This is a genomic window from Flavobacterium endophyticum (assembly GCF_003634455.1).
Classification (GTDB): domain Bacteria; phylum Bacteroidota; class Bacteroidia; order Flavobacteriales; family Flavobacteriaceae; genus Flavobacterium; species Flavobacterium endophyticum.
Genome location: NZ_RBLC01000001.1, coordinates 1,189,927 through 1,420,612 on the forward strand (window position 1 = coordinate 1,189,927; position 230,686 = coordinate 1,420,612).

A 230,686-nucleotide genomic window follows, 5' to 3' on the forward strand; every position below is an offset into this window, starting at 1 on the left:
GAAACGGATATGGCCATCGTCTGCTCGGTAGCCGTGAACCTGTACCATACGTCCTGCGAGGAGCCTGGCGCACACGACGGTGCTGCCCCGTCCTGCAGCGCGCCGCTGAACGTGCCGAAGGTATTGGTGCAGGTACTATTAGGTGCCAGCAGCGCGGCATTCGCGCAGGTATCGTTCGCCGGCTTCGGCAAGGCCTGCAGGCAGATGTTGAAGCCCAGCGTATGGATGGTCGCCGAAGCATTCAGCACGCGCACGTAGTAGGTCCTGCCCACCACAAAGTCTGTATTATAGTAGCCCACGGAATTCATGTCAGAGGCAATGCACTTGAATCGGTTGCCCGTGCAGCTGTCCTCGTAGATTTCCATGGCAAAGTACATCGTCCAGCCCGTCGTGGCCCTGGAAACGGATATGGCCATCGTCTGCTCGGTAGCCGTAAACCTATACCATACGTCCTGCGAGGCATTTGGCGCGCAGGTAGGGGCAGCTCCGCTAAGAGTCATTCCATTAAATGTTCCGCTTATGTTAGTACAGTTAGCGCTCGGAGTTAATTGTATTGCATTAGAGCATTCGTCATTGGCATAGGAGGTAATGTGCCAAAAAAAGACAAAAAAGAGTAAGAGACGTTTTGTCATAAATAGTTATTGATTTTGATTGTTGATTACGTCGGTAAATTTAGATTTCTGGCCACAATTAGTTATGTAATCATGTTGCCAGATTATGCATCATTGTTGCATTTAACTGAAAATCACTACTTTTTAAGAAAGTGGCTTGGTGATTTTCCAAAGTATTCCGTAAAGGATTTTGTGAAATAGGATTGGCTGCTGAAGCCGCATTTATACGCAATTTCGGTGATGTTTCCTTCGTTGCCAGACAAAAGGTCTTTGGCTTTTTCAAGACGAATCATGCTGATGAAATTGGTTGTGGAGAATCCTGTGAGTGCCGTTAATTTTCGATGAAGCTGGCTTCGGCTGACCGACATGTCATTAGAAAGTTCTGTAACCGAATAATCTTGATTATCGATATTGCTGATGATGCTAGCGATAACTTTATTGACGTATGCGTTTTGGCTCTTGGTTCGTTCTTCGAATGTTTTTTCAGATTGGATGGAGTCTTTATACGCTTCTTTATTTCGCTGGACAGTGGCAAACAAGTTCTGTATCGTCAGCTTTAATTCTTCTGGTGAAAAAGGTTTCGAAATATAAGCGTCGGCTCCGTGCTGCAGTCCTTTCAAACGGCTTTCCAGCGAGGCTTTTGCAGAAAACAAGACAACAGGCAGATGGCTTGTCAATTCGTCTGCACGGATTTCCTGCAGCAATTCGATTCCGTCTTTTTCTGGCATCATGATGTCGGAAAGGACAATATCTGGCAAATTTTCACGAATCATGCCTATAGCTTCCTGTCCGTTTTTGGCATGCAGGACCTGGAAGTTTTCTTTCAGTACAGACATACTGAAAACGGCTGTATCGGCGTCATCCTCTACTAATAGGAGTAACGGAATGCCATCATTATGAATCGTTGTATCAACCGCAGCAGTAAATTCTTGTATCGGAAGAGACACGATAAATGTGGTTCCCGCAGGACTGCTTTGAAGCTCGATTGTTCCTTGCGCCAAGTCTACCAATTCTTTCACCAATGACAAGCCTATGCCCGTGCCATTGACATCCGACGTTTCTTTTCCTCTGAAAAAACGCTGGAACACTTTTTTCTGTTCTTGCTTGGGAATTCCCGGACCGTTATCATTTACGCGGATTATCAGCTTGCCAACCTCTAGGATAGACGTGACTTGGATTTCTGATGTTGGAGGACAATATTTTACAGCATTCCCGATAAGATTGGAAAGTATCTTTTCTAAAGCATTTGAAGGAAATGAATAGTGTTTTTCGGCATTATTCTTAGTGTGGACAATACGTATGTCTTTGAATTTTGCTTCGCCTGCAAAACTGTCGATGTTGTTTTCAATAAAACCATCAAGATTTCCGGTCGTGTAATGCAGCTGAAAGTTTCCTTTTCGCAATTTTGACGCGTCCAGCAGTTCATTGACCAAGCCCATCAGCTTTTTCGAATTGCGTTCCATCAAGACCAGCTGCTCCTGATGCGGGGTCTCCGGATGCTGCTTCATCATCTGGATAGGTCCGTCGATAAGCGTGAGCGGTGTTTTTATGTCATGTACTATGTTTTCGAACAGCCTGAGTTTTTCCTGCTCAAATTTTCGGGTAATCTTTCTTCTCTGGAAGATCAGGTACATAATGAATCCGGCAATCACAAACAGCGAAACGGCACCGAATAAAAGCCAAATCTGCTGGTTTTTAGCTTTTTCAATTGCATGCTTGTGCCGCTGGATTTCTTTTTCCTTTTTTTCGGTTTGGTATTTGATTTCCAGTTCTTCGATTTCTTTTTTGTTGGTTGCTGCAAGCAGGCGCTGGCGCGTTTCGGTTTCCAGCTTTTTATAATGATGGGCATTTTTAAAGTCTCCCATCGACTCATATAAAGCGCTCATCCTTTCAAACAAAGCAGGCTTATAGGGGTCTTCTGGCCTCAATTCATTTACGGCAATCGCTTTTTTCATGTATTCGATTGCTTTGGAGTAGTTTTTCTTCTCCAGATAATAATCGCCCAAATTCTGATGGGTAGTCATCATGTTGAGATAGTCCTTGTTTTTTTCAGAAAGCACAAGGCCTTTTTCGTAATAGTAAACGCAAGAATCCGATTTTGTACCCTGATAGGCCGCCCCGAGAGAGTTATAGACTGTGGCCAGATAATTGTCCTGCTTGTTTTTTAGAAGTGTTCTTTCTGCTTCCTTCAGCGTCTTTATGGCCTCATCAAAAGATTGGTTCATGATCTGCAGAGCCGCGAGATTTGCGGCGATAAAGGAATAGTATTGGTAGTCGTTCGCCTCTTTCTTAGCCTGCGCCGCCTGCTTCAGATAGGACTCTGCTTTCTTTGGATCGTTCAGGTAAAAATAACAAGTGCCTATGCCGTTGTATAGTGTTCCCGCTAGGGATTTTTCATTGTGCTTTTCAGCCAGCTCAAGACCTTTTAGGTAAGAAGCAATGGCTTCCTTCATCTTGTTTTGTTTCTGATAGGCTTCTGCAATCAACGCATACGAACGGATCACGACGGTCTGATTGTTTGTTTTTTTTCCGATGGCTTGCGCAATGCGGCTGTAGTAGATGCAAGAATCTTGATGGGTTGGCAAAAAATGTCTCGCAATTTCCAGGTTGAGCTCGCCTTTTCGAGGCTCTTCTGCTTTTTTTAGGAGGGTCTGCAGTGAATCTGCAGTATTTTGGGAGTGCGACTGTTGGGGTAAAAGAACACAAAAAAATAATGTCAGGTAAAAAACAAAATTTGCCATAGGTTTTATAGGGGGACTGTGGTATATGCTTCTGAATTGTTTACAAAACTATTAAAATTCTTTACAATTCCTATTCTGCCGAAATGCAAACACCGCTTTTACGCCTAAAATATGTTGCAAAAATCTGCTTTCTCAGGCAAATTGTTAATAAGTTTTTAATTGCCGTGAAACTTCAAGATAAAATAACGCCTAATTTTCGCTTCTCTGTAAACTGCCGTTATTCCCGCCCGGCGATAGGATTCCCAAAAAAACTGACGGCCTTTATTTCTAGGGCCGCAGCCAAGCTATTTAGAGCAACAGTAACAACATTTCGCAAGCGAAAACTTGTCAGGAATTGTCCTGCGCCCTGTTTTCTGCGGATTAAATTTAGATAACATTAAAACCAGATAACTATGAAAACGATCTACACCTTATTTCTTGCGTTCACGTCAGCAGCAGCCTTTGCCCAGCAGACCATTTCTTTCGAAACGTCAGAAGGCTATCAGCCCGGAACCTTACACCAGCAAAATGGCTGGGAAGTGACAGAAGGCTCTGGCGGCTTTCTTCTCAATCAGGTCGTAAGCAATGAAAAGGCTTCTGCTGGCAGTTTTTCTTTTAAAAATGCTTTCGAGCCTAGCTTTAACGACCAGTTTTTACCGATATTCGGGGCTTCAAAAATTTTCGATGTGCCTCAGGGGTTTGCTAATTTCACCATCACTTATGATGTATTGGCTACAGAACAGCAGGGCTCTGACTTTGAATTCACGCTCTTTGCCATAGACGGCAACGAAGAATATGTGCCTGTTGCCGGAGTCGGCATCGAAAACAGAGGGTATATCTACTTGATCAAAGATGTAAATTACGGCATTCTCTATGCCGAGGCCGAGTGGACTCCTAACCAATGGGTCGCCATCAAGATTGAGGTTACTGCAGATGCAATCAAGTACTATGTCAATAATGTCTTAGAAAAAACCATCGACAATTATACCGATCTGGAGATTGCCGGCTTTACTATGCTGCACAATAATTATGGCGGTAATGCGTATTATGACAATTTTATAATCACCAGCGGAAGCTTGGGCACGACTCCTGTTGAGAATCCTTCTTTTGCAGTATATCCAAATCCGGTTCAAGCGACTGTTTCTATCGCATTGCCTTCCAATGCAGCACTAGCGGAAGCGGCATTTTATACAATTACCGGACAAAAGGTGCTGCAGACCAATCGAAGCGAGAATATCGACATCAGCGCGCTGGCTGCCGGAACGTATTTTCTTAAAGGCAGTACTACAGACGGAACGTCATTCGCTAAAAAGATTATAAAAAGATAATCAGGCTAGAAAAGAAAGGCTTCTCTTTAACATTTCAATTTCCCAAATCTTGACAATTATTAGATTTTATAACAGAATAGGGCCTCAAAAAAATCGATACTTCAATTTTTTAAACCTTAAAAAAACAATTTCTGATTTCGGTGTTAACAGCCGATTTAAAGTTTGAAAAGTGGAGAAAACTTTATAAGTTTACTGTACTGATTTTAGAAAGAAATTAATGAACAATCCATTTATAATGAAGCGTATGGCTTGCATCTGCTGCTCGAAAAACGAGGAGTGATTTGTCAGCTTTAGCAATTTATAAAACGATTCAAGCATAACAAAAACTCCTCAAGAAATTGGGGAGTTTTTGTTATTTAAAGCATTATATAAACTATGGTTTCAAACTTATCACTTTTAAACGAAATGTGCTGCTGTCTGCTTTTGTGGTCCAGAGGTAGCCGCCCTATTTATAACGCCCCGATATAATTAGCCCCGCCAAAGCCTCTTGAAATTCTCAACAGGCTTTTTCTATATCACAGAACAAACGAATGTCAAACTTTAAAAAACGAATCCCTCTTGCCATGCCCGAGAAGTCAAAAAACAAATCGCTCTACCAGTCTAATTTTTCGGAGAAAAAGATTTTTCTGGACAAGAAAAAAGCGAGCTATTGGATTACCGAATTAGCGTCCTGGCTTTTCTGCAGCCAGAAAGAATATATTGATTTTAGCTTTTTCGAAAAGAAGGAATTTGAACTGAAACTGCTGCTGAAAGAACTCTTAGAAGCCGAATCGTTTGCTGAAAAAGAAGCCTCGCAACTATCCGAAGCCTTTTTTGAGAACGCAGCCTCGCTGCACAAGCTGCTATCGGAAGACTTAAAAGCCGTGCTGGAATTTGACCCTGCGGCCAAATCAAGAAACGAAGTCATCCTCGCCTATCCTGGATTCTTTGCGGTCACGGTCTACCGCACCGCTCATATATTGTGGCAAGAAAAGGCGCTTACCTTGGCCCGACTGGTTTCGGAATATGCCCACAGTGCCACCGGAATTGACATCCATCCGGGAGCGGTTATCGGCGAACGGTTTTTTATCGACCACGGAACGGGAGCGGTTATCGGCGAGACGACTATTATAGGAAACGACGTGAAAATTTACCAAGGCGTTACCCTAGGCGCTCTAAGCGTGAGCAAAGACAAGGCCGAAGAAAAACGGCATCCGACCATCGAAGACGGCGTGATTATCTATTCCAACGCGACCATTTTGGGCGGCAGCACGGTCGTCGGAAAAGGAGCTGTCATCGGAGGCAACGTCTGGATTACCAATTCCATTCCGGCAGAATCGCTCGTCTTCCACAAAAGCGAAATCATCATCAAGAGCAAGCAGGTATTTCCAGAAGCGCTCAATTTCAGCATCTAAATAAAAAGCATCCTTAAATTTAAAAAATAGAAAGAACATGAAAGCAAATAGTATTTTAGAAACCATCGGCAAGACGCCCGTGGTGAAAATCAACCGATTGTTTGGCGAGACCAAGAACATCTGGATAAAACTAGAAAGAAACAATCCCGGAAACAGTATCAAAGACCGTATCGCCTTGGCCATGATCGAAGATGCTGAGGCAAAAGGACTGCTCAAGCCGGGCAGCGTGATTATTGAGCCGACATCGGGCAATACCGGAATCGGACTGGCGATCGTGGCGGCAGTCAAAGGCTATAAGGTCATTTTAGTCATGCCAGAATCCATGAGCGTGGAGCGCCGAAAATTGATGGAAATTTACGGCGCCGAGTTCGAGCTGACGCCGCGCGAGAAAGGAATGAAAGGGGCTATCGAAAGAGCCAATGAACTGGTAGCCGAAACGCCCAATGCTTGGTCGCCGAAACAGTTTGAGAATCCTGCGAACGTGGAAGTACATAAAAACACTACGGCTCAAGAAATACTAGAGGATTTTCCGGACGGACTGGATTATATCATCACGGGTGTGGGCACCGGCGGACATATCACGGGCGTAGCCGAAGTCCTGAAGAAAAAGTTCCCTAACCTGAAAGTCATAGCCGTCGAGCCCGAACTGTCGCCAGTCTTGAGCGGCGGAAGCCCATCGCCCCATCCTATCCAAGGAATCGGCGCTGGTTTTGTGCCACAGAACTACCACGGCGATGCAATTGATGAAATCATTCAGGTAAGCAAGGAAGATGCTTTTGACTATGCGAGGGCTGTTGCAAAAAAAGAGGGCATCTTGGCAGGAATTTCTACAGGCGCTTCTTTGGCCGCTGTCGCAAAAAAAATAGCTTCGCTGCCAGACGATGCGCGAATACTGACTTTTAATTATGATACGGGGGAACGCTACCTTTCTATCGAAGGCCTTTTCTAGACTCGGCCTCGGTAGGGTGCGTGTTTTTATCAATTGCAGCCCAGAAGAGTGCAACAGACTGCGCAGAAGGGTATGATTGATGCTTTTTTGAGGCAAAAAGAGCCGTAAATGGCGTTCCATCACCCGCGCACGGCCCTCGGAACCCCGCCGATGGCGTTCGGAACGCCATTCGTGGGGTTCTTGACGTATAAATTGGCGTTACCCTACGCCAATTTTGGCGTTCGGAACGTGTCTTTTGGCGTCAGGCAACGCCATTCGCGGGTGATGGAACGCCATCCGCGGGGTTCTGAACGCCAAATGCGACATTCAGTTCGATAATTTCTGACGTATAGAAATCAAAAATAAAGATCTTGTCAAAATCCGATTCGAAAGTCTTGGCCTGTATCGCCTCATCAATCAAGAACGACTTGCAGCAATGGTCGATAGAGCTTAAGATTAAGACGAGCCATTGTTTTTCGTGCACCGCTTGAATCGGCTGGCTCTTGGCAATGATTCCTGCAATAGCGCTGCTGCTGCACTCGACAATCTTGAAATCGCGGTTGACAATTTTGAGTTCCGAAGAAGGCAGCTTGCGGATGCGTTCTACATATTTATATAAGATGACCTCGCCTTTGATGCCCGAAATAATTTCGTTTTTCAGGTTCTGCATTTCTCCAGCATCAAAATTAGCATTCGGCTTCCTGAATTCTACATTATAGAGTCCGGTATATCGGGAACCTAAAGCTGTCAATTCGATTTCGATTTCTAAAAGGATTTTTGAGATGGCGTTTTTTTTCTGGTTCAAGAGCAGGTCTGCGCACTGCACGTTAATCTTCTCTGGGCCTTCGGAGCTCCCGATGATGAGCTCTCCTTTTTGCGAAATGATGGCCTCGCCGTCATACGACTCAGCAAATTTCCACAAATCAACAATTGCTTTGATTTCTTGCTCTTTCACCCTTTTTTTCTGCTTTGAGCTTTCTATGGCATCCATCCAGTTTTCTATTGCTTGAATCATCTTCATCTTTTTTTATTCAAAAATAGAGCGAACACCAAAGCTGGCTGGCTTTTTTATACGAACCGCCTTTTATTTTATACTAAATCCTTAATTGTGGTACTAAAAATACTTCGGATAGGGTTTTGTATAATTTAATTCAGGTTTTGTATAATATAATATCTTGTTAAACAGTTTTTAAGTTACTTCGCATCAAAATTAACAGCAAGCAAAAGCTATGTTTGACAAAAATTGTAACAAAAACTGGTTCATGGAGTTTCTTATCGCTCCAAAATACAGGATATACAGGCATCTGCTGATTTTCGCTTATATGATTGCTATATTTATTGTCTCCAGAAACTCGTCGGAAGAGGTGGGGGATGATGATTATTTAAGAAGCATTATCTGGAACATTTATTTTCTAGCCATGTTCTATCTGAACATGTATGTACTCATGCCTGCTTTTCTGTATAAAGGAAGGTACCTTACTTATATTTTCAGCCTAATTACTATTATCATCTGTTGCTATCTCATAGCCACAGTGTTAACGGAAACCTTTATGAAAGGCTACGATTTTGTAAATGAAGCAAAGGAGAGCAACTCGTTCAAGAATTTTTTCGTAACAATCAACATGCTCACCCTCATGGTTTTTGCTTCTACATCGATCAAGCTGTTTCAGCGGTGGGCAAGAGACAGCGATAGGATCAACGAGCTGGAAAAAAACTCGCTCCAGATTGAACTGCGGGAACTGAAGAATCAGATCAATCCGCATTTTCTCTTCAATATGCTGAACAACGTGAATGTGCTCGTCAAAAAAAATCCAGACAAGGCGTCTACGATTATCATGAAACTTTCGGATTTCTTGAGATACCAGCTGTATGACAACAACCAGCATTCGGTACTGCTGCTGTCGGAAATCCAATTCCTGAACGATTTTATGGAACTGGAGAAAATCCGCCGCGACGATTTTAATTTCAACCTCAGCATACAGAACGAAAGCTCCAACGAAAATATGATTTCGCAGCTTGTGCTTCCGCCCAACTTGTTCATTACGTTTATTGAAAACGCGATCAAGCACAGTGCCGATGCCGACAGTCCTTCTAAAGTAGACGTGAGCTTTACGATTTATAAAAAAGAACTGCGCTTTGTCTGTTCCAACACAAAACCTGCAGAGCCTATCGATAGCGACAAAAAGGGAGGCCTCGGACTGGCCAACATCAAGCGCAGGCTGGAACTTCTTTATGGCAAGGATTTCAGGCTCGAGATCGAAAATAATGACACCAACTATACAGCAACCTTAACCCTACCTATATGAACTGCATAATCGTTGATGACGAGCCGTTGGCAAGAGAAGGAATGCTGCTACTGCTGCAAGACATTCCGGACCTGAATGTAATCGGGTGCTTCAATGGTGCCAAGAAAGCGCGCGAATTCATGCAAGAAAACCCCGTTGACTTGATTTTTCTGGACATACAGATGCCTGGAATCAATGGACTGGAATTTGCCGAATCGATTTCTGAAAACACCTTGATTATTTTTACTACGGCCTTCTCGCAATATGCCCTGAAAAGCTATGAGGTCGATGCCATAGATTATCTGGTCAAGCCGATCATCAAGAGCCGCTTGGACAAATCCATAAAAAAAGCTTTTGCTTATAAAGAGCTTCTGGCCAATAAGGAAGGAAAAAGCACGCTCGAAAGCCTGGAACAAGATTTTATGCTCATCAAGTCGGATCGAAAATTTCACAAGATTCTTTTTCGCGACGTGCTCTATATCGAGGGACTGAAAGATTATGTCGTGATTTATGCCAACGACAGCAAGATCATCACGGCCATGAACCTCAAGACCATTTCGCAGCATTTGCCGGAAGCCCAATTCGTAAGGGTCAGCAAATCGTATATGGTCAACGTGCAGCACATTGATTCTTTTGACAACCACACAATCCATATAAAAACCTCAGAAATTCCGATCGGAGATGTTTTCCGAAAAAAATTCCTGGAGCAGTATTTAGGAAAGAATATTTCCGACCGATTATAACAAACCTTTTTATAAACAAGCTATGAAATTAAAGTTTTTGCCATTGGCAGTATTCTTTTGCGCATTCGTGAATGCTCAAGAAAACGAAGAATTGAAGGAAAAAGTAAAGGAAGCCGTGACAGATCGATTTCCTACGACGCGCTTTCTGGACATCCAGTACCAGCAATATCTCCCGACCGACTTTGACTCGGAACTGTTTGACAGGGCCTTTGAAGAAGGGGAAATCAAGAACCATTATCGACTGAATGCCAATACCAATTTTACCATCTTCTCTAAGCCAAGATGGAACATCACGACTTCGCTCAACTACAAATATGAGGCTTTTGAGCTTAATGATGTAGAAAATGTTGCCGGCGATGCAATTGCTCCTTACAACAAAAATGTAGATTTCCACTACCTTTCTGCCACATTGAGCTTTTCGTATTTTGCCAGGCTGTTTAACAAGCCGTTTATCTACAATGCCAGCTTTACGGCAGACGGTTCTGAAAAAGATGTAGAGCGATTAAAAGGTTTTGTAGGTGCTTCGATTATCTTGAAAAAAACAGAAAGAACGATGATTGGTGTGGGTGCCGTTATCTTTATCGACCCTGCTTCTCCGATTCCGGTCGCTCCTACCTTTATCATGGAGCATAAGTTCAAAAACTCGCCTTGGGTCATGGATTTGATCCTTCCGCAGCGCCTTTTGTTTCACAGGCCGCTATTTGAAAACGGAAAGCTTTCTTTGGGAACTGAATTGAACGGTGACGGATTCTATGTCTACAATAAAGCGCCAGGTTTTGCCGATGTTTATGATTACCGCGTTTTAGAACTGCGTTCCGGAATTACATACGAACACCGCATCAATACTACGATTATTGCTACATTCAAGACAGGCTTGTCGAATGTGTTTAATTCGAGATTATCCGAAAGAGGCGAAAACACCAACGATTATATCTTTTCGACCAAACAGGACTCTACAGGCTATTTCAGTCTCGGAATTTCTTTTATGCCTAATTTCAAGAAGAAAAAAGAATAAGGCTATTATCCCATCACTTCTATAAATATCTTTTTAATCAAGGCAATCTCGTCCGCGTAGATTGTCTTTTTTCGTGTGGCAAAATGGAGCGTATTCTCTAGCGGGGTCTTCCCTTTCCAGACCATCTTGATCAGTCCGCTCTCGATTTCTTTTTTGCACAAGAAATCAGGAATTACCGCCAGTCCCTGTCCGCTGCTCAGGCAACGCACGATAGAATTCAAGTTCGGGACGATATAATTGGGACGGAAGTCAGGGTATTTGTTAAAGTTCAGTTGCCAAAACCGTCTCAAGTGTTCCATATCGCCCGTCGTACCGTACCATTTCTGCTCTTTCAGCCAAGCCTCTATTCCTTCTATGTCGCATGCTTTTTCCAAGGCGTCAAATGTAGCGACATCAATATCATTGCCTCCCACCAATACGATGGTTTCTGACGAAAACGGCTGGTAGTCGATGCTGCTCTTCGGAACCATCTGCGGCGTGATGATAATATCCAGAATGCCTTTTTCCAAGTTCTCTACCATTTCCGGATATTCCCCGAACTGGATGATGACGTTGAATGGCAATGTAGAAATATACTGCTCAAGCGTAATCTGGAAAGTCTCAAAGCACATTCCTACGCTGATAGTGGGCGTGTGTTTTTCGGTACTCCGCTGGAAATTCTTTTCGGCTTCTTCCAGCTTGGTCATCGCTTCGATGATAAAATTATAAAGGACCTTTCCTCTTTCCGTTGGCACCATCTTGCGGCCCGTGCGGTCAAACAATTTATAGCCCACATAATTTTCCAGCGAGCTCAAGTGCAAACTCACTCCTGGCTGGGAAATAAACAATACTTCAGCAGCTCCCGTTAGCGTTCCCGATTTGTAGACCGCCTTAAATGTCCGGTACCATTCTAGATTTACCATGATCAAACTATTATAATTCTGATGCAAAGGTATGAATTAAGTTATTTTAATAATAGATAATGCCGCCGTAAATTTGCATCATCAATTAGATAGAAGACTTATGAAAAAAATATTTATCATTAATGGAGGTCAAAAATTTGGCCATTCGGGCGGAAGGTTCAACGAAACCATCTCGCAAGAAACTTTGAATTTTTTTAAAAACAATCCCAACTTTGAAGTGAAGCTGACCGATATCAACCACGACTATGACCCTGCCGAAGAAGTACAGAAGTTTGTCTGGGCCGATGTCATCATCTACCATACGCCGATCTGGTGGTTCCAAGTGCCGCACGACTTCAAGAAATATATAGATGTGGTCTTTACGGAAGGGCATGCGACAGGAATTTACAACAGCGACGGCCGTTCTTCTCAAAACCCTGCCATCAACTACGGAACCGGAGGCATGCTGCACGGCAGAAAATACATGCTCACGACTTCATGGAATGCGCCGAAAGAAGCCTTTACGCTTCCGGGAGAGTTCTTTTCGCAAAAAAGCGTCGATGACGGACCGTTGTTTGGCTTTCACCGCATGAATGCTTTTACCGGAATGACGCCTCTGGAAAGCATGCATTTTCATGATATCGAGAAAAATGCCGACGTCGCCAGAGACTTGAAATTGTATAACGAGCACTTGAGCAAAATCTTCATAAACTAATCATGGCTATACATTTGACCGCAATAATCAAAAGCAGGCCCGAGCATACGGAAGAGGTAAAAACCTACCTGCTGAACATGGCGTTGCATTCTAAAAAAGAAGAAGCCTGCCTTCAATACGACCTGCACCAGAATAATGAGGAGCCGAGCATTTTTGTGTTCCATGAAATCTGGAAAGATGCAAAAGGACTGGAAGAGCATAATGCAAAGCCGTACATTCAAGATTTCGTAAAGGCCTCGGAAGCGCTTCTGGAAGAAAACGTAATTATTTATAAAACACAAAAAATAGGATAATGGACTATCGAAAATTAGGAAGTTCGGATTTGGAATTATCGGCTATCACTTACGGAGCTTTTGCCATTGGCGGCAACATGTGGGGCGGCAACGAAAAGCAGGATTCTATTGCTGCGGTACATGCTTCGCTGGACCACGGCGTTACTTCACTAGATACGGCTCCTTTCTACGGTATGGGATTGAGCGAAGAATTGATCGGGGAAGCCATCAAAGGGAAAAACCGCGACAAGCTACAGCTGCTTACAAAATTCGGCCTCGTATGGGACGGAAGCAATAACGGAAAGGGAGATTATTTCTTTGATGCTTCTGCAGACGGAAAAACATTTCCAGTCTATAAATATGCTTCAAAAGCAAATATCATCAAAGAACTGGAAGAGAGCCTGAAACGCCTCGGTACCGATTATATCGACCTGTTGCAGATTCACTGGCCCGACTCGACTACGCCGATTGACGAGACGATGGAAACTTTAAATCTTTTGATGGAGCAAGGAAAAATCCGCGCTGCAGGCGTCTGCAACTACGACCTTTCGCAATTGAAAGAAGCAGAAAAAACAATACAGCTGGCTTCGAACCAAGTTTCGTACAGCATGCTAAACAGGGCTATCGAAAAAGACATCGTGCCTTATGCTGTTGAGAAAAACATGGGAATCATCGCCTACAGCCCTATGGAAAGAGGACTGCTGACCGGAAAATATTTTAAGGAGGCCAAGCTACAGTCTGACGATCATAGAAACGGCTACTTCGGACAGTTTTCTGCCGAAAGTGTCAAAGCGCTTTTAGACAAGATCGAGCCGATTGCGCAAAACAAGAACGCTTCTTTGTCGCAACTGGTCTTGCGATGGACAAGCTTGCAGCCGGGAATCAGCGTAGTGCTGGCAGGCGCAAGAAATGCGACACAGGCTATCGAAAACGCAAAAGCCGCAGCAGTTTCCATCACTGCCGACGAAATGAAATTTATTAATGATGCGATACTAGAAATGTAAGGATGGGCTCCAATAGCAATCTGCTTTTTTAGTAAATTTACCCAGCTCTATTCAAAAAGGGCTGGGTATTTTAGTTTACAAAAAGATGATTGAAGAACAACTTCTGTTGGCGTTCGGCGCTCATACAATCGTACTCAAAAAAGGAGAAATACTTTTTGAGGAAGGCGCTACTGCGAAATATTTTTTCCAAGTACATTCTGGAGAAATCAAGATGAACAATTTCAACGACGAAGGCAAGGAATTTATCCAAAGCATCTTTGGCGAAGGAAACTGTTTTGGCGAGCCGCCTTTGTTTATCGACAAGCCTTATCCAGCCAATGCTGTTGCTATTGCCGATTCTGAAATTTATGCCATCTCAAAAGAATCGTTTTTCAAATTGCTGTATTCAAATCCCGAAGCGCACCTGAACATGACGGTCAATCTTGCCCAGCGTCTTTATTACAAATCGGTCATGGCTTCCGAAATTTCTTCTCAAGAACCAGAACACCGTATCTTAAAGCTGATTGATTATTTTAAGGAGTCTATCAGCCAAATACAACCCGATGAAAAATACAGAGTAGATCTCACCCGCCAGCAGATTGCCGACCTGACCGGACTGAGGGTCGAAACCGTAATCCGCTCCATAAAATCACTCGAAAAAAAGGGACTGCTTTTGATCGAAAACCGAAAAGTTTTTCGATAGTTTTTTTTGCAATTATTTCACCTAATATGATTTAAGTCATAAAATGCTGGCGGGATGTGTAGCTAACTTTGTTACTATAATTCTAAAGCACTTTTATCATGAAAACATATCATAATTATCTGGAAGGTTACAAACGAGGTCTTATCGGTTTTGCTACATTGAGCATTCTTGCCCAAAGCTGTCTAGGTTCTATTGCCGCAATGCTTATTCTTATGGGAGGAACTTCAGTCGGACAAATGATACAGTTATTTTTTGTCACCATCTTCTGTATGGGATTTAACGGAGCCGTCTTGTCTCAGCAAAAACCAAAATTTGTATTCGCAACACTTATCATCAGCGTCACGCTTAGTATTGTCTTTTCAATCGCAAACCTGCTTTCTTTGATAGGGTAATGGGCTATACTAAAACAGAAAAGCCTCCAAGATTATTGGAGGCTTTTTTATTGGGAATGTAGCTGTTTATGCTTTTGGTAATGGCTGTCCGACAGCAACATCGCATCTGTGGCCTGGCTGTCCGTGTGGTGGATTCATACCTGGTGCAGTTACGACATTTGCATTGTTCACCGGCGTTACTGTAGTTGGAGCGGCAGTTGCAGTCGGCTGTGTTGGTTGCGGCTGCGCCGCTGGTTTTTGTCCTGGAGGCGAATTTAACGGAGCCCCTACAGGAATATCGCATCTGTGCCCTGGCTGTCCGTGTGGCGGATTCATACCTGGAGCCGTAGCTGTAGCCTGTGGCTGAATCTGCTGTGGCTGTGCTTGCACCGTTTGCGGCTGAGCAGTAACCGGAACTTGTCCGTCTGCAGGAGCAGCTGCCGGATCTGCTGCAACAGCTTCTGCTGGCGCTGCACTTTCTTGAGGCTCTAATTCTTTTTTACATGAAGTCATGAACAGTGAAACTGCCAAAAGCGAGCCAGCTATTATTTTTGTTTTCATTGTTAGTTTTTTAAATTAAGAATTCAAATATAAGCGTTTCAGATGATTATCTATGTTAAAAATAAGCTCTTAACTGCACGCTTCCTGTGTGGATTGCTTTGCTTTCTTCACTTTTCCTTCCTTCATAATTTACATTGATATCTAGAAACTGCGTCAGATTCTTTTGCAAAAGCAGTCGCCAAGTCATATTCTGTCCTGCCTGCAGTCCTTCAAGCATCTGGTAAGCGACTGGAGACAAAGCATCGCCAGTAAAATCATTTTGATAAAGAGAGAATTCGCCATTCATCGTGAATTTCTTTTCCGAAGCATAGGTAAAAGAGGTTCCGAAGCGATGCTGCTGCAACTTTTCCATATCATTGATCTTGTTCTCTTTGTCTTGGTATTCATAGAACAGGTCCCAGCTTGCATTTCTTGAAAAAAGATAGGAAATCTTAGGCGCCAGCTGATAGCCTTTCAGCTCGAAATTCTTGCTGGAATAGTTTTCTGAAAAAAGTTCTGATTCGATGGTCTTTCCCAAAAAGCCTAACAGCCAGCTTTTCTGAATCAAATGGGCATATTGGAGTTGGTGCGAACGGTTGTTGTTTTCCTGCGAACCGACCGAGAGCAGCGTTTTGGCACGGTTTCTCAAATAGGTATACGTTACGGAATGGTCTTGCTTACCTCTGTTGTAAAAAAAGCTGTTCCTGAAACTAGAATTAAGTCCCAAAAGATCTTTATCGCTTGTAGAAAACGGATTCAAGTCAAAATTATCGCTGTCGCGTACGATCTTTCGGTCGATCAAAAAAGAGGTCTGGTTGTAAAAATAGGACAAGAATTTCTTAAGCCCTTTTTCGTTCTGCCACTGGTTGGCGTTCAAGATAACCGATTGCGAGAACTTGTTTTGGTGGGTCTTGATAAAAATCTGATTCGGGAGAAAAATCCTGACGTATTCTGCCTGGTCGGAAAACTTTGCGATTTCAAATTCTTCGAGCTCTTGGATTCCGTTGCCGTTGTAATCAATCCAAGTGTAGACACCCTGCCCCGGTTCTACTTTCAGATACGTAAATTCCTGTTGCGGTATCGTTCCCGACGTGGTTTCATAGGTAGTCGTGACTTGAACCAGCTGGTTGAAATAACGGTCATTATAAAGCAATCTGGAATTTAGCGAAGGCTCGTTTTTACGAGTTGGGTCTTCAAATTTCAAATTCCTGTAATTCACGAACAAGGAAAGATCGCTCTTTTCGGTCTTCATCAATCGTGACTTGAGGTAATAGGAATTGGACGTATTTACCTTTCTCACAAATCCGTTGACCAAACTGTCATTAGAACGCTGCAGATAGCCTAATTCCACATACACTTTGGTACTGTCGCCGCGTCCTGTAAAAAGACCAAACTCGTTAAATCTTTGGCTCAAGGCCGAAAACTGATTGGTTTCCTTGATTTTTTCTTCGTTATCTTCCAGCCTAAACGTACCGCCAACCCAATTCTTGCCGAAATGGTATCTGGCCTGTGTCTGATTCCTGATAAATTTAGACTCGGAATAATCGCTGTCGCTTTTTAAGATACTTCCGTTGTTCTGGATGGTAAAATTTTTAAATCGGAAAGAGCCGTCAACCACATGCCTAGTTCCTGAGAAACTTTCAGAGAAATCGAGCTTTTCTAACTGATATCTTGCGCTTCCTTTGTTCGGAAGCGTAAAATTTACACCCGAAATTAACAGGCTCTGGTTGCCTAAAGGATTCGTCAAGTTCCAGTCGCGGTCAAATTCAATCGTGAATAGGCGCTCGATGGTCTTGAATTCTTTCTGCACGAACTGATAATTGACAAAAGCATCTACCAGCCATTTCTTTGAAAACAGCCGCTGCTTGGCATAGATCTTCCCGGCAAGGCCTTGGTTGTCGCCGTCATCTTTAGACGAAAATAAGTTCAGGTCGTTGTTGCTTACGCCAATCTCAAAATCGACCAATGTCTTTTCGCTGGGCTTGTATTTTCCCAACACGGTAGCAATCTGGATTTTTGTCGGAGCGACCAATCGAATAATCGGTTCAAAATTACCTTGCGGAATTCCGCTCACGGGCGGAACATATTCATAGATTCTACCGACTGCTGCCGTATTCGAAATCCTATAATTCCCTTGATTATTGCCAACCAAGGAGAAGCGTACGTTGTAAAGCTCGTCTTCTGGATTATTTGAAAACTCAAAGACCTCAACGCCGCCAATGATTACTTTTTTATAAAGGATTTTATTTTCAGAATAACTGTCAACATACGCAGAAGGCGCTGTCATTTGCGAAGGATTATCTCCCGCTTCTTTTAGCACGTTTACTTGTTCTGGAGAAAGATTTTGCTGCAAAGGCTGGTTCTTCACGTCGTTTTCTGAATATAAAAAGCCGCCGATGCTCCATTTTTCCTGCTCGTGCGTCGCTCCCGCATACGTCACAAATCGGGTATAATTTCTATCGGAATATTGGTATTCGACATTGATCCTCATTTCGGAGGTAATCGGAAACAGGGATGTGAAGATAATTTCTCCCGCATTGTAATCGATGGTATAATCGTTGTTTTCGCCTCGTGTCAGTAAAATTCCGTTGACAAAAACTCTTTCGGAACCTGAAATCACCAAGATATACAATTCGCCATTCGGGCCTTGAAGCTTGTATGGGCCTTGGTTGCCCTCCTGTCCTGTAAAACTGCTTCGCGCATATTGTCCTCTTACCAAAGCCGCTGAGGCAAAGACATTGGTCTTTTTTTCGGGAGTTCCGAAAGTAAAATTAGCGGACAGTCCTTGTACCTTTTTATTAAAATTCAGGAATCGCGATTGTCTGTTTTCTAAGAATAAATCCCCGGCTCGGATGTTCCATTTGTCGCTGAAAAGCTCGATAAAAATCTGGTCGAATTCATCCAGCTTTTGCGAATAGCCGCCTTCTTGCAGCGGAATATTGCTGTCTTGGATGGAAGCTCGAAGGCTTACTTTGTCTGAAATCTTTCCGGTGATCTGCAAATCGAGATTTGAATTGACAACTGAATTTTGGTTATTTCCTATGGTAATTCCTCGCGTAATGCTTCCCGAAGTATTCAATCCGTCAAAAGGCTTGAAAGTGCTTATCGGATCGCGGGAAACTTTATAGAGATTGCCTTTTCCTGCTTCGTTGCTCACGACGCGGCTGTCGTCGTAAATACTGTATTTTTTTGTAAGGTATTCGGGATAGCTGAAATAGCGCAGTGTGAGCGTATCTTCAGACGCGTAATTATTCTTAAAAACAAGGATGCTTTTTTGGAAATCTACTTTATAATAGGTCGTATCAATATCATTCCCGAGCTTGTCCTGAAGCTTAAAGAAAGAGCTGCTGATGCTCACGCTGTCAATTTGGATCGTATCTTTTGAAGCGATAATCTTCCTATTTTTATACGGCGTTTTGACTTCCTGAGCAGAAAGCCCAGAAACAAAGCCTATTAAAAACAGAAAGAGCAATTTTTTCAACATAAATACTATAACTCTGAAAGCTCAAAAGTAGTATTTATAAAATTAAAATTTCAATAGCTGCTTTCGCGCAAAAACCAAGCTGCCATAAAAAAATCGGGAGTTTCAAAAATTTGAGGCTCCCGATTCACTATTTTCTAACTAATGGCTTCTTTTGTAACAATCTGCATGGTTTCTCTGCTGACTTGCTTGAGCAACACTTGTTTGTCTTTTTCGACCATTTCTGCGGCTTTTTCATTAAAGTGGCGAATCGTATAAAGCGAAACATTATCGTTGTACGCAACTTTAAATTTCTTAGACAGCACGTTTTTCAAGTCGTTAAAATTGCCGAATTTGTCTTCGATACATACTGAAAAACTGATAGCCGAGTTCTGAATCAGGCTGACCTTCATCTTGTATTGGTGGAAAAGCCCGAAAATCTCGCTGATGTTTTCTTCCATGATAAAAGAAAAATCTATAGAAGAAAGCGAAATCAGCAACTGTCCTTTTTTTACGATATAACAGGGCAGGTGCGGCTCTAAATCGGCTCCTTTGCTCACGCTTGTTCCCGGCAAAGAAGGATTGAGGAACGATTTCACAAACAATGGAATTTCTTTTCGCTGTAGCGGCTGCAATGTTTTCGGATGGATGACTGTCGCGCCATAAAAAGCCAATTCGATAGCCTCGCGGTAGGAAATTTGGTTCAAGAGCGTTGCATTTTCAAAATACCTCGGGTCGGCATTCATCACGCCCGGAACGTCCTTCCAGATCGTGACGCTTTCGGCGTTCAGGCAATACGCAAAAATGGCGGCGGTATAATCGGAACCTTCGCGGCCAAGGGTTGTCGTGAAATTATTTTCGTCGGAGCCTAAAAATCCTTGGGTGATGTTCAGTACTTTTTTCTTTACGTTTTTAGAAATGAGCGTCTGAGTTTGGTCCCAATCTACGATAGCATCGCGATAAGTCGTATCGGTTTTTATAAAATTACGGACATCAAGCCATTGATTTTTTAATCCTTTATAATTAAAATAGTGACTGATGATGGTGGTCGAGATTATTTCCCCGAAACTGACAATCTGGTCGTAGACAAAGTTGTAATTCGGGGATTTGTTGTTTTTCAAAAAGCTTTCTAAATCAGAAAAAAGCTGGTTGATAGCGCCAAAAACCGCATTCTTGTCGTCTTCAAATAAATCTAGCAAAATCTGGTTATGGTACTTCTTGACATCTTGTACAGAAGATTGCAATTCTGCCGATTTTTCGAAATAGTTCTTTATCACTACTTCTAAGGCATTTGTTGTTTTTCCCATAGCCGAAACTACGAGCAAAACATCATCAAAACCTACCTGCTGCAAAACGTCGTATACGTTTTTAATGCCTTCAGCATCTTTGACTGAAGCACCTCCAAATTTAAATACTCTCATTATTTGATTTCAGATTTTAGATTTCAGATTTAGACCTAGCCAATTACTCGATTGCTGTCTGAAATAGGTAAATTATTTTTTAAAAAATCATTAATTCCTTGTTCGTCCATGTGGACCACGCGCCAATCGGATAAAACCCTTGCTCCAGATTTCTCATAAAATTTAATCGCTGGTGTATTCCAGTCGAGCACGTTCCATTCGATACGGCGTACGTTTTCTTTTTCTCCTTCTTTTATAATTTCAGAATAGAGCGCCATTCCGGCTCCAGTTCCTCTCATCTTTTCGGTAACGATCAAATCTTCGAGATGGATGGTCTTGCCTTTCCACGTTGAAAATCGGTAATAGAATAACGCCATTCCTATAATCTGATTATCTAATTCTGCCACAAAAGTATGGAACAGCGGTTGTGTTCCAAAACCATCGCGAACCAGATCTTCTTTTGTAATAACGACTGCGTCTGGCTCTTTCTCGAAAACGGCCAGTTCTTTAATTAGTCCTAAAACAGTAGGCATGTCGTTTTCGGTACCTTTTCTAATTATCATTTTTTTCTATGTATTTTCAGCTTTCGCTTTTCACAGCGAATATATTAAAAGCTGATGCAACTGCACAATTATCGGTCTTTCTTTTCGAAATTAGCGCATCAATTTCAAAAATACAAAAATAACAATTATTTATATTTGTAACATTTTTTGATAAATATTTTTTTGATGGCATTCTAAAATTATAGCAATTTATAAACGATATTTGCACCCACAACTACAACGTTATAGTAATGGAGGAACGCAATAAAACATTAGGGGAATTTATTATTGAAAAACAGGAAGATTTTCAATATTCTTCGGGAGAATTATCAAGGTTAATCAACTCCATCCGACTGGCTGCCAAAGTCGTAAACTACAAGGTAAATAAAGCTGGACTGGTAGACATCGTGGGCGCTGCAGGTGCCCAGAATGTGCAGGGAGAAGACCAACAAAAATTAGATGTCTTTGCAAACGACACTTTTATACAGACGCTTATCAATCGTGAGATTGTCTGCGGTATTGCTTCGGAAGAAAGCGATGATTTCATCGTTATCAAAGGCCAGGACGAAAGCCATAACAATAAATATGTGGTGCTGATGGATCCGCTAGACGGTTCTTCAAATATTGACGTGAACGTTTCTGTAGGGACGATTTTTTCTGTCTACCGAAGAATTACGCCGATCGGAACTCCGGTAACTTTAGAAGATTTCTTGCAGCCAGGCGTGAATCAGGTAGCGGCGGGCTATGTAATTTACGGTACCTCAACGATGCTTGTCTATACGACAGGCCGCGGCGTGAACGGTTTTACCTTAAACCCTGCTATCGGAACATTTTATCTTTCGCATCCGAACATGCAGTTTCCTAAAGACGGGACTATTTATTCGATAAACGAAGGAAACTATGTTCATTTTCCACAAGGCGTAAAAGATTATATCAAATACTGCCAGCTGGAAGAAGGTGACAGGCCTTATACTTCGCGCTATATCGGGAGCTTGGTTTCTGACATTCACAGAAATATGATCAAGGGAGGGATTTATATTTATCCGACAAGCTCAAAAGCGCCAAGCGGCAAGCTTCGCCTGCTATACGAATGCAACCCGATGGCTTTTCTGGCAGAACAAGCGGGCGGAAAAGCATCAGATGGTTTTGGAAGAATCATGGAAATCCAACCGACAGAATTGCACCAACGCGTACCGTTCTTTTGTGGCAGCCAAAATATGGTCGAAAAGGCCGAAGAATTTATGAAAAAGGCAAGTAATTAGATATAAAAAAAGCTCCAATTGGAGCTTTTTTTTATTTATTCATGTGAGTCATTTCGAAAAGGAAAGTGTCTAAGTCTACACCTAACACAAGCAATGATAAAGCTTTGTCAACAATATAGTGCACGTTTCCAGGAGTAAATCCTAATGCTAAAGCAAATCGTGTAAGGATTTCTTTTTGCTTTGGTCCTAAGACGTGATCAGCATATACCATTCTTGACAGATCGTACAAACGCTCTAGTCTTTGCGTATGCAAATACGGAGGATTGATTGGGTATTTCGTTGGATTTGCAAGAATTTCGGCATACTCTTCAGAAGAGATTTCCAATTGCATGGCCAGCTTGTCCAAGAAATGTCTTTCTTCTTCGCTCAAATGCCCGTTTTCCATTGCAACTCTCACGATAGAAGAGAAATGTCCTTTATTTCTATTTTTAAATCCGCTATCAAATAAATCTGAAATTGACATAATTATATATTTTTTGCAAATATAATCCTATTTCTATTTTAACGGCACAAAATGCCGACTTTTCTTAACAGAAATAAACTCTTTCCAAAATATATCGTAAGTTTGGAATCCCAATCAAAATTTTCAATATATGTCTGAGTTTTGGATCTACTTCAACACAGGATTGCGTCACGTTTTAGACATTCACGCCTACGACCATGTCTTATTTTTAATCGCTCTTACTATTCCTTATGCTTTTAAGGATTGGCAAAGAGTTTTGCTTTTAGTCACTCTTTTTACGGTGGGACATACCATGGCATTATTGCTTTCTGTATATGGATTCGTGCAGATAAAAGTGAATCTTGTTGAATTCTTGATTCCAATAACCATTTTAATTACGGCTTTCTTTCACCTTTTTACAGCTGGAAAAAATAGCAAGAAGGAAAGCATCAGCTTTATTGCTATCGTCACCTTATTTTTTGGAATCATCCACGGACTCGGATTCTCCAATTATTTTAATACGATTTTGCCTGGAAATGCTTCCGCCAAGCTGATTCCTTTGTTAGAATTTGCTTTAGGAATTGAAGCTGCGCAGGTTATCGTCGTGCTTATTGTATTGATTTTATCGTATATCGTACAGACTGTCTTTCGTTTTTCAAAGCGCGACTGGACGCTTGTCATGTCGTCTTTTGTAATCGGCGTGGTCATCCCGATGGTTATTGAGAGCGAAATCTGGGGACGCTAGAGAAGATACCGATGCGACTCTAAATAAGTGCGCAATCTTTCCTATCTTTGGATTTTAATTGAATACACGTGGCAGACACTAAGATATATTTTGCTTCAGACCAGCATTTTGGAGCTCCTACACCCGAACTCAGCTTTCCAAGGGAACAAAAATTTGTAGCTTGGTTGGATGAAATCAAAAAAGATGCAACCGCATTATTCTTATTGGGCGACTTATTCGATTTTTGGTTTGAATACAAGACTGTCGTGCCGAAAGGATTTGTCCGTGTTTTAGGCAAATTAGCCGAAATCCGTGACAGCGGTATTCCTGTTTATTTTTTTGTGGGCAATCACGATTTGTGGATGCACGATTATTTTCAAAAAGAATTAAATATTCCTGTCTATCATACTACGCAAGAATTCACCTTTGACGGCAAATCATTTTTGATTGGCCATGGCGATGGTCTCGGTCCGGGCGACAAAGGCTACAAAAGGATGAAAAAAGTGTTTACCAATCCTTTTTCGAAATGGCTTTTCAGATGGCTGCATCCGGATTTGGGCGTACGATTGGCGCAATATCTTTCTGTCAAAAACAAATTGATTTCTGGTGACGAGGATGTACGTTTTTTAGGAGAAGAAAATGAATGGTTGGTGCAATATTCGAAACGAAAGTTGGAAACCAAGCACTACGATTATTTCGTGTTTGGCCACAGGCATCTGCCTATGACTATAAAAGTGGGAGAAAATTCAAGCTACGTAAATTTAGGCGACTGGATTGGCTATTTTACATACGGTGTTTTTGATGGAAAAACGTTCGAGTTGAAAGAATACAAGAGCTAATTCTGACAGATTTCATCTAGATATTCTTTTAGCTGGATCTGGAAGATCGTTCCTTCTACCAAATCCTTTATCTGCATCAATTCGTTTACTGAAACCGCCAAATCAATTTGCTGTAACGGTGTTTTCAGCAAGAACTTATGACATTTCCTTTTAAACTCGCAGCCATTGCAATGAGCATCACCGCAGGCAGCATCTATCGTGTCGGCAAAGATATTGAGTTCTTCTTTTGAAAGATAAAAGCCAGTTTCTTTAAAAACCAGCTGTACTTTGCTTTTTAGCACCTTTTGCTCTTTTTTCCAATGAAAAGCGACACCAAAATCATTAAAATAGATTTGCTCAATTTCTTTCATAACCTGAATTATTTCGAACAAATATAGCAATTATTTAAAATCATTCTAAATTAAATTATCTTAAAATTTAGAATTTTTTTGCGTCTTACTCCTTTCCTTTAATATCACGAAGTCGTAATTGCAGGCTCACATTTCCATTGAATTCATTTTCTTCTATAGAATAGACGGCATCGAAAAGCTGACGTTCTTTCGCTATGTCAAACTTATTCCCCATTTTAAATCCGATAGCGCCAAACCCTTCCGAATTCTCTTGTTTCACAAAAAGACGCAGGTGCTCCTCATCGCTGCCTATCTTTTTTGCATAGCCCGTATCGATAAGGTCTTTAGTCAAGAAAATAGGCGTCATGTTCATCGGCCCGAAAGGTTCAAATTGCTTTAGTATTCGGATAAACTTTTCGTTGATATCGATTAAGTCGATTTCAGCATCAATCAGAATTTCAGGAGTCCGTAGTTCTTCGGCAATCGTCTCGGATACTACTTTTTCAAATTGATTTTTAAAATTTTCGAACTGAGTTTCTTCTAATGTCAGTCCTGCCGCATACATATGTCCGCCAAATTGCAGCAAATATTCAGAACAGGCTTCCAATGCATTATACACATCAAAATCCTTCACAGAACGTGCCGAAGCCGCCAGCTTATCGCCACTTTTGGTAAACACCAAGGTCGGACGATAATAGGTTTCTATCAAGCGTGAAGCCACAATCCCGATAACTCCTTTATGCCAATCTTCCTGATACACTACTGTCGAAAATCGATTTTCTTCCTGATTGTCTATAATCTGTGTCAAGGCTTGCAAGGTAATCTGTTTGTCCAAGTCTTTCCTGTTGGCATTAAAAATTTCGATTTCTTTAGCAAAAGCTTCGGCTTCCTCGATTCCAAATTCCGTCAGCAGTTGCACGGCATAATTTCCGTGTTTAATCCGTCCGGCCGCATTTATTCTTGGCGCAATTATAAAAACGACATCGCTGATCGTAAGCTGTTTTTTCTTTAGATTTTGAGTAATCGCCTTAAAACCGGGACGAGGATCAACGTTGATAACCTCCAAACCAAATTTGGCCAAAATTCTGTTCTCTCCAGTCATAGGAACAATGTCAGCCCCAATTGCTGTTGCAACTAAATCCAGATACGGAACCAAATCTTGAATCGTCTGATTTCTGTTTTGAGCCAAAGCCTGAAGCAATTTGAAGCCGATACCGCAACCGCATAATTCATCATACGGATAAGTGCAATCGTCGCGTTTTGGATCTAAAATAGCTACAGCTTCGGGAAGCGAATTTCCTGGTCTATGGTGGTCACAGATTATAAAATCGATTCCTTTTTCAGTAGCATAAGCGACATGGTCGATTGATTTTATACCGCAGTCCAACGCAATTATTAATGTAATTCCGTTGTCTTCTGCATAATCGATTCCTTTAAAAGAAACTCCGTAGCCTTCGTCATAACGGTCCGGAATATAGGTATCGACGTTAGGATAATAAGTTCTTAGATAAGAGGAAACCAAAGAAACTGCTGTAGTTCCATCGACGTCATAATCGCCAAAGACTAAAATATTTTCTTGTTGTTTGATGGCTTTTTCAATCCGAGCAACGGCCTTGTCCATATCTTTCATCAGGTACGGATCATGCAGGTCTTCTAGTTTAGGTCGGAAAAATTGTCGGGCTTCTTCAAAAGTCTCGATGCCTCGCTGCACAAGCAAAGTTGCCGTAAGTTCGTCAACGCTTAAGGAATTTTGTAGGCTTTTTACTTTTTCTGAATCGGGTTTAGGTTTAAGGTTCCAGCGCATTTTGTATGGATTTTAAGTTAAGGTAATAAGGCTCTGAGGTGCTAAGGTCCCCTTAGTAACTCAGTACCTTAATTAGGATGATATAGTATTCGGACTTCGACTTTGGCAAAATGACGGAACATTTCCATCACGCCGCAATATTTTTCTAAAGACAAATCAACTATTTTCTGAAGTTTTGTTTCGTCAAGGTTCAATCCGTAAAAATGATAATCTACACGAACCGTGTGATAATATTTTGGGTGTTCTTCGGTCAGGTCGCCTTCTACTTCAATTGAAAAAGTATCAATATCAACCTTCATCTTTTTAATCAAAGATGCGATATCAATTCCGGTACAGCCCGCCAATGAAGCGAGCATCATGGATTTAGGACGGAGTCCATCATCGTGTCCGCCATATTCTGGATCGGAATCCATTTTTATTTTTCCTCCTGGATTCGTGGCTTCAAAAGCCATATCTCCAAGCCATTTTGTAGTTACGTGATGTGTCGCCATGACTATATTGTATAAGATTTACTTGCTACTTTTTCCTCCAACAATCACCACAATCTCGCCTTTTGGAGGTTTGGCTTCAAAGTGCTTCAAGACTTCGGAAGCGGTTCCTCGAACGGTTTCTTCATGCAGTTTAGACAATTCCCTAGAAACAGAAACCGACCTATCTTCTCCAAAATATTGGATAAACTCTGCTAACGTCTTGACCAATTTATGGGGCGAAACATATAAAATCATGGTTCGGGTTTCCTCAGCTAAAGCCAGATAACGCGTCTGTCTTCCTTTTTTGTCTGGGAGAAAACCTTCAAAGACAAATTTGTCATTCGGCAAGCCGCTGTTGACCAGCGCAGGAACAAAAGCTGTCGCACCCGGAAGGCATTCTACGGCAATATTGTTTTCTACGCAGGCACGCGTCAGCAAAAACCCTGGATCGGAAATAGCTGGCGTTCCGGCATCCGATATCAAGGCAATGGTTTCACCCGATTTCAATCGTGCAATCAGATTTTCCACCGTCTTGTGCTCGTTGTGCATGTGGTGGCTCTGCATGTGCGTTCCAATCTCAAAATGTTTCAGCAGCTTGCCGCTGTTTCGAGTGTCCTCTGCCAGAATCAAGTCTACTTCTTTCAGGACTTTTATCGCCCTGAATGTCATGTCTTCAAGATTCCCGATAGGCGTTGGAACTAAATATAATTTTGACATCTAGACTATTTAAACTTGTTCTCCACTACTTCCAAAAAGCGTTCTGCATAATCTTCCTTGCCTTTCCATTCGTTGTAATCTGGCTTTACCAAATCTTCAATGAAATTTTTTGCGTCTTGGAACGTATCAAACGTATTCAATTGCGACAGGACTCTGTTGAAATCTTCGTTACTGCCGCCAAAAAGATGGTTTACAAAACCGACTCTGTCGTTCAGACCGATCGTGATTCCTTTGGTTACTTTTTCAACGGCTGGTTTTGGCGCTTCGGCAACAGGTTCTTGTATAGGCTCAGGTTCTGGCTCTACTGCCTTGACCTCTTCTTTAATTTCTTCTTTTACTTCGTCTTTTTCGGGCTCTTCATCGTGGTCGTGCTTGTGTTTTTCCTCGATTTCAGCTTTCACGAATTCTAAGTCTTTGTAATCGGAGCCCAAGAAATCTTCAAAGATAATCTGATGTCCTGATTCTTTTGCGACCTCTTCGACGTCTTCTTTTTTATCGAAAGCCAGTTCAAACGCAGGTTCTATTACTTCTTCTTTCGTTTCTTCTGATGCTTTTTCTTCTTCTGCAGTAACGCTTTCTTCCTCTTCTTCCGGCTCTTCAACGATAGCCTCTTCTTCATTTTCAGCAGTTACGGTTTCTTCTTCTTCCAGTTCTTCATCAGAAAGCTCGATTTCTCCAACAACTACTTTTTCTTGTTCTGATTCGGGTTGTGTTTCAGCTTCTTCTTCCGCCACTTTGATTTCTTCTGCGGTTTCGACAGCTTCAACTTCTTGTTTCGGCGTTTCTTCCACGACTTTTTCTGCTTCTAAGGCAATTTCTTCCTGCACGTCCATCTCAACTTTGCCCGCAACTTCATTTTCATCAAAAGCCGTTTCCAGCACTTCATACGCCTCAGATCTTCCAATTGTCGGCTGTGCGCCTGTAAAATTCTCTTCTACAAACAACAAAACAGACAATTTTTCATACAGTTTTTGGCTTTCCTGATGCAGCTGAATCAGTTCTGATTTATTTTTCAGCTTCAAGATTCTGTGCGCAATACTGATTAATTCGGCTTCTAATTTTTTCTTCATAACTTTTGATATTATATTGAGTAAAGCAATGGTTTTTTAATAAATTTGTTTTCATCACAAAGTAAAAAAAACTAATCCTTTTTAAGGCTGAAAAATACAAAATGTTTCTCGAAAATACAGTAAATCATAAAGAACAATTTGGCTGGATTGAAGTAATCTGCGGTTCGATGTTTTCGGGAAAGACCGAAGAGCTTATCCGCCGTTTGAAAAGGGCTCAATTTGCCAAGCAGAAAGTAGAAATTTTCAAGCCTGCCATCGACACACGCTACCATGACGAGATGGTGGTTTCACACGATTCTAACGAAATACGCTCTACTCCTGTTCCTGCCGCTGCCAACATACGCATCTTAGCGCAAGGCTGTGAAGTTATCGGTATCGATGAAGCTCAATTTTTTGATGATGAGATTGTTTCGGTCTGTAATGACTTGGCCAACTCTGGAATCCGCGTTATTGTTGCCGGATTGGATATGGATTTCAAGGGAAATCCTTTCGGCCCGATGCCTGCACTTATGGCTACGGCAGAATATGTGACGAAAGTCCATGCCGTCTGTACACGAACAGGAAATCTTGCCAATTACAGTTTCCGTAAAGCCAACAACAATAATCTGGTTATGCTGGGAGAAACGGAAGAATACGAACCGTTGAGCCGCGCCGCATATTTCAATGCGATGAAAGAGCTTCAGGAAAAAGAAGAAAGCTTTTTTTCAAAGAACAAGAAAACTCCGTAAGCCAAGACTTCCAAATTCACACAATAAATAGAGCGCAAGCATAACAAGAAGGCTATTGCGTCGTACACCTGCGTGACGGAACCACAATTTCCATCAAAAAATTAGTTATTTTTACATAGCTTTAAAAAGAAAAATAAATTGAGCCTGAAAATCCAACATATCATTCCTGAGATTCACGCCCGTTTCTCTGGAAATCCAGATACTGAAATCGACACCGTTTCTATCGACAGCCGTTCATTGCAAAACAATTCACAAACTTTATTTTTTGCTTTGGCGGGACTGAACAATGATGCCCATCAATACATTCCTGACCTGATTGCCAAAGGCGTTCAGAACTTTGTCGTTAATCATATTCCAAAAGATTTAGAAAGTAAAGCCAATTTTCTCCTCGTAGAAAACACCTTGCAAGCTTTGCAGGATTTTGCTTCCTACTACCGAAAATCTTTTCATTTTCCGATTATCGGAATCACGGGAAGCAACGGGAAGACCATCGTAAAAGAATGGCTGAATTTTCTGCTCAGTCCAGACTATAACATCATCAGAAGCCCGAAGAGCTATAACTCGCAAGTCGGCGTGCCGCTTTCGGTAATTTCGATAAACGAAAAGCACAATCTTGGAATTTTTGAGGCCGGAATTTCAACCGTTCGTGAAATGGAAAAGCTGGAAAAAATTATCCAGCCGACTATCGGGATCTTAACCAATATTGGTTCCGCTCATGACGAAGGCTTTCAAAATCTAGAAGAAAAAATTTCGGAAAAACTCCGTCTTTTTGAACATTCTGAAGTCCTGATTTACCAAAAAAATACGCTAGTCGATTCGCTTATAGATGCTACTACAAAAACTTTTTCGTGGAGTTTCAACGACAAAAATGCGAATGTGTTTATAACGCAAAAGCAGCTTTCTGAAAAGACACAGCTAAGCATTTCCTACGATACGATTTCTTTCAACGCTATTATTCCTTTTCAGGACAAGGCCTCCATCGAAAACGCCATAAGCTGCCTGATGGCTTTGCTTTATTTGGGCTATCTGCCAGAAATCATCCAGGAGAGAATGCAGTTGTTGTATTCCGTTGAAATGCGCCTGAAAGTCAAAAACGGAATCAATAATACGGCAATTGTCGACGACAGCTACAGTTCCGACTACCAATCGCTAAAAATTGCGTTGGACTTTCTAGAGCAGCAGAAACAATACAAGAAAAAGACCATCATCCTTTCGGACATCATCCAAAGCGGATTGCCAACGGACGAATTGTACAAAAAAGTTTCAGAACTCGTTACCTCCAACAAAATAGACCGCGTTATTGGCGTGGGTGAAGAAATCGGGACTTACTCCAACAGTTTTAAAAACATCATCACCTACAAAAACACAGACGATCTTATCTCGGATTTCAAAAACCTGAATTTTGAAAACGAAACCATATTGATCAAAGGAGCACGAATTTTCCAGTTCGAAAAAATTACCTCCTTGCTGGAAGAAAAGACCCATGAAACGGTTTTAGAAATCAACCTCAACGCCATCAGCCACAACCTGAATTTCTTCAAATCGAAGCTAAAACCGCAAACCAAGCTTATGGTGATGGTCAAAGCTTTCGGCTATGGAAGCGGCGGTTTTGAGATTGCAAAACTTTTGGAATATCACAAAGCTGACTATTTGGGCGTTGCTTTTGCCGATGAAGGAATTGCGCTGAAAAGTGCCGGAATCACCCTGCCTATCATGGTCCTGAATCCAGAAAACACAAGCTTTAGCGCCATCATTGAGCACAATCTCGAGCCTGAAATCTATTCCATCAAAGGATTGAGAGCTTTTCTAAAGATTGCCGAACAGAAAAACCTCGAGCAATTTCCTGTCCATATCAAGCTGGACACCGGAATGCATCGCTTGGGTTTCCAAGAAGATGATCTGGACGAACTGATAGCAACCTTAAAAAATACACCTTCTATCAAAGTAAAAAGCATCCTTTCACACATGGCCACGAGCGACGACCTGACGCACCATGAATTTGCGAAGTCACAGATTGCTTTGTTTGAAAAACTGTCTGCAAGGCTGATGCAAGAGCTTTCGATAAACCCAATACGTCACATCCTTAATACGTCTGGAATCAGCAATTATCCGGAAGCGCAATACGATATGGTGCGCCTCGGCATCGGGCTTTATGGTGTTTCTAACGATCCGTCGGAGACTAAATATTTAGAAAACGTAGGCACATTGAAATCGATAATTTCCCAGATCAGGACCATTCAGTCCGGCGAAAGCGTGGGTTATGGCAGAAGGTTTATGGCTTCAAAAGAAACCAAAATTGCGACCATCCCGATCGGTTATGCCGACGGAATTCCAAGAAGTTGGGGCAACCAGCTCGGTTATGTCATGATTAAGAATCAAAAAGCAAGTATTGTAGGAAGCGTCTGCATGGACATGCTGATGGTAGACGTTTCGACCATCGACTGTCTGGAAGGCGATCCGGTTATTATTTTCGGAGAAGACCCAAACGTCACCTACATTGCAGAAAAACTCGGGACAATTCCTTACGAGATTTTGACCGGCATTTCCCACCGTGTTAAGCGTGTTTTTTACAGAGAATAATACAAATTTTAAAAATTCGGCGCAGAAATGTTAAAATATTTAACTACTTTAGCTAGTAACTAAAACCAATTTTTATATAATAATCCTAAAATCAACTAATTATGGGAATGGTATCTGAATTTAAGGCCTTTGCATTAAAAGGCAATGTCGTAGACTTAGCTATCGGGGTCATCATAGGCGCCGCTTTCGGAAAAATCGTAAGTTCATTTATTGAAGACGTAATCACGCCATTACTGCTCAAGCCAGCTCTTGAAGCCGCAAATCTTTCAAAAATTGAAGACTTGGTCATGTTCGGATCGGTCAAATACGGCCTATTTCTTTCAGCTGTAATCAATTTCCTTATCGTTGCTTTTGTGCTTTTCATTGTTGTTAAAGGAATCAATTCTGCCAGAAAAAAAGAAGCAGAAGCTCCTGCTGCACCGCCAGCTCCTACCAATGAAGAAAAATTATTGATGGAAATACGCGATGCCCTAAGAAATAAATAATCTCGAAATAGTACCGCTGCATTATATATTCTAACTAAACCGCTCACAAAACAGGGCGGTTTTTCTTTTAATTATTTATTTTCATAACAATATGTTATATTTTTATAATTCGTTTTTTCAATAACTTTATTAGCTACTTTTGCATTCAGAAAATCAGTTTTTAACCACTTTAAAAAATAGAATATGAAAGTTGCTGTTGTTGGTGCAACCGGAATGGTTGGCGAAGTAATGCTTCAAGTTTTGGCAGAAAGAAATTTTCCTATAACGGAATTAATTCCCGTGGCTTCAGAGAAATCCGTAGGTAAGGAAATCGAATTCAAAGGAAAAAAGTATAGCGTTGTTGGATTAGAAACAGCTGTTTCAATGAAGCCAGAAATCGCCTTGTTTTCTGCTGGCGGAGAAACTTCTCTAGCTTGGGCGCCAAAATTTGCGAAAGCCGGAACTACCGTAATCGACAACTCATCGGCTTGGAGAATGCACGCTGACAAAAAACTGATTGTTCCTGAAATCAACGCTTCAGAATTGACCAAAGAAGACAAGATTATTGCCAACCCAAACTGCTCGACCATACAAATGGTTTTGGCATTGGCACCTTTGCATAAAAAATACAACATCAAGAGAATTATCGTTTCGACTTATCAGTCCATTACCGGAACCGGAGTCAAAGCCGTACAGCAATTGGAAAATGAATATGCTGGAACTAAAGGCGAAATGGCCTACAAATACCAAATCCACAGAAACGCTATCCCACAATGCGACGTTTTTGAAGACAACGGATACACCAAAGAAGAGATGAAACTGGTGCGCGAGACGCAAAAGATCTTAAGCGATAAAACCATTGCCGTAACAGCCACTGCCGTGCGAGTGCCTATAGTAGGCGGACACAGCGAAGCTGTAAACGTAGAGTTCTCTACTGATTTCGACGTAAACGATGTACGAAAGATTCTTCACGAAACGCCAGGAATCGTTGTTCAAGACAATACAGACACCTTTACTTACCCGATGCCGCTGTATGCGCATGGCAAAGACGATGTTTTCGTAGGAAGAATACGTCGCGACGAGTCGCAGCCAAATACCTTGAATATGTGGATTGTTGCCGACAACCTTAGAAAAGGAGCCGCTACAAACACCATACAAATTGCAGAATATCTAGTCGCTAACGGCTTGGTATAAGACCCATAGCTGACCAGCACATGCCACAACCGCCTGTTTTGACAAACCATAAAATTTGTTAAAACAGACGGTTTTCTTTTACACTTTCATACATTTGCAATTGGATGAAGAAGAAGTTCGCCATAATAAACCTCTCATTGATGATTGCAGTATTGTTCTCGATACTGTTTCAATCAGTCCATTTCTATGAGCACTTCTTAGACGGAAACGTTGCTACTGTTAGCCAATCAGACGATGACGGCAGTACCAAAATCCAGACCCTCGACCACAATCACGAAAAATGTTTTGTCTGCGAATTTACCCTAAGCAGTTTTATTGCGACAGAAACCTTTACATTCAACCTTCAGGTCCCTTTCAAGACCGTAGCCTACAACTTTCCTGCTGCAGAAACAGCAGAATTCTTTGCAGGCAGCCTGTTTTCGCACCGCGGACCGCCATCTAGCTGTTAATTAACGAAAAGAGCCTTGCTCTTCTTTCGGGCTGTTTGTTTTAGAAGCATGCCTTAATTATCATTTTAGATTTTTTCAAAATGCGCTATATCCTATTTTTTGTTTTCCTCTTGGCAGGAAACCAAACCCTCGTATATTCCCAACACACGGTGAGCGGGAAGATTACCAACGAGAAAAAACAACCTTTGGCGGGGAGCCACATCCATGCCGGAACTTTTTTTGCGAATGCTGCAGCCGACGGGAGCTTTTCAATAAGTGGCATCCCAAACGGCAACTTGGCCGTGACCATCGAATATCTGGGCTATAAGACCCTAGATACCGTAATTGCTGTCCATAAAGATGTCGTATTGGACATTTCCCTGAAGCCAGAAGTCTCGCAGCTGTCAGAAGTTGTCCTTAAAAAGACACTTTCCGAGAAAAATGCTTCGACACAAGAAATCAAAGCCAACGTGCTCGAAAACTACAGCAGCGAGAGCCTGGGTGATGCCCTAAAGGAAATCAGCGGCGTATCGTCATTAAAGACCGGAAGCACGATCGTAAAGCCGATTATCAACGGACTGCATAGCAGCCGCGTGCTTATAGTCAATAACAACGTGCGCCTCGAAGACCAGCAGTGGGGCACCGAACACGCACCGAACATGGATGTCAATACCGCCGGAAAAATTTCGGTCATCAAGGGCGCATCCGGATTACAGTATGGTGGTGATGCCATAGGCGGCACCGTCATTATAGAACTCGCGCACATTCCTGTAAAAGACACGATTTTTGGAAAGACCATTATCAACGGCGCATCAAACGGACGTGGAGGCAGCATTTCGTCTTCGCTCTCCAAAGGTTATGAAAACGGCTGGAACTGGAACCTTCAGGGAACGTTCAAATACTTTGGCGATTTCGAAGCGCCAGATTATGTACTTTCTAATACCGGAAACCGCGAGCGCAACCTGTCTGCCAGCTTGGGCTACAAGGGAGAAAATCACGGCTACAGTTTTTTTTACAGCTACTTTAATGCCGAGATCGGAATCCTGAGAGCCTCGCACATCAGCGGCATCTCCGACCTGATCCGCGCCATCAACAGCGGACAGCCTCAGGTCATTAGAGATTTCACTTATGATATCAATGCGCCCAAGCAGGAACTACAGCATCATCTCGGAAAAATTAACTATTACACCTATTTTTCCGATGCCAGTAAGCTGTCGCTCCAATACGCCTTCCAGTTCAACAACCGCCTAGAGTTTGACCTCAGGAGGGGCGATGACCGCAACAAGGCATCTGTTGACCTGGACTTGATGACTCACTCCTTCAATGCCGATTATGAAGCTAATTTTTCGGATAAGATGAAATATAAGGCTGGAATCAGCGGTGCTTACCAAAACAATGCAGCGAACACAGGCGCTACAGAGGTACGTGCCCTGATTCCGAATTATAACAAATTCGATGCGGGTCTCTACGCTATTGCCAGCTATCAAGCCAATGAAAAGCTGGTGCTAGAAATAGGCTTCCGCTATGATTTCAGCCACATCGATGCCAAGAAATATTATCTAAAATCTAGATGGACAGAACGCGGTTATGATCGCGATTTCAGCGATATCATTATCGGAGAAGAAGGACAGCAGTGGTATACCAATCCGGTGTTCACCTACCATAATTTTTCCGGAAGCCTCGGCGCCAAATACGAGATCAACGACAAGCTGCATTGGTTTTCCAACATCGGCGTAGCCAGCAGGAACCCTAATCCCGCAGAATTGTTTAGCGACGGGCTGCACCATGCTACCGGACAGATCGAATTGGGCGACTTGAGGCTGCAGCGCGAAGTAGCGCTCAAGATGTCGACTGCACTTAATTATGCCGCAGAGGGCTTTGCCTTTGAAATCAATCCTTATTTTAATACGGTTTCCGATTTCAAGATCCTAGTTCCAACCACCATTATCTTGTCGAACCGAGGCCCTTTTCCGGTCTGGGAATACCGTCAGGTAGATGCGAGGATGTTCGGGATCGACCTCACGGCCGATTATGACTTTGCCAAAAACCTCAACTGGCATTCAACCGCCGCTTTTGTATATGGCGAAGATGCGACCAACGACAAGCCGCTGATCGACATGCCGCCACTGAATTTGAACAACACCTTGAGCTTTAAAAAGGAAAATTGGAATCATCTGGTGCTTGCCCTAAAAAACGAAACCGTCTTTACGCAGCAGCGCTATCCTAACAATGATTTTTATGTAGACGTTACAGATTCTGGAGAGCCTGTCAGCACTTTGGTGCAGATCAGCAAGCCGCCAAAGGGATACAGCCTGTTGCATTTTAGCTCAGAGATGAGTTTTGATGTCTTGAAAAAATCTAAAATGACACTCGGATTCAATATCCAAAATCTTTTAAACACGAATTACAGAGATTACCTCAACAGGACGCGCTTTTATGCAGATGATCTGGGCAGGAATTTCAGGATTCAACTAAAACTAAATTATTAATTTTTTAAACCATTATTCTTATGAACGTATTTAAATTTTTATCAATGGGCTTGGCAGCCATAGCGCTTTGTTCTTCTTGCAGCAATGACGACAGCAATCCCGTGAACGAAGAAGAAGTAATCACTACCCTGACAGCTACCTTGACAGGCGGCGGACATACGATTACCTTAACGTCAAGAGATCTTGATGGTGCTGAAGGACCAAATGCTCCGGTAGTAACAGTTTCTGGAAATCTTGCGCCAAGCACTACCTATACCGGGTCGCTTGACTTGCTGAACGAGGCGGCTACCCCTGCCGAAAGCATTACCGAGGAAATCTTGGAAGAGGCACACGACCACCAATTTTTCTTTACCATTTCGAATGCGCTGGCAACAACAGCCTATGCCGTTCCAAATGACGAAAACGGAAAGCCGGTAGGGCTTAACTTTACGCTGACTACAGGGGCTGCAACTGGAACAGGTACTTTTACGATTATATTACGCCATCAACCGAACAAGAATGCCGAAGGCGTTGCAGCCGGCAACATCGCCAATGCCGGAGGAGAAACCGATATTCAGGTAAGCTTCCCGATAACAGTAGCCGCACAATAAATATTTTTATTACTGCTCTATAAAAAACCGCCTCAAAAAGGCGGTTTTTGTTTATTTCCGAGATACGCCAATCCTTTCCGCCGATTAGTTAAGGCTTTCCGGAAGGGGAAAGAGGCAACTACGTGGCGAAAGCGTCAACTCAGGATGATAAGTGCAAAAGCCTCTTTTTCGTGTTATAAATTGAATTTCTGTTAATTAGATTATGCTTTTTTTATATACAATCCATTTGATTGCTGTTTTTTTAGTAATTTAGGAATTTCAATGAACGTTTAGTAACCAAAAAATTGTAGATACTTATGAATTCGAAATTTACCTCCATTGTCAGAGTGCTTCTTGGACTCGTTCTTTTAGTTTTTGGATTGAACAAATTTTACACGCTGCCCTTTATTCCGGTACCTCAGCTGCCAGAAGACGCTGCAAGTTTTATGGGCTCGCTAGCCGCCACAGGCTATGTGCTGCCTATCATCGGAATCTTGGAAATTTTCATTGCCCTGCTTCTTTTTACAAAAAACTGGATTGCCTTTGCGCTGATCGTACTGGCTCCTATCTCCCTAAACATCTTGCTTTTCCATCTTTTCTTGGATCTTCCGAGCATCGGGGGCGCCATTTTGGTTGCTGTCCTCAACGGCATCCTTATCTACAAACATTGGCCGCAATACAGGCCACTTTTTAACTAATTAATAACTAACGATTCCCTATTTTTGTAAGAATCAAAAAACATTTTAATGAAAAAAGTACTCGTCACGATGATTGCAGCATCTGCCCTCATTTCCTGCAAGGAAGAAACAAAAGAAGAAGCTATAGTGCTTAAATATCCTGTAACCAAGCAAGTTGACACAGTCAACACTTATTTCGGAACCGAAGTAAAAGACCCATACCGCTGGCTCGAAGACGACAAGTCTGCCGAGACTGCCGCTTGGGTAAAAGCTGAAAACGAAGTTACCTTCGGCTATTTGGAAAAAATTCCTTTCAGGAAAGAGATGAAAGACCGTCTCGAAAAACTTTGGAATTATGAGAAGGTTTCTGCCCCTACGCAGGAAGGAGATTACACCTATTATTTCAAGAACAACGGATTGCAAAACCAGTCGGTGATGTACCGAAAAGACAAAAGCGGCAAGGAAGAAGTCTTTCTTGACCCAAATACTTTTTCTTCTGACGGGACTACGTCACTGTCTTCTGTAGAATTCTCAAAAGACGGTTCTTTAGTAGCCTATTCAATCTCAGAAGCAGGAAGCGACTGGAACAAGATCATCATTTTAGATGCCGCTAGCAAGAAAAAACTAGAAGCTGAATTGGTAGACGTAAAATTCAGCGGTATTGCCTGGATCGGCAACGAAGGATTCTACTACTCCAGCTACGACAAGCCAAAAGGAAGCCAGCTTTCTGCCAAAACCGACCAACACAAATTGTATTTCCACAAATTGGGCACGGCGCAAAAAGAAGACAAAGTTATCTTCGGCTTGAATGAAAAAAGAAGATATGTAGGCGCCAGCGTTACAGAAGACGATAAATATCTTGTCATTTCGGCTTCGACTTCAACTTCTGGAAACGAATTGTATTTCAAAGACCTTAGCGTTCCGAACAGCAAGATCGTAAACGTGGTTGATAATTTTGACAGCGACAACTATATCTTAGACAACGTAGGCACAAAATTATATATCGTGACTAACCTGAATGCTCCAAACCAAAGAGTAGTGACTGTGGATGCGGCCAACCCGAAACCAGCGAACTGGAAAGACTTTATTGCAGAAACAGAAAACGTACTTTCGGTTTCGACAGGTTCTGGATTCATCTTTGCCAACTATATGAAAGATGCCGTTTCTCAAGTAAAACAGTATGATTATGAGGGAAAAATGTTGCGTGAGATCAAATTGCCAGGCATCGGTTCTGCCGGAGGTTTTGGCGGTAAGAGAGAAGACAAAGAATTGTACTACTCGTTCACAAACTATACGACTCCTGGAACTATCTATGCTTTTGAGCCAAAAGCAGGAGTATCATCTGTATACGAAAAGCCAAAAGTAGATTTCAACTCTGCCGATTACGAAAGCAAGCAGGTATTCTACACGTCAAAAGACGGCACAAAGGTACCGATGATCATCACGCACAAAAAAGGCTTGAAGCTTGACGGAAAGAATCCAACGATCCTTTACGGATATGGCGGTTTTAACGTAAGCCTTACACCAGCTTTCAGCATCAGCAATGCAGTTTGGATGGAACAAGGAGGCGTTTACGCGGTTCCGAACCTTCGCGGCGGCGGTGAATACGGCAAAAAATGGCACGACGGCGGCACGCAGCTGAAAAAGCAAAACGTGTTCGACGATTTTATCGCGGCGGCAGAATACTTAATCGCACAGAAATATACTTCGTCTGACTTCTTGGCTATCCGTGGAGGCTCTAACGGAGGACTTCTAGTAGGAGCCACCATGACACAGCGTCCAGACTTGATGAAAGTAGCGCTTCCGGCAGTGGGCGTTCTAGACATGCTTCGCTACCATACGTTTACTGCAGGTGCAGGATGGGCGTATGATTACGGAACGGCAGAAGATTCTAAAGAAATGTTCGACTACCTGAAAAAATATTCTCCAGTACACAACGTAAAAGAAGGCACAAGCTATCCGGCAACCTTAATCACTACTGGCGACCATGACGACAGGGTGGTTCCGGCACACAGCTTTAAGTTTGCGGCAGAATTACAGGCAAAACAAAAAGGCAACAATCCAGTATTAATCCGCATTGAAACTAATGCAGGACATGGTGCAGGAAAACCAGTTTCTAAGACTATCGAAGAAGCAGCAGACATCCTATCGTTTACCCTATACAACATGGGAATCCGAGAGTTTAAAAAATAAGCTGCCCAATTTATCGCATAAAAAAAGCATCCAATTATGGATGCTTTTTTCGTCTTAAAGGGTTTCAAAATTTATTTCAACTTAACTTCTACTATTTCACCGTCGGTTTTTACTTCTACAAATTTCTCCAAACGTTCTTCGTGATTTTGGGTATAATACCTCTTTTCATAATGATCTGCTTGGGTACCATAACTGCCATAGCTGGTTCCGGTATGCTCGTTGTAAGAACCTGTACTGCTCCAGCTCATATTGCCGGTCAGGAAATATTTCCCAGGTTTCATATCCGGAAACGTAAACTTTCCGACGCTGTTGGATATGGCTTCGAGTCTGTATCGGAAAGCTGCATCCGACATATAAACATAGCGCCTCTTTCTTAAGTTTTCCTTACTGTTTCGCAACTTATACCATGCTTCAAAATAGGGTGTTACAGGAAACAACATAATCTTCATGTTATCGGCATAGATTCTCGGCGCCAAAGGTGCCGTTTTTGTAAAGGCAACTCCTGTAATTTTTCCTTTTCCCAAAGCCAAGGCTTTTTTAGCTTGTATGGAATCAAAAACCGCTTCTGGATAAAGGGTCGTGATTTTTTCTTCTTCTTTCTCTACATATTGCGCCCGAAGATTTTGTCCAAGGCATAGCATAAAGATTACGAAATATAGAAACTTAAAATTCATAACATTAGGGTTTTTTAATTTACACTTGTTTTATAAAAAAAAGACTTCCGTATTAAGGAAATCAATCCTTTACTTCGGAAGATAAAATTACTAACCTTAGGCTATTTTGTAGAAGATATTGGATTTTATTATTGAAAATTACCTGATATCAGGTATAGGAAGCAGGCTTTGGCCTCTGTTACTTTTGTATTTAAATTGTTGAAAATTAATACTATTTAAAAAAATAGATAACTTTGAAAAGAAAAATAACAGCTTAATTCTCTTATTATGAAAAAAGCATTACTACTTGCAGTCTCTCTTTTTGGCATCCAGCTATATGCTCAATGCTGGCAGACCGTTAGTGCTGGCAGCTCTCATACTACCACAATAGCTTCTAACGGCACAATCTGGGCATGGGGCAGCAACTATTATGGTGAAATAGGCGACGGTACAAATACCGAGAGAAATGTTCCGACAGCCTCTGGAAACACCTCCGGCTGGCAATCAATTATTGCTGGAGGAATGATGACTTTTGCAATCAAAACCGATGGAACCTTATGGGCGGCGGGGATGAATACTGCTGGACAACTAGGAGACGGAACGATGACAAACAGAAACACCCTGACACAAATAGGAACTGACACTAATTGGAAAACGGTCTCAACCCACAAATCTACCGACCTCACCCATACTCTCGCCATTAAAAACAACGGTACTTTATGGGCATGGGGCGAAAATACGGAAGGTCAGTTAGGCGACGGTACCAATATCAACAAGACAATACCAACCATAATCGGCTCCGAAAGCAATTGGCAATCCGTTTCGGCTGGATATAAAAGTACGGCAGCAATTAAGACCAATGGAACATTATGGACTTGGGGTGCTAACAATTATGGCGTATTAGGAGATGGTTCAACAGGCAGTAATAGAAATACTCCTGCGCAAGTAGGCAATGATACCGATTGGCGGATGGTTTCTGTGAGCAATTCTTTTATGTTAGCGATTAAAAACAACGGAACATTATGGGCGGCCGGATATAACGTGGTTGGACAATTAGGAGACGGAACTTATAATAATAGAAATACGATAATACAAATCGGAACCGACACCAACTGGATAGCTGTTAGTGCTGGAGGAAGTCATTCTTTAGCACTAAAAGGCGATGGCACTTTATGGGCTTGGGGCAACAAAATACACGGACAATTAGGAATGGGAGCGCCCGCTGAGCATTCTAATATTATTACACCTACACAAGTCGGAACTGATACAAATTGGAAAATCGTATCGGCAGGATCCCGACATTCCTTAGCACAAAAAATAGATGGCAGTCTTTGGTCATGGGGTGCGAACGAATACGGTCAGCAAGGAAATGGAGCATTGACAGCAGTTCCTACTACGATACCGACACCGGTAAGCTGCAATTTCTTATCCGCTACCGAAAAGGAAATTAAACCCGACATTAGTATCTATCCAAACCCAACAAAAGACAAAATAAATTTATCTTCAATCGGAGTTATCTCTGATGTGGCACTATTTAATTTGCTCGGACAACAGGTGCTTTTCCAAAAGGTCAATTCGACCGAAAATCAAATCGACATGACGGCTTTATCGAGCGGAACTTATTTGGTAAAAGTGTATGCCGACAATCAAGTAAAAACTTTAAAAGTAGTCAAGGAATAGCAACTCGATTCTCACGATATTATAAAAGCCACCCAAAAAGGTGGCTTTTTATGTTTTAGGTAAAAGACTGTCTATTTCAGCGAAAGCTTCTGCAGCAGTTCTTCCGAAATATCATCGATATACATTCCGTAAGAAGTAACTAAAATACCTTTTACACCATCTTTCGATTCGATGCCATAAACCGTAGATTCTTCATCGGGATTGGTATCGCCTTCGTAGCGGTAGATTTCGGTAATCTCAAAATCGTCGGTGTGGTATTTGCTCGAATTGGCACTCAAGAAGCTGCCTTCTATATTAAAATCGACCATAAACCCTGCATCACGGAGCTGTTTTATGGCCTCAAGGACTGTAGCGTATTTGTATTTAGCACTCATTGGAAAAAAGTTTTGGTTGTGTTCTTAAAGTTAAGAAAAATATCGATGCCTAGAATCAATACAGCAAATAAGTCGCGCCAATAGAACCATAAAAATAATTTTCTATCCTGTCATTACGCAGTTCCTTGCTTCGGAATACAAACAGATAATGAAGATTCCAATGGTCTTTTCGGTATCGAAAACCTGCCTCGCCATTAAAGCGGAGCGGTACGAGATCAAACGTAACTGGACTGTTGTCATTGAAAAGTTTCCCTTGTATTGTAGCATCATAAACTTGGAGATTCAAGCTTGGGTTGATGTAAAAATAAAACTCCGACTGTTCTTTATATTTCGCTTTGTCGGAATTTAGCGAAGCACCGTACAATCCCGAATCATAAATAGGAAGCAACTTCTTTTTGAAGCTGATTCGTGCCAACGGTCCTACAGAAATTCCAGTAAAGACCGTCCCTAGATTGGCTTCGCCTTGTATATGAAAATCAATTTTATTAGCTGGCTTCGTGCCTAACTTTTTAGAATAGAACAGGCCTCCTTGTACAGCAATTCCATTATGGATTTGGTAGTTCCATCCTTGTACATCTTTATACCCAAAAGCTTTATGGAATAATTTCTGAAAACCTTCTGCTTGCGAATTCGGACCGATAACGCCCAACTGCGTGCTGAATTTTAATACAGATTCGCTTTGATAGAATTTTGCAAATCCGGCTTCGGCAAAAAGATAGCCCGCAAACGGACGGTCGTGTTTTGAAATCGAAGCGGCTTCGACGGTGTGCGGATTGTAAATGTATTGCCCGATTCGGAACTCGGTAGTTCTTTTATTTATCTTGGGATTTTCATTCGCATTCAGGTATCGGTAGAAAATTTCGATTCCGTTGGTATAATATTGATCGTTGACGGTAGATGTGAACAAATCATTATCAATAACAAGACCTATTTCCCCAGAATGCTCTTGCGCAAAAAGCGGCAGCGTAAAAAACAGGAACAAAAACAGGGGGAATTTTTGGCGCATAATCAATAGTCTAATTTGACATAGTTCATGTGCTTCATGATCCTGCCTTTTCTTCTTTCTGTATACGATGAAGAATTGGTGGCTTTAAATTTTCGTGGGTTGGGAAGAATGGCGGCGATTCCGGCAGCTTCTCTTTTTGATACCTGCGAAGCATCTTTTCGGTACCAATGCTGCGACGCAGCCTGTACGCCATAAACGCCATCGCCCATTTCAATGCTGTTGAGATATACTTCCATGATACGCTCTTTGCCCCAGAAGATTTCAATTAATACAGTAAAATAAGCTTCGAGCCCTTTTCTCAAATAGCTTCTTCCTTGCCAGAGGAAAACATTTTTTGCGGTCTGTTGTGAGATGGTGCTTCCGCCTTTCAATTTTCTTCCTTTGGAATTGTTTTTATAGGCTTTCTGCAATGCTTTGAAATCAAAACCATTATGACTTAAGAATGTTCCGTCTTCACTGGCAATTACGGCTTTTTGGTAGTTTATGGAAATATCTTCAAGCGGCACCCAGTCGTGACTGCAAGTCATTTCCTTTCCAGCTTGTTTTTGCTCTAGGGCACGAATGGCCATCAAAGGCGTGAATGGAACAGGTACAAATTTGAAAAGAATGACAAAAAAGATGGAAATTCCGAAGAACCAAAGCGCGCATTTCCACAAAAACCTGAATATTTTTTTCAACATAGTCTAAAAAAGAATCTTATAAATTTTAAATTATTCTGTAGCAAGATCAGCCAATTCTTGTCCGATCAAGCTTCCGATGGCCACACCCATTCCGCCAAGTCGCACGCCACAACTCACATGCTGCGACAGTTTTTCGACAATCGGTTTTTTGCTGGAACCCATTCCCATAATGCCGCTCCAGCGATGTTCGATCTTGAAATCACGGTCAGGCAAAATTACTTCTTTTAAAATTTCTTCGAGTTTATTTTGTATTAAATCTGTCTGTCCGAATTCGGAAGTCGTTTCTCCTTCAATATCAAGGTTTCTCGCACCGCCAAACAAGATTCGGTCGCCAAAGTTTCGAAAATAATAATAACCTCTGTCGATGTGGAAGGTTCCTTTTATGTCCAGATTCGGAATCGGTTCTGTAATCAGCACTTGCGCTCTGGCAGGTTTTACGGCACCTTGGGTTAGTTTTTTGGCAAATCCGTTGGTCGCAAACAGCAGCTTTTTTGTTCGGAAATCAAAATCGTCGGTACTGACTTGCACACCTTCTGAAGTTTCATGATAGGCTGTCACATTTTGCTTATTCAGGACAAGAATACCCGCTGCAATAGCTTGTTTTAGTAGCGCCTCCATCATATTTCCGGTATCAATCTGACCTTCAAACGGATTAAAAATCAGGTATTCTTCTATACCACCGAAATTGAATCGGTCGATTTCTTTGGCAAAAACATCGGCTTTGAAAAGCGGTTTGAGCACGTCGTTTATAAAAGGAATCTTTTGAAGGCATTCATTGTAATGACTTTCGGAATTTTTGAGAAAAAGTTCATAACCGCCATATAATTTGTAGTCGATGGCTGCATCGCCTAAACGTTTTCTGAGAAGCTGCAGTCCTTGCCAGCGTTTCTGGATCAGTTGGATGACTTCTTCTTCGGAATGGTTGCGAAGGTCGTCAATGATTTCGGAAATACTTCCGAAACAAGCAAACCCGGCATTCTTGGTACTCGCTCCTTGAGGCAGAAATCCTTTTTCTAAGACCAGTATTTTGCTGTCAGGAAATTTCTCGCGCAGTCGTAAAGCAGCGTGCAGGCCTACGATGCCACTTCCAACAATAGTAAAGTCTACGTTTGAAAACCAGTTTTTCAGCTCCCAGTAGCTTAAATTCGCTTTCATTTCCTTGGTTTTTAAGGATAGTATTTCGTCTAGACAGCTATGCTTCTTCTTGACCGTCTTTTGGTCCGGTTCTTTTCTTTAGGTAATTGATTACGAGCGGAACGGTTGTTATGGCAACGATGCCTAAGACGATGAATTCGATGTGCGCTTTCAGGTCGATTCCAAATTTGGTAAGGAAGAGATCGTAAAGATAATGTCCTGCAAAGATGAGCGTAAATGCCCATAGGAATGAACTGACAATGTTATAGAACATGAATTTCTTTTTTTCCATTGACACGATTCCTGCCACGATCGGTGCAAAAGTCCTGATAATAGGAACGAAACGCGCAAAGATGATGGCACGTCCGCCATGCTTTTCAAAAAAGATTCTAGATTCGATCAAATATTTTTTCTTGAACCAGAAAGTGTCTTTTTTGTTATAAAGATAATAGCCGCTTTTAGAGCCGAACCAATACCCAAAAGTATTGCCGATAATTCCTGCTGCCGCAATCATGGTTGACAAAACGACTAGGTTTATAAAATCACTTTCAATAGTAAAAAGCGTCGAAGTCAGCTCAGTACTGTAAATTCCTGCAAGAAACAGCAAGCTGTCGCCTGGAAGGAAGAACCCTGCAAAAAGTCCCGTTTCAGCAAATACGATAAACAAGACAACGTAGATTCCAATCGGAACGCCGCTGACTTTTAGGTTGATATAAAATTCAGGATTCAATAATTGCGTCCATTCAAAGCTTTCCATGGTTATGCTATTTCTTGTGTTATTGTTTCTGGCTCAGATTCCCATTTGTCTACAGCAGTTGTTGCCAATGCATTGCCCAGCACGTTTGTCATGCTTCTTGCCATATCGCAGAAATGGTCAATTGGCAAAATCAAGGCGATTCCTTCTGGCGGAATTCCAAACATGGCACAGGTTGCTACAACAACGATCAACGAGGCACGAGGCACGCCTGCAACTCCTTTACTTGTCAGCATCAGTACTAAAAGCATCGTTAGTTGTTCTCCTAGAGACATATCCACTCCGTAGACTTGAGCGATAAAAATACTGGCGAAAGTCATATACATCATGCTTCCGTCAAGGTTGAAGGAATAGCCTAAAGGCAGCGTAAAAGAAACGATCTTGCTTTTGCAGCCGAAACGCTCTAATTCTTCCACTAATTTTGGAAAAACGGCTTCGCTGGAAGTAGTAGAAAAAGCAATAAGCAAAGGGCTTTTGATTCTCTTAAGCAATGTCCAAAGTCGGTTGCCAAGGATAAAATAGCCGACCAAAAGAAGCAATGCCCAAAGGACTAAAATTCCGATAGCAAAATCGACCAAATACTTGGCATATAGGCTGAAAATTTCAAAACCATAATTTGCAACGGCAGCGGCAACAGCGCCAAAAACTCCTAACGGAGCTACCCACATGATGTAGGTTACCATTTTTAGGATGACATGCGAAACAATGTCGAGCGACTTGATAATCGGATTACCGAGCTTGCCCATAGACGAAAGCGCAACTCCAAAAAGAATCGCGAAGATTACGATTTGCAATATTTCGTTGGTCGCCATGGCCTCGATGACACTCTTTGGCACGACATGGGTAACGAATTGTTCCAAAGAAAAAGACTTGGTGTTTTTTAGCAGATCGTCAGCTGTAGAAAGGTCATCCATTTTTATTGAAGTTCCTTTGCCAGGCTTCAGCCAGTTTACAAGCACTAAACCTACAGATAACGACACTAATGATGCGGTGATAAACCATGCCATGGCTTTGGCTCCTACTCTTCCGACCATTTTCATATCGCCCATTTTAGCAATTCCAACCACTAAAGTCGAAAATACCAAGGGAGCAATAATCATCTGGACGAGCCTGATAAAAATCGTTCCTAGAAGTTTTATATTTTTTGCAAAGTCTGCTTTTTCTTCTGGATATTGATAATGGACATAAGCGCCCAAAGCAACTCCGAGAACCAAAGCAATGATGATTGCTGCAAATAGTCTATTGTTGTTTTTCAAACCGTAATTATTTTAGTTCGTGAAAATAGTTATATTTTTTGACTCCTATTTGAATAGTGAATAAAATCTTAATTTTTTAGAGCACAAAAGCTTCCTACGCGACTAAAATCTCATTATTTTCAATTATAAATAATTCAACAATAACAATACTTTACAGTTATATTTATATCTTTTTAATCTTTTTTTTGATTAAAAATCACAATATAAATAAAATTATCATACATTTGATATAACCAAATTTAACCAACCTACTAATTTATGAAACACGCTCTACTATCAGTAGCCTTCTTGGCTATGACTGGTTTTTCGTTCGCACAGAATGGAAAATCACTCTGGAAAGCATCAGCTCCAAAAAGCGATCTTGCCATTTTTGAAAACCGGATGCCACTTCCCACAAAAAATTTATTTGAACTGGATTTGTCTTCTTTAAAAAACCAACTGACAAAGGCACCGCTTCGAAACAGTTACAAACAGGCTTCAAATGTTATTATCGCTATTCCAACAGCCGACGGTGCATCAGAGCGATTCCGAATCTACGATCTGCCTATCATGGATCCGGAACTGGCAGCACGCTATCCAGAAATTAAATCCTATGCAGGACAAGGAATCGATGACCCGACTGCGACAATCTATTTCAGCGTATCGCCGCTTGGATTTCAAGGAATGAAATTAGTGGCAGACAAACCAGCTGAATTTATCGAGCCGTATTCCAAAGACCTCAGCACTTACTCAGTCTACAAGAGAACGGACAAGAGAATGGCTTTCACCAAATTTGAATGTGAAGTCATGGATCATGTAAAAGGCCAGATGAATTCTGACCTCGCGTTACGTCCTAATGCAGACGATAGCACATTGAGGACTTATAGGCTGGCCATGTCTGTTACCGGAGAATACACGGCGTATCATGGAGGCACCAAAGCTCTCGCTCTAGCCGCTATCAATAATACCATGACACGTGTCAACGGCGTATTTGAAAAAGATTTCGGAGTCCGAATGGTACTTATTTCCAATACAGACGCGGTAATCTATACCAACGCTTCGACCGATCCTTATGGCAGCACCGATGCCAATTACAATTCGCAACTACAGTCTACCTTGACGAGCGTAATCGGAAACGCGAATTACGATATCGGGCACTTGATGTCAGCCATCGGGAATAATGGAAACGCAGGCTGTATCGGCTGTGTATGCGCTTCAGGGAAAGGCAGCGGCTTTACAACAAGCACAGTTCCAATTGGCGATAATTTCGATATCGACTTTGTGGCCCACGAAATGGGACATCAGTTTGGAGCTAACCATACGTTTACTTTCAGCAATGAGGGAACTGGCGTACAAAACGAGCCTGGAAGCGGAACCACAATCATGGGATATGCTGGGATTACAGGCGCTACAGACGTGCAGCCTCATAGCGACCCGTTCTTTCATGCCGTAAGCATCCAACAGGTGACCAATTATGTAAAAACAACTTCTTGCCAGACCAATACGGCAACCGGAAATGCGGTACCAACAGCCAATGCAGGAGCAGATTATACCGTTCCAAAAGGAACTCCTTTCTTATTGACTGGTTCTGGAACGGATGCCAACGGCGATACTTTGACGTATTGCTGGGAGCAGATGAACTCAGGAACTTCAAGTACTACGTACCCGAGCGCGACAGCCACTTCGGGACCAGCTTTCCGCTCTTTTGTACCTTCAACATCAGGCACACGCTATTTTCCAAGACTAGAAACCATTAAAACTGGCGCGACAACTTGGCAATGGGAAGCCGTTCCAAACGTAGCAAGAACTCTAAATTTCAGATTAACAGTTAGAGACAACAGAGCGGGCGGTCCTGCAAACAATAGCGACGATATGATTGTTACCGTAAACGGAACAGCAGGGCCTTTTGTCCTTACAGCGCCAAACACAGCCGTATCTTGGGCATCTGGAACCTCCCAAACCGTGACATGGAACGTCGCAGGAACAACTGCAAATGGCGTAAATGCAGCAAACGTGGACATCTTGCTATCGACCGATGGCGGAAACACCTACCCTATCACTTTGTTAGCAGGAACTCCAAATGACGGAACTCAGGCTATTACCGTTCCGAATAATCCTGGCACGCAAAATAGAATCATGGTCAAAGGATCCAACCATATCTTCTTTGACATTTCCAATACCAATTTTACAATTACTACCGGATCGGGAGATGTAACAGCCCCGACAGCGCCTACAAGCTTAGCCGCTTCTGGAACGACTCAGACAGGAACCAACTTGTCTTGGACAGCTTCTACCGATAATGTTGCCGTTACAGGTTATGAGGTATACCAAAACGGCGTACTGAAAACTACCGTAACTACAACGACCTATGCCGTAACTGGATTGACGCCATCTACAGCTTATACTTTTTATGTAAAAGCTAAAGATGCGGCTGGCAACTTATCAGCTTCTAGCAACACGGTAAATGTGACTACTTTGGCTGGAACCGCAACCTATTGTGCTTCAAAAGGAAATAGCGTTGCTGACGAATACATTGGAAGAGTACAGTTAGGAACCATCAACAATGCTTCGACAGGAGGAACAGGTTATTCTGACTTTACATCTATTTCTACCAATTTGAGCAAAGGAACAGCCTATACAATTACCGTAACGCCAACTTGGACGGGAACAACTTACGCGGAAGGTGTTGCTGTTTGGATTGACTATAATGGCGACAGCGATTTTGACGATACAGGAGAATTAGCCTGGAGCAGAGCTGCTTCTACAGCAACTCCAGCAAGCGGTTCGTTTACGGTTCCAGCAACAGCTGCAACAGGCGCAACGCGAATGAGAGTTTCTTTGAAATACAATGCAGTACCAACTGCGTGTGAGGCTTTCTCTTATGGAGAAGTAGAAGATTATACCGTAAACATTCAGGCTGGATCTGCCGATACTACAGCTCCAACAGTACCTACAAGTTTAGTGGCTTCGGGAACTACACAGACAGCCACGAACTTATCTTGGACAGCTTCAACCGACAATGTTGCCGTCACTGGATATGAAGTCTATCAAGATGGTGTTTTAAGAACTACCGTAACCACAACATCCTATGCCGTAACTGGATTGACAGCAGCAACTACATACACTTTTTCTGTAAAAGCAAAAGACGCGGCAGGAAACAGTTCGGCTTCAAGCAATAGCGTGAACGTAACTACCTTATCGACTTCGGTTTCGTATTGCGCTTCGCAAGGAAACAGCGTAGCTGACGAAAAAATCGGGCGCGTGCAATTCGGAACCATCGACAATACGTCGACTGGAGGAACGGGATATACTGATTTCACTTCGATTTCTACTAATGCGACCAGAGGAATTTCGTATACGATTACCATCACGCCATCATGGACAAGTTCTGTTTACAGCGAAGGGTATTCTGTTTGGATTGATTACAACAAAGATGGCGATTTCACCGATGCTGGAGAACAAGTTTGGACAAAAACGGCTTCGACAACAACACCTGTGAGCGGCAGCTTTACAATTCCTGCTAGTGCCACTTTAGGTGCAACCCGCATGAGAGTTTCTATGAAATACAATGCCGTGCCGACTGCCTGTGAAGCCTTTTCGTATGGCCAAGTAGAAGATTATACGGTAAACATCGTGTCTACAGGAAGAGAAGAAAGCATCGCACAGGCGGAGATCAAATTATATCCAAATCCTGCTTCTTCGGTCATTAACCTAACTTCGGTTTCTGAAAAAGCGAGCTTCAGAATCGTAAATATGTTAGGACAAGAAGTCATGAGAGGAAAAATCCAAGATGGAACCATCGCTGTTTCTTCTTTGACTGACGGAAATTATATTGTTGAGATTAATGATAACGAAAACGTGACTGTAAAACGTTTCATCAAAAAGTAATTCATTTTTCATTTTAGCAAAAGGCCGTCTTTTCAGACGGCCTTTTTTATTGAAACATCCGCTGTATTTGAATAAATGATTACCTTTAAGCCTTTATTTTTAACAGCATTCGCAAATGAAAAAAATTCTTTTTTTAACCATTAGTATGATCGGATTAAATGCAGCCGCACAAAACGTAATGACGCCAGAATTGCTTTGGCAGCTCGGAAGAGTCAGTCCGCTTGGCATCTCAAAAGACGGAAAAAACATCATCTACAAAGTTTCAATTCCTTCGGTAGAAGAAAATAAATCAAATTCTAAATTTTACAGCATACCTGTTTCAGGCGGCAATGCCACCGAAGTTGCAGAATATGCCTCGCTGCTAAATGACAAAAACATTTCTCCTGACGGCAAGCTTTTATTGGCAAGCAAAGAAATCAAAGTCGGGAAAGTCTTAGGAAAAGATTATTATCCTGCTTTAGAAAAATCTGAAGTACAAGTTTATGATGGATTGGATTATCGTCATTGGGACACTTGGAATGACGGCACGCACAATCATGTGGTTTTTTCTCCTGTAAATGATAAAGAAAACTTCACCGATATCATGAAGGACGAGCCTTATGATTCACCTCAAAAACCATTTGGTGGCGATGAAGATTATACTTGGTCCCGCGACGGAAAAAGCATTGTGTATGTTTCGAAAAAACTAGAAGGAACCGCGTATGCTACTTCTACAAATACAAACTTGTACCAATACGACTTAGCTACAAAAACAACCAAAAACCTAACGGAAAGCAATCCAGGTTATGATACCGCTCCGCAATTTTCTCCGAATGGCGACTTGACGTGGTTGCAGATGAAACGCGATGGTTATGAAGCTGACAAAAATGATATTATCGTACGTTTTAAAGGCATGGACATCAATCTGACTTCGGGCTGGGATGGAACTGTTGACAGCTTTACTTGGAGTGCCGATGGGAAAAAAGTATATTTTTTAGCACCAATCAACGGTACCAAACAATTATTTGAGGTAAATTTTCCGGGATTGACTCGAATTGCTATAACCGTAAGACAGCTTACCGATGGTGATTTTGACGTGACCGATATTGTAGGTTTTTCTGGAGATAAGGCTATCGTGGCAAGAACCGACTTCAATCATGCAGCAGAAATCTTTTCTTACGATTTGAAGAAAAAAACATGGAACCAAATTACGAAAGTAAACGATGCTGCTTATTCGAAAATAGCCTTGAGCAAATTCGAAAAACGTTATGTTACGACAACTGACGGAAAGAAAATGCTGGTTTGGGTAGTGCTTCCTCCCAATTTTGACAAGAACAAAAAATATCCGACACTTTTATATTGCCAAGGCGGACCGCAATCTGCATTGACACAATTTTATTCTTTTAGATGGAACTTTCAGGTTATGGCGGCGCAAGGCTATATTGTCGTAGCGCCAAACCGAAGAGGAATGCAAGGCCATGGTGTTGCCTGGAACGAGCAGATCAGTAAAGACTGGGGCGGCCAAGTAATGGACGACTACCTTTCTGCTATCGACGATGTTTCAAAAGAAAGCTATGTTGACAAAGCAAGGCTGGGCGCTATTGGCGCAAGCTACGGAGGCTACTCTGTGTTCTATTTAGCTGGAATCCACAAAAAAAGATTCAAGACTTTCATAGCACACTGTGGCGTTTTCAACCTGCAAAGCATGTACGGAACCACGGAAGAAGTATTTTTCACGAACTGGGATTCTGGCGGTGCTTATTGGGAAGCAAACAACGCAGCGGCGCAAAAGACTTATTCTCAATTCAACCCGATCAATAACGTGAGCAAATGGGATACTCCTATTTTGATTTTCCAAGGAGGAAAAGATTATAGAGTGCCGATCGGGCAAGGACAGGAAGCTTTCCAAGCCGCTCAATTGCAAGGCATCAAGAGCAGGTTCATTCTGTTTCCAGATGAAAATCACTGGGTACTGAAACCTCAGAATGCACAGGTTTGGCAAAAAGAATTTTTTAGATGGTTGAAAGAAACTTTATAACAAAAAAATCCCCGCTCTTCGCGGGGATTTTTTTATCTAATCTAATTCTTTTAATAATTCCTGAGCCTTATCATAATCTTCGGAATCTTCTGGAATTTGTCGTAATAACGATTTGCATTCCTCCACATTTTTCTGTTTTAATTCAGACAAAGCAGAATACCAGATTGCCTTATTTTTATAGATAGAAGTACCATGCTGGATTTCATTCAGAAGCATTTCTGCTTTCACGTAATTATCCGTTTCAATCAAAGCAATAGCATAAAAATATTGATGTTCTGGATTGTCCAGATTCTGTATTTTCTGAAAAGAAACTACTGCTTTTCTGTATTCTTTTTTATTAAAAAAATCCTGGGCGTTTTTCAAGTTTTCGTCAGCATCGCCTCTTTCAACAAAAGACGCATTTTCATGCTGGTCATAATCGCCGTATTCCGGAGTTGGGCCTTTCATAAAAATCCAAGTCCCCAAAAGAATCACTACCGAAGCCGCCGCTGCATAATACCAAGGCTTGAAGGAAATAACTTTAGTTCCTTCCTCCTCTTCCGAAAAATAATCTTTCGAAACCAACGCCAAATTCTTTTTGAAATCTTGGGTTTCGGCAGAAAATTTATGTTCTAAAAAAGCTGATGTTTCTTTATACAGTTCAAAGCTTTCCCTGAATTGAGAATCATCCTGAAGCTTTGATTCAAAATCCAATCGCTCTTCTGTAGACATTTCGTTGTTGAGATAGCTTTCAAAGCTATTGTATGCCTCTTCATTCATGGCGTTATTTTTTTAGCGATTTATACCTATTTGACTGCTGAATCATTTCTGTAAGCTGTCCTGTGCAGAGTGATTTTTTCTTCCTCACATAGCCGTACGTCACGTTTAGCCGCTGGGCTACTTCTTCCATAGTTTTTAAGACGAAACTAAGCTTGAGAACCTCTTGGCACTTTTCTCCGAGTTTTTGGAACATTTCGTCAAACAGCGACTGTTTTTCATCAAAAGTTTCTGCTTGCAGGACCAGCTCTTGAACTGATTCGCTTATAGATAGAGTATCGTCTTTGATTGTTACCCCTTTGTTTGAAGATTTTTTCAATTCATTTAGCCAGCGTCTTTTGCAAAGCAAGAAAAAATACGCATCAAACGGACACGTGAGCTGAAGTCCGTTAGTTTTTGCTTGGTTATAAATAGCTATTAAAACCTCTTGGATTACATCAGCTGCGGCATCGTCATCTCCACTATTCGTCCGGATGTAGTTCTTGACCTTTGGCGCAAACTTTTTATAGATAGACTGAATGACTGCCGAATCGTTTTGCAACAAACCCTCTATGTAGAATTGGTCAGAATGAGTATTCTTTTCGGTCATAACTGCCTTATTTACTGCTAATGTAGAAAAAATAGAAACACAAGGGTAACAAATTTTCAGCAATGAGTATATAGGAATATAAAGTTCATCAAATACTGTTTTAAAAAATTCCCAATCAAGGGTAACAATTTAAAAAGCATTTTGATATAACGGTATAAATCGAAATTTAAACACAACATTAAAAATTTAGAAATCATGAAAAAGTCCATCTTAACATTAGCAATGATAGCATTATCGATAGGCGCAAATGCTACAGAAGTAAAAACCGTTGCAAAAACAGAAAATGCAACAGAAATCACAAAAGACAGAATCGTAACCGTTTACGACTGGAGCGTAAAAACAGACCAAGGAAGTTATTCAGGCACTGCCTTATCGCTAGAAAAAGCAGAAAACAGGATTGCCTTGGCGGCTGCCGGTGAAATCATCCTCGACAAAAAAATCGAAAGTTATTACCAAGTAGCCGAAGAAATTTCGAGCCCAACCTTGCGATTGTATTTCTGGGAAGTGGAAACCACCAATGGTACCGCAAAAGGATTTTCAAGTTCCGAAGGACATGCCTTAAAAATGATCCAGCTTGTCAGCACCAGCGAAATTCTTACCTACAAGATTATCCGAAGCGCAGAATTTGAACGATAATTTATGATAACAGCTTTACGCAGTAACTAAAACAACAAAAAACACTTAATTATGAAAACACACATCAAAAAAATCGGACTCTTATTAGTAGCCGTAGTTGCAACACTAAGTTGCAACAATGACGACAACCAAAACCAAGGTGGAGGCTGCAGCACGGCCAATTCAGAATTCAGCCAGCTATATGCGGCCACATTAGCGAGCAATTCCTCGTTTACTGATGTGACAACAATGGATCTTCTGACACACGAATACACTTTTGAAGTAAACACCAACGAGACTGTTTGCTCCATTGGCTACCAAGGGAACGCAAATCTTTATGCCGCCAGTATTCCTTATCTGATTGAAATTGTAGACAATACTACCAATTTGACTATCTACAGCGGTAACCATGTTTTCGATTCTGCCCAAACAGAATATGTGTCGATAACGCCAACAAATCTCACAGCCGGAACTTCGTATACGTTAAGAAGAACGGTGACAAATTATCTAGGAAACATTGGGAATACAGTCGGCAGGCTTTTGCGATTCAACGGACCGAGTCCTTATCCAGTATCAAATGCAGCAATCACAATCACTTCTTCGAATTTCTATGGTACGGGAGGTCCTGTCCCAGATTTCGGAATTCCGTATATCGATATTATTTTTCAATAAAAAGGGTAACAATCTAAAAACAGAATTGATATAACAATAACTAACACATAAAATATTAGAAATCATGAAAACAAATTTTAAAAAAATCGGACAATTGTTTTTACTAGGAATACTTGTAGCGAGCTGTAGCAAAAATGACGACGGCGATTCGCCAGATTACGTGCCATCAGCTTCTGCCTTCGCTGCCTTAAGAGAAGGGGCCCTAGACACACAGACTTTTACATTTAACGCTGAAGATGGCGCTACTACTTTCACAACGGCAAATGGTGTACAATTTACCATAAACGGAAACTGCTTGACACAAAACGGAAATCCCATAACAGGACAAGTCGTAGTCGAATATGCTGAATTATTTAATCCTGGAACAATGCTGGTGACTAACAAGCCAACCATGGGAAGAATGCCAAACGGCAACATGTCTTTATTGATTTCGGGAGGAGAATTCTACATCAATGCGACAAAAAACGGACAACAGCTTGCCATTTCTTGTCCGATGCAAGTTATCATTCCTGCAAACCTGACTGGAGGTGCTGATACCGGAATGTCTTTATGGGATGGAACAATCGATGAAGACGGCAACTTGGAATGGGATGAGCAAGATCGTGCGAACGGAGAAAATAGTGTTTTTGTAGAAGGACCGAACTATTATGCGTACTTCAGCAGCTTCGGATGGACCAATGTCGACCGCTTCTATAGCGATCCCAGACCAAAAACAACTATTCTGGCCGAAGCTCCAACGGGATATAATTTTGAAAACAGTGCTATCTACCTGCACTATGATGGCGAAGGAAGCTCTTTGGCAAAATTAGATACCTTCAACCCGACGACAAATCAGTTTTCTGAGCACTACGGACAAATTCCTGTCGGTCTTGAATGCCACGTGATTTTTGTGACCGAAGATAATGGCCAGTGGAGATACGCTATCAAATCCGTTACAATTGCCGCAAATGATGTGTATGTATTTACGCTAGCTGAAACAACAGTCGGAACAGAAGCTCAGTTAATCGCAGCGATTAACGCCCTTCCATAAAATAATTAATATAATCTTAACAAAAGTGATGACAACTTCATCACTTTTTTTTACATTTATAGTAACAAACACCCCTTGATTATGAAGAAATTAATCCTCATAACCGTTTTATTTTCGGGAATTTCTTTTTGCTTTTCGCAAACAAAAACAAAAGACACGATAACCCGAAGAGCCGTAATCGGCCTTGACCAAAAGGGAAATAAAGTTTCTTTCAAGCCCCAGACTCCGCCGCTTATCCAAATCGCAGGAGCACCGCCAGCCAGCTATAGTTATTTCTGGGAATTTGGCGACGGTCATTACAGCAAGGAAAAAGAACCCAAACATACCTACAAAAAGAAAGGCAATGCTACTGTAAGACTCGCCGTGACCAACAATTATGATAATGGAAAACCGCCAGCAACCCGTCCAAAAACGATTGCTGTCACAGAATTATCAGAAACAGATTATCAAGATATTGCTTCCATAGAACAGTACGACGGCTTCCTGTTGCAGAAAAACAGGGAACCGATGCCCGACGAGGAAATCGTGGTAGTCATGAGCTATCAAAACCTGAAAGACTATTCTACCAACGGAAAGCTCTATCTTTTTTATAACGACAAGCAATTCAAAAATGACAACTTTGGAACAGTAGAAATCAGGGTTCACGAAAACGAAAAAGAAAAATTAGAAGAAAACTATGCATTCGTTGATGATTATGATAGACATGAAACATATCTCGCAAGTACAGAAAGTCTAGCAATCAAGAACAATAAAATTATAGAAGACCTTGAAAATTTAGAGCAGACGCTTGAGCAGTCAAAAGCACTTTACCGAAACTCAAAGGTTTTTGAATTCGACAGCCTTTCGCCAAAACAAACAAGAAATTTATTTTTTACGTTCAAGACAACTCCCGAAATGATCAAGGACACCAGCGCCACGCTGACCATCAGGGGTGTTTTTGTCCCTGACAGAAATTATAAAAACCATAAGGTAAAAAACCTTGAGATGGAAATCGTGACTTCTCATGATCCAAACAAGATGTCTTCTAACGGTATTTTCATGAATTATAGGCTCGCCCGATTTAAGACATTGAATTTCAAGACTCGCTTTCAAAATGATGGCGAAGGCCCGGCTCGAAAAATAAAACTCGAAACAGATATTCCCGATATTTTTGACAAATCGACCTTAAAAATTGTCGATATGTATCCGAAGTGCGAAATCTGTCCGAAAAACGAAGAGGTAAACTATAGCTGTCTTGATACGATTGTCTTAAAAAATCAGATACATTTTACCTTCAAGAATATCTATCTGCCAGGAAGCAACCAAAAAAATGTGATGGAAAAAGATAGCACAAAGGGCTTTGTAAAATACAGCTTGAAGTTTGGCAAAGATTTCCATAAGGTAAAAACCAAAAGCCGTACTGCGATTATCTTTGACAAAAATGAACCGATTATTACCAATTATGCCGTCACGCGTTTCAGTCCGGGAATTTCTATTGGCGTACGGACAGGATATAATTATTTTCCAGATCAAGAAAATCCGAAGAGCTATTTTCTAGGTGCCACAATTTCGCCTTATAAATCGTACAGATGGTACGTACAGGCTGAATTGTATTATAATTACATGGAAAGCGGGTCTTCCACCAGCACAAATCCGACATTAAGACAGCTGAATCCGCCTTTAGTATTAAGCAACGGAACAGTTTTAGACATAGCCTACGTTCAGACAGAAAACAAGCAAAAAACGGTACGGAATCTGGCCGAAGTGGTTCCCGTGTCGCTTCGCTACAGCCTGAATAATTATATTGGGTTTGGTTTCGGACCGCAATTTTCTGTCGCATTGGATGAGACTTTCGAAAATGAAACGACAACACGATATTTTCAGCCCGTGTTTAATGACCCGAATCCCCCACGGCAAGGCGAAGAAATTACCAGTGCCCGACAAAGCCAGAGCGAAAAGACAACTACAAAAGCATTTGAAAAATTGCAAACCAATGTTTTTGCAGACGTTACTTTTGGCTTTGCACGAATAGGACCAAGTCTCGGAATTCGTTATTTATGGAGCTTTGAAAATGATTTCAGTCATTGGCAATTCTATGCAATCTGGAAATTTTGATGAAAAAGGTTATTTTCTTTATACTATTCGCACAATTTGCTTTCGCACAAAAACAGACGATTGCTGAAGATCATATCTACGCAGCATTGGATAATTTTATCGCTCATCCGAGCTTAGCTGGAATAAAAAATCTGGAAGAAACAGAAAAACAGTTTTGGAAGGACCCAAAGCCCAAATCTAAAAATGAAAAGCTGGCTATTGTCATCTTAAACTGCAATAAGGCTTTCTATCAAAAACAATTTGGACGTTATTTTGAGGCAATTCATTCCTATGAAAAAGCATTAGGACTGTTTCAAAAAAACCAGCTTTCAGACTATGATATTGTCGAATATTGCTTAAAGCCTTTGGGAAATCTCTATACGATGACTGGAGATTATACAAGTGCTGAAAATACCATTAAGCACTATCTGTATCTCGCCATCAAAAACAACAATTTGTCGCAGAAAGCAAGTGCCGTAATTAATCTTTCTGCCGTTTATAAAAGCATCGGAAAAAATCAGGAAGCTATTGATTTGCTAGAAAATATCTATGTTTCAGAGAAGCTTTCAGATGAAAAAAAGGCTATTATTCTTTCCCTTCTTGGAGAAAATTATCTGGCAAAAAATGAGCTTGACAAAGCACAAAAGGTTTTTGAAAAAGCAGAAACTATTGCTCCAAGTTTCCTTCTTTATAAAAATCTTGCTACGGTTTACAGACACAAAAAAAACTATAAAAAAGCAGAAGATTATATTAAAAAAGCTAAATCCGAACTCTCTGGCAATTCTAAACGTGATATTTCACAACTTTATCTAGAAGAAGCACAACTATTGCTTGGCCAAAAAAAGATAAAAGAAAGCCAAAAAACAATTCAGGAAATTTTCAAAGAATTGATTCCGAATTATAATCCGAACAACCTTTTTCCTACGCAGAAAATGCTTTATCCAGAAGGATTCTTGATTGATGCATTGGATGTATTGGCTTCAACGTATGCGGCGCAAAAAAACTATCAAAAAGCGATTGACTGTTACAACTTTACTTTTGCGATTGACGCACAGTTTTCCTCTTTTTTGTTTTACGAAGAGACTTCGCTTATCCACAGCTCAGGCATCCGAAATCGAGTAGAAAAAGCAATTGGAATGTATGAAAAGCGCTATCAAGAATCAAAAGACCCTATGTTTTTAGAAGAAGCTTTCGCGCTACAAGAAACAACAAAATCTAGCGCATTGAAAAACTATATTGCGCTCGCAAAAAAATCAGGAAGTAAAAGCCAAAAAGAAATTTTATATAAAATTCACGAACTCTCCAACACCGTCATAAAAGAACAAGAAAAAGGTGAAAAAGCCAATCTAGAAGCTATCAATACTGCTTTGGCACTTCAGAATGAAAAGATAGCGGTATTGAAAAAAAGCTTCGAAAAAGACAAATTCAATGGCCCATCACAATTGGATTTTGACAGGCTCTATCATAAATTAAAAAACGACGATGCAACATTAACGGCTTATTTTTATGGGAAAGAAAAAGTTTATGTTTTTAATGTATCTGATTTTCAGATACAGCTTACTTCTTTTCTTACTTCTTCTCTAAATAAAAAAATAATCACCGATTATTTGGATTATTTCGCCGAATCGTCTGCCATTTCAAATAATCTTGCCGGATACAAGCAACAGAGCCATAAGCTCTATAATCTGCTTCAGTTGAAGAAAATAACAACAAAAAAGCACCTGATACTTCCAGATGGATTGCTTTGTTTTATTTCTTTTGAATCGTTGCTTACCAAGGCATCGCAAAGCACTGATTTTTCGAAACTGCCTTATCTGATGAACGAAGAAATCATAAGTTATGCAACATCTACCGAGTTTTACTTGAACAATAAAAAACCTAGCTATACAAATCAATCTGTGTTGGGCGTATTTCCTGTTTTTGAAAACAGCAATAGGAGCCTGGCTTTTTCTATAGAAGAGTTAAAATCCATCAAGCAGCTGTATGGCGGAACTTATTTGGAAAAAAATCAGGCAACCTATGCTAATTTTTTGAAAGACATCCGACATCATTCTATACTCCATCTTTCTACCCATGCTTCCTCCGGAAATACGGAAATTCCCGCTGCAATTTCTTTTTATGATCAAGATGTTTTGTACAGCAATTTGTATTCTTTAGATATTCATCCGGATTTGGTTGTCCTGAGTGCCTGCGAAACGGGTATTGGAAAGTTGTATCGCGGCGAAGGCGCCTTAAGCATTGCACGCGGGTTTCAGAATGCAGGTGCTGAAAACTTGTTGTTTTCGTTATGGAAAGTGAACGATTATACGACTTCTGTTTTAATGAAGAATTTTTATCAAAGCTGCGAAAAAGACGAGATGTATTTTAGGGCTAATCATCAAGCAAAGATGGACTTTTTACAAGACAAAAGTATTCCAAACAACAAAAAGTCGCCTTATTTTTGGAGTGCCTTTGTTTTTTATGGCGATATTTCGGAGGATTCTACTTGCAATTATTGGTATTTATTTGGCGGACTTGCCGTCATTGTTCTCTGTTTGGTAGTAGTTCAAAAACAAAAAAGCAAGCAATAAAAAAATCCCAACCTTTCAGCTGGGATTTCTATTTTATTTAGGATCTTCCATTTTGAAGCTTTCCATGAATTTAGTGGTATAATCACCCGCTACATAAGCTGGATCATCCATCAATTGTCTGTGGAAAGGAATGGTTGTTTTTACACCTTCGATTACGAACTCATCCAAAGCACGTTTCATCTTACTGATTGCTTCTTCTCTTGTTTGAGCTGTAGTAATCAATTTTGCAATCATGGAATCGTAGTTCGGCGGAATCGTATATCCAGAATAAACGTGAGTATCTAGACGAACTCCGTGTCCTCCTGGCGTATGCAACGTCGTGATTTTTCCTGGTGACGGACGGAAATCATTGTATGGATCTTCCGCGTTGATTCGGCATTCGATAGCATGCAACTGTGGCAAATAGTTTTTACCAGAAATCGGCACACCAGCAGCAACTAAAATCTGCTCACGGATTAAGTCATAGTCAATAACTTGTTCTGTAATCGGGTGCTCTACTTGGATACGAGTATTCATCTCCATGAAGTAAAAATTTCTGTGTTTGTCAACCAAAAATTCTACGGTTCCAGCACCTTCATATTTGATATATTCTGCCGCTTTTACAGCAGCTTCACCCATCTTCTGACGAAGTTCGTCTGTCATGAATGGAGAAGGCGTTTCTTCTGTCAGTTTTTGGTGGCGTCTTTGAACTGAGCAATCTCTTTCAGAAAGGTGGCATGCTTTACCGTAAGCATCACCTACCACTTGAATTTCAATATGACGAGGCTCTTCGATCAATTTCTCCATGTACATTCCGTCATTACCGAATGCAGCAGCAGCTTCTTGACGAGCGCTTTCCCAAGCTTTTTGAAGTTCGTCTTCTTTCCAAACGGCTCTCATTCCTTTTCCACCGCCTCCAGCCGTAGCTTTAAGCATTACTGGATAACCGAATTCTTTCGCCAGTTTTTTAGTCTGTTCGTAAGATTCTAACAAACCTTCTGAACCTGGAATCGTAGGAACTCCTGCCGCTTTCATTGTAGCTTTTGCAGAAGCCTTGTCTCCCATTCTGTCAATCATTTCAGGAGAAGCACCAATAAATTTGATACCATGTTCCTGACAGATTTTTGAAAATTTAGCATTTTCAGAAAGGAAGCCATATCCAGGGTGGATTGCATCTGCATTTGTAATTTCTGCAGCAGCAATAATGTTAGACATTTTCAAGTAAGATAAATTACTTGGCGGTGGGCCGATACAAACAGCTTCATCCGCAAAGCGAACGTGAAGGCTTTCTGCATCTGCAGTTGAGTAAACGGCTACCGTTTTGATACCCATTTCTCTACAGGTTCTGATAACGCGAAGCGCTATTTCTCCCCTGTTTGCTATTAGTATTTTTTTAAACATCGTATTTAAATTAGATAATTAGACAATTTGGATACTTAGACGATTAGACAAGCTGGAGATTTTAGTAAAATCTGCAATCTAAACATCTGCAATCTAAAATCTAAATTATGACGGGTCTACTAAGAATAATGGCTGGTCAAATTCTACTGGAGATGAATCATCTACCAATACTTTTACGATTTTTCCAGAAACCTCAGATTCGATCTCGTTGAAAAGCTTCATTGCTTCGATAACGCAAACTACATCTCCTTTTGAGATTGAGCTGCCTACTTCTACGAATGGTGCTTTGTCTGGAGAAGGTTTTCTGTATAATGTTCCAATAATTGGAGATTTGATCGTAACGTATTTTGAGTTGTCTTCACCTGCTGCAGAAGTTGCAACTGGTGTTGAAGGAGCCGTTGGAGCTGTTGGCTGTGGCATAGCAGCTTGTGGCAATGCATGGCTTATTGGCGCCTGTTGGATGTAAGTAGTAGTTTCAGATGACGCTCCGTCAGTAGTTTTGATTGTGATTTTGAAATCATCCATCTCCAATTTTACTTCAGTAGCTCCTGATTTTGCTACAAACTTGATTAAGTTTTGAATTTCTCTAATATCCATGATATTCGAATTTAGGTTTTAGTTTTATTGTTTGTCGTATGCCCATTTCATGTAGATCGATCCCCAAGTGAATCCACCTCCAAATGCGGCAAATATTAAATTATCTCCTTTTTTGAATTGCTTCTCAAAATCATTCAGAAGCAATGGCAATGTTGCTGAAGTAGTATTGCCATATTTTTGAATATTAACGAGTACTTTGGATTCATCCAGACCCATTCTGTTTGCCGTAGCATCAATAATTCGTTTGTTTGCTTGATGAGCTACCAGCCAATTCACATCCTCTTTAGTAAGGTTGTTGCGTTGCATTATTTTTTCGCTGACATCAGCCATTCCTGAAACGGCATATTTGAAAACGGTTTTACCATCTTGAAAAACATAATGTTGTTTGTTCTCGACAGTTTCTTTTGACGCAGGAAGCAAGGAACCTCCGGCTTCGATCTTCAAGAACTCGCGGCCAACGCCATCGCTTCTTAAAAATTCGTCTTGAAATCCAAGACCTTCATGATTCGGCTCAAATAAAACAGCACCGGCTCCATCACCAAAGATAATGCACGTTGCTCTATCTGTATAATCGATTATGGAAGACATCTTGTCGGCTCCGATCAATAAAATCTTTTTGTATCTGCCCGATTCAATGTAAGCAGCTGCGGTAGACATTCCGTATAAAAAGCTAGAACAGGCAGCTTGCAAATCGTAAGCAAAAGCATTGACAGCACCAATTTGTGAGGCAACATAAACAGCTGTCGCGGCAACGGGCATGTCTGGAGTTGTAGTTCCTAGCAGTACTAGATCGATTTCTGCTGGGTTGATATTGTTTTTCGCAATCAAATTCTCTGCAGCTTTAATGGCAAGAAAAGATGTTCCTTTTGTATCATCTTTTAAAATGCGTCTTTCTTTAATCCCAGTACGAGTAGTAATCCACTCATCATTGGTGTCAACCAACGTTTCAAGTACTTTATTAGAAAGCACAAAATCAGGCACATAGGCTCCAACTGCGGTAATTGCGGCTGTGATTGTATTCATACTATTTTTAATAATTTCTTCTCGAAAAATATAGTTCCGAAAAGAGGTGGAAATTACAAAAAAAATCTAAAACATACCTTTTTGCAAAGCGTTATTTATAAATAAATTATAAATAACAAAAAAACTCCCACAACGTGAGAGTTCGATTTTTTACTGCAAAATTGTATTAAGCAACAGCTTCTTGCTTATCAATTACTACTTGACCTCTGTAGTACATTTTACCTTCATGCCAGTAAGCTCTGTGGTATAAATGCGCCTCTCCAGTCACTGGACATGTAGCGATTTGAGGAACAGATGCTTTATAATGTGTTCTTCTTTTATCTCTTCTTGTTTTCGAGGTCTTTCTCTTTGGATGTGCCATTTTACTATATTATTTATCCGTTAATAGTTTTTTTAATTGATCCCAACGTGGATCTGTCTCTTCTTCTTTTGCATCAGCTTTTTGTTCTTTCGCATTGACTTGCAATTCATTCAGTTTATCAAGAGCGTCTGTTTTTAACGTACCGTCTTTCACACCTGGATGAATTCTTTTTAGAGGAATGGAAAGCGCAATCATCTCATAGATGTATTGTGAAATATCCACTTGATGTTCGCCGTGAGGCAAAATGAGCAATTCTTCATTATCATCATTAAAAGCTTCTCCAAACTGAACGATAAGCTTGATTTTTCCTTTAATCGGCAAATCAAACATTTCACTAGTCAAATCACATGGAACATAAATTGTTCCTTTATGTTTGAACTGAAGTTCAAGCATGGTGCTTTTTTTCTCTAAAACTACATTGACTTTGATATCACAGCTTTCAAACTCGTCATAACTAAAGTCTTCAAAGAACTTTTTATTTATTTGATATTCAAACTGATGTTTTCCTAACTTTAATCCTATAAAAGGAATTAAAAACTCATTGGTTACTTTCATCTTAACAACAATTTGCCCTAAACTTCGGGAGTGCAAAGATATAAAATAATTACAATTCCAAAAGCGTTATAAACATTTTTTTGTTTATAAGTGTTTTTCTTTTATTTTTAGGGGTTTTTCGGTAATAATCGCATATTCATTTCTGGAATGATAGATATCGATAGCCAGATAAACTGCTTCCTTGAACGAATTGGGATCTGCAATTCCTTTTCCTGCAATCTCATAGGCCGTTCCGTGATCTGGCGACGTTCTGATTTTATTCAATCCCGCCGTATAATTCACGCCTTTTCCAAAAGAAAGCGTCTTAAAAGGAATCAAACCTTGATCGTGATACGTCGCTATCACAGCATCGAATTTTTCATATTGGCCGCTTCCGAAAAAACCGTCGGCCGCATACGGTCCAAAAACTAAGGTTCCGCTTTCAAACAGCTTTTTGATTGTAGGTCTTAGGATCTCGTCGTCTTCTTTACCGATTACGCCTCCATCACCCGCATGAGGATTCAATCCTAGAACGGCGATCTTAGGCTTGTTTATGCTAAAATCTTGGATGAGCGATTTTTTAACGGTTTCGATTTTACTCTTGATAAGTGCTTCTGTAAGATGTGAAGCGACTTCGTTTACAGGTATATGATCTGTAATCAAGCCCACGCGCAAATCATCTTGCACCATAAGCATCAAAGCATTCCCTTCCAGCTCTTGACCCAGATAATCAGTATGTCCTGGGAATTTAAAATCTTCGGACTGTATATTGTATTTATTAATTGGCGCCGTAACCAAAACATCTATCTGCCCTTCTTTCAAAGCTGCTGTAGCTGCTGTAAATGATTTTATGGCATACTTCCCGATATTCTCATCATTGGCTCCGTATTCTACATTGACACCTTCTTTCCAAACGTTTAAAACATTGATTTTTCCTGGAAGGAGCTGATCAATTTTGTCTATTCCGTGAAGCGCAATCGTAGCATCAAGATTTTTCTTAGCAAAAGAGAGTATTTTCACATTGGCAAAAATAACTGGCGTGCACAGCTCGAGCATTCGCGGGTCTTCGAAGGTTTTCAGGATTACCTCGCTTCCAATACCGTTCAAATCTCCTATTGAAATTCCAACTATTATATTTTCTGCTTTTTTCATACTACTTGCTCCTTATTTATTGCTAATTTTGAAGTGCAAATTTAGTAAAATAAAACAAGAATGTTTACAGGAATAATAGAAACCCTTGGAGCGGTCAAAGATTTACGCAAAGAGGGAGAAAATATACACATAACCGTGTCCTCATCGATCACTAATGAGCTTAAAATAGACCAAAGTGTTTCGCATAACGGCGTGTGTCTTACAGTTGTGGGAATTTCGGACGACCAATATACGGTCACGGCAATTAAGGAATCTATCGACAAAACAAATATAGGCGACTGGAAAATAGGCGACATGCTTAACTTGGAGCGCGGCATGAAGCTAGGAGACAGGCTAGACGGGCATATTGTGCAAGGTCATGTAGACCAAATAGGAATCTGCAAATCTATTGAAGAAGCTGACGGAAGCTGGTATTATACTTTTGAATACGACTCAGCCTTAAGCAATATCACCATTGAAAAAGGCTCGATTACCGTGAACGGAGTAAGTCTGACTGTCGTAAATTCTAAAAAGAACGAATTCAGTGTTGCGATTATACCATACACGCATGAACACACCAATTTCAAGAATTTTGAAATCGGAACAAAAATCAACCTTGAGTTTGATGTCATTGGAAAATATGTTTCGCGATTGCACCAGCTTAGATAGCCAAAAAACAAAAACTCCGACTTACATCGGAGTTTTTTTATCTTTAGTTGACATCTTAAATCGTAAAAAAGCAAAAACCAACCCTATCACCAACAAAAGAAGAATTCCATTATCGATAGGAAGACCGATTGGCGTTGGACCCGTAGGCGGTGGCGGTGCAGGAGGCTCATTATCAGCAAAGCAATTAGCTACAGAAAACAGAACTACTGCAAGATTTATTATTGTATTTGGGACAATCCTCATAGGTTGTAAAAGTAAATAAAAAATCTTTTTGTCAAAATATTTTGTAAAATAAAATATTCAAATGAATATCCGCCAAAATTACACTATAAAATTTCTCAAATGCTATGTAATTGTTATCAAAAATTAAGAAATCAATAAAATTTATTATTTTCGTTTGTAAGAATTTAATAAACCATGAGGCTATAATTAGCTTCTCTTCTTTTCCAAGCTATTCTACCTCGTCAATTTGAGAAGACAGATACTCGTAAAAGATTCCTGCTAAAATTGCTCCCGCAATTGGAGCCAACCAGAAAAGCCATAGCTGTTCTAAAGCCCATCCTCCAACAAATAGAGCTTGGCTTGTACTTCTTGCAGGGTTTACCGAAGTATTGGAAACCGGAATACTCATCAAATGGATCAAAGTAAGTCCAAGACCGATTGAAATCCCGGCAAATCCTTTTGGAGCGGAGCTATGGGTAGATCCGAGAATGATGAGCATGAAGATAAAAGTCATGATTACTTCGGTAGTAAGAACCGAGAAAATATCGTATTGGTTTGGAGAATGTTCTCCAAAACCGTTTGCAGCAAAATTTCCTAGCTCAAAATTCGGCTGTCCGCTTGCTATAAGATATAGAATAATGGCACCAAAAATCCCTCCTAAAACTTGCGCCATAATATAAGGAAGAACTTCTCTTCTTTCGGTTCTTCCTGCAATCCACAGTCCGATTGTCACAGCAGGATTCAGATGACAGCCAGAAATAGTGCCGATTGTGTAGACCATAGTAAGGACCGACAGACCGAAGGCCAGCGAAACACCTATATATCCAATACCTAAATCAGGAACTGAAGCTGCCAATACAGCACTTCCGCAACCTCCTAAAACCAACCAAAGCGTGCCAATAAATTCTGCTATTAATTTTCGCGTCATCGTATTCAATTATTTATACTGTTTGCGGGCAAAGAAAATACAGACACAATATTTCTGCAAAAAAACCACTACTCACATCTACTCAGCAACAAACATTTTATTTTCATACTGATTATCAATAAATTATTTTTCATAGATATGAAAAAGAAAGAAGATTATGAGTAGTAATTAAGCACTATCTACGCGAAAAACAGCAATTATAAGTTAAGAAAAATACTACTTTTTATATTATCGTTCTACTTCTAAATGGTGAAAATTGTATAAATAAAAAATCCTTGCTTCGACAAGGATTAATTGATGTGGAAAAAATAAAATTGTTATAGATTCATCATCCATACATTTATGTCTTCTTCCGAGGGTATTGAAAGTTTTTTTCGAAGCCTGTATTTTTTCGCTTCGACAGCTCGAATTGATGAATTTGTATATTGGGCGATTTCTTTAGTGGAAAGATCCAGTTTTAAAAAAGCACACAGCTTTTGTTCGCCAGCAATTAGTCCTGAATTTATTTTGTTTAGCTTCTTATAAAAATCCGGGTAGGTTTCCTTAAAAATCATCAAAAAGGAAGGATCATTAGTACTTGCCAGATAAAGCATTTTCTTTAGATGGGCTTCATCTTTTTGCAACAGTACAAACATATTGGCGGTATCTTGAACCTCAGCCAGAAGGCGGGCATTATTTGCTTTTTCTTTCTGGAATTTCCCATAGATATGGACTAATATTACAATCAGCAATAAAACAAATACCGCAGTAAATATAATGGTCCGATTAAAGTCATCGTCTACATTCTTAACAAGAGTGTCTTCTCCCATTGATGCGGTCTGAACCGACGTATTTTCCCCAAGAACATTTTTAAGACTATCGTTGATAGCATTATATTCTGAAAGATATTTTTCGGCGTTTGCATCATCACGAATTGCTTCATACGATTTTGACAGTCCAAGATACGTAGACTTTAACGCATAGGCATCGTTGATAGACTTTGCTACTTCAATTCCTTTTTTGAAATAATCGATGGACAGTTTGTATTTTTTCCTAAAATAATTAAGGCTTCCTAAATCGCTTAGCGTATTGGCTTTTACCGATTGATGATTGACAGAATTAGCTAGCTGCAATGCTCTGTCAAGATAAAACTCAGCTGAATCAAGTTCTTTTGCCCTTAAAAAACTAGAACCGACGTTGGAACATGCCAAGGAAAGTGTCTTATTCCGCAGTGGATTATTCAGCACCATTTTCTCAAATTCCTGGTATCCTTTCCTATAATAAAAAGCAACCGAATCGGTAGTGCCGCCTTTCTCATCCAAGTTAAAGGCAATGTCATTGTAAAGCACTCCTAGTCTTGAACTTTTAATTTCTTTGTCAGGAAGATTTTGCGCAAAAGAAAGCGCTTTTCTGAACTGCTTTAGCCCGTTTTCATAATCTCTTAAGCCTGTGTATCCAATTCCTTTTAATCGAAGAGCATCTGAAATTAATTTAGCATCTGAAATTTCAACCGCAAGTTTCTCTGCTGCTGATGCATTTTTCAGAACATCTTCATACTTTGATAATTCATGCTGCTTTCTGCTGGCAATGAGCAATCCTTGAGCCATGCCTTTTTTATACCCTAACTTTTTCGAGTCATCATAAGCTTTCAGGCTTAAAGTAACTCCATAGGCCGCATTTTTGCTTTCCAGCTGTTCGGCAACAGATAAGAGGCTATCGATTTGAGCTTGATTAAAATTCTGACTAAAACTTTTACCAAGTGATAGGAAAAAAATAAAGAATAGGAAATACTTGTTCTTTTTCATAAATACAGAAAGGCACTTATATTATGAAGTTTTAGTTTACAATCTATCTATATTTTTAGGGCAGGCAAAATAAATAAATATTTATCACATCATAAAAAACACATTTTCATAAAAAAACAATACAATAACCGATAAATATTTGACAATTAGGGGCTTTTAAAACAGAAACTATATTTTCCATCTTATAAAGTTGCAATATATTCAAAAACGAAATCATTTTTCTTGTGAAAAAATAATTTTAACACCACTTATTTCTTTATAAATGAAAGAAACAGCATAAAAATATAAAAGCATGTTGGAAAAATAGCTTGTAAAAAGCCAAAGATCAAGCTTATAGTATCATAAGCTTTACAAAATAAAAAAACAGCATATTTTGCCTTTTAAAGGAAAATTATTCAGTCCGTTTTAATAGTTGAAAACAAATAGAGAGAAGTAAAAAATAAGGAGGGCGACATAAACCAAGAACATATTTTCCCCTAAAATAACACTACGGGTCACCCTCCTCTCAAAAACTACCGCATTGACCTACCACCAATCAATGTTAAAGCAACAGCTTTAGTTGGTAATTTATTTTAATCTTAAACACAGAAGTCCAAGATATAGTTATCTAATTCATAGCAATGCTATTATTCAAAGCCAAACAGAACATGTAAAATCTTTACAAAGATTTCCATACAATTAATTAAACACATTTATAGAATTGGTAAGTTGTTCTTTCTGCAGATTTGGGATCTCAAAGAATATTAAGTTTTAGCAAGAGTAGGCTTCTAAAAAAGAAGTGCTCTGATAAAAAGTAACAGGACAAATAAAAGGCGGAAATTTAAATTATGAAAAAAAATGCATACTCACATCTACTCACAGTCAAAAAAAATATTTAATTATTTACATATCAATAAATTAAAAAACAACTTAACTTAAAACGAGTAGCAAAAAATTAAAAAAAGAACCGTCATGAGTAGAAAAAAACATCTTTAAGAGTTGTTTATTTCTACAATCATGACGGTTTTTCGTCATAAGATATTGCGATATGCAAAAAAAGGCAAATGTATGCATTGACGTTAACTGCAGTACTAACGACAGAACACTACAAAATCCTTAAGAAAACTTCCCCAAATTATTTCTTATTGTGAACCTTTAGGATGTGTTTTTCAACCATATGTTTTGTAATGGGCCGGAGTTGCTTTCTAGTAATAGGATGAATACCACTGCATGAAAAAAACTCACATTTTCCATCTTGCTTTATATACCAGACCATCGGCCGATCATTTATAAAAAAAGTGGTCGTATCACTAATTTCTATCTTTCTGAAATTTTCTAATACATCCTTATTCAAGGCAACCACATTATCATAGCTCATTTCACCAAATGCTCGATTTTCGTCACAATCAAACTTTTCATAGTGGTCTCCTTTCCAAATCATGCATTTATCATCAAAAACGTCTTTTAAAACAAAAGCAGAAAAAAGAATTCCGCCTAACAGACTCAATGTCAGCACCACCTTTTTTGACATAGGAGGTTTTATCATCAACTGATGGTTGTTTTCATCCGGTTTTGAGATAGCCATTCTTTCAGAAAAGTAATCTCTCGAAGGCGATGTCCAACTTCCATTATTGCTTCTATGGTCATCGGCATTTACAGGATGATTGGGATCTAAAAACTTCGTGTAGGGCCTCTGCTTAAAATCCACCAAGACTGCAATCAAATTTGCGCTTCGGTAATCCTTGAGATTGGTTCCTAACTTCAAGAAGGTACTTAAAGGCTTAAATTTTTCGGTATCGAAATTTTTAATCCACTTTGCAATATCATCTTCAGTCTTAAAACAAAAGAAATGACGAAAAGTAGCAAGATCAGAAAATCTCATTTCTTCTTCGCTGATAAGAAGGCATAATCTTTTAAGATTTGCGGGAGTGGGATCTAAAAGCAAATCTGAATATTTTCCCATTTTTTCTTCTTCATACCGGGTTATGATGGCCTTTTTATATTCTTCAAAATTATTTTTCATATTTATAAATTCAGAATTAATTGGAATCGTTCGGAATTATCGGAATCATCGGAATTCCCTTGCTATCACTAGCAAAAACCAGATTTACTTTGCCTCAGAAATCAGTTCCTGTCCTAACATGCATTTGGGACAAATGTACAAAACTGATTTTACCTCAGTGTTGCTAAACAGGATGGAATGACCATTCGGGAAGTATGATCTTCTCTTCTGTTTTAGCATGCTGAACTTCCCAAAAAAAGGGCCACCACCCATTAAAAACGACGGATTAAAATTTCGAAAAACAGTATCGAAATACAATCCTCTATGTCAAACTTTAATACTAAAAAGATGAGAAAATTAATTCTAGCTCTGGCTATCATAGCCTCTAGCACCCTGTTTATCTCCTGCACAGCAGATGATACGACAGATGAAGTCAACGGAATGAGCCAGCAAGCAGACGATAGCGGCGGTAATAACACAAACACTTCTACAAAACCACCTCCACCGCCTCCTGTTTTAACGCCATAGGCCAAAAAGTATAAATAAAAAAAGTTTTTGTAAAACAGTTTTAGTATTTTCGGGGAAACATTCTTCTATGAAGCATTACTCCCCGATTTTGCTTTTTTTTATAACATTGATACTCATTTCATGCGGAGAAAGCATGCCCGTAAAAAAAGGAAGTTCTACTACCGACAGTCTCGAGCATTATATGAAACTGTCTTATGACAATAGATTTTCAGAAGAAAAACAGCTTGACTACAGCAATAAGGCCTACCGCATAGGCGTTGCTTCTAAAAATGACTCTTCTCAATACAAGAGTTTATACAATAAGATAGAACACGATCTTCTTTATGGAAAGGACAGTTCTAGATATTATCTCAAGAGACTGAAACATCTCGCACTTAAGACAAAAAGCAAAACGTATCTGGGTGGATATTACTATCTCTATGCTTCGTATTTTTCAACAATAAATGTTGACAGCAGCTTTGCCTATTATGATCGTTCAAAAACGGAATACCTGAAAGCAAAAGATAGCCTGAGAGCTGGATATAGCTTATTGATGATGACCGACCTGCAGCGAATTTCTTCTGATTATTATGGCGCTGAAACGACAGCAACAAATGCTTTAGAGTGCCTAAAAAACACAGGAAATACGTCCTATCTCGTAGCCGCTTATAATTTCTTAGGTATGTCTTACAAGCAGCTTTTCAATTATGAGAATGCCTTGTTTTATTATGACAAAGCGTATAAAAACACCGAAGATACCGTATCAAAAGACGCAGTAATGAACAATATTGCCTTAGTCTATATGGACAAGAAAGAATATGCAAAGGCAATAGCAATCCTTAAGGTTCTTATTTCTAAAAAAAGTTCAAGCTCAAATACAGAACTCAAAGCAAAAGCAATGGACAACTTGGGATATTCTTATTTTATGTCAAATGATAAAAGAGGAATTACTTATATGCTAGAAGCTTTAAAAATAAAAGATTCTATTCATGATGAATTTGGATTATCAGCAAGCTGCCTGCATCTTTCGGAATACTATCTCCAAAGCAATCCTGCATTATCAAGAAATTATGCAGAAAGAGCCTATAGCCTTGCAAACAGACTAAAAAATACCGACGATAAGCTTGACGCTATTAAATTCATTTCCAAGACATCGAATTCAAAACAAGAAGCCGACAAACTGTTTTCTGAATATACGAAGTTGAACGATAGTATAAAAATCGTCCGTCAGAAAGCAAAAAATCAGTTTGCGAAAATTCGTTACGATTCCAAACAAGTTGAAGAAGAATCGCTAAAATATCAAGCAGAAAATGCAGAAAACAAGTTAAAAGCAGAAAAAGCAAAACGCAGAAATGAGCTCTTATTACTAACGATATCATTTCTTGTGCTCGTTGGAACGTTGCTATACAGACTATTGAAATCTAGGCATGAAAAAGAAAAGTTTCAGGAGGCTTACAATACCGAAACACGAATTGCAAAAAAAGTACACGACGAGCTTGCAAATGATGTTTATAATGTCATGACATTTGCCTCGACACAAAACTTAGAGAAACCAGAAAAAAAAGAAGCACTTATACATTCGCTAGACAGCGTATATTTAAGAACCCGGGATATCTCAAGAGAAAACAGTCCTGTCGAATTGGGTGAAAATTTCTCAAGACAGTTAAAAGAAATGCTTTCTGAATACCAGACAGAATCGCTGAATGTCCTTATCAAAGGTATTGATGCTGTCGATTGGATAAAAATAGATGAAAATAAGAAATTGGTAACCTACCGCGTTCTCCAAGAATTAATGGTCAACATGAAAAAGCACAGCCAAGCCACCCTAGCTGTTATTGATTTTTCGACTGCTGATAAAAAAATTAACGTCCAATATTCGGACAATGGCATTGGAATGCCACTTGGAAAAACTATTTTAAAAAATGGCCTTCAGAATGTGGAAAACCGTATAAAAAGCATCCGAGGAACGCTTATTTTTGACATACAGACAAACAGAGGAGTAAAGCTTTCTTTTGGCTATCCTGTTTAAAAAATTTAAGACTATGTTTAAAAAAATTTTGATTGCAGAAGACATTGACAGTATACAGACTTCGGTAATTTCACAGCTCGACCAGCTGACACATGCTGAAATTCATCATGCTAAATACTGTGACGAAGCTTATCTAAAAGTCAAAAAAGCACTTTTAGATGAAGAACCTTATGATTTGCTCATAACAGATCTTTCTTTTAAGCAAGATCATCGAGACACTGTGCTAGAATCTGGAGAAGATCTTATCAGGAGCGTCAAGGAAACACAGCCAGAATTAAAGGTCATAGCCTACTCCATAGAAGATCGTTCCTATAAAATAAAAGCCTTATTTGAAGAATGTGGCATAAACGGCTATGTATCCAAAGGACGCGAAGGATCGAAAGAACTAGAAAAAGCCGTCCTTGCCTTAGCCGGAAGCACCGAAAATTACGTCGCGGCGCCACTTTCTAATATATTTCAGGCCAATAATATCATTGAAATTGAGGAGTATGACCTCAAGCTTATCAAATACTTGTCCATCGGCTTGACGCAAGATGAAATAGGTGCCAAATTCAAGAAGCAAGGCAATGTGCCCTCCAGCAACAGCAGCATTGAGAAGAGGATAAACAAGCTCAAGCTCTATTTCAAGGCAAAGAACACTATCCATCTGATCAGCAATGCAAAAGATCTAGGACTCATATAACAGCACCCCAAGCCTGCTATTTCTCAACCGACATCCCTGTCGGTTTTTTTATTTTGAGATGCTAAAAAAAACATAAAAAAACGCCTTTACGGAAAACCGTAAGGAAATGGGCCTGACCAACAGTAAATTTGGGTACCAATCTGCCTAATTTTATGAATCATGGGATACAAAGCTTTAGTCATTTTAGAGTTGCCCGATGCCACTGAGGAACAAAAAAATATTTTTAATAACGTCTTATCAAAAGAGCTATGGTTCAAGATCAAGAATCTGAATATGGCTTGGGAAATATCATTTAATCAAAACTGGTCACGCGGAGGAGCTATTGAAGCTATAGAAAATGACCTGAAGAAAGCAAAAAAAATCAGCGGTGTCAAACGAATGGAATATGCCATGCAATTGGATATACAGCTCGTAGTAAAAAGCTGCTGAAGCAGAAATCTACTCCAACTTAGAAGAACAAAAAATCATTCCAGACTAATACAAGCTATAGGCAATCCGAAGTAAAAAATCTAAACCGTTACTACTGCCTCCAGTAGCAAACACCTTGAAATTATAAAACGTCAGCAATACCATACAAATAATTGATAGGGTGATCAAAAACACTTTTAACAGTCGAAATGAAATCCTTGATTCCTCTTCAACGACCATAGAAACAGAAGTTAAAAAATTTTTCAAAATAGTGGGGTTTTGAAGTAGTGGTTATTTTTTAAAAACGGAAGATATAAAATTTCAACAACTTACAAAAATAATTTAGGAAATAAAAATCTGCTACTTATGAATTTTGACTGTATTTTGCTTCTAAAAATCAGTAAATTATATTTTTCTAAAAAACAAAAAACCCTTCCAATAAAATTGGAAGGGTTTTCGTGGTCCCACCTGGGCTCGAACCAGGGACCACCTGATTATGAGTCAGGTGCTCTAACCAGCTGAGCTATAGGACCGGTTAAGAGGTTGCAATATTACTACTAAATTTAATATGTTGCAAATAATTTAGCAGGAAACTCGCTTTTTTAAGGCGTAAAAAACAAGCTGAACCTTTGCTTTTGCTTCATTCTTTTTATGAACAGCGCATTTTCTGATCTAAAAGCTTGCTTATCTTATTTCTTGGCACAATTCAATCAGTACACCATTTGTACCTTTTGGGTGCAAAAAAGCGACCAGCTTGTTATCTGCTCCTTTTTTCGGAATCTCATTCAAAACCGTAAAACCCTCCGATTGTAATCTTTTTATTTCTGAAATGATGTCTTCAACGTCAAAAGCAATATGATGGATCCCTTCGCCTTTTTTTTCTAAAAATTTAGCAATCGGGCTTTCAGAATTGGTAGCTTCCAACAGCTCTATCTTATTGGGGCCATTCATAAAAAAAGAAGTCTTCACGCCTTCGCTCGCTACCTCTTCCATTTTATAAGCAGGAGCACCAAAAAGCTTTTCAAAAAGAAGATTCGATTCTTCTAAGTTTTTTACTGCAATGCCAATATGCTCTATTTTTCTCATTGTTCGTCTTATTAGTCTTGATATCGGCAAATATAAAAACTTATTCCCTTTCCTGCCGCTTCAATCTTTTACCTTTGTTACTCAGAACCTTTGCCACTCTAAAATTAATCGTATTTTTGCAGGATGGAAACAAACAGACAGAAAAAAATAGGAAGCGTTCTCCAAAAAGATTTGGTAGACATCCTTCAAGGCGAAGTGAGAAAAAATGGAATCCCGAATTTAGTGATTTCTGTTTCTAAAGTTAGCGTAACCTCAGATTTATCAGTAGCAACCGTACATTTAAGCATTTTCCCACCGGAAAAAGCACCTGAATTATTGGCTGCTATAAAAACAAATACGCCATTAATCAAGCACGACTTGTCTCAAAGAGTACGCTTGCAATTGCGAAAAGTACCTAACCTTACTTTTTTTATTGACGATTCGTTAGATTACATCGAAAAAATAGACAAAGCCCTAGCTGGCAAAGAAAATCCAATAGAAAACCGTGACCTGTTAGAAAAAAGAAAAAAATCATAGCTTGAATTTTCCTTTTTACATAGCCCGACGTTACACTGTAAGCTTTAGTAAAAGCAGCGCCATCAATATCATTACCGGCATTGCTTCTCTAGGAATTATCGTAGGTGCCGGCGCTTTGTTTGTGGTGCTTTCTGTTTTTAGTGGCCTAAAAGACTTCAGCCTTTCCTTCTCTAACGATTTTGACCCAGACCTTAAAATCACGAGCACTTTAGGAAAATCTTTTTTCATCTCCCCAGAACAAGAGAAAAAAATCGAAAAAATCAACGGAATTGCTACAAAAAGCCACATCATTGAAGAACGCGTTCTTTTTTTATATGAAGGAAAAGAGGTCGTGACATATCTTAAAGGTGTCGACAGCATTTATTCTAAAGTCAATAACGTCGAAAAAAGCCTGAATATAGGTGAATGGCTGGAACCTAAAACACCGCAAGTTGTTGTAGGCTATGGAATTTACCAAAAACTTTCACTCGGATTATTAAGTTATAGCAATCCGTTAGAAGTTTATGTGCCAAAACCAGGCAAAGGTACTATTAATAATGCCGAACAAGCTTTTAACAAATCTGCTATACTTCCCGTAGGCGTTTATGCCGTCAGTGAAGAATTGGATGAAAAATATGTTTTCGCCGATTTGAATCTGGCTCAAGAGCTTTTAGAATTCAAGCCCAATCAAGTAACAGGAATAGAATTCAAGCTCAAACCTGGAGCTGATGAAGCTGTTATTTCTGAGCAACTCCAAACCATCTTCAACAATAAATTAACCGTAAAAAACAGAGCACAACTAAATGACTCGCTGTATAAGATGCTAAACACAGAGCAGACCGCTCTTTATCTTATTTTTACGCTGGTAATCATACTTACACTTTTTACCTTGGCAGGAGCTATTATCATGCTGATTATCGATAAAAAAAGTAATCTTACGACCTTATATAATTTGGGTGTCGAAGTCAAAAACCTACGAAAAATATTCCTGTTTCAAGGTTCTATCTTGACACTTACAGGTGGCAGTATTGGCTTAATCCTTGGAATCATTATTGTGCTTCTACAGCAAAAATATAATCTTGTCATGGTTACACCTTCCATGCCCTATCCCGTAATTTTCAACATAGAGAATCTGGTTATTGTTTTAGCAACAATCTTTTCGCTTGGCTTTATTTCTTCACTCATAGCATCCAGCCGAGTAACTAAAAAATTGCTTGACTAAAAAAACATTTCTTCCTTAAAAAAATAATCATACATTTGCAATCCAATACTTAAAACTATGATTGTGTTTGTTTTGGCCTAACCACTTTTTAGGCCGCCTTGATTAATAATTTTTTCCGTCGCCTTAAAAACAAGGTGTCGTTCACTATCATATTAAATAATCATGACACAATCAGAACAAAAACAAAGTTTTTTATCTCGCATATTTATTACAATTAAGCAATCTCTAAAAGGAGAGGCAGATTTCGATTATACCTCCGGAAATATCCGCAAAGCAGTTATCCTATTGGCCATTCCTATGGTTTTGGAAATGATGATGGAATCTGTTTTTGCCTTGGTCGATTTGTATTTTGTCGGCCATCTCGAAAACAGCAGCTTTGCCATCCAGACTGTTGGCCTTACAGAATCTGTCTTGACAGTTATCTACTCCTTAGCCATCGGTTTAAGTATGGCCGCGACGGCTGTAGTCGCCAGAAGGATTGGTGAAAAAGATCCTGTAGCCGCATCCAAAGCTGGAATGCAAGCTGTTGTAATAGCAGTTGCCATCAATACTGTCATTAGCATTTTCGGATTTTTATACGCTACAGAAATATTAATGCTCATGGGAGCTTCTCCAGAAGCAGCACTCCATGGTACAAATTTTACAAGAATAATGATGGGCGGAAGCCTCTGCATCGTATTGTTGTTTCTTATAAACGGAATATTCAGAGGAGCTGGAAATGCTGCCATAGCAATGAAAAGCCTTTGGATTGCCAACATCTGCAATATTATCTTTTGTCCTATCTTAATCAATGGCTTCGGACCTATTCCTGCTTTTGGCTTAACTGGCGCAGCAATAGCAACAACAGCAGGAAGAAGCATCGGCGTACTATATCAGCTGTATCACTTATTTAATGGAAAAGGCATTTTAAAAATTGTCGCTTCTTATCTTATTCCAGACTGGAAACAAATCAAAGCGATAATCAAAGTAGCAGCTCCTGGAGTTTTACAGTTTGTCATTGCATCTTGTAGCTGGATTTTTCTAGCGAATCTTGTTGCCGTAACAGGTGGAGACCATGGTTCGGCTGGATATCAGACCGCTTTACGAATCATGATGTTCTTTATCCTTCCGGCTTGGGGACTAAGTAATGCTGCTGCGACTTTGGTCGGACAGAATCTAGGTGCTAAGCAGATTGAGAGGGCTGAAAAATCGGTAATGCAGACTGCAAAATACAATGTCATTTTCATGGCAACCATCATGGTGATTACGCTTTTGGGAGCCGAATATATTGCTGGGTTCTTTACCAATGACCAAGGAGTGAAAGAAATCGCGGTAGAGGCTATCAGAATCATGAGTCTTGGCTATATTTTCTACGGAATCGGAATGGTTTTGATCAATACTTTTAATGGTGCCGGAGACACATGGACACCGACTTGGATTAATTTCTTCGGATTCTGGCTTTTCCAAATACCATTGGCCTATGTATTGGCTAAAAAGCTAGGAATGGGACCTACAGGAGTATTTATGGCTGTGCCGATTGCAGAAACGGCCATCACCATTGCAGGTTACATTCTTTTCAAAAGAGGAAAATGGAAACGCATTGAAGTCTAAAACAAAAAAGGCCTCAGGGTTATGAATCCTGAGGTCTTCTTATTTATATAATTTTTTATTTATACGAATTGGTAACCGCCAAAAACTTCTTGGATTTCATCCAATGTTCTAAACAAGCCTTCGGCATCATCGGTTGTGACTAATTTTTGCTTGTATTCCTTAAAACCGGGAATGCCTTTGAAATAATTAGTATAATGCCTTCTCATTTCTACAATTCCGACTCTTTCTCCTTTCCAATCCATAGACCAAGTAAGATGGTTCCTCGCGGCCTCGACCCTGTCTTCCATAGTCGGCTGCGCTAGTTTTTCACCAGTCTTGAAATAATGTTTGATTTCGTTAAAAATCCAAGGATATCCAATAGCCGCACGGCCAATCATCATACCGTCAAGACCAAATCTATTTTTATATTCTAGTGCTTTTTCTGGAGAATCAATATCGCCATTGCCAAAGATAGGCATGGTAATTCTAGGATTATTTTTGATTCGTTCAATATGTGTCCAGTCTGAATGGCCTTTATACATCTGGGCTCTTGTTCGAGCATGTACCGTTAAAGCCTGTACCCCAACATCTTGTAATCTTTCGGCAACTTCATCAATATTAATGGAATTTTCATCCCAACCCAGCCTTGTTTTTACAGTTACTGGCAGGTGTGTGCTTTTGATTACAGCTTTGGTCAGACGAACCATCAAATCTATATCTTTCAAAACTCCGGCTCCGGCTCCTTTACATACTACTTTTTTGACAGGGCATCCGAAATTAATATCTACCAAATCAGGATTAACTGTTTCTACTATTTTGGCAGAAAGCGCCATTGCTTCTTCGTCGCCACCAAAAATCTGGATTCCTACTGGCCTTTCGTAGTCAAAAATATCGAGTTTCTGACGGCTTTTCATGGCATCACGGATTAGTCCTTCAGAAGAAATAAATTCGCTGTACATCAAATCCGCCCCATGAAGCTTGCACAATCTGCGGAACGGCGGATCGCTTACGTCTTCCATAGGCGCTAAAAGTAAAGGGAAATCAGGTAATTCTATTTTGCCAATCTTGACCATCTTTTCATTTTGCTGCAAAATTACGAAATTTTGATTTAATGAAACCCAACCTCATTTTCGGCATTCCAGCAACAAAACTTAATATCAAATTGCTAGGAAAAATTTCTGGAAATTGAATGCGCCTGAGTGTTCTTTCCAATTAATCTTAAGGACTTCATTGAAAATTTTTCTCATATCTGAAAATTCGACCGGCTTATTGACATAAAGATTGGCGCCATTTTGATAGGTGGCTTCCTTGTCTTTTTCTGAACTGGACGTTGAATAGATTACTACGGGAAGATTTTTATACTTTTCGTTCTTCCTGATTTCGATAAGACAGTCTAGGCCTGATAATAGCGGCATATTTAAATCCAAAAACAAGATATCGGGAAGTATGCTTTTGTCTTCTCCTCTAAGATAGTCAAGCATTTCTTTTCCTTTGGCAAACGAAAGCACCGATTTTATTTCGCTGAAATCATCGGCAACTTCCTTAAAAAGCAGGTGCTCTTCGTGGTCATCGTCCAAGAGAGCGATGGCTAATTTGTCTTTTTTCATAAGTAGGTTATTTATGTGGGGCATAAATGTGGCATGTAAAGTTAGCAAAAAACTCGTTTCTTGTTTCATTACAGCAAAAAAAAGACCGTGCCGTTGCACAGTCTTTTTTCTACATTTTTTTATGGTTTATTGCTTATAGAGCAAAGAAGCTAATCGGCTATCTCTGTTGTAGACATCGTCAAAAAAGCTCACGTTGCCTTCTTCATCGGCTGAAGCTGTAAAATAGGCTATATAAACAGGAATTTTCTTTTTCAGCGCATAACTGTTCTCTTTTCCAGCATGCATTGCTTTGTCTATTTTTTGAGGCGTCCAATTTTTATCGTCTTCCAAAATTGCTACGGCTAAATCTCTTGCTTTTTCAACACGTACACAACCGTGGCTAAAAGCTCTGCTTTCTTTATTGAATAGGCTTTTTGCAGGACTATCATGCAGATAGATATTGTTTGAATTCGGAAACATAAATTTCACCAATCCAAGAGAATTTTTATCACCTGGCTTTTGACGTACTTTTCCGTTATTCCATTCCATGTTATGATTTGCGAGGTAATTTTTGTCTTTTGCCATTCCGGGCTTTATTTCTTTTTCAATGATGCTTTTCGGAATATTCCAATAAGGACTAAAAACTAGATAGCTCATCTGGCCGCTAAAGACAACTGTCTTATTCATTTCTTTTCCAACGACAACATTCGATTCTAACTTTACCTTTCCGTCTTTGAAATAGCGTACTCTGTAGGAAGGAATGTTCACGGCGATGTATTCGCCATCTTTAGTATAATCCGTAGAAATCCAACGGCAGCGCTCCATATTTACCACAATAGATTTAATCCTATCTTGAACAGAAACATTCAAATGCTTGATCAAATCTGGCGTAATAAGATTGTCCATTTCGCGAGCATTTCTTTTTTTATAGCCCGTAAGTCCTTGCAAAAGTTCCTCGTCAAATTGGCTTTTTCCAGAATCTTTGCTTAAATCACCTGAAACAAAAAGCCTTTTCCTAACCTGCGCGATAGTCTTAGAGCTGTCACCAGGCTTAAGGGATTTGACGCCTGCTTCCATCTCGATTGTTCCCCAGCCGCCTTTTTTTTCAATTTCTCTATAGTGCTGCAAGCCTTTTTTTAGGTTGTAGTAAAGCGGCATTAATTCTGAATCATCTTTTTTGAGAAGATTCGGGTCTTTCATAAGCGTGTCTAGGTAAGAAACATACGAGCCTTTCTCTCGTGGCAGATACCAACCGGTCTCCCTACTTTCTTTTGGATCTATGCCATGAAGAACATTTTTAGCATAGAAAAAATACATAGATGAAATCAGCAACTCCGAATACAAATCTGGATCGCTTTTTTCTTTGGCTTCGTAAAAAAGATCGTTTATCTGTCCCTTGTAGGGAATTTGATTCTGAACTCCTTCTGATTTTATCTGATTGACTTTATCAAACAAGACTTCGGCAAATTCGATAAGTCCATCACGATCGTACCAGATATAATGGTAATCGTGTTTTTTATAAAGCTCGTTTATTTCGGGCTGAAATTCTTTAAAATCAGGATATTTTGAAAAAAATCCAGCTATTTTGGTACTGTCAAAATGAATTGCATTTTCTTCTGCGTGGACATCAATGCCGGAAAGATCCTTGTCTTTCTTCTTGCAGGATGTTACCGAAAGCAGGCAGGCTAAACTAAAGGCTATTATTGAAATTACTTTTTTCATGAGGTTTGTTCTTTTTACTAAATATAGGAAATTTATCTTTGGATTAAAACCTTTGTGCCCAAACAAGCCTGATTTTAACTCAAATTTGACAAATCTTGGCTCCGATTCTTGCTAAAAATTCCCCTTTCAACTTAACAACTAAAAAACTATATTTGCCGATTAAATCCTTACCTTTAAGGAAATAAAGCGGTAAGCGAAGAAAAGAGCTCGTTTTAAGCATTGTTTTTTTCGTGAATGCGTGAAGGATTGGACGAAAATCCTTTTTCTTTTTTTCTTTAAAAAAGAAAAAGATTGGAGGGAAAGCCTGACCCTTGAGGTCACGCCCAAATTAAATTTGATATAAAACGAAGATGAAACATATTAGGAATTTTTGCATTATTGCACATATCGACCACGGAAAAAGTACGCTTGCTGACCGTTTGCTTGGAGCAACACAAACTGTCACGGCTCGTGAAGAAAAAGCCCAATTGCTTGACAACATGGACTTGGAGCGCGAGCGAGGCATTACTATCAAGAGCCACGCAATTCAAATGGAATATCGTTATAAAGGTGAAGATTATATCTTGAACCTGATCGATACTCCGGGACACGTCGATTTTTCGTATGAAGTTTCTCGTTCGATTGCGGCTTGCGAAGGTGCGCTTTTGATTGTTGATGCCGCACAAAGCATCCAGGCACAGACTATTTCTAATCTATACCTGGCTTTGGAAAACGACTTGGAGATTATTCCTGTTTTGAACAAAGTAGATTTGCCAAGTGCTAATCCGGAAGAAGTCAGCGATGATATCGTGGATTTGTTAGGATGCAAATTAGAAGAAATCATCCATGCCTCTGGAAAAACCGGATTTGGCGTTGAAAATATCTTGTCGGCAATTATTGAGCGAATTCCTCCTCCAAAAGGAGATCCAGAAGAACCGCTTCAAGCATTGATTTTTGACTCGGTTTATAATCCTTTTAGAGGGATTGAGGTAATCTTTAGGGTTATCAACGGACAGATCAAAAAAGGCCAAAAAATCAAATTTATGGCTACTGGCAATGAATATTTTGCCGATGAAATTGGTACACTTAAGCTAAACCAAGTTCCAAAACAGGTGATTTCTGCAGGTGATGTTGGTTATCTGATTTCTGGAATTAAAGAAGCTAAGGAGGTAAAAGTTGGTGATACGCTAACAGATGCCAAAACGCCGACAACCAATATGATTACAGGATTCGAAGATGTAAAACCAATGGTTTTCGCTGGAATTTATCCTGTAGATACGGAAGATTATGAAGACTTGAGAGCTTCGATGGAGAAACTGCAGCTGAACGATGCTTCTTTAGTATTTGTTCCTGAAAGTTCTGCAGCATTAGGATTCGGTTTCCGTTGCGGATTCTTAGGAATGCTTCACATGGAAATCATCCAAGAACGATTGGAACGTGAATTCGACATGACCGTAATTACTACGGTTCCTAACGTTTCGTATCTGGCGTATACCAAAAAAGACCCAGAAACTGGTTTTATAGTAAACAATCCTTCCGACCTTCCTGAGCCTTCAAGGCTGGATCGTGTTGAAGAACCGTTCATCAAGGCTACAATTATTACAAAATCTGACTTTGTCGGAAACGTAATGTCGCTATGTATTGAAAAACGCGGTATTATCACGAACCAAACCTATTTGACGACAGATCGTGTTGAATTGACATTTGATATGCCATTGGCCGAAATCGTATTTGATTTTTATGACCGTTTGAAAACGGTTTCAAAAGGATATGCTTCGTTTGACTATTCTCCAATCGGAATGCGTACTTCTAAGTTGGTAAAACTGGATATTTTATTGAATGCACAGGGTGTTGATGCGCTTTCTGCTTTGATCCACGAAGACAATGCTTATAATATCGGTAAGAAAATGACCGAAAAGCTACGTGAACTGATTCCAAGACAGCAGTTTGACATTCCGATCCAAGCTGCGATTGGTGCTAAGATTATTGCCCGTGAAACAATCAAAGCCTTAAGAAAAGACGTTACTGCAAAATGTTACGGTGGAGATATTTCTCGTAAACGTAAGCTATTGGAGAAACAGAAAAAAGGTAAAAAACGTATGAGACAGGTTGGTAACGTTGAAATTCCGCAAGAAGCTTTTATGGCGGTTTTAAAACTAAACGACTAGTTCTAAAAATAAAAAAAAGAGAGAAACCTCGACAGCGAAAGTTGCCGAGGTTTTTTGTTTTGGCGTATATTTGATTTGGCAAATAGTTTTCAATTATGATGGACGAGTCTCCAAAAAGGTTTGACAGGATTGTAGCGATTCTTATCCAACTGCAATCCAAAAAAATCATCAAGGCGCATGAACTGGCAGATCGCTTTGAAGTGAGCCTGCGCACCATTTATCGCGATATCCGCACTTTAGAAGCTTCTGGAGTTCCGATATATAGCGAAGCTGGCGTTGGCTATTCTTTGTTGGAAGGCTACCGATTGCCACCCGTAATGTTTACGAGAGAAGAAGCCAGCAGTTTTATAGCGGCTGAAAAGCTTATGGAAAAATTTACGGACAAGGAATTGCGAAGCCATTACACCTCAGCGGCATTCAAGCTAAAGGCCGTATTACAAAGTTCTGACAAAGACTGGGTTTCAACAATTGAGTCGAATGTCTTGATGCAGCCTACTGGAAAATTATTTAATGAAAAAGTTCCGAATACACTGGCAGTACTTTTTAAAAGTATTGCAGAAAAAACTCAAATCATATTATTATACCAAGCAATAGAAGCTGACGACACGACTGAAAGGCTTATAGAACCTGTTGGAGTCTTTCACGAAAATGACAATTGGTATACGCTCGGCTTTTGCCATTTGCGCAAAGATTACAGACAGTTCAGGGCAGACCGAATTCATCAAATCAAGACGACTGACAAGCCTTTCACGCTTGAGCATCCTGATTTAGAAACGTACATGCAAAAGGATCAGCAAAAATTCAGCACAACCCAAGTAAGGATTTTGGTTCCGAGAAAAATATCAAGGTATATTTCTTCGCAGAAAAAACATTATGGATTTGTCTCGCAGAAAGAAGTAGAAGACGGAAAAGTAGAAATGACCTTTATGTCACGCGATATCGAAGAAGGCTTTCCGAGATGGTATATGATGTTTGGCGATTATGGAACGATACTTGAACCCGAAAGATTAAAAGAACGGGTTCTGGAATTAATTTCCAAAACCCGATCTAGACTATAGTTCTCTTTCCCAAAAAAATGGCGGTTGGATATTCAAGGCTCTTAGATAAACGTAGCCTTGTCCTCTGTGGTGAATTTCGTTATCGATAAAATAAAAGATATTATCAATAATCGGAAATTCATACTGTCCAAAAAGGTTGAATCTTTGGCTGAAATCTGCAACATCCAGCATATTCCAGTACGTATTGATTTCTTCGGTCGCTTCATCCCATTTGCTCAAATAATCAGCTTTTGTGGTTCCGATATCTAATTTTTCTGCATACGGTTTTACATCGCGATTCACGATTCCTTTCATAGCTGGAGCACCGATTGCCAAAAGTTCCGAAGTTAGCTGTGCAAAGGTTCTCATTCCTCCTATAGAGAACTCAAAAAAGTCTTTTTCTGGAAAAGCTTCAATGACACGACGAGTTAAGGCACGGTGTCCTTGCCAATGTTTTAATAAATTTTCTTTCGTAATTACCTGTGGTCCTAGAGCTGTTGCATTCATAATTTCTTGTTTTTTATTGTTTACATGACAAAGTTAAACAGGGCTTGTGACAACAGTTTGTCAGCAGTATTTTCAAATTTTAAAAAATTTTAATTTGCATAAAAAAGCCTGCAGTCAAATGAGCTGCAGGCCTTATTATTACTGAAGAAATTGCTTTTTAAAGCTTCCTCCTATTATCGTTTGAATCGGTATCGATGAGCTTGTTGTAAGGATCGATTCCTACTTCAACAGGCTTTTCGTCAATAACGATAACGAACTTATTATCTATTTTGGTAATCTTATGCTTTTTGAGATAAAGTTCTTTTTCTTTGATCTTGCCTTTTACGGTTTTCTCGCCAAAGATTCCGACCTCAACATAGTCATTGAGCGGATAGGATTCTACTGCATATTTCTCACCTTTTGCTTTATAGGTAAGCGTTTTGCCATTTTCGTCTTTAAAGGATCTTTTCCCTTTTTCATCAGAACGGTATTTGCTTACTTGTGCATCGATTGTCACTTCGTATTTGCCGTTCGGCAATTTTTTAGAAGAGAAGCCTTTGACACGGTTGTCATAAAGCGTGATGGTCTCAAACATATCCTTGATCATGTATTTCAGAGAATCCGGAGTCGCCTCGTTCAAATACGACACAAACTCGATAGAATTCGTGTAAGGAGCTTCTTGATAGGCTACTTTCTGGATGTATTTTTTCAAGGCATTGTTCATGTTCTTCTCCCCGATATAATCGCTAAGGGTGTATAAAACCAAAGATCCTTTGTTGTAATGAATGTACTGTTGGTTTTCGTTAAACATCAACGGTTGTTCCTTTTTGTTTTCAAAGGTCCTTCCTTGTAAATAACTATCCAACGCCTCTTTTAGGAACATGCGCATCTGTGATTTTCCGTACTCATGCTCTAGCACTTTTAGCGAGCTGTATTCTGATAAACTTTCGGACATCAGCGTTGCACCTTGCACATTCGCTCCGATAACTTGATGCGCCCACCATTGGTGCGCCATTTCATGCGAAGTTATAGAAAATGGATAATCGACTGCATTTTCGTTTTCATCATCAACATGGGCTATGAAACCAACGGCTTCGGAATAAGGAATCGTATTGGCAAAAGATTGGGCAAAACCTCCTCCGGTTCTTGGGAATTCAATAATTCTTGCCTGCTTGTGCTGGTATGGCCCGAAATTTTCGGTGTAATATTCTAACGATTTTTTGATTCCTTTTATCATTCGGTCGATATTGTATTCGTGTCCTTTCTGATAATAGATTTCAATATTTACGTCTTTCCATTTGTCTTTTTTCACTTCATATCTTGCTGATTGGTAGGCATAGAAATTCAGCATTTTTTGGTCCATCTTATAATGGAAATAATTTCTGCCGTTCTCTTTCCATTGTTTTTCAAGATACCCTGGCGCAATAGCAATCTGGTCGTCAGAAGTGCTGACTGTTGTCTCAAAATTTACCCAGTCGGCGTCGTTTGAGATATAGGTATTCTGTCTAGCGATGCTATCTGTAGCCTTAGCCATTCTGTCTTTAGGCTTCAAGCCATATTTTGCCCTTGTTTCATCATCCACAAGTTCTGCATCTTCAGAATATCCAATAGATGGGAAGTACATATTATTGATAAATGTACCATTTTCCAAAACGGGAGAGTGGTCTGTTATAAAGGTATTAGGCTTGTTATACACTTCAAAATCCAGTTTTATAGAATCACCTGGCGCTAGAGGAGATTTCAGCCTATAGATGTTAAAATGATAAAGCGTATCCTTTGAAACCAGCTGTGCTTCTTTGTTGAACTTGAATTTGCTTTCGTATCCGTTATAATTCAGGAATATAGAATCGATGCTTTCTTTTGATTTATTCTTTAGGAAATAATAGCCTTTTGCCTTGAAATCCCTGCTTTTTGGATAAATATCCATCGCGACATTGATGTCTGTGATTCTTGGTTGTGCATAATGCTGGTATTTCTTGTATTTCTTTTCCCACTCGACAGCTTGCTTTTCGCTTTCTTTTTGGGAATAATATGGATTCGTAATATTATTTTCATAATAAATAGCGCTTCCTATGGCCAAGAAACCTACTAATGCTACAATCATCGGAATTGCCAATCTTGGAGAAAAACGTTTTCTTGCGTTCGCAAATTTTTCTTTTGTCGACATTGGGATTCCTCTTCTCCAAAACAGTAATGCTGTGCAGAACAAAACAATTCCGAGCAAAATCCAATAGAATTTATAGAGATAGTATCCTTTTAATTGATGTCCGTATCCGTTCATGTCTGAATAGGCATAGCCTGTATCTGAATTAAATTGGAAGATATCCTGCTCAACACCTAATAGCGGTAAAAACTGCAATCCTATAGAAAGAAGCATCAGGACAAAGAACCCTAAAAGATAGTTCTTGAAGATCGTCTGTATAAATACAGCCAATAAGGCCCAAGCCATAAAATTAAAGATTTTTATACCGTATAATTCGAAGAGATAATGTCCGATTTCAAAATTATAATAGTCGTGATATGACTGAATCAGCACTCCCGCTACCAATATTAGCAACAAAAGTGAAATCTGCATTTTTACGACCGCTATGAATTTTGAGAACAGCAAAACCCAATTCGGAATCGGCGTGACATCAATCAGGTGACTCATCCTAGTTGTATCAGCCCTGTGAATTAATATGCCCGCAAACAAAAATGTGAGTACGTTGATAAAAAGCGTGAAAGAACCTCCTGAAATCTCTAACATCTGCCAAGTAACAGGATAAGTCTCTGTTCCAAAGATGTTACCTGTGGAAATTGATACCAGCAATAAAAAGAGAAGGCCAACAATCGAAATAACAATGAATGCCCAGTTTTTCAGTATAAATCTAAAATCAACGCTAGACAAACTCCAGGCTGTCTTTAAATTCTGCCAATTCGAGTAGTCAAATTTTACAACCGGCAATTCGATTTTGGTTATTCCACCAAAATTGTTTTTTACAACTCTTTCATTCTTTTTGCTCTTGCCGATAGTTAGAGCGGTTTGGCTGAATGAGAAATAATAGTAGAGCAATCCTAAGATAAGAACTGAAATACCCATCCAGATCAATCTGTTGTAAATGATTACGCCTTCAAACGGCAATAGGTTGTCATTCTGTTCTGAAATGGTCCAATACTTCGTATAATAGGACGCGGCTTCCATTCCAAAAGGTTCCCATAAAGCTACGACATATCTATTATCGATGTTTTGTGTAAAACTAGAAAGCACTACCTGCAACAATAAAATTAGGATGATTCCAATAAATCCTATAGAAATATTTCGAGTAATCGTGACTAAAGCAAAAATAATAACTCCGATAAAAAGCAAGTTCGGAATAACATAAATCAGATAAATTTGAGCATAAGCCACCGTATTAAAAGGCAATAGCAAATCTTGATTCGCCCACGGCAGGAATGATGCAGCAACAATTCCTAAAATAATGGTCAATGTGATTAGAATAACAACGAACAGGGAACTTAAAAATTTTCCTGCGATGTAATCTAGTTTCGTAAAAGGATAAGAGAACAATATCGTGTGCATATTGAACCTAAAGTCTCTATATACAGAAGAACCTACGATTATGGGCAACAAGAAATAAATAAGAATATTCATTCTATTGATAAAACCGTTCAAAGCTGTAGGCGAATTGGCATAAGCATTAGAGCTTCTGGCCGCGGTCACACTATCAAAAACACCAAAACTCGCAGCTGCAAAAAGGAAAGACATTCCAAAAAACAGTATTACGAATATATAAAACGAAGGGTTTCTGAACCATCGTTTTAATTCAAAATTAAATATCGTAGAAAACATATTATTGGTCTGATTTAAGTGCTACAAAATATACATCTTCTAATTGCGGTGTTGCCGCTACAAAAGTCTCGTTAGGTTTTTCTGCGCTATAGACTTTAATATTCAAAGTATTGTCTTGGTTGTATTTTGAAGAAATTACATTAAAATCACGTTCGTAAGTTTCTAATTCTTCACGTGTAATTATTTTCGTCCAGATTTGACCCTTTAGGTTTTCTTCGGCTTGTTCTGGAGTGCCTTGAGCCAAAATTTTTCCGCCGTTTAGGATGGCCATTTCGTGGCATAATTCTTTTACGTCGTCAACAATGTGAGTAGAAAAAATAACGGTATGGTTGGTTCCGATTTCTCTCAATACATTCAAGAAACGGTGACGTTCGGCAGGATCCAATCCAGCTGTAGGCTCATCAACGATGATTAATTTAGGATTATTCAAAAGCAATTGTGCAATTCCGAAGCGCTGTTTCATACCACCTGAATAGCCGCTTACGTATTTGCTTCTCTGGTCATAAAGATTGGTTACTTCCAACACTTTTTTTACCAATTCTTTTCTTTCTGTTTTTGAAGAAATGCCTTTCAATCTTGCAAAATAATCCAACAATTTTTCTGCCGACATATTTGGATAAACACCAAATTCTTGAGGCAGATAGCCTAAAATTTTCCTTAAAGCGATATTGTCTTCCAAAACATTGATTCCTTCAAATTCAATCGTTCCAGAATCTGGTTTCTGCAAAGTGGCTATAGTTCTCATCAATGATGATTTCCCTGCTCCATTCGGTCCTAAAAGGCCAAACATTCCAGAACCAATTTCTAGATTTAAGTTATCTAAAGCCTTAACGCCGTTTTTATACGTCTTACTTAAGTTGTTAATTTTAAGCTTCATAATTTGTAAGTATTTTGGTTGATTATATCAGTTAGACGGGGAAAGAATGATTTTGTTACTCTTTTGAAACTTCTTTTTAAAAAGAAGAACCTTAGTGTAAATTTTAAAATGCACTCTCACAACCAAACTTTGTACCTTTGCATTTAAATTCATAGATATATTATAATGATTGAAGATAAAAATCCGCAACGCACAAGTTTATCCGATTTAGGAGAATTCGGACTTATTAAACACCTGACAAAAAATTTCGAAATCAATCAATCGTCTACCCTAAAAGGAATTGGAGACGATGCTGCTGTTTTAGATTTTAAAGATAAAAAGGCTGTTATTTCAACCGACTTGCTTATTGAAGGCGTGCATTTTGATTTGGCTTATATGCCCTTGAAACATTTAGGATACAAATCCGTCGTTGTGAATGTGTCTGACATTTATGCTATGAATGCAAAACCTACGCAGATTACGGTTTCAGTCGCTGTTTCGAATCGTTTTCCGCTAGAAGCTCTTGAAGAATTATTTGACGGGATAACTTTGGCCGCAAAAGAATACAATGTAGACGTCATCGGCGGTGATACGACTTCTTCCCAAAAAGGATTAATCATCAGCATTACTGCTATCGGTGAAGCCGACGAAGCAGAGCTTACCTACAGAAATGGAGCTAAATCAAACGATCTTCTTGTCGTTACGGGCGATCTTGGAGCGGCTTATATGGGATTGCAAGTTTTGGAAAGAGAAAAGCAAGTATTTCAAGTGAATCCAAATAACCAGCCTGATTTAGATGCGTATACCTATATTATCGAAAGACAGTTAAAGCCGGAAGCCAGAAAAGACATCCGAACGCTGCTACATGCCTTAGAAATAAAACCGACTTCGATGATTGACATTTCTGATGGGTTGTCTTCAGAAATCATTCATCTGTGCAAACAATCTGGAATTGGATGCAATTTATACGAAGAAAAACTGCCTTTAGACCCGCAATTAATCAGTGTCTGCGAAGAATTCAACATCGACAGCACGACAGTTGCTATCAATGGCGGAGAAGATTACGAACTGCTCTTTACCATTTCTATGAATGATTTTGATAAGATTAAAGGGAATCCGAATTTTACTGTTATCGGACACATGGTTGAAGAAAGCGACGGCATTCATCTGATAACCAGAGCAAACACCAAAATACCTTTAAAAGCTAGAGGCTGGAATGCTTTAGATAATTAAGATTTGGAATAGAACGTTATAAAAATAAAAAAAAGCGATGGTTGGGGATCATCGCTTTTTTTATTTTTCCAATTGGATAAGCAGTAAATTTGTAGGTTAAGTCAATTTTGGGGGCTGACAAAAGGGTGGTATTACTGGTCTTTCCTGCTTATTACGTTCTTGGGTTTTACTTTTAATCTCTTTAATGAAAAAACTTATACTTTATTACACTGTAAAACTACATCAGGAACTCATAAGTTGTTTACGGTTTTCCCGCATTTGTTTTACGGTTTTCCCGTAAAAGCTCTTTATTTCAGATCTATTATTCTAAAAATCAAATCATTGATCCATTTTCTTATCGTTCAATAAGAAATATTCATTATTTTTTATGATGGCTACTTTCTTCTGTTCTGAAGAATCTTTGGCTTCATGGGTCTTTGCTGTACGCATAGAACTATTTTTAATATTTGTCTCATTTTTACAGCATAACAAAACTGTAAATGTGGCTATAATGATTACGGTTTTAATCTTCATCGAATTCTCACTTTGTATTGAACGCTAAATTATCGAACAGGCGCTTATCATGTTTGCGGTTTTCCCGCATATATTTTACGGTTTTCCAGTTTTTGTTTTACGGTTTAGCCGTAACTTCAAAAGGCATAAAAAAAGCGGCACTTTGGGGAGTTACCGCATTTTTATTTTTTTTTGGAAATTGCAAGCTAGCTGATAAAATTTGTAGGTTAAGTCAATTTTGGGGGCTGACAAAAGGGTGGTATTATGTATTATTCTGCTGCTTGGTCCGTTCTTAGGCTTTTAACTTTTTAAAAAAAATCTTTTGTTTTGATTACATTGTAAAACTAACAATTACGAAATAAAGTTGTTTGCGGTTTTCCCGCATTTGTTTTACGGTTTTCCCGTAAACATTTCCGTACAACAGTTTAAAAAAAACCTCTTAATATAATAAAACAGAAAAGCTGCCTTTTATCATCTAAAAGACAGCTTTTTTTCTTAAGTAATCAAACTAGGAGGTTCGGCCTAATTTATTCTAACTCAAAATTACATTGCTAAATTACTGCTAATTGAAGCAGGCTGTTTGCGGTTTTCCCGCATTTGTTTTACGGTTAAACCGTATAATTATTTTAAAGTCAAAAAGATAATTTTAAATAAAGCCTCTGATTCTCGCCTCATTGATCAAGTCTTCATCATTCCCTCCCTTGATTTTGAATAGGTCTTTAAGATTTAGCTTTCTTTTTTCAACGGCACTCAACGATAATGGCGTATGCAAAGGAATGTTTTTTGTCTTTACACCTCTTGACAGGTGGTAGAGTATCTGGCGATCGTATTCATCAATAAGATTGCTATCGCTGGATTGTTGGCTTACGAACTTGACAACTGTTTGACTGTAATAGTTTTCGTTTTTCAATATTTTATCGAATGCCGTCAATAATTCGTCAAAAGTCAGATCATTTTTGATGATAAGCCCGTTGGGATTTATCGTCTTGATGATATTGTTTATTTTTAGCGATTCTGTATGCATCGTGAGCAGTATGACGCGGCAAGTCGGCAATACCGTTTTCATCAATTTGGCCAGATCTTCCCCTGATAGGATATTTTTTTCTTGATAAGGTGGCATGCTGATATCAAAAAAAGCAACATCATACGGAATCATTGTCGGGCTGGTCAAGATTTCATACGCAGACTTGCAGTCGTTTGCCTGGGTTATATTAAACTCAAACTCAGACGGATGAAATCCTGCAATCGTATTCTTATAGGCCTCGATAATAAAGGGATGGTCATCGACAATCAGAATATTTAGTTTTTTTGCCATAGGGTTATGTTATTTTTTGATTGGTTTCCATTGGGAATGTGACAGTAATAATAGTTCCTTTTCCTAGTTTTGATTTCACATCAAAAGTACCTTCACAGGCATTTGCTCTTGAAAGCATATTCTGTAAGCCAATGCCTTTGCTCTTTTTGCTTACTGAAAATCCGACACCATCATCAGACACTATTAATCTCAGGGTCTTTTCTTGTTTTACTATTTCAATCTTAACATTTTCTGCTTGGGAATACTTATTTATATTCAACAAGGCTTCTTGAAGGATCCTATACAAGTTGATCTTAACATAGTTTTCTATTTTTTCCCACTCGATTTCCATATCGACAACAAAAGAAACTTTGGCTTGAGAAACCGTTTCCTGTTGTTCGATAAGATTGTTGACGATGCCGATAAAATTATTATTAAGCGCATGTTTTTCACGATTCAGGTCGTGTGATATTTCTCGGATGTCTTGCTCTATATTTTTAAGTTCTACCAGATAATTGTTTCTGCTGACAATTGCTTCAGCATCTTGCCTTTTATTCAAGCTGTCCAAATTTAGGCGAGCACCAAACAACCTTCCTAAAATTCCATCGTGAAGTTCTTGAGCGATCCTTATCTTTTCATTAGCTCGTCCTTCTTCTATCCTATTCTGCTGGAACAACATCAGATTATAGATATCTTCATTGGCTTTTTGCTGCGCTTGCTTGAGCATCAGCTCCTTAGTTTTTGACCGCTGATTTTTAATGACAAAAAGAAGAACTCCGATCATGACAACCAATCCGAAAAAGAAAAGTATGTTTCTGTTTTGTTCGGCTAGCTTGTCATTTTGCTGGATAATTTCATCTGTTTCGAATTCAATTCTCGTAAATTTATCCTTGACTTTTCTCTCAGTTTGCTGAAGGCTATCGTTTATTCTAATATATTCTTTAGAATACAGGGAGCTCTTTAATGGCTCTACATTTGAAAGCTGCTTTAATGAGCTTAGCACATCACGTTGCCTATTAGATGATTTTGACAGCTTTAATGCTTCTCTTGCATATTTTCTAGAGTTTACAGTATCATTCTTTTCAGCATAATATTCGGAAAGATGTATTTTGTTAATTATAATTCCGGAGGTAACATCCAGACTATCTCTAATTTTCAACGCTTTATAAAACATCCCGGGGAGTTCATCAAACTCATTCAACCTAAATTTTGAATATGCAATATTGTCCAATAACATAGCATATATAAAAGGTTTTTCTTGAAATAGATTCTTTTCTTTTAAAGCACTTTCAAAATAAACAATGGCTTTTTTGTCGTTTTGCAGTTTTTGATATACGACTCCTAAGTTATTTAAAGAAGTGGCCTTGGATTGGTATTCTGCTGGTACCGCATTTGATTTTAATATCTCTAGTGCCTTATTATGATATTCTATCGATTTATCAAATTCATTTAACTCATTATAAAGAATACCTAAAAGATTATTGGCTTCATACAGCAATTCATCATTATTTTCTCCTTTTAAGGATTTTATGGCTTGAAATACAGAAATTTCACTACCTAAAAATTCATTTTCGTTATACTGTAAAATAGCCTTATTAAGCTGTATCTTAGCAATATTAGGGTTACTCCCTATTTTATTATATAATTTTTCAGCTTTAGAATAATATAAAAACGCACTATCTGAAATAGATTTGAATCCAAAATAATCTCCAAGATAACTATATGCTTTAGCTATACTCAGCGTATCATTACCTTGTTTGGATTTTTCTATTATGATTTTTGAAATTTTTTGATATTCTTCAATATTATTCATATTGAAATATCTATTCGCAACCTTAAATAAATTTTTCCGGCTAATAGAATCGTTATCTTGGTTAATTATAATTGCAAATGCTTTTTTATTGTAGTCAAACCTACTCTCATAAGGCAATGTGTCTTCATTTGCTAAACGTAAATAAGAATCAAGAGTATCTGAAACGCTTTTTTCGGAAAAATTATCTTTCGTCTTTGAGCATCCAAAAAGCAAGAGACCAAGCATGAAAAACAAGTAGGTATTTTTTTTCAATAGTCGGAAAGTTTGTTCCCAAAAATAATAAAACTATTGACATAAAAATATCACAATTGAATAAATTACATGATTGTTTCTTTTTATAAATCATTTTAATGTTCAAAAGCAAAAACTATTATAAGTTTTTGCAGTTTAGAAATAAAAAAAGCCAACATTTTGTGTTGGCTTTTTTTATCTTAAAGAACTACTAGTAGTTTAGTAATCTAATTTTTTATTTCCTCCTGCTCCTTGATTTCCTGTATCAATTGAAAGAGTTAAGTTCAATTTCGCATTAGCCGACAGCTCTTTGTTCACTGCAGTTATACCATCTAATTTTTTATTTCCTCCTGCTCCTTGATTTCCTGTATCAGCATTACCTTGTCCTGATAATAAAAAAGTAAAAGAGAATAATCCGAATGTTAAAATCGCTTTTTTCATAATGTTTTCATTTGTGGTTTAATGAATATGTGTAAGATTTGTTCTTGAAATTAGGGTGTGATGTTTGACTTTCACGGTGTAAAACTACTGAGCATCTGACAGTTATTGTAGTAATTACTGGCCTCTATTGTAGAATGAGGTCGTTTGTGAGTAGATGATACTAATTTGAGAGTGAATGACCTATTTTTAAGAGTTTGCTGTTTTTTAAGTAATAAATAGCCTTAAAAAAAGCCCTAAAACCTTATAAATAGTGGGATTACGATATAAAAAAGGAGAATAAAGAAAAAATTAGATTGCCGCTCTTTTAGATTTCTAGATAATTTGAGCTGGAGATGACTGCAATAATTTGATCGACATTTGCTTTGTAGGATTTAGAGAACGGAAGCTTTGTAGTAGTATTTTTAATATAGCAGACCGTGTTTCCGGTGTGGATTCTGGAAACGTAATTTATATTTACAATATAGCTGTTGTGTATTCTATAAAATTGCGATGGCAGGACATTTTCAAAATGTTTTAGCGTCTTGAATGCCGTAATCATTTCGCCATTGTTTAGATGGATGTCGGTAGAATTATTATCTGCCTGGAAATAAAGAATATCTTTTGCGTCAATAAATCGGTAGTCTCCGTAAGATTTTATGCAGATGGTCAGTTGTTCTGGTTCCGCTTTTAAGGACTGGTCATTATCTATGACAAGCGGCTTTTGTATTGTTTCAGTCGGAACATTCGAAACCGGCAAAGAAATGCTCTTTTCAAATTTCAATACGGTCTTTCGGAAATCATTCAATTCGAATGGGGCTACGAGATAATCAAAAACCTCGTGCTTTATTGCTTCTAAGGCTAGATTGCCATTTTTGGCAGTAACAACAATTTTGGGAATTGTTTTAAGATAACGATACAATTCATTAATCAGCGAAAGCGAAAGCTTGCTTGCTTTATCTTTTGGATCGATTTCTAAAAAAACCAATTGGGGCTGGTATTCCAAAATGGCATTCAAGCCATCGTCATAATTATTCGCAGATGCAGCAAAGTGAAGGCTTTGGAATCCATCGGCCATACCTTGGATGCTCAAAACATTCTCTTGATTATCGTTAATGATAACGTACGAATAACTCATCAATTGCTGGTAACAAAATTTGTTTTTGGAAAAGCAATCCATTAAATGGTTGCTTATTTTGTCAGAGCATCGTGATTAAGTCAGTAAAATAAATTTAAACCGGATGGGAATAGTAGTTTTGGGGACTATATTAACTTAAAAACGGTTCTTTATCAACTGGATTTTAATTTAAAAGAATCATTTTCATTATTTTATAACATAAAATCATCAACTAATTTAATCTATTTGGTGCAAAAATAGAGTTGTTGTTAATACATTCTTAATTATTGTTGATATAATACTTTAACGGCTCAAAAAATCCGATAAAGTACGTCTTTTTAGCCGCCTGCACAGCGAAATCAATTTATTATGTAAAATAAAAATTCAGGAAAATAAAAAGGCTTTCCAATAAAGGTCAGCCTCTTTGTATTTTTAAAATAGTGAATTTTTACATTTTCATAAGCCAAGTCTTCATCGAAACTTCTCTATTGATAATATCTTTTAGTTCAGAAATTTTCACCCTGTCTTGTTTCATAGAATCTCTATGACGGATAGTTACCGTCTTATCTTCTAAAGTCTGATGGTCTACTGTAATACAGAATGGCGTTCCAAGTGCATCTTGCCTTCTATAGCGTCTTCCCACGGCGTCTTTCTCGTCATAGGTAACATTAAAATCCCATTTCAGGTCTTCGATGATTTCTTGCGCTAATTCTGGAAGTCCATCTTTTTTAACCAACGGCAAAACAGCTGCTTTTGTCGGTGCCAAAACAGACGGCAATCTCAAAACAGTTCGGGTAGACCCGTCTTCGAGAGTTTCTTCTTTTAGCGAGTTCGAGAAAACTGCCAAAAACATCCTGTCTAATCCAACAGAGGTTTCCACTACATAAGGAACATAATTCTGGTTGGTTTCCGTATCAAAATACTGCAATTTTCTGCCTGAATGTTGTTCGTGCGCTTTCAAATCAAAGTCAGTTCTAGAATGGATTCCTTCTAGCTCTTTAAATCCAAAAGGGAAATTAAATTCGATATCTGCAGCCGCATTGGCATAATGTGCTAATTTTTCATGGTCGTGGAAACGATAATTTTCTTGTCCAAGTCCTAGAGATAGATGCCAATTCAGACGTGTCGTTTTCCAATATTCGTACCATTTCATTTCTTCGCCTGGCTTCACGAAAAACTGCATTTCCATTTGTTCGAATTCTCTCATCCTGAAAATAAACTGTCTGGCTACAATCTCATTTCTGAACGCTTTTCCGGTCTGAGCGATTCCGAAAGGTATTTTCATCCTTCCTGTTTTTTGAACATTTTGAAAGTTTACAAAAATTCCTTGTGCAGTTTCCGGGCGAAGGTATAAATCCATCGCGCTTTCTGCAGAAGCTCCTAATTTCGTTCCAAACATCAAGTTGAACTGCTTTACGTCTGTCCAGTTTCTGGAACCTGTTTCCGGATCAGCAATTTCAAGCTCTTCAATTAGGGCCTTCACGTCCTCTAGGTTTTCAGTTTCAAGAGAACGCGCCATTCTTTCAAGGATTTCTCTTTGCTTTGCTTTATATTCTACAACTCTTGCGTTTGTAGCAATAAATTCTTGTTCGTTAAAAGCATCTCCATAACGGGCTTTTGCTTTTTCGATTTCTTTTTGTGCTTTTTGGTTTAATTTTTCGGCATAATCCTCAATTAAAACATCGGCACGGTATCTTTTCTTTGAATCTTTGTTATCAATCAACGGGTCATTGAAGGCATCTACGTGGCCCGAAGCTTTCCATGTAGTCGGATGCATTAAAATTGCAGCATCAATCCCTACAATGTTTTCGTGCATTTGCACCATTGCTTTCCACCAATATTCGCGGATATTCTTTTTTAGTTCAACACCGTTTTGTGCGTAGTCATACACTGCGCTTAAACCATCGTAAATTTCGCTTGACGGAAAAATATATCCGTATTCTTTTGCATGCGAAACTACATTTTTAAATAAATCGTCTTGTTTTGCCATAGTGCAAAAATATAAAAAGAGAATGAAAATTGCGGGAATTGTTAATTTTTTAAACTAGAAAGTTTAAAGGAGGAGAAGATTCGTATTTCCTATAAGATTTGCACCAGAAAATATATTGATATTGTAATTTCCTTTTATAAGATGCTGCTTGCCTGCTTCAATAAAAACACAAACATCGACATCATCTTTTTCGTAGTTGACACTTGTTTTTGCGCTATAAAAAAGTGTCTTGTTCTTGATTTCGACAGAGGCTTTATTTTTGCTTACGATATTGGCTTTGGGATTAATGATCTGAATAAATATTTCTTTCGCGCCTTTTTCGATTGCAGTATTTTCTCCAAGCGTAAAACAGACTTTAATCTGTTCTGTGTTTTTGGTTTTTTTGGTTTCCAGAATTTTTTCAGAAACAATCCTGACTCCAACTGCGCTTACATTGGAAGCCTTGAGTTTTCTTTTTTCTGCTTTTGAGTCAGGACTTGCCGTGATTTCCAATTCTAACTGGTTTATCTTGGCATTAAGCTTTTCGATTTCTCTTTTGTTGTTTTCAAAATCCTGCTGTTTTAGCTTCAAGATCGAATTCAATGTCTCTAGCTGCGTGCTTTTGGTGTCAGTTTCTTTGGTCAGCGTGGAAATATTGCTTTTAAGGATATTCAGCGAAGATTGGTAGCTACTTTTGACGGAATCATCAATTTGCAAGGTTTGATTTTTTAGCTTTTCAATTTCCGCTTCCAATCGCTCGTTTTGCTGCAGTACTGCGTCATAACGCACTAAAATTTCACTAATCTCATTATTATGTGCCTTTTTATCAATAGCCATATTATGTGATAGGCTCTCTTTTTCTGTTTTCATGTCACATAATTTTACGGCAAGGATAGCTACCGTCAGGATGGATATTGTGGCGGTTATAGTTACAAAAGACAAAGCAGGCTTGAAAGGCATGGTTTCTAAAAATTTTCGTGAAATTAAACCAACAGCGTATGCTTTCAAAAAATAATCGACTAACAGTTAATAAAAGGGCTTGACTAACAGTCTTTAACACTATTGCATCCAAAAATCACTTCTTTATATTTCTTAAAAAATTCTTAAATAACACCATATCAAACACTTAAAAAACAAAGCAATTAATCAAACAACTTTGCAGAATGTAAATTAGACTTGTATATCATCCTAAAAACTGAAACGATACGTCTTATTTATTTAAAAATTTTATACTTTTAAGCTGTTCTATATAACCCAATTAAAAATGTTTAAAAGCCTATTCAACCTCTTCTTCCCGCAATTATGCTTAGGCTGCGGTTCGTTTATTCAGTCGAATGAAAATGTAATCTGTACTTCCTGCCGACATGAATTGCCCTTGACCAATCATCATCTTGAGACCGAAAATGAAATAATCAAAAAGTTTTACGGCAGGATTCCTATTGAATTCGGAGCGGCCATGATTTATTTCCATAAAAGAGGAATCGTGCAAGAGCTGATTCATAATCTAAAATACCGAAGCCATCAGGAAATCGGTACTATGCTGGGACAATGGTATGCTGAAGATTTAAAAACTTTAGAAATTGCAAAAAATTTTGATGTTATAATCCCTGTGCCTTTGCATAAGAAACGGCTCAAGGAACGAGGCTACAATCAAGTAGAAGAGTTCGGCAGGGCATTAGCATCCATCTTGGCTATTGAATATGACGGCACTATCTTGCATCGGAATTTCCATACCAAAACACAGACTAAGAAAAGTTTTTTCGGACGGACAGAAATCAAGAAAGATTTATTCGACGTAACCTTCACAGAGGCACACTACAACAAGCATTTTTTATTGATCGACGACGTCATCACCAGCGGCACTACGATTGAAGCGTGTGCCAAAGCATTGCTGAAAATTCCAGGAGCAAAAATCAGCATTGTGGCTATGGCCTATACGTATTAGCAATGAAAACCTTAGCTGCTGAAATATATTTTCGCAAAGATTTCGTTACCTCTAAATATAATTGTTATTTTGTACATAAATTATTTCCTGATGTTTAGAATTCGGTTTGCATTTTTATATATCATTTTAGCTCTATCGGTAGTGGGTTGCGCAAAAAGAGGCAATATTACCGGGGGCTTAAAAGACACTCTTCCTCCTGTACTTCGTTACAGTACGCCAAAAAATTTCAGTACGAATTTCAACGTAAAGGAAATCAAGATTACTTTTGACGAATATGTAAAAATCAAGGATGTAAACAAACAGCTGATTATTTCGCCGCCGATGAAATATCCGCCTATCGTTTCGCCTACGAATGCCAGCAAATTTATTACGATCAAAATCAAGGATACCTTACAGCCAAATACGACCTATAGCTTTAACTTCGGAAGCAGTATCCAAGACAACAACGAAAACAATCCGTACCAGCAATTCAAATATGTGTTTTCTACAGGAAGCTATATTGATTCGCTTTCGTTGCAAGGCTTTATCAAAGATGCATATACAAAAGATGTCGAAAATTTTGTTTCGGTGATGTTATATGAAGTAAATGAAACGTTTACCGATTCTATCATCTACAAAGAAAATCCGAGATACATCACGAATACTTTGGACAGCCTCAAGACTTTCAAGCTAGAAAACCTAAAGGAAGGAAAATACCTGCTGGTTGCGATGAAAGACTACAACAATAACTTTAAGTTTAATCCGAACAAGGACAAGATCGCTTTCCATAAAGAGTTTGTTACCCTTCCTAATAACACTATTTACGAAATGGAGTTGTTTAACGAGCTTGTGCCATTCAAAGGATTAAAGCCGTATCAAGCTTCAAACAACAGGATCGTAGTTCCTTATGAAGGAGATTCAAAAAACGTCATGCTTACGCTAAAAAACGGAAGTCAGGAGCTCCCGATAAAAGTTACACAGATGCCCAAAAAAGATTCTCTTCAGGTCTGGTTCAATCCGATAAAAACGGATTCTTTGAGCCTAAAAATAAACAAGGAGAGTTTTAGCAAGGAGTTTACTGTAAAAATCAAGAATCAGAAAAAAGACACGCTGAATTTCCAAGCGGTACAAAGCGGCACGTTGCATTTCCGTGACCGATTTACTGTCAACTCTACCCTTCCTTTGAGCAAAATTGACAATTCTAAAATAAAACTGATTAACAAGGATTCGATAGCAGTTCCTTTTACGACAGAATATGACGAATTTAATCAGGAAGTAAAAATCGATTTTGAAAAAGAGCCTTTGGAAAGCTATTCCATTACGGCATTTCCTGGCGCTTTTACAGACTATTTGGAACAAGCAAACGACACTTTGGATTACAAGCTCAAGACCCAAAATATTTCCGAATATGGGAATCTTCGAATACGATTACAGAATGTCAGACACTATCCTGTTATTGTAGAAATTACCAATTCCAAAGGGGAACTTATTGCCTCTGAATATTCCGACGGCAAGGATATCATTGATTTTATGGGACTGCAGCCTAATCTTTTTACGCTACGCGTAATTTATGACGAGAATAAAAACAAGATTTGGGATACCGGAAGCTATCTAGAAAAACGACAGCCCGAAGAAGTAATTTATTACCCTACTGCTATAGATGTCAGAGCCAATTGGGATGTCGACCAAACGGTAAATCTCGGCGATTGACGCTATACAATTTCGAAAGCATCTCTATCGTTAAGGAAACCGAACTTATGTCTGGCTTCCAGCATTGCATTTTTATCTAAATCAGCAATGATAATACCTTCAGATTCTTCTGCATTTATAATGGTATTGCCTAAAAAATCTATGGCTTGCGAATGCCCTACATACTCATGTCCGCTTTCATCAAAACCAATCCTGTTGACGCCAAGCGTGTAGCACATATTTTCTACGGAACGTGCTTTTAACAAAATATCCCAAGCATTTGTACGTGGTTTTGGCCAATTGGCGACATACAAAAGCAAATCATAGTCTTCTGTATTTCTGGAAAAAACAGGAAAACGCAGATCGTAACAGATCATAGGACAGATTTTCCAGCCTTTATATTCTACGATTTGTTTTTCTTTTCCCGAAGTATAAATTTTTTCTTCTCCCGCTAATGAAAAAAGATGTCGCTTGTCATAATATTCAATTTCTCCTGATGGAAAAACAAAAATCAATCTGTTGTAATACTTTTCGTTTTCAACAATAATAAGGCTTCCGATAATGGCTGTGTTCTTATTTTTTGCGAGATCTTTTAGCTTCAAAATCGTTTCGCTCTGCATTGTTTCTGCCACATTTTTTGGATTCATTGTAAATCCTGTCGTGAACATTTCTGGAAGAATTATCAGATCTATTTCTTGCTCGATTGAATTAATTCTTTCTTCGAAATACTCACGATTGGCTTGTGGGTTTTCCCAAATCAAGGGAGCTTGGATTAAGGCTATTTTCATTTGTTAGTTTTAAAAAACCCTTTCAGAATTTAAAACCCTAAAAGGGTTATAATTTATTTGATTGTTATTTCATCTATAAAAATAAAAGCTTCACCGCCAAAACCTTGGTGCCATTCTGGAAGCTTGCCGTAATTGTAGCCTTTGATTTTTATGAATCTAGCTTTGGTCGCCGGAATTACTGTCTTGAATTCGATGATTTGAACTTCTGTGTTTTTAGCGTCCAACGTATTGTCAATTGTTTTTGCTAATTTGAAATTCAGGTTATCTTCTGAAGTATAGAATTCTACTTTTGTCGGCATCAAAATCCAAGCTCTTGAATCTTGCAAGAATCGGGCTGAAACCAACGTTACGTTTTGCATCTTGGTCAAATCTACAACAGCTTCGAAATCTTGTCCTTGATAGCCTTGCCAATCGCCTTTGCGCCAATTTTCATTTCCAAAAACACCATCAATCAGGCCTTCGTCACCGCCAGCATGGTATTGCGGATTGTATTTTGATTTTATCTGGACAGTATAATTGTTGGGCTTTTTGATGAATGTCGCAGAAATCGTATCGCTTACGCTTCCTTGCCCATTGTCTGAGTAAAATTGTAGATCTGATGTTTCGGTCAAAATCAATTCTTTTGCAAAAGCTTTAAAATTGCCATTGTTTACCTTGTAAAAATAGTTGGCAGTCTTGTCTGGAGAAGCGAAACGGACACTCATTTTTTCTTTAAACGATTTGCCTTGTGCTTCAATCACTGGAACTGGCGTAATTTTAGTGAAATTATCTTTTTCTGCTTTTGCCAGCACTTCTTTCAGATAGCCCTTTAGTGCACTTTTAGTAATGGTAAGCGATTCCTTATTTTCGAAATTGATTTTTATTTTTTCGTAATGCGGCTTGATTTTAATCCATTCTGCATTCCCTGGGGTCACGACATACATTCCCATCGAGCTTAAAACGTACCAAGCGCTCATCTGTCCGCAGTCTTCGTTGCCGATCAAACCGTCGGGCGTGTTTTTATAGAATTCATTCAAAATGTAATCTACTTTTTGCTGTGTCTTTTCTGGCTTTCCAATATAATTATAGAGGTATGTCATATGATGGCTCGGCTCATTTCCATGCGCATATTGTCCGATTAGTCCAGTGACATCGACTTGTTCACGCCCCGTAGTTTTGCTTTCGCTATTGAACATTTCATCGAGTTTGGCTTCAAATTTTTCGTTACCTCCATACGCCTCAATCATGCCCGGAATGTCTTGAAGCACGAAAAAAGAATACTGCCACGAATTGCCTTCGGTAAAATTATTATTGACTTCTCTTGAATCGAATGGCTTATCCCAGCCGCCATTTTTCTTTGGGCGCATGAAACCTGTTTCCCAATCAAAAATATTTTTCCAGTTTTGGGAGCGTTTCATAAAATAGTCATAGTCTGCTTTTTTATTCAGCATTTTTGCCATTTGCGCAATACACCAATCGTCATAGGCATATTCCACAGTTTTGGAAACGCTTTCGTGTTCGTCATCGATACTGATGAAACCATTCTTTTTGTAAGCATCCAATCCCAAATGATCAAGCATTGCAGAATGTTTTGCGGCTTCAAATGCTTTTTCATAGTCAAAACCTTTGATTCCTTTTGCCATAGCATCTGCTATTACAGAAACAGAATGATAGCCGATCATACAATCGGTTTCATTAGAAGCCAGTTCCCAAACCGGCAATCTTCCGCCCTGCTCATATTGCTTTAAAAAGGTATTTATAAAGTCTGACGTGCGTTTTTTATCGATTAAAGTATAAAGCGGATGCGCGGCTCTAAACGTATCCCAAAGCGAGAAAACCGAATAATAATCAAAACCTTCTGCTGTGTGAATTTCATTGTCTCTTCCGCGGTATTTTCCATCTAAATCTTGGGCGATATTGGGTTGCATCATCGTGTGATACAAAGCGGTGTAAAATATTGTTTTTTTATTTTTATCCGAAGATGTGACTTCGATTTTAGATAACTCTTTGTTCCAAAGTTGCTCTGCATCGGCTTTCGTTTTGTTAAAATCCCAATGGTTTATTTCTGACATATTGAGTTTTGCTCCTTCATAGGATGTTGGCGAAAGCGATACCTTTACTAAGATTTTCTCTCCCTTTTTAACTTGTCTTGAAAAACTAACGGCAACTTCAGAACCTCGATAAAATAATTCAAGTTTCGAATCTCCTTTCGATTTACTAACTTTCATCGGAAAATTAAATTCAATTCGGGCAAAAACATATTGATTACGGGCCCAAGCTTCGCTTCTTCGACAGATTTCAACTGTTTTATTATCTATAACTTTCACATCGCCATATAACAAATGATCGCGATGATTTAAATCTAAAATAATATTAGCTTGTCCAGAATTATTGAATGTGTATTCGTGAAAACCAACACGAGTTGAAGTCGTCAATCGTACATCAATATTATGCTTGTCCAATTTCACCGAATAAAATCCAGCAGAAGCTTTTTCATTTTTATGGGAGAATTTTGAGGGATAGTTTTTATTGTCAAGACTTGGCACGCCCATTGTTGGCATCAGCATAATATCGCCAAAATCAGAGACTCCCGTTCCGTTTAAGTGCGTGTGTGAAAATCCGTAGATTATGGAGTCGTCAAAATGATAACCTGAACATCCGTCCCAGCTTCCGTCAATTCTTGTGTCGGGAGAAAGTTGTACCATTCCGAATGGGACTGTTGCGCCAGGAAAAGTGTGTCCGTGACCGCCCGTTCCAATCATCGGGTTAACGTATTGCTGGTAATTTTGCGCAAAAGTGAAAGTCGAAATAAAAAATAGCAGGGAGAAATATTTCATTTTATTGGTTTTGGTTTCCAAATATAGGAAATATTTTGGGGGATGTGGCACTGAGATTTATAGCGCTTTATACAAAAAATGTGCAAGTGATTGAAAGACGAATTTCCACAAAATAAAAATGCATCTGAATACTAACAGATGCATTTTTTATTTTGCCTATAAGGCTTATTTTATGATTATTTGATACTTGCTACCAAATATTCTCTATTCATTCTTGCAATGTTTTCTAGAGAAATTCCTTTCGGGCATTCTACTTCGCAAGCTCCAGTATTCGTGCAGTTTCCGAAACCTTCTTCGTCCATTTGGCGAACCATGTTTAGGACACGTTGTGTTGCTTCTACTTTTCCTTGTGGTAGCAAAGCGTATTGTGATACTTTTGCTCCAACGAAAAGCATAGCTGAGCCGTTTTTACAAGTAGCTACGCAAGCTCCGCAACCGATACAAGCAGCGGCTTCAAAAGCACGATCTGCGTCGTGTTTAGGTACTGGCGTTGCATTAGCATCAATTGTGTTACCTGAAGTATTTACAGAGACAAATCCTCCAGCTTGCTGAATTCTGTCAAATGCGCTACGATCAACTACCAAATCTTTTACAACCGGGAAAGCCTTGCTTCTCCATGGTTCTACAAAAATGGTATCATTGTCCTTAAACATACGCATGTGCAACTGACACGTCGTGATTCCAGTGTCTGGACCGTGAGCTCTACCATTGATGAACAGCGAACACATTCCGCAGATTCCTTCACGGCAATCGTGGTCAAAGGCAACAGGTTCTTTTCTTTCTGAAACCAATTGTTCGTTCAACTGATCCAGCATTTCAAGAAATGAGCTATCTGTTGAAACTTTATCTAATCTGTAGGTTTCGATTTTTCCTTTTTCTTTGGCATTTTTTTGGCGCCAAATTTTCAGGTTTATGTTTATAAATTTTGATGAAGCCATAGTTGTGATTATTTGTAATTACGAGCTGCAATTTTTATGAATTCATAATTCAGTTCTTCTTTGTGAAGCTCTTCTTTATTGATATCGCTTCCGTGATACTCCCATGCTCCTACAAACTTAAAGTTTTCGTCGTCACGAAGTGTTTCACCTTCAGCGTCTTGATATTCTTCACGGAAATGTCCTCCGCATGATTCTTTTCTTTGCAAAGCATCCATCGCCATCAATTGACCTAACTCCATGAAATCGGCCACTCTAAGTGCTTTTTCAAGCTCTGGATTCAATTCATCGGCACTTCCAGGAACATATACTTCTTTAAAGAATTCTTTACGTAAAGCATCGATTTCCGCAACGGCTTCAGTAAGTCCTTGTTCGTTTCTTCCCATCCCTACTTTATTCCACATGATGTCTCCTAAAGCTTTATGGAAATGGTCAACTGATTTTGTACCATTATTGTTCAAGAAGAAATTGATCGAGTCTTTTACTTTTTTCTCAGCTTCGTCAAATTCTGGCGAATTAGTAGGAATCGTTCCAGTTCTGATTTCATCAGCAAGATAGTTTGAAACTGTATATGGCAATACGAAATATCCGTCGGCCAAACCTTGCATCAACGCAGAAGCACCCAAACGGTTGGCACCGTGGTCAGAGAAGTTAGCTTCTCCAGCAACGAAACAACCTGGAATAGTAGACTGCAAGTTATAATCAACCCAAACACCGCCCATTGTATAGTGGACCGCAGGATAGATCTTCATTGGAGTTTCATACGGATTTTCGTCTGTAATTTTTTCATACATCTGGAAAAGGTTACCATATTTTTCTTCGATCCATTTTTTCCCTAATGAGATAACTTCTTCATCAGAAGGATTGTGATTTCCTTGCGCATAAGCGGTCTGACGGCCTTTGCTTTGAATTTCGGAAGCAAAATCAAGGTAAACACCTTCGTTAGTACTATTTGCTTCAATTCCATAACCAGCATCGCAACGTTCTTTTGCTGCTCTTGACGCTACGTCACGAGGCACTAAGTTTCCGAATGCAGGGTATCTTCTTTCTAAGTAATAATCTCTATCTTCTTCAGCAATCTGCGTCGGTTTTAATTTTCCGGCACGAATAGCTTCAGCATCTTCTTTCTTTTTAGGCACCCAGATTCTTCCTGAGTTACGCAACGATTCGGACATTAACGTCAGTTTTGACTGATTCGTCCCGTGAACTGGAATACATGTTGGGTGGATCTGCACATAACATGGATTTGCGAAATAAGCTCCTTGTTTGTGGATTTTCCAAGCAGCAGTCACGTTACTTCCCATCGCATTCGTAGAAAGGAAATATACGTTTCCGTATCCTCCAGAAGCAATGATAACAGCATGCGCTGAGTGTCTTTCGATTTCTCCCGTAATTAGGTTACGAGCAATGATTCCTCTTGCTTTTCCGTCTACTTTTACCAAATCAAGCATTTCATGACGGTTGTACATCTTTACACGACCTAGACCAATTTGTCTTGATAAAGCAGAATAAGCTCCTAAAAGCAATTGCTGTCCAGTTTGTCCTGCTGCATAAAAAGTACGTTGTACTTGCGTTCCACCAAAAGAACGGTTGTCAAGCAATCCGCCGTAATCGCGAGCAAAAGGAACACCTTGCGCTACACATTGGTCGATAATATTTCCTGAAACTTCGGCAAGACGGTGAACGTTTGCTTCTCTAGCGCGGTAGTCGCCTCCTTTAATCGTATCGTAAAACAAGCGAAAAACACTATCGCCGTCGTTTTGGTAATTTTTAGCAGCATTGATACCTCCTTGTGCAGCAATCGAGTGAGCTCTTCGCGGCGAATCTTGGAAGCAAAATGCTTTAACATTATATCCCATTTCGCCTAAAGAAGCTGCAGCCGAAGCTCCTGCCAAACCGGTTCCAACTACAATAATATCTATTTTAGGCCTGTTATTAGGAGCCACCAATTTAAGATGGTCTTTATAGTCGGTCCATTTGTCTGATATATGTCCTTCTGGAATTTTAGAATCTAAACTCATATCTTGTTCGTGTGTTATTTAGCAAAAAAGTGAATATAAACAGGAATAATTGCAAACAAAAGGGGCACAATAATCGCGAATCCTTTTCCAAAACCTTTTATCAGTCCGTTATATTTTGGGTTATTTGCTCCTAAAGATTGGAATGCACTGGCAAAACCGTGTAATAAGTGGAATGCGAGTACAAACATAGCAATCACATATAGTATTGTTGCAATTAGGCCATATTTAGCATCTTTAAAAAATGCAAAGGTAATTTTGTGCAAATCTTTGATTCCTTCGGCCATTTTCAAATTAGCCGCCGCATCATAAAATTCTTTGTGGTTTCTGATTTCAAGACCTGTATTTGACAAATCTGTAGGAATGTATTTTCCGTCATTAGTCGTTACGTACATATCCATTTCTTGTCCTTGATAAGTAATGTGGATCGTCTGCAACGGCATGTTTTTATCGAAGTGCATTACTGCCCAAAAGTTCACCATATGTGTTACGATGAAAACCAAAATCAAGGTTCCCAAAACTGCCATATTTCTTGAGGCCCAAGCTGAATTTGCTGAAGAGTCTTCTTTTGCATATCTGATTGGTCTTGCCTTTCTGTTTTGAACCGTTAACATAATTCCATCAACAGCGTGAAAAAGAATTGAAATGTACGTCAGATAAGACAACAGTTTTACTACTGGGTTCGTAGTCATGAATAATGCATATTCATTAAAATGCAGTGCATCGCTAAAAATCAATTGCAAGTTTCCAGCTAAATGTCCTACCAAAAACAAGCATAAAAATAAACCTGTTAGAGCCATCCAGTACTTTTTCGCTAGCGATGACTTTAAGATTGCAGATTTTGCCATAAGAGTTGTTTGTGTGTTTTAAAAAATCACACAAAAATAAGGCATATTCAAATTAACTACAACCTTTTCGAACTATTTATAATCAGTATAAAGTGGATGCATTTTGCAGTAAATCAGGCGTAAAATTTCATTACCCATAATTTTACTGATGAATAATTATAAAAACAGAAATAAAACCTTAAAAAAGACAATTTAAATTAGCTAAAAATCAGTAGAAAAACAGTAAATCTTAGAATGTTTTGGTCATATCTTCGTCTACTACGATTATAAAATCGGCAAGGTTCAGGTTCTCTTTTTCGATTTTTGAGATGTCTTTTTGAGAAACTGTTGCGATTGTCATAATTTTCACGCTTGGCTTTTCGCGTTTGAGATACCAGTTTATGCCTTCAAAATTATCGCTATGATACGTTCCGTTGTAGTGGATAAAAATGGTATTCGGCTGTAAATTTTTCGCAATAAAATACCCCATCGTCGCATCTTTGACGGCTTGCGCTTTTGGCATATTTTCGCTGGCGTGGTCGCCCATCATTTTCAGCATTTTCACATAACCTGGAAGATTTTTATCATAAGCAATCGGAAGTGGCGCTATCCAAGTTTTTTCCTCAGCAGACAATTTATCTAACGCTTCAAAACCTTGCTTGTACACAAGACTTGCATATCGTCTCGGAATATTAGCCGCCACGAAAGTCAGGTTTTTTGATTTTGCAAAATCTACTAACGGCTTGTAATCTGTTTTGTGGTTGTTCCAGAGTCTTGCCAACGTATCGAATGCTTTTTGGTTGATCTCGCCTTTTAAGTATTGATTCAGCTGTTTTTGATTATCCGCTTCGATCATTTCTGCGCCTAGAACCAACTGTTTTTTCTCCGATAAATCTTTTGTAAATTCCAATTGAAGCCAATGCACAATGGAATTATCATGGTGTTCTCCAAACAAAACCACTTCGGCATTTTCTGACTCTTTGAGCATTTTTTTATAGGATGTTTTCTTTCCGTTTTTAGTATATAATTGGTACGGAAGTTTGTCTTGTGCAACTCCGTTAAACGAAACCAAAAATGCAATTATGTAGAAAAAGTATTTCATTTCTTGAATTTTAAAAATCTTGCGCTAAAATAGCCATAAATCAGCCGATAGCAAAACTAAAATTATCGAATTGCTAATTTATCGAAACGTTTATTTTTAAATCGATAAAAATCAAATTTTGGCCTGTTTTATACAGCAAAAAGCCTCTTTTTTAAGACTCAGAACTCTAATTTTAGCATCCGAAATTTAAGCTAAAATGAAAACAGGAATTGATGCTATTGCTTTTGACATCGCAAAAATACACTTGCCTATTAAAACGCTGGCAAACGCGAGAAATATAGAACCTGAAAAGTTAGAAAAAGGCTTGGGCCTGATTAAAATGACCTTGCCAGACACGTATCAAGATGCTGTGGTTTTTGGGGCCAATGCGTTGACCAAATTAATCCAAGAGAATGCTATTGATTTGTCTGAAATAGCCCGAATTTATGTCGGAACTGAAAGCGGCATCGACAGTTCTAAACCTATTGCTTCATTCTTATTGTCTCTGATGGAAGAAAAATTCGGAGCCGATTTGCTAGCAGAATGCGATGCTGTCGATTTTACTTTTGCCTGTATTGGCGGCGTTGATGCCTTGCAGAATTGCCTTGATTTTATTCGGTTAAATCCCGAAAAGAAAGCGATTGTTGTTACGACGGACATTGCAAAATACGACCTAAATTCAACGGGAGAATACACGCAAGGAGCTGGCGCTTTGGCAATGCTAGTTACTTCCAACCCAAAAATTATTGCTTTTGAAAGTAATTGGGCAACGAGCAGCAAAGGTGTTTTTGATTTTTTTAAGCCATACAGAACACTTTCTAAATCAGAAATTACCGGAAATCCAGCCAACGAGCCTTGGCATGAAAATCTCGAAAACGAAATTGAAATTCACAAGGAACAGCCTGTTTTTGACGGACAGTATTCAAACCAATGTTATATGGACCGAACTCGAAATGCTTACTTTTCGTTCAAAAAATTAAAAAATACTGACGAAACCCTTTACAATTCTTGGGAAAGCATCATCATGCACTTGCCGTATGCTTTTCAAGGGCGAAGGATGCTTTCTGAAATTTATGTCTTGGATGCTACAGTTCTAGCAGGAAATGAATCTGCTTCTGAATACCAAAACAAACTTAAAGAAATCAGCAAGTCTGAAGACTATAAAAGTTTTGTAAGTCAAAAATTGCTTCCTGCAGAACTGGCTTCTTCATTAATTGGAAACTTGTATACAGGCTCAATCTTTATGGGACTGCTGTCAACCTTGGCACATTTCCACGATTCTGAAAACGAAATTTCAGGAAAAACATTTGGATTCTTAGCCTACGGAAGCGGCTCCAAATCGAAAGTATTTGAAGGCAGGATTCAGCCAGAATGGAAAACACAAATTTCAAAAGTCAGGCTATTTGAAACTTTGCAAGAAAGCCAAGAAATAGATTTTGAAACCTATGAGAAACTTCACAAAAAAGAACAAAAACAAAGCATCAGAACTCCTAAAAGCGAATGGATTTTGGAAAGGATAGAAAAAGAAATCCCATGTTTAATTGGTGCTCGATATTATAAATGGATTGAATAAATTATTTCAAATCCGAAGTCTAAAAGCCTTCGGATTTTTATATTTAGAATCTTGGCATTACTTATTTCTTTCTATATAAAAGCAAACCAAGCCCAAAAACAAAAAACAGGCAACCCAACAACATATAAGTTCCATCTTTCAAGACAAAAAACGAAAAACCTATTGCTACCGAACCCATGACAACCATTAAAACAGCTATAAAATAAGTTTTTATAAAATTTAAAGCGTGCATTGACAAACCCATAAACAGCAAGGATGGGCCAATAACAATAAAAGGATAAAAAAGAGACGGCGTATTCCTAATCTGATAACTCAATTCAGCTTTCGCATTATCGTTATCCCCAAAACTCCACATAATAAAATCGATTGTGCAAAGACCAATATGCGCAATTACGCCTAGAGTTGTTAGAATCGAAGCAAACGAATTTAATTTATTCTTAGGAAAGACATAATTAAATGACAATAACAAACAGGCTCCAATTAAGTTAAACCAATGCGCAAAATCGATTGGTTCGTGAAAGCTGGGCAGAATGTTAGCAAAGAATAAATAACTGATAAAGAAAAATAATAATCCGATGACGCAGAAATGTTTTGTTTTCATAATTAATTTAAAATTGTTGAAACAAAACTAAAATGAAAAATTACCGCAACTACTGGATTTATTGACTTAGGTACAAAACCTATTGTTTTAGGTACGGAAATTATAACGCCAACAAAGTTTCTTTATAATTTTTAGAAACCGGAAGTTCGATTTGTGTAAGAACAATTGTATTTTGATTTCTCCAAGATTTAAAATGAATTGGATTTATCAAATGAGAACGATGTATTTGCATCAAAAAACCAAGATCTTCCTTCACTTTTTTCAGCGAATTTCGAATCAATTTTGAAGTAAGCTTGCCATTTTCAATATAAAAAATCTCTACATAATTTTGCGCATTAGAAATACAAACTAAGTCAGATTGGCTGATTTTTAAAACATCTAATTTATTTTCTCCTTTTATGGTTAAGATATCCTCTTTTATTGGAATAAGTTTTATTAAATATCTTCTTGCTAGAATAATCACGGGAGTTAAGATCAAGACAACTTTAATAAATATTACAGAAAAGAATACTGCAAAACTATATCCCCCTTTTAAAATTGGGCTTTTATAATAGGCATAAATAATGATCAAATAAATCAAATGAAAAAATAAAATACTTCCAGTTTCTAAACCGATATTCCATTTTGCTATTCTTTCATAAATGCTTTTTTGAATCACCGCAAGAATTCCGTAACATAAAAAAGCCAATACGCTAAAGCCAACACTTATTAAAATCCATGACCGAAAATTTAAAGTTCCGTCATCAAAAGGCTTTATGATAAAGGCAAAAATGAAAATCCATAAGCTGAGCAGTAAACCTACTATCAGATTATATTTTATGGATGGATTTAGTTTTTGCATTTTTTAATTTAGAATCTTTACTATGACGAATATACAAAAGAGGAATGTAACCAATCCTTTTTCATGAAACCAAGATTCATGTGAAGGACGCCAAAAAATTTTATAGAGTTCAATTCCAATTAAATGCTTTTTTAATCTGCATACAAAAAACAATTAAGAAACTTTAATAAATCAATCTTATGCCGCTTCTGCAAAAAAACAGTAATTTTGAAATCGAAGTTCAAAAAACGAAATTATTATGAAATACCATCAAATAGACCGCCAGCTTTTTATCAAAAATCGCCAAAAGTTTACGGCTCAAATGAAGCCAAATAGCGTTGCCATCTTTAATTCTAATGATATTTATCCAGTTTCCGCAGACAGTACTTTACCTTTTGCACAACACCGCGACATCTTTTATTTGAGTGGCGTTGACCAAGAAGAAAGCATTCTGCTGCTTTTTCCGGATGCTCCCTACGAGAATTTAAAAGAAATCCTTTTCCTGAAAGAAACCAGCGAACACATTGCCATCTGGGAAGGCGAAAAACTGACCAAAGAAAGAGCTTTTGAGGTTTCTGGAATCAAGACCGTAATCTGGTTGCAAGATTTCAACAAGACTTTGAAGGAAATCATGGCCTATTCTGATACGATATACATCAACACCAACGAGCATTACCGTGCTACGATTGAAACAGAGACTCGCGAAGCGCGTTTTGTAAAATGGTGGAAAGAAAATTATCCAGCTCATAAAGTCGAAAAGTCCAATCCAATCTTACAGCGCTTGCGTTCTGTGAAAGAAAGCGAAGAAATCGACTTGATCCAGCATGCCTGCAACATTACAGAAAAGGGTTTTAGAAGATTGCTTTCTTTTGTAAAACCTAATGTGATGGAGTATGAAATTGAAGCAGAATTGATTCATGAATTCGTCAGAAACCGTTCCAAAGGTTTTGCGTATACGCCGATTATCGCTTCTGGAAACAATGCGAACGTTTTGCATTATATCGAAAACAACCAGCAATGCAAGGCCGGCGATTTGATACTGCTTGATGTTGCTGCAGAATATGCGAATTACTCTAGCGATTTGTCTAGGACTATTCCTGTTTCTGGAAAATATACAGACAGACAAAAAGCCGTTTATAATGCTGTTTTGAGAGTCAAAAACGAAGCTACAAAAATGCTGGTACCGGGAACGCTTTGGAAACAATATCACGTAGAAGTCGGCAAACTGATGACTTCTGAATTGTTAGGCTTAGGACTTATCGACAAAGCGGATGTGCAAAACGAAAATCCGGACTGGCCTGCTTACAAAAAATATTTTATGCACGGAACTTCCCACCATATGGGACTGGATACACATGACTACGGATTGCTTCACGAACCGATGCAGGCAAACATGGTGTTTACCGTTGAGCCTGGAATTTACATACCTGCAGAAGGCTTCGGAATTCGTCTTGAGGATAATGTTGTCGTTCATGAAAGCGGCGAGCCGTTCAACTTGATGCGCAATATTCCTATTGAGATTGAAGAAATCGAAAGTTTGATGAACGAATAGAATTGCAGATTTTTGATTGCAGATTTAGAAAACGGCTTGCGGATTGCAGGCCGTTTTTATTTTATATTTTAAAGAAGCTTTTGCTAAGGAACATAATCCTTATTTTTGCAGGACAAAACAAAAGCTTTGAAAGAGATCATCTACAAAAACACAAAAATTTCGTATTCGGATTCCGGAAAGGGAACAGCTATCGTATTCCTCCATGGTTTTTTAGAAAACAGTACGATGTGGGATTATTTTGTTCCTGATTTTTCTAAGAAATACCGTATTATAGCTATCGATTTGTTAGGCCACGGCCAAACTGAGCCATTAGGCTATGTACATTCTATGGAAGACAATGCCGATGCGGTGCATGCCGTCTTATCTGAATTGAAAATCCGGAAAGCACTATTTGTAGGTCATTCTATGGGCGGCTATGTGGCTCTGGCTTTTGCCGAATTGTATCCTGACAACGTCAAAGGAATTGTCTTGCTTAATTCGACTTCAAGGGCTGATAGCGACGAACGGAAAGCCAATCGCGACCGCGCTATCAAAGCGGTAAAGCAGAACTATACTAACTTCGTAAGGCTGTCTATCGCCAATCTGTTCAGCGAAAACAATCGCGAAAGGTTAGCTTCAGAAATTGAAAGCGTAAAAGAGGAGGCTCTGAAGACGCCGCTTCAAGGAATCGTTGCTTCTTTGGAAGGAATGAAAATACGCAAGGATCGGGAAGTCATTCTTCATTTTGCGCCCTATCCTATCCTATTGGTCTTAGGAAAAAATGATCCGGTATTGAATTACGAAGAAAGTCTTGACCAGATTGAAAATACTTCTGCTAAACTGCTTACTTTCCCCGACGGACACATGAGTCCGATTGAAAACCGAGAGGAACTAAAAAAAGAGCTGACGGCTTTCTTTAAAAGCATCTAAAAACACTACGCTTTTGGAAATTAGATTTTTTCTTGGAACGGAATCTCCTTATCTAAGATTTCGTTCAAAAGCAACACCAATTGTTCGATATAATTTCCTGAAATAGCATCATCTATAATTGAAATTTCGGTCTTGTCTTCCTTGAAATTAAAAGTAAGGAAGCCTGATTTTAAATTCTTAAACGATAGGATGCCGACTTCCATTTCTTGGCCCTGCAGATGAGGCGCATACATAAAGGCATAAGCCAATACCTGAATGATCTTGTCGTTCTTGATTTCTGAGGTTAATTTGTCCCATTGCTTCAACGATACTTCTTTACCGTCTACTTTTCCGGTCTTATAGTCGATAATCCTGATTTTTCCGTTGCGTTGTTCGATCCTATCGACATTCCCCTTAATCAATACTGGAAACGGCAGTTTTGGGTGCTCTAACAGTCTTTCATAGGTTTTTTCTAGAGCGATTATCTTTACGGCATCGCCATTTTCGATTTCCTGCAATTCTAGTTTCAGAAAGTTAAGGACATTTCTTTTGGCTACTTCAAAGGCCAGCAGGTTCCTGCCTTTTTTGATCTCCCCTTCTTTGTAGACAATCTTGAACTGCTTTAAGACCTCATCATCAATCTGCTTGATGCAGTTTTTGATGTCTTCTGCGGATAGGAATTTATCAATAAAAGGTTCATACAAGACACGCAGGGTTTCGTGTATGATTGTCCCAAGGGTATTTAGGGCAATGTTTTCTTCGACTTCTTCAACTTCTCGTATGCGCAGGATTTTCTGCATATAGAACTGGATCGGGTTTCGGATATAGCTGGTCAAGGCCGATGGTGAAAAACCGTTAACGGCAATTTCTTTCAAGCGCAACATGACACTTTCTGATTTCGGAATTACAATTGGCTTGTAGGCGATATCGGGCAAAGCAGCATTATAAATTTCGTGGGTAAGCGCATGGTTTTGCTGCTTTTCGACTTCGAGCTGGGTTATGAAGCGGCTTTTTTCTCCACCGTCCAAACCTTCGCTTTCTGTATTGTACAGCAGGTAGATATTTTTTGCTCGTTGCAGCAGGTGGTAAAAGTGATAGGTATAAATCGCGTCTTTTTCTTTAAACGTCGGCAGTCCCAATTCGCGTTTTACGTCATACGGAATGAAGGAGTTTTGTGATTTCCCGGCAGGGAACTTTCCTTCGTTCATCGATGTGACAATTACGGTATCGAAATCCAATACACGGCTTTCGAGTACTCCCATAATCTGCAAGCCGTTGAGCGGTTCTCCTTCAAAAGAGACTTCGGCGAGGTCGATAATCTGCTTGTAGACGGCAAATAGCGTTTCTATCGTATCGATATGCTGATGCCTAGAGTAGTAGTTCATCAGCTTGTTGATGACCTTGAAAATGGAATAGACAAAGGCTTTGGTAATTTTCTCTTCGTCATTGTCATTGCTCAGATTGGACTTGATCTGCAGCAGCAGGCTTGAAATCGTCTCGAGCACTTGCATCGAACCGTGCTCCCATTTTTGGAATAGCAATAGAAAGAGCGTGCTTTGATTCGGACTCAGCTCCAAAAGCTTGTTATGGGTAATAAACGTATAGTTGTTTTGGTTAATGATGTTTACCAAAGCGGCGGCCTGGGCATAGGGTTCTACCAAAGGGTGCGTCAGGATATCTAAAACATCTTTGTAGTAAAACACATAGCTGTTTGGGTTTCTTGACAGCGCATTTGAATGCAGCTTGAAGAGTTTTGCTATCAGAATCTGGGCAGGATTGTTCTTTCCGGAATATCCCATCGTGATGTTGAGGGCTTTGACTGATGCTGGCAATGCATAAAGCAGCGGTACCAGAAGGTTTTCTTCGCCTAAGACAATTGCTGTCTTGTTAAGGGAATTTTCGCGCTCTGCGTGTTTTTCGATTATGCTCCCGGCAATCTTGGCTTGGCCAATGGTTTTTGGCGTTCCGATAATCTGGATGTTTTTAGGCTCTGAAAAGTCTTTTACGATCCATTCGAAGGGATTGGCCTTGTAATGCTTCCAGCTTTCTTTAAACCGTCTCAAAAACAGTCCTGCGTCATGAAACGGATCGTTTAGGAACGCTTCGTCTGCATCCCAAAAGATTTTTGCCTTATCGGTGACCAAAAGGTGCTGTACTATTTTTTCTTCGGAGGCATTGAGGGCATTGAAACCGGCAAAAAGAAATTCTTTATTTCCGATTGCATTTGAAAAATGGTTTAGGTTTTTGACAGCTTCTCTATAAATCAGGCCTTGGTAGCCGATTCCCTTGTTTAAAAGGTGTCCGTATAAGGCTTCGTAGTAAACTGGCAGCAGGTTCCAGAACTGTAGATAATTATCAATCATCGTGGTTCTTTTTTCGGCATCGACCGACCAGTGCTTGATGTCTTCGATGTCTTTGAGATACGAAAGGACGTGGCTGGGCTCTAACAGATACCTGTCTATTTCATTGAAATCCTGCAATAGGGTTTTTGCCCAATTGGCAAAGAGCTCAAAGGGCTGTTGTTTTTCTTTGTCGGTGATCTCGATATAGATTTCGTAGAATTCGAAGACGAGTTCAATACTGTCGACCGAGCGTATTCCTGCAATGTCTTGGATAAAGTCTTCGATGCTGATGATCTGTGGGGCAAATATTGTATTCTGAGTCTTCTTCCTGAGGGCTTCAATCAAAAAGACCTTGGCTCTTTTATTGGGCAGTACCACGACCAAGTCGGATAATTTGTCGTTATAGCCATCGATTATCGTGGACGCTATTTTGTCTAAAAACGTAGTCTCTGCCATAGGATAAAAATAAAAAAACGCCCCGATAAATCGAGGCGTTTTTAAAACTTATTTTAGGATAAAATTAATCTTTGATCAATTTCACTTCAACTCTTCTGTTGTTAGCTTTACCTTTAGCAGTTTTGTTAGTATCGATTGGTTTAGTTTCACCGAAACCTGTAGATCTCAATCTAGAAGATTCGATTCCGTTTTCAATCAAGAAGTTTTTAACTGCTGCAGCTCTGTTTTCAGAAAGCGTTTGGTTTAACGCGTTAGAACCGTCGCTGTCAGTGTGACCTTCAATAGAGAATCTTGAAGTTGGGTATTCTTTAAGGATAGCGTTGATAGCTTCCAATACTGGCATAGTTTCTGGTTTGAAAGTAGCTTTACCGCTGTTGAACAAGATAGTTTTAGCGTAAGCGTTCAATTTGTTAACTTGCTCTTCAGTGATTTCTGGACAACCGTTGTTAGCAACAGTACCTTTCACGTCTGGACATCTGTCATCTTTATCGAAAACTCCGTCACCATCTCTATCTGGCCAAGGGCATCCACCATTTTCTTTTGGACCTTTAGTATCTGGACATTTGTCAACATTGTCAGCAACACCGTCACCGTCTCTGTCTGGACATCCGTTCATAGCTTTAGTACCCGCTTCGTTTGGACAAGCATCATCTTTATCAGCGATTCCGTCTCCGTCAGTATCAGGACATCCTTGGAAAGCAGCTAAACCAGCAACATCTGGACAAGCGTCATCTTTGTCTGGAATTCCGTCTCCGTCAGTATCAGGACATCCTTGGAATTGTTTTAGACCAGCGATATCTGGACAAGCGTCATCTTTATCGTAGATTCCGTCACCATCTGTATCTTTTCCTCCAAATTTGAAAGTAAGACCAGCAAAGTGCTGCATGTGAGAAGGAACATCTCCGTTAGGACGTCTCAAGTTTTCATCGAATGAATGTTTGTAAGTAGATTGAAGTGTAAGACCTACAGTTTCTGTAAACCAGAAAGTCAAACCTAAACCACCATTCACTGTTCCGTAGCTAGCGTCTCCGAAGAAAGTATAACCTCCACCAACGTGAGCATAAGGATCGATAACTTTAGAACCGATTAGGTTCATAAGGCTATATTTGATGATACCATCTACAGCGTAGTACGTCAAATCCCCTGGATTAGTTGATTCAAAAGTGCTTAAAGTACCAGGAACTTTATTCACAAACTTATCAATCTTGTTAATAGACCCTGTAACTCCAAAAGAGAAATCAGAACCTATGTGTCTAGATACATTCAAATAAGAAACTGAAGGCAAGATGTTCCAGTTGTCTTTTGCATTAAAAAAATTCGAAAACTGATCTTCAAATTTCTTAGCTGCACTAAATCTTGTATCTACAGCATTAGCTCCAAAGGAAATAGCCCATGGATTGTCGCTATCCTGTGCAGTGGCATTTAAGCCTACAGCTAACAACATAGCAGCAAAAATTTTGTTTAGATGTTTCATACTTAATTTTATTAGATTACAATACGTTAATTAAGACAAAAGTAATATGTTAAAAGGTAATTACAAAGATTTATGTTAAAAAATTAACTCAAATTTAGTTAAATGTTAATTCAGATTACGTTTAACCTTTTTCCTACAGTCGTAAATGCCTGAATAGCAGCATCTAAGTGTTCTTTCGAATGTGCTGCCGAAAGCTGTACTCTTATCCTTGCTTTGTCTTTTGGAACAACTGGAAAGAAAAATCCTATTACATAAATGCCCTCTTTTAACAATTCGTTAGCCATATTTTGTGATAATTTGGCGTCATAAAGCATCACGGGAACGATAGCAGAGTCTCCATCGATGATATCAAATCCTGCTTCTTTCATTCCTTTTTTGAAGTAATTGGTGTTCCATTCTAGCTTATCTCTCAAGACGGTATCTCTTTCTAAAAGCTCAAAAACCTTGATGGAAGCTCCAACAATCGACGGCGCTAACGAGTTTGAAAACAAGTACGGTCTTGAACGCTGGCGCAACAGCTCGATAATTTCTTTTTTTGCTGTCGTATAGCCTCCCATTGCACCTCCCAGGGCTTTTCCTAGGGTTCCAGTAATGATATCGACTCTACCCATAACGCCTTTGGCTTCTAAGGTCCCTTTTCCAGTGGCTCCGATAAATCCTGCGGCGTGGCATTCGTCTACCATTACCAGGGCATCGTATTTGTCTGCGAGGTCGCAAATCTTGTCTAGCGGCGCTACCAATCCGTCCATAGAAAAGACTCCGTCGGTCACGATAATCTTGAAACGGTGTCCGGCTTCGTTTGCCTTGATGAGCTGCTGCTCCAGGTCTTCCATGTTGCTGTTTTCATAACGGTAGCGGGCGGCCTTGCACAGGCGGACCCCATCGATAATAGAGGCATGGTTTAAGGAATCGGAGATAATGGCATCGTTTTCGCCAAACAGCGGCTCAAAGACACCGCCGTTGGCATCAAAGGCAGCGGCGTATAAAATCGTGTCTTCCGTTCCGTAGAAATCGGCTATTTTTTTCTCTAGGGTCTTGTGGATGTCTTGGGTACCGCAGATAAAACGAACGGACGACATTCCGAAACCGTGCGTATCTAAAGCATCTTTGGCAGCCTGAACGACTTCTGGGTGCGAGGATAGCCCGAGGTAATTATTAGCACAAAAGTTTAGGACGGTTTCTCCTGTTGAGATCGTGATTTCTGCTCCTTGCGGCGAGGTAATTATTCTTTCTTTCTTGAAAATACCATTGTCTTCTATGGTTTGCAATTCCGACTGAAGGTGTTCTTTTATTTTTCCGTACATTTTGGATTTATGATTTTGGATTTATGATTTATGATTTTAGGCTTATCTTACCTTTTGACTTTCTGACTTTATAACTTTCGACTTTATGTCTTTCTGACTTTATGTCTTTCTGACTTTACAAATTTACTACATTTACTTCTTCCCCGATATATACGAGCGCTTTTTTGACTACCTGGAAGCCCATTTTCTCGATGGCCTGCTGATAGGCTTCGAGCTGCTGCTGGTATTTTTGGTTGTGCATTCCGGTTTTGTAATCGAGCAGATAGACCTGCCTGTCTTTTGCCATGACCATGCGGTCGGGCTTGATCGGCGTGCCTTCTTTTTGGATGATGGTCTGCTCGTTCATCACTTTGTGGCCTTCGGAAAAATAGTCGGAAAGCTCGGGATGGTTGAGGATATGCAGGATGGTCTGCGCGACTTCTTCTTTTTGCGCTGCGACGATCAGTCCGTTTTCGACGGCCTTGGCTAGGGCGAGCTCTACATCGGAACTGGTTTCTATATAGGATAGTATTTCATGGACTACGTTTCCGTATTCGATGGCTTTCTGTTGGTGCGTTCCCCACATGAGGGATTCGCGCTGGGCAATCTTGATGGCTTTTGGGTCTAGCACGTGCTGTACGAAAGGTACTTTCTGTGCTTCTTCGGTCATCGTATTTTCTGGCGACAGCTTTTCGGGGCTTCCAATTTCATATTCGAGCTTGTCGACTTCAAAATCAGCGTAGTTCTCTAGGTAGTTGATAAAAAACGTGGCCATGTTGTTCTTTGGCAGCTCTCCTTTTGCCGAAAGGTTCATGCTCGAGATGATATAGAGCTGTTCTTCGGCACGGGTCAGGGCTACGTAGAGTACGTTGACGTTGTCGAGCAGATCCTCTTGTTTTTTCTGCTGGTAGACAAAGGAGGCTTCTTCTCCAAAGCCTTCGACGGAGCTGTTGTTGTCGATAAGGACACGCGGCAGTTCTGAAATATTTTCTTCGCTGTCGAGCCAGAGCTTGTCTTTGGGTTTTCGGGAATAGTCTTCTTCGGCAAAGGGCATGATGACGACGGGAAATTCCAGTCCTTTGGATTTGTGAATGGTCATGATGCGCACGGCATTTTTTCCGTCGGGAGAGGGAATGCTGAACTTGTGTCCGTTTTTCTCCCAATAGGAAAGAAAATCGGTAATTCCTGCTTGGTTCTTGATGTCTCTTTCGAGCACCAGGTCTAGGAAATATTGGATGTAGGCATTGTTCTGCTTGAGGTTGATGAATTTGGAAACGATGCTTTCTACGGCTTCATAGAGCGATTTTCTCCTGAGGTTCTGGAACGACAGGGAAATGTCGAATGTGGTGAGCCAGCTTTCGAATTCTTTTTCTTCTCTTTTTTCCATCCCTTGAAAAATAAAGTCATGGACGGGAAGCTCTTGCTGCACGTATTCGCCTATGTAGTGCAACAGGTAGGCTTTTGCTTCGAGGTTGCTGCTGTTTTTGAGGTAGCGGAGCACGTTGAGTATAAAGATGACTTCGGTGGCATTCTCGATCATCAGGGTTTCTGACGAGAGGATGGGCACGCCTTGCTGCGTCAAGTAATTGGCAACGGCGATTCCTTGGTCGCGCTTGCGCGTCAGGATGGCAATGTCTTTGTATTCGAAGCCTCGGGCTACCGACTTGCGGATGGCGTCTAAGGTGGCCAGCACAAATTGGCGGGTCTTGTCTGGGGCTTCTTCTTCCTCGCCTTCGGCTTTTTCTATCTTGGGAATGAAGGAGATATTGACGTAGCCGCCTGTTTTTGAATTGGGCTTTTGGTGGCTGTGGTTTTCATAGAGGTCTTTGTAATCGGGGTCGGTGAACTGGCCCGAGAGCATCTTGAAAAACTGGTTGTTGAACTGGATGATCTGGGAGTAGCTCCTGAAATTCTTGTCGAGATGCTCGATTCTTTTGTCGGGATTGTTGAACGGGTTGTGTTCTTTGCCGAGCTCTATAAATTGTTCTGCCTTTCCGCCACGCCAGCGGTAGATGGATTGTTTTGGGTCGCCTACGATCATGAGCGAGCCTCTTTCGCCTTCAAGGTCTTCGCTGGAAAGGGCGTTGTCGATGAGGGGAATGAGGTTCTGCCACTGCATTTCGGAGGTATCCTGAAACTCGTCTATAAAAAAGTGCTTGTATTTTTCGCCCAGCCTTTCGTAGATGAAGGGCGCGGGCTGGTTCTGGATTTCTTTGTGGATGATGGCGTTGAACTCTGAAATGGAAAGGATATTTTGTTCTTTCTGGATTTTTGTGAGTTCTTGACTTACGGTATTGAGCAGCGACAGGGGCGTGATGTTTTTTAGGAAGGCGCTGTAAAAGGCTATCTTTTCTTGATTTTTATATACGCAGCTGAGTATCGAGAGCAGCTCTGGAATAAGGGCTTCGATGGCGTCTTTGTCTTTGGCGGTCTTGTTGATCTTGATGTCGTCTGCTTCGTGGTAGGTCTTGTTTTTGGGATTGAATTTCCGTTCCTTGATGCTTAGCAGGTGTTTTGGAAAATAGCCTCCGGAAAAGGATTTTTCGTCTATGCCCGCCGCGGCTATCTTAGACAGGGCTTCTTCGGCCCAGCCTACGCATTGGGTTTCGAGTTCTTTTACGGCTTCTTGGATTTTCTTTTTTATGGCCACGAATTCGGTTATCGTCTTGTCTTGGAAGTGGACAATCTCATTTCGGTTGTTTTCGTTGAGAAGGAGCCTTCCGGTGTCGAGGATTTCGCGGGTGATGTCCCAGCTTTTGTCATCGTCGGTCTTTTCCATCGTAAAGTCTACGAGGAGCTTGGTCAGGGTTTCTTCTTCTCCGGCTTGGGCAATAATGGCATCTACGGCTTCTGCCAGCAGATTGTCGGTCTCCAGGGAGACGTCGAAGGTGATGGGCAGGCCGAGGTCATGGGCAAAGGCGCGGATGACTTTGTGGGTAAACTTGTCTATGGTCGAAATGTCAAAGGAGGCATAGTTGTGGATGATGTTCTTGATGATCTGCCGGGCCTTTGTTTTTATTGCTATGGGATTGAGGGCGGTTTCTTGCTGTATGGCCAGCATGAGCTCCATGGCTTTGGGACTGGGGTCGTCTTTGGCGAATTCGGAGAGGCTGGTGATGATACGGCTTTTCATCTCGCCTACGGCCTTGTTGGTAAAGGTGATAGCAAGGATGTTCCTGTAGGCGTCGTTTTTGGAAGACATGAGGAGTATCTTCAGGTATTCTTTTACGAGGGTAAAGGTTTTTCCTGAGCCGGCAGAGGCGTCGTATAATGTGAATGCGGTCTTGTGCATTAGGCGATAAACAAATTTGTTTGCAATAGTTAGGGAGCGTTGTTATGGGTCTTATTATTTTGGTATTGGCTCGTATTGTTTACTTGGCTTATTTTCTGACAGTTGCCGTATTGGCTTTTCACATTTCTTTTGTTTTTTTGGGGTATTATCATTTTCTTTAATGTAATTATAACAAAATAGTATTTCTTATTCCAAAGTTAAATGTTTAATTTTGAATAAAATATTTATTAATCTGAATAAAAATATATACTATGGCTTTTGAATTACCAAAATTACCGTACGCTTATGATGCACTGGAACCTCACATTGATGCTAGAACAATGGAAATTCATCATTCAAAGCACCATAATGCTTACACAACCAACTTGAACGCGGCTATTCAGGGCACTGATCTAGATGGCTTGACTATCGAAAATATTCTTATCAATCTTGACAAAAAGAATGCTGCTGTCCGCAATAACGGGGGCGGGTTCTACAACCACAACTTGTTTTGGAAGGTGATGTCTCCTACTGGCGGCGGACTTCCTAAAGGGGATCTTTTGGATGCTATCGAGAGGGACTTTGGAACTTTTGAGGAGTTCAAGGCTAAGTTTTCTAAGGCGGGCGCTACGCAGTTTGGTTCTGGATGGGCTTGGCTTTGTGTTCACAAGGGCGGCAAGCTAGAGGTTTGCGGCACGCCTAACCAGGATAATCCTTTGATGCCGGATGTGGGCTGCGGCGGTACTCCGATCTTAGGCATGGATGTTTGGGAGCATGCGTATTATTTGAATTACCAAAATAGAAGACCTGATTATATCGAGGCTTTTTTCAATGTGATCAATTGGGAAGAGGTTTCGAGAAGATATGCTTTGGAGAAATAGTATTTTCCCCCTTAAGCGAAAAAGCGTCCTGATTGTTTGGGACGCTTTTTTTTGTGCTTTTCACAGCATCGTAAAATAAAAAAGGTGGAATTGCTTCCACCCTTTTTGCCCCAAATCTACCATAAACTTAACCTACTAATGCTATGGTTCTCCAAATGTAGTGGTGTGCTTGTTGCCGTGCAACTATTTCTGTTGAACGAATAAAATAATCGATAAAGTGCGGAAATGGGCCTTGACGGGAGTGCCAAACGGCTTGAAAATGGATTCGGAGGGAACACGGCAGGCGTTGCTGCCTAAGGGCTAAAAATAAAAAAGGCGGAATTTCTTCCACCCTTTTTGCCCCAAATCTACCATAAACTTAACCTACTAATGCTATGGTACCCCAAATATACTATATTTTGCGCTAACCGACAAAATTAAATAGACGAACTATTTCATAAAGTCGACCAACTGCAACATCTTGTGTTTTTTTAATAGGCTCTTGAGTCTTTTCCTTCGTAGAAGTTCATAAAAGCCCTGTTGACTACTCTGTTTCCTCCCGGCGTCGGATACTCTCCTGTAAAATACCAGTCGCCTAGGTTTTTTGGACAGGCGGCGTGGAGGTTTTCTACGGTCTGGAAGATGATCTTGACTTCGGCCTTGATACCTTCTGAACTCAGCATCACGGCAATCTTGTCTGAGATTTCTTGTGGCTGGAACGGAGCATAGATTTCATTGACGTAGTTGACTACTTCGCTGTCTTTGAAGTTTTCTTGCGCCTTGCATTTGGCATAGACCTGGTCTACGATGTGGTAGAGGTTTCTTTCTTTTAATAGTTCTAAAGCGGCTTGGAAGGCTACGAGCCCTTCGAGCTTGGCCATGTCGATTCCGTAGCAGTCTGGGTAGCGGATCTGCGGTGCGGAAGAGACGATGACGATCTTTTTAGGATTGAGCCTGTCCATCATCTTGATGATGCTTTTCTTGAGCGTGGTTCCTCTTACGATACTGTCGTCGATGATGACGAGGTTGTCGGTCGGCTTAATTACGCCATAGGTCACGTCGTAGACATGGGCTACCAAATCGTCGCGGCTGCTGTCTTCGGTAATGAAGGTACGGAGCTTGGCATCTTTGATGGCTACTTTTTCGGTACGGATCTTTACTTCGAGCAATTGCTGCAGCGTTTCTTTGGTAAGCGTGTTCCTGTTTTCGAGTATGTAGTTGTTTTTTCTCTGGTTGAGGAAATCCTGAGCGGCTTCGACCATTCCGTAAAAGGAGGTTTCTGCCGTGTTCGGGATGTAAGAGAAAACGGTGTTGTCTGTGTCTTGGTCTATGGCGTCCAAAACGGCCGGAAGGATCAATTTTCCTAAATCTTTTCTTTCTTGGTAGATTTCGGCATCGCTACCGCGAGAGAAATAAATTCTTTCGAACGAGCAGGCTTTTTTTACGGTTGGCGTTATGATTTCTTCTTTGGAAACTTTTCCGTTTTTCTTGATGATCAAGGCATGGCCCGGATCGAGTTCTTGTACTTTTTCGAACGGCACGTTGAATACGGTCTGGATAACGGGTCTTTCTGAAGCTACTACGGTAATCTCATCGTCTTCGTAAAAATAGGCCGGACGGATTCCTGCCGGATCTCTAAAGACAAAAGCATCTCCGTGTCCGAACAATCCTGCCATGGCATACCCGCCGTCCCAGCCTTTTGAGGCCCTGCGGAGTATTTTTGCGACATCAAGGCGTTCTGCAATGACTGGAGAAGCGTCTCTTTTAGAAAAGCCTTCGTTTTTGCAGTCTTGGTAGAGTCCGGTAACTTCATCGTCTAGAAAATGGCCGATCTTTTCCATTACGGTCACGGTGTCTGCCATTTCTTTAGGGTGCTGCCCGAGTTCTACAAGACTGTCGAAAAGTTCTTTTACGTTGGTCATGTTGAAGTTTCCGGCAACGATAAGGTTCCTGTGCATCCAGTTGTTCTGGCGCAGGAAAGGGTGCACGCTTTCGATGCTGTTTTTTCCGAACGTTCCGTAGCGCACGTGGCCCAGGAAGAGTTCGCCTATATAGGGTATGTTTTTTTTCTGAAGTTCAACGCTGTCGGCATATTCTGGGTGCTGCGACAGCTCTTCGTTGATGCGGGCATTGATCTGGGCAAAAACGTCTTGGATGGGCTGCGGGTCGTTGGAACGCACGCGGCTGATGTATCGTTCGCCCGGCTCTACATCGAGCTTGATGCTGGCAAATCCGGCTCCATCTTGCCCTCTATTGTGTTGTTTCTCCATGAGGAGGTACATCTTCTGTACTCCGTAAAATGCGGAACCGTATTTTTCTTTGTAGAATTCTAACGGCTTCTTAAGTCTTAAAAGGGCAATACCACACTCGTGTTTTAAAGCGTCGCTCATTGTTGTTGTGTTGTTGTAGTTGTTGTGTTATTAAAGCAATTTTTGTACCGAAGTACTTTTTGTTGAACGATCAGGGGTCGGGCTTCTTTTTTAAGAGCCTTTTCTCTGACAGCTTGTCTGTTCTATGGCGTATACAAGGTGTGTTTATGGATTAAAAAAAGCCCCATCATGAGGCTTCGGTCTTATCCGTTATTTTCTACTACGATATCAAACTGGGTCAGGGCTTTGAATTGCTGCAGCCTTTCGTGCACTGCGGCTTTTTCGAGTCCGACCATTCTTTCTGTCCCGAATTTTTCTACGCAGAACGAAGCGAGGTTGGAACCGTAGATGATTGCATTTTTCATGTTCTTGAAGGATACGTTTTCGCTCTGCGCGATGAATCCTGCAAAACCGCCTGCAAAGGTGTCTCCTGCTCCGGTCGGGTCAAAGACTTCTTCGAGCGGCAGGGCCGGCGCAAAGAAAATTTCTTTTCCGTGGAACAACAGGGCTCCGTGCTCTCCTTTTTTGATGACCACGTATTCCGGTCCCATGGTATGGATTTTTGCGGCTGCTTTTACTAGAGAGTATTCTCCTGTCAACTGGCGTGCCTCTTCGTCGTTTATGGTAATGACATCAACGCGCTTGATGACGTCTAGCAGTTCTGGAAGCGCACAGTCCATCCAAAAGTTCATGGTGTCGAGCACTACTAATTTCGGCTCTTTTTCCATCTGGTCTAAAACGCTGGCCTGTACTAACGGGTGCAGGTTGCCCAGCATCACGACATCGGCGTCTTTGAACTCTTGCGGTACTTTTGGCTGGAAATCGGCCAATGTATTGAGCTGCGTATCTAGGGTGTCTCTGGAGTTCAGGTCGTTGTGGTAGCGTCCGCTCCAAAAGAAGGTCTTGCCGCCTTTTACGATTTCTAATCCTGAGATATCGATGTTTCTGTCTTTTAATAGATCTAAATATTCTTGAGGGAAGTCGTCGCCCACAACAGAAACTATGGCAGATTTAAGGTTGAAGAATGAGGCAGACAATCCGATGTATGTCGCGGCACCGCCTAAAATCTTATCTGTCTTTCCGAAAGGGGTTTCTATAGCGTCGAAAGCTACCGTTCCAACAATCAATAATTTATTCATCTTTAGATTTTCGAATTAAGGCGCAAAGATACTTTATAACTTGCAAACTTGCAACGCCCGTGCTTCACAAAGTTTCATTAAGATAGCGGCCTGTATTTTAGCCACTTACCAATACTCTATTCTTCAGCAAGCGCCTGAATTGTCTGGAAGCTGAAATACCGTATCGCCACAATTTGGTTTTCGCTGTCCTTGACATGGACTCTACATGGACTATCTATGGAGTATCCGTGGAGTATCTATGGAGTAACCATATAGGAAGCCGTAAAAAACCATTCTATGCTGTTAGAATATTTTCTATTATCTAACATGCCATAAAATCGCTTAATTTATAGCTATTTTGACTTAAATCTTCTTTTTATATGAAAATAATATAATAATTATTTGTATTATATTCTTATATTTTATACGTTTGTCTTCTAACATTAAATTATTTTATCATGGCAAAACAAGATGGGATCTTAAAGATCGAGGGTACGTTAGAGAGCCTAACGTTTTACAAAAGCACGGACGGATACCGCGTGCGCAAGAAAGGCGGCGTAAGCCGCAACAGGATCTTGCATGATCCTGCTTTTATCCGAACACGCGAGAATGTTTCGGAATTTGGAGAGTGTGCTACGGCAGGAAAATTATTCCGCCAGGCTGCGAGGAGCTTGATTTCTAGAGCGAAAGACGGCAAGCTTACGAGCCGCCTGACCAGCGTGCTCTCTAAGGTGAAAAACAACGACTTAGTGTCGCCGCGCGGACAGCGCAGCGTAGCGAAGGGATTGGAAACCGCGCAGGGGAAATCGCTATTGAAGGGGTTTGACTTTAACGGCAAGGCCACTATGGACAGCGTGCTGCGTTCGGACAAAGCGCTGGATACGGCCACCGGCGCCATCAGCTTTAGCGGCTTTAAAGCGTCTGAGCATTTGAGCAGCCCAAGCGGCGCTACGCATTATTCGATGCAGGCGGCCGTGCTGCAGATCGACCTGACCGGCAAGACATATGGCCTTTCTGCCAGCGAGATCCAGAACGCGGCACTGGCACCAGAAGCGGCTCATTTTTCGCTGGAACCGCCGGGCCTGCCTGCGGGCAATGGCGTACTGATCTACCTGCTGCTGATTGAGTTTTTTCAAGAGGTCAACGGGGTGCAGTATCCGTTAAAAAACGGGTCGCATAATGTGCTGCACGTACTGGAAACGGCCTAGCCTTTAGGGCATTGTTTTTAAAAGCCCCTGCTAGCAGGGGCTTTTTCTGACATCCCTTTTCGTTTTACTTTTACTTATTTATTCTTTTTTATATTTTTTCTTATCATTTGTTATATAATTCTATCATAAATTTATTTCTTTGCCGTTATATTAAAGACGATTTAACAAGCCATAACTTAATAAAAGACAAGCACATGACCCTCCTCCAACCCTCCAAGGCGCACCTTTTGGCCGCCGCATGCGCATTGCTTAATGCTAAAGCATCCTTACTAGCCTCTCCCTTTTTATCGGGCTTAAAAAAAACAACCTTGCTGCCGGCCCTATTGTTTGCTACCTTGAGCCTACAGGCACAGGAAGAAGATCCCGGCTTTGCAGCTGCCCCCCAGGCGCCTACCGCTTCTTCTTTTTCGACCTATGTCGATATACCCGTGGATGCTTATACCGGGATTCCCAATATCCAATATCCCCTGTTTTCGCTACCGACCCGATCGGGAAATACGAGCTTTGACCTGGCCCTACAGTACCATCCTAACAACATTTCGCACTTTAATGCGGCTTCTGATGTGGGATTGGGATGGAGCCTTTTTGGTGCCGGCGTCATTTCTGTAGCAGTAGTAGGAGATCCTGACAGAAGGTATAACACCAGGCCTAGCATTCCGGCCAATGCTACCTTTGATGACGAATATTATTATAATCTTCCGGGACAGTCCGGCAAATTCAAGATCAACAGGGATGCTGCTACCGGCGCCTATTCTATCCTGAACCTAAAGCCTAACAAGCTGAAATTTGAATTCGTGAATTCGGCTTATCCGGGATTGGAGATCGATTCTTTTACGATTACTGATGAAAAGGGCATGAAATATGTTTTTGGCAACTATGGGATAAACACCGTCACAAACGTACAGCTCTTGAACCCTGTTCCTATGGCCTACAGGAGTGCCTTTTTCCTTACCAAGGTTTATGATACGACCGGAACGGAAATCGCCAATCTCCAGTATGAGGAAGTCTATTTTACTACTCCTTCGGGATCTACGATAAAGTCTGAATCTGTCAGCAAGCTCAAAAGCATAACGTCTCCAGGCATCGGAAAGCTTGAATTCAGCTTTGGCACCAATACATCGCTCGAGCATACGCGAAACGATATCTCGCAACTGAATTCTATCGTATTGAAGAACACCTATGGCGAGGCCATCAAATACTGCAACTTTAGCTATACGATGCAAAACCACCAGCCCAAGATCAACAGGCCGGATCTGGTGCGTTTTCTCAGCAAGTTTGAGATTGCCGACAAAAATAATGTGCCTGTAGAAAAATTTGAGTTTGCCTATAACCTGCAGACTGCTGCTATCCATGAGACCGACCTCTATGGCTTTTCGAAAATAATCGATACGTGCAACCTTGATGCTATTTTTGGCCGCAATCCGCAGTCGGCCGCTCATGGCGTGCTTGAAAGCGTTACCCTGCCGACAGGAGGGCAGGTCAAATTTGATTTTGAGCCTCATAAGGTGAACTATGTGGACTATGTGGCCAGCAACCTTAGCTTTGAGAACCTGAACACAGACGATAATTTTAACGAAAGCCTTTTTACGGACCAGAACACGAATACTTATACATTCCAGCCGAGCGACCAGAGCTGGATATATGAGAGCAATATCAATCCTGAAAACAGGACCTATGAGCTTATCGGCGAATACGACTACGACAGCCATGTGGGGAACGCCAGCTTTCCGTTTACGCTGACCGAGCCTACAGAACTGTATGTGCTTTTTCATGGGACGCCTTATCCTTCGGAATTCTTGAATGATCCGCTTTTTATCGACTATTCGATCAAGAAGGGCAGTGCCGTCATCGAAAGTACCGTCATTAATGACCAATGCCTTAAAATCCGGAAGTTTAGGCTGGAAGCGGGAACACATTCCTTAAACCTTATCAGCAACTACGGCGGCTACGGCACCTATACTTTTATCAAAGGGAAACCGGCACAGCCGTTGCGCAAATGGGCTTATGAGGGCGGACTGCGTATCAAGAAGATCAGCCATTTTGCCGATAGCGGCGCTGCGGTTGCGAGCACCTCTACGGCTTATGCGTATGAAGATTTTAACGACCCATACAGCTCCAGCGGGCAGCTGATTCTTGAAAAAGTCATGGATGAAGAAAACCAGCAGGGCAAGGTGTTCTATAAAAACGTAAAGATTACGCGAGGAACCGACAACGGCTATACCAAATTGTATTATTATACGCCTTATGACAAGAATCCGTCTTCAACGGGCAGCAGCTATGACCTGTGGAAGTATTTTACGGTATTGGACGATGGGCTCCTGAATTATTCTGAAGTGTATGACAGCCAAGGAAGGCTCCTAAAAAAGGACAAGTATTATTATGAAATCGCACAGGCCAACACCCTGCAGTATTTTTATTATTCTTCGCGACAAGGGGCTACGAATTTTTATGTCAACAGCGATTATATCCGAAAATCTTATACCAAGTCTGACTTATATAGCTACACTCCTTCTGCCACGATTACGGAAAAATCGGTAACAATATTGGACCCGACGCTACTGAAACCGGAAACCGTGACAAAGTTTACTTCTGATGGCAGCAAGGAACGCACCGACTATTATTATGCGCACGAACTGCCAGGCGAACCCAATACCGCAGCATTACTGGCCAAGAATATGGTCGACGGAGTATTAAAAACAGAACGTTTCCGTAATACAGACAAACTTTCTGAGCAAAAAATCATCTATAAGAATTGGGGCGGCAGCCTATTGGCTCCCGAACTTGTCCAAGTCTCCAAAGCTAAGGAGGTATTGGAAACCAAAATCCGATTTAATGCTAGAGATGTCTTGACCGGAAATCCTCTGGAAATACAACAAGAAAACGGCATGAAAATCTCATATATCTGGGGCTATAACAAGACACAGCTAGTCGCCAAGATCGAGAACATAGCCTATAGTGCTATTCCTGCCGGCCTGATTACCGCCATACAGACTGCTTCTGATGCCGTGCCGTATGTGGAGGCTAACCTACTGACCGCCCTAGAAAACCTAAGGAATGCGCCCGAACTGTCGGCAGCACAGGTATCTGCCTACAGCCATAAATTGCTTCTTGGATCTAGCATCATTACCGACTCAAAGAATGATCGTATCCGCTACGACTATGACGATTTCGGCCGACTAAAGAGTATCTATGATCGCAATGGAAAACTGCTTTCTGAGAACGAATACCATTATAAGGCATCTCCGACGGACCAGAACCATATCAAGACGACGACCTATAAAATTGAAACGTCATCAAGCCTGCCTATGCCTACTGCACTACAAGCAACGCAGAACATCACCTATTTCGACGGGCTGGGAAGACCCATACAGCAACGCGCGCATAAGCAGTCGGGTACCGGCAAGGACCTGGTGACGCCTATCGTCTACGATGCCCTGGGAAGGCAGGCCAAAGAATACCTGCCCTATCCGACCACTTCCGCCTCGCTGGCCTATGATGGCAATGCAGAGAATGCAGCCCTGTCCTACTATGCCAGCTTGCCTTCGCCAGCCGTGGCAGGATTTGAGACGACCGCGAATCCGTTCAGCCAGAAGCTCTTCGAGGCCTCCCCGCTCAACCGCGTGCTGAAGCAGGCAGCGCCCGGCGATGCCTGGGCGATGGGATCGGGACATGAGGTAAAGACGGACTACCTGGCCAACGGCACCGACGAAGTCAAGCAGTATAAAGCCTCTGCCGGAGCGCTTGCCAACGGCTATTATCCGGCCACGCTCTCGCAGCAGGGCAATTATGCGATCGGAGAGCTCTACAAGACCGTCACCAAGGACGAGAACTGGACGCCGGCTTCCGGCAACAGCCATACAGCGCAGGAGTTCAAGGACAAGGAAGGAAGGGTCGTCTTGAAGCGCGCCTTCGGCTCTTCCATCGTCGGCGGCAGTCCGAGCGAGAGCTGGCACGATACCTATTATGTGTACGACCAATTCGGCAATCTCACATTTGTGCTGCCTCCATTATCTGACGGCAGCGGCAGCACGCAGGATCTTGACGGTCTGTGCTACCAGTACCGCTACGATAAGCGCAACCGATTGGTAGAAAAGAAACTGCCTGGAAAAGACTGGGAGCTTATAGTATATGACAATCTTGGGAGGGTGATTGCCACAGGGCCTGCACTGTCGCCTTTCAGCAACCTGACGGGTACAGGATGGCTCTTTACCAAATACGACGCCTTGGGCCGCATTGCCTATACCGGATGGATGCCGGCCACCGTGACCAGTGCCGAACGTGCCACCCTGCAGGCGGCTCGCGATGCACAGGTCAGCAACCTGAGCGAGGCCAAATCGGCCTCCAGCACGAGGGTAAACGGGGTGGCCTTCCGCTATACCAACACGGCATGGCCTACGGGAACGGGATGGCATGTGCTCACCGTGAGCTATTATGACGATTACGACTATATTGCAGCTCCTACTTCTTTTTCTGATGTAGAAGGGCAGGCCGTCTACTATAACCTGTCCGTAAAGCCGACAGGACTGCCGACCGGGGCCTGGACCAGGATACTGGAAACATCTGCGCTGGTAAAAGGAGAGACTTCCTATATGCTCTATGACCACAAGGCACGGCCGATCCGCACATGGGCTGACAACTATCTCGGCGGCTATACACAGGCCGACAGAAAGCTCGACTTTTCCGGAAAGACGCTCTATACCGTGGCTACACACAGAAGAGCGGTAACAGGCACCGTGATGACCGTACGCGAGGATTTTACGTATAGCGACCAAGACCGACTGCTCACCCATACGCATAAGGTCAACAGCAACCCTACCGAGCTGCTGGCCAAGAACGAGTATGACGAGCGGGGGCAGCTGGTTTCCAAAAAAGTCGGCGGTGCCGACCTGACTGGGAATGCTGCCTTCCAGAAAGTCGACTATGCCTATACCATCCGCGGGTGGCTGAAGGCCATCAACGATACCGGTTCGCTTACCCAGACAGGAGCTCCATTGGACCTGTTCTCCTTTAAGATCAATTACGGACAGGTCGAAAACACCACCGGCTATGAGGTAAAGCCCCTGTATAACGGCAATATCGCGGAGACTTTCTGGAAGACGGCCAGCGACAGCCACCTGAGAAGCTACGATTATGCCTACGACGCCCTGAACCGCCTGAACAGGGCCTTCTACCAGAAAAACGGGCAGGCCACCCATTCGTATAACGAGGACATCCTGTATGACAAGAACGGGAACATCCGATCGCTGAACCGAAACGGGGGCACCGACTCGCATATCGCCGCGCAGGGCATCGACGTGCTGTCCTATACCTACGATGCGCAGAAGCCGAACCTGCTGCGCAAGGTACTCGATACCTCCCTAAGCCCGCAGGGCTTTGACGACGACAGCGACGGGATTACCGATCCGGACGACGACTATGCCTATGACGGCTTCGGGAACCTGACCTCCGACCAGAACAAGGGCATCACATCCATCACCTACAATCACCTGAACCTGCCGACAAAAATCGTATTCGGCTCGGAATCGTGGAAAATTGAGTATCTTTATGCCGCGGACGGCAGGAAGGTGCGCAAGGACGCCCCCTATGCTTCTGGAAGCGTGGCCGGAGGCGTCGGCATCATGTCGATGGACTATCTGGGCGGGTTCCACTACCAGGGTACCGCGCTGAAGTTCTTTCCGACCGCAGAGGGCTATGTCCAGGCCACGGCACTCAAGGTGGGCTTTGCCTACAGCTACGTGTACAACTATACGGACCATCTGGGGAACATCCGCCTGAGCTATGCGCAGGATCCGGAAAACCCGAACGCTCTTAAAATTATTGAGGAAAGCCACTACTATCCGTTCGGGCTCAAGCATGCGAATTACAACTCGGACCAGCTTGCCTTTAAGGAGAAGGACCCTGGGCCTGGGCTTATGCTGATGGCTGCCGCTGCCGCTGTCGATCCCGTGCCGCAGTTTGCGTATAATTATAAGTATAATGGGAAGGAACTACAGAATGAACTTAATTTAAATGTTTATGATTTCGGCAATCGAAATTATGATTCCTCGATTGGTAGATTCTTAAATATGGATAGATTTACTGAAAAATATTATAACCTAAGCCCATATCAATATGGGGCTAATAATCCTATTATTTTTAATGATATTAAAGGTGATAGTATTATGATATATTCTAAACAAGACAAGTCCTATGTTAAATATGATAATGGGAACCTATATTCTAGAAATACGAAAACAGGAAAATGGGAACCTTATAATGGTAAAAACCTTAAAGTCGATAAAAATGGCAACAAAACTATTGGCGGTTTCTTAGGAAAAGCCATAGCTGCATTAGACCAAATCAGAAATGGAGGAAATTCCGGAAATGATTTAATCAGCACGCTCCAAAACACTTCAAAAAATATTATGATTAGTGAAGGACTAAATGCTTCCTTTGGGCTTTCTGGAAAAGTAAATTGGAATAATTCTAACGAAGATAGCGCAGGCAATAGTAGGCCATCATATATTGGATTAGCCCATGAACTTGGCCATGCGCTTGATGGCTTAGATGGCATAATGAACGACAATAGCATTGGAGTTATAAAAGGGCGAAATATTCCTGCGAACGAATTCTTCGCAATGCATTGGGAAAATAAAGTTAGAAGTGAAAATGGTCTTAATTTACGTGAGAATTATGGAATGGGTGACAATGGTCAACCAGTAGGTCAAAATATAAATCAGTTGGGACAAAGCCTATATTTTTATAATGAGCTAACTGTTCCATCAGTAAATTTACAAACTCAATATTCTTCTTCTGGCATAAATCTTGTTCCTGTTACAACAGGAACAACAACAATTCTAATACCTTATCAATATTAAATATGAAAAAGATTTTTATTTTTATTGCAAGTACAATTATAGGGATTCAAGCCCCACAATTAATTAGCTTAAAAGAATATTATTCTGGCAAAGGAGTAATATTTGACAAAAATTATAAATATCCATTTATAGAATCTGATTATAAACAACCTTTTACTCCGACTCTAAAGCAAATTAAACAGGCAGAAGATTTGCTCTTTTCAGACTATTATGATTATAGAACAAAAGTATTGGATAGTTTTAAATCAAACTATAAACTAAATACAAAACTGAAAGAACCTAAAAAGGTTAAAAATAAATTCTTTAAGTACTATAGGCAATATGCTGGATATACAAATAATTCAAACGATAGTATCATTTATATAGGATTATTCAATTTTTCTAATCAAAAAAAAGCCAATCAATATTTTGAGGGATGGGATAAAACTTTATCTTTAGGTAGTGGTGAATATTATCAAGACAATCAGGAATTCTATCTTATGAATCTTACTCAAAAGAAAATTGTTTTTAAATAATCGGTAATGTATCAGATTTAGTAATTATATCTTTACTTAAAAAAACAAGCATCCCAATAAATTAATTCTATTCACAAAAAAGACAGGTAATGTATCAGATTAGGTGTTTTTATAAAATAGCCACCTAACTACCTGATAAAGAATGTGAATTTAAAGTTTACAAGTAAAAAGAGACGACCAATTGGGTCGTCTCTTTTATTTTTTAGAGTCTTAAAAAGCTTAAAAATGATTTAATGCTAACTTAGTGTATCAAATTAGGTCATGGAAATAAAATGCAATTTTTGTAATGGCGACTGTATAAAAAATGGATTTCAATCTAATGGAAAACAGCGTTACAAATGCTGTATTTGTAAAAAGAGACAGCAGTCAAAGTATGAATATAAGGCTTATAGAAGAAATTTAAACAAGGAGATAGTTTCGTTTACTAAAGAAGGCTTAGGAATAAGAAGCACTGCGAGAATATTAAAAATTTCAACTACGACTTTATTGAAAAGAATTATCTCAATCGCCAGAAACATTTCTCATCCAATCATCAGCAAGGACAAAACTTATGAAGTAGATGAGATGTGTACCTATGTCAGGCATAAGCGTAATTTTGTCTGGCTGGTCTATGCTCTAGAAAAGGAGTCTAAAAGTGTAGTCGGTTTTAATATCGGCAGGCGGACAAACAAAACATTAAGCCGTGTGATAGATACTTTGAAACTTTCAGATGCAAGAAAAATATTTACCGACGGGCTAAAAAACTATCGCTATTTACTTAACACAGAGCTACATTCTGTAAAACGTTTTGGCACAAACAACATTGAAAGAAAGAATCTTACTTTGCGAACGCATCTGAAAAGACTGAGCAGAAGAACAATCTGTTTCTCAAAAAGCTTTGTTATTTTGAATGCTGTCTTAAAGATTTATTTTTGGAGCTAAATGGAAATTTAATACATTTAGCAGTATAAGTACAACGGGAAGGAGTTTCAGGATGCCTAAAAAATTAATAGAAAAATGAAGAAATTATTATTTATCATTGCGTTACTCAGTATTTCAATATGTAGTGTTTATTCTCAGAATAAAACGATTAAAGGAAGAGTGATTTCTGAGTTTTTTGAAACGATGCCAGGAGTGTCAATTATGATCAATGATTCGATTAATATTGGTAAAACAGATCTAAACGGTTATTTCCAAATAGATATTCCTATTTCTGTGAAAAAAATATTTTTCGGGTCTGTTGGATTGGATCCGACAAGTATAGAGCTTTTAAATAAATGTGATGAAGTTGAGGTTGTAATAATGTTAAGCGACACCTATGATTTTATGACTCTCAAGAAGATAGACCGACTTCGAATGAAAAGATTCAAGAAGCTACCAAAACTACATAAAGAAGCATTTGAGAAAGGCATATTTAAAACAGAAAAAGCTTGTTATTCGCAAGAGTTTATACCTATTGTAAGAAAAATTAAATATGAGGTAATGCCTAAGAAGTATTGACGCCGGTAATGTATTCAATTGTGTAAATTAGTAATTAATTTTTAAAGAAAAGAGGATTAGATTACAGCAAAGAACCATTATCGGATTATATTCTAAACGATATAAAAAGAACTCATCCTAAAGATTGGCAAGAATATTCAAAAAAGTATTAGCAAACTACACTTTATAACAATCATTAAAATGAAGAAATATTTTGTAATTTGTGTTGGCTTGACGGTTTTTTCTTCGTGCAATTCTTGGAAATCAACAATAAAATCAGATGGAGGATATGAAATTGCAATCACAAATGCGATTATTGATTTCAGTCATAAAAGTTCTTTAGCCAAAAATGACAGCACTTTTATTGTTGATATTAAAGAAATAAATGATGAAATAATTTGTATTGGCTTATTAAGCAGCGTCGGTAAATTTATCATAACAAAAGACGGGAAGAGGAGTCGATTACCCAATAGATATTTAGAATATGAAAAAAAGCTGTTTTATTGGAATGACAAGAATTTTGAGTCAAATGAACAGATTATTTACAAGCTCAATGATTATAATTTAATAGATTCTGTTGAAACTGTTGCTCATGCCGAATTTATTATTGATGATGCAAAAAAAGGGGCTAAATATTATTTCTGCAAAAGAAATCTGAAGAACTATAAAAAAGTAACTACAAATAAAGGAATGGGAGATTATAAAGTCCCAAAATTAAATTGTGATTAAACCAAGAGTTATAAAATAATTATATGAAAAAAGCACTTATTTTAATCGCCAGCACATTTATAGGATTACAATTGCCTCAAATAATTACCTTGAAAGAATATTATGATGGCAAAGGAGTAATATTTGACAAAAATTATAAATATCCATTTATAGAATCTGATTATAAAGAGCCTTTTACTCCTACTCTAAAACAAATTAAACAGGCAGAAGATTTGCTTTTTTCAAGCTATTATGAATATAGAACAAAAGTATTGGATAGCTTTAAATCAAACCATAAACTAGATACAAAGCTGAAAGAACCTAAAAAGGTCAAAAATAAATTCTTTAAGTACTATAGACAATATGCTGGATATACAAATAGTTCAAACGACAGTATTATTTATATAGGATTATTCAATTTTTCTAATCAAAAAAAAGCCAGTGACTATTTTGAGGGATGGGATAAAATTTTGTTTTTAGGAAGTGGTAGGTATTACGAAGACAATCAAGATTGCTATCTTATAAATATTACTCAAAAGAAAATTATTTTTAAATAATCGGTAATGTATCAGATTTAGTAATTATATCTTTACTTAAAAAAACAAGCATCCCAATAAAATTAATTCTATTCACAAAAAAGACAAGCAATATTGCTTGTCTTTTTATTTTAAATTATGTCTTAAATCAAAGATTATAATGAATAATTGGTAATGTAAAATTGAGTATCTTTATGCTGCAGACGGCAGGAAGGTGCGCAAGGATGCCCCCTATGCTTCTGGAAGCGTGGCTGGAGGCGTCGGCATCATGTCGATGGACTATGTGGGCGGGTTTCCATTATCAGGGGACAGCGCTGAAGTTCTTTCCGACCGCGGAAGGGTATGTGAGAGCATCGGAAGGAAAGTCGGGATATGTCTATAACTATGCCGACCACCAAGGAACAAATTTCACAATGGAAGACGTTAAATACTATAAAAAAAATGAAAATAAATAATTTACTAGTAATAGCATCCATCTTAATATTAAATGCTTGTCAAAAAAAGGATAATATTGATATTGCAGTATATAATGACGGAAATAGTATCAATACCTTTTCTGGAATATTTTATACGACAAAATACGGAGGTATAAATTATTTTATACCTAATGACAATCAAAGAAAGAAGTTTTTTAGTATCGATAATATTGATAGCATCTCCATTCTGGTCGGGAAGCAAAAATATATCTCAAAACCGCTAATAAACAGAGCTTTTTCAAGAGAAAAAAATAATTCAGATTTTAGTTTTTATGTTGATGAGAAAGAACATAAGGTTGTTATCAATGCAATTGATGATATGGATACATTTCTTTTATTTTCAGAAAAAACTAATATGGAGAAATTAAAGGAAAATGGCACAATAAAAGCTACTTATCTGGAGAGCGTAAAATAACTTATAGCTTTGAAAAATCCTCTTTACACTATGAGTTTAAACAAAGTAGCCAATCTCTTATTTTTTATTGCCTTACTATTTAGCTTTTCATGTCGGGAAATAGTTGAAAAATCCGAAATTGAAATTTACACACTCAAATCAAGTGAGGAAAAGATTGAGGTTCCGTATGATTCAGTAAAAAAAGAATTTACCTATGCTCCAAAATTCGAAGTGACAAAGAATTTGTTGAATGAAAACCCTTTAATTGTAAGTAAAGAAATCTTGTGTTTGGATACTCTTTCAGGAAAAATAGAATTATCTGCAGAGGCGATTAACAAAATTATAAGCCTTAAATCTTCTATGAAGCATGGCATAAAGTTTGCAATTTGTCAAAATAAAGAACCAATATTTACAGGGTACTTTTGGAGTAGTCTTTCCTCTTATGGCAGTACATGGAATTGTATAGAATACAATCATAGTAAAAAGGTCTCCAGTTCAGTTAAACTAAATATTTATAAGAGTAATGGTATGAATATTTCTAAGCGTGAAAAAATTAATTTTAGCACGTATCCTGAACTAATAAAATATCTCACAGAATCTAACAAGATTGGATGTAATAAATGATTTTCGAACAAAACTAGCCACCCATAACTGGGTGGTTTTTTATTTATGAATCAAAAATCAATCCTACTAAAGAAATGGAACAAAAAATAAAAAGGGTGACCGAAAAAATAAAAACATCGTATAAGCTATCAGAAGACTATGACATATTTGACAATAATTGTTGTACTATGTCAACAGATGGACTAAGTCTAATTGAAGAAAATTGGCTTGGCGAGGAACATGACTCAAGAAATTCATTAAGCTTTTTAGAGAAAAATTATAAAAAATTAGGATTATCACGAACGGTCTATAAAAAGGGTGGAATAACCATAACTACCTATGTACCTCCTCCTCCAAAAAAGAAGGAAGAGAAGAAAAAAGAGAAAAAAAGCTAACTACATGAAAAATTTATTTAAAACTATTATTATTTTATTTGTCGGTATTGTTATTGGATATATAGGGTCAAAAAAAATATCTTTTGACGAAGAAGCTTATGTGGAGCTCCCAAGTGATTATAGTCACAAAGAATTAGGACTTATTAAAAAAGGTACTAAATTAAAATGTGACCAAGATTTTTCAGAAGGGTTTACAAGGTATATTTTATATCTAAACATTCATGACTCACAGCATCCTACATTATTGAAAGAAAACGCTACGGAAGAAATTATCCCTTATTGGATTGAAAAAAATCAATAAAATTTGTAAAGTTATGAATAGATAAAAAGATTTTAGTACTTATTAAGTACAAGTACAACGCAAAGGAGCTCCAGGACGAGATGGGACTGGATTGGTATGATTATGGCGCGAGGAACTACGACCCTGCCATCGGTAGGTGGATGAATATGGACCCGGCGGCGGAACAAGGAAGACGATGGTCGCCGTATGCCTACGCTATGGACAACCCTGTGTATTTTATCGACCCTGACGGAATGTGGCCGTGGCCTTCTTGGAAGAGTATAAAAGCAAGTGTTAAAACAACTGTAAAAGATGTCAAGACCTATGTGAATAAACAGGTTGCTGAAATAAAATACGACCTGTCTAAGGCTGGCGAAAAAACAGGTTTTACACATGCGGCAAATTGGTTTAAGGCAAAGGGCACAAGTATCAGTAACGGATTTGACTTGACAGTTAAAAATCCTGACAATGCCAACAAAGGAATTGTTAAAAAACCCCAAGGAGGTAGAGATGTAAAAACCGCTGAAGTAGACGTTCTTGTACAGTTAGCTACCTTTTTAACGCCCGGAGGTTTTCCTACTGATGATAGTGGCAGTAACAATACGAAGAGCAATACCGTTACGACCAATAAGACAACGAATCCCACAATGAGCGATGCTAATGAAGGAGACGAAGTCACTATTGAAACTGAAAATTCTAGAGCTGTGCCTGTTATAGGTAATAATCCATCACAAGTTCAGACATTCAAAAAAGATACAATTGTAAAAAAAGAAGATATTAATAAAGTTCGCAATAATGATGCTAAAGAAAAAAGAAAAGCTTATGAAGAAGCAAAACGTAATAATAGTAACGGTGGTTAGTTTATTTTTTTCATTGTTCATAGTTTCTTGCAAAGAGAATTTAAACAAGGAAAAAGAAACTATAAATAAAAAAACAGATAGTCTAAAAACATTTAAAAATGATATTGTAGAATTTGATTTCGATTTTCCAGATACTATTTATATAAATAAAATATATAATGGAAAAATAAATTACAGAAGTGTTTTAGATACTATCACTACAACTTTTGATAATGAACAGAAGAGCAGATATATCTTATTTTACATGAAAAGGACAAAAAGTATTAATTACAAAATAGAAGAGCTTAAAAAAATGAAGCTTGACACTTTTGGCGCAACTGATAATAGGACAATCCCAATTTATGGGATTAAATTTACAGAATTAGGTGTACATTATCTGGATGGCATAATAAACGACCATATTGCTATCGATACATTAATAAGCTCGAAGAAACCAAATGATAAGGTTCGCTATATAGAGAATGAAGTTCGAGCCACACATAAAGTAATTGTGGTAGAACAATAATTAATATATGGCTGGGTAGCATTCCAAGAGTGATAATGTATCATATTAAGTATTTTTATAAACTATCAAGATAACTACCTAAAAAACAATGTGCTTTTAATTTTTTTTTTAAATAAACAGAGTCGACCAAATGGTCGACTCTACTTTTTAAGACTAAAAAGACTTTTGTTATATCTTAGTGTATCAAAATAGGTCATGAAAATATGGTAAACATGAAATACAAATATAGTATCGTAATTATAATCGTTTTATTAATAATAGCTTCGATTATTCAGAACAAGAATTCGGATAAAGAAAAGAAAGTATCACATTTAATGTCAAATAACATTAAATTTTCGGGAATTATTACCGATTTAAAAATTTCTAAAAACCATACATTCGGAGTAATTACTCTTAAAATCAACGAAACAAATGATAAAAAATTTAACCCAATAATTAATGAAAAATATTTATTCCCATATGCCATAAAAGATTCTGTAGCAGAAATTTATACGACAGTATCCGATATTTTAAAAAGGGGAGATTCGGTAAAAGTTGACTCTGATAATAAAGAGGTTGTTTTTAGTAACAAAAATGGTATTCTTTACCTAGGTCAAATTTATATAACTTCTGTAAAGAGAGATATCGAGTTTGTCAAAGAAAATTCTATTTTAATTAAATAATCTATATGGATAATTATATGGTACTTCGTAAAGTGAAAATATTTTTATTTGGTATAATCTTCATCACTTTATCTATTATCTTATCATTTATAGGATATGACTTATGGTTTGACCCGAAATCGCCCTTTGAGCATTTTTTAGAAGCTCAAAGTAAAATCAATATGCAATCAAAAATAATATTTATTTATCGGGATGTAAAAAATCACAACACTCAATTTATAAAGCTTAAAGACACAGCACTGGGCATATCTCCAATCTGGGACGATAAATTTCAGGTTGGTGATTCTATTTCAAAAAAGAAAGGTTCATTAAAGATTGAGCATTACCGTAATAATAATTTACTAGAAATTTTAGATTATAATGATATTAAAAAGTAAACATTTGATTTTCAATTTATGAAAAAAACACTCCTATCTTTTAGTCTTATTTTCACACTATGCTTAATTAGTTGCAATTTTAATAAAACCAGTATTAATCGTGAATCAGACAAAATAGATGCGGAAAAAGTTACTGAAGAATTGTATTCTTATATCAAGCAAAAAGATTTTACCAGAGCAGAAAAACTATTTAGTGACCAATTTTATGCAGTTACTAGCAAGGCTGGACTACATGATATTTTTCAAAAGACTAATAAGACGCTAGGAGATTATGAAGGAAGGGAATTACTTGATTGGAAAACTAATATAATTATTGGAACAAACTCAAAATCCGAATATTTTTTCGTTTATGAAGTAAAATATCAAGAGTTCAAATTAATTAAAAATTAAATATTTATGAAAAATACAATTAAACTAACATTTAATTTTTTAGTGTTTGTATTACTTTTTAGCAGTTGTGTTGACACAAATAATTGTAATGATGTATCAGGAAAGTACTTCTGTTTTAACGACAAAAAAGCAATTAATTTTATTGTTATTAATGAAAGTAAAACATTTTTTCATTACTACAAAAAGGGAACGATTGAACTCACTAGTAAAGGAACTTGGGAAAAAAGCACTAATGGATATTGCTACATAGAGTTAAGTGAATGGAAAAACTTTAACGAGAAAGGCGAAAAGTTTAAAGAATTTGGTAATGGAATTTTATATATAAATGGTAATTTTTTAAATATTAGTCCAGATGGAGAATCATCAGCTAGTTTCTCTAAAGAAAAATAATAGGAAGCATAATAGATGGTAATGTTTTATATTAGGTGTTTTTATAAAACAGCAATATAACTAACTGAAAAGAATACAAGTTTATAGATTTTTAATAAAAGAGGCGACCCGTTGATCGTCTCTAAGGCATGGTCCTGAAACTCTTCTTAACTACAGAGACATGCTAGAGAAAGAAAAACAGATTAGATGAGAACATTTTTATTTTTGCCATTATTTTTCCTTTTTATTTTAGGATGCAAATCTATAGAAAGAAGAATGGCAATTCATGATTCAGACTTATATATCGGGATACATGATTGCTTTGAAAATGACACTCTAAAAGTTCTTATTAATAATCAAGAAATTATAAATATTACTAATTTAACATCAAATTCTCTAGGAGTTACAGATATATATACTGAATATTATTCTGTAGGAAAAAATAAAGGAATTATTATAAAAAACAGTAATAAATCTGAAACCCGAAAAGAAATGTATCTTGATTTAAAAAAGGAAATCATGTTAAAAGTAATTAGAAACAACAATAGCGACAAATTTCTAATAGATCTCAAAAAGGGTAGAAAAATTGTTGTTAGCGGATGTAGCGAAGACAGAAAAACGACATCAATTATTTATTTCAAGAAAAAAATTATAGTTGAGTAGTTTTCTGAACACGCAAAACAAAAAAGCTTATTACTTTGGTTCAGGAAGAATTAAGTAGCATTATTGAATTTAGCGTAACAAATAGTTTTTAGCTATAAAAAACAAATAATTACAATCTAGGATGTATAAGACTGTATTTTTTAAAAACAATTCGGAATATTATGCTACTGATTTATTATTATTTACAGTAAAAAGAAAGAGATTGCTTTTGGGGATAAGAAGCATTTGTAATGTATATAAAAAAGAGAAACTCATTTTTAGCTTTTATACTTCTGAGTTTACTATTTTATATTGGAAAGTGAAAATTTTATCTCAAAGCCTAGAGAAAACTGTAATTATTAAAAAGCAAAGATTAAATTATAATTTAATTGTAGACGGAAAAAGTTTATCATTAAAGTTTGCTAACAATCCATTCAAAAAAACCATAGGGAAACTATATCTAGACGAGAATTATATTGGGAAAATCCAGTGGGATGAAAAAGATTCTAAAACCTTTTTTTATTTTAGCTTTGAAGAGAATACAGGATTAGAGTTTTACTTTTTAATTTTGTTTTCAATACATTCTGTTGGTATTACAGATAGCCCTTAATTATTCAAGATTCAATAGGTTTAGCAATCTGAGGCAAATGAATCATGAGAATCATATATAAATATGTATTATTACTGCTAGCAATAAATTTATCACTAACTATAAATTCTTGCAAGTCTAGACTGTAGGGCAATACTGACATTTACCAGCAAGCCGTGAATCTGATTATCAATAACAGTAAAGACCTCCCCTTAAAAAAAGAAGTTATTTTTATTTCTGATGAAACTATCCTTTTTAATTTAGAAACACTATCTCTTGGAATGGTTCAAAAAAAACACATTACTGATTACGATGAGATGAAAAAACACAGCGAGTATGAATTAAAAAAGATTGATCAGGTTAGGGATTCATTATCTCAAAAGAGCAAGCTTTATAACTTAAATTTTAAACGAAATCAAAAGAATGCAGTGGGTCCAAAACACAATAAGTTAAGCAAGAAAACCAAATATGTATGCTTTTTTTCAATACAACAAGAAGATTTCTTGTATTGTGAGTTACGAAAATTTGATAGTACTATTAATTCTGATATGCCTTCTTCAGAGGAATTATCTTATGGGACTTCGTATAATTATTTATTTAAAATTAGCAACAATAGTCCCATTGTTTTGGTTGCAAATGGGAAATCGTATTTAAATTAGACAGAAGACATTTAAAACAATTTCAAATAAAACAGCAGATGTCATATCCGTTGTTTTTAAATTATAGCAGCCCCTTCTCTTCCCGCTCATAAAACCCATCCACAGACAAATTAGGCAATGTTGATGCCATAACTGCCAATTGGTCGCAGCGTTCGTTTTGCGGATGGTTGTTATGTCCTTTTATCCATTTGAAATCGACCTGATGCTTTCTGTGGATCTTGAGATAGCGCATCCAAAGGTCGGGATTCTTTTTATCCTTAAAACCCTTCTTTTCCCAGCCAAAAACCCAGCCTTTGGTGACGGAATCTACTACGTATTTTGAGTCGGAAACAACCAACACCTTGGTATTGGGAAACTTGAGCTTTTCTAATCCTACGATAACCGCCAGAAGTTCCATCCTATTGTTGGTGGTGTGGCGAAAACCTTCGTAGAATTCTTTTCTGTAGGGCTTGCCTACCCACTCCATCACTACGCCATAGCCGCCGGGACCTGGATTTCCTTTGGCAGCGCCGTCGGTATAGATGTGTACTTCGTGGGACATTATTGATTCCTTAATATTATGCTTTCTACTAAAGTTTTGAATAATTCTGAATTATCTTCCTTACCTAATTGTTCAATAAAATTTATTGATATATAATATCCTTTTCTTAGGATATAATAACTATCACTATTGATTTTATATTCATTATTGGCATTTTTCAATTTAAAATTGACTGAAAATGAAATAGCGTCATTTTTTGAAATTTTAACGACTGAAGGTTTCTTCGCAAAAGTAAAATCATCAAGTACTTTTTCAGCTTCAACATTTGACATTTCTACAGATTTCAACAGGTCTTCAATGTTTTTAGCGTTTGTATTCAAAACTCTAATTTTTATCGTAGGGATTATTCCAGCATATTTTTTAGGATTGTATTTTGTGTAAGTCACTAAATTCAAACCTCCTCTATCACTTACGATTAGTTCATTCAATTGTTTAGTATTGAAATCGAATTTTTTGATGTTTTCCAACACTTCCTTTTCTTCTGATATTGTCCAGCCTTTAGGGACTTGAATTGAAAAGCCTATGTTTTCAACTTCAAATCTATCTTGTCCAAAAACGGAAAAAATGGGAAGCAGCAAAAGAAACAATAATGATTTCATAATTAATTTAGTTTTTTTTCAATAACTTCAGGAAAATAGATATGCTCCAATTCCTGCACTTTTAACGCTATTTCTTCAGGAGTCGTGCAACTGCTTACTTCAACTTCCGCTTGAAAAATCATAGCGCCTTCGTCATAGTTTTCGTTTACGTAATGGATGCTGATTCCGGAGTGCGTTTCTTTATTCTCTAAAATGGCTTTATGCACATTCATGCCATACATTCCTTTTCCGCCATATTTTGGAAGCAGGGCCGGATGGATATTGATAATCTTGTTAGGGTATTTTGCTATAATATCGCTTGGAAATTTCCATAAAAAACCAGCCAGCACGATCAAATCGGGCTCTAAATCGGCAATAATTTCCAGTACTTTTCCTGTATTGAGCTCTTCTTTTGTAAAAATATGAGTCGGAACCTGAAGATATGCTGCTTTTTCTAGGACTTTGGCATTTGGGTTGTTTGAAAAAACCGCAACTGTCTCGGCGGTCTTTTTCTCCTGAAAATATCGGATGATGTTTTCAGCGTTGGAACCCGAACCCGAAGCAAACAGGATGATTTTTTTCATTGGGACGTCGTTAATTATGGCACAAAAAAAAGAATAATAAATGATATTAAATACATTTTAGGGGGCTTTGTGAAATATTTTTTTTAAATTAGTACTCACATTTATCAACTAAAACGTTGTTTTAAAATAAAGTTTTTTATTTTTGCCAACAATTAAATTCAAAAATTAAAAGATTATGTCAGACATTGCATCAAGAGTTAAAGCGATTATCGTAGACAAATTAGGCGTTGACGAAAACGAAGTTGTAACAGAAGCTAGCTTCACAAATGATTTAGGAGCTGATTCATTAGACACTGTTGAGCTTATTATGGAATTCGAAAAAGAATTTGATATCCAAATTCCAGACGACCAAGCGGAAAACATTGCTACTGTAGGTCAAGCAATTTCTTACATAGAAGAAGCAAAAAAATAATAACAATTAACATCCCGTGCATTCCTTGAGTTCACGGGAGTTATTATTTTTACAAAAGATTCAATCCTTGATTGCTTTCAATCATTAAGATATTATGCAATACCCCTGTCTCTTTTTTATGACTAAGAAGAAAGCATGGGTATTTTTTATATAAATTTATAACTATAAAATTGTAAGTATGAAATTAAGAAGAGTTGTAGTAACTGGTTTAGGTGCCTTGACACCCATTGGAAATAACGTCCAAGAATATTGGGACGGACTGATCAATGGCGTCAGCGGTGCTGCTCCTATAACTTATTTTGATACCACTCATTTCAAAACTAAATTTGCATGCGAGCTGAAAAACTTTAATGCAGAAGATTTTATAGACCGCAAGGAAGCCCGTAAAATGGACCGTTATGCGCAATATGCTATCGTGTCGTCTGACGAGGCTGTAAAAGATGCCAAATTTGATCTTGACAAACTAGACAAAGACAGAGTTGGGGTAATCTGGGGTTCCGGAATCGGAGGTCTTGAAACGTTCCAACAGGAAGTAATGGACTTTACGAGAGGAAGTGGCGTACCAAAATTCAACCCTTTCTTTATACCAAAAATGATTGCCGATATCGCTGGTGGCCATATTTCTATAAAATACGGCTTTAGAGGACCGAACTTCACGACAGTTTCTGCGTGTGCGTCTTCTACGAATGCGCTTATTGACGCTTTCAATTATATCCGACTTAATCATGCCGACGTAATGGTTACTGGTGGTTCTGAAGCTGCCGTGACAATTGCCGGAATGGGCGGATTTAATGCCATGCATGCGCTTTCTACAAGAAATGATGACCCTAAAACGGCTTCAAGACCGATGGATAAAGACCGTGAAGGTTTTGTTCTTGGCGAAGGTGCGGGCGCTTTGATTCTTGAAGAGTATGAGCACGCTATTGCCCGTGGCGCAACTATTTATTGTGAAATTGGCGGCGGCGGTATGTCTGCTGACGCGCATCATATCACGGCACCGCATCCAGAAGGATTAGGCGCTAAAAATGTAATGTTGAACTGCTTGAGAGATGCTGGCTTGAGACCAGAAGATGTAGACGGCGTGAACATGCACGGTACTTCTACTCCTCTTGGCGATATTGCAGAATCAAAAGCGATTCAGCATGTATTTGGAGAACATGCGTATAAGTTGAACCTGAATTCGACCAAATCAATGACAGGACATTTGCTAGGTGCTGCCGGAGCGATTGAAACAATTGCTTCGATCTTATCTATCAAATACGGTATAGTTCCTCCGACAATCAACCACTTTACGGATGACGAAAACATTGATCCAAAACTAAACTTTACCTTTAACAAGGCTCAAAAAAGAGACATGAACGTGGTCATGAGCAATACTTTTGGCTTTGGCGGACACAACGCTTGCGTTTTGGTGAAAAAACTAGACTTATAATATTCGAATGAGTATCATCAGAAAAATATTTACAAATTCCCGTTCTCAAGAAGACGGGATTTTTTTTACTGATATCCAAAAAATACTAGGATTCAAGCCCAACAATCTTGAATGCTACCGAAGGGCTTTTACACACCGCTCTTCTAACAAGCTCGATTCTGACGGAAACCAGATCAATTACGAACGTCTTGAATTTTTGGGCGATGCGATGCTGAGTTCTGTCATCGCGGCGCATCTGTTCAACCAGGTTCCTTCGGGAGATGAAGGCTATCTGACTAAAATGCGTTCTAAAATAGTAAGCCGCGAACACTTGAACGAATTAGGCCGCGACCTCAATCTAATACGCTTTATCGAAAGCAAGGTTCCTGCACAACATTTTGGGGAAAACATACATGGAAATATTTTTGAAGCACTTGTCGGGGCTATTTATTTGGACAAGGGGTATATGTATTGCGAAAAGTTTATCAAAAAAAGAGTCATCCTGCCTTATGTAGATATCGCCAAACTGGAAGGCAAAGTCATCAGCTACAAAAGCTTGCTGATTGAATGGTGCCAGAAAGAAAAAAGGACTTTTCATTATGATGTTTTTGAAGATAACGGCATCGACGGACAGCGTTTCTTTGGCGTCAAGCTGAGCATTGACCAGAAAGTAGTTGCTAAGGCGAGGGCTACTTCTAAAAAGAAGGCAGAGGAGAAAGCTTCTCAAAGAGCGTATTTTGCTTTTCAGGAAAAAATCAATACTAAATAATTGTAAATATCTTAAAACTATATCGTTTTCGTTGATAAATTAACGTTAACCTAATTGTTTTTTATATAATTCCTCATTAAATATAGTTATATTTACGACTTATTTAATTTCAATATGGGCATCCATAAGTTGCATCTTGACGAATTTGATGAAGTTGACTATGAGCTGATTGCTATTCATACTTCATTAGAAGATTTCAGATTGGCTTTCTTCATCAATCAGCAATTACCTATTATCTTGAGCCGAAGCAGTGACGAGATTGGCGTAAAAACCAAAGAAGGAGAAGCTATGTTCACGAAATTTGGGTATGATGATGTTGCCAAAGACATCCAATGGAGCTTGGTTCAAAACAAAAACGAAATCATCACTCACAAAAAGAGCAACAAACAGGATCTTTTTTTGGATGAAAATGTGGAGATAACCACTAAAGTCTATCTTCTTCCGGAACTCAAAAAAGTAGATTATTTTTTGAAAATCGAAAACAACTGCAGCACATTTGAAATCGAAGATATACTGCAAAAACTAAACAAAATAGAATGGATTACGACCGTATATGAGGTGTTTCCAGACAAAATAAAATCTAAAAACAATTTAATTTTCTAATAATGTCGACAAGAAAAAAAACAAAGATCGTAGCTACATTAGGCCCCGCATGCAGCACCAAAGAGGTCCTGAAAGACATGGTTGATGCCGGAGTAAATGTATTTAGGATTAACTTTTCCCATGCAGATTATACCGATGTAAAAGCCCGAATAGATATGATCCGCGAACTGAATGATGAATTTGGATACAATACCGCAATTCTGGCGGATCTTCAAGGACCGAAACTTCGTGTTGGCGTCATGAAAGAAGACGTCATTGTAAGCAAAGGCGATATCATTACGTTCCAGACGGCCGAAGATGTTCCTGGAACAGCCGAAAGAGTCTATATGAACTACAAGCAGTTTCCTGCAGATGTAAAGCCAGGAGAAAAAATCCTTCTTGACGATGGAAAATTAATGTTTGAAGCCATTGAAACTAACGGAACGACAGAAGTAGTTTGTAGAGTCGTTCAAGGCGGTCCGTTGAAATCTAAAAAAGGAGTCAACCTCCCAAACACAAAAGTTTCGTTGCCAGCCTTGACGCCAAAAGACATCAAAGATGCTCTTTTTGCTATCGAAAATCAGGTGGATTGGATTGCGCTTTCTTTCGTAAGAACTTCGGAAGATCTTCAAGAGCTTCAAGACTTGATTTCTAAGAATTCTGCTCATAAGATTCCAATCATTGCCAAGATCGAAAAGCCAGAAGGCGTTGAAAATATAGACAAAATCGTAGCTTTTTGCGATGGATTGATGGTAGCGAGAGGTGACCTTGGGGTTGAGATTCCAGCACAAGAAGTTCCATTGATTCAAAAGAAATTGGTACAGCGAGCTAAAACGGCCCGTATTCCTGTAATTATCGCTACACAAATGATGGAAACGATGATTACGAGCCTTACGCCGACACGTGCCGAAGTAAACGACGTCGCTAACTCTGTTATGGATGGAGCTGATGCAGTTATGCTTTCGGGAGAAACTTCTGTCGGGAACTATCCTGTACAGGTTATTGAAAAAATGACACAGATTATTGAAGCCGTGGAAGATTCTCCGCTGATTCAAGTACCGCAAAATACGCCACAAATCAGAACGAAACGTTTTATTACGAAATCCATCTGCCACCACGCGGCTTTGATGGCCAATGTAATCAAGGCGAAAGCCATTTGTACGTTGACGAATAGCGGCTATACGGCTTTCCAGATTTCGGCTTGGAGACCACAGTCGCACATTTTGGTTTTTACCTCCAACAAAAGAATCCTTACACAGTTGAACCTTTTGTGGGGAGTGAATTCGTTCTACTACGATAAATTCGTGAGCACGGACGATACTGTTACCGATGTCAACGAAATGGCAAGAGAAAAAGGATATGTAGACAAAGGTGATTTCTTGATCAATTTGGCCGCTATGCCGGTTGCTGATAAAGGAATGGTAAACACCTTGAGGGTTTCTGAAATAGAATAGCCAAAAACAAATTACAACCCAATCCGTTAGCTTCTAACGGATTTTTTTATTCTCTTATTCCAAGGAAAATAGAAAAGAAAAAATTATATTTGGCTGAATTAAAACAAACGATTATGAATTTCAAATCAAATAATCCATTTTTAGGCAACAAGAATTTCAGCAAGCCTGCTGTTCATTCCTATAGCCAAGACGAAAACACAACCTTGATTGATTATGGTCAAGAAATGACCATTTCTGGAACCATCAACAAAAGCTTTTTTATGCTTTTGCTGCTCACCGCAACCGCTTCTCTTACTTGGTGGCTTGCCTTTAACGGCACGAATCCGCTTCCTTTGGCAATCGCCGGAGCTGTCATCGGGCTTGTTTTGGTATTGGTTTCTTCATTCAGACCGCAATATTCTTCTTATCTGGCTCCTGCTTATGCTTTGTTTGAAGGATTGTTCGTTGGAGGGATCTCTGCCGTTTTTGAAGCTATGTATCCAGGAATTGTAATCCAAGCTGTGGGCGCTACGTTTGTAACCTTCCTAATCTGCTTTGGATTGTATAAATATCAAATAGTAAAAGTAAACGAGCAATTTAAATCTGTAGTTATAGCCGCAACATTGGCTGTGGCTACGTATTACCTAATTTCATGGTTGCTTTCTATGTTTACGAGCTTCGTGCCTGTACATCATGGAAATTCTTTGATGAGTATCGCAATCAGTGTTGTAGTGATTATTATTGCTGCCCTGAACTTATTCCTTGATTTCGATTTGATCGAAAAAGGCGTAAGAAATCGCCAGCCAAAATATATGGAGTGGTTTGGCGCCATGGGATTGATGATTACCTTAGTTTGGCTGTATATTGAATTCTTGAGACTGCTTTCTAAGCTTTCTAGTAGAAACTAGCCTAAAAACTTTCTATAACTAAAAAGGGTTGACTTTCGTCAACCCTTTTTTCGTGCTTACTTTTGCAGGCAGCCACTAATCTGCCCACTTAAAGTTTAAAGCCCACTTACCCCCATTATATAATTCAATGAGTTGCAAAGCTATTCGAACGACCCAAATGCCACAAGGGGAAATTTCCCCTTTTTTAGGGGGATAATGACTGAAATAATTATAGAAGTGAAAGTATAAGCTGCTATTAGGCCGCTTTTTCAAAAGCAATGAAATTTACCACCTGCTTTTTGCTATTAAAAATTGGGAATGCTTTGATGTGACAGGAGTAGGTTTCTCCGTTTTTTTTATAATTGATAATCGTCTTTTCAAAAGGCTTTTGGAAATCAATCGCTTCCCGAATCTGCTTTAAGTCTTTTTTAGACGTCTTGCTTCCTTGGAACATTTTGGGTGTTTTCCCAACAATTTCTTCCCAAGTATAGCCTGTCATCTTGATGGTATTTTCTGAGGCAAAAACAATTTTTAAGCTATTGTCCGTCACAACGATTACATGATCTTGCTGCAGTTCTTCTTCAAAATTCCAGTTGAATTTCCAACGATTTGCTTTCGAAAGTTCTTTCAACTTGGATAAGTCGGAAAGAGCAAGCTTAAGATTGTCAAGGTATTCGCCAAAAAAATCCCAAGAATATAAAGGCACGGGCATACTATCCAGCGTGCTGGAATGCTTTTCTATTGCATTTTCATATTCTGTGAGGTTTGACACTGTAAATAATTTAAGCAAAGATAAATTTATAGAATAGAGTTTTTCAAATCTGCCTAAAGTTTAACTATTGTTGAAGGTGTCAGAAATCAAATTTCAGCTGGACGACTACTGTCTTTTTTACTTCCGTATTTAGGTTCCCGAGCGAAATTCCGAGCAATCGGACAGAGTCTTTCATCTTTTCCTGATACAGCAATTCTTTGGCCACATCTAGGATAAGACTTTTGTCGGAAATAAAATAAGGCATTGTCTTGCTTCTGGTTTGGAGCGAGAAATCGCTGTATTTTATCTTTAGGGTGACTGTTTTTCCTGCAATACCGTATTTCTTTACCCTGCGCTCTAAAGTTGCCGCAATGGACTCCAGCCGTTCGACCATAAATATTTCAGAAGTCAGGTTTTCATTAAAGGTATGCTCTGCTCCTACAGACTTGGCTATTCTTTCTGATTTTACGGCACTATTGTGAATTCCGCGGACAACTGCATAATAAAAAGTTCCCGATTTCCCGAAGTGCTTGGCCAAAAATTCTTCTGATTTTTCTTTTAGGTCTTTCCCAGTAAAGATGCCCAACTGGTACATTTTTTCTGTGGTGACCTTTCCTACACCGTAGAATTTACGAATCGGGAGTTCTTCTAGAAAAGAAAGGACTTCATCTGGATTGACTGTCTTTTGTCCGTTGGGCTTGTTGAAATCAGAGGCTACTTTTGCAATAAATTTGTTTATGGAAATACCTGCAGATGCCGTTAGCCCGATTTCTTCAAAGATTCTTTTTCGGATTTCCTGTGCGATCAGCGTAGCGCTTGGATTGCCTTTTTTGTTTACCGTGACGTCGAGATAGGCTTCGTCGAGCGAAAGCGGCTCAATCAAATCGGTATAATCATAAAAAATCTGACGGATCTTATCTGAAATCTCCTTATAGCGTTCAAAGCGTGGCCGTACAAAAATCAGGTCGGGACAGTTTTTCTTCGCAAGATAGCCACTAATGGCACTACGAACGCCAAATTTCCGTGCCTCATAGCTTGCCGCTGCCACGACGCCTCGGGTTCCGCCTCCGCCAACAGCAATCGGTTTTCCTCTTAATTCAGGATTGTCCATCTGCTCCACAGAAGCATAGAATGCATCCATATCTACATGTATGATTTTCCGGTTCTGAATTTGTTCCTGTTCCTGCATAACCTACAAGAAAAAAAGTAGTTCTTGATCTACATCCGCTAATTTGAAGCTTATTTAATTGCCTTTCCTTCTTATTTCTTCGTCTCCGAAGCCAGATATACTTCTTCTGTTGGCGATTTCGATTTCCTTTCTGAAGGAAAGAAGAAACTCATCGGCTTGCTCTTAAAATGTTTCCAGATGGACGAAATAATAAATCGTATTTCCAACAGCGGAATATTTCTAGAACGGAAGGCCAATCCCAGCGATAAGGCAAAACTTACCAAGAAATTGACAAGGCCAATAACACCAATTCCGATAATCCCCCATGTTATTAACGACAAAGTTACCATAAAATCTGCTCCGTACAGCCCTAAGGCCAAATTGCCGCTGGCGAAGGTAATATGCCTTACATCGAGATTTAGCCCAAAAAACAAGCCTATAGAGGCCGTAGAGCCCATGAAAACCCCAAACCAAAGATTGGAAATGACACCTGCCCATTTTTTCTCATAAAGATCTGCTAGTTTTTTGGTCTTGTTCCTGCCGAAAGTCATTTTCAAGACGGGATGCTCTTGTATTCTGTAATACACTTGGTGGTGTTTGTCTCTGTTGGCTATGCTTCCTGAGATAATTCCGGAAAGGAAAAGAAAAACTCCCGCAATTGCCGCATGAAAAATGGCCATGGAATGAACCGGACTCAAATCTGTAAGCAATTTTGTCCATTTAGAAGCTGCTATGTTGTATCCGAAGGCATAATCAATCAGCCAGATTCCCAACAATGAAACAGGAAAAGCCATGATTACGTTTCCTACAAAAGCGATGAACTGTGACCTAAAAACACGGGCAAAAAGCACAGCAAACGCCTGGTGTTTTTCGGATGGATTGCCTTGTTTTTTCATACCTTGTTCCAAAGCCCGAATCAAGGCCGAAGCTGTCATTGCTGGCTGTTTTGTCGCCAAAGTAAAACCGCATAGGTAAATCGCGATAAATCCGAGCGAATAATTCATGCTGTATAAAAAAGCATGTCCGAAATCGCTCGTCTCAACTTTTCCGAGCAGTACTTTTATAATGCAAAGAATTCCTACGATAAGCCCTCCTCCTAAAGCCGCGCGAAACATCTTGAAATACTCCTGTCTGGTTTCTGTAATGTATTTTTCTCCTGTTTTTGCGGTATGCTGTGTCACTTCATACGACAAAAGCTGCGTGCTTTCGCTTACGAGTCCTCGGATATCATTCTTATAGCAATTGTATTTTATGAGCTTGAGCGCTAGTTGGATTCCATTATTCGTTTTGTTTTCTTCCCGATCGACGACCAAAAGCGGAATCAATACTTTCAACCTATGGAGCTGTTGGCGAATGCGAAGCAGGTTTTGGTTAACTCGTAATGAAATTCCATATTTTGAAGAATTAGCAAAGGCTTTTTCAACAAAATCATCGCATTGCTTGTGCAGTATCAGCAATTGTTTGTAATAAAGATCGGAAGACGTAATAAAATGTTTGTTTTTTGGATCTCGAAGAATGTCATCAATCTGATGAAGTTCTTTTTCAAAAGCAGCAAAAGGACTTTCCAAACTATCGTATTCGGGAACCATTTTTATGACATCGGTTTCCATCGCACGTCCACTGATACGCTGCGTGATGATGTTCATGGAAAGCAACATTTCTGACAGTACCGAATCTTCTTCAATCGTATCATAAATCGGCTTGAACAGCAACAAATCGTGAAGTTCTTCAATCTGCGAAATAGAAATTTTATTTACCCAGATCGTATCGGTATTCATATAAAATACCTGATTGAGTACATATTCTAAGGAATTTTTGTTTGGCTGGTAGGGTAATAATTTGGAAAAGATTCTCTTTCTAACTTCAAAAATAAAATCGACATCGCGCAGGATTCCTGCGTCAGAAAGAAATTTGTTGAATTTTTTATTGTGAAGCAGTTTTTTCAGATAGTATGAAAACTGCAGTCTAATGAAGTCGTTTTTATGAAGAAAATCTAACAATTCTTGTATGTCGACAGTTTTCACTGTCTTTGGTTTTTTAGGCCGTATGATACTGACTAACTGCACTAATAGTTCGATTTCATCATTCGCCTGCGTCCATAACTGGCTTTCGTCAAAATAGTGCGTCAAAAAAGAGGTGATGGAAATTTTCGGCTTGGATTTTCTGTTTTTCATGGAGTTTTAACTTAAGCTTATATTGTAAAAATACGAATAGAAGTGCATTTATCAGTAACTTCGTCCATAAAAACACATCCTATGCTCGAAATAGAAAGAAAATTCCTTGTCAAATCTGATGATTTCAAGGCTGTTGCTTTCGCCAAAAACCAGATTGCACAAGGCTACCTCAACAGCCATCCTGAAAGAACCGTACGCATCCGAATCAAAGGAGAAAGCGGCTTTCTGACCATAAAAGGAAAAGGCAATGAAAGCGGGGTTTCGCGTCTTGAATGGGAAACTGAAATTCCGCTGACAGAAGCCAAAAGCCTCATCAAGCTTTGTGAAAACGGCGTTATTGATAAAATACGTTATGAAGTAAAAGCAGGGAATCATATTTTTGAGGTGGATGAATTTTTTGGCGACAATGAAGGATTGGTCGTTGCTGAAATCGAGCTCCAATCGGAAGATGAAACTTTTGAGAAACCCGAATGGCTAGGTCAAGAAGTTACTAACGATGAACGCTATTACAATGCTTTTTTAAGCAATCATCCGTATACGACTTGGAAAAAATAACTCCAGATTATAATTGCATTATTTATAGAATGAAAAAATACTTTATCGCATTTTTATTGTTGTTGGCGGCTCAGGCGATGGTTGCCCAAAAAATGACAACGCTGACGTATTTCCAGAATGATACGTTAAAGCTCGACTTGGACTTGTTTCTTCCTGAAAAAGCTTCGAGTGAAAAGCTTCCTTTGCTTTTGTATGTGCATGGCGGTGGATTTTCAGGAGGCGAAAGGCAGTCGGGTTATGACCTCTGTCGCTATTTGGCTAAAAATGGTTACGCAAGCGCGACTATAACGTATACTTTATATGCGAAAGGCAAGAAATTCAGCTGTGACGGTATTCTTTCAGAAAAAATAAAAGCTTTTCAATATGCGGTGAATGACCTGTGGCTGGCTACTTCGTTTTTTATAAAAAACAGCGCCAAATATACTATTGATACTTCAAAGATTTTTATTGCTGGTTCTAGCGCTGGAGCCGAAACCGTGCTTCATGCCGCTTTTTGGGATTTCAAGACAATGAATCTTTACAACAATTCGTTGCCGGAGAATTTTAGATACGCAGGCCTTGTTTCTGGAGCAGGCGCTATCATGGACCTGAATCTTATTACGCAGAAAAACGTAATCCCGATGTTCTTTTTTCATGGAAATGGCGATTCGACCGTACCTTATGGAACAGCGCCACATCATTATTGCAAGACAAATGCTTCGGGCTGGCTGATGCTTTTTGGGTCTTATTCGATTTATAACCGTTTATTGGAGATGAATGGTTCGGTATCGCTTTATACTTTTTGCGGCGGCGGCCATGAATACAGCGGCTACTTGTTTGAAAAGGAACAGCATCATATCTTGAATTTCTTAAATGATGTCTCAAAAGGGAAGAAATTCCAAAACCATGAAATCATTGCTACGGGAAAGAAAAACGATAAATCGGCAGCCTATACATTTTGCGACTGATATTATTCTGGCTTGTACTGTTCCACTAATTCTAGTCTTTTTACAATTGATTTCTTCTCTAATATCGTTCCGGGTGACAATACCGCATTGGCTCCAATCCGAGAATCGTCACCAATTAATGAGCCAAACTTATCTGATTTTGTATCGATGACATGTTCCTTATAGAGCACAGAAATATTTTTGACTTCCCTTTCGTTATAGTGGTTGGCCGCTATAGAACCGGCTTCGAAATTGACATTCCTACCTACAATGCTATTTCCGATATAATTGAAATGGGCAATAGCAGTTCCAGAACAGATAATACTGTTTTTGATTTCGCATCCGGGGCCAATCTTGACCGATTTATCAAGATAGACGCCTTCTCTGAAATAGGCATTAGCTCCAACAAAACAATTTTCTCCAACTATGGCCGGCTGTTTTAAAATGGCTCCACTTTCGATTACGGCTGGCTTATGGATGGCAATTCCGTCTTGGATTTTATAGTCGTTACCCAATCCAGAAATAATCTCATATAGAATTTCTTTGAGGTTGTTGGTTATTTCCCACGGAAGCATTTCTGTATGGTTTGGGAAGTTTTGCGTAAAATTGTCTATAAAATCATGTATCGAAATCATTGTATCTGGTGTTTAAATCTTGCTTTCTTTATGCTTTGTAATATGCCAAAAACTAATCTTGCGTCTTGTTCTAAATCCGAGTTTTTCATAAAGTTTTATGGCGCCTTCGTTATTTTCGACTACATGTAGGTAAGGCGTCTTATTTTGAGCAAAGATGGCATTTGTGGCATGAGCGACCAATTGCTTGGCATAGCCTTTTCCCGTATGTTCTGGATGCGTAATTACGGCGCTGATCTCGACGAAATCTTCCATCTTCATACGCTCTCCTGTTACGGCAACTAGCTGGCCGTTTTCGAAAATCCCAAAATAGTTCCCTAGTAAGGCTGTTTTCTTTTTGAAATAGCCAGGCTGAACCAAATTGACCAAATCATACAAGGCATCTATGTGTTCTTCTGTTAATTGAATGATAGTGTCTTTTGGGTCAATAGCAATTTTGCAATCAACAATCATTTGGGTACATATTAATTCGTTCTTCAATACCAACTGGTCAGAAAGCACAGGCTTATCTCCTACTATAAAAAAACTATCGGCTAATAAGGAATAAGCATCGATATTGCCTGAGTTGTCTTCTTGGATTTCAAAACCTCCAAACGGACAATAATCTGGATGGTAAAATTTTATGTTTTTGTAATTAATTGCAAAATCCCGATGACTTTCGGATAAAGAATGCCAAACGGGATTGTCTAATTTTGTATCGTCTTGAAAATTCATAATCAATCTAGGATGTGGCTATCTTAAACAGGCGCACACTCACAAATATAGCGATTTCAAGGTTTTCTAAGGCAAGCTATGCTTCCTTATTTTTTGCCAAAATATAGTTATCTAGGCTATAGTTACAGCTGCCGATCGTGCTCAAAAGAAAGGCCGCTGCGGCACCCGTAAATACGGAATAGTCTAATGGCGGTTTCAATCCGAAGCTCAACGTCATTGCTATGGCAAAGCTGACAAGCAGGATACCCGAAAATAGTGAGACCCATTTTAGCTTGTAACCGATAATTAATAATAAAGGCAGCAGTATTTCTAAGGCTGTTGCGACATACGCCAGCAGTGTTCCAACTTCGGGGGAAGCAAAGGAATTGACCGAATTTGAATATTCAAGAAAATTGCTCCAATTTCCCCAGCTGACTGATTTGCTGCCGGGCGCACCCCATAGTCCAAAACGGTCTGCTACTGCTGACAGGAACGATACCGAAAGGGCCGTTCTTAAAAAAACCTGAGAGAAAGTTTTCATTTTCATAGCGATTTATTTTTAGCAAATTTCAAAAATATTCTCGTACGAAAACTTAAACTACATTAAGAAATGCAGACTCAGTAATTTATGTAGCCTTATTCGTTTTTGACAGGGATAGAACGGTATACCGACGAACCTCCTACCTCATCAATATTTACATCTAATTCATCAGAAGTATTGATGCTTTTGATATTTACATCAATCGAGCCATCTGCATTGAGGGGAACTTGTGCGTAATTTTTAGATGGAATCATCGTATTATTTGGCCCTGCTGCATAGGCTTTAGGAATGATCTCAATGTTTTGCAATGTCAGAATTGTCAGGCATAGCGCAATGATAGTTAAAACCAGTTTTGTATAAAAATCTGTCTTCATAATGTATTGTTTTTTAAGATTGTTTCTTGAGGCGTACCAAAATCAATGCCACTAAAAACAAAAAACCACCGAATATCGAAATATCCGATGGTTTTGAACAAAAACAAAATCAATCATAATTCCGCAAGCGGAACTATATTATTGCCATCCGCCACCAAGGGCCCTGTATAATTGGATAATGGCATTGTATTGTTTGTATTTATTGTCAATTAAATTCAATTCGGTATTCAGGGCATTGTCTTTAGCCGTCAATACTTCTAGATAGTTTACCAGACCGTAAGTCAATAATTCATCAGAATAGTCGGCTGCTTTTTTAAGAGCATCGACTTGCTTTTCGCGAATCGTAATTTTTGCCGTTTCGTTATTGTATTGCGCCAAAGCATCAGAAACTTCTCTTCCTGCCGTAAGCAATGATTGCTCAAATTGGAGATAGGCTTTTTCTTGATTGGCTTTTGCCACTTCAAAACGGGTCTTGATTTGTCTTTGGTTAAAAATCGGCTGTGTCAATCCTGTAACTACATTCGCAAAAAAGGAATTCGCACTGAACCATTGCTGCAAATCAATACTTTGAAAACCGCCGGTTGCCGTTACTTTGAATGTAGGATAGAAATTGCTTCTGGCTACATTGGTCTGCTCAAAAGTAGAAATCAGGTTATATTCTGCCGCAATAACGTCCGGTCGATTACGAAGCAATGTTGCTGGAACACCCAATGTAATTTCAGGCTGCATCGCTTGGTCTTCCAACGTGCTTCTTTCTATTTTTCTAGGCGATTCTCCTAAAAGAATACTCAAGGCATTTTCTAAAATAATTACATTGTTTTTTAAATCGGCAATGATTATTTCGGTAGCATATTTCTGTGCTTCTGTCTGCTTTACTCCCACTTCGTTTACATTTCCTGCATCTTTAAGGGCAAGAATTGTCTCGATGCTTTCGTTTCTGTTGATCAATGTTTGTTCCGCCACCTTGATTTGGGCATCCATAGAAAGCAACTGGTAATAAGTAGATGCGATATTAGCAATCAGCTGTGTCTTTACGGCTTGGTTGGCCGCTATTGTCTGAAGATATGCCGCATTCGCTGCACGCTTGTTACTTCTGATTTTCCCCCAGATATCGGCTTCCCAAGAAAGCGTTCCTGTCAACTGATATTGGTCGGTACTTCTGTCTTGCAAAAAGGAACCCAATTGGCTGTTCTTAGAAAGCTGCTGGTGTGTCCAATCAGCATTTCCAGAAAGTGTCGGGAAATAGCCTGCTTTTCCTTGTTTCATCGTTGCTTCTGCCGCCACAATATTCTGCATGGCAATTCGGATGTCCAAGTTATTCTGCAATCCTTTTTTGATATGCCCTTGCAGGATAGGATCTGTAAATACTTTGTCCCATGAAACATTGGCAAGCGAAGTAGAATCTGTAGAAACGACTTCTGTCCTGTAAAGGTCCTCTGTTTTCATCTCCGGCCTGTCGTATTTTTTCGCGACGAAGCAAGACTGCATCACGACTGCCGCTAGGACAAGTAGGCTTATTTTATATATCTTATTCTTCATATTCTTCGTTTAAAAGTATAACGTCAGACTCTTTTTCTTGAAATGGCTTGCCGGAAATTCTTTCCTGCAGTGACTGGAAGATCACGAACAATACCGGAATTACGAATACTCCGAATATGGTTCCGATTAACATACCACCAACAGCACCCATACCAATAGATCGGTTACCTACAGCTCCAACTCCAGAAGCTAATGCCAATGGCAACAGACCGAAGATAAAGGCCAAGGAAGTCATCAAGATTGGTCGGAGACGTGCTTTTGCTCCTTCAATTGCAGACTGCATCAAGTCCATTCCGTGGCGTCGCCGCTGGATGGCAAATTCCACGATCAGGATGGCATTCTTCGCGAGTAGTCCGATAAGCATGATTAGCGCTACTTGGAAATAGATGTTATTTTCTAATCCGGCCAGCTTCACAAATCCGATTGCTCCGGCAATACCTACAGGCAAAGACAGCAATACAGACAATGGAACTAAGTAGCTTTCATACTGCGCACTCAACAGGAAGTAAACAAATATCAAGCTTAAAAGGAATACGCCTGCTGCTTGTGTCCCAGCCAAAATTTCCTCACGGGTCATACCCGAAAATTCATACGTATAGCTTTTTGGCAAATGTTGCGCCGCTACTTCTTGAATTGCCTTGATAGCATCTCCAGAACTGTAGCCCGGCTTCGCTTTTCCGTTTACGTTAACAGCTTTCAACATGTTAAATCTTGCTACAGCTTCTGGCCCATAAATTCTCTTGAAATCAATGAACTGGCTGATGGCAACTTGCTGGTTGTTGGCGTTTCTTACGTAGATATTATTAATCGATTCTTCTGTCGCTCTGTCTGATGGTTTCGCTTGAATCATCACACGGTACTGTTTACCGAATTTGTTGAAATCAGTCGTGTACAATCCTCCATAATACCCTTGCATCGTGTTGAAGATGTCCGAAATAGACACTCCAGCATCTTTAGCTCTTTCCACATTGATATCCATTTGGTATTGCGGGAAGCTTGGGTTGAAATTGGTCATCGCATATTGGATTTCCGGCCTTTTCATCAATTCGCCCAAGAACTCGTTGCTGACTTTGCTGACAGTTGCCCAATCATCATCGCCTTTATCTTGAATCTTGAATTCGAAACCATCTGCCGTACCAAATCCTTGAACACTCGGAGGTGTAAAGAACAACGCTCTAGCATCTTTGAAATGGGCAGTTCTTCCGAAAAGCTCTCCAACGACAGCATCAACTTGCTGGTTGGCTTCTTTACGATAAGCCCAATCTTTTAATTTGATTACAGTAAAGGCATACGAACCACCGTTTACGTTGTTCAGCAAGCTGAATCCGACAACGCTCATCCTTGCTTCTACGATATCCATAGAGGCCAAGATAGAATCTAATTCGTTTACTGCTTTTTGTGTTTTTTCTAATGTTGTTCCTGGAGGCAGTGTTAAATCGGCCATGATGATTCCCCTGTCTTCATTAGGAATAAATCCTGCAGGAGTCGTCTGGAACAAGAAATAAGTGATTCCCACAAAAACCAATAATGCTATTCCAGTTACCCATTTTTTTCGTACCAAGAATCTTAATGAACCAGTATATTTGTCGTTCATCTTGTTGAACCCTGTATTGAAAGCCAAGAAAAATCGGTCTTTCAGGTTCTTTTTATGATGATCTGAATCTTTATGCGGTTTCAAAAACAGGGCACATAATGCCGGGCTCAAAGTCAATGCGTTTACTGCCGAAATCAAAATCGATATCGCCAGCGTAATCGCAAACTGCTGGTAGAATACTCCCGACGGTCCGCTTAGGAACGATACCGGAATAAATACCGCCGACATGACCAATGTAATCGAAACGATCGCTCCGGAGATTTCGCTCATCGCAGAAAGCGTAGCTTCTTTTCCAGATTTGGCTCCTTCGTCGAGTTTGGCGTGCACCGCCTCGACGACGACAATGGCATCATCGACGACAATACCGATCGCAAGGATCATCGCGAACAACGTAAGCATGTTGATCGAGAATCCGAAGAGCTGCAGGAAGAAGAACGTTCCGATGATCGCTACTGGTACAGCAATAGCAGGAATTAACGTAGAACGGAAATCTTGCAGGAAGAGGAATACCACGATAAATACTAAAATGAACGCTTCTACCAAAGTAGAGATTACTTTGCTGATCGACGCATCAAGGAAGGTTTTAGTGTTGTATGGAATTACATAATCTACTCCTTTTGGGAAGTCAGGTTTTGTTTCTTCCAAAATCGACATTACTTCGGTGATGATATCTTGCGCATTAGAACCTGAAGTCTGGAATACCCCAACGGCTACACCTTCTTGGCCCATCGCAATGTTTTTCGTACCGTAGTTGAAACCTCCTAATTCTACAGTAGCAACGTCTTTCAAGTGAAGGAAGTTACCATTTCCTGTAGATTTTATTACGATATTTTCATAATCTTCAATTTCGGAAAGCCTTCCTTTATATTTGATTACGTATTCATACACTCCTTCGGCATTTTCACCAAATTTACCTGGCGCTGCTTCTACATTCTGTTCTTGCAGTGCGGCTTGGATGTCTTTTGGCAATACGCCATACGTAGCCATTTTTTCTGGATCGATCCAGACTCTCATCGAGTAGTCTTTCGCTCCGAATACGTTTACCTGTCCGACTCCTTTTACACGTTGTAATTTTGGAACCAAGTTGATTTTAGCGTAGTTCTGGATATAGGTCTCGTCAAAGTCTTTATTTTTTGAATAAAGCGCAAAGAACATCAAGGCGCTCGTCTGGCTTTTCAGGGTAGTAACCCCAGTCTGCACAACGGCTTGTGGCAATTTGCTTGTGGCACGAGAAACCCTGTTTTGAACGTTTACGGCGGCAATATCCGGATCCACTCCAAGCTCGAAATACACCGAGATTTTGGCAGAACCGTCATTGGCAGCAGAAGAAGTCATGTAAGTCATTCCTTCTACACCATTGATTTCTTCTTCGAGCGGTGTCACGACACTGTTCAATACCGTTTCGGCATTGGCTCCAGTGTATGTAGCGTTTACCTGAACCGTCGGCGGAGCGATTTCAGGATATTGTTCTATCGGCAGGGACATCAATCCCAAGATTCCCAAAATGGTAATCAGGATGGATATTACGGTCGAAAGAACTGGTCTTTCTATAAATGTCTTTAGCATTGAGAATTATTTTTTAGCTGGTGGTGTAGTTGTTTTTGTAGAATCTTTGGCAACAGCATTTCCGGCTGGAGCAGCAGCTTCTGGTTTTCCTTGCTGAGGTACGATTTCCATATCATCTTTTAGCTTAGAAGTTCCTTCGATTACGATTACCTCGCCTTCTTCAAGACCTCCTGTTACGATGAAATTCAATCCAGATGTACCGCTTGTTTGGACAATTTTTGATTTTACCTTGTTGTCTTTTCCAACTACGTAAAGCGTCTGTTTTCCTTGTACTTCGAATACAGCATTTTGCGGTACTAGAATTACATTTTTCTCATTGATCGGCAAACGAACGATACCGCTGCTTCCGCTTCTCAAGATTCCTTCTGGATTTTTGAATTCAGCTCTGAACTGAGTGGTTCCTGTTTGTGGATTTACCAATCCGTTCATTGTAGCCAATTTCCCTTTTTGGTCGTATTCTGTATTGTCAACCAAAAGCAATGAAACTTCTGGAGCAGCTTTTAGCTTTTCGGCAGTTGTAGCTCCTTTAAACGTTTTGTTGAAAAACAAAAGTTGTTTTTCGTTCATAGAAAAATAAGCACGGATAACTCGTGTATCCGAAACGGTAGTCAAAGGCATTTCGCTGCTAGAGCTTACCAAGCTTCCTTCTCTGAATGGAAGTCCGCCGATAACTCCGTCAACAGGCGAAGTGATGGTTCCAAAACCAATGTTAGCCGCAATCGCTCCATAAGATGCTTTTGCCTGCGCCAATTTTGCTTTGGCGGTTTCTAATTGTACGTTGCTGATGATTTTTCTGTCAACCAAAGGCTTCAATCGGTCTACCTCAACTTGAGCTGCCTGTACGGCCGCTTTTGCTGCTGAAGCGTCTTCGTTTTGAGTCTGTGTTTCTAGCTTGAACAACAATTGTCCTTTTCTGACAACTTGTCCTTCATCAACATAAATTTTCTGGATGAATCCGTTAACTTTCGGACGGATTTCTACATTCTGCTGTCCTTCAAGATTGGCAGTATATTCTTGGTAGACTACGGCATCTTGTTTTGCAACAGTTTGAACTGGGAAAGGCATAGGTCCTTGTGGGGGCATCTGCTCTTCTTTTTTACCGCAAGAGGAAAGGGTAATTATTGCGATTAAAATACTGAATAGTGATTTATTCTTCATTTGCATTTTATAAAATTGGTTGATTGATTTTTATTTGTTCTCTACTTTCTCTAATTTTTGAATCGTCTTGTTTAAGAATTTCTCGAAGTCTATGACGTGTTCTTGATAAATTTTAATTTTTTCTAAGTCACTGCATTCATCAGTATCAGCGGTCATTTTTCTATATTCTATCATTCTTTCGACCATCTTTTTTTCATCTAAAACCATTCTAAGATGGTTCTGCATTCTATCACTAAAAGAAGACGGTTTGTAATATTTTTTTCTGTCTCCAGGGAAAGTATAATACTGAATCTTTCCGATTTTCAGCAAAAGATTCAGATTTGTAGAAACTGAGCTTTTGCTTGCTCCTAGCCTTGAAACCAAATCATCGAACGTCAATCCTTTTGCGTCATTCCATACAATAAGGCAACCTAGTATTCGTCCTGACAAGGGCGAAAAGTTCAAATAGGTTTCAAAATGAACTCCAAACATCTCCACCAACTCTTCTCTTTCTTTCGATATGTCTGTCATTGATTTAAAATTTTGATGCAAATTTAAATCAGGTTCGGTAATTACCGAACTAAACGAACTTAAATTTATGTTAATTTTTTTTCATGAAATTTAAGCATTAAAAAAGCCAGCAGTATTCTGCTGGCTTTTGGTCAATTTATAATTTCTAACGTTACTCTCAAGGAGCCGTGGTTTTTATTGTCGGCTATTTCCATAAAAGCCTTTTTGGTGAGATCGATTTCTCGCCCTGGCGTAAATGGCCCTCTATCATTTATCTCGACGATGACTGATTTGTCATTGGCGATGTTGGTTACTTTTACCTTTGTTCCGAATGCTAACTTCTTGTGAGCCGCTGTATATTTATTGTTGTGGAATTTTTCCCCGCTCGCTGTTTTCTTTCCGTTGAATTTATCTGCATAATAAGAAGCGTGGACATTCTTTTTATATACTTTCCCAGAAGCCGATTTGCTGGAAGAACAGCTGGCCAAGATACTTCCAACGACTGCTATGATTAAAAATATCCTGATTTTCATGACTCCTGATTTACTGAATAATTTCTATTGTTACTTTTAGATGTCCGCCATATCGGGCCGAAGCGATTTCCATAAAGGCTTTTTTCGTAAGATCAATTTCTTTTCCTTTGGTAAAAGGACCACGGTCGGTAACTTCAACGATTACTGATTTTCCGTTGGCTTCATTCGTGATCCGAAGTTTTGTACCAAAAGGAAATTTTCTATGTGCCGCCGTATATTTTTTGTTGTCAAAGATTTTACCGCTTGCCGTTCTTCTGCCTGTGAATTTGTCAGCATAATACGACGCATGGGCATTTTTTTTATGGAGCTTGTATTTTTTGGATTCGGCTAATTTTAAGCTATCTTCTACTGCAACTTTCTTTACCGAATCTTGATACGCCTGAGTTTTTTCTGGAGGAGTTTTTTGAAAGTTCCTGTCTCTTAAAGAAAAACCGCTTGAAAAAACCAAAGCAATAAAGGCCAGCAATAGAATTGTAGTCTTATACTTCATGATAAATATTTTTATGTTTGGCCAATTCATCTTACAATTACTATACCCAAAATTAAAAAAGCTCAAAAAATTGAGCTTTATGTTTTTATGAGAACCAGACGTTCCAAGGAATTCTTGACAACAGCAAGAGCAATCCTAAGGTAAAAAATATGGCTATCTTTTTGAATTTTGCATTAGAACCTTCTGCTCTTTTATGCGTGCTCCATCCTATCGTTATAAACACAATAGCTAAAATATTTATGATTGGGTGCTCGACTGCCATTTGACGCAATTCGCTATTTCCCATGATTTCTTTCATTCCTGCTTGTCCAAAAAGAGAAAATCCTTTAGGCGAGACAAAATATAATATCAGTCCAATTACAAATTGAATGTGGGCAGCAATCAGTCCGAAAAGGGCAATTCTTCTGTCTTTTGGTTTGAATTCATTTTTTGCAGATAAGCCAATCAACGCATTGATTGCGGCAACTCCTACAGTAAAAAGTGCAACGTAGGCAATGCCTGAATGGGCTTCTAGAATAATTTTGTAAGTATCCATGGTCAAATTGTTTTTTACAAATATATCAAAAAATGAAATGTCCGAAAATTATTGACAAGTAACCAATTCAATAAATAATGAATCCAAATTACGAAATAAAACCTTAACAATTAACATTTCTTTAATCGATTTGGGTTATGATTTAAAATTCAATATCCTAAATTTGCGGAAATGATGAAAAAAGCCGTACATATTACCTTTTTGTGCTTATTCTTTCTGCTGGGAACGCAATGTAATGCCAGCAATAAGAAAAACTCATCATTGCCTTTTTTTGAAAACAGTGCAAAACAGTACTCAAAAGAGTGCCGTCAAAGCCTTTCTAAAAAAGAATTTTCTGTTGCCAATGATACTTTTGACAAAGTCCATAAAAAGAAACGCCTTTTAAATCCCTTTCATAATAGCATAGCAAGACTATCAAAATGCTATAGTTCTTCTTTGGTTTTAGGCGCTATTCCTTATTCAAAATTTGTATTCCAAAAGCATTTTGAATCGCTGGTCTTTTCATCCGAGCATTCCTTGCACAATTCTTTTTGTCCTAAAGGGAAACTGCTTTCCATATTTTATTCTTTTCAGGCTTTCTGGTAATAACTAATTGAGTTTTGTTTTTGAGATTCTTTTTAGAATCTTCTCAAAGAATGTCCAATTAAATTAGTACAGCATGAATGAATTAGAAAATACGGCAACGGCAGCCTCACACCATCTTTATCCTCTGATAAGCGATTTGGGATTAATCCTGATGACCGCTGGTGTTGCTATCTTGCTTTTCAAGAAAATAAAACAGCCTTTGGTTTTAGGGTATTTGATTGCCGGATTTTTGGCAGGGCCTTATTTTACGTTATTCCCTTCAGTAAAAGATGTTCAGAACGTAGAAGTCTGGGCAGAAATCGGCGTCATCATCTTGCTTTTCAGTTTGGGACTGGAATTCAGCTTTAAGAAATTAATGAAGGTTGGAGGAACCGCTTCGATTACCGCCCTCGTCCAGATTGTCTCCATGGTATTTTTAGGTTATTGGTGCGGACAAATGATGGGCTGGTCGTCTATGGACAGTATTTTCCTTGGCGTTATCTTATCGATTTCATCTACCACTATTATTCTTCGGGCTTTTGACGAATTGGGTGTAAAAGGCCAGAAATTTGCGGGAATTGTTTTTGGCGCCTTGATTGTTGAAGACATTGTCGCCATCTTGATGATGGTATTGCTTTCTACGGTCGCTATCAGCCAGCAGTTTTCGGGAATGGAGCTTTTTGAATCGGTACTGAAACTTTTGTTCTTTTTGATATTATGGTTTGTCGGCGGTATTTTTTTCATCCCGACATTATTAAAAAAAGCAAAGAATCTCTTGAGCGATGAAACGCTGCTGATTGTTTCCCTAGCTTTATGTTTGATGATGGTAATCTTAGCAACTATGGCTGGATTTTCGCCTGCTTTGGGAGCTTTTATCATGGGTTCGATTATTGCCGAAACTACCAAGGCAGAACGTATCGAACATCTTATAAAACCTGTAAAAGACCTTTTTGGCGCCGTTTTCTTCGTGTCGGTCGGAATGCTTATCAATCCAAGTACTTTGGCAGAATATGCTATTCCTGTAGTTGTAATCACCTTGCTGACCGTTTTTGGAAAAACCTTAAGTTCTACTATCGGGACACTTATTTCTGGACAACCCTTAAAACAATCGGTGCAGACTGGAATGAGCCTTGCACAGATCGGGGAGTTTTCGTTTATCATTGCGACTTTGGGTATGACACTTGGCGTAACCAGCAGTTTCTTATATCCTATTGTGGTTGCCGTTTCGGCTATTTCCACATTTACGACACCTTTTATGATCAAGCTTTCGATTCCGGTATACAACATGCTGGAAAAAAATCTTCCTAAAAAATGGACCAAGGCCATTGAAAGTTACAGCTCAAGCTCGCAAACCATCAAGGCTACGAGCAACTGGGTATTGTTCTTACGAGCCAGCATCATCCAGATTATTATACATTCAGTAGTTATCATTGCGGTTATCTTGCTTTCCTCGAGAGTCTTGTTGCCAATGGTGAATGGTTCGCAATGGGCCAACGTTGTTATCGCAGTAGTGACGCTTTTGTGCATTTCTCCTTTTTTATGGGCTTTGTCTTTGCGAAAGGTTGCCGTAAACGCTTATGAAGAATTAAAGAAAGAAAGAAAGTTTCTCGGACCAATCCGAATCGTCAATTTAATCCGAATTCTTTTCACGCTATTTTTTATCGGACTTCTACTAAACAGCTTCTTCTCTAATTTTATCGCTTTTGCCGCGCTAGTTATCTTTGTGGTGGCCTATCTGGCTTTCCCGAAAAAACTGCAATTGTTGTATGATAAGATTGAGAACCGTTTTATGCAGAATTTAAACGACCGAGAAAACACAGAAGCTTCAAAAAGCAAGAAAGAACTTTCTCCTTGGGATGCGCACATGACGACTTTTGAAATCAGCGCCGAATCGAATATTGTCGGAAAACCATTGTATCAGCTTGAGCTTCGAGAACGAATCGGAATCAATATTGCGGCCATCAAGCGCGGGAATATTACGATTAATGTGCCGAATCGCAACGAACAGATTTATCCGAACGACGTTCTTTATATCATCGGGACCGACAGACAGATTGATAAATTCAAGATTTACATGCAGCAGAGTATTGTCGCGGTTCCCGAAGACAATGCCGAAACGGTCTTGAAGAATTTCGAATTGAAAAATGAGGATTTTATCGGAAAGACAATACGCGAATCGCAATTGCGGGAAAAAACAAACGGACTCGTTGTCGGCATCGAGCGGGAAGGCCGACGAATGATGAATCCGGAATCGCATGTCGTTTTGGAAAAAGATGACATCATCTGGATTGTTGGCGACAAGAAAAAAATGAATTCTATTACACTAAATGCTTCTTAATATTATTTACTTAACTAAATTTTCAAATGGATAATTTTGATTGGAAACAGCTCATTAACCCCGAATTCTACATAGCCATGGAACTTGGAGGCGTTAGCATTGGACTGTATGTTGTGCTTTTTATTGTTTTTGCAGAAACTGGATTGTTTGCCGGATTTTTCCTCCCAGGCGATAGCCTTTTATTTTTAGCCGGAATTTACAGCCGGGAACTCATCGAGAATCTAGTGTTTATTGAAAATGATTTTGGGAATGTGGCCTTGCTTGCCACTTTGGTCGCTCTTTCTGGAATTATCGGAAATACTGTCGGCTATTGGTTTGGCGCCAAAAGTGGCTGGTACTTATATAAAAAAGAAGATAGCTTCTGGTTCAAGAAAAAATACCTTGAGCAGTCACGCGTGTTTTTCGAAAAATATGGCGGAAAAGCGATCATCATTGCACGTTTTATGCCTGTATTAAGGACTTTTGCTCCTATTATTGCGGGTATCGTACAAATGGACAAGAAACGTTTTATGTTTTATAATATCTTAAGCTCTTTTCTTTGGGCTTTCAGCTTGATCATGGCCGGACATTATCTGTATGGCTTGTTCTTGAGCAAATTTGATATCGATTTGAAAAAGCATATCGAAATCATCATTCTTATTATCGTAGCGGCAACGACCATTCCTTTGGTGGTTAAATTCCTTAAAGGAAATAAGGAAACACCAGAAAATAATACCGAAAAATAAAAAAAGCCTCTCAAATGAGAGGCTTTTTCAACTAACTACACACAAACTAAAAATTATAACGAATCGTAAAGTTCCAAGTTCTGCCTAGGCCGAAATATCCTTGGTTGGCATCTGCGATTCCATCATATACTTTTCCGGAAGATTGGTACGTAGAGAAATCTGTAGAACTACTAGGATTTACTCTATCTGTAACCTTGATATTTGTTCTCAATTCTGAGATATAAATGGTATGCAATAAATTGTCTACATTAAGCCTGAAGTTTACAGATTTCGATTTATCTTTTCCTACCAGCATTTTGTAAGTCAAGCCCGCATCGACAACACCATAAGAAGGAAGTTCAAGGTTGTCTTTTACAGCTCCAACATTAGAATAGATTTTATCGTAAAATCTGTAATCTGCATCAATAGACAGTCTTTCAACAACTGTAAATTTAAATCCAGCACCAGCTGAAAACTGGGCTGCATCTCCTACTTTTCCGCCATCAACATCCGCTTCTGTAACATTCAAGACGTTTCTATCTTGATCTCTTACTGTTGTAACAACATTGCCTTTGTATTCCCAATTTCCTGCAGAAACAAAGCCTCTTAAATCTAAGTTAGACAATGGTTTTGCTACAAAATCAAACTCGATTCCTGTATGCAACTGCTCCACTCCTTCATTGGTAGAAAAGATTTCTGTTCCAGCCGATACAGGGTTTCCGTTGATTACTTCGTCTGCGGCCGCGATTCTTGAAGTCGTCTTAACCCTATCTTTCCACGAAGTTCTATAACCATTCACATTGGCCGTGAAGTAAGTGCTCTTAAAGCTATATCCTGCTTCAAGTCCTAAGATTTTCTCATTTTCAGTTAATGGATTTACTTGGTTTGTAAAGTTCAGATAGATATTGTCATGATAAGGCTGGCGAGAATAGTAGCCTGCATTTATGTACACCGAATTTTGATCGTTTATATTAAAGCTACCTCCTGCCTTAACATTATATCCAGTGTTATTGACTTTTTCTGAATCTTTAAATTCTCTTAAATAATCATATCTGTCAAATCTTTGGTGCGACTGGTTTGAGATGGCTCCTTGAAAAAATCCAGAAAACAAGTCGTTAGAATATTCTATTTGGCCGAAAACTCCACCGTAAGAAATTCTTTCGCTGTTGTCATAATCAATTCTTTGGTTTTCTCCAATCGTATTGAAAGTAGCGCCCCAAGCATGTACGTTCTGAGATTCTGTAACTGTATTGAAAACTGGGCTTCCGACTGGCTGATTAGAGCCATCTCTTAAAGTCCTGCTTTCTGTCCAGTTATTTAAGCCTAAGAAATTCTCCACTTGACGGTAGTGCGTCCCGTAATACGTCCTTAAATCGGCACCTACATTAAAAACAAGGTTTTCGCTCAATTGGTGCTTGAAATTAGAAACAAGTCCATACCAGTTATGGTTATTCATTGAAGAACGGATAAGATACGACTTGTTATCTCCCATTACTCCATTTCCTACGGCAGCGTTTCTGTCTCTGATAGCGTCAAAATCAATCAAACCATTAGTTCTGATTGCAGATGCGCCATAATTTCCAGTTCCACCTCCACGTCCCCATGAAGCATATAAAACTGTAGACAATTCTGATTTGTCACTCATTTCCCAATCCCAGTTAAGGTTGGCAACCGGCTTATGGTAAAAATTCGTTCTTTCTGATTGGTATTTGCCGTTCAGAGATCCCCAGTTATTGTTGTATTTTCTGCCGTAAGTCTGGTAATCTGAAAGTCTTTTTGTAAAGTTTTGGTCGTGCTTTTGAGGAGCACCTGTAATCAAGAAGTTAAGGTTGTGCTTTTCAGCTGGCTTGTATCCGAATGAGATGAAATAGTTTTGGCCTTCTCCTCTAGTTCCGTCATTATAACCGTCACCTTGCCAATGGGTCAACATTACGCTGACACCAAATTTGTTATTTATCATTCCTGTATTGTAGGCTGCCGTTGTCTTTAGGTAGTCATTGTTTGCTACGCCAGCAGAAATAAATCCTCCTTCTCTTTTAGAAGTAGCTTTAGTGATAAAGTTTACGGTTCCTCCCACAGAAGAAATCGCCAATTTTGATGATCCAAGACCTCTCTGGATTTGAATTCCGTTAGCGATATCGGCCATACCTGACCAGTTTGACCAATACATCAAGCCGTCTTCCATTCCATTGATGGGCTGACCGTTTAATAAAAAGGCCGTGTTATCTTGTGCAAAACCTCTGACAGAGACTCTAGAATCTCCAAAACCTCCCGCTTGTCCAGCTACGTAAACAGATGGCGTATTTACCATCGTCTGCGTAATGTCTGAAGAGCCCACTTTTTCTTGAATTTCAGAAGATGTAAGTGTCGAAACCGCAATCGGAGTCTTTCTGTCTTTTGCTAGGTCAATGATACCTCTACCAACAATCACGACTTCGTCTAATTGGCTAGAATCAGATTCTAGGGTAATTGTTCCCAAGTTTACCGTTTGTGATGATGTGGCAGAAAAGGAAATCGTTTTTGTAGTATATCCTACAAAGGTTATAACGACTTCTCCTTGTGTTTTTGACGTACTTATGCTGAATTTACCGTCAATGTCTGTTGAAGCTCCTTCTCCTGTCCCTTTGACAGTAACGTTCGCTGCAGGCAACGAGCCGTTCATTTCAGAATCGACGATTGTTCCTGTAATTTTTGTCTGTGAAAATGCTGTTGATACTGAAAAAATTAGCAGTAAAGACAGCATGAATTGTTTTAGATCCTTCATTTTACTAGTTGGTTAGAATTTTCGACAAAGGTCTGTTAACAATTATTTTTTGATGTTAGATTATTATTATAAAATCAAAAAGTATTCTTAACATTAGAAACAGGAAACATAAAAAAAGCCCTTTAAATAAGGGCTTTTTAATTTATATTTTGATAATTACTGTTTATCTAAAAAGTAACGCAGCAATAAAGTTGTAGAGCTGTCATGTGCTTTTACGACACCTGAATTAATTTCTTCAAGGATTGAATTGGCCAACTGTTTTCCTAATTCTACTCCCCATTGGTCATAACTGAAAATATTCCAGATAACGCCTTGCACAAAAATCTTGTGCTCGTATAAAGAAATCAATGAACCTAGAGTTTCTGGAGTCAGTTTTTGGATTAAGAGTGTATTTGTCGGCTTGTTTCCTTGGAAAATCTTGAAAGGCGTCAGGAAGTCAGCCGCTCCCGAAGAAACATTTACTTTTGTAAATTCAGCTCGTACCTTAACTTCTGTTTTTCCATTCAGCAAGGCTTCCGTCTGGGCAAAGAAATTAGACATCAGCTTGTTGTGATGGTCTTCATCGCCATACAAAGGCTTCACAAAACCGATAAAATCAGTAGGAATCAATTTTGTGCCTTGGTGGATTAATTGGAAAAATGCATGCTGAGAGTTTGTTCCAGGCTCTCCCCAAATAATCGTTCCTGTTTGATAATTTACTGGATTGCCATCTCTTCCTACACTTTTTCCGTTGCTTTCCATGATTCCTTGTTGTAAATAAGGAGCCAATTTTTGAAGATATTGTGTATACGGAATCAAGGCTTCGCTTTCTGCCCCGAAGAAATTGTTGTACCACACGCTTAGCAATGCTAAAACGACTGGAATATTTTTATTGAATTCGGCTGTCTTGAAATGTTCGTCCATTTGATTGGCGCCTTTCAACAATTTATTGAAATTATCAAAACCAACGGCCAAGCTGATGGAAAGGCCCACTGCGCTCCATAATGAAAACCTTCCGCCAACCCAATCCCACATTGGGAAAACGTTGTCAGGATTGATTCCGAATTCGGTTACTTTTTGAATATTGGTAGAAACCGCCACAAAATGTTTGGCAACGTCTTCTTGTTTTGCCGATTTCAAAAACCATTTTCTTACGGTTTCTGAATTGGAAAGTGTTTCTTGCGTTGTAAATGTTTTTGAAACTACTACAAAAAGCGTTGTTTCAGGGTTGAGGTTTTTGATTTTTTCATTTACGTGATCGCCGTCTACATTCGAAATAAAATGAACATTCAGGTGATTTTTATAAAATTGCAAAGCTTCTACAGCCATTGCCGGACCAAGGTCTGAGCCTCCAATTCCAATGTTTACGACATCTGTAAAAGCTTTTCCTGTGAATCCTTTTCTTTCTCCATTAATGATTTCCTGTGAAAATGCCTTGATTTTCTCTTTTACCTCATAGACTTCAGGAATGACATTCTGCCCATCTACTAAAACTACAGATGATTCTGGAGCTCTTAAAGCGGTATGAAGAACGGCTCTGTTTTCGGTCTCATTGATGATGTCGCCTTCAAAATATTTTGCGATTGCTTCTTTTAGATTTACTTCTTCGGCAAGCGACAAAAGCAGGCTTATTGTTTCTTCGGTGATAATATTTTTAGAATAATCTACCAGAAAATTATTCCATTGAAGATTAAATTTTGCAGCTCTGGAACTGTCATTGGCAAACATTTCCTGCATCGAGGCGTATTGCATCATAGTAAAATGTTCGCGCAATTTTTGCCAAGCAACTGTTCCTAACGGATTGGTTTTACCTAAAGCCATTGTATTGAAAATTAAATTGAGTAGTCTTTATTGAAGGCTCAAATTTAGGCAATATGATTTATTTTTTGAATTTAATTGTAGCAATACTGTCCAATTCTTTTTTCAGAGGCGTCATTTCGGCTATAAACCTTGGCTTGTACTTGGCATCCATTGGAATGGAATTTGGCAGCTTCTGCTTCAAAGCATCGACTTGTACGCCGTTTTTCCAAAAGCGATAGCAAACGTGCGGTCCGGTTGCAAGACCTGTGCTTCCTACTTTTCCGATGACATCGCCTTGAGAAACTCTTTGTCCTCTGCGGACAAGAATCTTAGACATGTGAAGGTATTGGGTCGAATAGGTTCCGTTGTGCTTTACTTTTACAAAGTTTCCGTTTCCGGCTGTATACCCAGTTTTTTCTACGACTCCATTTGCCGTCGTAATAATCGGAGTTCCTGATGGCGCGGCATAATCGGTTCCGTTATGCGCTTTGAATCGCTGTTGTACGGGATGGAATCTTCTTGTTGAGAATTTTGAAGAAATCCTGAATCCAAACTTCAAAGGGGCTTTTAAGAACATCGTCTTGAGCACTTTCCCTTCTTCGTCATAATAGTTTACTTTTTTTGCGGTAGTATCTTGCTTGAAAGGAAACGCATAGATTTTCTTGCCTTTGTATTCGAAAAAAGAGGCTTCGAGGCTTTCTACTCCGGCATAAATTGTATCGCTGATGTATTTTTCATTAAAAGTAACGGCAAATTTATCGCCTTTCTGGATCTTGAAGAAATCGACTGAATAGGCGTAAATATCAGCCAGATTTTGTGCCAGAGAAGCATCGACTCCAGCTTTACTTAAGGTTTCTGATAACGAGCCTTCAATTTCTGTCGCTATCGTTCTTCGCTTTATGGTAATTGGTTTTTTATTTCTATACGCGACTATCGAGTCTCTCAGGTCAATCACATTATAGTGGATATTGTCTGGCTGGTAGATAAAAACCTGAACGGTATTGGGTGCCTTTTTAGATTTTAAGATGGTATAAGGCCTTCCTGCGCGGATGTCTCTAAAATTAAAAGAATCTTTCGCCTTTTCTGTTATTTCGTGTACTTTGTATTTTCCCAAATCATGCTTGTCCATCAACGTTCCGAAAGTATCTCCGTTTTTGACAGTATCGTTAACTACTTGAAAATCATTCAGCGTAAAGCCAAACTCAACAACAATGGGTTCTTTTACAGGAACTTCGGTCTTATTTTCTTTGTCGTTCTTTTCCTCTTTGTCGTTGCAGGAAATCAGGGTGAATAGCAATAGTAGGGTTAAAACAGCGTATTTCAAATCGTATTCTTTAAATCTATTAGACGTTTTTTTCTTCTCCCCAAGATGCTAGTTCTTCTGGAGACCATAATTCAGGAAAAAATATCCTTCTTTGGTATTTTGGATGCATGTATTTTTTCCAATCGCTTCCGCCGGTGGCTTCTCCGTCACCTTTGCCGCTTCCGTCAATATATTTTTTTGCCGTATTTAGATGCTGCATTACCCAGGTAATATTGACCGTATGGTCATAATGACGCATGGCTTTTATCAATGCTTCGTCTTTTTGGTCTTCTTCTGGCAATTCTTTAAATTTCTGCCAGACATTTATGGTATTGTATTCTTCCATGTAGCTCAAAAACTGAGGCTTGTATTTTCTCTCAAATTCTTTAAGCAGGTATGATTTTTCGCCTGTATGATAGTCTTTTCCTGCAGCTTGCCAATAGAGATGTTCCAAAGCATGTTCATACGACGTATTCCTGTCGATTGTTTTTCGGAAACGGTAATCGATAAGGTTGATCAAGTCTGTAGAACAAAACTCAATCAATCGGTATTGTGCGCTTTGGAAACCACTTGCTGGCGTCAGGGTATTCCTGAATTTCATATACTGTTCGATTTCCATCCCATCACCCATAATATCGAATGACGTAGTCAGCATATCGAAATAGCGGCTGATACGCATCAGCTTTTCGGTAAAATAGGTCGTTTCGGGTTTTGGAGTATGGCACAACTGGTCGATTTCCCACAAGATCATTTTGAATAACAGCTCGTTTACCTGATGGTACATGATAAAAACCATTTCATCGGGCAATGTTGTTCTTTGGATCTGTAAATTTAATAAGGCGTCTGTCTGAATATAATCCCAATAAGTTATGGGTTTTGACCAAAGCAGTCCTTCAAGGTGCGTTTCGGTTTTCTGATTTATTGCCTGAAATTTTTCTTCTAGTTGATCTAGCTGATCTTTGATATTGGGGTTTATCTCCATCTTTTTTATTCTGCTATAATTTTAAAAGGATGTATCAATCCTTTATATCCTTCAAGGTCGGCTTTTAGTGAACCTACTGCCAAACTCGCCTTAATCCTTAAAGGAACTCTATTCTCATCATCTGATATCCAAACCGTTAAGCTTTCTTCTTCTTTGAAAACGCGTCCAGCTTGCACATAAGGCCTAAATATCATCGCATTTACTTTTCCAAATTTAGTTTTTAAAACTTCTCGTCCCATAAATTTTAACTTAAACTTTGTGGTTTCGTCGTCAAAAAACATATCAATAGAAATCGACTCACCAGGTTTCAGCTTGTCGATAGTAGGATGATTTCTCAAATAATAGAATGAGGAAACGATATCCTGCACATTCTCTGGTACAGAAATCGTCTTTTCGGTATTTTTCTTATAATCTTTTACTAGGACATTATTAGCAGACTGATTGAAAAACCCTTCTTGATTTTTCGTGTAGCCCCCTTCATTGATTTTTCTGAGAAATTGGTATGGCTGTCCTGTTTTCTTATCGAAAAAGCTTTGATAGTCGTCATTGACCTTGAAGAAAAATTTTGTCATTCCTGTGGTGTATCCGTTTCCGACGGCATGGAAGACTTTTTTCCCGTTTTTGGTGGCTTCTTTGATTTCTAGCGTGGCATAACCCGCATTTACCAAACCATAATGTATCCTGAATTTGAACCATTCGCCGACATCAAAAGCTTTCTCTTGTGCCTGAAGGCTCGCAGTTGCAATTAACAATAGTATTATAATCTTTTTCATAATTTGATTTTATATGTTCTTCCAACTGTTAAATACAATTTCTATTCCAAAAGTATTAAAACAAAAAAACCCAGTCAAAGATATGACTGAGTTTTTATGCTATTAACCAACCAAAAAACTATAAATTATGAAAAATTTACATAAAAATCGAAGGAAACCACTCCCTCTCTTTTTGCGGGTGCAAAGGTATGCATTAATTGCATTATTACAACTAAAAAATTAACTTTAACACAATATTAGCAAAAAATAGCTTTTTGAAAGGTTGTATTTTACATTATTCTCAGAAAATCAGGTTGTTTTATAGCGTTCCTCTCTTTTCTTGCTCTCTTTCGATAGACTCAAAAAGGGCCTTGAAGTTTCCAGCTCCAAATCCACGGGCGCCCATTCTTTGGATAATTTCAAAAAACAATGTCGGACGGTCTTGAACTGGCTTCGTAAAAATCTGCAACAGGTAGCCTTCTTCATCGGCATCTACCATAATTGCTAATTTTTCGATTTCGCCCAAATCTTCCTTCATCATTTTCATGTGCTCTCCTAATCTTTCAGGAATAGCTTCGTAATAGGCTCTTGGCGGTGCTGATAAAAATTCAACTCCACGCGCTTTTAATTGGGAAACGGTCTTGATGATATCGTCTGTAGCGATAGCCACGTGCTGGATACCAGGCCCGCCGTAGAATTCCAAATATTCTTCAATCTGTGATTTTTTCTTTCCTTCAGCAGGTTCGTTAATTGGGAATTTGATTCTTCCGTTACCGTTTGACATTACTTTACTCATCAAAGCGGAATATTCTGTATTGATCTGCTTATCGTCGAAAGAAAGGAAATTCACGAATCCCATTACGTCTTCGTACCATTTTACCCAAGTGTTCATCTCGCCCCATCCTACATTTCCAACCATGTGGTCGATATATTTCAAGCCAGTCGGTTCTGGATTGTAGTCGGATTTCCATTCTTTATACCCTGGCAAGAAAACTCCAGTGTAGTTTTTTCTTTCCACAAAAATGTGGACTGTTTCACCATAAGTGTAAATTCCGGAACGAACTACTTCTCCAAATTCGTCTTTTTCAACTGTTGGTTCCATAAAAGGCCTAGCACCTCTTTTGGTCGTTTCTTCGAAAGCGCTTCTTGCGTCTTCTACCCAAAGGGCAGCAACTTTTACTCCGTCACCGTGTTTTTTCAAATGGTCATTGATTGGAGAATCTGCATTTAAAGGCGTGGTCAACACCAAACGGATTTTATCTTGTTTCAAAACATAGGATGCTCTGTCGCGCACTCCCGTTTCTAATCCGGCATACGCCAATGATTGGTAGCCAAATGCTGTTTTGTAGAAATGTGCGGCTTGTTTTGCGTTACCTACATAAAATTCTACATAGTCTGTTCCTAATAGCGGAAGGAAATCTTGAGCTCCTTCAAATATTTTTTCTAATCCGTATTCTACTGATTTTACTTCTTTGCTCATTTTGTATATTTTTTCAACCCTGTCAGGGTCTCTGACCCTGACAGGGTTATCGTTAGTTGTTTTTTGTTTGTTTTTTTATTATTCCACCCAAGATTTATAGTATTGGCCATCATCCAATCCCATCGCTTCTTCGGTTACCATCAACGGACGGAACGTATCGACCATTACGGCTAATTCTTCGGTTACTGTCTTTCCGATACTTCTTTCCATCGCGCCAGGTGCAGGTCCGTGAGGAATGCCTTTTGGATGCAATGTGATATGTCCTTGCTCGATATTGTTCCTGCTCATGAAATCGCCATCTACATAATACAAAACCTCATCGCTGTCGATGTTACTATGATTGTAAGGTGCCGGGATTGCTTTTGGATGATAATCGTACAGCCTCGGACAGAAAGAGCATACGACAAAGGTTGAAGTCTCAAATGTCTGGTGAACCGGAGGCGGCTGGTGCACGCGTCCTGTTATCGGCTCAAAGTTATGGATACTGAAGGCATACGGGAAATTATAACCGTCCCAACCTATCACATCAAACGGATGGGTAGCATAGACTACTTCATGAATCATTCCTTCTTTTTTGATCTTGATCAGGAAGTCTCCTTTTTCATCATGTGTTTCTAATTCTGTCGGCAGCTTGAAATCTCTTTCGCAGAACGGAGAGTGCTCCAGATGCTGACCCGATTGGTTCTTGTATCTTTTTGGCGTATAAAACGGCGCAAAAGATTCTACATAAAACAGACGGTTTTCAGAGGTTTCAAAATCGATTTGGTAAATGATTCCTCTTGGAATGATCAGGTAGTCGCCGTACTCAAAAGGGATATTTCCCATCACGGTACGGAGCGTTCCTTTTCCTTTGTGGATGAAAATCATCTCATCGGCATCGGCATTTTTATAGAAATAATCTCGTAATGATTTCTGCGGTGCCGCCAAGCCTATGGTGCAGTCTCTGTTGACAAGCATGGCTTTTCGGCTGTCCAAAAAGTCTTCTTGCGGTTTTAATTCGAAACCTTTAAACAGCAGGGATTTTATATTCTTTCCGATGGCAATTTTTGGCTCTACGGAATAGGACGCCTTGATTTCTTTTACTTGCGTCGGCCTGTGGACATGGTATAGCAGCGACGAATGCCCATGAAAGCCTTCTGTTCCAAAGAGCTGCTCATAGTAGAGCCCGCCGTCTGGCTTTTCAAACTGCGTATGTCGCTTTTGGGGAAAATTGCCCAATTTATGATATAGTGGCATAATTATTAGATTTATGAAATTATGATTTTAGATTTCTGATAGCAGCATCCAAAAACTCATTCTGGGTTCCTCTTGATGAGGAACTTCAGATGCGACAATAAATCTTTCCAACTTGTATTCATAGTCACAAATATCGGAAAAATTAATTTTTTCACCTTATTTCTTGTGAAATATTTATAAAAAGGAAAAAGGCGCTACTGATTGTAAAATTTATCAGCAGCGCCTTTGTTCTATTTTAACATAAGCCTATCTCCCTTTCTTGTAACTGTACAGATAAATCAATGCATGAATTGCTGCAAAGATTAATGAGAAATAGAACAAGAAGTTATCATTTATATTCGGATCCATATGGTGGATAATGGCCACTATTACTAGGGCTGCAACCATTCCTAATCCTGACCCGGCAACTACTTTAAAGCTATCTAGGCTAAAGTTTCCTTTGTTTAGTATACTGTTTTTCATTCCGTAGAACAGATAGAGATCGAAACCAATCATCATCCAAACGATTAGTCGGATCCATGTATCTAACGGCAAGAATACCATCATGAACAAGCAAACCAACACTCCTGCAATAGGTACAAAAGGAACTAAAGGCGTTCTGAATGCTCTTGGTGCATCTGGCATTTTTTTACGCATGATCAATACGCCAATACATACAAGAATAAATGCAAATAATGTTCCGATACTCGTCATTTCTCCCACGACTCTAGCAGGTACGAAAGCGGCAAAAAGGCTTACGATTACCATAAACAATAAATTGTTTTTTGCTGGCGTTCTGAATTTTGAATGTACTTCTGAGAATACTTTTGGCATCAATCCGTCTTTACTCATAGAGAAAAACACACGGCTTTGTCCCATAAGCATCACAAGAATTACGGAAGCGTAGCCTCCTAATATAGCTAGCAGAATTGCATTATTCAGCCAAGGATAGGCTGGCGTTATCATTCCATCTGGCCCAGCTGTCCCCATCGCTTCTACTGCAATTGCCACTGGAGCGATTCCGTCTTTTCCAGCAAATGCTTGATAGTTTACGACTCCTGTCATTACGTGTGCAAAAAGAACATACAGGATGGTACAGATAGCCAAAGACAGCAATATTCCAATCGGCATGTCTCTTTTTGGGTTTTTAGCTTCTTGGGCTGCCGTAGAAACAGCGTCAAAACCAATATAGGCAAAGAACACGATAGCTGCTGCCCTGATTATTCCGGAGAAACCAAATTCTCCAAAGGTGCCTGTATTTTTAGGAATATAAGGCGTGTAGTTTTCTGGTCGTATGTATTGCCATCCAACAGCAATAAAAATCAATACAACACTCACTTTTAACAGTACTATAATTCCGTTTACAAATGCGGATTCTTTAGTGCCTCGAATCAAGATTAGCGACATTATCATCACAATCAATACGGCTGGGACGTTTATGATACCTCCTTCAAAAGGCGAAAGCATATAAGCATCATCAATGTGGATTCCATAACCGCTTAAAAATTTCCCGAGATATCTGGACCAGCTAATCGAAACCGTCGCGGCTCCAACGGCATATTCCAAAACCAAATCCCAACCAATAATCCATGCCACAAATTCGCCCATTGTTGCGAAAGAATAAGTGTAGGCACTTCCGGCTACTGGTATCATTGAAGAAAATTCTGCATAACACAAACCAGCAAAAACACAACCAAATGCAGCTACTAAAAAAGAAATAGTAATCGCAGGTCCCGCATTTACTGATGCGGCAAGACCCGTTATTGAAAATAATCCGGCTCCAATAATTGCTCCAATTCCTAAAGCTACTAATCCCGGAGCGGTTAAGGTTTTCTTTAATCCTTTTTCAGATTCAGATGATTCTTCTAAAAGCTGGGTTAATGATTTTCTTCTCCAAATAGACATAAATTGATTATTTAAGTGTTTAGTGGTTCCAAATATAGTTTTTTTATGGAATAATTAACACATAAATAATCGTATATATTTTTTTAGGATGAATTCCTTAAAACCAGAATCCTACGCTGAACCAGGTATGATGGTCTCTTGTTTCGGGCGACCAGGAGTGCTTGATTTCTACGGGTCCGATGATTGTTTCTAGGCCGTAGCCAAAAGAATATCCGGAATAGGCCGGACGTTCGATCCATTCGTCGCTATCAAAAATCTTGCTTCCGATGTTGGCATAGTTTGCCATGAAGTTCAAGTGGTTTTTTCGAAATATTTCATAATCTACGCCTACGGCTCCTTTGATGTAGCTGTTTCCGGAAAGGCTTACGAAGTCATAACCGTAAAAATGCCTGAAGTTATTGATCATGTTATAACCGTAGCCTCCTAATACGAAATCAAAAAACGGAACAGTCTGTTCGCCGACAGTAAAACCGGCTTCTGACTGAAGGTTTAACGTAAACTTGTTGAAGAAAGTCTTAGAAAAGGCCATTTCTCCTTTAAGGATGCTGAAATTCTGGTATTCTTTGGTATAATCGGAAGAATACAGGAAAGTCTGGAAGTCACCGCAGAACAGGAATCCGTTTTTTGGGAAGTATTTCTTATCAAACGAATCGTATTTTACATAGGCAATAAGGCTTACATAATCGCTGTCTTCTAAGATAGGATCGGTCGTTTCAAATGTTTTGGTCTTGATCTTTAAATGCTTGTATTCTGCACCTCCGCCGATCAGGAATTTTTGGGCGAAAACGGTCTGGAAATAGACCTGATTCGAAAAGTCGGAGTAATCAATATTGATGGAACTCAGTCCGAATAGGTTGAGCAGCTCTCCATTGTTGAAATCCGTGAGGACATTCCGGTTGAAGGTATTGTATCTGGATTTGATCCCGAAACTCCAATAGAAGCCATTATCGATATAATAGTCTAAATAGTACCTGAAATTGTCTCCTAGTCCGGCATCGACCGAAATGATATCGTTCTTGAACAACAGCTTTTTCTGGGTCAGGTTCAGCAAAATGGCGCTTTTGTAAAGGCCGTCATAATGCAATCCGAATTTTAAGTAGGTCTTGATCGGGTTTTCTACCAGCGTCATGGTCAAGACATCATTTCCTGAGGCAGACTTTGAAAACGAGTAGCCTATGCCGCTAAAGTTCTGGGTCGCGCTGAGGGTATTGATTCCTTTGTCCAAATCTGCATAGCTGATCTTGGTTCCGGCTTTGAACCCGAGCTTTCCAAGGACATAGGTACGGGTAAAATTTTCAAGCTGGGGCGTCTTGATTTCGCTGACTTGAAGGCTGTCGCTCTGCACGATGACCTTGTGCTTGGTGACAGGATTCTCCTTGTCGCCTATTTTTTCGAGCTGGTCGATTACTTTTCGTGCGGCATCTTCTCCTGTCTTTATGATCTGTACTCCTTGGGAGAAAGAAATTACACTGAATCCTTTAATATCTGGCTTTATGTAGATGTCGGTGGCTTTTTTCTTGCGGTCCATTTTCTGGATCATCTGCATGTTGGAAATCTGCACCAGAATTTTCGTGGCATCGGTCAACGCATCTCTGTCTTTTAGATCGTCTTGTACATCAACTCCAATGATGATATCGGCGCCTAGGTTTTTTACTTCGAGGATGGGATAGTTGTTCGTCACGCCTCCGTCTACCAGTAATTTTCCGTCAATTTCAACAGGCATGTATAAGGATGGCAAGGCTGCGCTGGCAATCATGGCTTGCGGCAGCGATCCTTTGTTTAGGAGTACTTGCTGGCCGGTCTCAATATCGGTAGCAATACATAAAAATGGAATCGGCAGCTGATTAAAATCACGAATGTGCCTTACATTATGCGTCAGCTTGTTCAGCATATTGAAGTTGTAAAGTCCTTTTGACAGGGCTCTTGGGATGCCAATCTTCATCTTCTTGAAGGGCAATGTCAGGGCATAGAGCTCGTCGTTTCTTTTTTCGTAAAAGTTTTTGGACGATCTTGGGATATAATCTTGGATCAGGGCATCGTAATCTGTCGTCTTGAAAATAGAGTCAATTTGTGCGGCGCTGTATCCCGAAGCATAGAGTCCGCCAATGATGGCACCCATGCTTGTTCCTCCAATATAGGAAATCTCTACGCCGGCTTCTTCTAATACTTTCAGAACGCCGATGTGGGCCAGTCCTTTTGCTCCTCCTCCACTCAAAACCAATCCTACTTTTGGCTTTTTCTGTTCTTGTGAAAACACAACCGATACAGAAAATAGCAACAAGAGGATAAGAGCTATTTTTTTCATAGAGAAAGGATTACTTTGTGGAATTGTAAAAGTCGGCAATTTTTTTGGCTTTTGAAATACCTACAACGTCAGAAATTTCTTTTTCTGTTGCCTGCGACAATCTTTTAACAGATTTGAAGTGTTTTATAAGGGCAATCATGGTCTTTTCTCCAATTCCGGGGATGGTTTCTACCGAAGTCTTTAGGGCACCTTTGCTTCGTTTGTCTCGATGGTGGGTTATCCCAAAACGGTGTGCCTCATTCCGAAGCTGCTGAATTACCTTAAGGGTTTCTGATTTCTTGTCTAGATACAACGGAATGGAATCGCCAGGATAAAATAATTCTTCCAAGCGTTTCGCGATGCCAATGATGGCTATTTTCCCTCTCAGGTCTAATTCTTCTAGGCTTTTTAGGGCAGATGATAGCTGTCCTTTGCCTCCGTCGATGATAATTAATTGGGGCAGCGGCTGCTCTTCGTCTAGGAGTCTTTTGTAGCGCCGGTATACGACTTCTTCCATCGAGGCAAAATCGTTCGGCCCTTCGACGGTCTTGATGTTGAAATGGCGGTAGTCTTTTTTGCTTGGCTTGCCGTCTTTAAAAACGACACAGGCGGCCACGGGATTGGTTCCTTGGATGTTGGAGTTGTCAAAGCATTCGATATGCCTTGGCTCGACAGAAAGACGCAGGTCTTTTTTCATCTGCGCCATGATTCGGTTGGTATGCCTGTCCGGATCTACGATCTGCAGCTGTTTCAGCTGGTCCATACGATAGAATTTTGCGTTTCGGATAGAGAGTTCCAAGATCTGCTTTTTGTCTCCTAATTGGGGCACGGTTACTTTTACATTTTCGCCCATGTCGATCTCAAAAGGGACAATTATTTCTTTGGACAGCAATTTGAACCGTTCTCGTAGTTCTACTACGGCCAGCTCTAGCAATTCTTCGTCGGATTCGTCGAGCTTCTTTTTCATTTCCAGCGTGTGCGAGCGGATGATCGCGCCATGTGAGATCTGAAGAAAATTGACATAGGCCATGCTTTCGTCTGAAACGATAGAAAACACGTCTACATTGGAGATTCTTGGGTTGACGATTGTCGAACGCGATTGGTAGTTTTCCAGCGTCTCGATCTTGTCTTTTATCTTTTGGGCTTCTTCGAATTTCATTTCGGAAGCAAGGTTTTTCATCAGCGTCTTGAAATCTTTGAGACTTTCCTTGAAATTTCCTTTGAGTATCTCGCGGATGGCGTCGACGTTTTTTTGGTATTCTTCTAAAGATTGGTGGCCTTCGCAGGGACCCTTGCAGTTGCCGATATGGTATTCTAGGCAGACTTTGTATTTGCCAGAATTGATATTTTCTCGCGACAGGTCATAGTTGCAGGTGCGCAGCGGGTATAATTCTTTGATTAGGTCCAATAGCGTATGTACGGTCTTGAAGCTGGTATAAGGCCCGAAGTATTCGGAACCGTCCTTGACCATATTTCTTGTGGTAAAGATTCTGGAAAACGGCTCTTTTTTGATGCAGATCCAAGGATAGGTCTTGTCGTCTTTCAGCAGGACATTGTATCGGGGCTGGAGCTTTTTTATGAGGTTGTTTTCCAAAAGCAGGGCATCGGTTTCTGTAGGAACTACGATGTGCCTGATGGAAACGATCTTGCGAACCAAGACGTTGGTCTTGCCATTGTCGTGCAGCTTGTTGAAATAGGACGAAACGCGCTTGCGCAGGTTTTTTGCTTTCCCGACATACAGGATCTTGTCTTCCTTGTCATAATACTGATACACGCCCGGGCCGTCGGGCAATGTCTGGATCTGTAGTTCTAAAGGAGTTCGCATCTGACAAAGTTAGTTTCAAAAATTCCGAATTGCAAGTGCCTGATTTCAATTTTAAATGGTTTTGGCAAATATTTAGCGTTCTCAATCTCAATTTTTATACATTTATATTTTTAAACAAAACATGGCGCTACCTACTTATAAAAATCTCACCATCTTGGGCGAGACGATCCTGCCGGGCGAGAGCCGGACCTTGAATATGGAGATTGCAAAGCTCCATACGATGACCAAACTAAAGATTCCGATTATCATAGAGCGTTCTGAAATCGACGGACCTACGGTCTTGTTTTCTGCGGGATTGCACGGCGATGAAATCAACGGCATCGAGATCGTAAGACGGCTGATCGTGCAGAAGATCAACCGACCGAAAATAGGGACTATCATCTGCATTCCGGTCATCAATGTTTTTGGCTTCTTGAACAAGACGCGCGAATTTCCGGACGGGCGCGATATGAACCGGGTCTTTCCGGGCAGCAAAAATGGTTCTCTGGCCAGCCGCTTTGCCTATTCTCTTTTAAAGGAAATTATTCCGAATGTGGATTATTGTATTGATTTTCATGCGGGCGGAGCCAGCCGCTTTAATGCACCGCAGATACGGATCGTGCCGAATAATACTGAGTTAAAAGCACTGGCTAACGTGTTTCATGCACCGTTTGGGTTGTATTCCAAAAATATTACGGGTTCTTTCCGCAATTCTTGTGACCGACTGGGTGTCAAGATGCTGTTGTTTGAGGGCGGAAAATCGCTGGATATCAACGAGTCTATTACACAGGAAGGTATCGAAGGCACCAAACGTTTCTTGGATCATTTCGGGATGCTGAACCCAAAGCGAAGGGCATCGATTGCGGACAGGAAGACTATTTATATCGAGAAGTCGGCTTGGGTACGTGCCAAGGCTTCGGGGCTGTTTCATGGGCTGACCGCTGTAGGAACGCAGGTCGAAAAGGGACAGGTACTGGCTACCATTTCGGATCCGTACGGCAAGGTGGAATATAAGGTAAAGGCACCTAATGCCGGCCATATCATCAATGTGAATGATGCGCCTATCGTTTATCAGGGGGATGCTATTTTTCATATCACGACGGCTTTAGAACCGTAAGCTTGCAGAATATTTTAGAACCATCCAAAATGCAAAAAAAAGAACTACGCTTAAAATACAGGGCCTTGCGGGCTGCTCTTTCTCCCGAAGAAATCGAAGAAAGGAGCCTTACTATTGCCAACCAGCTTGTCCGATTGGATATTTGGGACAAATTGTACTACCATATTTTTCTTCCGATTAGCGAACATAAGGAAGTAGATACAGAATTCTTACTTCAGGTATTGGCTGGAAAAGATAAAGAGATTGTCGTTTCTAAATCGGATTTCGAGACGCGAAAAATGACGCATTTCTTATTGACCGACAATACCAAATTTCGAAAAAACGAGTATAACATTCCTGAGCCAGTGGACGGAATCGAAGTGCCTACTGCCAAAATCGATGTAGTGTTTGTACCGCTTTTGGCGTTTGATCAAAAAGGGCATCGGGCGGGCTATGGTAAAGGGTTTTATGATCTTTTCTTATCGGAATGCAAAGAAGACGTACTGAAAATCGGGCTTTCTTTTTTTGAGGCTGAAGCCGCTATAACGGATGTTTTTGAAAACGACGTAGCGCTGGATTTTTGCGTGACTCCGAATACCGTCTACCGATTCAAAAAAAAGGCGTAACTTTAGAATAAAAAAAATGAAAACTCCTTTTAGATTATCCATCGGATTGCTTTTGCTTTGTTTTGCTTTTTCCGTTTCTGGATGCAGCGCCAGTATCGGCACCGGAACTTCAAGCAGATCGAGCAAAGCGAAACCGTTACCTCCAGGGCAGGCCAAAAAAGTGACAGGAGAAAAGAGTGCTAAAAAATATGCTCCGGGACAGAATTAAGCTAGTTCTGAATGTTTTCTTGAGCCTGAAAAGGCTTTTTTGTTGAACACAATCAATATTCCGACGCCTGTAGAGATGGCCATGTCGGCAATGTTGAATATGGCATTAAAAAAAGTAAAGTGCTGTCCTCCCCAGATTGGCAGCCATTTTGGCAAATTGCCTTCCCAGATCGGGAAATAGAGCATGTCAACTACTTTTCCGTGAAACCAAGTGCCGTACGGCTGGTCGGAAAAGAGCGTTGCGGTCTGGCCATGGCTATGGTCAAAAATCACTCCGTAAAAAACAGAATCGATAATGTTGCCAAAGGCGCCTGCCAAGATGAGCGCTATGGCTACAATCAGGTATCTTGAGCTTTCTTTTTTTACTGAATCCCACAACCACCAGCCAATTCCTGTTACGGCTACGAGCCTAAAAAGCGTCAGTATCAGTTTTCCGTAATCGCCGGGAATCTGGGTTCCCCATGCCATTCCTTCGTTTTCGATCAGTAGGATCTTAAACCAGCTGGCTACGTTGATCTGTCCATCTTCGCCGTATATAAAGTTGGTCTTGATGTATATTTTTGAGATCTGGTCAACGATAAGAATTAGGATAACTAATAAATATGCTTTCTTTAATGACATTTTCTTTCTTTTATTGCGCAAAAATAGGAATATTATTTATAAAAACACTCGCAAGGGCTTGTTCCTTTTTATGCGGCTTTTCGCTGCTGTTTTTCCTTACTAGCGTTTGATGCAAAAGGGCGCCTGCGTTTGCTTCTATATTAAAAAAACGCTCCTTGACAGGAGCGTTACTTTGGGTAATATCTTCTAGCGATTATCGCTGCAGGTTTTTTGCTTCGATACTCATCGTGGCGTGAGGAACGATCTTCAGCCTTTCTTTGCTGATTAGTTTTCCTGTTACTTTGCAAACGCCATAGGTTTTGTTTTCTACTCTGAAAAGCGCGTTTTTTAGATCACGGATGAACTTTTCCTGACGGATTGCCAACTGAGAGTTTGCTTCTTTCGACATGGTCTCGCTGCCTTCTTCAAACGCCTTGAATGTCGGCGACGTATCGTCTGTACCGTTGTTCAGGTCATTCATATAGGCACTCTTGATCAGGTCAAGGTCTGCTTGTGCTTTTTGTATTTTTTTTAAAATAATTTCTTTGAACTCTGCCAGATCAGCATCGGAGTATCTTGCAACTTCATCTACCATATTATATTATTTTGAAATTAATATACTTGTTTTTATTTCATCAAACTCAATTTCTATACCGTTTTCTACTTTATCTTCAATAATCAGTTCTTCTGTCAGCGTCTCTGCCTTGATGTAGTCTTGGTTTGCCGTAAGGGCTTCTTCAAGAATACCGTCTTTTTGGACTTGGACCTTGATCTTGTCGGTAACTTCAAAACCTGAGTCTTTTCTGATATTTTGAATGCGGTTGACTAATTCTCTAGCGATTCCTTCTTTTTTCAATTCGTCGGATATAGTGATGTCTAACGCCACCGTAATTCCGTTGGCATTGGCGACCAGCCATCCTTCAATATCTTGGGAAGAAATCTCTACATCTTCAGAGGTTAAATTAATACTTTTCCCTGAAATGACAATACTTAGCGAACCGTTTTTGTCTAGTTCGTTGATCTGTTCCTGTGAGAAATTTTGTATCTCTTTGGAAATCAGACCCATATCTTTCCCGAAACGCGGTCCTAATGCTTTAAAATTAGGCTTAATTTGCTTTACCAATATGCCCGAAGCGTCGTCTAGAAGCTCTATTTCCTTGACGTTTACCTCTGCTTTTATAAGGTCTGAAACGGCTTCGATTTCTGCTTTTTGCTTGCTGTCTAACACCGGAATCATCACTTTTTGCAGGGGCTGACGTACTTTTATCATTTCTTTCTTGCGAAGCGATAGTACGAGCGACGAGATGGTCTGCGCCTTCTCCATCCTGCTTTCCAACGATTTATCAACAAAGTTATGAGCATATTCTGGAAAATCGGCCAAATGTACGCTATCGAATGCTTCTTTATGTGTCGCCTGCGTTAAATCTCTGTAAAGCTTGTCCATAAAGAACGGAGCGATAGGGGCGCTTAGTTTTGCTACGGTTACCAGACAGGTGTACAGGGTCTGATAGGCAGCAATCTTGTCTTGGGCGTAGTCGCCTTTCCAGAATCTTCTTCTGCACAAACGCACGTACCAGTTGCTTAGGTTCTCCTGAACAAAGTCAGAAATAGCTCTTGCAGCTTTTGTTGGCTCGTAGTCGGCATAATAGCTGTCGACATCTTTTATCAGCGTATTTAATTCTGATAGGATCCATCGGTCGATTTCTGGCCTTTCTTCCAGCGGCACTTCGGCTTCTGCATAAGAGAATCCGTCGATGTTGGCATATAAGGCAAAGAACGAATAGGTATTGTATAGGGTTCCGAAGAATTTACGGCGTACTTCTGCGACACCTTCGATATCGAACTTTAAGTTGTCCCAAGGGTTGGCGTTGGCAATCATGTACCAGCGCGTCGCATCGGGTCCGTATTCGGCCAATGTCGTGAACGGATCAACGGCATTGCCCAAACGCTTGGACATTTTCTGTCCGTTTTTGTCTAAAACGAGTCCGTTAGACACTACGTTTTTATAGGCTACTTTATCAAAAACCAATGTTCCGATAGCGTGTAATGTATAGAACCAGCCGCGCGTCTGGTCGACACCTTCGGCAATAAAATCAGCCGGGAAGTCTTTATTTTCGTCAATCTTGTCTTTGTTTTCAAACGGATAGTGCCACTGCGCGTACGGCATGGCTCCGGAATCAAACCAAACATCAATCAGGTCGGTTTCGCGCTTCATCGGCTTGCCGGAAGGGGAAACTAGTACGATTTCGTCTACGACATTTTTATGGAGGTCGACCAAGTCATAATTGGCTTCTGACATGTTTCCGATCTCAAATCCTTTGAACGGGTTTTCTTTTTGGAAACCGGCTTGGATTGATTTTTCGATAGCGTTGTATAGCTCTTCTACCGAGCCGATGATGGTTTCTTCTTTTTTGTCTTCGGTTCTCCAGATCGGCAACGGAATACCCCAATATCTTGAGCGGGACAGGTTCCAGTCGTTGGCATTTTTCAGCCAGTTTCCGAAACGGCCTTCGCCTGTAGATTTCGGCTTCCAGTTGATGGTGTCGTTCAGGTCGAACATTCGGTCTTTTACATCGGTGACCTTGATGAACCAAGAGTCTAACGGATAGTATAAAAGAGGCTCGTCTGTTCGCCAGCTGTGCGGGTAGCTGTGCACGTATTTTTCGACCTTAAAGGCCTTGTTTTCTTCTTTTAGTCGGATGGCGATTTCTACGTCTACCGATTTTTCTGGCGCTTCGCCAGCATTATAGTATTCGTTCTTTACGTATTTGCCTGCGAAGTCGCCCATGTGGGAAGTGAATTTTCCTTGCAGGTCGACCAATGGCACTGGCGTACCGTTTTCGTCCAAAACCAGCATCGGCGGTACCTCTGGCACAGCTTCTTTGGCAACCTTGGCATCGTCTGCACCAAAAGTCGGGGCGGTATGTACGATTCCGGTTCCGTCTTCGGTGGTTACGAAATCACCCGAGATGACGCGGAACGCATTTTCTGGGTTCTGGTACGGCAGGGCATACGGCAGTAATTGTTCGTATCTGATTCCGACCAAATCAGCGCCTAAGGCTTCCGCTACTATTTTATAAGGCAACTGTTTGTCGCCGTTTTTTACTTTGCCAAAATCCGCTTCTTCTGCGCTTTCGAAATAGCCTTTGCCGAATTGTTTTCCAACTAAATTCTTAGCCAAGACTACGTTGATCGGCTCGAATGTGTATTGGTTGACTGTTTTTACTAGCACGTATTCGATTTTCGGTCCCACCGTCAGTGCCGTATTGGACGGCAAGGTCCATGGCGTAGTCGTCCAAGCTAAGAAATGCACATCGCCAAAGCCTTTTAGTACGGCTGGCAGTGTTTCTGCAAGTGTCTTAAACTGGGCAACGATGGTCGTATCGGTCACATCGCGGTAAGCGCCCGGCTGGTTGACTTCGTGAGAGCTCAGTCCGGTTCCTGCTTTTGGGGAATAGGGCTGAATCGTATAGCCTTTATAGAGCAGGCCTTTGTCGTAAATCTGCTTTAACAGCCACCAAACGGTTTCCATGTATTTGGACTTATAGGTCACATAGGGATCTTGCATGTCTACCCAGTAGCCCATCTTTTCGGTCAGGTCGTTCCATACGTCGGTATAGCGCATGACGGTCTTTTTGCAGGCTTCGTTGTATTCTTCGATGGAAATGGTCTTTCCGATGTCTTCTTTGGTGATTCCTAATTCTTTTTCGGTTCCGAGTTCTACCGGAAGTCCGTGGGTATCCCATCCCGCTTTTCTTTTTACCTGAAAGCCTTTTTGGGTCTTGTAGCGACAGAAAATATCCTTGATCGCGCGCGCCATTACGTGGTGAATACCCGGCAGTCCGTTTGCTGAAGGCGGGCCTTCAAAAAACACATAGGGTTGGTTTCCTTCGCGCGTGGTTACGCTCTTTTCAAAGATGTCTTGTTTTTTCCAGAAATCAAGCACTTCAGATGCCACTGTTGGCAGGTCAAGTCCTTTGTATTCAGTAAATTTTGCACTCATTTTTATCGCTTTGTAAAATCAATTTGCGAAAGTAATGAATTTTTTAATTAGTTATGGCGTATCGGGCGCGCGTTTTTTATGAAGATTCCGCTGACTATCAGTACTGCTGCCACTGTTATGATGGAATCGAATTTCTTATAGGGATGACATGGACTCTACATGGACTATCTATGGAGTATCCGTGGAGTATCTATGGAGTAACTATGGATGAAGACTTTCTCTACTTCAGTTATTGTCTATAAGATAAAGTACTTAAAACTAGAGTTATGCTTTTTTTCTTATTTATACAATTATCTTATAAGAAAATATTATTCTATTTTATTGTATTATAATCTTATTTGTTTTATATTTGCCCTTGATTTACTTTTTATGAATTTCTATACCTATTTTTTTTTAAAATTTGTTATACAATTTCATCATAAATTCATTTCTTTACCGTTACAATTAAGACAATTTAACAAGCCATAACTTAATAAAAGACAAGCACATGACCCTCCAAAAACCCTCCACCGCGCGCCTTATGGCCGCTGCATGCGCCCTGCTCGCTGCAGGCACCCTACAGGCCCAGGACATCCTCTGGGAGAAGTCCTACGGCGGAAAGCACTCCGAATACCTCTTCGATGCCCAGCCCACATCCGACTACGGCTTCATACTCGCCGGAAGCTCCCTATCCAAAAAGACCGGAAACAAGACCGAGGAAGCCGCAGGCGACCTGGACTACTGGCTCTGGAAGATGGACGAGAAGGGGGAACTGGACTGGCAGAAAAGCTTCGGCGGCGCCGGAGCCGACCTATTGCAGGCCGTAAGGCTCACTCCTGATGGGGGCTTTATACTGGCAGGGACTTCCGAGTCCGCCAAGGGGCTGCAGAAGAAAGAGGACGGCTACGGGAAGGAAGATTTCTGGATCATCAAGCTCAACGCCAGGGGCGCCGAGCAGTGGCAGCGCACTATAGGCGGCTCCGGACAGGAGCTGCTGCAGAGCATCGCGCCTACTCCAGACGGGGGCTATATTATTGGGGGGAGCTCCAGCTCCCCTAGGAGCGAGAAGCTTGTAGCCGGACAGCCGGATACCTACGGGAAGTCCGTTGCCGGATTCGGAAACCTGGACTACTGGGTCGTGAAACTGGACTCGGAAGGAAAGATCGAATGGCAGAAGGCCTTCGGGGGGCAGTATGCCGACCAATTGCGCAGCATCGTGCCCGTGCGCGGCGGGGGCTACCTGCTGGCAGGATCTTCCAACTCGCCCGAATCGGGGAACAAATCGGAAAAGTGCTACGGCCAGTCCGACTACTGGGTGGTGAAATTAGATGCCAAGGGAGAGCTGGAATGGCAGAAGGTGTATGGCGGCGAAGGCGACGACCAGCTCCAGGCCGCACTGCAGTCCGTGGACGGAAACTTCTTATTGGCAGGAAGTTCTGCTTCGGGAACGACCGGAAACAAGAACGCCTCCAACGGCAAGGGAACCGACTTCTGGCTCCTGAAAATCGACCCTTCGGGAGAAGTATTATGGCAGAAGACCTACGATATCGGCAAGTCCGACCTATTGACCTCGCTCGAGGAAAGCAGGGACGGGTCGCTACTGCTAGGGGGGCATGCCCAGAGCGAGACCTACAGCACCAAGAAAAAAGACAAGGAGGGCATTAACGACTATATCGCCATCAAGACCGACCCTAAAGGCGAAGAACAGTGGACCCAGACCGTGGGAAGCGGCGGGGAGGACATACTCCGTAAGGCTGTGGAGACCCGGGACGGGGGCTACCTGCTGGCAGGAACCTCGATGGGGGCCGTATCGCGCGACCGCTATACCGGACAGGGACGCAACGACTTCTGGGTCGTGAAGCTCAAGGACAAGAGGAAGAAGGAAGAGAAGAAGAATCCTATAGAGGCCTACCCGAACCCTACCCTGCACTACTCCAACGTGATCGTGGGCTATGAATTTGAAAAAGGCACCGCTACCGTGTACGACCTTTCGGGAAGGCAGCTGCAGCACTTCGAGATCCACGACCGCACCGTGCCTGTCGATTTAGGAGGCATGCCGGAGGGCATCTATATCGTGGAGATACGCACCAACGTGCAGGAAGACTCCGTGAAGATCGTAAAAGCCATCAACAAGAACCCATAAGAGACATCGCATGAAAAAAATATATACGCTAGCAGCAATGCTGGGCATGGCCGCCATAGCCCATGCCCAAAACCCTGAGATAAAAAGCGAGCTTCCGACCATACTTCCTCCGTCGCCTACCGCGGCGGCATTGATGAAGTTCGAGGAGGTGCCAGTGGACAACTATACCGGAACGCCGGACATCAACATACCTGTTTTCAGCACGCCTACCCGCTCGAAAGATATAGGCCTGGACATCTCCCTGAAATACCATCCCTCTTCAGCCGCTGCCAGCGAGACTGCCAGCGATGCCGGACTCGGCTGGAGTCTCTTTGTAGGCGGGACCGTATCCCGTACCGTACGCGGAATACCGGACGAATATGTAAGGACTGGTGCGAAGACAGGCATCTACCGAAATGATCCCGCCGACTACCCGAACCCTTATTATGAGCTTGCCGCCCATGTCGATTCGCCAGGGACAAATCCAAACCAATGGAACGAATTCTTGTGGAACGCGCAGGTAAAGGGCATCTATGATACCGAGCACGACCTATGGCAGTTCAACTTTATGGGCTATACCGGAAGATTTATCATGAAGAAGAACGCTTTGGGGCAGCTGGAAGTCATGGTACAGGATCTGTCTAACAACCTAAAAATCGTCAATCATTATAATACCACCAATTTTACGCCGACTGGATTTACTATCTACGACGACAAAGGGTACAAGTATGTATTTGACGTTGCCGAGACGACCGCAAGTTCGGAGAACAACTTCACGACATCCTTTACCGGCAGTGCCGGAGGCGGCAATCCATCGCCAACCATCAGCTATATTAGCTCCTTCCAGCTTTCGAGCGTCTATGACAATAACCAAAAACTGCTGCTGGGTTACACCTATAACCCCTCCAGCGAGCCCATGAGAGAAGTATCTGTCATAAAAAATACCACCTGGGTGACTTCTGCAAGCCCCAGCATCAACAGTATCCTGGACAGCTTCCGTTCGGCAGGAGGAGGGGTTGATATGCAGGGACAGGATGCCAAGCTGGAACCCTTTGAAAATACCTCTATCACGACACTTACCGTTAACAGCAAGAAGGTCAAGAGGATCAACGTGGACGGTATCGCCCGCATCTATATGGACTATGAATCGGGAAGACAGGACCAGAGCCTTACTTCCAGCGCCTATCGCATCAAGAGCGTCACTACCAAGACCTGGACTGACAGCATCAGCATAAAAAAGACCGAGCTCTTCCATAGCTATAAGGAAACAGAGCACAATAACAAGCGTATGTTCCTGGACCGGGTCGAGCAGAGCAATTTTGCAGATACGGAAAAGCTGGCCTATACGCTCTATTATGACGAGCCTGATTACTTAAACGGCAACCTGATTCGAGACCCGTGGGGCTACTTTACCTTACAACCTAACGGGATGGCTGGCTATGGCTACAGAGATGCCAGCCCAAACTACTGTACTGCCGACATCTTGCAGAAGATGGAACTGCCTACTGGTGGAGCCATTCTGTTCGACTTCGAGTCCAACGAATATTCCAGCATCGGCAATACGCCTGTAACCAATTTTGACGAAAATCCGCTGAACTGGAACCAGCAGACCATCGGAAAGTCTTTTTCATCTTCGGGTGCTGCCGCTATAGATTTCTTTACGATTGCGGAAGCGCAGCAAGTCATCTTTGATGTAGCGGTCACTCCTATTTCCGGATGGAGCTTTATCCTCTATAACTCTAGCAACACTGCAGTAGCCAACTTTGTCTATGCTCCTGTAGATGGAGAAGCGCCTCCGACGCAATTCTCTGCCAACCTACCAGCGGGATCCTATAAGGTGAGGTTCTCGGGCCATGTGCTGCCCTTGCCGAATCCTTTTACCGCCACCATTACCGCCAATTATAAAAGCCGTTCGGGAGCCAACAAGCAGTATCTGTTCGGCGGCGGTGTCAGGATCGGCAGGATCAGCTTTTTTGATGCCGGCAATGTGCCGCAGGACTACTATGAAGTGCCTTCGGCATTTATCCCTGCCAAGGAAAAGAAATACGACTACCATGTTTTCGGGCAGGCTGCCAAGAGCAGTGGATCGCTGGCCTTTGCTAAGCCGATATATGACTACTCGAGACAGCGCGCGCTGCATGCCGAGTTTAACTGCGGCGGCGGCGGTACCTGCAACGAATACGACCTGGATATATTATATACCTATCATAGTAATTTTAACAACCTAAAGGCATTACGCACTAAGGGCTCTGATGTGGGCTACAAGAATACGACCGTGAGCGAGACCGGTAACGGAAGAACCCAATACACTTATGTCTCGCCAATGGACGTGCCGGAAGCTCTCAGCCACTATACGCTCCATTATCCTTTCTTTCCGAGCGAGAACCTCGACCACAAACGCGGCCAGCTGATAAAAGAAGAAGTCTTTGATAATGCGTCCAAGATACTCTCCCGTACGGAATATACCTACGAGACCATCGACGAGGCCCATGGCAACACCCTTATCGGGATGAGGGTATACGAATCGGCTCCTTGCCCGGGCGTGTACAAGTTTGCCTATTATAGCGCCTATACCGCTGCCTTGGCTTCCTGTACTTCCAACCCGAACGGCTTCAACTGCCAGTACCTCTGCGGCGCTGCCATGTCTTTTGCCTATTATGAGCCTATTTATGAAGCCTTCGGCTGGACAAGGCTTATCGGGAAAACCACTAAGGAATTTTTCGGGACAGCTTCGACCGAAGTAGGGACTTCAGAGACCTATGCCTACAACGCATCGAACAAGAAGATCGCCTCGCAGACGACAACCCTTAGGACGGGTGAAGCCCTGAAGACGGATTTCTTTTACCATACCGGCAACTCGCCCTATTCGCAGAACCGCATCTCGGAAATCGAGAGAATCGACAGCTACCGCAACTCTGAGCTGCTCTCCAGCACCAAGATAGGCTATTCCAACTCCTTTGCCGGAAACGCTTCCTGGCTGCCGCAGACCGTGCAGTCTTCCAAGGGATCGAATGCGCTGGAGACCAAGATACGCTACAACAGCTACGACGCGTACGGCCATCCGCTGGAGGTGCAGCAGGAAAACGGAACAAAGGTATCCTACGTGTGGGGCTACAATAAGACCCAGCCGGTGGCCAAGATCGACAACATGGCCTATGCCTCGCTGCCTGTAGGGCTCATCGCCGCCGTGCAGGACAAGTCTGATGTAGTGCCCTATGACCATATTGCCGAGGCTGCCCTGCTCTCGGCCTTGGAAGACCTGCGTATTACTGCGACAGCTTGGGGAGGGCAGATGGTCGGCTACTCTTATAGGCCGGTGATAGGAGTATCGGGCGTTATCGACCCAAAGGGCAATCGCACCTACTACGAATACGATGGCTTCGGCAGGCTCAAGCTGATCAGGGACCACAACGCAAAGATCCTTTCCGAAAACAAATACCATTACAGGACATCACCCACCGACCAGAACCATATCGAGACCATCACCTATAAGATTGAAACGGCTTCGAGTCTACCTACTCCTACTGCAGTACAGGCCACTCAAGGCATTACTTATTTCGATGGACTCGGCAGACCTGTGCAGTTACGCGCACACAGACAGTCTGGAACAGGCAAAGATCTCGTAGTACATAACAGCTATGACGCCATCGGAAGACAGACAAAAGAATTTCTTGCCTATCCTTCTGCATCAGCTTCGCTGGCCTATGACGCCAATGCAGAGACGGCTGCCTTGTCCTACTATGCCAGTGCGCCTTCGCCTGTCGTGGGAGGATTCGAGACAACCGCAAACCCGTTCAGCGAGAAGCTCTTCGAGGCTTCGCCGCTGAACCGCGTGCTCAAGCAGGCCGCGCCCGGCGATACCTGGGCGATGGGATCGGGGCATGAGGTAAAGACCGACTATCTGACCAACGGCTTGAATGAGGTCAAATACTATACCGCCGCTGCCGGAGCGCTTACCAACGGCTATTATCCGGCTACGCTCTCGCAGCAGAGCAATTATGCCATCGGAGAGCTCTACAAGACCGTTACCAAGAACGAGAACTGGACTTCGGGCACTCCGCGGACCTCAGAGGAATTCAAGGACAAAGAAGGAAGGGTAGTGCTGAAAAGAACCTACGTCACCTATTCTATCGGGGGAAGGACCGTAACCCTGCCCCATGATACTTATTATGTCTACGACCAGTTCGGCAACCTGAGCTTCGTGCTGCCTCCATTATCTGACGGCAGCGGCAGCACACAGGACCTGAACGGGCTGTGCTACCAGTACCGCTATGACAAACGCAACAGGCTCGTGGAAAAAAAGCTGCCTGGAAAGGACTGGGAATTTATTGTCTATGACAATCTGGACAGGATCGTGGCCACCGGTCCTGCCTACCCTCCGTTTCCAGACCTGGCGTATGCTCCAGGCTGGCTCGTGACCAAATACGATGCCTTCGGACGCACGGCCTATACCGGATGGATGCCGGCCACCGTGACCAGTGCCGAACGTGCTACCCTGCAGGCGGCTCGCGATGCACAGACCGCAAACCTGAACGAAGCCAAGGCTTCTTCCGATACGACGATAAACGGCGTAACCGTACGCTATACCAACACGGCATGGCCTACATCCGGATACCATGTACTGGGCGCCAGCTATTATGACGACTACGACTATCCTGGCGCCCCTGTCGTGCCTTCTGCCGTGGAAGGACAGGCCGTCTATTATACTCTTTCCGTAAAGCCGAAAGGACTGCCGACAGGATCTTGGACCCGCGTGCTGGAATCTTCATCACTGGCTAACGGGGAACTCTCTTATACGCTCTATGATTATAAGGCAAGGCCGATCCGAATCTGGATATCGAACTATCTGGGCGGCTATACCCAGACCGACAGCAAGCTCGACTTTTCGGGAAAGGTGCTCTATACCCTCACCAGCCATAAAAAAACCGTATCGGATACCGAACTGAAAGTGCGCGAAGATTTTGCCTACACCGAGCAGGATCGCCTTCTCAGCCATACGCACGCCGTCAACAGCAATCCTGCAGAACTGCTGTACAAAAACGAGTATGACGAACTGGGGCAGCTGGTACGCAAGAGCGTGGGAGGAAGCGACACTACCGGAGCTACGGCCCTTCAGAAGGTAGACTATGCCTATACCGTGCGCGGCTGGCTCAAGGGAATCAACAATACCGACATGCTTATCAATGCGGGAGGGGATCCTGGCGACCTCTTTGCCTTCAGCCTCTATTACCAAGCACCGATAGCCGCGCAGCCGCTCTTTAACGGCAACATAGCCGAGATCGGCTGGAGAACGGCCAGCGATGACAAGCTCCGAAGATATGCCTATGCCTATGATGCCACGAACAGACTCATTGGGGCTACCTATATCAAGGAAGGCCTGATGACCGGCTCCTACAATGAAAAGATACAGTACGACAAGAACGGGAACATCACCGGCCTGCAGCGCAATGGGGGGCTCGATTCTGACTCTGGCGCCTATATCGAGATCGACAATCTTGCCTATACCTATGATACCCAGGCCAAAAACCGACTGATGCAGGTCGAAGACCAAAGCACCTCTACCCAGGGCTTCAATAATGGCGCTTCGAGCACTACGGAATATGGGTACGACAGCAGCGGTAACATGACCCAGGATCTCAACAAGGGCATCACGGACATACGCTACAATCACCTCAATCTGCCCGTGAAGATTCTTTTTGGCTCAGAAGCATGGAAAATTGAGTATCTTTATACCGCAGACGGAAGGAAGGTACGCAAGGATGCGCCCTATTTGGACAGCGGCGCGCCCGGGGGGATCGGAAAGATGACCATGGACTACCTTAACGGATTTCACTACCAGGGCACGACCCTGAAGTTCTTCCCGACAGCTGAAGGCTATGTTCAGAAGACCGGCACCCAGTATAGCTACGTATACAATTATACAGACCATCTGGGCAATATTCGCCTAAGCTATGCACAGGATCCGGCAACAAACGCTCTTGCTATTCTTGAAGAGAACCATTACTATCCTTTCGGGCTCAAGCACACGAACTACAATTCGGACCTGCTGGCCTTCCAGGAAAAGGTGCCGGGACCGGGTATCGCGCTGGCAGTCCCTGCCAAGCCTTCGGTACCGCAGTTCAATTACGACTATAAATACAACGGAAAGGAATTCCAGGACGAGATGGGGATGAACTGGTATGACTACGGCGCGAGGAATTATGACCCTGCTATCGGTAGGTGGATGAATATTGACCCATTAGCAGAGAAGTCAAGAAAGTTTTCTCCTTATGCGTATGTATTAGACAATCCTGTGTTTTTTATTGATCCTGATGGGATGACGGCGGAAGAAAATGGAAATCAGACCACAATTGATATCAAGATTGATTATATGGTAGATATTGGATATGGGAGAATGAGAGCCCCTGATCAAGTATCAAGTTCTACCGAATCCTATATTTATAGTAATGAAGCAGAGAAAAAAATAACTGGAAAAATTAAAAAAGAAGAGCCCCCGATTAACTTCTTTAAGTCGACATTATTAGACATTGATCAAAAACCATTTAATGATTTTTTTGATAAGATTAGAGAAAAATACAAAACAGGAGATGGTTTTTTTACTGTCTATGGGCATGGAGATGTAGGCTCAATTTTAGATGCTAAAAACGGATTTGGATGGATCGTTACTGCTGAAGAATTTGATAATCATGTTTCAAGCTTAAGCCCTGCTTACAAAAATAAAATTGAAAAGCAAGAAGCTTTTACACTAGTTTTGTTAACTTGTTCTGCAGCTACTATAAGTAAGAGACATGGAAATACTTCAATTGCTCAAAAAATATCATTAAAAAACCCAAATGCAATTGTAATAGGTGCTGATGGCTATGTTGATTATGCTGAAGATGGTAGTAGAATATTAGGTATATCAACTATCTTAGGCGCTCATAATAATAAGGGTGACATTGTAGTATATAAAAATGGTAAAGAAATTAATAGAATTCCTGCAAGTCAAATTTTTAAAAAATGAAAAAAATGAAAAAAAGACACTTATTAACTTTGATTATAATTTCAAACTGCTTCACATTCTGTGTTGAACATAAGGAAGGCCCAAATGAAACGTTTCAAGCAGTATCTCCAGGTGAATCTTATTTGAAGAAATTCAATAATCAAGAAATAAGAGATAATTTATTAACAAAAATATTTGTCGAAGGAGATTCCGCATCTTATAAAGAACTAAAAGATATTTATTTTTTAAGCGGCCACACGGATGATTTCTTGGCTCCGGCCATGATTATGGCTATGGACTATAATTATCATCAAGCTTTTGAAGACGTTTATAGAATATTGCATAACATAAAAACAGATTCTAAAAGCAATAAGTTAGCGGATTATTATCTGTTAAAAGCTTATGAAATTGACAGCATAAAATCAAATTCATTAATGAAAGAAAGATTTGGATCATCTTATCCAAATGTTAAAGCAAGTGAGTATTGGAAGTTAATTAACGAATAAGAGCAAACGCAAGGGCATGTCCTATACGCTCGGTGATTATTCCAATCCATAAAGCAAAACGACAAACACAAAAACTACAACTAAAGTTGTAGTTTTTTTATATTTGCCAACGGAATAAAAATGCCACATCTCTGAAGTAATTTTGTTGGATTCTTTTAAACATGCATTGCAAATCCGAAAATGAAGTGCATTGATATTACTAAAATGCAGTGGTGATATTTTATTTTAAGCTATTAAAAAGTTTATAATCTGCTATAATTGAACAAATATGAATTTTAGAGAAATCATAGGCTTTTTAGTCCCTATCGGATTAATAATAGCGGGCATTTTTATTAAATTATCTAAAAGAGAGGAATTGGCCTCTTTCAAAAAGAAATGGGTCACTTTTATCATTTTGGGAATACTCTTATTTCTTCTTAGACTCTATACGTATTTCACATAAAGCAACCCCATTTTCACGCTTATTACTTTATCTCATTTTTCAGCTAATATGCTATGTTCACAGAAACTCAACAACAGACATTAGATATTGATTGGTTTTTTATAGCTGATGATAAAATTGGATTTGTTACCTCCGCGGGAGGCAGACTACCCGAGTCGGTTGCTGTTTTAGATGAAAAAATCGAAATCCTTTCTTCTTATTTTAGAAATCTTCCTGAAATAACAACGGCTCACATTCATGACGAGCTTAAAGAAATAAAGAAGATTGATGAAAAGTATCTTGCTGATTTTGTCTTTATGGCAAAGAGAGGCTTATATGCCTTTGACAAGTTGGTGCTAAACAATTTTTCTGACTTGAAGTACCATCTTGTAGCCAAACCCGAAACCTATTTAAGCTTAAAAGGGCTGTCTACTGAAATTATTGATTTGATACATAAAACTGTTTATACGGGTGCTATTGATCTGGCCAAAGCTATAAGCATAGAAGATATTCCTTAAATTGCAAAACCCTTCCACAATCGGATATCTGTGACGTACTGATAATAAAATTGGAGCTGTTCTGCTCTAAATAAATACAACCCAATTATAAAATTGCCTAAAAACATCCTTTATCCTATCTTTACGCCTCATCTTCGCCTGAACCTGCAAAATGCACTTATGAGAATCCTGACATTAGACGACATCCTTGATACCTATTCCAAGATAGTCCAAAGAGGCTATGGTTTCTTTTTATCTAAATTCACCTTGAACAAAGATTCGAGGGCGATCAGCGCTTTTGACAAGTCATCGGAACAGACTTCGAACTGGTGGATTATTCCGGCCGTAAACGAACGCTGGAATAGGATGGTGAGCGGCGACTCTCATACTGACCATAAGCAGTACCTGATAAAAAATTTCCTGAAAGAAGAAAGAGGCCTTAGATTATTATCTTTAGGATCTGGAGCTTGCGAGCATGAGCTGGAACTTGCCAATTATCCGCATTTTGCTGAAATCACCTGCGTGGATATCAACCAGGCCAATCTGGATAGGGCTAAAGCCATTGCGACAAAAGAGAACAAGAACCACATGAAATTTGTCTGTTCTAATGTGGAAGACTATTCGTTTCCGGATCATTATTTTGACCTCGTCATCTTTAACGATTCGCTGCATCATTTTAAAAATGTGGAGCTTCTTCTGGCCCATCCTATCAAAAACTGCCTGAAGCCCAAAGGCAAGCTTGTCATCCATGAATATGTGGGGCCGAAACGCCTGCAGTATCCTAAGCATCAGCTAAAGGCCATCAACAAAGCGATCCAGCTGATCGACAAGCCTTATCGAAAAAGATACAAGACTAATATTACCAAAAACCACTATTATGGTTCCGGCGTGCTGCGGATGATTGTTGCTGATCCCTCGGAATGCGTGGACTCAAATAATATACTGCCGGGCATCCATAAAAATTTCAAGACGCTGGAAGAGAAAAAGTATGGCGGCAATATATTGATGAGCGCCCTGAAAGACATCTCGCATCATTTTGTCACGCTTGACGACAAAAAAAAGGCCGTACTGGACAGCCTTTTTAAATTTGAGGATGACTACCTGAAAGAAAATCCGAGTGATTTTATTTTTGGCGTTTATGAAAAATCCGAGTCCGATACTTTGTAGCTTTCCTTGTTTTTTCTGAAAGTATTGCTTAACATTCCTCCTGTGGAGTCCAAACGCCGCTGGCTAGTGTCTCTCTGACATATTCTGAAAAATCTTTTGGCTTTCGACCTAAAGCCTCTTCTACTCCATGGCTGACTGAGGCGTTCCGTCCGTCTAAAATTTCGCTGAAGAGATAGGATAGCAGTCCTATATAGTCTTGCGGCACTTGATATTCTCTTAATTGAGCCGCATATTCCTGAACGGAAAGCTGTTCGTATACAATAGGTTTTCCGATGGCTGTGGCAATTTCTGCAACAGCTTCCTTAAAGCTTAAAAGCCTTGGGCCTGTGACTTCGTATAGCGTATTGTCATGGCCTTCTTGCGTAAGCGCCGCCACGACAACATCAGCAATATCTTCCGCATCAATAAATGGTTCTTGTATGTCGCCTGTCGGCAACGCCATATGGCCGTTCAGTATCGGCTCGAGCAGATAGCTTTCGCTAAAGTTCTGGTTGAACCAGCTTGCTCTGACTATGGTCCATTTTAGACCGCTTTCCATTATAATCTTTTCGCAGTCTTGGGCTTCTTTTTCGCCACGACCCGAGAGGAGCACTACTTTTTCTACCCCTGCCTCTTTGGCTACTTTCGCCAGTAGCCTTATGGCGTCATCGGCTCCTTGTACAGCCAGGTCGGGCTGAAAGGTGATGTAGACGCTCTGGATGTCTTGGAGCACTGCTGCCCAATTGCTTGAATCTTCCCAGTCGAATTTAGGGACTGCGGTGCGGGATCCTCTTCGTACGAATTGCCCGAGTGCTTCTAATTTCTGCAGAACGCGGCTCCCTGTTTTTCCGTTGGAGCCTAATACTAAAATCTGTTTTGTTTTCATTGTTCTTATTTTTAAGCAAAACTAAGTGCAGGAGCAATCATTAAATAGAACAGAACCGACAGTATTCTTCTTTTTATCGAGATGGCTTGTTATGAAAATACAGCCTTCTTTTGTAAATTAGCTTGCCTTAACCTAATGAATCTTATGACCCAGCACGATATCGCAACATCCCGATTGCTTTCGCAACAGATTAACGAACCCAGCCTGAAATCGGCTCCTGAAATGGTTGCTTATTTCGGTGCCATACAAGGACAAGAATATGCCCAGACTAAATGGTCGTTAGGCTTGAGAATGCCGCATCTGAAAGACAGCGACATTGAAAAGGAACTGAACGAGGGCAGGATCTTGCGGACACATCTGCTTCGGCCGACCTGGCATTTTGTGGCTCCAAGGGATATTCGATGGATGTTGAAGCTTACTGCTCCAAGGGTAGATGCCATAAATAGCTATATGTATCGGAAGATGGAACTGGACAGCGCTACTTTTAATCGCTGTAATGACATCATGGCGCGGATTCTGGAAGGCGGAAAGCATCTTACGCGCGAAGCGCTGAGCCAAGAATTCTTGAAAAACAATATCGAAGCCGAAAGCGTGCGCCTGGTGTGTATCTTGATGAAAGCCGAGCTGGAAGGGCTTATCTGCAACGGTGTCCGCCAAGGCAACCAATTTACGTATGCCTTGCTTGAGGAAAGGGTTCCGCCTGCCAAAGAAATAAGCCGAGATGAAGCGCTGGCCGAACTGACCCAACGGTATTTCTTGAGCCGCGGTCCTGCTACTGCCAAGGATTTTGCTACTTGGTCTGGACTTACTCTTACGGACTGCAAAAAGGGAATTGAAATGACCCGAGCCAATTGGGCAGAAGAGAAAATTGAATCGGAAACGTATTATTTTTCGCCAAAGGCACTTAAAAAAGAAACAAACTTTCAACAAATGCACCTGACTCCTATTTATGACGAAATGATCATGGGGTATAAAAACAGGGAAGCCTTACAACAAATCAGACACGCTGTACAGCCTGCCCAAAGGCTCCGTTTTGACAACACGATTTTATTTGACGGGCAAATTATCGGCTCTTGGAGGAGAAAAATAAAACCAAAGCTGATTGAATTCGAGTATGAATTCCTACAGCCTTTGAATAAAAAGCAAGAACTGGAATTTGAAAAGGCTATCTTGCGCTTTGAAACTTTTTATGGCCTGCCTGTAAAAACCATCCTTTAATTTTTCTATTCATGAAGCTTATCTTGACCTTATTATTTTCTGTTGCTGTTGCTGCTTTGGGCTTTTCGCAAAATTCACTGTCTAAAGACAATCTTTTTGTTTTGGGGAAAGTTGAAAAACTAGAGTCTAAAATCTTAAACGAAACCCGAACGCTGAATGTTTATATTCCTGACAGCTATGATAAAAATCCGAATGCTTCTTATCCTGTGATTTATCTGCTGGATGGTTCTGCTGATGAAGATTTTATTCATGTTACGGGACTGGTGCAGTTCCTGACCATGATCAAAAAAATGCCCGAATCGATTATTATCGGCATTGCCAATATTGATAGAAAACGGGATCTTACGTTTCCTACGACCAACGTGCAGGACAAAAAAGATTTTCCGACTTCGGGAAGTTCAGAAAAATTCTTGGCTTTTATTGAAAAAGAACTGTTGCCGTATGCTAAAAAGCAGTACCGTACCAGTACTTCTACTCTTATTGGCCAGTCGCTCGGAGGGCTTTTGGTGACGGAAGCACTGCTCAAAAAACCAGAACTGTTCAACAATTATATTATCATAAGTCCGAGCCTATGGTGGGATGACGAATCGTTGCTGCGCCAAGCGCCTGCCTTATTAGAAAAACGGACTGCCGCAAAAATCCAAGTCTATGTTTCTGTCGGAAGCGAAGGCAAGCAGATGGAAGACGATGCCTTTCAACTGTCGGAAATACTCGCCAAGTCGAAAAACCTTCAGTCTTATTTTGTGAGAATGCCTGAAGAAAATCATCTTACGATCTTACACAATTGTCTCTATAAAGCGTTGGAGACCTTAAACAAGCCTAAATAATCCTACCATGTATACTCCGCTGCATTACAAAAACGAAAATATTGACGAAGTCCAGGAGTTCTTACAAGCGAACAGCTTTGGGATACTGATCAACCAAACTAATGGAAAGTTATGGGGCACTCATATTCCGATGGAACTGGATACCGACGAAAAGGGCCGTGCTATCTTGTACAGCCATATTTCTAAAGCCAACCCGCAATGGGAAAGCTTTAGTCCTGAGGAAGAAGTACTCGCTATTTTTCAAGGACCGCATAGCTATGTTTCTTCATCGTGGTATGAAAAGGAAGAGGTTCCGACTTGGAATTATATTGCCGTTCATGTGTATGGAAAAGTTGAGATTGTCGAAGGTGAAGAATTGATGGCTTCGCTGAAAAAATTAGTCGATAAGTACGAGCGCTCTTCTGAAAATCCAGTCTCGATAGAAAAACTGTCTGAAAAAACCATGAGGCAGGTTCATGGAATTGTGGGTTTCAAGCTGCATATCACCGACATCCAAGCGGCTTATAAATTATCACAGACACGAAACGACACCGACTTTCATACAATCGTTAACCAGCTTGAAAACAGCCCTGATCTTATGGCAAATGCAACAGCCGCCGCAATGAAACTGTCGAGAAAAGAAGAGTAATTCCGCAAGTTTCGGGTTTTATGCCGAATGGGATGCTCCTACCTTTGTATCATAAATTTCAAAGAAATGAATGAGCAAGATCACATCAATTATATCCGGATTGCAGAAGCAATCGAATATATCCAAGAAAATTTCAAAGACCAGCCTAATTTAGACGAGGTCGCGGCAAAGGTACACCTGAGTCCGTTTCACTTCCAGCGTCTTTTTACGGACTGGGCAGGCGTCAGTCCTAAGAAATTCCTGCAATACATCAGCGTGGAGCACGCCAAGCAACTCTTAAAAGAAAAAGAAGCTACTTTGTTTGATGCTACGCATGAGACTGGGCTTTCCAGTACCGGAAGGCTGCACGACCTGTTTATCAAGATTGAGGGAATGACTCCGGGAGAATTTAAAAACGGCGGCGAGAATCTTTCTATAAATTACAGCTATGCCGAAAGTCCGTTTGGCAATATCATCGTTGCCTCAACTCCAAAAGGCATCTGCTATATGGCTTTTGCCGAAAATGAAGAAACGGCTACAGCCGACCTAAAAGCGCATTTCCCTAATGCTGATTTCAAGCAGAAGCTCGACCTTATCCAGCAAAATGCCTTGTACATCTTTACCCACGATTGGGACAAACTCAACCAGATCAAGCTGCATCTGAAAGGAACCGATTTCCAATTGAAAGTATGGGAAACATTGTTGAAAATTCCGATGGGCAATTTATCTACGTATGGACAGATTGCGGGAGAAATTCAAAATCCGAAAGCGTCTCGTGCGGTAGGAACCGCTATCGGCAGCAATCCTGTGGCTTTCTTGATTCCGTGTCACCGCGTCATCCAATCCAGCGGCCATTTCGGAGGCTATATGTGGGGAACGACTCGAAAAACAGCTATCATCGGATGGGAAGCCGCGCAAATGAGTCCATCAAAATAAATAAGACCCATGGAAACCATACACGAAAAGATAGCAGCACTTGATTGGGCGTTATTGACGCATGAGATGAACGAGAAAGGTTATGCTATTATTCCCAACTTAATTACAGACGAGCAATGCAATGAGTTTATAAAAAACTATGACAATCCGAATGGCTACAGAAAAACAGTGGTCATGGAACGGTATCGCTTTGGTTTGGGCGAGTATAAATATTTTGATTATCCATTGCCTGATCTGATCCAAAACTTGCGCGAAAGCCTTTATCCTAAATTAGCGCCAATTGCCAATTTATGGATGAAAGTCTTGAATAGTACTATTCGTTTTCCTAGCACGTTTAAAGAACTGCAAACGCTCTGTCATGCTAACAACCAGCTAAAGCCGGCCGTGCTAATCTTGAAATACGGAAAGGGCGGATACAATACTTTACATCAAGATTTGTATGGCGATATCTTTTTCCCAATGCAGACGGTACTTTTCTTGAACGATCCTGATGAAGATTATACTGGTGGCGAATTTGTCTTGACACAACAGACACCTAGAGCCCAGTCTAAAGCCATCGTCTTAAAACCTAAAAAAGGTGATGTACTATTGTTTACCACCAACTTTAGGCCTGTGAAAGGAACAAAAGGGTATTATCGCGTAAACATGAAACATGGAGTGAGCGAGCTGCATTCGGGCAAAAGACATACTCTTGGAATTATTTTTCACGATGCCTTGAGTTAGTATGATTAAGCATAGCGAAATAACGAATCATATCCTTAGAACGAAAATCTTGAGAAAGGAAATCGTTTTGGGTGGCAATCAAAAATTAAAAATTTACGGTACATTGCGCTGTACTCCCGGAAAGAGGATGAAACGCGAAAACCGCGTATTTTTTAGTTCTGAAGAAGAAGCGTTTCAAAAGGATTATAGACCTTGTGGACACTGCCTTGCGGAAAAATACAAAATCTGGAAAAATGGACTTATTTAATAACGATATCGAAACCAACCGACTGCCTTATGACGGTACCGTGATTTATTACGGAAAAGTCCTAAGGCATGACGAAGCGCAACATTATCTCGAAAAGCTTCTTGAGACTATTGAGTGGAAACATGACGAGGCCATCATCTTTGGAAAACGAATTATCACCAAACGAAAAGTGGCTTGGTATGGCGACAGCGATTATCTGTATACGTATTCGAATACCACAAAAAAGGCACTTCCTTGGACAAAAGAACTTTTGGAATTGAAAACGCTGGCAGAAGAAATTTCGGGAACGGTTTTTAATTCCTGCCTGCTGAATCTGTATCACGATGGCAGCGAAGGAATGGCCTATCATAGTGATGATGAAAAATCCTTAGGTCAAAATACGACGATTGGGTCTATGAGTTTTGGTGCGGAACGAAAGTTTTTATTCAAGCACAAACAGACAAAAGATACCATCACTCTTCAACTGGAACACGGAAGCCTGCTGGTTATGAAAGACGAAACTCAGAGCCATTGGCTTCATCGGCTGCCGCCCAGCAAAAAAGTAAGTAAACCGAGAGTGAATCTTACGTTTAGGACGATTGTTTTGTAAGGCCTACGAAAAAACTTCTTTGAGCACTTCTAAGGATTTTGGCTTTCTGAAACCGTCGAGATGGAAACTGTAATAGTCGAGAATAATCTTTAGCAACTGTTGTCTTTCCTTTCCGTTAAAGACCTGCTGGTTGCTGTCAAAACGCAGTGCCAATAATTTCCTGAACAGAGCCGTTTCTTCTCCAGAAAGGCAAGATAGCGACTGGAAAGGCGTAAAAACACCTTCTGTCATTTCAAAAAACGGGTAGTCATTAGTGGAACTGTCTGGGTAAAATCCAAGAAATTTGGTAATTTCTAACAGGAGAATCAGATGAAAATTGGCGATCTCGTCATGGCTGTCGAGCCATAAAAGAGCCGTCTCGAGGAAATGAAACAAGTCTTCGTTTTTTTCTTCTTCTCGGATGCTGTGATGCAGCATTTCGGAAAGAAAAATAATTATGGTGCTTTTTACGATATCAATGTGGATGGTATGATAGGCGGCAAAAAGCTTGATTTCTTTAAAATTCTCCAGCGTTCCTTTATTTTTATGGACGGCTTCGATCTCAAGAATATTTAGGGGCTGGAAATAGGCGATTTTCTGTCTGTTGTTTTTCCCAGAAAAGGCATTGTGGACAAAATACGACTTCAGACCATCGGTCTCAGTAAAGCATTTTACGATAAGGCTTTTCTCTTGGTATTTGAGCGCACTGATAACTATTGCTTTTGTCTTGACTAGCATTTAATTACGAATTTGGAATTATGAATTATGAAATTTCAATCGTAATTCATAATTCGTAATTTATCTTATTATCATCACTTTTTTCACCTTGGTTTCGGTACCGTCTTTGGAAGCGATAAATACCATATAAACCCCGGAAGCGACTCTGTATTTTCCGAATGCCTTGGTGTCCCATTCTATAGTTCCGCCTTCGGAAGTAGTTTCATAAACTAAGTTTCCTTCGATATCCGTAATCTTGATGTTGGCATCGTCAATCAGACCGCTGATTTTTACGGTTCCAGTAAATTCTGGCCTTACAGGATTCGGGTAAATATATACCTGCGAAAGGTCGTCATTTTCTTTTGTAGAAGTTCCTTTAAAAGAAACCAAGCCGGCTGTAGTCGCAAAAAACACTTCTCCTGTCTCGCCGTTGATATCGATATCATTAATCGAATTGCTAGGTAGCGGAGAGTTTTCTCTTGTAAATCTATGTAATGTTTCTTGTCCGTTTGGAGAAAGCAAAAACACACCAGAATCCGCTGTCCCGATCCATTTGTTGTTGGCCCCATCAACTACTATATCTGTAATGAACTGCTCGTACAAAAGTTCTTGTGGAAGTCCATCGTCAATAATTATTATCGGATTGGTTTCCAGATTGTCTTCGCTCATAAAACGATCTATACTAGGCAAAATTCGCAAGCCTTGCATGGTCCCGATCCAAAGCTGATTTCTGTTATCTACAGCTACGGCTATCGCATTTTTTATAAGCGGATTTCCGGCATCTTCATCAGAAGCTGCCAACTTGAATTTTGGCGTAACGTTTTCATTAAAACCAATAACTCCATTTATGGAAGAAACAAACCATTTTGTTCCGTTCTTATCAATCACCATGCGCCCGTAATCTTGTTCTAAAAAATTAGTGGCAAAACCGTCAATTGAAAAAGATTCCCAAGAGCCATTTGTTTTTAATACTTTCATGGCATTTTCAATCCTAGTATTATTAAACCATAAATTTCCTGACCTGTCAAAAGCTGCACCATTGATTCGGACCGATTTATAATTCGGATCTGGAGCAAAGAAAAGAGACTCTGGTCCATTTTGAGTCGTATGGTCGTAACGGGCGACAACTGCGTCATTTTCAATTTTTAAGATTCCTGAATGGAATGAGCTTATGTAGACCTGATTTTCATTAGTTGGATTTACGGTAATCCTAGAAAGCGAATTGGCTCCCAAAACTTCGCTAAAAGGTATGTTTAGCCATCCATTTTCTGAAAATTTACTGACACCATTCGTACTCAGATCGGGAACATAAAACACGTTATAACCTCCGTACACTGCCCAAAGCTTATTGGATGGCGTGGTCTGTATCGCAAATATGTTGTTTCTCGCTGGGCCGTCGGGTTTGATGACTTGGAATGTAGTCGTATTTAAGAGCGAAGCCGTAATTATGCCGTTTTCTTTAGTACCGATATAAAAATCACCACCAACAATGGTTGCGCAATTAAAAGCCGCAGTCATGTTTGGAATGCTGGTACTGACGATGTGTGCTGTCTGCGAAAAAGTCTGGTTATAGGAATAGACATGATTGACCGTTGTTACAACTAGATTATCTTGATAGGACCTGATATCAATTCCTGGTTGCACAAGACTTGTCATGGTCGTAAAAGTGCCGCCTGTATGCCGAGCGACTCTGTTTGCGCTTACCGCTACAATTTGATTATTGTGTGTTACGATTCCTGTCCAAATCCCAGCATCAAAAGTCTGCCATTGGCTAAAATCGTTAAGGTTCGGGTTCGACAAATCGGCTCTCCTGATGCCGCTTTCTGCCGTAGCTACATATATAAAGTTATTTAATACTGTTGATTGGTATACTTTGACTTCTTCTCCGGCAGGGCCAAGCAGGTAGGTATCGCCAAAACCAAGTGTTGCCAAATCGTATTGGACAAGGCCAAAATCACAAGAAATGTAAAGCTTTCCTTCGTGCTCATAAAAATGATTGATTCTTTTTCTATTCGGCGTGAGTCCGGCTTGGTCTCGAATTCCGGGAACAATTAATATGTTTCCGGTACTTTCGGTTAGAATAAGCATCAATCCATTTGCATGGCCAATGATTGTCTTGTTGAAGGCTTGGCTGTAATAAATGGCCGTGATATCTTGTCCGGAAAGTCCATCGATTGTCGTAATCGTCTTCAGCTCATTGGTCGCCAGATTTTTGGAGAACATTGTCTTTAGGGTCGAACCTGTAATTTTTGTGGTGGATTCGGCCAAATCATTTACTTCGTTATAGGAAAAATAGCCCTTCCATAACTGATTGTTCTGGGCAAAAGTGATTTGTATAAAGAAAGAAAAAAGAAAAATTAGGAAATGCTTTTTCATTATCGATTAGGAATTGCATACAAATATAATACAAACGGATTTATTTCTCTTTTCATATATTCTTATGGCTGAAATAGGCAAAAAAAATGCTCTCGAAATCGAGAGCATTTTTGAATTATCTTACAGATTGTATTATACGACTCCTTGCGCTAGCATTGCATCGGCAACTTTTACGAAACCTGCAATGTTTGCTCCTTTCACGTAATCAACATATCCTGTTCCATCAGAACCATATTTTACACATGATGTGTGGATATCAAGCATGATTCTTTTTAATCTTTCGTCAACTTCTTCAGAAGTCCAGCTTAATCTCAATGAGTTTTGAGACATTTCAAGACCTGAAGTCGCTACTCCACCAGCATTCGATGCTTTTCCTGGAGCGAAAAGAATTTTAGCGTGTTGGAAAACCTCAACAGCTTCTGGAGTTGACGGCATGTTAGCACCTTCAGCTACACAGATACATCCGTTAGCTACCAACAATTTTGCTTCTGCACCATCCAACTCGTTTTGAGTAGCACATGGCAAAGCGATGTCGCATTTCACTTCCCAAGGACGTTTTCCTGCTACATATTTTGCGTTTGGATATTTTTTCGTGTATTCGCTGATTCTTGCGTAATCTACGTTTTTGATTTGCATTACGTACGCTAGTTTTTCAGCATCAATTCCGTCAGCGTCATAAATATAACCTGCAGAATCTGATAATGTAACTACTTTACCGCCCAATTGTGTTGCTTTTTCTGCCGCATATTGCGCTACGTTTCCAGAACCAGAAATTACTACTGTTTTGCCTTCAAAGCTTTGTCCTTTTGTTTGAAGCATGCTTTGTGCGAAATATACATCGCCATACCCTGTAGCTTCAGGACGGATCAATGAACCTCCGAAAGAGATTCCTTTTCCTGTCAAAACTCCTGTAAATTCGTTTCTTAATCTTTTGTATTGGCCAAACATGTAACCTACTTCTCTTCCTCCAACGCCGATATCTCCAGCTGGAACGTCGGTATTTCCACCGATATGTTTAGACAATTCTGTCATGAACGCTTGGCAGAATTTCATGATTTCGTTGTCTGACTTTCCTTTCGGGTCAAAATCAGCACCACCTTTTCCACCGCCCATTGGCAATGTAGTCAAGCTGTTTTTGAAAGTCTGCTCGAAAGCAAGGAATTTCAAGATGCTCAAGTTTACAGAAGGATGGAAACGGATTCCTCCTTTGTATGGTCCGATAGCTGAGTTCATCTGGATTCTGTATCCACGATTTACTTGAGTATTTCCCGCATCGTCAATCCAAGTTACCCTGAACATAATTACGCGTTCTGCCTCAACCATTCTTTCCAAAAGCATCTTGTTTTGGTATTTTTTATTTTCTTCGATAAAAGGAATTACAGTTTCTGCAACTTCTTTTACAGCCTGTAAAAACTCAGGCTCATTAGGATTTCTCTTAGCAACTGCTTCAACAAAAGAGTTAATACTTTCTGTCATGATTATTAAGTTATTAACGTTTATGAAAACGTTTTCGTTTGATGGCACAAAGATACATCTTATAGAAATATTTGGAGTTTTTTTTTTGATTTCTCAATAGATTTATTTTTTTGTTAGGAAATCTTAATCAATTTTGTTTTTAGTGTGGCGTTTTTAAAGTTTTTATGATATTTTTTGAAGCAAAAAACTATTTTTCTTTTTTTTTTCTAAGTGCATGATGTTTTTATATATTTGTCTGAAATTATTTAAATATAATCAGATGCCCAGAATCTATTTTTTAATTCTAGCATTGGCTTTTGGAGGGCTAAATGCTGCTTTTGCTCAATTTGGCTTTTCGCATGAAATTGGAGTAATTGTGGGACCTGTAGCAATGCAGTCTGACTATGGCGAACGCCATGATTTAAGCACCAATGCTGGGAATACAGGTTTTGGCATCGGACTTGTCCACTATCTTAATTTTTCCTACAAGGCAGAATGTAACTGTTATACTCCGGAAACTTATTTCAACGACCATTTCAAGGTAAGAACAGAATTATCATACAGCAAAACCAATCTGCAGCATTTTGGAAAATGGGTTGAGGACAGCAGGACTTCCGTAACCGCTGAGCAATTGAGAAATATGAGAGGAAGCACTGCAATCACGAATATCGGAATGCAACTAGAATATTTTCCACTCAGCATTAGAGATTTCACGGCAACTACAGGAAGCTGGGCGCCTTTTGTAAGCCTAGGAGCCCAATTCAGCCATTACAATCCTGAAGCTTCATCTACGACAGGACCGCTGACTGTCATCAATACTCCTATAAAATACCGCGATGCTTTTACGAATGATTCTGGAACTGTATGGTCTGTCGTTAGTAGTGTTGGAACACGATATAAATTAAACGAAATGTCTGATTTGATGCTGGACTTGAGATTCCAATATTATTTTTCGGACTGGGTAGACGGACTGCGACCAAATCCAGACCGTTATTCTGAAAACAAGGCCAATGATTGGCTGATATGGCTGAATGTAGGCTATATTTATTACTTGAACTAATAGAACAAACATAAAAAAAGTCCCGATTGAATCAATCGGGACTTTTTGTTTTATTGCAATGCTTGTTTTAAATCTTCTATCAAATCATCAATGTCTTCGACACCAACGCTCAATCGAACCAAGTCGTCTGTAATTCCTATTTCTTTCCTCTTGTCTTCTGGAATTGAAGCATGCGTCATTAACGCGGGGTGGTTTGCCAATGATTCTACGCCTCCTAAAGATTCAGCGAGTGTAAATACCTGTAATTTTTCTAGGAAACTAATCGCGTCTTCTTTTTTGCCTGATTCAAAGGTGAAAGACACCATTCCTCCAAAGCCATTTTTCATTTGCTTTTTAGCAATTTCATGAAACGGATGCGATTCTAATCCTGGATAATAAACCGTTTTTACTTTTGGATGATTATTCAGGAATTCTGTAACCTTTGCTCCATTTTCGCAATGTCTCTGAACTCTTAAATGCAACGTCTTGATTCCTCTCAATACCAAGAAAGAATCTTGTGGGCCAAGCGTTGCTCCTGTCGCAAATTGTTGGAAATGCAATTGCTCTCCTAAAGCTTCGTCTTTTACAATCAAGGCTCCGGCAATAACATCGGAATGTCCGCCCAAGTATTTTGTAGCAGAATGCATGACAATATCCGCTCCCAAATCCAATGGTTTTTGCAAGTAAGGCGTTGCAAAAGTATTATCGACAGCAAAAAGCAATTTTTTCTCTTTTGTAATCTTGGCAATCGCTTCGATATCTGCCAATTTCATCAACGGGTTCGTAGGTGTTTCCACCCATACCAATTTGGTATTTTCGTTAATCAGCGACTTGAATTTCTCCAGATCGTTCATATCTACAAAATGGAACTTGATACCAGAATCTTTATAAATTCTAGTAAACATTCTGTAAGTTCCGCCGTACAAATCATCCATTGCAATCACTTCGTCACCTGCCTTGAAAGATCTCAAAACGCAGTCTGTAGCCGCCAATCCAGATGAAAAAGCCAGTCCTTTTGTTCCGTTTTCAATACTAGCCAAAGCATTTTCTAAGGCTGTACGTGTCGGGTTTGAAGCTCTACTGTATTCATAATCTCCAATAGGCTGCCCTGGGCTTGACTGAACGAAAGTTGAAGTTTGATAAACAGGAGGCATGACGGCTCCCGTACTCGGGTCGTGATGCTGTCCTCCGTGGATCACTTTAGTGTTAAATTTCATATAAATGATTATTTAAGTATCAATATTTTGGACAAATTTACCTTTTAATTTTGTTCTAAAAACGCTATATTTATAAATAATTAACAAAGCTGTCATGAAACGTATCGTATTATTCCTCGCACTATCGCTCGCTTTTGCAAGCTGTCAAAAAGACAAGAAAGATGGATCTGAATTGAAAGCAGTTGATTTCCAATCGAAAACTTTCGAAAAGAAGACAACATTGCCTTGCAAGGGAGATATCTGTGCCGAAGTAAAAATTACGGTTCCGGAAGCTTCTAACATTCCTGTAGTGGCCGACAGCATCAATAAGAAAATTTTCACTACGGTTCGCGGCATCGTTTATTTTGGCGAAAAGCCTTATAACGGAAAAACCTATGAAGAAATCATGGCGTCGTTTATCAATTCTTATGAAGAACTGAAGAAAGAATTTCCAGACGAAACTTTAGGGTGGGAAGCAAAAGTAGATGCAAAAGTGGATTATACTTCTGACAAAGTCTTGAATATAAAATTGCACCATTATACGTATACTGGCGGTGCCCATGGCTACGAAGGAAACCGTTCCTTGCTCTTTAATCCTGAAACGGGAAAAGAGCTGACACGAAAAGATTTCCTGAAAGACGAAGCTGGCTTTAAATCTTTTGCTGAAAAAGAATTCCGAAAAAAATATAAAATTCCAGCCGGGCCTATCAACGCTACAGGGCTCATGTTTGAAAACGAAGTTTTTGACCTGCCACAAACTATCTTCTTTACTAAAAATGGACTGTTACTGCATTATAACACCTATGAAGTTGCTTCGTATGCGGATGGCCCGAAAGAATTATTGCTGCCTTACGACCAATTGACCAATTATTTGTTGATCAAATAATTACAAAAACTTCTTGATTGACATCATCATGCCCAAGTGCATTGCTTCATGGTAATAATTATAGGCAATGGCTCCTTCTGCGTTTCGAATCGTAAATCCTTGGTTGTTCGTAAACTGATGGTAGTTTTTAAAAATCTGATTCTCGAAATCGGTTTTGGTCTGGTTGATGGTTTCAAAAAGCAATTCCTTAATTTCATCGACTTCTTTTTGCGTAAGATCTGATTCTGGCCTGGTTCCTTTTTGGTATTTCGAAATCATCTCATCCGAAACCATTGTCGGAAGCCCTGATAATTTATACACCAATAATTGCTGTACGACAATAATATGGGCTATATTCCAAATTAAGTTATTATTGAAACCATCCGGAACCTTGTTTAGTTGTTCCAAAGAATAATTTTGCAGGTAGTTTTCGAGAACCTTTCTGCTTTGTGTTGTAATATCAAATGCTTCGTGCATGTTTTTTTTGATAAAAATACATCTTTTTCGCCATAAATAAATTTTCTTTGCGTTACTTAAATTTCACAAAGATGAACAACAAAATATATTATTTAGCCTCTTGCGATACATGTCGAAAAATCATAAAGTCGCTTCCGAATACTGACAAATTGGAATTTCACGATATCCGTCAAAATCCGATTACAGTAGCAGAACTGGATGAAATGTATAAACTTTCAGGAAGCTATGAAGCGCTATTCAGCAAAAAAGCGCAGCTTTATAAATCTTTGGACTTGAAAAACAAAAACCTAAAAGAGCTAGATTTCAAAAAATATCTTTTGGAGCATTATACTTTCTTAAGCCGTCCTGTTTTTATTATCGACGGAAAAATCTACATCGGCAACAGCCAAAAGAACATTCTTGAAGTAGCCAAAGCGCTTTCTTAAATGTCTACACGAAATTGGGCCCTGCTCGGTGCCTTGATGGTTTCCATCATCTATGGAGTGACGTTTACGATTGCCAAAGACGTAATGCCGGAATTTGTAAAGCCTTTCGGATTTATTGTCTTGCGAGTTGGCGGTTCCGCCCTTTTGTTTTGGCTGATCGCGCTTTTTATTAAAGCAGAAAAAATTGCGCTGAATGATTTTCCGAGGATTATTGCTTCCGCTTTCTTTGGCGTGGCCCTTAATATGCTTACCTTTTTTGAAGGATTGAGTCTTACTTCACCTATTATGGCTTCTGTAATCATGGTTACGACGCCTATGATTGTCTTGGTATTGTCTGCCATTATCATGAAGGAAAAAATCCTCAAATGGAAGGCTTTTGGAATCGTATTAGGATTAGCCGGAACCGTCTTGCTAATTCTATATGGAAAAAGCATCGGCAATGCCTCGAATGCCATGTGGGGAAACTTTTTGGTTTTTGTGAATGCCGTTTCCTATGGCTTTTACCTGATTATTGTCAAACAGCTGATGGAAAAATACAATGCCTTTTCCTTCGTCAAATGGATCTATTTGTTTGGATTTATCATGGTATTACCTTTCGGATGGAAGCAGGTGCAGGAAATACAATGGGAGATTATTCCAACGTCTATTTATGCCAAAATACTATTTGTCGTAGTAATTTCAACATTCCTTACCTACCTGTTGAATCTTTTGTCTATGAAAGAACTAAAGCCTACTATTGTTGCCGTTTTTATCTACCTTCAGCCCTTTTTTGCAACTGTATTCGCTATCGGTTTGGGAAAAGACGAATTGAGCTTCGTAAAAATCATTTCGGCTACTATGATCTTTTTAGGAGTCTATTTGGTCACGCAAAAGAAAAAACAGCTCTCAAGCAGTTGATTCCTGCTGTTTTGCCTATAATCTAATTTGTCTCGCCTGAAAACGACTCAATACTTTTTATTACATTTGTAGCTATTTAAATTTGAATATGATACAATCAATGACTGGTTTCGGCAAAGCAACCTTGCAATTGCCTAACAAAAAAATTACCGTTGAAATTAAATCCCTAAACAGTAAAGGTTTGGATTTAAATGTGAGAACGCCTTACGTTTATCGCGAAATGGAATTGGGACTTCGAAATCAGATTGCTCAGAAATTAGAAAGAGGAAAGATCGATTTTTCTTTATTTATAGAAATTACAGGCGAAGAAACTTCGTCAAAAATCAACGTGCCTATCGTAAAAGCCTATATCAATCAGCTGAAACTAGTGGTTGACGGCGACGAAACGGAATTGCTGAAAATGGCTGTCAGAATGCCTGATGCCTTAAAAACAGAACGCGAAGAGCTGGATGAAAACGAATGGAAAGTTATTCAAGGCGTAATCGACCAAGGATTGGAAAATATCCAAGAATTCAGAAACTCTGAAGGCGTAGCTCTTGAAAAAGAATTCCTTTTAAGAATTGGCAACATACTCGCTCTCATGAATGAAACAGTAGCGCTAGACGGCGAACGAATTGAAACGGTTAAAAACCGTTTGAAAACCGCCATCGAAGAACTCAATGTCAATGTAGACGAAAATCGTTTTGAGCAGGAATTGATTTTCTATCTTGAAAAATACGATATTACCGAAGAAAAAGTACGCTTGGAAAACCACTTGAATTATTTTATAGAAACGCTGGCGGGTAACGAAGCTAATGGTAGAAAACTAGGATTCATCACTCAAGAAATTGGAAGAGAAATCAACACGATGGGTTCCAAATCGAACCATGCGCAGATGCAAAAACTTGTAGTCCAGATGAAAGACGAGCTGGAAAAAATCAAAGAACAGGTACTAAACGTTCTGTAGAACGCTTTTGGCCGCAAGCTTTAGGCTTTAGCAAAAAAACAATAAACAATCCACTTAGCTTAAGGCATATAGCGTTAAGCTTAAAGCATAAAACAATGAATAACGGCAAATTAATAGTTTTTTCGGCTCCTTCCGGCTCAGGAAAAACTACGATAGTGAGATATCTTTTGGAACAAAAAGAACTGCATTTAGACTTTTCTATTTCTGCAACTTCGCGCGAAAAAAGAGGAGAAGAAATTGACGGCAGGGATTATTACTTTTTATCTGCATCCGAATTCCAAAAGAAAATTGAAGAAGATGCTTTTGTAGAATATGAAGAAGTCTACAAAAACAATTATTATGGAACGCTGAAAAGCGAGCTGGAAAGAATCTGGGCCGAAGGCAAGCACGTAATTTTCGACATTGACGTGATTGGCGGCTTGAACATAAAAAAGCAATATCCAAAACAAACGTTGGCCGTTTTTGTTAGCCCGCCTTCTGTTGAAGAACTAGAAAGAAGACTACGTTTCCGTCAGACAGAAACGGATGAAAAGATACAGATGCGCCTCGCAAAAGCAGAAAAAGAAATCGCAAAAGCAAATGAATTCGATGTCATCTTAAAGAATTACGATTTGGAAATTGCAAAAAATGATGCTTATAAATTGGTTTACGATTATTTGAAAATGATTTAATAAGGTGTTGAGTTGCTAAGGTTCCAAGAGCCTTAGCAACTCAGAACTTTAGTCCCTTAAAAAATGAAAGTAGGATTATATTTCGGAACATTCAACCCCATCCATGTCGGCCACCTCATCATTGCCAACCACATGGCCGAGTTTTCAGATTTGGATCAAGTCTGGATGGTCGTAACGCCGCACAATCCTTTAAAAAAGAAAAGCACGCTATTAGAAGACCACCATCGCCTGGAAATGGTTTTTCTGGCAACAGAAGAGTATCCAAAATTAAAACCTTCTGACATCGAATTTAAATTGCCGCAGCCTAATTATACAGTAACTACTTTAGCTTATCTCCAAGAGAAATTTCCAAATCATGAGTTTTCATTAATTATGGGCGAAGACAACCTAAATTCGTTTCACAAATGGAAAAACTACGATGTTATTCTCGAAAATCATGAAATTTATGTCTATCCGAGGATTTCAACGGAAATCATAAGCTCTGAATTTGTAAACCATCCGAAGATTCATATTATTGATGCGCCGATTGTTGAGATTTCTTCGACTAAAATCAGAGAAAGCATCAAAAACGGCAAGAATGCGAAACCGCTATTGCCCGAAAAAGTGTGGGATTATATTGACCATAATTTGTTTTATAAGAAGTAATCGGAATGAGCCAAATGTTACGACAGCAAATCGAAAAAATCACGCCACTTACTGATGGCGAATTCGACTATATACTGTCGCATTTTACTCCAAAAAAATATAAAAAGCACCAATTTTTGATTCAAGAAGGTGAAGATGTGCCAAATGATTTTTTTGTCATAAAAGGCTGTCTTAAAGCTTATCATGTGAGCCAGGACGGAAAGGAACACATCTTGCAATTTGCGCTTCCAGATTGGTGGATCTGCGATTTTAATGCCTACTTCAACCAGACAAAAGCTACCTTAAACATCGATTGTATTGAAGATACCGAAGTGCTCTGCCTTTCCTTATACAATCGTGAAAAACTCTGTTCCGAAATGCACAAGATCGAGCACTTCTTTCGCAGAAAGTCAAACTTCGGCTATATTGCCTTACAGCAAAGAATCTTGTCGATGCTGAATAACAATCCGCAGGAACGCTACGAAAAATTATTACAGCTCTACCCTACTTTATTTCAAAAAGTCCCTAAAAAACTGATTGCGTCCTATCTTGGCGTTTCGCGTGAAACGTTGAGCCGTTTCAGCACCTAAGTGACAATTATCACCTCAAATCTGTGACTTTTTCCCTTTCTTAGAGAGTCATTTCTTCGGAATTTTGTATCTTAATTATAAAAAAGTCATTATGAAAAAAATAATCACTTCGAGCTTGATGGCTATAGCATTTTTTGCCCTTGCCTTACATCCTGTTCTAGGAAACGCACAAACTAAAAAATCAAAAAAGATGGAAAAGAAAATCTTATTTGTGGTTTCGAGCCACGACAAAAAAGGAAGCACTGGCGAACATACCGGTTATTATTTAGGAGAAGTTACCCATGCCTGGGAAGTATTAAAAGACCATTATACGATTGATTTCGTGAGTCCAAAGGGCGGAACACCTCCCGTAGATGGTTTTGATTTGAACGATCCGATCAATAAGAAATTTTGGGATGATGCTGTTTATCACAACAAAATCAACCATTCGATGAAACCATCTGAAGTCAATCCAAAAGACTATGTGGCTATCTACTATGCCGGAGGCCATGGCGCAATGTGGGATTTTGCTGATAATACCGAAATTGCCAAAATCACTACTGCTATCTATGAAAACAATGGCATTGTTGGAGCCGTTTGTCACGGTCCTGCTGGATTGGTAAATATCAAATTGAGCAATGGCAAGTATTTGGTTGATGGCAAAAAGGTAAATGCTTTTACTAATGAAGAAGAAGTGGCAGTCAAACTGGAAAAAGTAGTTCCCTTTGCCCTAGAAACAAAATTGATTGAGCGTGGTGCCAAATTCGAAAAATCAGGCTTATGGCAACCGCATGTTACTATCGATGAACGATTGGTTACAGGGCAAAATCCACAGTCTGCAAAAGGTGTCGGAGAAGCCATTTTAAAAGAATTGGAATTATTGAAAAAGTAATTGTTAACACTCTTTTACGACATCCCAAATTACACGTTTCGTAATTTTACATAAAATTTAAAACTATGCTGAATTTCGAATTATACAATCCTACCAATCTAGTTTTTGGCAAAGGACAAATTGCAAAAATCTCTGACTTGCTACCCAAAGAAGCTAAAGTATTAATTACGTATGGCGGCGGTAGCATTTTCAAAAATCGCGTCTACGATCAAGTCCGTAAAGCACTGCATGGCTTTGACGTAACGGAATTTGGTGGCATTGAACCAAATCCTCGTTATGAAACGTTGATGAAAGCAGTGGAAATTATCCGTGAAAAGAAATTGGATTTTATTCTAGCTGTAGGCGGCGGTTCTGTAATTGACGGAACAAAATTCATATCGGCCGCTGTACAATTTGAAGGAAATCCGATGGATATCCTTCACAAAGGAATTCGAATCTTAGACAATGCCATTCCTTTCGGAACTGTTTTAACGCTTCCAGCTACGGCAAGCGAGATGAACTCTGGCGCTGTAATCACGATTAACGAAACACAGGAAAAATTGTCTTTTGGTGGCCCTGCCCTATTTCCAAAATTTTCAATCTGCGATCCAGAAGTAGTTGCTTCATTACCAAAAAGACAAATCCAGAATGGTGTGGTCGATGCTTTTACGCACGTTTTTGAACAGTATCTTACATACCCGCACGATGCTTTATTACAAGACCGAATTTCTGAAGGAATCTTACAGACACTAACTGAAATTGGCCCAAAAGTGGTTGAAAATCCGACAGATTATAAACTAGCTTCTAATTATATGTGGTGCTGTACAATGGCATTAAACGGACTCATCCAAAAAGGAGTTCCTACCGATTGGGCCACGCACATGATCGGCCATGAACTGACCGCTTTGTTTGAAATCGACCATGCCAGAACTTTAGCGATTATTGGTCCAAATTTATATCGCGTGATGTTT

Annotated in this window: 202 protein-coding genes and 1 tRNA gene (1 of these 203 cut by a window edge); 105 read left to right on the forward strand and 98 right to left on the reverse strand. The window is 40.0% G+C overall.

The features are described from left to right. Together CLV94_RS17020 and CLV94_RS05520 are read right to left on the reverse strand one after the other, a co-directional pair. Positions 1 to 632, reverse strand: a 632-nt coding sequence (locus tag CLV94_RS17020; protein WP_449404035.1) for a hypothetical protein, incomplete at its 3' end; no start/stop codon positions are given. A 116-nt stretch (positions 633 to 748) separates the two neighbouring features. Beyond that, on the reverse strand, positions 749 to 3,352 hold the full coding sequence (locus CLV94_RS05520) for a hybrid sensor histidine kinase/response regulator transcription factor (protein ID WP_121375422.1): 2,604 nt from the start codon (positions 3,350 to 3,352) through the stop codon (positions 749 to 751). 392 nt (positions 3,353 to 3,744) lie between these two features. On the opposite strand from CLV94_RS05520, the gene CLV94_RS05525 reads away from it, so the two are divergent. From CLV94_RS05525 to cysK, 3 genes are all read left to right on the forward strand, one after another. Continuing rightward, the gene (locus CLV94_RS05525) at positions 3,745 to 4,659 is read left to right on the forward strand and encodes a T9SS type A sorting domain-containing protein (RefSeq protein WP_121375423.1); all 915 of its coding nucleotides are present in this window, start codon (positions 3,745 to 3,747) and stop codon (positions 4,657 to 4,659) included. A 530-nt stretch (positions 4,660 to 5,189) separates the two neighbouring features. Further along, complete coding sequence (epsC, locus tag CLV94_RS05530; protein WP_245982453.1) at positions 5,190 to 6,053, forward strand: serine O-acetyltransferase EpsC; 864 nt, start codon at positions 5,190 to 5,192, stop codon at positions 6,051 to 6,053. A gap of 37 nt (positions 6,054 to 6,090) precedes the next feature. Then, positions 6,091 to 7,002, forward strand: coding sequence for a cysteine synthase A (cysK, locus tag CLV94_RS05535; RefSeq protein WP_121375424.1), 912 nt, complete (start codon positions 6,091 to 6,093; stop codon positions 7,000 to 7,002). A 241-nt stretch (positions 7,003 to 7,243) separates the two neighbouring features. On the opposite strand, the gene CLV94_RS05545 is transcribed toward cysK, so the two are convergent. Beyond that, the gene (locus tag CLV94_RS05545; protein WP_121375426.1) at positions 7,244 to 7,996 is read right to left on the reverse strand and encodes a hypothetical protein; all 753 of its coding nucleotides are present in this window, start codon (positions 7,994 to 7,996) and stop codon (positions 7,244 to 7,246) included. 247 nt (positions 7,997 to 8,243) lie between these two features. Here CLV94_RS05545 and CLV94_RS05550 point away from each other — a divergent pair, with 247 nt between their 5' ends. The 3 genes from CLV94_RS05550 to CLV94_RS05560 are packed head-to-tail and all read left to right on the forward strand — an operon-like array spanning position 8,244 to position 11,024. Further along, the gene (locus CLV94_RS05550; RefSeq protein WP_170148754.1) at positions 8,244 to 9,287 is read left to right on the forward strand and encodes a sensor histidine kinase; all 1,044 of its coding nucleotides are present in this window, start codon (positions 8,244 to 8,246) and stop codon (positions 9,285 to 9,287) included. After that, the gene (locus tag CLV94_RS05555; protein ID WP_121375428.1) at positions 9,284 to 10,009 is read left to right on the forward strand and encodes a LytR/AlgR family response regulator transcription factor; all 726 of its coding nucleotides are present in this window, start codon (positions 9,284 to 9,286) and stop codon (positions 10,007 to 10,009) included. Before CLV94_RS05550 ends, CLV94_RS05555 begins: the two co-directional genes overlap by 4 nt. Before the next feature lie 22 nt (positions 10,010 to 10,031). After that, positions 10,032 to 11,024 (forward strand): hypothetical protein, encoded by a 993-nt coding sequence (locus CLV94_RS05560; RefSeq protein ID WP_121375429.1) that lies wholly within the window; start codon positions 10,032 to 10,034, stop codon positions 11,022 to 11,024. 5 nt (positions 11,025 to 11,029) lie between these two features. Here the strand turns inward: CLV94_RS05560 and CLV94_RS05565 are convergent, their stop codons facing one another. Further along, positions 11,030 to 11,926 carry a LysR family transcriptional regulator gene (locus CLV94_RS05565; protein ID WP_121375430.1) on the reverse strand — a complete coding sequence of 299 codons (897 nt, stop codon included), beginning with the start codon at positions 11,924 to 11,926 and terminating at the stop codon, positions 11,030 to 11,032. Positions 11,927 to 12,026: 100 nt separating this feature from the next. On the opposite strand from CLV94_RS05565, the gene CLV94_RS05570 reads away from it, so the two are divergent. The 5 genes from CLV94_RS05570 (at position 12,027) to CLV94_RS05590 (ending at position 14,970) form a co-directional block, all read left to right on the forward strand. After that, a complete protein-coding gene (locus CLV94_RS05570) occupies positions 12,027 to 12,620 on the forward strand; it encodes an NAD(P)H-dependent oxidoreductase (RefSeq protein ID WP_121375431.1) in 594 nt (197 codons plus the stop codon). Positions 12,621 to 12,622: 2 nt separating this feature from the next. After that, positions 12,623 to 12,913, forward strand: coding sequence for a putative quinol monooxygenase (locus tag CLV94_RS05575; protein ID WP_121375432.1), 291 nt, complete (start codon positions 12,623 to 12,625; stop codon positions 12,911 to 12,913). After that, the gene (locus tag CLV94_RS05580) at positions 12,913 to 13,896 is read left to right on the forward strand and encodes an aldo/keto reductase (RefSeq protein WP_121375433.1); all 984 of its coding nucleotides are present in this window, start codon (positions 12,913 to 12,915) and stop codon (positions 13,894 to 13,896) included. The genes CLV94_RS05575 and CLV94_RS05580 overlap by 1 nt, the downstream gene beginning before the upstream one ends. Before the next feature lie 85 nt (positions 13,897 to 13,981). Next, positions 13,982 to 14,578 (forward strand): Crp/Fnr family transcriptional regulator, encoded by a 597-nt coding sequence (locus tag CLV94_RS05585; protein WP_121375434.1) that lies wholly within the window; start codon positions 13,982 to 13,984, stop codon positions 14,576 to 14,578. 98 nt (positions 14,579 to 14,676) lie between these two features. Further along, the gene (locus CLV94_RS05590) at positions 14,677 to 14,970 is read left to right on the forward strand and encodes a hypothetical protein (RefSeq protein ID WP_121375435.1); all 294 of its coding nucleotides are present in this window, start codon (positions 14,677 to 14,679) and stop codon (positions 14,968 to 14,970) included. Between the two features lie 66 nt (positions 14,971 to 15,036). On the opposite strand, the gene CLV94_RS05595 is transcribed toward CLV94_RS05590, so the two are convergent. From CLV94_RS05595 to CLV94_RS05610, 4 genes are all read right to left on the reverse strand, one after another. Beyond that, complete coding sequence (locus CLV94_RS05595; RefSeq protein WP_121375436.1) at positions 15,037 to 15,510, reverse strand: hypothetical protein; 474 nt, start codon at positions 15,508 to 15,510, stop codon at positions 15,037 to 15,039. A gap of 55 nt (positions 15,511 to 15,565) precedes the next feature. After that, positions 15,566 to 18,973: a hypothetical protein gene (locus tag CLV94_RS05600; RefSeq protein ID WP_121375437.1), complete on the reverse strand. Its 3,408-nt coding sequence runs from the start codon at positions 18,971 to 18,973 to the stop codon at positions 15,566 to 15,568. 134 nt (positions 18,974 to 19,107) lie between these two features. Then, on the reverse strand, positions 19,108 to 20,370 hold the full coding sequence (locus CLV94_RS05605; protein ID WP_121375438.1) for an aspartate kinase: 1,263 nt from the start codon (positions 20,368 to 20,370) through the stop codon (positions 19,108 to 19,110). Between the two features lie 35 nt (positions 20,371 to 20,405). Next, positions 20,406 to 20,912 carry a GNAT family N-acetyltransferase gene (locus CLV94_RS05610; RefSeq protein WP_121375439.1) on the reverse strand — a complete coding sequence of 169 codons (507 nt, stop codon included), beginning with the start codon at positions 20,910 to 20,912 and terminating at the stop codon, positions 20,406 to 20,408. 230 nt (positions 20,913 to 21,142) lie between these two features. Here CLV94_RS05610 and fbp point away from each other — a divergent pair, with 230 nt between their 5' ends. After that, a complete protein-coding gene (gene fbp, locus CLV94_RS05615) occupies positions 21,143 to 22,153 on the forward strand; it encodes a class 1 fructose-bisphosphatase (RefSeq protein WP_121375440.1) in 1,011 nt (336 codons plus the stop codon). Between the two features lie 31 nt (positions 22,154 to 22,184). On the opposite strand, the gene CLV94_RS05620 is transcribed toward fbp, so the two are convergent. Further along, positions 22,185 to 22,616, reverse strand: a complete 432-nt coding sequence (locus tag CLV94_RS05620; RefSeq protein WP_121375441.1) for a tellurite resistance TerB family protein — start codon at positions 22,614 to 22,616, stop codon at positions 22,185 to 22,187. A 130-nt stretch (positions 22,617 to 22,746) separates the two neighbouring features. On the opposite strand from CLV94_RS05620, the gene CLV94_RS05625 reads away from it, so the two are divergent. Further along, positions 22,747 to 23,340 carry a HupE/UreJ family protein gene (locus CLV94_RS05625; RefSeq protein WP_121375442.1) on the forward strand — a complete coding sequence of 198 codons (594 nt, stop codon included), beginning with the start codon at positions 22,747 to 22,749 and terminating at the stop codon, positions 23,338 to 23,340. Between the two features lie 68 nt (positions 23,341 to 23,408). Continuing rightward, the gene (locus CLV94_RS05630) at positions 23,409 to 24,158 is read left to right on the forward strand and encodes a UDP-2,3-diacylglucosamine diphosphatase (RefSeq protein ID WP_394345736.1); all 750 of its coding nucleotides are present in this window, start codon (positions 23,409 to 23,411) and stop codon (positions 24,156 to 24,158) included. On the opposite strand, the gene CLV94_RS05635 is transcribed toward CLV94_RS05630, so the two are convergent. The 5 genes from CLV94_RS05635 to CLV94_RS05655 all read right to left on the reverse strand — a co-directional run bounded on the left by CLV94_RS05635 (position 24,155) and on the right by CLV94_RS05655 (position 28,548). Next, entirely contained in the window at positions 24,155 to 24,508 is a 354-nt protein-coding gene (locus tag CLV94_RS05635; RefSeq protein ID WP_121375444.1) for a hypothetical protein, read from the reverse strand. The genes CLV94_RS05630 and CLV94_RS05635 overlap by 4 nt on opposite strands. An 85-nt stretch (positions 24,509 to 24,593) precedes the next feature. Beyond that, entirely contained in the window at positions 24,594 to 26,291 is a 1,698-nt protein-coding gene (recJ, locus tag CLV94_RS05640; protein WP_121375445.1) for a single-stranded-DNA-specific exonuclease RecJ, read from the reverse strand. A gap of 68 nt (positions 26,292 to 26,359) precedes the next feature. Next, a complete protein-coding gene (locus CLV94_RS05645; protein WP_121375446.1) occupies positions 26,360 to 26,782 on the reverse strand; it encodes an OsmC family protein in 423 nt (140 codons plus the stop codon). Between the two features lie 18 nt (positions 26,783 to 26,800). Next, positions 26,801 to 27,478, reverse strand: a complete 678-nt coding sequence (gene rsmI / locus CLV94_RS05650) for a 16S rRNA (cytidine(1402)-2'-O)-methyltransferase (protein WP_121375447.1) — start codon at positions 27,476 to 27,478, stop codon at positions 26,801 to 26,803. A 5-nt stretch (positions 27,479 to 27,483) separates the two neighbouring features. After that, the gene (locus tag CLV94_RS05655) at positions 27,484 to 28,548 is read right to left on the reverse strand and encodes a hypothetical protein (protein ID WP_121375448.1); all 1,065 of its coding nucleotides are present in this window, start codon (positions 28,546 to 28,548) and stop codon (positions 27,484 to 27,486) included. A 101-nt stretch (positions 28,549 to 28,649) separates the two neighbouring features. Here CLV94_RS05655 and CLV94_RS05660 point away from each other — a divergent pair, with 101 nt between their 5' ends. The 9 genes from CLV94_RS05660 to CLV94_RS05700 all read left to right on the forward strand — a co-directional run bounded on the left by CLV94_RS05660 (position 28,650) and on the right by CLV94_RS05700 (position 39,870). Next, positions 28,650 to 29,276, forward strand: coding sequence for a thymidine kinase (locus tag CLV94_RS05660; RefSeq protein WP_121375449.1), 627 nt, complete (start codon positions 28,650 to 28,652; stop codon positions 29,274 to 29,276). 138 nt (positions 29,277 to 29,414) lie between these two features. Further along, positions 29,415 to 31,856 carry a bifunctional UDP-N-acetylmuramoyl-tripeptide:D-alanyl-D-alanine ligase/alanine racemase gene (locus tag CLV94_RS05665; protein ID WP_121375450.1) on the forward strand — a complete coding sequence of 814 codons (2,442 nt, stop codon included), beginning with the start codon at positions 29,415 to 29,417 and terminating at the stop codon, positions 31,854 to 31,856. A gap of 101 nt (positions 31,857 to 31,957) precedes the next feature. Next, positions 31,958 to 32,341 (forward strand): large conductance mechanosensitive channel protein MscL, encoded by a 384-nt coding sequence (gene mscL, locus CLV94_RS05670; RefSeq protein ID WP_121375451.1) that lies wholly within the window; start codon positions 31,958 to 31,960, stop codon positions 32,339 to 32,341. A gap of 183 nt (positions 32,342 to 32,524) precedes the next feature. Next, a complete protein-coding gene (locus tag CLV94_RS05675; protein ID WP_121375452.1) occupies positions 32,525 to 33,514 on the forward strand; it encodes an aspartate-semialdehyde dehydrogenase in 990 nt (329 codons plus the stop codon). Positions 33,515 to 33,618: 104 nt separating this feature from the next. Further along, the gene (locus tag CLV94_RS05680) at positions 33,619 to 33,963 is read left to right on the forward strand and encodes a hypothetical protein (protein WP_121375453.1); all 345 of its coding nucleotides are present in this window, start codon (positions 33,619 to 33,621) and stop codon (positions 33,961 to 33,963) included. Positions 33,964 to 34,043: 80 nt separating this feature from the next. Next, positions 34,044 to 36,431 (forward strand): TonB-dependent receptor, encoded by a 2,388-nt coding sequence (locus tag CLV94_RS05685; RefSeq protein ID WP_121375454.1) that lies wholly within the window; start codon positions 34,044 to 34,046, stop codon positions 36,429 to 36,431. Positions 36,432 to 36,451: 20 nt separating this feature from the next. Continuing rightward, complete coding sequence (locus CLV94_RS05690) at positions 36,452 to 37,021, forward strand: type 1 periplasmic binding fold superfamily protein (RefSeq protein ID WP_121375455.1); 570 nt, start codon at positions 36,452 to 36,454, stop codon at positions 37,019 to 37,021. A gap of 296 nt (positions 37,022 to 37,317) precedes the next feature. Further along, positions 37,318 to 37,698 carry a DoxX protein gene (locus CLV94_RS05695; RefSeq protein WP_121375456.1) on the forward strand — a complete coding sequence of 127 codons (381 nt, stop codon included), beginning with the start codon at positions 37,318 to 37,320 and terminating at the stop codon, positions 37,696 to 37,698. A gap of 48 nt (positions 37,699 to 37,746) precedes the next feature. Beyond that, the gene (locus CLV94_RS05700; protein WP_121375457.1) at positions 37,747 to 39,870 is read left to right on the forward strand and encodes a prolyl oligopeptidase family serine peptidase; all 2,124 of its coding nucleotides are present in this window, start codon (positions 37,747 to 37,749) and stop codon (positions 39,868 to 39,870) included. Positions 39,871 to 39,941: 71 nt separating this feature from the next. Here CLV94_RS05700 and CLV94_RS05705 read toward each other — a convergent pair whose 3' ends face one another. Next, a complete protein-coding gene (locus CLV94_RS05705) occupies positions 39,942 to 40,544 on the reverse strand; it encodes a hypothetical protein (protein ID WP_121375458.1) in 603 nt (200 codons plus the stop codon). A 267-nt stretch (positions 40,545 to 40,811) separates the two neighbouring features. Here CLV94_RS05705 and CLV94_RS05710 point away from each other — a divergent pair, with 267 nt between their 5' ends. Then, positions 40,812 to 42,203: an RCC1 domain-containing protein gene (locus CLV94_RS05710; protein ID WP_121375459.1), complete on the forward strand. Its 1,392-nt coding sequence runs from the start codon at positions 40,812 to 40,814 to the stop codon at positions 42,201 to 42,203. Positions 42,204 to 42,274: 71 nt separating this feature from the next. Here CLV94_RS05710 and CLV94_RS05715 read toward each other — a convergent pair whose 3' ends face one another. Genes CLV94_RS05715 through CLV94_RS05740 form a run of 6 tightly spaced genes read right to left on the reverse strand, consistent with a single transcriptional unit; the run spans position 42,275 to position 47,407 of the window. Beyond that, positions 42,275 to 42,577 carry a hypothetical protein gene (locus CLV94_RS05715; RefSeq protein ID WP_121375460.1) on the reverse strand — a complete coding sequence of 101 codons (303 nt, stop codon included), beginning with the start codon at positions 42,575 to 42,577 and terminating at the stop codon, positions 42,275 to 42,277. Positions 42,578 to 42,632: 55 nt separating this feature from the next. Further along, positions 42,633 to 43,583, reverse strand: coding sequence for a lipid A deacylase LpxR family protein (locus CLV94_RS05720; protein WP_121375461.1), 951 nt, complete (start codon positions 43,581 to 43,583; stop codon positions 42,633 to 42,635). 2 nt (positions 43,584 to 43,585) lie between these two features. After that, the gene (mtgA, locus tag CLV94_RS05725) at positions 43,586 to 44,263 is read right to left on the reverse strand and encodes a monofunctional biosynthetic peptidoglycan transglycosylase (protein ID WP_121375462.1); all 678 of its coding nucleotides are present in this window, start codon (positions 44,261 to 44,263) and stop codon (positions 43,586 to 43,588) included. A gap of 30 nt (positions 44,264 to 44,293) precedes the next feature. After that, positions 44,294 to 45,418, reverse strand: coding sequence for an NAD(P)/FAD-dependent oxidoreductase (locus CLV94_RS05730; protein WP_121375463.1), 1,125 nt, complete (start codon positions 45,416 to 45,418; stop codon positions 44,294 to 44,296). Between the two features lie 37 nt (positions 45,419 to 45,455). Continuing rightward, entirely contained in the window at positions 45,456 to 46,154 is a 699-nt protein-coding gene (locus tag CLV94_RS05735; RefSeq protein WP_121375464.1) for a DedA family protein, read from the reverse strand. A gap of 2 nt (positions 46,155 to 46,156) precedes the next feature. Next, entirely contained in the window at positions 46,157 to 47,407 is a 1,251-nt protein-coding gene (locus tag CLV94_RS05740) for a dicarboxylate/amino acid:cation symporter (protein WP_121375465.1), read from the reverse strand. A 258-nt stretch (positions 47,408 to 47,665) separates the two neighbouring features. On the opposite strand from CLV94_RS05740, the gene CLV94_RS05745 reads away from it, so the two are divergent. Both CLV94_RS05745 and CLV94_RS05750 read left to right on the forward strand, forming a co-directional pair. Then, positions 47,666 to 51,274, forward strand: coding sequence for a reprolysin-like metallopeptidase (locus CLV94_RS05745; RefSeq protein WP_121375466.1), 3,609 nt, complete (start codon positions 47,666 to 47,668; stop codon positions 51,272 to 51,274). Between the two features lie 115 nt (positions 51,275 to 51,389). Then, positions 51,390 to 53,291 (forward strand): S9 family peptidase, encoded by a 1,902-nt coding sequence (locus tag CLV94_RS05750; RefSeq protein WP_121375467.1) that lies wholly within the window; start codon positions 51,390 to 51,392, stop codon positions 53,289 to 53,291. A 36-nt stretch (positions 53,292 to 53,327) separates the two neighbouring features. Here CLV94_RS05750 and CLV94_RS05755 read toward each other — a convergent pair whose 3' ends face one another. Further along, positions 53,328 to 54,050: a tetratricopeptide repeat protein gene (locus CLV94_RS05755; RefSeq protein WP_121375468.1), complete on the reverse strand. Its 723-nt coding sequence runs from the start codon at positions 54,048 to 54,050 to the stop codon at positions 53,328 to 53,330. A gap of 4 nt (positions 54,051 to 54,054) precedes the next feature. Beyond that, positions 54,055 to 54,636 carry an RNA polymerase sigma factor gene (locus tag CLV94_RS05760; protein ID WP_121375469.1) on the reverse strand — a complete coding sequence of 194 codons (582 nt, stop codon included), beginning with the start codon at positions 54,634 to 54,636 and terminating at the stop codon, positions 54,055 to 54,057. Between the two features lie 195 nt (positions 54,637 to 54,831). Between CLV94_RS05760 and CLV94_RS05765 the strand changes: the two genes are divergently transcribed. The 5 genes from CLV94_RS05765 (at position 54,832) to CLV94_RS05785 (ending at position 61,596) form a co-directional block, all read left to right on the forward strand. Then, positions 54,832 to 55,272, forward strand: coding sequence for a hypothetical protein (locus CLV94_RS05765; RefSeq protein WP_121375470.1), 441 nt, complete (start codon positions 54,832 to 54,834; stop codon positions 55,270 to 55,272). 51 nt (positions 55,273 to 55,323) lie between these two features. Next, on the forward strand, positions 55,324 to 55,923 hold the full coding sequence (locus CLV94_RS05770) for a hypothetical protein (RefSeq protein ID WP_121375471.1): 600 nt from the start codon (positions 55,324 to 55,326) through the stop codon (positions 55,921 to 55,923). Positions 55,924 to 55,987: 64 nt separating this feature from the next. Then, entirely contained in the window at positions 55,988 to 56,953 is a 966-nt protein-coding gene (locus CLV94_RS05775) for a hypothetical protein (RefSeq protein WP_121375472.1), read from the forward strand. A gap of 81 nt (positions 56,954 to 57,034) precedes the next feature. Further along, positions 57,035 to 59,047 carry a PKD domain-containing protein gene (locus tag CLV94_RS05780; protein WP_121375473.1) on the forward strand — a complete coding sequence of 671 codons (2,013 nt, stop codon included), beginning with the start codon at positions 57,035 to 57,037 and terminating at the stop codon, positions 59,045 to 59,047. Further along, positions 59,047 to 61,596 carry a CHAT domain-containing protein gene (locus CLV94_RS05785; RefSeq protein ID WP_121375474.1) on the forward strand — a complete coding sequence of 850 codons (2,550 nt, stop codon included), beginning with the start codon at positions 59,047 to 59,049 and terminating at the stop codon, positions 61,594 to 61,596. Before CLV94_RS05780 ends, CLV94_RS05785 begins: the two co-directional genes overlap by 1 nt. 33 nt (positions 61,597 to 61,629) lie before the next feature. On the opposite strand, the gene accC is transcribed toward CLV94_RS05785, so the two are convergent. From accC to pdxA, 6 genes are all read right to left on the reverse strand, one after another. Continuing rightward, positions 61,630 to 62,976: an acetyl-CoA carboxylase biotin carboxylase subunit gene (accC, locus tag CLV94_RS05790; RefSeq protein ID WP_121375475.1), complete on the reverse strand. Its 1,347-nt coding sequence runs from the start codon at positions 62,974 to 62,976 to the stop codon at positions 61,630 to 61,632. 105 nt (positions 62,977 to 63,081) lie between these two features. Further along, positions 63,082 to 63,573, reverse strand: a complete 492-nt coding sequence (accB, locus tag CLV94_RS05795) for an acetyl-CoA carboxylase biotin carboxyl carrier protein (RefSeq protein ID WP_121375476.1) — start codon at positions 63,571 to 63,573, stop codon at positions 63,082 to 63,084. Positions 63,574 to 63,597: 24 nt separating this feature from the next. Continuing rightward, positions 63,598 to 64,596, reverse strand: coding sequence for a beta-ketoacyl-ACP synthase III (locus CLV94_RS05800; RefSeq protein ID WP_121375477.1), 999 nt, complete (start codon positions 64,594 to 64,596; stop codon positions 63,598 to 63,600). 166 nt (positions 64,597 to 64,762) lie between these two features. Further along, positions 64,763 to 64,957, reverse strand: a complete 195-nt coding sequence (rpmF, locus tag CLV94_RS05805) for a 50S ribosomal protein L32 (RefSeq protein WP_082482157.1) — start codon at positions 64,955 to 64,957, stop codon at positions 64,763 to 64,765. A 9-nt stretch (positions 64,958 to 64,966) separates the two neighbouring features. Next, positions 64,967 to 65,512 carry a YceD family protein gene (locus CLV94_RS05810; protein ID WP_121375478.1) on the reverse strand — a complete coding sequence of 182 codons (546 nt, stop codon included), beginning with the start codon at positions 65,510 to 65,512 and terminating at the stop codon, positions 64,967 to 64,969. A gap of 84 nt (positions 65,513 to 65,596) precedes the next feature. Then, on the reverse strand, positions 65,597 to 66,643 hold the full coding sequence (gene pdxA, locus CLV94_RS05815; RefSeq protein WP_121375479.1) for a 4-hydroxythreonine-4-phosphate dehydrogenase PdxA: 1,047 nt from the start codon (positions 66,641 to 66,643) through the stop codon (positions 65,597 to 65,599). Positions 66,644 to 66,703: 60 nt separating this feature from the next. Here pdxA and CLV94_RS05820 point away from each other — a divergent pair, with 60 nt between their 5' ends. Both CLV94_RS05820 and CLV94_RS05825 read left to right on the forward strand, forming a co-directional pair. Beyond that, positions 66,704 to 67,291 carry a riboflavin synthase gene (locus tag CLV94_RS05820; RefSeq protein WP_121375480.1) on the forward strand — a complete coding sequence of 196 codons (588 nt, stop codon included), beginning with the start codon at positions 66,704 to 66,706 and terminating at the stop codon, positions 67,289 to 67,291. Continuing rightward, positions 67,248 to 67,553 carry a hypothetical protein gene (locus CLV94_RS05825; RefSeq protein WP_147406585.1) on the forward strand — a complete coding sequence of 102 codons (306 nt, stop codon included), beginning with the start codon at positions 67,248 to 67,250 and terminating at the stop codon, positions 67,551 to 67,553. The genes CLV94_RS05820 and CLV94_RS05825 overlap by 44 nt, the downstream gene beginning before the upstream one ends. 189 nt (positions 67,554 to 67,742) lie before the next feature. Here the strand turns inward: CLV94_RS05825 and aqpZ are convergent, their stop codons facing one another. The 3 genes from aqpZ to CLV94_RS05840 form a co-directional block, all read right to left on the reverse strand. Continuing rightward, positions 67,743 to 68,441, reverse strand: coding sequence for an aquaporin Z (gene aqpZ, locus CLV94_RS05830; protein WP_121375482.1), 699 nt, complete (start codon positions 68,439 to 68,441; stop codon positions 67,743 to 67,745). 317 nt (positions 68,442 to 68,758) lie between these two features. Beyond that, the gene (locus CLV94_RS05835) at positions 68,759 to 70,225 is read right to left on the reverse strand and encodes a tetratricopeptide repeat protein (protein ID WP_121375483.1); all 1,467 of its coding nucleotides are present in this window, start codon (positions 70,223 to 70,225) and stop codon (positions 68,759 to 68,761) included. Between the two features lie 1,114 nt (positions 70,226 to 71,339). Then, a complete protein-coding gene (locus tag CLV94_RS05840) occupies positions 71,340 to 72,227 on the reverse strand; it encodes a hypothetical protein (RefSeq protein ID WP_121375484.1) in 888 nt (295 codons plus the stop codon). 327 nt (positions 72,228 to 72,554) lie between these two features. Here CLV94_RS05840 and CLV94_RS05845 point away from each other — a divergent pair, with 327 nt between their 5' ends. The 4 genes from CLV94_RS05845 to CLV94_RS05860 all read left to right on the forward strand — a co-directional run bounded on the left by CLV94_RS05845 (position 72,555) and on the right by CLV94_RS05860 (position 75,853). Beyond that, positions 72,555 to 72,734, forward strand: coding sequence for a hypothetical protein (locus CLV94_RS05845; RefSeq protein WP_147406587.1), 180 nt, complete (start codon positions 72,555 to 72,557; stop codon positions 72,732 to 72,734). A gap of 67 nt (positions 72,735 to 72,801) precedes the next feature. Further along, positions 72,802 to 74,742 carry a tetratricopeptide repeat-containing sensor histidine kinase gene (locus CLV94_RS05850; protein ID WP_121375486.1) on the forward strand — a complete coding sequence of 647 codons (1,941 nt, stop codon included), beginning with the start codon at positions 72,802 to 72,804 and terminating at the stop codon, positions 74,740 to 74,742. A gap of 13 nt (positions 74,743 to 74,755) precedes the next feature. After that, a complete protein-coding gene (locus tag CLV94_RS05855; RefSeq protein WP_121376237.1) occupies positions 74,756 to 75,424 on the forward strand; it encodes a response regulator in 669 nt (222 codons plus the stop codon). Between the two features lie 159 nt (positions 75,425 to 75,583). Then, entirely contained in the window at positions 75,584 to 75,853 is a 270-nt protein-coding gene (locus tag CLV94_RS05860; protein WP_121375487.1) for a hypothetical protein, read from the forward strand. Positions 75,854 to 76,291: 438 nt separating this feature from the next. Here CLV94_RS05860 and CLV94_RS05865 read toward each other — a convergent pair. Together CLV94_RS05865 and mce are read right to left on the reverse strand one after the other, a co-directional pair. Further along, a tRNA-Ile gene (locus CLV94_RS05865) sits at positions 76,292 to 76,365 on the reverse strand. A gap of 151 nt (positions 76,366 to 76,516) precedes the next feature. After that, positions 76,517 to 76,918, reverse strand: a complete 402-nt coding sequence (gene mce / locus CLV94_RS05870; protein WP_121375488.1) for a methylmalonyl-CoA epimerase — start codon at positions 76,916 to 76,918, stop codon at positions 76,517 to 76,519. A gap of 123 nt (positions 76,919 to 77,041) precedes the next feature. Between mce and rbfA the strand changes: the two genes are divergently transcribed. From rbfA to CLV94_RS05885, 3 genes are all read left to right on the forward strand, one after another. Further along, positions 77,042 to 77,434 carry a 30S ribosome-binding factor RbfA gene (rbfA, locus tag CLV94_RS05875; RefSeq protein ID WP_121375489.1) on the forward strand — a complete coding sequence of 131 codons (393 nt, stop codon included), beginning with the start codon at positions 77,042 to 77,044 and terminating at the stop codon, positions 77,432 to 77,434. Position 77,435: 1 nt separating this feature from the next. Then, positions 77,436 to 78,635: an ABC transporter permease gene (locus CLV94_RS05880; RefSeq protein WP_121375490.1), complete on the forward strand. Its 1,200-nt coding sequence runs from the start codon at positions 77,436 to 77,438 to the stop codon at positions 78,633 to 78,635. A gap of 162 nt (positions 78,636 to 78,797) precedes the next feature. After that, positions 78,798 to 80,225, forward strand: coding sequence for an MATE family efflux transporter (locus tag CLV94_RS05885; protein ID WP_121375491.1), 1,428 nt, complete (start codon positions 78,798 to 78,800; stop codon positions 80,223 to 80,225). A 59-nt stretch (positions 80,226 to 80,284) separates the two neighbouring features. On the opposite strand, the gene dusB is transcribed toward CLV94_RS05885, so the two are convergent. The 3 genes from dusB to CLV94_RS05900 all read right to left on the reverse strand — a co-directional run bounded on the left by dusB (position 80,285) and on the right by CLV94_RS05900 (position 83,512). After that, positions 80,285 to 81,277, reverse strand: a complete 993-nt coding sequence (gene dusB / locus CLV94_RS05890; RefSeq protein ID WP_121375492.1) for a tRNA dihydrouridine synthase DusB — start codon at positions 81,275 to 81,277, stop codon at positions 80,285 to 80,287. An 84-nt stretch (positions 81,278 to 81,361) separates the two neighbouring features. Beyond that, positions 81,362 to 81,811, reverse strand: a complete 450-nt coding sequence (locus CLV94_RS05895) for a response regulator (protein WP_121375493.1) — start codon at positions 81,809 to 81,811, stop codon at positions 81,362 to 81,364. A 126-nt stretch (positions 81,812 to 81,937) separates the two neighbouring features. Then, positions 81,938 to 83,512 carry a L,D-transpeptidase family protein gene (locus CLV94_RS05900; protein WP_121376238.1) on the reverse strand — a complete coding sequence of 525 codons (1,575 nt, stop codon included), beginning with the start codon at positions 83,510 to 83,512 and terminating at the stop codon, positions 81,938 to 81,940. Positions 83,513 to 83,862: 350 nt separating this feature from the next. Between CLV94_RS05900 and lepA the strand changes: the two genes are divergently transcribed. Both lepA and CLV94_RS05910 read left to right on the forward strand, forming a co-directional pair. Then, the gene (lepA, locus tag CLV94_RS05905) at positions 83,863 to 85,659 is read left to right on the forward strand and encodes a translation elongation factor 4 (protein ID WP_121375494.1); all 1,797 of its coding nucleotides are present in this window, start codon (positions 83,863 to 83,865) and stop codon (positions 85,657 to 85,659) included. 95 nt (positions 85,660 to 85,754) lie between these two features. Continuing rightward, positions 85,755 to 86,717 carry a helix-turn-helix transcriptional regulator gene (locus CLV94_RS05910; protein WP_121375495.1) on the forward strand — a complete coding sequence of 321 codons (963 nt, stop codon included), beginning with the start codon at positions 85,755 to 85,757 and terminating at the stop codon, positions 86,715 to 86,717. On the opposite strand, the gene CLV94_RS05915 is transcribed toward CLV94_RS05910, so the two are convergent. The 3 genes from CLV94_RS05915 to CLV94_RS05925 form a co-directional block, all read right to left on the reverse strand. Continuing rightward, a complete protein-coding gene (locus tag CLV94_RS05915) occupies positions 86,712 to 87,203 on the reverse strand; it encodes a DinB family protein (RefSeq protein ID WP_121375496.1) in 492 nt (163 codons plus the stop codon). The genes CLV94_RS05910 and CLV94_RS05915 overlap by 6 nt on opposite strands. Positions 87,204 to 87,360: 157 nt before the next feature. Beyond that, on the reverse strand, positions 87,361 to 91,011 hold the full coding sequence (locus CLV94_RS05920; RefSeq protein WP_121375497.1) for an ABC transporter permease/M1 family aminopeptidase: 3,651 nt from the start codon (positions 91,009 to 91,011) through the stop codon (positions 87,361 to 87,363). Between the two features lies 1 nt (position 91,012). Continuing rightward, positions 91,013 to 91,888 carry an ABC transporter ATP-binding protein gene (locus tag CLV94_RS05925; protein WP_121375498.1) on the reverse strand — a complete coding sequence of 292 codons (876 nt, stop codon included), beginning with the start codon at positions 91,886 to 91,888 and terminating at the stop codon, positions 91,013 to 91,015. A 165-nt stretch (positions 91,889 to 92,053) separates the two neighbouring features. On the opposite strand from CLV94_RS05925, the gene thiL reads away from it, so the two are divergent. After that, positions 92,054 to 93,100 (forward strand): thiamine-phosphate kinase, encoded by a 1,047-nt coding sequence (gene thiL / locus CLV94_RS05930; protein WP_121375499.1) that lies wholly within the window; start codon positions 92,054 to 92,056, stop codon positions 93,098 to 93,100. Between the two features lie 1,138 nt (positions 93,101 to 94,238). Here the strand turns inward: thiL and CLV94_RS05940 are convergent. The 6 genes from CLV94_RS05940 to CLV94_RS05965 form a co-directional block, all read right to left on the reverse strand. After that, positions 94,239 to 94,907 carry a response regulator gene (locus tag CLV94_RS05940; protein WP_121375501.1) on the reverse strand — a complete coding sequence of 223 codons (669 nt, stop codon included), beginning with the start codon at positions 94,905 to 94,907 and terminating at the stop codon, positions 94,239 to 94,241. 4 nt (positions 94,908 to 94,911) lie between these two features. Further along, positions 94,912 to 96,951, reverse strand: coding sequence for an ATP-binding protein (locus CLV94_RS05945; protein ID WP_245982455.1), 2,040 nt, complete (start codon positions 96,949 to 96,951; stop codon positions 94,912 to 94,914). A gap of 198 nt (positions 96,952 to 97,149) precedes the next feature. Further along, positions 97,150 to 97,371, reverse strand: a complete 222-nt coding sequence (locus CLV94_RS05950) for a hypothetical protein (RefSeq protein WP_121375502.1) — start codon at positions 97,369 to 97,371, stop codon at positions 97,150 to 97,152. A gap of 304 nt (positions 97,372 to 97,675) precedes the next feature. Beyond that, complete coding sequence (locus CLV94_RS05955) at positions 97,676 to 98,485, reverse strand: LytR/AlgR family response regulator transcription factor (RefSeq protein WP_121375503.1); 810 nt, start codon at positions 98,483 to 98,485, stop codon at positions 97,676 to 97,678. Positions 98,486 to 98,912: 427 nt separating this feature from the next. Then, positions 98,913 to 100,454 carry a glycine--tRNA ligase gene (locus CLV94_RS05960; protein WP_121375504.1) on the reverse strand — a complete coding sequence of 514 codons (1,542 nt, stop codon included), beginning with the start codon at positions 100,452 to 100,454 and terminating at the stop codon, positions 98,913 to 98,915. Between the two features lie 63 nt (positions 100,455 to 100,517). Next, positions 100,518 to 101,303: a hypothetical protein gene (locus tag CLV94_RS05965; RefSeq protein WP_121375505.1), complete on the reverse strand. Its 786-nt coding sequence runs from the start codon at positions 101,301 to 101,303 to the stop codon at positions 100,518 to 100,520. Positions 101,304 to 101,697: 394 nt separating this feature from the next. Between CLV94_RS05965 and CLV94_RS05970 the strand changes: the two genes are divergently transcribed. Both CLV94_RS05970 and CLV94_RS05975 read left to right on the forward strand, forming a co-directional pair. After that, complete coding sequence (locus CLV94_RS05970; protein WP_121375506.1) at positions 101,698 to 102,378, forward strand: ComF family protein; 681 nt, start codon at positions 101,698 to 101,700, stop codon at positions 102,376 to 102,378. Between the two features lie 90 nt (positions 102,379 to 102,468). Beyond that, positions 102,469 to 104,067, forward strand: coding sequence for an Ig-like domain-containing protein (locus CLV94_RS05975; protein ID WP_121375507.1), 1,599 nt, complete (start codon positions 102,469 to 102,471; stop codon positions 104,065 to 104,067). 2 nt (positions 104,068 to 104,069) lie between these two features. On the opposite strand, the gene CLV94_RS05980 is transcribed toward CLV94_RS05975, so the two are convergent. The 6 genes from CLV94_RS05980 to CLV94_RS06005 all read right to left on the reverse strand — a co-directional run bounded on the left by CLV94_RS05980 (position 104,070) and on the right by CLV94_RS06005 (position 112,532). After that, the gene (locus CLV94_RS05980) at positions 104,070 to 104,834 is read right to left on the reverse strand and encodes an amidohydrolase (RefSeq protein WP_121375508.1); all 765 of its coding nucleotides are present in this window, start codon (positions 104,832 to 104,834) and stop codon (positions 104,070 to 104,072) included. A gap of 53 nt (positions 104,835 to 104,887) precedes the next feature. Then, positions 104,888 to 107,650 (reverse strand): GH92 family glycosyl hydrolase, encoded by a 2,763-nt coding sequence (locus tag CLV94_RS05985; RefSeq protein ID WP_121375509.1) that lies wholly within the window; start codon positions 107,648 to 107,650, stop codon positions 104,888 to 104,890. Positions 107,651 to 107,826: 176 nt separating this feature from the next. Then, positions 107,827 to 108,588 (reverse strand): succinate dehydrogenase/fumarate reductase iron-sulfur subunit, encoded by a 762-nt coding sequence (locus tag CLV94_RS05990; protein ID WP_121375510.1) that lies wholly within the window; start codon positions 108,586 to 108,588, stop codon positions 107,827 to 107,829. An 8-nt stretch (positions 108,589 to 108,596) separates the two neighbouring features. Further along, positions 108,597 to 110,606, reverse strand: a complete 2,010-nt coding sequence (locus CLV94_RS05995; RefSeq protein ID WP_121375511.1) for a fumarate reductase/succinate dehydrogenase flavoprotein subunit — start codon at positions 110,604 to 110,606, stop codon at positions 108,597 to 108,599. A gap of 14 nt (positions 110,607 to 110,620) precedes the next feature. Further along, entirely contained in the window at positions 110,621 to 111,451 is an 831-nt protein-coding gene (locus CLV94_RS06000) for a succinate dehydrogenase cytochrome b subunit (RefSeq protein WP_121375512.1), read from the reverse strand. A gap of 229 nt (positions 111,452 to 111,680) precedes the next feature. Continuing rightward, a complete protein-coding gene (locus CLV94_RS06005; RefSeq protein ID WP_121375513.1) occupies positions 111,681 to 112,532 on the reverse strand; it encodes a ChaN family lipoprotein in 852 nt (283 codons plus the stop codon). A gap of 196 nt (positions 112,533 to 112,728) precedes the next feature. Between CLV94_RS06005 and CLV94_RS06010 the strand changes: the two genes are divergently transcribed. Further along, positions 112,729 to 114,084, forward strand: coding sequence for a hydroxymethylglutaryl-CoA synthase family protein (locus CLV94_RS06010; RefSeq protein ID WP_121375514.1), 1,356 nt, complete (start codon positions 112,729 to 112,731; stop codon positions 114,082 to 114,084). Positions 114,085 to 114,145: 61 nt separating this feature from the next. Here CLV94_RS06010 and CLV94_RS06015 read toward each other — a convergent pair whose 3' ends face one another. Together CLV94_RS06015 and CLV94_RS06020 are read right to left on the reverse strand one after the other, a co-directional pair. After that, positions 114,146 to 114,685, reverse strand: coding sequence for a hypothetical protein (locus tag CLV94_RS06015; RefSeq protein ID WP_121375515.1), 540 nt, complete (start codon positions 114,683 to 114,685; stop codon positions 114,146 to 114,148). A 100-nt stretch (positions 114,686 to 114,785) separates the two neighbouring features. Next, positions 114,786 to 115,526 carry a LytTR family DNA-binding domain-containing protein gene (locus CLV94_RS06020; protein ID WP_121375516.1) on the reverse strand — a complete coding sequence of 247 codons (741 nt, stop codon included), beginning with the start codon at positions 115,524 to 115,526 and terminating at the stop codon, positions 114,786 to 114,788. Between the two features lie 238 nt (positions 115,527 to 115,764). On the opposite strand from CLV94_RS06020, the gene CLV94_RS06025 reads away from it, so the two are divergent. After that, the gene (locus CLV94_RS06025) at positions 115,765 to 117,057 is read left to right on the forward strand and encodes an aminopeptidase P family protein (protein WP_121375517.1); all 1,293 of its coding nucleotides are present in this window, start codon (positions 115,765 to 115,767) and stop codon (positions 117,055 to 117,057) included. 126 nt (positions 117,058 to 117,183) lie between these two features. Further along, positions 117,184 to 117,966, forward strand: a complete 783-nt coding sequence (locus CLV94_RS06030) for an alpha/beta fold hydrolase (protein WP_121376240.1) — start codon at positions 117,184 to 117,186, stop codon at positions 117,964 to 117,966. A gap of 20 nt (positions 117,967 to 117,986) precedes the next feature. On the opposite strand, the gene CLV94_RS06035 is transcribed toward CLV94_RS06030, so the two are convergent. The 4 genes from CLV94_RS06035 to CLV94_RS06050 form a co-directional block, all read right to left on the reverse strand. After that, positions 117,987 to 120,743: a PD-(D/E)XK nuclease family protein gene (locus CLV94_RS06035; RefSeq protein WP_121375518.1), complete on the reverse strand. Its 2,757-nt coding sequence runs from the start codon at positions 120,741 to 120,743 to the stop codon at positions 117,987 to 117,989. Positions 120,744 to 120,807: 64 nt separating this feature from the next. Beyond that, positions 120,808 to 122,217 carry an OmpA family protein gene (locus tag CLV94_RS06040; protein WP_121375519.1) on the reverse strand — a complete coding sequence of 470 codons (1,410 nt, stop codon included), beginning with the start codon at positions 122,215 to 122,217 and terminating at the stop codon, positions 120,808 to 120,810. 110 nt (positions 122,218 to 122,327) lie between these two features. After that, positions 122,328 to 123,521, reverse strand: a complete 1,194-nt coding sequence (gene kbl, locus CLV94_RS06045) for a glycine C-acetyltransferase (protein WP_121375520.1) — start codon at positions 123,519 to 123,521, stop codon at positions 122,328 to 122,330. A gap of 115 nt (positions 123,522 to 123,636) precedes the next feature. After that, the gene (locus CLV94_RS06050) at positions 123,637 to 126,792 is read right to left on the reverse strand and encodes a UvrD-helicase domain-containing protein (protein WP_121375521.1); all 3,156 of its coding nucleotides are present in this window, start codon (positions 126,790 to 126,792) and stop codon (positions 123,637 to 123,639) included. Between the two features lie 251 nt (positions 126,793 to 127,043). Between CLV94_RS06050 and CLV94_RS06055 the strand changes: the two genes are divergently transcribed. After that, the gene (locus CLV94_RS06055) at positions 127,044 to 127,652 is read left to right on the forward strand and encodes a superoxide dismutase (protein ID WP_121375522.1); all 609 of its coding nucleotides are present in this window, start codon (positions 127,044 to 127,046) and stop codon (positions 127,650 to 127,652) included. Between the two features lie 470 nt (positions 127,653 to 128,122). Here the strand turns inward: CLV94_RS06055 and CLV94_RS06060 are convergent, their stop codons facing one another. Further along, positions 128,123 to 130,021, reverse strand: a complete 1,899-nt coding sequence (locus CLV94_RS06060) for an amidophosphoribosyltransferase (protein ID WP_121375523.1) — start codon at positions 130,019 to 130,021, stop codon at positions 128,123 to 128,125. Positions 130,022 to 130,203: 182 nt separating this feature from the next. Next, the gene (locus tag CLV94_RS06065; RefSeq protein ID WP_121375524.1) at positions 130,204 to 131,139 is read right to left on the reverse strand and encodes a PfkB family carbohydrate kinase; all 936 of its coding nucleotides are present in this window, start codon (positions 131,137 to 131,139) and stop codon (positions 130,204 to 130,206) included. 437 nt (positions 131,140 to 131,576) lie between these two features. Here CLV94_RS06065 and CLV94_RS06070 point away from each other — a divergent pair, with 437 nt between their 5' ends. The 20 genes from CLV94_RS06070 to CLV94_RS06170 all read left to right on the forward strand — a co-directional run bounded on the left by CLV94_RS06070 (position 131,577) and on the right by CLV94_RS06170 (position 149,601). Next, positions 131,577 to 132,326, forward strand: coding sequence for a hypothetical protein (locus CLV94_RS06070; RefSeq protein WP_121375525.1), 750 nt, complete (start codon positions 131,577 to 131,579; stop codon positions 132,324 to 132,326). A 194-nt stretch (positions 132,327 to 132,520) separates the two neighbouring features. Further along, positions 132,521 to 139,183 carry a DUF6443 domain-containing protein gene (locus CLV94_RS06075; RefSeq protein ID WP_147406589.1) on the forward strand — a complete coding sequence of 2,221 codons (6,663 nt, stop codon included), beginning with the start codon at positions 132,521 to 132,523 and terminating at the stop codon, positions 139,181 to 139,183. Positions 139,184 to 139,185: 2 nt separating this feature from the next. Next, entirely contained in the window at positions 139,186 to 139,698 is a 513-nt protein-coding gene (locus tag CLV94_RS06080; RefSeq protein WP_121375527.1) for a hypothetical protein, read from the forward strand. Between the two features lie 261 nt (positions 139,699 to 139,959). Further along, positions 139,960 to 140,619: an IS1 family transposase gene (locus CLV94_RS06085; RefSeq protein WP_121375528.1), complete on the forward strand. Its 660-nt coding sequence runs from the start codon at positions 139,960 to 139,962 to the stop codon at positions 140,617 to 140,619. Positions 140,620 to 140,694: 75 nt separating this feature from the next. After that, the gene (locus CLV94_RS06090; protein ID WP_121375529.1) at positions 140,695 to 141,177 is read left to right on the forward strand and encodes a peptidase associated/transthyretin-like domain-containing protein; all 483 of its coding nucleotides are present in this window, start codon (positions 140,695 to 140,697) and stop codon (positions 141,175 to 141,177) included. 180 nt (positions 141,178 to 141,357) lie between these two features. Further along, positions 141,358 to 141,885 (forward strand): hypothetical protein, encoded by a 528-nt coding sequence (locus CLV94_RS06095; protein ID WP_121375530.1) that lies wholly within the window; start codon positions 141,358 to 141,360, stop codon positions 141,883 to 141,885. A gap of 23 nt (positions 141,886 to 141,908) precedes the next feature. Next, positions 141,909 to 142,421 carry a hypothetical protein gene (locus CLV94_RS06100; protein WP_121375531.1) on the forward strand — a complete coding sequence of 171 codons (513 nt, stop codon included), beginning with the start codon at positions 141,909 to 141,911 and terminating at the stop codon, positions 142,419 to 142,421. Between the two features lie 420 nt (positions 142,422 to 142,841). Then, entirely contained in the window at positions 142,842 to 143,291 is a 450-nt protein-coding gene (locus CLV94_RS06110; RefSeq protein ID WP_121375533.1) for a hypothetical protein, read from the forward strand. A gap of 30 nt (positions 143,292 to 143,321) precedes the next feature. After that, positions 143,322 to 143,894: a hypothetical protein gene (locus CLV94_RS06115; RefSeq protein ID WP_121375534.1), complete on the forward strand. Its 573-nt coding sequence runs from the start codon at positions 143,322 to 143,324 to the stop codon at positions 143,892 to 143,894. A gap of 74 nt (positions 143,895 to 143,968) precedes the next feature. After that, positions 143,969 to 144,268: a hypothetical protein gene (locus CLV94_RS06120; RefSeq protein ID WP_121375535.1), complete on the forward strand. Its 300-nt coding sequence runs from the start codon at positions 143,969 to 143,971 to the stop codon at positions 144,266 to 144,268. 4 nt (positions 144,269 to 144,272) lie between these two features. Continuing rightward, positions 144,273 to 144,569 (forward strand): hypothetical protein, encoded by a 297-nt coding sequence (locus tag CLV94_RS06125; RefSeq protein WP_121375536.1) that lies wholly within the window; start codon positions 144,273 to 144,275, stop codon positions 144,567 to 144,569. Positions 144,570 to 144,610: 41 nt separating this feature from the next. After that, positions 144,611 to 145,408: an RHS repeat-associated core domain-containing protein gene (locus CLV94_RS06130; protein WP_262671980.1), complete on the forward strand. Its 798-nt coding sequence runs from the start codon at positions 144,611 to 144,613 to the stop codon at positions 145,406 to 145,408. Next, on the forward strand, positions 145,371 to 145,913 hold the full coding sequence (locus tag CLV94_RS06135) for a hypothetical protein (protein ID WP_147406591.1): 543 nt from the start codon (positions 145,371 to 145,373) through the stop codon (positions 145,911 to 145,913). The genes CLV94_RS06130 and CLV94_RS06135 overlap by 38 nt, the downstream gene beginning before the upstream one ends. Before the next feature lie 212 nt (positions 145,914 to 146,125). Continuing rightward, complete coding sequence (locus tag CLV94_RS06140) at positions 146,126 to 146,575, forward strand: hypothetical protein (protein WP_147406593.1); 450 nt, start codon at positions 146,126 to 146,128, stop codon at positions 146,573 to 146,575. A gap of 5 nt (positions 146,576 to 146,580) precedes the next feature. Next, positions 146,581 to 146,952, forward strand: coding sequence for a hypothetical protein (locus tag CLV94_RS06145; RefSeq protein ID WP_121375540.1), 372 nt, complete (start codon positions 146,581 to 146,583; stop codon positions 146,950 to 146,952). 18 nt (positions 146,953 to 146,970) lie between these two features. Then, the gene (locus CLV94_RS06150; RefSeq protein ID WP_121375541.1) at positions 146,971 to 147,342 is read left to right on the forward strand and encodes a hypothetical protein; all 372 of its coding nucleotides are present in this window, start codon (positions 146,971 to 146,973) and stop codon (positions 147,340 to 147,342) included. Between the two features lie 6 nt (positions 147,343 to 147,348). Continuing rightward, complete coding sequence (locus tag CLV94_RS06155; RefSeq protein ID WP_121375542.1) at positions 147,349 to 147,732, forward strand: hypothetical protein; 384 nt, start codon at positions 147,349 to 147,351, stop codon at positions 147,730 to 147,732. A gap of 186 nt (positions 147,733 to 147,918) precedes the next feature. Beyond that, positions 147,919 to 148,374 carry a hypothetical protein gene (locus CLV94_RS06160; protein WP_147406595.1) on the forward strand — a complete coding sequence of 152 codons (456 nt, stop codon included), beginning with the start codon at positions 147,919 to 147,921 and terminating at the stop codon, positions 148,372 to 148,374. A 121-nt stretch (positions 148,375 to 148,495) separates the two neighbouring features. After that, positions 148,496 to 148,963 (forward strand): hypothetical protein, encoded by a 468-nt coding sequence (locus tag CLV94_RS06165; RefSeq protein ID WP_121375544.1) that lies wholly within the window; start codon positions 148,496 to 148,498, stop codon positions 148,961 to 148,963. 155 nt (positions 148,964 to 149,118) lie between these two features. After that, on the forward strand, positions 149,119 to 149,601 hold the full coding sequence (locus tag CLV94_RS06170) for a hypothetical protein (protein WP_121375545.1): 483 nt from the start codon (positions 149,119 to 149,121) through the stop codon (positions 149,599 to 149,601). A gap of 61 nt (positions 149,602 to 149,662) precedes the next feature. Here CLV94_RS06170 and rnhA read toward each other — a convergent pair whose 3' ends face one another. Genes rnhA through purN form a run of 3 tightly spaced genes read right to left on the reverse strand, consistent with a single transcriptional unit; the run spans position 149,663 to position 151,304 of the window. Then, positions 149,663 to 150,142, reverse strand: coding sequence for a ribonuclease HI (gene rnhA / locus CLV94_RS06175; protein WP_121375546.1), 480 nt, complete (start codon positions 150,140 to 150,142; stop codon positions 149,663 to 149,665). After that, on the reverse strand, positions 150,142 to 150,741 hold the full coding sequence (locus CLV94_RS06180; protein ID WP_121375547.1) for a hypothetical protein: 600 nt from the start codon (positions 150,739 to 150,741) through the stop codon (positions 150,142 to 150,144). Before CLV94_RS06180 ends, rnhA begins: the two co-directional genes overlap by 1 nt. A gap of 2 nt (positions 150,742 to 150,743) precedes the next feature. Next, the gene (gene purN, locus CLV94_RS06185) at positions 150,744 to 151,304 is read right to left on the reverse strand and encodes a phosphoribosylglycinamide formyltransferase (RefSeq protein ID WP_121375548.1); all 561 of its coding nucleotides are present in this window, start codon (positions 151,302 to 151,304) and stop codon (positions 150,744 to 150,746) included. Positions 151,305 to 151,479: 175 nt separating this feature from the next. Between purN and CLV94_RS06190 the strand changes: the two genes are divergently transcribed. The 6 genes from CLV94_RS06190 (at position 151,480) to CLV94_RS06215 (ending at position 156,819) form a co-directional block, all read left to right on the forward strand. Beyond that, positions 151,480 to 151,716, forward strand: coding sequence for an acyl carrier protein (locus CLV94_RS06190; protein ID WP_007137004.1), 237 nt, complete (start codon positions 151,480 to 151,482; stop codon positions 151,714 to 151,716). A 178-nt stretch (positions 151,717 to 151,894) separates the two neighbouring features. Then, complete coding sequence (gene fabF, locus CLV94_RS06195; RefSeq protein ID WP_121375549.1) at positions 151,895 to 153,148, forward strand: beta-ketoacyl-ACP synthase II; 1,254 nt, start codon at positions 151,895 to 151,897, stop codon at positions 153,146 to 153,148. Positions 153,149 to 153,155: 7 nt separating this feature from the next. After that, entirely contained in the window at positions 153,156 to 153,896 is a 741-nt protein-coding gene (gene rnc, locus CLV94_RS06200; RefSeq protein WP_121375550.1) for a ribonuclease III, read from the forward strand. Between the two features lie 114 nt (positions 153,897 to 154,010). Continuing rightward, positions 154,011 to 154,499, forward strand: a complete 489-nt coding sequence (locus tag CLV94_RS06205) for an IPExxxVDY family protein (RefSeq protein WP_121375551.1) — start codon at positions 154,011 to 154,013, stop codon at positions 154,497 to 154,499. Between the two features lie 2 nt (positions 154,500 to 154,501). Further along, a complete protein-coding gene (pyk, locus tag CLV94_RS06210) occupies positions 154,502 to 155,932 on the forward strand; it encodes a pyruvate kinase (protein ID WP_121375552.1) in 1,431 nt (476 codons plus the stop codon). A 113-nt stretch (positions 155,933 to 156,045) separates the two neighbouring features. Continuing rightward, entirely contained in the window at positions 156,046 to 156,819 is a 774-nt protein-coding gene (locus tag CLV94_RS06215) for a Bax inhibitor-1/YccA family protein (protein WP_121375553.1), read from the forward strand. 235 nt (positions 156,820 to 157,054) lie between these two features. On the opposite strand, the gene CLV94_RS06220 is transcribed toward CLV94_RS06215, so the two are convergent. From CLV94_RS06220 to CLV94_RS06230, 3 genes are all read right to left on the reverse strand, one after another. Further along, positions 157,055 to 157,570 carry a PAS domain-containing protein gene (locus tag CLV94_RS06220; protein ID WP_245982457.1) on the reverse strand — a complete coding sequence of 172 codons (516 nt, stop codon included), beginning with the start codon at positions 157,568 to 157,570 and terminating at the stop codon, positions 157,055 to 157,057. 79 nt (positions 157,571 to 157,649) lie between these two features. Beyond that, entirely contained in the window at positions 157,650 to 158,738 is a 1,089-nt protein-coding gene (dinB, locus tag CLV94_RS06225) for a DNA polymerase IV (protein WP_121375554.1), read from the reverse strand. A gap of 71 nt (positions 158,739 to 158,809) precedes the next feature. Next, positions 158,810 to 160,891, reverse strand: coding sequence for a recombinase (locus tag CLV94_RS06230; protein ID WP_121375555.1), 2,082 nt, complete (start codon positions 160,889 to 160,891; stop codon positions 158,810 to 158,812). An 81-nt stretch (positions 160,892 to 160,972) separates the two neighbouring features. Between CLV94_RS06230 and CLV94_RS06235 the strand changes: the two genes are divergently transcribed. Together CLV94_RS06235 and CLV94_RS06240 are read left to right on the forward strand one after the other, a co-directional pair. Beyond that, complete coding sequence (locus CLV94_RS06235; protein ID WP_121375556.1) at positions 160,973 to 161,446, forward strand: CYTH domain-containing protein; 474 nt, start codon at positions 160,973 to 160,975, stop codon at positions 161,444 to 161,446. Between the two features lie 29 nt (positions 161,447 to 161,475). Then, on the forward strand, positions 161,476 to 162,393 hold the full coding sequence (locus CLV94_RS06240) for an alpha/beta hydrolase (RefSeq protein ID WP_121376242.1): 918 nt from the start codon (positions 161,476 to 161,478) through the stop codon (positions 162,391 to 162,393). A gap of 2 nt (positions 162,394 to 162,395) precedes the next feature. Here the strand turns inward: CLV94_RS06240 and CLV94_RS06245 are convergent, their stop codons facing one another. From CLV94_RS06245 to CLV94_RS06295, 11 genes are all read right to left on the reverse strand, one after another. After that, a complete protein-coding gene (locus tag CLV94_RS06245) occupies positions 162,396 to 163,007 on the reverse strand; it encodes a DapH/DapD/GlmU-related protein (RefSeq protein WP_121375557.1) in 612 nt (203 codons plus the stop codon). A 12-nt stretch (positions 163,008 to 163,019) separates the two neighbouring features. Further along, positions 163,020 to 163,718, reverse strand: a complete 699-nt coding sequence (locus tag CLV94_RS06250) for a GNAT family N-acetyltransferase (protein WP_121375558.1) — start codon at positions 163,716 to 163,718, stop codon at positions 163,020 to 163,022. 76 nt (positions 163,719 to 163,794) lie between these two features. Continuing rightward, positions 163,795 to 164,244 carry a DoxX family membrane protein gene (locus CLV94_RS06255; protein WP_317125108.1) on the reverse strand — a complete coding sequence of 150 codons (450 nt, stop codon included), beginning with the start codon at positions 164,242 to 164,244 and terminating at the stop codon, positions 163,795 to 163,797. Positions 164,245 to 164,333: 89 nt separating this feature from the next. Continuing rightward, positions 164,334 to 164,612, reverse strand: a complete 279-nt coding sequence (locus tag CLV94_RS06260) for a hypothetical protein (protein ID WP_121375559.1) — start codon at positions 164,610 to 164,612, stop codon at positions 164,334 to 164,336. A gap of 138 nt (positions 164,613 to 164,750) precedes the next feature. Continuing rightward, positions 164,751 to 166,151, reverse strand: coding sequence for an efflux transporter outer membrane subunit (locus tag CLV94_RS06265; protein ID WP_121375560.1), 1,401 nt, complete (start codon positions 166,149 to 166,151; stop codon positions 164,751 to 164,753). Then, the gene (locus CLV94_RS06270) at positions 166,141 to 169,311 is read right to left on the reverse strand and encodes an efflux RND transporter permease subunit (RefSeq protein WP_121375561.1); all 3,171 of its coding nucleotides are present in this window, start codon (positions 169,309 to 169,311) and stop codon (positions 166,141 to 166,143) included. The genes CLV94_RS06265 and CLV94_RS06270 overlap by 11 nt, the downstream gene beginning before the upstream one ends. Before the next feature lie 6 nt (positions 169,312 to 169,317). Further along, positions 169,318 to 170,469, reverse strand: a complete 1,152-nt coding sequence (locus CLV94_RS06275) for an efflux RND transporter periplasmic adaptor subunit (RefSeq protein WP_121376244.1) — start codon at positions 170,467 to 170,469, stop codon at positions 169,318 to 169,320. Positions 170,470 to 170,499: 30 nt separating this feature from the next. Next, positions 170,500 to 170,979, reverse strand: coding sequence for a GbsR/MarR family transcriptional regulator (locus tag CLV94_RS06280; RefSeq protein ID WP_121375562.1), 480 nt, complete (start codon positions 170,977 to 170,979; stop codon positions 170,500 to 170,502). A gap of 131 nt (positions 170,980 to 171,110) precedes the next feature. Further along, positions 171,111 to 171,491, reverse strand: coding sequence for a septal ring lytic transglycosylase RlpA family protein (locus tag CLV94_RS06285; RefSeq protein WP_121375563.1), 381 nt, complete (start codon positions 171,489 to 171,491; stop codon positions 171,111 to 171,113). A gap of 10 nt (positions 171,492 to 171,501) precedes the next feature. Then, positions 171,502 to 171,981, reverse strand: coding sequence for a septal ring lytic transglycosylase RlpA family protein (locus CLV94_RS06290; protein WP_121376245.1), 480 nt, complete (start codon positions 171,979 to 171,981; stop codon positions 171,502 to 171,504). Between the two features lie 85 nt (positions 171,982 to 172,066). After that, on the reverse strand, positions 172,067 to 172,516 hold the full coding sequence (locus tag CLV94_RS06295) for a hypothetical protein (RefSeq protein ID WP_121375564.1): 450 nt from the start codon (positions 172,514 to 172,516) through the stop codon (positions 172,067 to 172,069). A 171-nt stretch (positions 172,517 to 172,687) separates the two neighbouring features. Between CLV94_RS06295 and CLV94_RS06300 the strand changes: the two genes are divergently transcribed. The 3 genes from CLV94_RS06300 (at position 172,688) to CLV94_RS06310 (ending at position 176,143) form a co-directional block, all read left to right on the forward strand. Continuing rightward, entirely contained in the window at positions 172,688 to 173,101 is a 414-nt protein-coding gene (locus tag CLV94_RS06300) for a hypothetical protein (protein ID WP_147406596.1), read from the forward strand. A gap of 73 nt (positions 173,102 to 173,174) precedes the next feature. Further along, on the forward strand, positions 173,175 to 175,418 hold the full coding sequence (locus CLV94_RS06305) for a cation:proton antiporter (RefSeq protein WP_121375566.1): 2,244 nt from the start codon (positions 173,175 to 173,177) through the stop codon (positions 175,416 to 175,418). Positions 175,419 to 175,444: 26 nt separating this feature from the next. Continuing rightward, entirely contained in the window at positions 175,445 to 176,143 is a 699-nt protein-coding gene (locus tag CLV94_RS06310) for a DedA family protein (RefSeq protein ID WP_121375567.1), read from the forward strand. 46 nt (positions 176,144 to 176,189) lie between these two features. Here CLV94_RS06310 and CLV94_RS06315 read toward each other — a convergent pair whose 3' ends face one another. The 10 genes from CLV94_RS06315 to uvrC form a co-directional block, all read right to left on the reverse strand. Next, positions 176,190 to 178,886 (reverse strand): TonB-dependent receptor, encoded by a 2,697-nt coding sequence (locus CLV94_RS06315; protein ID WP_121375568.1) that lies wholly within the window; start codon positions 178,884 to 178,886, stop codon positions 176,190 to 176,192. 156 nt (positions 178,887 to 179,042) lie between these two features. After that, positions 179,043 to 180,686: a glucose-6-phosphate isomerase gene (gene pgi, locus CLV94_RS06320; protein WP_121375569.1), complete on the reverse strand. Its 1,644-nt coding sequence runs from the start codon at positions 180,684 to 180,686 to the stop codon at positions 179,043 to 179,045. Positions 180,687 to 180,744: 58 nt separating this feature from the next. Next, a complete protein-coding gene (locus CLV94_RS06325) occupies positions 180,745 to 181,989 on the reverse strand; it encodes a M23 family metallopeptidase (RefSeq protein ID WP_121375570.1) in 1,245 nt (414 codons plus the stop codon). A 19-nt stretch (positions 181,990 to 182,008) separates the two neighbouring features. Next, positions 182,009 to 182,950: a tryptophan 2,3-dioxygenase family protein gene (locus CLV94_RS06330; protein ID WP_121375571.1), complete on the reverse strand. Its 942-nt coding sequence runs from the start codon at positions 182,948 to 182,950 to the stop codon at positions 182,009 to 182,011. 5 nt (positions 182,951 to 182,955) lie between these two features. Then, positions 182,956 to 183,723 (reverse strand): DUF3108 domain-containing protein, encoded by a 768-nt coding sequence (locus tag CLV94_RS06335; RefSeq protein ID WP_121375572.1) that lies wholly within the window; start codon positions 183,721 to 183,723, stop codon positions 182,956 to 182,958. Between the two features lie 298 nt (positions 183,724 to 184,021). Further along, positions 184,022 to 185,182, reverse strand: coding sequence for a 4-hydroxyphenylpyruvate dioxygenase (gene hppD / locus CLV94_RS06340; RefSeq protein WP_121375573.1), 1,161 nt, complete (start codon positions 185,180 to 185,182; stop codon positions 184,022 to 184,024). A 78-nt stretch (positions 185,183 to 185,260) separates the two neighbouring features. Then, positions 185,261 to 186,418 carry a homogentisate 1,2-dioxygenase gene (locus CLV94_RS06345; protein WP_121375574.1) on the reverse strand — a complete coding sequence of 386 codons (1,158 nt, stop codon included), beginning with the start codon at positions 186,416 to 186,418 and terminating at the stop codon, positions 185,261 to 185,263. A 246-nt stretch (positions 186,419 to 186,664) separates the two neighbouring features. Next, positions 186,665 to 188,302, reverse strand: a complete 1,638-nt coding sequence (locus CLV94_RS06350) for an amino acid permease (RefSeq protein ID WP_121375575.1) — start codon at positions 188,300 to 188,302, stop codon at positions 186,665 to 186,667. Positions 188,303 to 188,399: 97 nt separating this feature from the next. Then, a complete protein-coding gene (locus CLV94_RS06355; RefSeq protein WP_121375576.1) occupies positions 188,400 to 190,607 on the reverse strand; it encodes a patatin-like phospholipase family protein in 2,208 nt (735 codons plus the stop codon). A gap of 10 nt (positions 190,608 to 190,617) precedes the next feature. After that, on the reverse strand, positions 190,618 to 192,411 hold the full coding sequence (uvrC, locus tag CLV94_RS06360; protein ID WP_121375577.1) for an excinuclease ABC subunit UvrC: 1,794 nt from the start codon (positions 192,409 to 192,411) through the stop codon (positions 190,618 to 190,620). A 121-nt stretch (positions 192,412 to 192,532) separates the two neighbouring features. Here uvrC and CLV94_RS06365 point away from each other — a divergent pair, with 121 nt between their 5' ends. The 3 genes from CLV94_RS06365 to CLV94_RS06375 are packed head-to-tail and all read left to right on the forward strand — an operon-like array spanning position 192,533 to position 194,320. Beyond that, positions 192,533 to 193,507, forward strand: a complete 975-nt coding sequence (locus CLV94_RS06365; protein WP_245982464.1) for a succinylglutamate desuccinylase/aspartoacylase family protein — start codon at positions 192,533 to 192,535, stop codon at positions 193,505 to 193,507. A gap of 29 nt (positions 193,508 to 193,536) precedes the next feature. Continuing rightward, complete coding sequence (locus tag CLV94_RS06370) at positions 193,537 to 194,112, forward strand: 5-formyltetrahydrofolate cyclo-ligase (RefSeq protein ID WP_121376247.1); 576 nt, start codon at positions 193,537 to 193,539, stop codon at positions 194,110 to 194,112. Positions 194,113 to 194,128: 16 nt separating this feature from the next. Beyond that, positions 194,129 to 194,320 (forward strand): hypothetical protein, encoded by a 192-nt coding sequence (locus tag CLV94_RS06375; RefSeq protein WP_121375578.1) that lies wholly within the window; start codon positions 194,129 to 194,131, stop codon positions 194,318 to 194,320. On the opposite strand, the gene CLV94_RS06380 is transcribed toward CLV94_RS06375, so the two are convergent. From CLV94_RS06380 to ileS, 3 genes are all read right to left on the reverse strand, one after another. Then, positions 194,317 to 194,940, reverse strand: a complete 624-nt coding sequence (locus CLV94_RS06380) for a lipoprotein signal peptidase (protein ID WP_121375579.1) — start codon at positions 194,938 to 194,940, stop codon at positions 194,317 to 194,319. The genes CLV94_RS06375 and CLV94_RS06380 overlap by 4 nt on opposite strands. Positions 194,941 to 195,133: 193 nt before the next feature. Continuing rightward, positions 195,134 to 195,514, reverse strand: a complete 381-nt coding sequence (locus tag CLV94_RS06385; protein ID WP_056067507.1) for a TraR/DksA family transcriptional regulator — start codon at positions 195,512 to 195,514, stop codon at positions 195,134 to 195,136. Positions 195,515 to 195,520: 6 nt separating this feature from the next. Beyond that, a complete protein-coding gene (gene ileS, locus CLV94_RS06390; protein ID WP_121375580.1) occupies positions 195,521 to 198,922 on the reverse strand; it encodes an isoleucine--tRNA ligase in 3,402 nt (1,133 codons plus the stop codon). Positions 198,923 to 199,409: 487 nt separating this feature from the next. Here ileS and CLV94_RS06395 point away from each other — a divergent pair, with 487 nt between their 5' ends. Further along, the gene (locus CLV94_RS06395) at positions 199,410 to 201,044 is read left to right on the forward strand and encodes a T9SS type A sorting domain-containing protein (protein WP_245982466.1); all 1,635 of its coding nucleotides are present in this window, start codon (positions 199,410 to 199,412) and stop codon (positions 201,042 to 201,044) included. 628 nt (positions 201,045 to 201,672) lie between these two features. Here the strand turns inward: CLV94_RS06395 and CLV94_RS17030 are convergent. Together CLV94_RS17030 and CLV94_RS17035 are read right to left on the reverse strand one after the other, a co-directional pair. Next, positions 201,673 to 202,278 (reverse strand): hypothetical protein, encoded by a 606-nt coding sequence (locus CLV94_RS17030; protein ID WP_170148756.1) that lies wholly within the window; start codon positions 202,276 to 202,278, stop codon positions 201,673 to 201,675. Positions 202,279 to 202,487: 209 nt separating this feature from the next. Beyond that, entirely contained in the window at positions 202,488 to 202,727 is a 240-nt protein-coding gene (locus CLV94_RS17035; protein ID WP_170148757.1) for a hypothetical protein, read from the reverse strand. Between the two features lie 1,285 nt (positions 202,728 to 204,012). On the opposite strand from CLV94_RS17035, the gene CLV94_RS17040 reads away from it, so the two are divergent. From CLV94_RS17040 to CLV94_RS06415, 4 genes are all read left to right on the forward strand, one after another. After that, on the forward strand, positions 204,013 to 208,026 hold the full coding sequence (locus tag CLV94_RS17040; RefSeq protein ID WP_170148758.1) for a DUF6443 domain-containing protein: 4,014 nt from the start codon (positions 204,013 to 204,015) through the stop codon (positions 208,024 to 208,026). A gap of 5 nt (positions 208,027 to 208,031) precedes the next feature. Next, on the forward strand, positions 208,032 to 208,511 hold the full coding sequence (locus CLV94_RS06405) for a hypothetical protein (protein WP_147406597.1): 480 nt from the start codon (positions 208,032 to 208,034) through the stop codon (positions 208,509 to 208,511). Between the two features lie 495 nt (positions 208,512 to 209,006). Beyond that, the gene (locus tag CLV94_RS06410; protein WP_121375583.1) at positions 209,007 to 209,450 is read left to right on the forward strand and encodes a hypothetical protein; all 444 of its coding nucleotides are present in this window, start codon (positions 209,007 to 209,009) and stop codon (positions 209,448 to 209,450) included. Positions 209,451 to 209,609: 159 nt separating this feature from the next. Next, positions 209,610 to 210,596 (forward strand): class I SAM-dependent methyltransferase, encoded by a 987-nt coding sequence (locus CLV94_RS06415; protein ID WP_147406598.1) that lies wholly within the window; start codon positions 209,610 to 209,612, stop codon positions 210,594 to 210,596. Between the two features lie 28 nt (positions 210,597 to 210,624). Here the strand turns inward: CLV94_RS06415 and CLV94_RS06420 are convergent, their stop codons facing one another. Then, positions 210,625 to 211,461 (reverse strand): NmrA family NAD(P)-binding protein, encoded by an 837-nt coding sequence (locus tag CLV94_RS06420; protein WP_121375585.1) that lies wholly within the window; start codon positions 211,459 to 211,461, stop codon positions 210,625 to 210,627. A gap of 144 nt (positions 211,462 to 211,605) precedes the next feature. On the opposite strand from CLV94_RS06420, the gene CLV94_RS06425 reads away from it, so the two are divergent. The 7 genes from CLV94_RS06425 (at position 211,606) to CLV94_RS06455 (ending at position 216,608) form a co-directional block, all read left to right on the forward strand. After that, positions 211,606 to 212,679: a winged helix DNA-binding domain-containing protein gene (locus tag CLV94_RS06425; protein ID WP_211331180.1), complete on the forward strand. Its 1,074-nt coding sequence runs from the start codon at positions 211,606 to 211,608 to the stop codon at positions 212,677 to 212,679. A gap of 11 nt (positions 212,680 to 212,690) precedes the next feature. Next, the gene (locus tag CLV94_RS06430) at positions 212,691 to 213,506 is read left to right on the forward strand and encodes an alpha/beta hydrolase (RefSeq protein ID WP_121375587.1); all 816 of its coding nucleotides are present in this window, start codon (positions 212,691 to 212,693) and stop codon (positions 213,504 to 213,506) included. A gap of 7 nt (positions 213,507 to 213,513) precedes the next feature. After that, positions 213,514 to 214,134: an FMN-binding negative transcriptional regulator gene (locus tag CLV94_RS06435; RefSeq protein ID WP_121375588.1), complete on the forward strand. Its 621-nt coding sequence runs from the start codon at positions 213,514 to 213,516 to the stop codon at positions 214,132 to 214,134. Positions 214,135 to 214,200: 66 nt separating this feature from the next. Further along, complete coding sequence (locus CLV94_RS06440; protein WP_121375589.1) at positions 214,201 to 215,049, forward strand: bifunctional helix-turn-helix domain-containing protein/methylated-DNA--[protein]-cysteine S-methyltransferase; 849 nt, start codon at positions 214,201 to 214,203, stop codon at positions 215,047 to 215,049. 9 nt (positions 215,050 to 215,058) lie between these two features. Then, positions 215,059 to 215,772 carry a 2OG-Fe(II) oxygenase gene (locus tag CLV94_RS06445; RefSeq protein WP_121375590.1) on the forward strand — a complete coding sequence of 238 codons (714 nt, stop codon included), beginning with the start codon at positions 215,059 to 215,061 and terminating at the stop codon, positions 215,770 to 215,772. 49 nt (positions 215,773 to 215,821) lie between these two features. Next, positions 215,822 to 216,019, forward strand: a complete 198-nt coding sequence (locus CLV94_RS06450; protein WP_317125109.1) for an Ada metal-binding domain-containing protein — start codon at positions 215,822 to 215,824, stop codon at positions 216,017 to 216,019. Next, on the forward strand, positions 216,006 to 216,608 hold the full coding sequence (locus CLV94_RS06455) for an alpha-ketoglutarate-dependent dioxygenase AlkB family protein (RefSeq protein WP_121375592.1): 603 nt from the start codon (positions 216,006 to 216,008) through the stop codon (positions 216,606 to 216,608). Before CLV94_RS06450 ends, CLV94_RS06455 begins: the two co-directional genes overlap by 14 nt. A 3-nt stretch (positions 216,609 to 216,611) precedes the next feature. Here the strand turns inward: CLV94_RS06455 and recO are convergent, their stop codons facing one another. The 3 genes from recO to gdhA form a co-directional block, all read right to left on the reverse strand. After that, positions 216,612 to 217,325 carry a DNA repair protein RecO gene (gene recO / locus CLV94_RS06460; RefSeq protein ID WP_121375593.1) on the reverse strand — a complete coding sequence of 238 codons (714 nt, stop codon included), beginning with the start codon at positions 217,323 to 217,325 and terminating at the stop codon, positions 216,612 to 216,614. A gap of 60 nt (positions 217,326 to 217,385) precedes the next feature. Beyond that, positions 217,386 to 219,680 (reverse strand): type IX secretion system anionic LPS delivery protein PorZ, encoded by a 2,295-nt coding sequence (gene porZ / locus CLV94_RS06465; protein ID WP_121375594.1) that lies wholly within the window; start codon positions 219,678 to 219,680, stop codon positions 217,386 to 217,388. A gap of 132 nt (positions 219,681 to 219,812) precedes the next feature. Then, entirely contained in the window at positions 219,813 to 221,156 is a 1,344-nt protein-coding gene (gdhA, locus tag CLV94_RS06470; RefSeq protein ID WP_121375595.1) for an NADP-specific glutamate dehydrogenase, read from the reverse strand. A gap of 259 nt (positions 221,157 to 221,415) precedes the next feature. Between gdhA and CLV94_RS06475 the strand changes: the two genes are divergently transcribed. Continuing rightward, entirely contained in the window at positions 221,416 to 222,195 is a 780-nt protein-coding gene (locus CLV94_RS06475; RefSeq protein WP_121375596.1) for a THC0290_0291 family protein, read from the forward strand. A gap of 50 nt (positions 222,196 to 222,245) precedes the next feature. Here CLV94_RS06475 and CLV94_RS06480 read toward each other — a convergent pair whose 3' ends face one another. Further along, positions 222,246 to 223,391: a cystathionine gamma-synthase gene (locus CLV94_RS06480; RefSeq protein WP_121375597.1), complete on the reverse strand. Its 1,146-nt coding sequence runs from the start codon at positions 223,389 to 223,391 to the stop codon at positions 222,246 to 222,248. A 94-nt stretch (positions 223,392 to 223,485) separates the two neighbouring features. Here CLV94_RS06480 and CLV94_RS06485 point away from each other — a divergent pair, with 94 nt between their 5' ends. Then, the gene (locus CLV94_RS06485; protein ID WP_121375598.1) at positions 223,486 to 224,256 is read left to right on the forward strand and encodes a DUF3298 and DUF4163 domain-containing protein; all 771 of its coding nucleotides are present in this window, start codon (positions 223,486 to 223,488) and stop codon (positions 224,254 to 224,256) included. On the opposite strand, the gene CLV94_RS06490 is transcribed toward CLV94_RS06485, so the two are convergent. Next, complete coding sequence (locus CLV94_RS06490; RefSeq protein ID WP_121375599.1) at positions 224,257 to 224,712, reverse strand: DinB family protein; 456 nt, start codon at positions 224,710 to 224,712, stop codon at positions 224,257 to 224,259. 71 nt (positions 224,713 to 224,783) lie between these two features. Here CLV94_RS06490 and CLV94_RS06495 point away from each other — a divergent pair, with 71 nt between their 5' ends. The 8 genes from CLV94_RS06495 to CLV94_RS06530 form a co-directional block, all read left to right on the forward strand. Further along, the gene (locus CLV94_RS06495; protein ID WP_121375600.1) at positions 224,784 to 225,137 is read left to right on the forward strand and encodes an arsenate reductase family protein; all 354 of its coding nucleotides are present in this window, start codon (positions 224,784 to 224,786) and stop codon (positions 225,135 to 225,137) included. Further along, entirely contained in the window at positions 225,138 to 226,034 is an 897-nt protein-coding gene (locus CLV94_RS06500; RefSeq protein WP_121375601.1) for a DMT family transporter, read from the forward strand. Positions 226,035 to 226,122: 88 nt separating this feature from the next. After that, complete coding sequence (locus CLV94_RS06505; RefSeq protein WP_121375602.1) at positions 226,123 to 226,980, forward strand: YicC/YloC family endoribonuclease; 858 nt, start codon at positions 226,123 to 226,125, stop codon at positions 226,978 to 226,980. A gap of 95 nt (positions 226,981 to 227,075) precedes the next feature. Then, complete coding sequence (gene gmk, locus CLV94_RS06510; protein ID WP_121375603.1) at positions 227,076 to 227,651, forward strand: guanylate kinase; 576 nt, start codon at positions 227,076 to 227,078, stop codon at positions 227,649 to 227,651. Positions 227,652 to 227,714: 63 nt separating this feature from the next. Continuing rightward, positions 227,715 to 228,296 (forward strand): nicotinate (nicotinamide) nucleotide adenylyltransferase, encoded by a 582-nt coding sequence (nadD, locus tag CLV94_RS06515; protein ID WP_121375604.1) that lies wholly within the window; start codon positions 227,715 to 227,717, stop codon positions 228,294 to 228,296. Positions 228,297 to 228,301: 5 nt separating this feature from the next. Beyond that, complete coding sequence (locus CLV94_RS06520) at positions 228,302 to 228,865, forward strand: Crp/Fnr family transcriptional regulator (RefSeq protein ID WP_121375605.1); 564 nt, start codon at positions 228,302 to 228,304, stop codon at positions 228,863 to 228,865. 91 nt (positions 228,866 to 228,956) lie between these two features. Continuing rightward, a complete protein-coding gene (locus CLV94_RS06525) occupies positions 228,957 to 229,736 on the forward strand; it encodes a type 1 glutamine amidotransferase domain-containing protein (protein ID WP_245982468.1) in 780 nt (259 codons plus the stop codon). A gap of 65 nt (positions 229,737 to 229,801) precedes the next feature. Next, positions 229,802 to 230,686: the 5' portion of an iron-containing alcohol dehydrogenase gene (locus tag CLV94_RS06530; protein WP_121375606.1), read on the forward strand. It continues 276 nt past the right edge of the window; only the first 885 of its 1,161 coding nucleotides appear in the window; the start codon lies at positions 229,802 to 229,804; its stop codon lies off the right edge, out of view.

Coding starts and splice junctions, on each gene's coding strand:
- CLV94_RS05520 (WP_121375422.1), bottom strand. CDS start 3,352: ATGGCAAATTTTGTTTTTTACCTGACATTATTTTTTTGTGTTCTTTTA.
- CLV94_RS05525 (WP_121375423.1), top strand. CDS start 3,745: ATGAAAACGATCTACACCTTATTTCTTGCGTTCACGTCAGCAGCAGCC.
- epsC (WP_245982453.1), top strand. CDS start 5,190: ATGTCAAACTTTAAAAAACGAATCCCTCTTGCCATGCCCGAGAAGTCA.
- cysK (WP_121375424.1), top strand. CDS start 6,091: ATGAAAGCAAATAGTATTTTAGAAACCATCGGCAAGACGCCCGTGGTG.
- CLV94_RS05545 (WP_121375426.1), bottom strand. CDS start 7,996: ATGATTCAAGCAATAGAAAACTGGATGGATGCCATAGAAAGCTCAAAG.
- CLV94_RS05550 (WP_170148754.1), top strand. CDS start 8,244: ATGGAGTTTCTTATCGCTCCAAAATACAGGATATACAGGCATCTGCTG.
- CLV94_RS05555 (WP_121375428.1), top strand. CDS start 9,284: ATGAACTGCATAATCGTTGATGACGAGCCGTTGGCAAGAGAAGGAATG.
- CLV94_RS05560 (WP_121375429.1), top strand. CDS start 10,032: ATGAAATTAAAGTTTTTGCCATTGGCAGTATTCTTTTGCGCATTCGTG.
- CLV94_RS05565 (WP_121375430.1), bottom strand. CDS start 11,926: ATGGTAAATCTAGAATGGTACCGGACATTTAAGGCGGTCTACAAATCG.
- CLV94_RS05570 (WP_121375431.1), top strand. CDS start 12,027: ATGAAAAAAATATTTATCATTAATGGAGGTCAAAAATTTGGCCATTCG.
- CLV94_RS05575 (WP_121375432.1), top strand. CDS start 12,623: ATGGCTATACATTTGACCGCAATAATCAAAAGCAGGCCCGAGCATACG.
- CLV94_RS05580 (WP_121375433.1), top strand. CDS start 12,913: ATGGACTATCGAAAATTAGGAAGTTCGGATTTGGAATTATCGGCTATC.
- CLV94_RS05585 (WP_121375434.1), top strand. CDS start 13,982: ATGATTGAAGAACAACTTCTGTTGGCGTTCGGCGCTCATACAATCGTA.
- CLV94_RS05590 (WP_121375435.1), top strand. CDS start 14,677: ATGAAAACATATCATAATTATCTGGAAGGTTACAAACGAGGTCTTATC.
- CLV94_RS05595 (WP_121375436.1), bottom strand. CDS start 15,510: ATGAAAACAAAAATAATAGCTGGCTCGCTTTTGGCAGTTTCACTGTTC.
- CLV94_RS05600 (WP_121375437.1), bottom strand. CDS start 18,973: ATGTTGAAAAAATTGCTCTTTCTGTTTTTAATAGGCTTTGTTTCTGGG.
- CLV94_RS05605 (WP_121375438.1), bottom strand. CDS start 20,370: ATGAGAGTATTTAAATTTGGAGGTGCTTCAGTCAAAGATGCTGAAGGC.
- CLV94_RS05610 (WP_121375439.1), bottom strand. CDS start 20,912: ATGATAATTAGAAAAGGTACCGAAAACGACATGCCTACTGTTTTAGGA.
- fbp (WP_121375440.1), top strand. CDS start 21,143: ATGGAGGAACGCAATAAAACATTAGGGGAATTTATTATTGAAAAACAG.
- CLV94_RS05620 (WP_121375441.1), bottom strand. CDS start 22,616: ATGTCAATTTCAGATTTATTTGATAGCGGATTTAAAAATAGAAATAAA.
- CLV94_RS05625 (WP_121375442.1), top strand. CDS start 22,747: ATGTCTGAGTTTTGGATCTACTTCAACACAGGATTGCGTCACGTTTTA.
- CLV94_RS05635 (WP_121375444.1), bottom strand. CDS start 24,508: ATGAAAGAAATTGAGCAAATCTATTTTAATGATTTTGGTGTCGCTTTT.
- recJ (WP_121375445.1), bottom strand. CDS start 26,291: ATGCGCTGGAACCTTAAACCTAAACCCGATTCAGAAAAAGTAAAAAGC.
- CLV94_RS05645 (WP_121375446.1), bottom strand. CDS start 26,782: ATGGCGACACATCACGTAACTACAAAATGGCTTGGAGATATGGCTTTT.
- rsmI (WP_121375447.1), bottom strand. CDS start 27,478: ATGTCAAAATTATATTTAGTTCCAACGCCTATCGGGAATCTTGAAGAC.
- CLV94_RS05655 (WP_121375448.1), bottom strand. CDS start 28,548: ATGAAGAAAAAATTAGAAGCCGAATTAATCAGTATTGCGCACAGAATC.
- CLV94_RS05660 (WP_121375449.1), top strand. CDS start 28,650: ATGTTTCTCGAAAATACAGTAAATCATAAAGAACAATTTGGCTGGATT.
- mscL (WP_121375451.1), top strand. CDS start 31,958: ATGGGAATGGTATCTGAATTTAAGGCCTTTGCATTAAAAGGCAATGTC.
- CLV94_RS05675 (WP_121375452.1), top strand. CDS start 32,525: ATGAAAGTTGCTGTTGTTGGTGCAACCGGAATGGTTGGCGAAGTAATG.
- CLV94_RS05680 (WP_121375453.1), top strand. CDS start 33,619: ATGAAGAAGAAGTTCGCCATAATAAACCTCTCATTGATGATTGCAGTA.
- CLV94_RS05685 (WP_121375454.1), top strand. CDS start 34,044: ATGCGCTATATCCTATTTTTTGTTTTCCTCTTGGCAGGAAACCAAACC.
- CLV94_RS05690 (WP_121375455.1), top strand. CDS start 36,452: ATGAACGTATTTAAATTTTTATCAATGGGCTTGGCAGCCATAGCGCTT.
- CLV94_RS05695 (WP_121375456.1), top strand. CDS start 37,318: ATGAATTCGAAATTTACCTCCATTGTCAGAGTGCTTCTTGGACTCGTT.
- CLV94_RS05700 (WP_121375457.1), top strand. CDS start 37,747: ATGAAAAAAGTACTCGTCACGATGATTGCAGCATCTGCCCTCATTTCC.
- CLV94_RS05705 (WP_121375458.1), bottom strand. CDS start 40,544: ATGAATTTTAAGTTTCTATATTTCGTAATCTTTATGCTATGCCTTGGA.
- CLV94_RS05710 (WP_121375459.1), top strand. CDS start 40,812: ATGAAAAAAGCATTACTACTTGCAGTCTCTCTTTTTGGCATCCAGCTA.
- CLV94_RS05715 (WP_121375460.1), bottom strand. CDS start 42,577: ATGAGTGCTAAATACAAATACGCTACAGTCCTTGAGGCCATAAAACAG.
- CLV94_RS05720 (WP_121375461.1), bottom strand. CDS start 43,583: ATGCGCCAAAAATTCCCCCTGTTTTTGTTCCTGTTTTTTACGCTGCCG.
- mtgA (WP_121375462.1), bottom strand. CDS start 44,263: ATGTTGAAAAAAATATTCAGGTTTTTGTGGAAATGCGCGCTTTGGTTC.
- CLV94_RS05730 (WP_121375463.1), bottom strand. CDS start 45,418: ATGAAAGCGAATTTAAGCTACTGGGAGCTGAAAAACTGGTTTTCAAAC.
- CLV94_RS05735 (WP_121375464.1), bottom strand. CDS start 46,154: ATGGAAAGCTTTGAATGGACGCAATTATTGAATCCTGAATTTTATATC.
- CLV94_RS05745 (WP_121375466.1), top strand. CDS start 47,666: ATGAAACACGCTCTACTATCAGTAGCCTTCTTGGCTATGACTGGTTTT.
- CLV94_RS05750 (WP_121375467.1), top strand. CDS start 51,390: ATGAAAAAAATTCTTTTTTTAACCATTAGTATGATCGGATTAAATGCA.
- CLV94_RS05755 (WP_121375468.1), bottom strand. CDS start 54,050: ATGAATGAAGAGGCATACAATAGCTTTGAAAGCTATCTCAACAACGAA.
- CLV94_RS05760 (WP_121375469.1), bottom strand. CDS start 54,636: ATGACCGAAAAGAATACTCATTCTGACCAATTCTACATAGAGGGTTTG.
- CLV94_RS05765 (WP_121375470.1), top strand. CDS start 54,832: ATGAAAAAGTCCATCTTAACATTAGCAATGATAGCATTATCGATAGGC.
- CLV94_RS05770 (WP_121375471.1), top strand. CDS start 55,324: ATGAAAACACACATCAAAAAAATCGGACTCTTATTAGTAGCCGTAGTT.
- CLV94_RS05775 (WP_121375472.1), top strand. CDS start 55,988: ATGAAAACAAATTTTAAAAAAATCGGACAATTGTTTTTACTAGGAATA.
- CLV94_RS05780 (WP_121375473.1), top strand. CDS start 57,035: ATGAAGAAATTAATCCTCATAACCGTTTTATTTTCGGGAATTTCTTTT.
- CLV94_RS05785 (WP_121375474.1), top strand. CDS start 59,047: ATGAAAAAGGTTATTTTCTTTATACTATTCGCACAATTTGCTTTCGCA.
- accC (WP_121375475.1), bottom strand. CDS start 62,976: ATGTTTAAAAAAATACTAATAGCAAACAGGGGAGAAATAGCGCTTCGC.
- accB (WP_121375476.1), bottom strand. CDS start 63,573: ATGGATATTAGAGAAATTCAAAACTTAATCAAGTTTGTAGCAAAATCA.
- CLV94_RS05800 (WP_121375477.1), bottom strand. CDS start 64,596: ATGAATACAATCACAGCCGCAATTACCGCAGTTGGAGCCTATGTGCCT.
- rpmF (WP_082482157.1), bottom strand. CDS start 64,957: ATGGCACATCCAAAGAGAAAGACCTCGAAAACAAGAAGAGATAAAAGA.
- CLV94_RS05810 (WP_121375478.1), bottom strand. CDS start 65,512: ATGAAAGTAACCAATGAGTTTTTAATTCCTTTTATAGGATTAAAGTTA.
- pdxA (WP_121375479.1), bottom strand. CDS start 66,643: ATGAAAAAAGCAGAAAATATAATAGTTGGAATTTCAATAGGAGATTTG.
- CLV94_RS05820 (WP_121375480.1), top strand. CDS start 66,704: ATGTTTACAGGAATAATAGAAACCCTTGGAGCGGTCAAAGATTTACGC.
- CLV94_RS05825 (WP_147406585.1), top strand. CDS start 67,248: ATGTCATTGGAAAATATGTTTCGCGATTGCACCAGCTTAGATAGCCAA.
- aqpZ (WP_121375482.1), bottom strand. CDS start 68,441: ATGACGCGAAAATTAATAGCAGAATTTATTGGCACGCTTTGGTTGGTT.
- CLV94_RS05835 (WP_121375483.1), bottom strand. CDS start 70,225: ATGAAAAAGAACAAGTATTTCCTATTCTTTATTTTTTTCCTATCACTT.
- CLV94_RS05840 (WP_121375484.1), bottom strand. CDS start 72,227: ATGAAAAATAATTTTGAAGAATATAAAAAGGCCATCATAACCCGGTAT.
- CLV94_RS05845 (WP_147406587.1), top strand. CDS start 72,555: ATGAGAAAATTAATTCTAGCTCTGGCTATCATAGCCTCTAGCACCCTG.
- CLV94_RS05850 (WP_121375486.1), top strand. CDS start 72,802: ATGAAGCATTACTCCCCGATTTTGCTTTTTTTTATAACATTGATACTC.
- CLV94_RS05855 (WP_121376237.1), top strand. CDS start 74,756: ATGTTTAAAAAAATTTTGATTGCAGAAGACATTGACAGTATACAGACT.
- CLV94_RS05860 (WP_121375487.1), top strand. CDS start 75,584: ATGGGATACAAAGCTTTAGTCATTTTAGAGTTGCCCGATGCCACTGAG.
- mce (WP_121375488.1), bottom strand. CDS start 76,918: ATGAGAAAAATAGAGCATATTGGCATTGCAGTAAAAAACTTAGAAGAA.
- rbfA (WP_121375489.1), top strand. CDS start 77,042: ATGGAAACAAACAGACAGAAAAAAATAGGAAGCGTTCTCCAAAAAGAT.
- CLV94_RS05885 (WP_121375491.1), top strand. CDS start 78,798: ATGACACAATCAGAACAAAAACAAAGTTTTTTATCTCGCATATTTATT.
- dusB (WP_121375492.1), bottom strand. CDS start 81,277: ATGGTCAAGATTGGCAAAATAGAATTACCTGATTTCCCTTTACTTTTA.
- CLV94_RS05895 (WP_121375493.1), bottom strand. CDS start 81,811: ATGAAAAAAGACAAATTAGCCATCGCTCTCTTGGACGATGACCACGAA.
- CLV94_RS05900 (WP_121376238.1), bottom strand. CDS start 83,512: ATGAAAAAAGTAATTTCAATAATAGCCTTTAGTTTAGCCTGCCTGCTT.
- lepA (WP_121375494.1), top strand. CDS start 83,863: ATGAAACATATTAGGAATTTTTGCATTATTGCACATATCGACCACGGA.
- CLV94_RS05910 (WP_121375495.1), top strand. CDS start 85,755: ATGATGGACGAGTCTCCAAAAAGGTTTGACAGGATTGTAGCGATTCTT.
- CLV94_RS05915 (WP_121375496.1), bottom strand. CDS start 87,203: ATGAATGCAACAGCTCTAGGACCACAGGTAATTACGAAAGAAAATTTA.
- CLV94_RS05920 (WP_121375497.1), bottom strand. CDS start 91,011: ATGTTTTCTACGATATTTAATTTTGAATTAAAACGATGGTTCAGAAAC.
- CLV94_RS05925 (WP_121375498.1), bottom strand. CDS start 91,888: ATGAAGCTTAAAATTAACAACTTAAGTAAGACGTATAAAAACGGCGTT.
- thiL (WP_121375499.1), top strand. CDS start 92,054: ATGATTGAAGATAAAAATCCGCAACGCACAAGTTTATCCGATTTAGGA.
- CLV94_RS05940 (WP_121375501.1), bottom strand. CDS start 94,907: ATGGCAAAAAAACTAAATATTCTGATTGTCGATGACCATCCCTTTATT.
- CLV94_RS05950 (WP_121375502.1), bottom strand. CDS start 97,371: ATGAAAAAAGCGATTTTAACATTCGGATTATTCTCTTTTACTTTTTTA.
- CLV94_RS05955 (WP_121375503.1), bottom strand. CDS start 98,485: ATGAGTTATTCGTACGTTATCATTAACGATAATCAAGAGAATGTTTTG.
- CLV94_RS05960 (WP_121375504.1), bottom strand. CDS start 100,454: ATGGCAAAACAAGACGATTTATTTAAAAATGTAGTTTCGCATGCAAAA.
- CLV94_RS05965 (WP_121375505.1), bottom strand. CDS start 101,303: ATGAAAACAGAAAAAGAGAGCCTATCACATAATATGGCTATTGATAAA.
- CLV94_RS05970 (WP_121375506.1), top strand. CDS start 101,698: ATGTTTAAAAGCCTATTCAACCTCTTCTTCCCGCAATTATGCTTAGGC.
- CLV94_RS05975 (WP_121375507.1), top strand. CDS start 102,469: ATGTTTAGAATTCGGTTTGCATTTTTATATATCATTTTAGCTCTATCG.
- CLV94_RS05980 (WP_121375508.1), bottom strand. CDS start 104,834: ATGAAAATAGCCTTAATCCAAGCTCCCTTGATTTGGGAAAACCCACAA.
- CLV94_RS05985 (WP_121375509.1), bottom strand. CDS start 107,650: ATGAAATATTTCTCCCTGCTATTTTTTATTTCGACTTTCACTTTTGCG.
- CLV94_RS05990 (WP_121375510.1), bottom strand. CDS start 108,588: ATGGCTTCATCAAAATTTATAAACATAAACCTGAAAATTTGGCGCCAA.
- CLV94_RS05995 (WP_121375511.1), bottom strand. CDS start 110,606: ATGAGTTTAGATTCTAAAATTCCAGAAGGACATATATCAGACAAATGG.
- CLV94_RS06000 (WP_121375512.1), bottom strand. CDS start 111,451: ATGGCAAAATCTGCAATCTTAAAGTCATCGCTAGCGAAAAAGTACTGG.
- CLV94_RS06005 (WP_121375513.1), bottom strand. CDS start 112,532: ATGAAATACTTTTTCTACATAATTGCATTTTTGGTTTCGTTTAACGGA.
- CLV94_RS06010 (WP_121375514.1), top strand. CDS start 112,729: ATGAAAACAGGAATTGATGCTATTGCTTTTGACATCGCAAAAATACAC.
- CLV94_RS06015 (WP_121375515.1), bottom strand. CDS start 114,685: ATGAAAACAAAACATTTCTGCGTCATCGGATTATTATTTTTCTTTATC.
- CLV94_RS06020 (WP_121375516.1), bottom strand. CDS start 115,526: ATGCAAAAACTAAATCCATCCATAAAATATAATCTGATAGTAGGTTTA.
- CLV94_RS06025 (WP_121375517.1), top strand. CDS start 115,765: ATGAAATACCATCAAATAGACCGCCAGCTTTTTATCAAAAATCGCCAA.
- CLV94_RS06035 (WP_121375518.1), bottom strand. CDS start 120,743: ATGGCAGAGACTACGTTTTTAGACAAAATAGCGTCCACGATAATCGAT.
- CLV94_RS06040 (WP_121375519.1), bottom strand. CDS start 122,217: ATGAAACATCTAAACAAAATTTTTGCTGCTATGTTGTTAGCTGTAGGC.
- kbl (WP_121375520.1), bottom strand. CDS start 123,521: ATGTACGGAAAAATAAAAGAACACCTTCAGTCGGAATTGCAAACCATA.
- CLV94_RS06050 (WP_121375521.1), bottom strand. CDS start 126,792: ATGCACAAGACCGCATTCACATTATACGACGCCTCTGCCGGCTCAGGA.
- CLV94_RS06055 (WP_121375522.1), top strand. CDS start 127,044: ATGGCTTTTGAATTACCAAAATTACCGTACGCTTATGATGCACTGGAA.
- CLV94_RS06060 (WP_121375523.1), bottom strand. CDS start 130,021: ATGAGCGACGCTTTAAAACACGAGTGTGGTATTGCCCTTTTAAGACTT.
- CLV94_RS06065 (WP_121375524.1), bottom strand. CDS start 131,139: ATGAATAAATTATTGATTGTTGGAACGGTAGCTTTCGACGCTATAGAA.
- CLV94_RS06070 (WP_121375525.1), top strand. CDS start 131,577: ATGGCAAAACAAGATGGGATCTTAAAGATCGAGGGTACGTTAGAGAGC.
- CLV94_RS06075 (WP_147406589.1), top strand. CDS start 132,521: ATGACCCTCCTCCAACCCTCCAAGGCGCACCTTTTGGCCGCCGCATGC.
- CLV94_RS06080 (WP_121375527.1), top strand. CDS start 139,186: ATGAAAAAGATTTTTATTTTTATTGCAAGTACAATTATAGGGATTCAA.
- CLV94_RS06085 (WP_121375528.1), top strand. CDS start 139,960: ATGGAAATAAAATGCAATTTTTGTAATGGCGACTGTATAAAAAATGGA.
- CLV94_RS06090 (WP_121375529.1), top strand. CDS start 140,695: ATGAAGAAATTATTATTTATCATTGCGTTACTCAGTATTTCAATATGT.
- CLV94_RS06095 (WP_121375530.1), top strand. CDS start 141,358: ATGAAGAAATATTTTGTAATTTGTGTTGGCTTGACGGTTTTTTCTTCG.
- CLV94_RS06100 (WP_121375531.1), top strand. CDS start 141,909: ATGAAAAAAGCACTTATTTTAATCGCCAGCACATTTATAGGATTACAA.
- CLV94_RS06110 (WP_121375533.1), top strand. CDS start 142,842: ATGAAAATAAATAATTTACTAGTAATAGCATCCATCTTAATATTAAAT.
- CLV94_RS06115 (WP_121375534.1), top strand. CDS start 143,322: ATGAGTTTAAACAAAGTAGCCAATCTCTTATTTTTTATTGCCTTACTA.
- CLV94_RS06120 (WP_121375535.1), top strand. CDS start 143,969: ATGGAACAAAAAATAAAAAGGGTGACCGAAAAAATAAAAACATCGTAT.
- CLV94_RS06125 (WP_121375536.1), top strand. CDS start 144,273: ATGAAAAATTTATTTAAAACTATTATTATTTTATTTGTCGGTATTGTT.
- CLV94_RS06135 (WP_147406591.1), top strand. CDS start 145,371: ATGAAGAAGCAAAACGTAATAATAGTAACGGTGGTTAGTTTATTTTTT.
- CLV94_RS06140 (WP_147406593.1), top strand. CDS start 146,126: ATGAAATACAAATATAGTATCGTAATTATAATCGTTTTATTAATAATA.
- CLV94_RS06145 (WP_121375540.1), top strand. CDS start 146,581: ATGGATAATTATATGGTACTTCGTAAAGTGAAAATATTTTTATTTGGT.
- CLV94_RS06150 (WP_121375541.1), top strand. CDS start 146,971: ATGAAAAAAACACTCCTATCTTTTAGTCTTATTTTCACACTATGCTTA.
- CLV94_RS06155 (WP_121375542.1), top strand. CDS start 147,349: ATGAAAAATACAATTAAACTAACATTTAATTTTTTAGTGTTTGTATTA.
- CLV94_RS06160 (WP_147406595.1), top strand. CDS start 147,919: ATGAGAACATTTTTATTTTTGCCATTATTTTTCCTTTTTATTTTAGGA.
- CLV94_RS06165 (WP_121375544.1), top strand. CDS start 148,496: ATGTATAAGACTGTATTTTTTAAAAACAATTCGGAATATTATGCTACT.
- rnhA (WP_121375546.1), bottom strand. CDS start 150,142: ATGTCCCACGAAGTACACATCTATACCGACGGCGCTGCCAAAGGAAAT.
- CLV94_RS06180 (WP_121375547.1), bottom strand. CDS start 150,741: ATGAAATCATTATTGTTTCTTTTGCTGCTTCCCATTTTTTCCGTTTTT.
- purN (WP_121375548.1), bottom strand. CDS start 151,304: ATGAAAAAAATCATCCTGTTTGCTTCGGGTTCGGGTTCCAACGCTGAA.
- CLV94_RS06190 (WP_007137004.1), top strand. CDS start 151,480: ATGTCAGACATTGCATCAAGAGTTAAAGCGATTATCGTAGACAAATTA.
- fabF (WP_121375549.1), top strand. CDS start 151,895: ATGAAATTAAGAAGAGTTGTAGTAACTGGTTTAGGTGCCTTGACACCC.
- rnc (WP_121375550.1), top strand. CDS start 153,156: ATGAGTATCATCAGAAAAATATTTACAAATTCCCGTTCTCAAGAAGAC.
- CLV94_RS06205 (WP_121375551.1), top strand. CDS start 154,011: ATGGGCATCCATAAGTTGCATCTTGACGAATTTGATGAAGTTGACTAT.
- pyk (WP_121375552.1), top strand. CDS start 154,502: ATGTCGACAAGAAAAAAAACAAAGATCGTAGCTACATTAGGCCCCGCA.
- CLV94_RS06215 (WP_121375553.1), top strand. CDS start 156,046: ATGAATTTCAAATCAAATAATCCATTTTTAGGCAACAAGAATTTCAGC.
- dinB (WP_121375554.1), bottom strand. CDS start 158,738: ATGCAGGAACAGGAACAAATTCAGAACCGGAAAATCATACATGTAGAT.
- CLV94_RS06230 (WP_121375555.1), bottom strand. CDS start 160,891: ATGAAAAACAGAAAATCCAAGCCGAAAATTTCCATCACCTCTTTTTTG.
- CLV94_RS06235 (WP_121375556.1), top strand. CDS start 160,973: ATGCTCGAAATAGAAAGAAAATTCCTTGTCAAATCTGATGATTTCAAG.
- CLV94_RS06240 (WP_121376242.1), top strand. CDS start 161,476: ATGAAAAAATACTTTATCGCATTTTTATTGTTGTTGGCGGCTCAGGCG.
- CLV94_RS06245 (WP_121375557.1), bottom strand. CDS start 163,007: ATGATTTCGATACATGATTTTATAGACAATTTTACGCAAAACTTCCCA.
- CLV94_RS06250 (WP_121375558.1), bottom strand. CDS start 163,718: ATGAATTTTCAAGACGATACAAAATTAGACAATCCCGTTTGGCATTCT.
- CLV94_RS06255 (WP_317125108.1), bottom strand. CDS start 164,244: ATGAAAATGAAAACTTTCTCTCAGGTTTTTTTAAGAACGGCCCTTTCG.
- CLV94_RS06260 (WP_121375559.1), bottom strand. CDS start 164,612: ATGAAGACAGATTTTTATACAAAACTGGTTTTAACTATCATTGCGCTA.
- CLV94_RS06265 (WP_121375560.1), bottom strand. CDS start 166,151: ATGAAGAATAAGATATATAAAATAAGCCTACTTGTCCTAGCGGCAGTC.
- CLV94_RS06270 (WP_121375561.1), bottom strand. CDS start 169,311: ATGCTAAAGACATTTATAGAAAGACCAGTTCTTTCGACCGTAATATCC.
- CLV94_RS06275 (WP_121376244.1), bottom strand. CDS start 170,469: ATGAAGAATAAATCACTATTCAGTATTTTAATCGCAATAATTACCCTT.
- CLV94_RS06280 (WP_121375562.1), bottom strand. CDS start 170,979: ATGACAGACATATCGAAAGAAAGAGAAGAGTTGGTGGAGATGTTTGGA.
- CLV94_RS06285 (WP_121375563.1), bottom strand. CDS start 171,491: ATGAAAATCAGGATATTTTTAATCATAGCAGTCGTTGGAAGTATCTTG.
- CLV94_RS06290 (WP_121376245.1), bottom strand. CDS start 171,981: ATGAAGTATAAGACTACAATTCTATTGCTGGCCTTTATTGCTTTGGTT.
- CLV94_RS06295 (WP_121375564.1), bottom strand. CDS start 172,516: ATGGATACTTACAAAATTATTCTAGAAGCCCATTCAGGCATTGCCTAC.
- CLV94_RS06300 (WP_147406596.1), top strand. CDS start 172,688: ATGATGAAAAAAGCCGTACATATTACCTTTTTGTGCTTATTCTTTCTG.
- CLV94_RS06305 (WP_121375566.1), top strand. CDS start 173,175: ATGAATGAATTAGAAAATACGGCAACGGCAGCCTCACACCATCTTTAT.
- CLV94_RS06310 (WP_121375567.1), top strand. CDS start 175,445: ATGGATAATTTTGATTGGAAACAGCTCATTAACCCCGAATTCTACATA.
- CLV94_RS06315 (WP_121375568.1), bottom strand. CDS start 178,886: ATGAAGGATCTAAAACAATTCATGCTGTCTTTACTGCTAATTTTTTCA.
- pgi (WP_121375569.1), bottom strand. CDS start 180,686: ATGGCTTTAGGTAAAACCAATCCGTTAGGAACAGTTGCTTGGCAAAAA.
- CLV94_RS06330 (WP_121375571.1), bottom strand. CDS start 182,950: ATGGAGATAAACCCCAATATCAAAGATCAGCTAGATCAACTAGAAGAA.
- CLV94_RS06335 (WP_121375572.1), bottom strand. CDS start 183,723: ATGAAAAAGATTATAATACTATTGTTAATTGCAACTGCGAGCCTTCAG.
- hppD (WP_121375573.1), bottom strand. CDS start 185,182: ATGAGCAAAGAAGTAAAATCAGTAGAATACGGATTAGAAAAAATATTT.
- CLV94_RS06345 (WP_121375574.1), bottom strand. CDS start 186,418: ATGCCACTATATCATAAATTGGGCAATTTTCCCCAAAAGCGACATACG.
- CLV94_RS06350 (WP_121375575.1), bottom strand. CDS start 188,302: ATGTCTATTTGGAGAAGAAAATCATTAACCCAGCTTTTAGAAGAATCA.
- CLV94_RS06355 (WP_121375576.1), bottom strand. CDS start 190,607: ATGAAAAAAATAGCTCTTATCCTCTTGTTGCTATTTTCTGTATCGGTT.
- uvrC (WP_121375577.1), bottom strand. CDS start 192,411: ATGCGAACTCCTTTAGAACTACAGATCCAGACATTGCCCGACGGCCCG.
- CLV94_RS06365 (WP_245982464.1), top strand. CDS start 192,533: ATGGCGCTACCTACTTATAAAAATCTCACCATCTTGGGCGAGACGATC.
- CLV94_RS06370 (WP_121376247.1), top strand. CDS start 193,537: ATGCAAAAAAAAGAACTACGCTTAAAATACAGGGCCTTGCGGGCTGCT.
- CLV94_RS06375 (WP_121375578.1), top strand. CDS start 194,129: ATGAAAACTCCTTTTAGATTATCCATCGGATTGCTTTTGCTTTGTTTT.
- CLV94_RS06380 (WP_121375579.1), bottom strand. CDS start 194,940: ATGTCATTAAAGAAAGCATATTTATTAGTTATCCTAATTCTTATCGTT.
- CLV94_RS06385 (WP_056067507.1), bottom strand. CDS start 195,514: ATGGTAGATGAAGTTGCAAGATACTCCGATGCTGATCTGGCAGAGTTC.
- ileS (WP_121375580.1), bottom strand. CDS start 198,922: ATGAGTGCAAAATTTACTGAATACAAAGGACTTGACCTGCCAACAGTG.
- CLV94_RS06395 (WP_245982466.1), top strand. CDS start 199,410: ATGACCCTCCAAAAACCCTCCACCGCGCGCCTTATGGCCGCTGCATGC.
- CLV94_RS17030 (WP_170148756.1), bottom strand. CDS start 202,278: ATGGAAGAGCTCGGTCTTTTTTATGCTGATGCTGTCAGTCCAGGTCTT.
- CLV94_RS06405 (WP_147406597.1), top strand. CDS start 208,032: ATGAAAAAAAGACACTTATTAACTTTGATTATAATTTCAAACTGCTTC.
- CLV94_RS06410 (WP_121375583.1), top strand. CDS start 209,007: ATGTTCACAGAAACTCAACAACAGACATTAGATATTGATTGGTTTTTT.
- CLV94_RS06415 (WP_147406598.1), top strand. CDS start 209,610: ATGAGAATCCTGACATTAGACGACATCCTTGATACCTATTCCAAGATA.
- CLV94_RS06420 (WP_121375585.1), bottom strand. CDS start 211,461: ATGAAAACAAAACAGATTTTAGTATTAGGCTCCAACGGAAAAACAGGG.
- CLV94_RS06425 (WP_211331180.1), top strand. CDS start 211,606: ATGACCCAGCACGATATCGCAACATCCCGATTGCTTTCGCAACAGATT.
- CLV94_RS06430 (WP_121375587.1), top strand. CDS start 212,691: ATGAAGCTTATCTTGACCTTATTATTTTCTGTTGCTGTTGCTGCTTTG.
- CLV94_RS06435 (WP_121375588.1), top strand. CDS start 213,514: ATGTATACTCCGCTGCATTACAAAAACGAAAATATTGACGAAGTCCAG.
- CLV94_RS06440 (WP_121375589.1), top strand. CDS start 214,201: ATGAATGAGCAAGATCACATCAATTATATCCGGATTGCAGAAGCAATC.
- CLV94_RS06445 (WP_121375590.1), top strand. CDS start 215,059: ATGGAAACCATACACGAAAAGATAGCAGCACTTGATTGGGCGTTATTG.
- CLV94_RS06455 (WP_121375592.1), top strand. CDS start 216,006: ATGGACTTATTTAATAACGATATCGAAACCAACCGACTGCCTTATGAC.
- recO (WP_121375593.1), bottom strand. CDS start 217,325: ATGCTAGTCAAGACAAAAGCAATAGTTATCAGTGCGCTCAAATACCAA.
- porZ (WP_121375594.1), bottom strand. CDS start 219,680: ATGAAAAAGCATTTCCTAATTTTTCTTTTTTCTTTCTTTATACAAATC.
- gdhA (WP_121375595.1), bottom strand. CDS start 221,156: ATGACAGAAAGTATTAACTCTTTTGTTGAAGCAGTTGCTAAGAGAAAT.
- CLV94_RS06475 (WP_121375596.1), top strand. CDS start 221,416: ATGCCCAGAATCTATTTTTTAATTCTAGCATTGGCTTTTGGAGGGCTA.
- CLV94_RS06480 (WP_121375597.1), bottom strand. CDS start 223,391: ATGAAATTTAACACTAAAGTGATCCACGGAGGACAGCATCACGACCCG.
- CLV94_RS06485 (WP_121375598.1), top strand. CDS start 223,486: ATGAAACGTATCGTATTATTCCTCGCACTATCGCTCGCTTTTGCAAGC.
- CLV94_RS06490 (WP_121375599.1), bottom strand. CDS start 224,712: ATGCACGAAGCATTTGATATTACAACACAAAGCAGAAAGGTTCTCGAA.
- CLV94_RS06495 (WP_121375600.1), top strand. CDS start 224,784: ATGAACAACAAAATATATTATTTAGCCTCTTGCGATACATGTCGAAAA.
- CLV94_RS06500 (WP_121375601.1), top strand. CDS start 225,138: ATGTCTACACGAAATTGGGCCCTGCTCGGTGCCTTGATGGTTTCCATC.
- CLV94_RS06505 (WP_121375602.1), top strand. CDS start 226,123: ATGATACAATCAATGACTGGTTTCGGCAAAGCAACCTTGCAATTGCCT.
- gmk (WP_121375603.1), top strand. CDS start 227,076: ATGAATAACGGCAAATTAATAGTTTTTTCGGCTCCTTCCGGCTCAGGA.
- nadD (WP_121375604.1), top strand. CDS start 227,715: ATGAAAGTAGGATTATATTTCGGAACATTCAACCCCATCCATGTCGGC.
- CLV94_RS06520 (WP_121375605.1), top strand. CDS start 228,302: ATGAGCCAAATGTTACGACAGCAAATCGAAAAAATCACGCCACTTACT.
- CLV94_RS06525 (WP_245982468.1), top strand. CDS start 228,957: ATGAAAAAAATAATCACTTCGAGCTTGATGGCTATAGCATTTTTTGCC.